178 protein-coding genes, 3 tRNA genes, 1 other RNA gene and 9 pseudogenes (1 of these 191 only partly in view) are annotated in these 230,686 nt (G+C 58.6%); 84 read left to right on the top strand and 107 right to left on the bottom strand.

Annotated features, from left to right (window positions below):
• The first annotated feature begins 200 nt into the window (after nt 1–200).
• Both pmrG and ACZ5M5_RS03915 read left to right on the top strand, forming a co-directional pair.
• Nucleotides 201–872 (top strand): lipopolysaccharide core heptose(II)-phosphate phosphatase PmrG, encoded by a 672-nt coding sequence (gene pmrG, locus ACZ5M5_RS03910; protein WP_371919211.1) that lies wholly within the window; start codon nt 201–203, stop codon nt 870–872.
• Nucleotides 873–896: 24 nt separating this feature from the next.
• Nucleotides 897–1,757, top strand: a complete 861-nt coding sequence (locus tag ACZ5M5_RS03915) for a phosphatase PAP2 family protein (RefSeq protein WP_103308588.1) — start codon at nt 897–899, stop codon at nt 1,755–1,757.
• A gap of 97 nt (nt 1,758–1,854) precedes the next feature.
• Here the strand turns inward: ACZ5M5_RS03915 and katG are convergent, their stop codons facing one another.
• Nucleotides 1,855–4,119, bottom strand: a complete 2,265-nt coding sequence (gene katG, locus ACZ5M5_RS03920; RefSeq protein ID WP_464738620.1) for a catalase/peroxidase HPI — start codon at nt 4,117–4,119, stop codon at nt 1,855–1,857.
• A 359-nt stretch (nt 4,120–4,478) separates the two neighbouring features.
• On the opposite strand from katG, the gene ACZ5M5_RS03925 reads away from it, so the two are divergent.
• On the top strand, nt 4,479–5,069 hold the full coding sequence (locus ACZ5M5_RS03925) for a hypothetical protein (RefSeq protein ID WP_060739265.1): 591 nt from the start codon (nt 4,479–4,481) through the stop codon (nt 5,067–5,069).
• Nucleotides 5,070–5,090: 21 nt separating this feature from the next.
• On the opposite strand, the gene ACZ5M5_RS03930 is transcribed toward ACZ5M5_RS03925, so the two are convergent.
• The 6 genes from ACZ5M5_RS03930 to ACZ5M5_RS03955 are packed head-to-tail and all read right to left on the bottom strand — an operon-like array spanning nt 5,091 to nt 11,277.
• Nucleotides 5,091–6,605 (bottom strand): ABC transporter substrate-binding protein, encoded by a 1,515-nt coding sequence (locus ACZ5M5_RS03930; protein ID WP_060739264.1) that lies wholly within the window; start codon nt 6,603–6,605, stop codon nt 5,091–5,093.
• 28 nt (nt 6,606–6,633) lie between these two features.
• Nucleotides 6,634–7,605, bottom strand: a complete 972-nt coding sequence (locus ACZ5M5_RS03935; protein WP_464738621.1) for an ABC transporter ATP-binding protein — start codon at nt 7,603–7,605, stop codon at nt 6,634–6,636.
• On the bottom strand, nt 7,602–8,588 hold the full coding sequence (locus ACZ5M5_RS03940) for an ABC transporter ATP-binding protein (RefSeq protein ID WP_464738622.1): 987 nt from the start codon (nt 8,586–8,588) through the stop codon (nt 7,602–7,604). Before ACZ5M5_RS03940 ends, ACZ5M5_RS03935 begins: the two co-directional genes overlap by 4 nt.
• The gene (locus tag ACZ5M5_RS03945) at nt 8,585–9,442 is read right to left on the bottom strand and encodes an ABC transporter permease (protein ID WP_464738623.1); all 858 of its coding nucleotides are present in this window, start codon (nt 9,440–9,442) and stop codon (nt 8,585–8,587) included. Before ACZ5M5_RS03945 ends, ACZ5M5_RS03940 begins: the two co-directional genes overlap by 4 nt.
• Nucleotides 9,439–10,386, bottom strand: coding sequence for an ABC transporter permease (locus tag ACZ5M5_RS03950; protein WP_060739260.1), 948 nt, complete (start codon nt 10,384–10,386; stop codon nt 9,439–9,441). Before ACZ5M5_RS03950 ends, ACZ5M5_RS03945 begins: the two co-directional genes overlap by 4 nt.
• A 3-nt stretch (nt 10,387–10,389) precedes the next feature.
• Nucleotides 10,390–11,277: a proline iminopeptidase-family hydrolase gene (locus ACZ5M5_RS03955; RefSeq protein ID WP_192262930.1), complete on the bottom strand. Its 888-nt coding sequence runs from the start codon at nt 11,275–11,277 to the stop codon at nt 10,390–10,392.
• 165 nt (nt 11,278–11,442) lie between these two features.
• Here ACZ5M5_RS03955 and ACZ5M5_RS03960 point away from each other — a divergent pair, with 165 nt between their 5' ends.
• The 8 genes from ACZ5M5_RS03960 to ACZ5M5_RS03995 all read left to right on the top strand — a co-directional run bounded on the left by ACZ5M5_RS03960 (nt 11,443) and on the right by ACZ5M5_RS03995 (nt 26,760).
• Nucleotides 11,443–12,204 (top strand): LuxR family transcriptional regulator, encoded by a 762-nt coding sequence (locus ACZ5M5_RS03960; protein ID WP_060739258.1) that lies wholly within the window; start codon nt 11,443–11,445, stop codon nt 12,202–12,204.
• A 90-nt stretch (nt 12,205–12,294) separates the two neighbouring features.
• On the top strand, nt 12,295–13,194 hold the full coding sequence (locus ACZ5M5_RS03965) for a proline iminopeptidase-family hydrolase (protein ID WP_464738624.1): 900 nt from the start codon (nt 12,295–12,297) through the stop codon (nt 13,192–13,194).
• Nucleotides 13,195–13,429: 235 nt separating this feature from the next.
• A complete protein-coding gene (locus ACZ5M5_RS03970; protein ID WP_060739256.1) occupies nt 13,430–15,136 on the top strand; it encodes a ShlB/FhaC/HecB family hemolysin secretion/activation protein in 1,707 nt (568 codons plus the stop codon).
• Nucleotides 15,137–15,159: 23 nt separating this feature from the next.
• Entirely contained in the window at nt 15,160–24,444 is a 9,285-nt protein-coding gene (locus tag ACZ5M5_RS03975) for a hemagglutinin repeat-containing protein (protein ID WP_464738625.1), read from the top strand.
• Nucleotides 24,429–24,971 (top strand): hypothetical protein, encoded by a 543-nt coding sequence (locus ACZ5M5_RS03980; protein ID WP_256587162.1) that lies wholly within the window; start codon nt 24,429–24,431, stop codon nt 24,969–24,971. Before ACZ5M5_RS03975 ends, ACZ5M5_RS03980 begins: the two co-directional genes overlap by 16 nt.
• 192 nt (nt 24,972–25,163) lie before the next feature.
• Entirely contained in the window at nt 25,164–25,541 is a 378-nt protein-coding gene (locus ACZ5M5_RS03985; protein WP_256587161.1) for a hypothetical protein, read from the top strand.
• Between the two features lie 361 nt (nt 25,542–25,902).
• Complete coding sequence (locus tag ACZ5M5_RS03990) at nt 25,903–26,124, top strand: hypothetical protein (protein ID WP_218276793.1); 222 nt, start codon at nt 25,903–25,905, stop codon at nt 26,122–26,124.
• Between the two features lie 333 nt (nt 26,125–26,457).
• Nucleotides 26,458–26,760: a hypothetical protein gene (locus ACZ5M5_RS03995; protein ID WP_464738626.1), complete on the top strand. Its 303-nt coding sequence runs from the start codon at nt 26,458–26,460 to the stop codon at nt 26,758–26,760.
• Nucleotides 26,761–27,324: 564 nt separating this feature from the next.
• Here the strand turns inward: ACZ5M5_RS03995 and ACZ5M5_RS04000 are convergent.
• Nucleotides 27,325–27,597, bottom strand: coding sequence for a hypothetical protein (locus tag ACZ5M5_RS04000; protein WP_092146193.1), 273 nt, complete (start codon nt 27,595–27,597; stop codon nt 27,325–27,327).
• 488 nt (nt 27,598–28,085) lie between these two features.
• Here ACZ5M5_RS04000 and ACZ5M5_RS04005 point away from each other — a divergent pair, with 488 nt between their 5' ends.
• Nucleotides 28,086–29,567 carry a hypothetical protein gene (locus ACZ5M5_RS04005; protein ID WP_103308902.1) on the top strand — a complete coding sequence of 494 codons (1,482 nt, stop codon included), beginning with the start codon at nt 28,086–28,088 and terminating at the stop codon, nt 29,565–29,567.
• Between the two features lie 121 nt (nt 29,568–29,688).
• Here the strand turns inward: ACZ5M5_RS04005 and ACZ5M5_RS04010 are convergent, their stop codons facing one another.
• The 9 genes from ACZ5M5_RS04010 to ACZ5M5_RS04050 form a co-directional block, all read right to left on the bottom strand.
• Nucleotides 29,689–32,061 (bottom strand): TonB-dependent siderophore receptor, encoded by a 2,373-nt coding sequence (locus ACZ5M5_RS04010; protein ID WP_464738627.1) that lies wholly within the window; start codon nt 32,059–32,061, stop codon nt 29,689–29,691.
• A gap of 122 nt (nt 32,062–32,183) precedes the next feature.
• Nucleotides 32,184–33,167: a DUF4880 domain-containing protein gene (locus ACZ5M5_RS04015; protein WP_464738628.1), complete on the bottom strand. Its 984-nt coding sequence runs from the start codon at nt 33,165–33,167 to the stop codon at nt 32,184–32,186.
• A complete protein-coding gene (locus tag ACZ5M5_RS04020; protein ID WP_060743083.1) occupies nt 33,154–33,669 on the bottom strand; it encodes a sigma-70 family RNA polymerase sigma factor in 516 nt (171 codons plus the stop codon). Before ACZ5M5_RS04020 ends, ACZ5M5_RS04015 begins: the two co-directional genes overlap by 14 nt.
• Before the next feature lie 266 nt (nt 33,670–33,935).
• The gene (gene mgrA / locus ACZ5M5_RS04025) at nt 33,936–34,940 is read right to left on the bottom strand and encodes an L-glyceraldehyde 3-phosphate reductase (RefSeq protein ID WP_464738629.1); all 1,005 of its coding nucleotides are present in this window, start codon (nt 34,938–34,940) and stop codon (nt 33,936–33,938) included.
• Nucleotides 34,937–36,010 carry an ABC transporter substrate-binding protein gene (locus tag ACZ5M5_RS04030; RefSeq protein WP_464738630.1) on the bottom strand — a complete coding sequence of 358 codons (1,074 nt, stop codon included), beginning with the start codon at nt 36,008–36,010 and terminating at the stop codon, nt 34,937–34,939. The genes mgrA and ACZ5M5_RS04030 overlap by 4 nt, the downstream gene beginning before the upstream one ends.
• Nucleotides 36,007–36,831, bottom strand: a complete 825-nt coding sequence (locus tag ACZ5M5_RS04035; RefSeq protein ID WP_464738631.1) for a TauD/TfdA family dioxygenase — start codon at nt 36,829–36,831, stop codon at nt 36,007–36,009. Before ACZ5M5_RS04035 ends, ACZ5M5_RS04030 begins: the two co-directional genes overlap by 4 nt.
• A gap of 24 nt (nt 36,832–36,855) precedes the next feature.
• On the bottom strand, nt 36,856–39,054 hold the full coding sequence (locus tag ACZ5M5_RS04040) for a TonB-dependent receptor (RefSeq protein WP_207283575.1): 2,199 nt from the start codon (nt 39,052–39,054) through the stop codon (nt 36,856–36,858).
• 227 nt (nt 39,055–39,281) lie between these two features.
• Complete coding sequence (locus tag ACZ5M5_RS04045) at nt 39,282–39,686, bottom strand: fibronectin type III-like domain-contianing protein (protein WP_464738632.1); 405 nt, start codon at nt 39,684–39,686, stop codon at nt 39,282–39,284.
• Between the two features lie 72 nt (nt 39,687–39,758).
• Nucleotides 39,759–41,870, bottom strand: coding sequence for a glycoside hydrolase family 3 C-terminal domain-containing protein (locus ACZ5M5_RS04050; RefSeq protein ID WP_464738633.1), 2,112 nt, complete (start codon nt 41,868–41,870; stop codon nt 39,759–39,761).
• 184 nt (nt 41,871–42,054) lie between these two features.
• Between ACZ5M5_RS04050 and ACZ5M5_RS04055 the strand changes: the two genes are divergently transcribed.
• The 12 genes from ACZ5M5_RS04055 (at nt 42,055) to dpdD (ending at nt 63,112) form a co-directional block, all read left to right on the top strand.
• A complete protein-coding gene (locus tag ACZ5M5_RS04055; protein WP_464738634.1) occupies nt 42,055–43,011 on the top strand; it encodes a LysR family transcriptional regulator in 957 nt (318 codons plus the stop codon).
• A 46-nt stretch (nt 43,012–43,057) separates the two neighbouring features.
• Entirely contained in the window at nt 43,058–43,999 is a 942-nt protein-coding gene (locus tag ACZ5M5_RS04060; protein WP_464738635.1) for an MFS transporter, read from the top strand.
• The gene (locus tag ACZ5M5_RS04065; protein WP_464738636.1) at nt 43,996–44,226 is read left to right on the top strand and encodes a hypothetical protein; all 231 of its coding nucleotides are present in this window, start codon (nt 43,996–43,998) and stop codon (nt 44,224–44,226) included. The genes ACZ5M5_RS04060 and ACZ5M5_RS04065 overlap by 4 nt, the downstream gene beginning before the upstream one ends.
• A gap of 988 nt (nt 44,227–45,214) precedes the next feature.
• Entirely contained in the window at nt 45,215–48,307 is a 3,093-nt protein-coding gene (dpdE, locus tag ACZ5M5_RS04070) for a protein DpdE (RefSeq protein ID WP_464738637.1), read from the top strand.
• 8 nt (nt 48,308–48,315) lie between these two features.
• Nucleotides 48,316–50,886, top strand: coding sequence for a protein DpdF (gene dpdF, locus ACZ5M5_RS04075; protein WP_464738638.1), 2,571 nt, complete (start codon nt 48,316–48,318; stop codon nt 50,884–50,886).
• Nucleotides 50,883–51,779, top strand: coding sequence for a protein DpdG (dpdG, locus tag ACZ5M5_RS04080; RefSeq protein ID WP_464738639.1), 897 nt, complete (start codon nt 50,883–50,885; stop codon nt 51,777–51,779). The genes dpdF and dpdG overlap by 4 nt, the downstream gene beginning before the upstream one ends.
• Complete coding sequence (gene dpdH / locus ACZ5M5_RS04085; RefSeq protein WP_464738640.1) at nt 51,776–54,871, top strand: protein DpdH; 3,096 nt, start codon at nt 51,776–51,778, stop codon at nt 54,869–54,871. The genes dpdG and dpdH overlap by 4 nt, the downstream gene beginning before the upstream one ends.
• On the top strand, nt 54,871–55,608 hold the full coding sequence (locus tag ACZ5M5_RS04090) for a hypothetical protein (protein WP_464738641.1): 738 nt from the start codon (nt 54,871–54,873) through the stop codon (nt 55,606–55,608). Before dpdH ends, ACZ5M5_RS04090 begins: the two co-directional genes overlap by 1 nt.
• 14 nt (nt 55,609–55,622) lie before the next feature.
• On the top strand, nt 55,623–58,580 hold the full coding sequence (gene dpdJ, locus ACZ5M5_RS04095; RefSeq protein WP_464738642.1) for a protein DpdJ: 2,958 nt from the start codon (nt 55,623–55,625) through the stop codon (nt 58,578–58,580).
• 59 nt (nt 58,581–58,639) lie between these two features.
• Complete coding sequence (locus tag ACZ5M5_RS04100) at nt 58,640–60,358, top strand: hypothetical protein (protein WP_464738643.1); 1,719 nt, start codon at nt 58,640–58,642, stop codon at nt 60,356–60,358.
• Nucleotides 60,355–60,885 carry a phospholipase D-like domain-containing protein DpdK gene (dpdK, locus tag ACZ5M5_RS04105; protein ID WP_092488527.1) on the top strand — a complete coding sequence of 177 codons (531 nt, stop codon included), beginning with the start codon at nt 60,355–60,357 and terminating at the stop codon, nt 60,883–60,885. Before ACZ5M5_RS04100 ends, dpdK begins: the two co-directional genes overlap by 4 nt.
• Nucleotides 60,869–63,112 carry a protein DpdD gene (gene dpdD, locus ACZ5M5_RS04110; protein ID WP_464738644.1) on the top strand — a complete coding sequence of 748 codons (2,244 nt, stop codon included), beginning with the start codon at nt 60,869–60,871 and terminating at the stop codon, nt 63,110–63,112. Before dpdK ends, dpdD begins: the two co-directional genes overlap by 17 nt.
• A 4-nt stretch (nt 63,113–63,116) precedes the next feature.
• On the opposite strand, the gene ACZ5M5_RS04115 is transcribed toward dpdD, so the two are convergent.
• From ACZ5M5_RS04115 to ACZ5M5_RS04145, 7 genes are read right to left on the bottom strand one after another with little or no spacing between them, the layout of a single operon-like run.
• Nucleotides 63,117–63,554, bottom strand: a complete 438-nt coding sequence (locus tag ACZ5M5_RS04115; RefSeq protein WP_464738645.1) for a 6-pyruvoyl trahydropterin synthase family protein — start codon at nt 63,552–63,554, stop codon at nt 63,117–63,119.
• Entirely contained in the window at nt 63,554–64,186 is a 633-nt protein-coding gene (gene queE, locus ACZ5M5_RS04120; protein ID WP_464738646.1) for a 7-carboxy-7-deazaguanine synthase, read from the bottom strand. Before queE ends, ACZ5M5_RS04115 begins: the two co-directional genes overlap by 1 nt.
• Nucleotides 64,183–64,887 (bottom strand): 7-cyano-7-deazaguanine synthase QueC, encoded by a 705-nt coding sequence (queC, locus tag ACZ5M5_RS04125; RefSeq protein WP_339560895.1) that lies wholly within the window; start codon nt 64,885–64,887, stop codon nt 64,183–64,185. Before queC ends, queE begins: the two co-directional genes overlap by 4 nt.
• 27 nt (nt 64,888–64,914) lie before the next feature.
• The gene (gene dbpB / locus ACZ5M5_RS04130; protein ID WP_464738647.1) at nt 64,915–65,970 is read right to left on the bottom strand and encodes a DGQHR domain-containing protein DpdB; all 1,056 of its coding nucleotides are present in this window, start codon (nt 65,968–65,970) and stop codon (nt 64,915–64,917) included.
• Nucleotides 65,967–67,265: a tRNA-guanine transglycosylase DpdA gene (dpdA, locus tag ACZ5M5_RS04135; RefSeq protein WP_464738648.1), complete on the bottom strand. Its 1,299-nt coding sequence runs from the start codon at nt 67,263–67,265 to the stop codon at nt 65,967–65,969. Before dpdA ends, dbpB (ACZ5M5_RS04130) begins: the two co-directional genes overlap by 4 nt.
• Nucleotides 67,262–68,383, bottom strand: coding sequence for a DGQHR domain-containing protein DpdB (dbpB, locus tag ACZ5M5_RS04140; RefSeq protein ID WP_464738649.1), 1,122 nt, complete (start codon nt 68,381–68,383; stop codon nt 67,262–67,264). Before dbpB (ACZ5M5_RS04140) ends, dpdA begins: the two co-directional genes overlap by 4 nt.
• Nucleotides 68,380–69,315, bottom strand: coding sequence for a hypothetical protein (locus tag ACZ5M5_RS04145; protein ID WP_464738650.1), 936 nt, complete (start codon nt 69,313–69,315; stop codon nt 68,380–68,382). The genes dbpB (ACZ5M5_RS04140) and ACZ5M5_RS04145 overlap by 4 nt, the downstream gene beginning before the upstream one ends.
• Before the next feature lie 163 nt (nt 69,316–69,478).
• Between ACZ5M5_RS04145 and dbpB (ACZ5M5_RS04150) the strand changes: the two genes are divergently transcribed.
• The 3 genes and pseudogenes from dbpB (ACZ5M5_RS04150) to ACZ5M5_RS04160 form a co-directional block, all read left to right on the top strand.
• Nucleotides 69,479–70,549, top strand: a complete 1,071-nt coding sequence (gene dbpB, locus ACZ5M5_RS04150) for a DGQHR domain-containing protein DpdB (RefSeq protein ID WP_464738651.1) — start codon at nt 69,479–69,481, stop codon at nt 70,547–70,549.
• A gap of 31 nt (nt 70,550–70,580) precedes the next feature.
• Nucleotides 70,581–71,018, top strand: a complete 438-nt coding sequence (locus tag ACZ5M5_RS04155) for a hypothetical protein (RefSeq protein ID WP_128593183.1) — start codon at nt 70,581–70,583, stop codon at nt 71,016–71,018.
• 51 nt (nt 71,019–71,069) lie between these two features.
• Nucleotides 71,070–71,172 (top strand): annotated as a pseudogene (locus tag ACZ5M5_RS04160) (6-carboxytetrahydropterin synthase QueD); the annotation flags it as partial.
• A 17-nt stretch (nt 71,173–71,189) separates the two neighbouring features.
• Here ACZ5M5_RS04160 and dsr1 read toward each other — a convergent pair.
• Nucleotides 71,190–75,017, bottom strand: a complete 3,828-nt coding sequence (gene dsr1 / locus ACZ5M5_RS04165; RefSeq protein ID WP_464738652.1) for an anti-phage defense-associated sirtuin Dsr1 — start codon at nt 75,015–75,017, stop codon at nt 71,190–71,192.
• A gap of 325 nt (nt 75,018–75,342) precedes the next feature.
• Complete coding sequence (mobH, locus tag ACZ5M5_RS04170) at nt 75,343–77,067, bottom strand: MobH family relaxase (RefSeq protein WP_464738653.1); 1,725 nt, start codon at nt 77,065–77,067, stop codon at nt 75,343–75,345.
• Between the two features lie 221 nt (nt 77,068–77,288).
• On the opposite strand from mobH, the gene ACZ5M5_RS04175 reads away from it, so the two are divergent.
• Nucleotides 77,289–77,483, top strand: coding sequence for a DUF7740 domain-containing protein (locus ACZ5M5_RS04175; protein ID WP_464738654.1), 195 nt, complete (start codon nt 77,289–77,291; stop codon nt 77,481–77,483).
• Between the two features lie 131 nt (nt 77,484–77,614).
• On the opposite strand, the gene ACZ5M5_RS04180 is transcribed toward ACZ5M5_RS04175, so the two are convergent.
• Nucleotides 77,615–78,574 carry an ArdC family protein gene (locus ACZ5M5_RS04180; protein WP_464738655.1) on the bottom strand — a complete coding sequence of 320 codons (960 nt, stop codon included), beginning with the start codon at nt 78,572–78,574 and terminating at the stop codon, nt 77,615–77,617.
• A 132-nt stretch (nt 78,575–78,706) separates the two neighbouring features.
• Nucleotides 78,707–79,036, bottom strand: a complete 330-nt coding sequence (locus ACZ5M5_RS04185; RefSeq protein ID WP_464738656.1) for a hypothetical protein — start codon at nt 79,034–79,036, stop codon at nt 78,707–78,709.
• 455 nt (nt 79,037–79,491) lie between these two features.
• Between ACZ5M5_RS04185 and ACZ5M5_RS04190 the strand changes: the two genes are divergently transcribed.
• Nucleotides 79,492–79,890 carry a DUF3742 family protein gene (locus ACZ5M5_RS04190; protein WP_464738657.1) on the top strand — a complete coding sequence of 133 codons (399 nt, stop codon included), beginning with the start codon at nt 79,492–79,494 and terminating at the stop codon, nt 79,888–79,890.
• Here the strand turns inward: ACZ5M5_RS04190 and ACZ5M5_RS04195 are convergent.
• From ACZ5M5_RS04195 to ACZ5M5_RS04215, 5 genes are all read right to left on the bottom strand, one after another.
• Nucleotides 79,879–81,420: a conjugal transfer protein TraG N-terminal domain-containing protein gene (locus ACZ5M5_RS04195; protein ID WP_464738658.1), complete on the bottom strand. Its 1,542-nt coding sequence runs from the start codon at nt 81,418–81,420 to the stop codon at nt 79,879–79,881. The genes ACZ5M5_RS04190 and ACZ5M5_RS04195 overlap by 12 nt on opposite strands.
• A 10-nt stretch (nt 81,421–81,430) precedes the next feature.
• The gene (locus ACZ5M5_RS04200; RefSeq protein ID WP_464738659.1) at nt 81,431–81,739 is read right to left on the bottom strand and encodes a hypothetical protein; all 309 of its coding nucleotides are present in this window, start codon (nt 81,737–81,739) and stop codon (nt 81,431–81,433) included.
• A gap of 3 nt (nt 81,740–81,742) precedes the next feature.
• On the bottom strand, nt 81,743–83,125 hold the full coding sequence (locus ACZ5M5_RS04205) for an integrating conjugative element protein (RefSeq protein WP_464738660.1): 1,383 nt from the start codon (nt 83,123–83,125) through the stop codon (nt 81,743–81,745).
• Nucleotides 83,122–84,078 carry a TIGR03756 family integrating conjugative element protein gene (locus ACZ5M5_RS04210; RefSeq protein ID WP_464738661.1) on the bottom strand — a complete coding sequence of 319 codons (957 nt, stop codon included), beginning with the start codon at nt 84,076–84,078 and terminating at the stop codon, nt 83,122–83,124. Before ACZ5M5_RS04210 ends, ACZ5M5_RS04205 begins: the two co-directional genes overlap by 4 nt.
• 105 nt (nt 84,079–84,183) lie before the next feature.
• A complete protein-coding gene (locus tag ACZ5M5_RS04215; protein WP_464738662.1) occupies nt 84,184–84,438 on the bottom strand; it encodes a helix-turn-helix domain-containing protein in 255 nt (84 codons plus the stop codon).
• 169 nt (nt 84,439–84,607) lie between these two features.
• Between ACZ5M5_RS04215 and ACZ5M5_RS04220 the strand changes: the two genes are divergently transcribed.
• Nucleotides 84,608–84,865, top strand: coding sequence for a LasR-specific antiactivator QslA (locus tag ACZ5M5_RS04220; protein WP_439125758.1), 258 nt, complete (start codon nt 84,608–84,610; stop codon nt 84,863–84,865).
• On the opposite strand, the gene ACZ5M5_RS04225 is transcribed toward ACZ5M5_RS04220, so the two are convergent.
• The 37 genes and pseudogenes from ACZ5M5_RS04225 to ACZ5M5_RS04405 form a co-directional block, all read right to left on the bottom strand.
• Nucleotides 84,857–87,658, bottom strand: coding sequence for a conjugative transfer ATPase (locus ACZ5M5_RS04225; protein ID WP_464738663.1), 2,802 nt, complete (start codon nt 87,656–87,658; stop codon nt 84,857–84,859). The genes ACZ5M5_RS04220 and ACZ5M5_RS04225 overlap by 9 nt on opposite strands.
• Nucleotides 87,658–88,074: a TIGR03751 family conjugal transfer lipoprotein gene (locus tag ACZ5M5_RS04230; protein WP_464738664.1), complete on the bottom strand. Its 417-nt coding sequence runs from the start codon at nt 88,072–88,074 to the stop codon at nt 87,658–87,660. The genes ACZ5M5_RS04225 and ACZ5M5_RS04230 overlap by 1 nt, the downstream gene beginning before the upstream one ends.
• Nucleotides 88,037–89,551 (bottom strand): TIGR03752 family integrating conjugative element protein, encoded by a 1,515-nt coding sequence (locus ACZ5M5_RS04235; RefSeq protein WP_464738665.1) that lies wholly within the window; start codon nt 89,549–89,551, stop codon nt 88,037–88,039. Before ACZ5M5_RS04235 ends, ACZ5M5_RS04230 begins: the two co-directional genes overlap by 38 nt.
• Entirely contained in the window at nt 89,541–90,353 is an 813-nt protein-coding gene (locus ACZ5M5_RS04240; protein WP_464738666.1) for a TIGR03749 family integrating conjugative element protein, read from the bottom strand. The genes ACZ5M5_RS04235 and ACZ5M5_RS04240 overlap by 11 nt, the downstream gene beginning before the upstream one ends.
• Nucleotides 90,350–90,991, bottom strand: coding sequence for a PFL_4703 family integrating conjugative element protein (locus tag ACZ5M5_RS04245; RefSeq protein ID WP_464738667.1), 642 nt, complete (start codon nt 90,989–90,991; stop codon nt 90,350–90,352). The genes ACZ5M5_RS04240 and ACZ5M5_RS04245 overlap by 4 nt, the downstream gene beginning before the upstream one ends.
• Nucleotides 90,988–91,401, bottom strand: coding sequence for a TIGR03750 family conjugal transfer protein (locus tag ACZ5M5_RS04250; RefSeq protein WP_464738668.1), 414 nt, complete (start codon nt 91,399–91,401; stop codon nt 90,988–90,990). Before ACZ5M5_RS04250 ends, ACZ5M5_RS04245 begins: the two co-directional genes overlap by 4 nt.
• 7 nt (nt 91,402–91,408) lie before the next feature.
• Nucleotides 91,409–91,780: a TIGR03745 family integrating conjugative element membrane protein gene (locus ACZ5M5_RS04255; RefSeq protein ID WP_065950720.1), complete on the bottom strand. Its 372-nt coding sequence runs from the start codon at nt 91,778–91,780 to the stop codon at nt 91,409–91,411.
• Nucleotides 91,781–91,797: 17 nt separating this feature from the next.
• Complete coding sequence (locus tag ACZ5M5_RS04260) at nt 91,798–92,037, bottom strand: TIGR03758 family integrating conjugative element protein (protein WP_464738669.1); 240 nt, start codon at nt 92,035–92,037, stop codon at nt 91,798–91,800.
• Entirely contained in the window at nt 92,034–92,369 is a 336-nt protein-coding gene (locus ACZ5M5_RS04265; RefSeq protein ID WP_464738670.1) for an integrative conjugative element protein, RAQPRD family, read from the bottom strand. Before ACZ5M5_RS04265 ends, ACZ5M5_RS04260 begins: the two co-directional genes overlap by 4 nt.
• 372 nt (nt 92,370–92,741) lie before the next feature.
• Nucleotides 92,742–93,977, bottom strand: coding sequence for a hypothetical protein (locus tag ACZ5M5_RS04270; RefSeq protein ID WP_464738671.1), 1,236 nt, complete (start codon nt 93,975–93,977; stop codon nt 92,742–92,744).
• A 534-nt stretch (nt 93,978–94,511) separates the two neighbouring features.
• The gene (locus tag ACZ5M5_RS04275) at nt 94,512–95,243 is read right to left on the bottom strand and encodes a TIGR03747 family integrating conjugative element membrane protein (protein WP_464738672.1); all 732 of its coding nucleotides are present in this window, start codon (nt 95,241–95,243) and stop codon (nt 94,512–94,514) included.
• Between the two features lie 86 nt (nt 95,244–95,329).
• Entirely contained in the window at nt 95,330–97,435 is a 2,106-nt protein-coding gene (gene traD / locus ACZ5M5_RS04280) for a type IV conjugative transfer system coupling protein TraD (protein WP_464738673.1), read from the bottom strand.
• A gap of 9 nt (nt 97,436–97,444) precedes the next feature.
• Entirely contained in the window at nt 97,445–97,960 is a 516-nt protein-coding gene (locus ACZ5M5_RS04285) for an integrating conjugative element protein (RefSeq protein ID WP_464738674.1), read from the bottom strand.
• A complete protein-coding gene (locus ACZ5M5_RS04290; RefSeq protein ID WP_464738675.1) occupies nt 97,957–98,505 on the bottom strand; it encodes a lysozyme family protein in 549 nt (182 codons plus the stop codon). The genes ACZ5M5_RS04285 and ACZ5M5_RS04290 overlap by 4 nt, the downstream gene beginning before the upstream one ends.
• Nucleotides 98,487–99,206: a TIGR03759 family integrating conjugative element protein gene (locus ACZ5M5_RS04295; protein WP_464738676.1), complete on the bottom strand. Its 720-nt coding sequence runs from the start codon at nt 99,204–99,206 to the stop codon at nt 98,487–98,489. Before ACZ5M5_RS04295 ends, ACZ5M5_RS04290 begins: the two co-directional genes overlap by 19 nt.
• Nucleotides 99,207–99,215: 9 nt before the next feature.
• Nucleotides 99,216–99,886: pseudogene (locus ACZ5M5_RS04300) on the bottom strand (chemotaxis protein).
• Entirely contained in the window at nt 99,883–100,425 is a 543-nt protein-coding gene (pilL2, locus tag ACZ5M5_RS04305) for a PFGI-1 class ICE element type IV pilus protein PilL2 (protein WP_464738677.1), read from the bottom strand. Before pilL2 ends, ACZ5M5_RS04300 begins: the two are co-directional and overlap by 4 nt.
• 103 nt (nt 100,426–100,528) lie before the next feature.
• Entirely contained in the window at nt 100,529–101,275 is a 747-nt protein-coding gene (locus ACZ5M5_RS04310) for a DUF5983 family protein (protein ID WP_464738678.1), read from the bottom strand.
• 52 nt (nt 101,276–101,327) lie between these two features.
• A complete protein-coding gene (gene radC / locus ACZ5M5_RS04315; protein WP_464738679.1) occupies nt 101,328–101,822 on the bottom strand; it encodes a RadC family protein in 495 nt (164 codons plus the stop codon).
• Between the two features lie 100 nt (nt 101,823–101,922).
• Nucleotides 101,923–102,180 carry a hypothetical protein gene (locus tag ACZ5M5_RS04320; RefSeq protein WP_464738680.1) on the bottom strand — a complete coding sequence of 86 codons (258 nt, stop codon included), beginning with the start codon at nt 102,178–102,180 and terminating at the stop codon, nt 101,923–101,925.
• Between the two features lie 71 nt (nt 102,181–102,251).
• Nucleotides 102,252–102,833 carry an STY4534 family ICE replication protein gene (locus ACZ5M5_RS04325; protein ID WP_464738681.1) on the bottom strand — a complete coding sequence of 194 codons (582 nt, stop codon included), beginning with the start codon at nt 102,831–102,833 and terminating at the stop codon, nt 102,252–102,254.
• A gap of 907 nt (nt 102,834–103,740) precedes the next feature.
• Complete coding sequence (locus tag ACZ5M5_RS04330; RefSeq protein ID WP_464738682.1) at nt 103,741–105,708, bottom strand: DNA topoisomerase III; 1,968 nt, start codon at nt 105,706–105,708, stop codon at nt 103,741–103,743.
• Nucleotides 105,709–105,932: 224 nt separating this feature from the next.
• Nucleotides 105,933–106,403 (bottom strand): single-stranded DNA-binding protein, encoded by a 471-nt coding sequence (locus ACZ5M5_RS04335; RefSeq protein ID WP_464738683.1) that lies wholly within the window; start codon nt 106,401–106,403, stop codon nt 105,933–105,935.
• Nucleotides 106,400–106,918, bottom strand: coding sequence for a DUF3158 family protein (locus ACZ5M5_RS04340; protein WP_464738684.1), 519 nt, complete (start codon nt 106,916–106,918; stop codon nt 106,400–106,402). The genes ACZ5M5_RS04335 and ACZ5M5_RS04340 overlap by 4 nt, the downstream gene beginning before the upstream one ends.
• Nucleotides 106,915–107,670, bottom strand: a complete 756-nt coding sequence (locus ACZ5M5_RS04345; protein ID WP_464738685.1) for a PFL_4669 family integrating conjugative element protein — start codon at nt 107,668–107,670, stop codon at nt 106,915–106,917. Before ACZ5M5_RS04345 ends, ACZ5M5_RS04340 begins: the two co-directional genes overlap by 4 nt.
• Before the next feature lie 261 nt (nt 107,671–107,931).
• Nucleotides 107,932–109,131, bottom strand: coding sequence for an STY4528 family pathogenicity island replication protein (locus ACZ5M5_RS04350; RefSeq protein WP_464738686.1), 1,200 nt, complete (start codon nt 109,129–109,131; stop codon nt 107,932–107,934).
• The gene (locus tag ACZ5M5_RS04355; RefSeq protein ID WP_464738687.1) at nt 109,128–109,676 is read right to left on the bottom strand and encodes a DUF2857 domain-containing protein; all 549 of its coding nucleotides are present in this window, start codon (nt 109,674–109,676) and stop codon (nt 109,128–109,130) included. Before ACZ5M5_RS04355 ends, ACZ5M5_RS04350 begins: the two co-directional genes overlap by 4 nt.
• A complete protein-coding gene (locus tag ACZ5M5_RS04360; protein WP_464738688.1) occupies nt 109,673–111,259 on the bottom strand; it encodes a ParB family protein in 1,587 nt (528 codons plus the stop codon). Before ACZ5M5_RS04360 ends, ACZ5M5_RS04355 begins: the two co-directional genes overlap by 4 nt.
• 14 nt (nt 111,260–111,273) lie before the next feature.
• Nucleotides 111,274–111,483: a hypothetical protein gene (locus ACZ5M5_RS04365; RefSeq protein ID WP_464738689.1), complete on the bottom strand. Its 210-nt coding sequence runs from the start codon at nt 111,481–111,483 to the stop codon at nt 111,274–111,276.
• A gap of 83 nt (nt 111,484–111,566) precedes the next feature.
• Complete coding sequence (locus ACZ5M5_RS04370) at nt 111,567–112,409, bottom strand: ParA family protein (protein WP_457412021.1); 843 nt, start codon at nt 112,407–112,409, stop codon at nt 111,567–111,569.
• A gap of 4 nt (nt 112,410–112,413) precedes the next feature.
• Complete coding sequence (locus ACZ5M5_RS04375) at nt 112,414–112,644, bottom strand: AlpA family transcriptional regulator (protein ID WP_457412020.1); 231 nt, start codon at nt 112,642–112,644, stop codon at nt 112,414–112,416.
• Nucleotides 112,645–112,745: 101 nt separating this feature from the next.
• Nucleotides 112,746–113,498: a hypothetical protein gene (locus ACZ5M5_RS04380; protein ID WP_464738690.1), complete on the bottom strand. Its 753-nt coding sequence runs from the start codon at nt 113,496–113,498 to the stop codon at nt 112,746–112,748.
• 705 nt (nt 113,499–114,203) lie between these two features.
• Nucleotides 114,204–115,964, bottom strand: coding sequence for a cis-3-hydroxy-L-proline dehydratase (gene lhpI, locus ACZ5M5_RS04385; RefSeq protein ID WP_464738691.1), 1,761 nt, complete (start codon nt 115,962–115,964; stop codon nt 114,204–114,206).
• Nucleotides 115,965–116,023: 59 nt separating this feature from the next.
• Nucleotides 116,024–116,860 (bottom strand): transporter substrate-binding domain-containing protein, encoded by an 837-nt coding sequence (locus ACZ5M5_RS04390; protein WP_464738692.1) that lies wholly within the window; start codon nt 116,858–116,860, stop codon nt 116,024–116,026.
• Between the two features lie 445 nt (nt 116,861–117,305).
• Nucleotides 117,306–117,428 (bottom strand): annotated as a pseudogene (locus tag ACZ5M5_RS04395) (hypothetical protein); the annotation flags it as partial.
• A gap of 161 nt (nt 117,429–117,589) precedes the next feature.
• On the bottom strand, nt 117,590–121,531 hold the full coding sequence (gene putA / locus ACZ5M5_RS04400) for a trifunctional transcriptional regulator/proline dehydrogenase/L-glutamate gamma-semialdehyde dehydrogenase (RefSeq protein ID WP_464738693.1): 3,942 nt from the start codon (nt 121,529–121,531) through the stop codon (nt 117,590–117,592).
• 60 nt (nt 121,532–121,591) lie between these two features.
• Nucleotides 121,592–121,792 (bottom strand): tautomerase family protein, encoded by a 201-nt coding sequence (locus tag ACZ5M5_RS04405; protein WP_464738694.1) that lies wholly within the window; start codon nt 121,790–121,792, stop codon nt 121,592–121,594.
• 615 nt (nt 121,793–122,407) lie between these two features.
• On the opposite strand from ACZ5M5_RS04405, the gene ACZ5M5_RS04410 reads away from it, so the two are divergent.
• Nucleotides 122,408–123,130, top strand: coding sequence for a FadR/GntR family transcriptional regulator (locus ACZ5M5_RS04410; RefSeq protein WP_464738695.1), 723 nt, complete (start codon nt 122,408–122,410; stop codon nt 123,128–123,130).
• Nucleotides 123,131–123,465: 335 nt separating this feature from the next.
• On the opposite strand, the gene lhpI (ACZ5M5_RS04415) is transcribed toward ACZ5M5_RS04410, so the two are convergent.
• The 4 genes from lhpI (ACZ5M5_RS04415) to ACZ5M5_RS04430 are packed head-to-tail and all read right to left on the bottom strand — an operon-like array spanning nt 123,466 to nt 126,627.
• Complete coding sequence (gene lhpI, locus ACZ5M5_RS04415; protein ID WP_464738696.1) at nt 123,466–124,413, bottom strand: bifunctional Delta(1)-pyrroline-2-carboxylate/Delta(1)-piperideine-2-carboxylate reductase; 948 nt, start codon at nt 124,411–124,413, stop codon at nt 123,466–123,468.
• A 20-nt stretch (nt 124,414–124,433) separates the two neighbouring features.
• Nucleotides 124,434–125,162: an amino acid ABC transporter ATP-binding protein gene (locus tag ACZ5M5_RS04420; RefSeq protein WP_439958657.1), complete on the bottom strand. Its 729-nt coding sequence runs from the start codon at nt 125,160–125,162 to the stop codon at nt 124,434–124,436.
• A gap of 50 nt (nt 125,163–125,212) precedes the next feature.
• A complete protein-coding gene (locus ACZ5M5_RS04425; protein ID WP_464738697.1) occupies nt 125,213–125,950 on the bottom strand; it encodes an amino acid ABC transporter permease in 738 nt (245 codons plus the stop codon).
• Between the two features lie 2 nt (nt 125,951–125,952).
• Nucleotides 125,953–126,627: an amino acid ABC transporter permease gene (locus ACZ5M5_RS04430; RefSeq protein ID WP_464738698.1), complete on the bottom strand. Its 675-nt coding sequence runs from the start codon at nt 126,625–126,627 to the stop codon at nt 125,953–125,955.
• Between the two features lie 472 nt (nt 126,628–127,099).
• Here ACZ5M5_RS04430 and ACZ5M5_RS04435 point away from each other — a divergent pair, with 472 nt between their 5' ends.
• Nucleotides 127,100–127,828 carry a FadR/GntR family transcriptional regulator gene (locus tag ACZ5M5_RS04435; protein WP_464738699.1) on the top strand — a complete coding sequence of 243 codons (729 nt, stop codon included), beginning with the start codon at nt 127,100–127,102 and terminating at the stop codon, nt 127,826–127,828.
• 445 nt (nt 127,829–128,273) lie between these two features.
• On the opposite strand, the gene ACZ5M5_RS04440 is transcribed toward ACZ5M5_RS04435, so the two are convergent.
• From ACZ5M5_RS04440 to ACZ5M5_RS04475, 8 genes are all read right to left on the bottom strand, one after another.
• The gene (locus tag ACZ5M5_RS04440; protein ID WP_464738700.1) at nt 128,274–129,530 is read right to left on the bottom strand and encodes an integrase domain-containing protein; all 1,257 of its coding nucleotides are present in this window, start codon (nt 129,528–129,530) and stop codon (nt 128,274–128,276) included.
• A gap of 185 nt (nt 129,531–129,715) precedes the next feature.
• Nucleotides 129,716–130,112: a transfer-messenger RNA gene (gene ssrA, locus ACZ5M5_RS04445) on the bottom strand.
• Nucleotides 130,113–130,208: 96 nt separating this feature from the next.
• Nucleotides 130,209–130,496, bottom strand: a complete 288-nt coding sequence (locus ACZ5M5_RS04450) for a hypothetical protein (RefSeq protein WP_060739237.1) — start codon at nt 130,494–130,496, stop codon at nt 130,209–130,211.
• A gap of 96 nt (nt 130,497–130,592) precedes the next feature.
• Nucleotides 130,593–133,460, bottom strand: a complete 2,868-nt coding sequence (locus ACZ5M5_RS04455) for an FAD-binding and (Fe-S)-binding domain-containing protein (protein ID WP_464738701.1) — start codon at nt 133,458–133,460, stop codon at nt 130,593–130,595.
• Nucleotides 133,457–134,128 (bottom strand): LutC/YkgG family protein, encoded by a 672-nt coding sequence (locus ACZ5M5_RS04460; protein WP_464738702.1) that lies wholly within the window; start codon nt 134,126–134,128, stop codon nt 133,457–133,459. The genes ACZ5M5_RS04455 and ACZ5M5_RS04460 overlap by 4 nt, the downstream gene beginning before the upstream one ends.
• Nucleotides 134,125–135,594, bottom strand: coding sequence for a LutB/LldF family L-lactate oxidation iron-sulfur protein (locus ACZ5M5_RS04465; protein WP_103308921.1), 1,470 nt, complete (start codon nt 135,592–135,594; stop codon nt 134,125–134,127). Before ACZ5M5_RS04465 ends, ACZ5M5_RS04460 begins: the two co-directional genes overlap by 4 nt.
• Nucleotides 135,591–136,415 (bottom strand): (Fe-S)-binding protein, encoded by an 825-nt coding sequence (locus ACZ5M5_RS04470; protein WP_103308922.1) that lies wholly within the window; start codon nt 136,413–136,415, stop codon nt 135,591–135,593. The genes ACZ5M5_RS04465 and ACZ5M5_RS04470 overlap by 4 nt, the downstream gene beginning before the upstream one ends.
• Before the next feature lie 150 nt (nt 136,416–136,565).
• Nucleotides 136,566–138,260, bottom strand: coding sequence for a lactate permease LctP family transporter (locus tag ACZ5M5_RS04475; RefSeq protein WP_060743082.1), 1,695 nt, complete (start codon nt 138,258–138,260; stop codon nt 136,566–136,568).
• 263 nt (nt 138,261–138,523) lie between these two features.
• On the opposite strand from ACZ5M5_RS04475, the gene ACZ5M5_RS04480 reads away from it, so the two are divergent.
• Nucleotides 138,524–139,291: an FCD domain-containing protein gene (locus ACZ5M5_RS04480; protein WP_060739232.1), complete on the top strand. Its 768-nt coding sequence runs from the start codon at nt 138,524–138,526 to the stop codon at nt 139,289–139,291.
• 328 nt (nt 139,292–139,619) lie between these two features.
• Here the strand turns inward: ACZ5M5_RS04480 and smpB are convergent, their stop codons facing one another.
• A complete protein-coding gene (smpB, locus tag ACZ5M5_RS04485; RefSeq protein ID WP_042730880.1) occupies nt 139,620–140,102 on the bottom strand; it encodes an SsrA-binding protein SmpB in 483 nt (160 codons plus the stop codon).
• Between the two features lie 118 nt (nt 140,103–140,220).
• Here smpB and ACZ5M5_RS04490 point away from each other — a divergent pair, with 118 nt between their 5' ends.
• The 3 genes from ACZ5M5_RS04490 to ACZ5M5_RS04500 are packed head-to-tail and all read left to right on the top strand — an operon-like array spanning nt 140,221 to nt 142,374.
• Nucleotides 140,221–141,624, top strand: a complete 1,404-nt coding sequence (locus ACZ5M5_RS04490) for a sodium-dependent transporter (protein WP_060743081.1) — start codon at nt 140,221–140,223, stop codon at nt 141,622–141,624.
• A 7-nt stretch (nt 141,625–141,631) separates the two neighbouring features.
• Nucleotides 141,632–142,075 (top strand): type II toxin-antitoxin system RatA family toxin, encoded by a 444-nt coding sequence (locus ACZ5M5_RS04495; RefSeq protein WP_060739231.1) that lies wholly within the window; start codon nt 141,632–141,634, stop codon nt 142,073–142,075.
• A complete protein-coding gene (locus tag ACZ5M5_RS04500; RefSeq protein ID WP_464738703.1) occupies nt 142,072–142,374 on the top strand; it encodes an RnfH family protein in 303 nt (100 codons plus the stop codon). Before ACZ5M5_RS04495 ends, ACZ5M5_RS04500 begins: the two co-directional genes overlap by 4 nt.
• A 59-nt stretch (nt 142,375–142,433) precedes the next feature.
• Here the strand turns inward: ACZ5M5_RS04500 and ACZ5M5_RS04505 are convergent.
• Nucleotides 142,434–142,960, bottom strand: a pseudogene (locus tag ACZ5M5_RS04505) (outer membrane protein assembly factor BamE).
• A 97-nt stretch (nt 142,961–143,057) separates the two neighbouring features.
• Here ACZ5M5_RS04505 and fur point away from each other — a divergent pair.
• Nucleotides 143,058–143,462, top strand: coding sequence for a ferric iron uptake transcriptional regulator (fur, locus tag ACZ5M5_RS04510; RefSeq protein WP_003197684.1), 405 nt, complete (start codon nt 143,058–143,060; stop codon nt 143,460–143,462).
• Nucleotides 143,463–143,537: 75 nt separating this feature from the next.
• Here fur and recN read toward each other — a convergent pair whose 3' ends face one another.
• Nucleotides 143,538–145,211, bottom strand: coding sequence for a DNA repair protein RecN (gene recN / locus ACZ5M5_RS04515; protein ID WP_464738704.1), 1,674 nt, complete (start codon nt 145,209–145,211; stop codon nt 143,538–143,540).
• Between the two features lie 243 nt (nt 145,212–145,454).
• Between recN and grpE the strand changes: the two genes are divergently transcribed.
• The 8 genes from grpE to ACZ5M5_RS04555 all read left to right on the top strand — a co-directional run bounded on the left by grpE (nt 145,455) and on the right by ACZ5M5_RS04555 (nt 155,933).
• Nucleotides 145,455–146,021, top strand: a complete 567-nt coding sequence (gene grpE, locus ACZ5M5_RS04520) for a nucleotide exchange factor GrpE (protein WP_060739227.1) — start codon at nt 145,455–145,457, stop codon at nt 146,019–146,021.
• A 65-nt stretch (nt 146,022–146,086) separates the two neighbouring features.
• Nucleotides 146,087–148,039, top strand: coding sequence for a molecular chaperone DnaK (dnaK, locus tag ACZ5M5_RS04525; RefSeq protein ID WP_256211756.1), 1,953 nt, complete (start codon nt 146,087–146,089; stop codon nt 148,037–148,039).
• Between the two features lie 322 nt (nt 148,040–148,361).
• Nucleotides 148,362–149,486: a molecular chaperone DnaJ gene (gene dnaJ, locus ACZ5M5_RS04530; protein WP_060739226.1), complete on the top strand. Its 1,125-nt coding sequence runs from the start codon at nt 148,362–148,364 to the stop codon at nt 149,484–149,486.
• 9 nt (nt 149,487–149,495) lie between these two features.
• Entirely contained in the window at nt 149,496–150,302 is an 807-nt protein-coding gene (gene dapB / locus ACZ5M5_RS04535) for a 4-hydroxy-tetrahydrodipicolinate reductase (protein ID WP_192263045.1), read from the top strand.
• Nucleotides 150,303–150,557: 255 nt separating this feature from the next.
• Complete coding sequence (gene carA / locus ACZ5M5_RS04540; RefSeq protein WP_003197697.1) at nt 150,558–151,694, top strand: glutamine-hydrolyzing carbamoyl-phosphate synthase small subunit; 1,137 nt, start codon at nt 150,558–150,560, stop codon at nt 151,692–151,694.
• 105 nt (nt 151,695–151,799) lie between these two features.
• On the top strand, nt 151,800–155,021 hold the full coding sequence (gene carB / locus ACZ5M5_RS04545; RefSeq protein WP_060739224.1) for a carbamoyl-phosphate synthase large subunit: 3,222 nt from the start codon (nt 151,800–151,802) through the stop codon (nt 155,019–155,021).
• A gap of 2 nt (nt 155,022–155,023) precedes the next feature.
• Nucleotides 155,024–155,500 (top strand): transcription elongation factor GreA, encoded by a 477-nt coding sequence (gene greA / locus ACZ5M5_RS04550; RefSeq protein ID WP_030139783.1) that lies wholly within the window; start codon nt 155,024–155,026, stop codon nt 155,498–155,500.
• Nucleotides 155,501–155,528: 28 nt separating this feature from the next.
• The gene (locus ACZ5M5_RS04555; protein ID WP_464738705.1) at nt 155,529–155,933 is read left to right on the top strand and encodes an MFS transporter; all 405 of its coding nucleotides are present in this window, start codon (nt 155,529–155,531) and stop codon (nt 155,931–155,933) included.
• A gap of 10 nt (nt 155,934–155,943) precedes the next feature.
• Here the strand turns inward: ACZ5M5_RS04555 and ACZ5M5_RS04560 are convergent, their stop codons facing one another.
• Nucleotides 155,944–156,252, bottom strand: a complete 309-nt coding sequence (locus tag ACZ5M5_RS04560; RefSeq protein ID WP_003177852.1) for a YhbY family RNA-binding protein — start codon at nt 156,250–156,252, stop codon at nt 155,944–155,946.
• 106 nt (nt 156,253–156,358) lie between these two features.
• Here ACZ5M5_RS04560 and rlmE point away from each other — a divergent pair, with 106 nt between their 5' ends.
• From rlmE to ACZ5M5_RS04640, 16 genes and pseudogenes are all read left to right on the top strand, one after another.
• Entirely contained in the window at nt 156,359–157,009 is a 651-nt protein-coding gene (gene rlmE / locus ACZ5M5_RS04565) for a 23S rRNA (uridine(2552)-2'-O)-methyltransferase RlmE (RefSeq protein WP_060739222.1), read from the top strand.
• Nucleotides 157,010–157,200: 191 nt separating this feature from the next.
• A complete protein-coding gene (ftsH, locus tag ACZ5M5_RS04570; protein WP_053118351.1) occupies nt 157,201–159,114 on the top strand; it encodes an ATP-dependent zinc metalloprotease FtsH in 1,914 nt (637 codons plus the stop codon).
• Nucleotides 159,115–159,122: 8 nt separating this feature from the next.
• Nucleotides 159,123–159,973: pseudogene (folP, locus tag ACZ5M5_RS04575) on the top strand (dihydropteroate synthase).
• Nucleotides 159,974–159,989: 16 nt separating this feature from the next.
• On the top strand, nt 159,990–161,327 hold the full coding sequence (glmM, locus tag ACZ5M5_RS04580; RefSeq protein ID WP_060739220.1) for a phosphoglucosamine mutase: 1,338 nt from the start codon (nt 159,990–159,992) through the stop codon (nt 161,325–161,327).
• A 66-nt stretch (nt 161,328–161,393) separates the two neighbouring features.
• On the top strand, nt 161,394–162,149 hold the full coding sequence (gene tpiA / locus ACZ5M5_RS04585) for a triose-phosphate isomerase (protein WP_060739219.1): 756 nt from the start codon (nt 161,394–161,396) through the stop codon (nt 162,147–162,149).
• Between the two features lie 4 nt (nt 162,150–162,153).
• Complete coding sequence (secG, locus tag ACZ5M5_RS04590) at nt 162,154–162,537, top strand: preprotein translocase subunit SecG (protein ID WP_003197714.1); 384 nt, start codon at nt 162,154–162,156, stop codon at nt 162,535–162,537.
• Nucleotides 162,538–162,558: 21 nt separating this feature from the next.
• Nucleotides 162,559–162,644, top strand: a tRNA-Leu gene (locus ACZ5M5_RS04595).
• Between the two features lie 97 nt (nt 162,645–162,741).
• Nucleotides 162,742–162,818 (top strand) — tRNA-Met (locus tag ACZ5M5_RS04600).
• A 140-nt stretch (nt 162,819–162,958) separates the two neighbouring features.
• Nucleotides 162,959–163,417 (top strand): ribosome maturation factor RimP, encoded by a 459-nt coding sequence (gene rimP / locus ACZ5M5_RS04605; RefSeq protein ID WP_053118762.1) that lies wholly within the window; start codon nt 162,959–162,961, stop codon nt 163,415–163,417.
• 59 nt (nt 163,418–163,476) lie between these two features.
• A complete protein-coding gene (nusA, locus tag ACZ5M5_RS04610; RefSeq protein ID WP_003177868.1) occupies nt 163,477–164,958 on the top strand; it encodes a transcription termination factor NusA in 1,482 nt (493 codons plus the stop codon).
• Nucleotides 164,959–164,985: 27 nt separating this feature from the next.
• The gene (infB, locus tag ACZ5M5_RS04615; protein WP_060739218.1) at nt 164,986–167,505 is read left to right on the top strand and encodes a translation initiation factor IF-2; all 2,520 of its coding nucleotides are present in this window, start codon (nt 164,986–164,988) and stop codon (nt 167,503–167,505) included.
• 159 nt (nt 167,506–167,664) lie between these two features.
• Nucleotides 167,665–168,066 carry a 30S ribosome-binding factor RbfA gene (rbfA, locus tag ACZ5M5_RS04620; RefSeq protein WP_060739217.1) on the top strand — a complete coding sequence of 134 codons (402 nt, stop codon included), beginning with the start codon at nt 167,665–167,667 and terminating at the stop codon, nt 168,064–168,066.
• A 3-nt stretch (nt 168,067–168,069) separates the two neighbouring features.
• Complete coding sequence (gene truB, locus ACZ5M5_RS04625) at nt 168,070–168,987, top strand: tRNA pseudouridine(55) synthase TruB (protein WP_060739216.1); 918 nt, start codon at nt 168,070–168,072, stop codon at nt 168,985–168,987.
• Between the two features lie 143 nt (nt 168,988–169,130).
• Nucleotides 169,131–169,400: a 30S ribosomal protein S15 gene (rpsO, locus tag ACZ5M5_RS04630; RefSeq protein WP_011332409.1), complete on the top strand. Its 270-nt coding sequence runs from the start codon at nt 169,131–169,133 to the stop codon at nt 169,398–169,400.
• 194 nt (nt 169,401–169,594) lie between these two features.
• On the top strand, nt 169,595–171,700 hold the full coding sequence (gene pnp / locus ACZ5M5_RS04635) for a polyribonucleotide nucleotidyltransferase (protein ID WP_060739215.1): 2,106 nt from the start codon (nt 169,595–169,597) through the stop codon (nt 171,698–171,700).
• Nucleotides 171,701–171,825: 125 nt separating this feature from the next.
• Nucleotides 171,826–171,898: transfer RNA gene (locus ACZ5M5_RS04640), tRNA-Thr, on the top strand.
• A gap of 14 nt (nt 171,899–171,912) precedes the next feature.
• On the opposite strand, the gene ACZ5M5_RS04645 is transcribed toward ACZ5M5_RS04640, so the two are convergent.
• A complete protein-coding gene (locus tag ACZ5M5_RS04645; protein WP_464738706.1) occupies nt 171,913–172,461 on the bottom strand; it encodes a hypothetical protein in 549 nt (182 codons plus the stop codon).
• Between the two features lie 305 nt (nt 172,462–172,766).
• On the opposite strand from ACZ5M5_RS04645, the gene ACZ5M5_RS04650 reads away from it, so the two are divergent.
• Nucleotides 172,767–173,072: a DUF6388 family protein gene (locus ACZ5M5_RS04650; protein ID WP_060739213.1), complete on the top strand. Its 306-nt coding sequence runs from the start codon at nt 172,767–172,769 to the stop codon at nt 173,070–173,072.
• Nucleotides 173,073–173,110: 38 nt separating this feature from the next.
• Here the strand turns inward: ACZ5M5_RS04650 and nadC are convergent, their stop codons facing one another.
• Nucleotides 173,111–173,959, bottom strand: a complete 849-nt coding sequence (nadC, locus tag ACZ5M5_RS04655; protein WP_060739212.1) for a carboxylating nicotinate-nucleotide diphosphorylase — start codon at nt 173,957–173,959, stop codon at nt 173,111–173,113.
• Between the two features lie 223 nt (nt 173,960–174,182).
• On the opposite strand from nadC, the gene ACZ5M5_RS04660 reads away from it, so the two are divergent.
• The 4 genes from ACZ5M5_RS04660 (at nt 174,183) to ACZ5M5_RS04675 (ending at nt 180,202) form a co-directional block, all read left to right on the top strand.
• Nucleotides 174,183–176,396 (top strand): DUF1631 domain-containing protein, encoded by a 2,214-nt coding sequence (locus tag ACZ5M5_RS04660; protein ID WP_103308366.1) that lies wholly within the window; start codon nt 174,183–174,185, stop codon nt 176,394–176,396.
• Between the two features lie 64 nt (nt 176,397–176,460).
• Nucleotides 176,461–177,021, top strand: coding sequence for a 1,6-anhydro-N-acetylmuramyl-L-alanine amidase AmpD (gene ampD, locus ACZ5M5_RS04665; RefSeq protein ID WP_464738707.1), 561 nt, complete (start codon nt 176,461–176,463; stop codon nt 177,019–177,021).
• Nucleotides 177,018–177,854 (top strand): regulatory signaling modulator protein AmpE, encoded by an 837-nt coding sequence (ampE, locus tag ACZ5M5_RS04670; protein ID WP_464738708.1) that lies wholly within the window; start codon nt 177,018–177,020, stop codon nt 177,852–177,854. Before ampD ends, ampE begins: the two co-directional genes overlap by 4 nt.
• A 1,643-nt stretch (nt 177,855–179,497) precedes the next feature.
• A complete protein-coding gene (locus ACZ5M5_RS04675) occupies nt 179,498–180,202 on the top strand; it encodes a methyl-accepting chemotaxis protein (protein ID WP_464739325.1) in 705 nt (234 codons plus the stop codon).
• 101 nt (nt 180,203–180,303) lie between these two features.
• Here ACZ5M5_RS04675 and ACZ5M5_RS04680 read toward each other — a convergent pair whose 3' ends face one another.
• The gene (locus ACZ5M5_RS04680; RefSeq protein WP_060739207.1) at nt 180,304–181,080 is read right to left on the bottom strand and encodes a TatD family hydrolase; all 777 of its coding nucleotides are present in this window, start codon (nt 181,078–181,080) and stop codon (nt 180,304–180,306) included.
• A gap of 20 nt (nt 181,081–181,100) precedes the next feature.
• Nucleotides 181,101–182,096: a catabolite repressor/activator gene (gene cra / locus ACZ5M5_RS04685; RefSeq protein ID WP_060739206.1), complete on the bottom strand. Its 996-nt coding sequence runs from the start codon at nt 182,094–182,096 to the stop codon at nt 181,101–181,103.
• A 288-nt stretch (nt 182,097–182,384) separates the two neighbouring features.
• On the opposite strand from cra, the gene ptsP reads away from it, so the two are divergent.
• From ptsP to ACZ5M5_RS04705, 4 genes and pseudogenes are all read left to right on the top strand, one after another.
• Complete coding sequence (gene ptsP / locus ACZ5M5_RS04690) at nt 182,385–185,249, top strand: phosphoenolpyruvate--protein phosphotransferase (protein WP_464738709.1); 2,865 nt, start codon at nt 182,385–182,387, stop codon at nt 185,247–185,249.
• A complete protein-coding gene (pfkB, locus tag ACZ5M5_RS04695; RefSeq protein WP_464738710.1) occupies nt 185,249–186,190 on the top strand; it encodes a 1-phosphofructokinase in 942 nt (313 codons plus the stop codon). Before ptsP ends, pfkB begins: the two co-directional genes overlap by 1 nt.
• Nucleotides 186,191–186,204: 14 nt before the next feature.
• Complete coding sequence (locus ACZ5M5_RS04700; RefSeq protein WP_464738711.1) at nt 186,205–187,947, top strand: PTS fructose-like transporter subunit IIB; 1,743 nt, start codon at nt 186,205–186,207, stop codon at nt 187,945–187,947.
• Nucleotides 187,948–188,148: 201 nt separating this feature from the next.
• Nucleotides 188,149–189,689 (top strand): annotated as a pseudogene (locus tag ACZ5M5_RS04705) (alkaline phosphatase D family protein).
• Nucleotides 189,690–189,823: 134 nt separating this feature from the next.
• On the opposite strand, the gene ACZ5M5_RS04710 reads toward ACZ5M5_RS04705, so the two are convergent.
• The 6 genes and pseudogenes from ACZ5M5_RS04710 to ACZ5M5_RS04735 all read right to left on the bottom strand — a co-directional run bounded on the left by ACZ5M5_RS04710 (nt 189,824) and on the right by ACZ5M5_RS04735 (nt 197,812).
• Complete coding sequence (locus ACZ5M5_RS04710; RefSeq protein WP_177431693.1) at nt 189,824–192,349, bottom strand: PepSY domain-containing protein; 2,526 nt, start codon at nt 192,347–192,349, stop codon at nt 189,824–189,826.
• Between the two features lie 331 nt (nt 192,350–192,680).
• A complete protein-coding gene (locus tag ACZ5M5_RS04715) occupies nt 192,681–193,844 on the bottom strand; it encodes a type III PLP-dependent enzyme (RefSeq protein WP_060739200.1) in 1,164 nt (387 codons plus the stop codon).
• Nucleotides 193,845–194,345: 501 nt separating this feature from the next.
• Nucleotides 194,346–195,502, bottom strand: a pseudogene (locus ACZ5M5_RS04720) (osmoprotectant ABC transporter ATP-binding protein OsmV).
• A complete protein-coding gene (locus ACZ5M5_RS04725) occupies nt 195,499–196,152 on the bottom strand; it encodes an ABC transporter permease (RefSeq protein WP_060739198.1) in 654 nt (217 codons plus the stop codon). The pseudogene ACZ5M5_RS04720 and the gene ACZ5M5_RS04725 overlap by 4 nt, the downstream one beginning before the upstream one ends.
• 15 nt (nt 196,153–196,167) lie before the next feature.
• Complete coding sequence (locus ACZ5M5_RS04730; RefSeq protein WP_060739197.1) at nt 196,168–197,070, bottom strand: glycine betaine ABC transporter substrate-binding protein; 903 nt, start codon at nt 197,068–197,070, stop codon at nt 196,168–196,170.
• Nucleotides 197,071–197,095: 25 nt separating this feature from the next.
• Nucleotides 197,096–197,812, bottom strand: a complete 717-nt coding sequence (locus ACZ5M5_RS04735) for an ABC transporter permease (protein WP_060739196.1) — start codon at nt 197,810–197,812, stop codon at nt 197,096–197,098.
• Nucleotides 197,813–198,143: 331 nt separating this feature from the next.
• Between ACZ5M5_RS04735 and ACZ5M5_RS04740 the strand changes: the two genes are divergently transcribed.
• Both ACZ5M5_RS04740 and ACZ5M5_RS04745 read left to right on the top strand, forming a co-directional pair.
• Nucleotides 198,144–199,727, top strand: coding sequence for a peptide chain release factor 3 (locus tag ACZ5M5_RS04740; RefSeq protein ID WP_060739195.1), 1,584 nt, complete (start codon nt 198,144–198,146; stop codon nt 199,725–199,727).
• A gap of 416 nt (nt 199,728–200,143) precedes the next feature.
• Nucleotides 200,144–200,416 carry a hypothetical protein gene (locus ACZ5M5_RS04745; protein ID WP_060739194.1) on the top strand — a complete coding sequence of 91 codons (273 nt, stop codon included), beginning with the start codon at nt 200,144–200,146 and terminating at the stop codon, nt 200,414–200,416.
• Nucleotides 200,417–200,616: 200 nt separating this feature from the next.
• On the opposite strand, the gene ACZ5M5_RS04750 is transcribed toward ACZ5M5_RS04745, so the two are convergent.
• The 9 genes and pseudogenes from ACZ5M5_RS04750 to ACZ5M5_RS04790 all read right to left on the bottom strand — a co-directional run bounded on the left by ACZ5M5_RS04750 (nt 200,617) and on the right by ACZ5M5_RS04790 (nt 213,321).
• Nucleotides 200,617–201,597: a peptide ABC transporter ATP-binding protein gene (locus ACZ5M5_RS04750; RefSeq protein WP_060739193.1), complete on the bottom strand. Its 981-nt coding sequence runs from the start codon at nt 201,595–201,597 to the stop codon at nt 200,617–200,619.
• A complete protein-coding gene (locus ACZ5M5_RS04755) occupies nt 201,597–202,565 on the bottom strand; it encodes an ABC transporter ATP-binding protein (protein ID WP_060739192.1) in 969 nt (322 codons plus the stop codon). Before ACZ5M5_RS04755 ends, ACZ5M5_RS04750 begins: the two co-directional genes overlap by 1 nt.
• 10 nt (nt 202,566–202,575) lie before the next feature.
• Complete coding sequence (locus ACZ5M5_RS04760) at nt 202,576–203,487, bottom strand: ABC transporter permease subunit (RefSeq protein ID WP_060739191.1); 912 nt, start codon at nt 203,485–203,487, stop codon at nt 202,576–202,578.
• Nucleotides 203,488–203,497: 10 nt separating this feature from the next.
• The gene (locus ACZ5M5_RS04765) at nt 203,498–204,508 is read right to left on the bottom strand and encodes an ABC transporter permease subunit (protein WP_030139822.1); all 1,011 of its coding nucleotides are present in this window, start codon (nt 204,506–204,508) and stop codon (nt 203,498–203,500) included.
• A 74-nt stretch (nt 204,509–204,582) separates the two neighbouring features.
• Complete coding sequence (locus ACZ5M5_RS04770) at nt 204,583–206,178, bottom strand: ABC transporter substrate-binding protein (RefSeq protein WP_060739190.1); 1,596 nt, start codon at nt 206,176–206,178, stop codon at nt 204,583–204,585.
• A 75-nt stretch (nt 206,179–206,253) separates the two neighbouring features.
• Entirely contained in the window at nt 206,254–207,669 is a 1,416-nt protein-coding gene (locus ACZ5M5_RS04775) for an OprD family porin (protein WP_060739189.1), read from the bottom strand.
• Between the two features lie 170 nt (nt 207,670–207,839).
• A complete protein-coding gene (locus tag ACZ5M5_RS04780; RefSeq protein WP_060739188.1) occupies nt 207,840–209,441 on the bottom strand; it encodes an ABC transporter substrate-binding protein in 1,602 nt (533 codons plus the stop codon).
• Nucleotides 209,442–209,839: 398 nt separating this feature from the next.
• Nucleotides 209,840–211,465, bottom strand: a complete 1,626-nt coding sequence (locus ACZ5M5_RS04785; RefSeq protein WP_060739187.1) for an ABC transporter substrate-binding protein — start codon at nt 211,463–211,465, stop codon at nt 209,840–209,842.
• A gap of 255 nt (nt 211,466–211,720) precedes the next feature.
• Nucleotides 211,721–213,321: pseudogene (locus ACZ5M5_RS04790) on the bottom strand (ABC transporter substrate-binding protein).
• 404 nt (nt 213,322–213,725) lie between these two features.
• Between ACZ5M5_RS04790 and ACZ5M5_RS04795 the strand changes: the two are divergent.
• The 3 genes from ACZ5M5_RS04795 (at nt 213,726) to ACZ5M5_RS04805 (ending at nt 217,093) form a co-directional block, all read left to right on the top strand.
• Nucleotides 213,726–214,901, top strand: coding sequence for an integrase core domain-containing protein (locus ACZ5M5_RS04795; protein WP_464738285.1), 1,176 nt, complete (start codon nt 213,726–213,728; stop codon nt 214,899–214,901).
• Between the two features lie 1,256 nt (nt 214,902–216,157).
• Nucleotides 216,158–216,550, top strand: a complete 393-nt coding sequence (locus tag ACZ5M5_RS04800; protein ID WP_464738712.1) for a DUF6124 family protein — start codon at nt 216,158–216,160, stop codon at nt 216,548–216,550.
• Between the two features lie 297 nt (nt 216,551–216,847).
• Entirely contained in the window at nt 216,848–217,093 is a 246-nt protein-coding gene (locus ACZ5M5_RS04805; RefSeq protein WP_464738713.1) for a hypothetical protein, read from the top strand.
• Nucleotides 217,094–217,143: 50 nt separating this feature from the next.
• Here the strand turns inward: ACZ5M5_RS04805 and ACZ5M5_RS04810 are convergent, their stop codons facing one another.
• Entirely contained in the window at nt 217,144–217,863 is a 720-nt protein-coding gene (locus tag ACZ5M5_RS04810) for an SIMPL domain-containing protein (protein WP_060739183.1), read from the bottom strand.
• Between the two features lie 370 nt (nt 217,864–218,233).
• Here ACZ5M5_RS04810 and ACZ5M5_RS04815 point away from each other — a divergent pair, with 370 nt between their 5' ends.
• From ACZ5M5_RS04815 to ACZ5M5_RS04830, 4 genes are all read left to right on the top strand, one after another.
• Complete coding sequence (locus ACZ5M5_RS04815; protein WP_464738714.1) at nt 218,234–219,493, top strand: ATP-binding protein; 1,260 nt, start codon at nt 218,234–218,236, stop codon at nt 219,491–219,493.
• Nucleotides 219,490–220,050, top strand: coding sequence for a response regulator transcription factor (locus ACZ5M5_RS04820; protein WP_003177957.1), 561 nt, complete (start codon nt 219,490–219,492; stop codon nt 220,048–220,050). The genes ACZ5M5_RS04815 and ACZ5M5_RS04820 overlap by 4 nt, the downstream gene beginning before the upstream one ends.
• A gap of 251 nt (nt 220,051–220,301) precedes the next feature.
• Nucleotides 220,302–222,029: an ABC transporter ATP-binding protein/permease gene (locus ACZ5M5_RS04825; RefSeq protein ID WP_464738715.1), complete on the top strand. Its 1,728-nt coding sequence runs from the start codon at nt 220,302–220,304 to the stop codon at nt 222,027–222,029.
• A gap of 277 nt (nt 222,030–222,306) precedes the next feature.
• The gene (locus tag ACZ5M5_RS04830; protein ID WP_060739179.1) at nt 222,307–223,053 is read left to right on the top strand and encodes a FadR/GntR family transcriptional regulator; all 747 of its coding nucleotides are present in this window, start codon (nt 222,307–222,309) and stop codon (nt 223,051–223,053) included.
• A 283-nt stretch (nt 223,054–223,336) separates the two neighbouring features.
• Here the strand turns inward: ACZ5M5_RS04830 and ACZ5M5_RS04835 are convergent, their stop codons facing one another.
• Nucleotides 223,337–223,720, bottom strand: coding sequence for a hypothetical protein (locus ACZ5M5_RS04835; protein WP_464738716.1), 384 nt, complete (start codon nt 223,718–223,720; stop codon nt 223,337–223,339).
• A gap of 294 nt (nt 223,721–224,014) precedes the next feature.
• Here ACZ5M5_RS04835 and kdgD point away from each other — a divergent pair, with 294 nt between their 5' ends.
• From kdgD to ACZ5M5_RS04860, 5 genes and pseudogenes are all read left to right on the top strand, one after another.
• Nucleotides 224,015–224,926, top strand: a complete 912-nt coding sequence (kdgD, locus tag ACZ5M5_RS04840) for a 5-dehydro-4-deoxyglucarate dehydratase (protein ID WP_014336610.1) — start codon at nt 224,015–224,017, stop codon at nt 224,924–224,926.
• 116 nt (nt 224,927–225,042) lie between these two features.
• Complete coding sequence (locus ACZ5M5_RS04845) at nt 225,043–226,488, top strand: aldehyde dehydrogenase family protein (RefSeq protein ID WP_060739176.1); 1,446 nt, start codon at nt 225,043–225,045, stop codon at nt 226,486–226,488.
• Nucleotides 226,489–226,618: 130 nt separating this feature from the next.
• Nucleotides 226,619–227,937, top strand: a pseudogene (locus ACZ5M5_RS04850) (MFS transporter).
• A gap of 13 nt (nt 227,938–227,950) precedes the next feature.
• Nucleotides 227,951–229,504, top strand: a complete 1,554-nt coding sequence (gene garD, locus ACZ5M5_RS04855) for a galactarate dehydratase (RefSeq protein WP_103311196.1) — start codon at nt 227,951–227,953, stop codon at nt 229,502–229,504.
• Between the two features lie 256 nt (nt 229,505–229,760).
• Nucleotides 229,761–230,686: the 5' portion of an AEC family transporter gene (locus ACZ5M5_RS04860; protein ID WP_060739173.1), read on the top strand. It continues 16 nt past the right edge of the window; only the first 926 of its 942 coding nucleotides appear in the window; its start codon is at nt 229,761–229,763; its stop codon lies beyond the right edge, outside the window.

A 230,686-nucleotide genomic window follows, 5' to 3' on the forward strand; every position in this document is an offset into this window, starting at 1 on the left:
AGGAACGTTGTGCTGCTTGATCATCGATTGGCTGGAAGATTGTTGTTGTTAAGAGCCAGCAAGAGCATGTAGCAGGGCTGTATCGGCGGGGGGGCTGGATCTGAAGCTTTTTTTCACATCGGTTTCACTGCCTGCCTACGTTGGCCTCTCTACTGTCGCGCCATCGAATGACTGGGTGGATGCCGTCGGGGCGGCTTGATGTGGAACTGAGACTGAGCCTTTTCGGCCTGACGCGCTCGATCGATACGCGCTGGTTTGCCCGTTACCAAAACACGCTGGTCGTGCTGGCTTCGGCGCTGCTGGTGATCCCGTTGACCTTCTGGTTGCTGAGCCCGGCAGCGGTGCCGGACCTGGCCCATGGCAATATCGCCGGTGCCCGTGGCTTGGCCGATGGCTGGGCCAAGGGCGAGATGATCGTGCTGGTGCGCCACGTCGAGCGCTGCGACCACTCCAAGGCCGCGTGCCTGAATGACCGCGAGGGCATCACGGACCGCGCCCGTGCCGTTGCGGTGGGCCTCGGTGCCCGGTTCGAGCAACTGGGCCTGGACAACGTCGACCTCTACAACAGCCCGCTGGTGCGTGCGACCCAGACGGTGGGGTACATGTTCAACAAGGTGAGCACCGGTGACGATTGGCTGATCAATTGCCGGCATGACCTGCTGCGTAATGCCCTGGCCCACAAGGTGGCGGGGCGCAACCTGATTCTGGTGACCCATAGCGAATGCATGCAGGCCATGGAAACCGCGCTCCAGCGCCCGACCTCGGCGTTCGGCTATGGCGCTTCGTTGTTCGTTTCCACCGCCCAGCCCCAAGCGCCACGCTTGCTTGGGTTTATCGAGGCCTCTGACTGGCACTCGGTGGCGTTTCAGTAACTTTTTCCACGATTAGGACCGCTCATGCTGACGTCTGCTCGCGCCCGTTTCTACGGACTCAACCTCGGAATTCCCTTGGTCTGTGCCGCCGTGGTGTTCTTGCTGTTCGACCTGACCCGCATCGACATCGCCATCAGCGATCTTTTCTACGATCCGCTGCACCAGGTCTTTCCGTTAGAGCACGTGCGGCTCTTTGAGCAAATCACCCACAAGTGGGCGAGGGTCATCCCGAACTGGACCGGCGAGGCGGCCATAGTGGGAGCGCTGTTGGCGTTTTTCTGGCCGATCTTCAAACCGGAAAAACACCCTAGGCTGCTTCGCCTGCTGGATAAGACCCGACTGAGCAAGCCACTGCGTTTTGCCCACAAGCACCGTCGCGACTTTCTCTACGTGGTCTTCGCCTTTTCCCTCAGCACGGGGGTGATCCATTACCTCAAGGGCCATACCAGCGTGTACTGCCCGGTGGAAACCACCCAGTACGCCGGCAAGATCGAGCACAAGGAATGGTTCCAGAATTTCGACCTGCTGAACGTCGCCGGTGACGGTCGTTGCTGGCCCGGCGGCCATGCGTCCGGCGGCTTCACCATGCTGGCGCTGTATTTCGTCGCCCGCCGCTACCGCTGGCGTCATTCGAAAGCCTTGATGTATGGGGCGCTGGCCTTGGGGTTTGTCTACGGCACGACCCGGGTCCTGCAGGGTTGGCACTACATGTCCCACACGTTCTGGGCGGGGATTTTCGTCTGGTTGAGTTGTTGGCTGATGGCGCTGCTGTTTTATGGACGGGCGGCCTTGGAGCAGCCTGCGTTGGGCAACGCACTTCGTCAGCCTGAACGCCAGGCAAAAAAAAGCCCGCTGGGAGCGCGGGCTAAAACCTTAGTTTCTTGAATGAGCGAGGGGACTTTACCCAATCACACGCAGGCGTGGTGTGAAGAAAAGTTCATGAGGCCGCGTCCTTGCACGACCTCATGGGCTTGGACGCTTCTCACCGCAGATCGAACCGATCCAGGTTCATCACTTTGACCCACGCCGCGATGAAGTCCTTGACGAACTGCTCCTGGGCATCCGGGCTGGCATAGACTTCGGCCAGGGCCCGCAGCTGCGCGTTGGAGCCGAAGACCAGGTCAACGCGCGTGCCGGTCCATTTGACCTGGCCGGACTTGCGGTCGCGAGCTTCGAAGGTTTCCTGGGTGTCGGAAAGGGCTTTCCATTCCACGCCCATGTCGAGCAGGTTGACGAAAAAGTCGTTGCTCAACGTCCCTGGCCGTTGAGTAAAGACACCGTGCGCCGTGTGGCCGACGTTGGTATCCAGTACCCGCAGGCCGCCAATCAGTGCCGTCATTTGCGGGGCACTGAGGGTCAGCAGTTGTGCCTTGTCGATCAGCAGCGCCTCGGCGGACACGCGGTACCGGCCCTTGAGGTAGTTGCGGAAACCATCGGCAATGGGCTCGAGAAAACCGAACGACTCGACGTCCGTCTGTTCCTGGCTCGCGTCCATGCGTCCTGGCGTGAAAGGTACCGTCACGCTGAGCCCGGCATTTTTCGCGGCCTGTTCAATACCGGCGCTGCCGGCCAGCACGATCAGGTCCGCCAGGGAGATTTTCTTGCCGTCGGCTTGGGCCGTATTGAACTCGCTCCGAACCTTTTCCAGGGTCGCCAGCACTTGGGCCAGTTGTTCTGGCTGGTTGGCTGGCCAATTCTTCTGCGGGGCCAGGCGCAGGCGGCCACCGTTGGCACCGCCGCGTTTGTCGGAACCACGGAAGGTGGAAGCCGCGGCCCACGCCGTGGACACCAGCTGTGAAACCGTGAGGCCCGCGGCCAGCAGCTTGCCTTTGAGGGCAGCGATGTCGCTGTCGTTGACCAGCGGATGGTCGACCGCCGGGATAGGGTCTTGCCACAGCAGCTCTTCGTTGGGCAGTTCCGGGCCGAGGTAGCGTGAGAGCGGGCCCATGTCACGGTGGATCAGCTTGAACCAGGCGCGGGCAAAGGCGTCGGACAACTGCTCCGGGTTCTCCAGGAAACGCCGGGAGATTTTTTCGTAGATCGGGTCGAAGCGCAGCGCCAGGTCGGTGGTCAGCATCGTTGGATTACGCCGTTTGGCCGGGTCATGGGCATCGGGGATGATGCCCGCGCCTGCGCCGTTTTTCGGTGTCCATTGATGCGCGCCTGCCGGGCTCTTGGTCAGTTCCCATTCGAAGCCGAACAGGTTCTCCAGGTAATTGTTGCTCCAGCGGGTGGGCGTGGTGGTCCAGGTGACTTCCAGGCCACTGGTGATGGTGTCGGGCCCCTTGCCGGTGCCGAAGGTGCTCTTCCAGCCCAGGCCTTGCAGCTCCAGGCCAGCGGCTTCGGGCTCGGCACCGACATTGTCCGCAGGCCCGGCGCCGTGGGTCTTGCCGAAGGCGTGGCCGCCGGCAATCAGTGCCACGGTTTCTTCGTCGTCCATCGCCATGCGGGCGAAGGTTTCGCGAATATCCAGCCCGGCGGCGACCGGGTCCGGCTGGCCCTCGGGGCCTTCCGGGTTGACGTAGATCAGCCCCATCTGCACGGCGGCCAGCGGGTTCTCCAGATTGCGTCCTTCGTCAGTGCGGCTTTCTTCGTTGCCAGGTTCGGCCACCAATTGGCCCTCGCCGGGATCCTGCATGGCGGCTTTGTCGGGCTTGCCATAGCGGACATCGCCCCCCAGCCATTTGTTTTCGGAACCCCAGTAGACGTCTTCATCCGGCTCCCAGACATCGGCGCGACCACCGGAAAAGCCGAAGGTCTTGAAGCCCATGGACTCCAGCGCGACGTTGCCGGTAAGGACGATCAGGTCGGCCCAGGAGATGTTGCGACCATACTTCTGCTTGATCGGCCACAGCAGCCGACGCGCCTTGTCGAGGCTGACGTTGTCGGGCCAGCTGTTGAGCGGTGCAAACCGCTGCTGGCCGGAACCGGCCCCACCGCGCCCATCACCGGTGCGGTAAGTGCCTGCACTGTGCCAGGCCATGCGGACAAAGAGCGGCCCATAGTGGCCGAAGTCCGCCGGCCACCAGTCTTGCGAGTCGGTCATCAGCGCATTCAGGTCTTGTTTCAAGGCCTGGAAGTCCAGGCGCTTGAACGCTTCGGCATAGTTGAAATCCTCGCCCATTGGGTCGGACAGCGAGGAGTGCTGGTGCAGGATCTTCAGATTCAGTTGGTTCGGCCACCAGTCGCGGTTCGTCGTGCCACCGCCAGCGGCGTGATTGAACGGGCATTTCGATTCGTTTGCCATGAGAAGCTACCTTTGGTCGTATTCATCCAGCTATCCAGCCCGGCGGGCTTCGAATAGCGACAGGCGAAATAAATGACACAGGGCGCAGGGCTCACAGTTCGCTCAACTGATCATGTTTGGCTACGCGGCAACATCTAATTGCCAGTACGGTGGCCCACGGCAAGCCCAGTACGTTTCTGAACGCTTCGTATCTCTTGTCAGGTTTCACGGGCCGGATTACACCAGCCTGAATTCAGGCTAGTCCTCCTTTGCCAGATAGCTAATAGGCGCAGTATTAACGGTCGATAGGGATAATCTTTTATCGGCGCCCGGCGGTGAGGCAGATGATATGAACGGCGCCTGCCGTGACGGACCCCATCATGAACAAATGCCCGCGCAGCACGGCCTTCCACGAAGCCGGTCATGCCCTGGCCTTTTGGTGGAATGGCCTACCGATAAAGCGCATCACCGTGCGTACCAAGGTCGAAGCCTGGGCGGGGCCGCTGTTCGACCTGCGCGGCAACCCGCAGTACGCAGAAGGCTTGGTCGAAGCCGACTACCTTGTTTCGCGCCCGGCCTTCGACGCGCCGGGGATCGCTGAATACCTGCCCTCGATGATCGATGCTATCGAGCGTGACCTGCTCCATTGCTTCGCCGGGCCTGTGGCCGAAGCGGTCTACCGGCACCGAAGGTCCGACCGGCTGTTCAGGGGCAGCGGCCGGGGTGACCTGGACCGGGGGCACGAGCTGATCAGCCTGCTGCCACCGCGCAAGCTGCTCGACGCCCAAGCCCAGGCCATCGCTCGTTGCAGTTGCCTGGTGCACCGTTACTGGCCGGCGGTCAGCGCCGTGGCGGGCTTTCTGCAAGAGCATGGCACGGTTGAAGGGAACGCCGTCACAGCGCTGCTGTGTGAGATGACCGGGGAGCGGCCGATGTTGCTCGGCCATCAAGTGGCAAGCCTCGATTCGTGATCAAGGCGTTGCCACTACTCGCTAGCGCTTCACTGTTTCCTCAAGAGAGAAGCGTCCCAGTGGGTTTTGTTGGAAGTGCTCGATGTTCTTGCGCGAAATATTGATGTACGGGCTGTAGTAGAGATCGATCCAGTTGACGTCCTGCTTGGCGATTGCCTGAAGGTCGGTATACATCTGCTTGCGCTTGGTCGGGTCCACTTCTACCCGCGCGGCCGCGACCAGATCCTTGACCTTGTCGTTCTTGTAGCGGGTCATGTAATTCATGTTGGTGTCATGTCCCAGCACGAAGGTGGTCTTCTGGTCCGGGTCGAGGATGTCGTTGGTCCAGTACATCACGGACAGATCGTAGTCGCCGTCGATCAGCATTTGCCAACTCTGGGTTGGGTCGACTTTCTGCAAGGTGGCTGTCACGCCGACTGCTGCGAGCTGTTGCTGGACCAGCACGGCGATCTGCTCGTCGGCTTCATTGCCCGCATTGACCACATAGTTGAGCTTCAGGCCTGAAGCGCCTGCATCGGCCAGCATTTTTTTGGCTTTTTCCGGGTCGTACGGGCGCTGCAGATTATCGGCATTGTGATAAAGCGCTCCTTTAGGAATGTAGGAATAAGCCACCTGGCCATGGCCGAAGGTCACGGTATCGACCAGGGATTTCTTGTTGATCGCAAGGTCCAGGGCCTGACGTACTTCAGGCTTGCCCAGCAGGCCGTGCTCATGGTTGATCAGCAGATGATCCTCACGGGTGGAGGGATCCATGTGTACGACCAGGTTGGGATCTTTCTTCAGGGTTTCGACGCGCGAGAAGGGCACGAAGATCGCCGAATCCAGTTCACCGGCCTGTACCTTCAACATCCGCGTATTGTCATCCGGGATGGAGATCCATTCCACGCCATCCAGGCTCACCTTGTCGGCCTGCCAGAAGTGGGGGTTCTTTTCCAGCACTACGCGATCACCGCGTAGCCACTCCTTGACGATAAAGGCGCCAGAGGCGACGGGGTCCTGGGCATAGGCTTCCTCACCCATTTTCTCCATGGCCTTTTGCGACAGGATGGAGACGTTGGGTAACGCCAGCTGCGCGAGGAAGGGCACTGAAGGGCTCGTGAGTGTCACCACCAGTGTCTGCGGGTCGGTTGCCTGGGCCTTGTCGATAATCTTGTAGGAGTCGCTCCACAACGACCCTTTGTTGTCGCGGATTCGCAACAGACTGAACGCTGCATCGCTGGCGGTAATCGCTGAGCCGTCGGAGAACTTGGCCGAGCGCAGTTTGAAGGTATAGGTCATGCCATCGTCGGAAACCTGCCAGCTTTCGGCCAGCCCCGGTACCAGCTGGGTGCCGGTATTGTCGACGCGCACCAATACGTCGTAGACATTGGAGAACACCCAGTTATCACGGTTCTGCGCGCTTTTGATCGGGTCGAACGTCGTACTTTCTTCACGGCAACCGATGGTCAGCACGCCTGCTGCCTGGGCGACACCGGCCGCCAGTGTGCAAACGGTCAACGTCGCGGCGGTCAGCAACTTCAAGTGTTTCGATCGCATGGTCAAACTCCCTATTGATGAATGTTTTTTAGAGCAATGGCTCTCCGAGCACACAGCTATAACGATGTCCATTGATGTCATGGCTGGGGGGCGGCGTTTTCGCGCAGATGGGTTGTGCATACCGGCAGCGCGGGTGAAAAACGCAGCCGGATGGAAGGTTCAGGGGGCTGGGTGGCTCGCCAGGCAGGGGGGCGCTCAGCAACGGTCGAGTCGGGTCGATGTGTGGAATGGACTGGATCAACGCGACGGTATAAGGATGCCGCGGGCTGCTGAACACGGCCTCCGTGGGCCCTTGCTCGACGATCTCGCCGAGGTACATCACGGCGACCCGATCACAGAGCCGCCGAACGATCGCCAGGTCGTGAGCGATGAACAGAATCGCCAGGTTCATGCGCTGTCGCAGCTCCAGCAGCAGGTTGATGATCTGTCCCTGGATGGAAACGTCCAGCGCGGCCACGCATTCATCGGCGATGATCAACCGTGGCTCGATGGCCAGCGCCCGAGCGATCCCCACACGTTGGCATTGACCGCCACTCAACGAACCCGGTTTGCGGTGGGCCAGCTCCGGTCGCAGGCCGACCAGGTTCAGCAGTTCATCGACCCGCTGGCGAATCAGCGAGGAAGGAATCGCACAGCGCACTCGCAGCACTTCAGCCAGGGTGTCGCCAATGCTCATCCGTGGATTGAGGGCGGTATAAGGATCCTGGAAAATCATCGCGGTTTCGTGGCGCAGTCGCTCGATGTCGATCCGCTTGCCTTGAGCCATATCCACGCCATCGAACAGGATTTGTCCGGCGCTGACCTCAGTGAGGCGCAAGATGGCCCGACCCAGGGTGCTCTTGCCGCTGCCCGACTCCCCCACCAACCCAAGCACCTCTCCGGCGGCCAGACTCAGCGACACGCCATTGACGGCTTTCACCCATTGCCTGTTGATTCCGAACGGACCACTGCCAGGGGCGGCAAAGCGCACCTGCAGATCTTTCACGTGCAACAGGGTCATGACGAAGCTTCCACAGGCAGCGGGTAATGGCAGGCAACTCGGTGTGCCTCTGTCGTGACTTGCATCTGTGGCAACAGCCGCGTGCACTGGCTGCCCTGTTGAAGGCAGCGAGGATTGAAGCGGCAACCGGTGGGCAGCGCATCCAGCAGAGGCGGCTGGCCGGCGATGGTTTTGAGCATGGCATGGCCGGCGCTGGTAGCCGGTTGGCAGTCGATCAGGGCCGCCGTATAGGGATGTCGTGGGTGAGCCAGCAGATCAAGCTTGTTGCCGTGTTCGCAGAGCCGACCGGCGTACATCACCGCGATGGAATCACAGGTCTGGGCGACGATCCCCAGGTCGTGGGTGATCATGATGATTGACAGCCCACGTTGGTCGCGCAAATCCAGGAGCAGGCGCAGGATCTGTGCCTGTACCGTGACATCCAGGGCAGTGGTCGGCTCATCGGCGATCAGCACCTGGGGGTTGCAACCCAATGCCACGGCGATCATGGCGCGTTGACGCATGCCACCGGAAAACTCATGGGGATAACTGTCGACCCGCGTTAGCGGATCGGGAATGCCCACCTGGCGTAACACATCAATGGCCTTCGCCCGTGCTTCACGCTTGGACGCCCCCTGATGCAGGCGTATGCCCTCGCCGATCTGTTCGCCAATACGCATCAACGGGTCAAGATGACTGCCGGGATTCTGAAAAATCATCCCTAGCCGCCGACCCCGTATGCCCCGCATGTCGGCTTCATCCAGTGTCAGCAGGTCCTTGCCGGCAAGGCGCACGGCCTTGCCTTGGACCCGCAGGTTTGCAGAGGGCAGCAAGCGCATCAAGGCCCGGCAGGCCATCGTCTTGCCTGAGCCGCTTTCACCCACCAGACCGAGGATTTCGCCTTCGGCCAAGTCAAATGACACGCGATCCACCAGCGTGACCTCGTCCTCACCGTGGCCGGCGATCACGCTGAGGTCCTCGACGTGCAGCACCGGTGTGCTCATGGGCGTTCTCCGAGGTGCTCGGCGACACCGTCGGCCAGCAGACTGAAGCCCATGGCCAAGGTGACGATCGCCAGTCCCGGGAAGGTGCAGATCCACCAGGCGTTGGTGATGAAACTCTGGCCCTCGGCGACCATCGTGCCCCACTCGGCGGTGGGTGGCTGAACCCCCAGGCCGAGATAGCTGACCGCCGCCCCATTGAGCAGTACCAGCACTGCGTCGGACATGGAAAACACGATCGAACCGAACATGGCATTGGGCAACAGGTGCCGAAACAGTATGCGTCCATGGCCGAAGCCCAGGCTTTTGGCCGCCAAGGCGAAATCGCTTTGCTTGAGCACCAGGATCTGCGAACGGATCAGCCGTGCATAGGACACCCAGCCCACCAGGGCCATTGCAATATAAAAGCTGCTCAGGCCGGGGCCGAGGATGGCCATGATTGCCAACATCAGCACCAGGAAGGGGAAGGCCAGGATAATATCGATCAGGCGCATGCAGATCGTGTCGAAGCGGCCACCGATATAGCCGGCCAAGGCGCCGACGCAAGTGCCGATCAAGAACGGGAAAACCACTCCGATCACGGAAATCTGCAAGTCGATGCGCGCACCCCAGATCACTCGGGAAAGAACGTCGCGACCGAAATTGTCCGTGCCGAACGGATGGGCCAGGCTCGGCCCCAGCAGGCGAATATCGGTGTTCTGGGCAATCGGATCGAAGGGCGCGACCCAGGGTGCCAAGAGGGCGAGCAACAGCCAGCCAAACAGGATCGCCAGGCCTAGCACGGTGGCCAGGCGACCGTTGCGCAAGCCGAAACGCAGCGCAAGACGCCAGGCGGGACTGAGGGTCTGGCCGCTCATCGCATGTTCACCCGCGGATCAATCATCACGGTCAGCACATCGGCGAGGAAATTGACCGTGACGGTGGCGAGGGCCAGCACCATGGCCACGCCTTGGACCACCATGTAGTCGCGGGTAAAGATGCCGCGTACCAGCAATTGACCGATGCCGGGAATGGCAAACAGACTTTCGATGACCACCGTGCCGCTGATCAACCAGCCGATGTTTACCGCCAGCAGGTTGACCGCCGGTACGAGGGAGTTGGGCAGCACATGCCGGCGAAATATCGCCCGCTCGGACAAGCCCCGGGCCCGTGCGGCGGTGGCATGATCGGCTTGTAGCTCCATGAGCATGCTGGCGCGCAGGTTGCGCACCAGAACGGCGGAGAGTGCCAAGGCAATGGTCAGGCACGGCAAAACCATGTGATGCAGTTTGTCCCACCCTGTACGTCCATAGCCTGAGACCGGGAACAGTCCCAACTGCACACTGAGCAGCAGGATCAACATGATGCCGAGCCAGAATGCCGGCATGCCGAGCCCTGCCGTGGTGAACAGGCGAATCAGATGATCCTGCCAACCGCTCTTGTTGCGTGCCGCTACCGTGGCCAGTGGCACGGCAATCAGCAGCGCCAGCAGTACGCTGCCGAGCACCAGGAACAGGGTTGGCTCAATGCGGGTACTGATCAGCTGCAAGGCATCGACTTTGTAGAGCAGCGATTGGCCGAGATCGCCTTTGAGCAGGTTCTTGAGAAAGTAGAAGTACTGCATCCACAAGGGCTGGTCGAGCCCGTACTGGGCACGAATCCTGATCAGCGCCTCCGGCGTGCTGCGCGAGCCCAGCAGCGCCCTGGCGGGGTCCCCGGGAATTGAGCGCACGAGCACAAAGGTGATCATGCTGATGCCAAACAGCACCGGCAATAGCTGTAGCGGGCGCGACAGTATGAAACGGTAGCGCGCCAGGTTCATGGGCTAGTTCCGATGGCGGTGCAGAAAGTCCAGCAGGACTGGGAAGTAGGCTTGGGGCTCTTCGTAGAACGGCATGTGGCTGCTGTTGGGGAACACATTCAGTTGTACATCCTTGAGCGCCATTTTCATGCGCATCGCACAGGCTGGCGTCAGTTCATCATGTTGACCGGTGGTGATCAGCACAGGCATTTCGAAGCCGGCCATCTGCTCGATGCGATTCCAGTCCTTGAGATTGCCGGTATAGAGAAATTCGTTGGGGCCCTGCATGGTCATGTAAGGCCCCATGTTCCAGTCGCCCAGGGAACGTGTCACCGGTGCTGGCCACTCGTCCAGACGGCAGACATGGCGATAGTTGAGCAGGGTGATGGCCGCCTGGTATTGCGGATGATCCAGGGTGCCCAAGGCTTCATGACGCTGCATCATCGCGACGGTCTCACTGCCCAGGGCAGCCCGCAGACGCTCCAGTTCCAGGGACAGATGAGGAATATCGCCGGCGGTATTTTCCAGGATCAGGGTTTTCAGCGATTGAGGGTGATGAATGGCGTACTCGATCGCCAGCCAGCCACCCCAGGAGTGCCCCAGCAGGTGCACTTTGCCCAGGTCGAGGGCTTGGCGGACGGTCTCTACCTCCGCCACATAGCGGGTGATGTCCCACAGGGATTCGTCAGTAGGCCTGGCCGAGGCGCCGGTACCCAACTGATCGAAAGCGATGACCCGCAAGCCCTTTTCCTTGAGCCAGCCATGGCTGTCACGCAGATAATCGCAAGGCAATCCCGGCCCGCCATTGAGGCACAACAGCACGTCGTCGCCGTCGCCAAAGCCATAGGCCACCAGACGATGACCATCGACTTCCACGTCGTACCGCTGGTCTGGCTCGATCTCACGCCACATCATTGCTCTCCTGCTCAGGTGCGCCCGTTGGCTAAACCTTACCGAGGAAGCTACGCGCCCATAAGCTAGCAATTCTTATAGGTTTGATCTCTGGCATTCCCTCGCTCAGGCGTGGCATTCTACTTGCACGATTTCAGGATTGAAATTAATAAGGGAGCTGAATGGATGCAGGCCAAGCTGTCTGACTTCAATACCCGTCTTTTGTCTGGCAGGAGCCTGGACGAACAGATGGATAACACCCTGGGGATGGTCCAGGCGTTAGGCTTTGATGCCTTGGTGTACGACTACAGTCCGGTGCCGCTGGATCATGATGGGGCACTGATTACCCCGGCTGTGCTGAAGTTGCGCAATACCCCCCGTGATTGGCACTCGCTCTGGTGTGAAGAAGGTTATTACCAGATCGACCCCGTCCAGCATCTGGCAATCAATGCCATATCTCCTTTTGTCTGGTCCTATCGACCGGAGGCCGACACAGTGCTGCAGCCGTTCATCGGCCAGAGTCATGCACCGGTCGTGAGCTACCTGCAGGATTCGCGCATGACCTGTGGCGTGACGGTGCCGATGCATTTGCCCAAAGGTGGCTTTGCGACATTGACCGGGCTGCGCACCGATACGAAGGGGAGCACCCTGCAGGATGTGCGGCAAACGCTGGGCGACTTCAGCCTGATTTCCCATGCCCTGCAAGAGGCGGCTTTTCCGCTGCTCGGCAAGGAAGCCCGCGCATGTCCGGTTCGCCTGACCAAACGCGAGCGTGAGTGCTTGAGATTAGCCGCTGAAGGGTTGACGGCGGCGGACATCGCCAGGCAACTGAATCGTTCCTTGGCCACCATCACCCTCCACCTGACTTCTGCAATGCACAAGCTCGGCGCCAGGAATCGGGTCCAGGCGGTGGTCAGGGCGGTGCACTATCGGTTGCTCGATAGCTGAAATCGGGTAAAAACCTATCTGTTTCTCTAGTTATTCCGCCGTCCAGTCCCCGGTATCGTGTTCCGCAGTATTTCTAGGGAGCGGCACGAAATGGATCTTCCCGTAACGCACGAAGGCTTTGCGCCTTTTGGTCCGTATCAGACCTGGTATCGCATCACTGGCGACTTCAGCAGTGGCCGTACGCCGCTGCTGATCCTGCATGGCGGCCCGGGCTGTACACACGATTATGTCGATGCCTTCAAGGATGTTGCCAACAGTGGCTATCCGGTGATTCATTACGACCAACTGGGCAATGGGCGTTCCACCCATCTTCCGGAAAAAGCTCCCTCGTTCTGGAACGTGGCGCTCTTTCTCGATGAGTTGGAGAACCTGCTGGATCATCTGGGCATTCGCGACAATTACGCACTGTTGGGGCAATCCTGGGGCGGCATGTTGGCCAGCGAACATGCGGTGCTCCAGCCCGCGGGCTTGCGCGCGTTGATTATCGCCAACTCCCCGGCGGACATGTCCACGTGGCTCCTGGAAGTCAATCGCTTGCGCCAGCTTCTACCCATTGAGGTGCAGCAAACACTGCTCAAGCACGAGCGGGCTGGAACCTTGACGTCTACCGAGTATTTTGAGGCCGCTCGGGTTTTCTACGACCGTCATGTCTGCCGTGTCACGCCCTGGCCCGATGAAGTCGCCCGTACCTTTGCCCAGATCGATGCCGATCCTACCGTTTACCACGCCATGAATGGCCCCACCGAATTCCATGTGATCGGCAGCATGAAGGACTGGTCCATCACCGATCGCTTGCCTCGGATCAGCGTGCCGACCCTGCTGATTTCAGGCCGATACGATGAAGCGACGCCGTTGGTGGTCAAACCCTATGTGGATCATGTTCCCGACATTCGCTGGGCGTTGTTCGAACACTCCAGCCATATGCCCCATATCGAGGAGCGGATGGCTTGCATGGGAACCGTGGTGAGTTTCCTGGATGAGTGTCTGTAGGCGTCTGCGCAATCCGAGCAGTCGTTTTGTGTAGTGTTTTTCGACGCGTCCTGTGAGACGCGTCTCTTTTTTGAATGGAAAATTCCCGCTCTCTTGAACCGAAAGCGATATGCAGGGTCTGGTGTGCGCGTGGTTTTGCGCATCAGCAACGTGGGTGTTTCATGGGGGTAAGCCGGCATTCGGCTCTTCGTCCGCTCACGAGCTTGCTGTCATTTTCTGCATCGAGGGATCGAACATGTTCTCACCCGCCCTGTGGGCGAGGTCGTGCCTGGCTTTGCTGTGCCTGTCTCCGCTAACACTTGCTTATGCTGCGCCAACCCCCGGTGACACGGACCTGATTCGTGAGCGCCAGGACCGTCTGCTCGAAGAGCAGCGTCGGCGTCTGGAAGAGCTCAAGGACCTGCCCGGCAAGGACGCGAAGCCGGCCCAGCCCACTGCACCTGCCGATACCCGTTGCTTCCCGATCAAGACCATCGAGCTCAAGGGCGCCGATGCGTTGTCCGAGGGCGAGCGCCAACGCCTGCTCAAACCTTTCCTCAACCAGTGCCTGGGCGTGCCGCAGCTTAACCAGTTGCTCAAGGTCATTACCGACCACTACCTGGAGAAGGGCCTGGTCACCAGTCGCGCCTATTTGCCGCAACAGGACCTGTCCAGCGGTCACCTGCAAGTGCTGGTCGTCGAGGGCCGCCTGGAAGGCCTGAAAGGTGCCGAGAACAGCCAGCTGTCGGACCGTGAGTTGGCGATGGCGTTTCCCGGCAAAACCGGCGATTTGCTCAACCTGCGGGAGATGGAGCAGATGGTCGATCAACTGAACCGTTTGCCGTCCAACCGTGCGCAAATGGAGCTGACCCCCGGGCAAAACATCGGTGGCAGCGAAGTGCGGGTCAACAACACCCCGCAGAAACCCTGGCGCGCCGGCCTGTCACGGCATAACGATGGGCAGAAAAGCACCGGCGAGCAGCAATGGGGCGCTTCCCTGGATTGGGACAGCCCCTTGGGCCTGGCTGACCAACTGGCCTTGCGCGGCGGCCACGATGCCGTCAGCGACCATCAGAAAACCTCACGCAATGGCATGCTCTATTACAACCTGCCGTTTGGCTGGTGGAACCTGAGCTACACCTACAGCGAGAGCGAGTACCGCGCGCTGGGCCAGGCCAACGGCTTCAATTTCAAGCAGAGTGGCGACAGCCAGAACCATCAGGTGCGCCTGGAGCGAGTGGTCCATCGCGATGCCGTGAGCAAGACTTCACTCAACACCGGCCTTTCGTACCTGCGCACCAACAATTTCATCGAAGACAGCAAGCTTGCCGAAAGCAGCAATCGCATCAGCGAGGCGCAGTTCGGCATCAACCATGGCCGGCGGATCGGCAATGCCTTCGTCAACCTCGACCTGGGCCTGCAACAAGGTATCGGCGCTCTCGATGCCCAGGGCGATCATGAGCCGGGGCCTGGGCTGCCGGACGCGCGTTATCGCAAGTACACCGCCACCCTCAGCTATTTGCAGCCTTTCATGTTGGGTGGCGAGTCCTTCAGCTTCAGCAGCCTGATGACCGGCCAGCGCAGCGAGGACGTGCTGTTCAGCCCCCAGCGCATGAGCCTGGGCGGCCTGTCGTCGGTTCGCGGCTACAAGGACCAGACGCTGTCCGGGGACAGCGGCGGCTACTGGCGCAACGACCTGCGCTGGAGCCGCCCGGTGACCATGGAGTGGCTGCGCCCGGTGTTTGCCGAATATGGCACCAGCCTCGGTTATGACCAGGGCGTGATTCGCGGTAATCGCTACAACGGTAGCGAGCACGGGCGCATGTCGAGCAACTCGCTGGAGCTGTTCGCCCGCGGTGAGCACCTGAACGCCAGCGTCACCTTCGCCCATTCCCTGGAACGTCCGGATGCCCTGACCGAGCGCGAAGCGCCGATCTACTTCCGCTTGGATGTATCTATTTAACGCTGCTGTAACGAGACCTGATCATGGACGACCGCCAACACGCCTTCCTGGCCCGCCAACCTTCTGCTGCCCTGAAAACCCGCGACGCCTTCTGGGGCATGCCCAAGCGTGGCCTGGCGTTCCTGCTGGCCAACGTCATGTTCTGGCAACCGATGTGGGCCCAGGCGGGCGGCATTGTGGTCAGCGCCCCGGGCACCAGCCTCGGCCAGGCCGGCAACGGCGTGCCGGTGGTCAACATCGCCAAGCCCAACGGCAGCGGGCTGTCGCATAACCAGTTCAAGGACTACAACGTCGGCAGCAACGGCGTGATCCTCAACAACGCCACCAACCCGGCCCAGGCCACGCAGCTGGGCGGGATCATCCTCGGCAACCCGAACCTCCAGGGCACGGCCGCCACCACCATCCTCAACGAAGTCAACGGCGGCAACCCCAGCCAACTGCGCGGCTACACCGAAGTGGCAGGGCAGTCGGCCCACGTCATCGTCGCCAACCCTTATGGCATCAGCTGTAACGGCTGCGGTTTCATCAATACCCCAAAGGCGACCCTGACCACGGGCAAGCCGATCATCGAAAACGGCCAGGTGGGGCGCTATCAGGTGGACCAGGGCAGCGTCGCCATCGAAGGCGCAGGCCTGAACGCGAACAACGTCGACCGCTTCGAAATCATCACCCGCAGCGCCAAGATCAACGCTGAGATTCAGGCGAAAAACCTGACCATCGTGGCCGGGCGCAATGACGTCAATGCAGGCACCCTGAATGCCACCGCCCGCGCCGACGACGGCAGTGCCAAACCTGAATTGGCCATCGATTCCTCGGCCTTGGGTGGTATGTACGCCGGGGCGATCAAGCTGGTGGGTACCGAGGCCGGAGTCGGGGTGAAGCTGGACGGCAAGATGGTCGCCAGTGGGGGGGATATTCAGCTGGATGCCAATGGGCATTTGAGTTTGGCGCAGACGGCCGCCGCCGGTGCTGTCGACATCGCGGCCAAAAGCCTGGAAACCCGTGGCCAGGTGTACGCTGGTAGCCGCTTGGACGTTAAGACCCAGGGCGACCTGACCAGCCAGAAAAACCTGGTGGCCCGCGACAGCATTCACCTGGACAGCGGCGGTACGCTCAGCAACAACGGCATCATCGAAGCCGGCGTCAACGCCGATAACAGCCGCAATACCACGGGCGATGTCTCCCTCACGGCCAAGCAACTGAACAACGGCGGCAAAACCGTTATTGCCAGTCGCGACCTGAACGTCACGACCAGCGCTGCGCTGAACAACCAGGGCGGTACGCTCAGTGGCCAGCGCAAGACCACCGTCACCGGTAACGTGGTGGATAACCGCAATAAAGGCCGCATTCTCGGCAACACCGAACTGCACCTGACCGCCGATCAGGTCCTCAACAGCCAGGGCGGCCTGATCAATAGCCAGGGCCTGCTGACGGCCAACCTGGGCCACCTGGAAAACAATGCCGGTGAATTATCGAGCCTGAACAGCGCGACGCTGATCCTCGGCAGCCTGGACAACCTGACCGGCCTGGTCATGACCGGTAAAAACCTCGACATCACCAGCACCGGCGCGATCAAGAACCAGGGCGGTGAATTGTCCAGCCAGGGCGTTGTGACCGTGCGCACCGCCAGCCTGGACAACAGCAACAAAGGTACTGTCGCCGCCAATGGCAAGTTGCTGGTCAGTGCCAGCGACTCGGTGAAAAACGCCGAAAAGGGCCTGATCGCCAGCCGTGAAGGCGCGCTCGAACTCGATGCCGCCAGCCTGAACAACGCCAAGGGCACGTTGCAAGGCAAGGGCCTGGTGACCGTGGATGTCGCAGGTGATATCGATAACCAGGGTGGCAGCATCATCGCCCAGGACGCCAAGCTGAGTGTCTTCGCGATCAACCTGGACAACCGCGGCGGCGTGCTGTCCAGCGTCAAGGCCGCGCTGGAGGCGCGGGCCACGGGTGTGCTGAAAAACGGCTATGACGTGAACCGTCGGGGCGGCACGATCCAGGCCCAAGGACTCAGTATCCAAGCCTTGGCTGGGCTGTTCAACGACGGCGGGCGCATCGCTGCACAAGCCGGCGATGTCGTGATCACCAACGCGGGTGCGGATATCAACAATCGCAACGGTGGGATATACGCCACGGGCAAGGTCCAGGTCATTGGTCGGGACATGGACAACAGCGGCGGCGGGCAGGTCAGCGCCAGTCGCATCGACTTTGACCTTTCGGGCGCGCTGAACAACAACGCGGGCATCATCGAAAGCCAGGACAGCCTGGATATTCTGGCCGCGAGCCTGAGCAACCAGAAGGGCCAACTGCGCACCCTGGGCAAGAACAGCACCACCGTGTTCGACATCGGTGGCCTGTTCGATAACAACGACGGCACCCTGGAAACCGCCAGCCAAAATGTGGGCCTGGACACCGGCAGCATTCAGAACGCGGGTGGCAAGCTGTTGCACACCGGCCTGGGAGTGTTCGGTATCAGCCAGGCCAACCTGGGCCAGGCGGGCGGGCAGTTGGTGACCTACGGCAACCTGACGGTGACGGCTGATCGCTGGACCAACAGCACGGCGATCCAGGCCGGGCACCTGGTCGTGGATGTCGACCAGTTGACCCAGACCGCCACCGGCCAGTTGCTCAGTAGCGATAGTATGGTGGGCCGTGGCAGCAATTGGCGCGTCGACGGCCTGATCGGCAGCGATGGGGCCATCGACCTGCAACTGACCGGCGCCTATGCCAGCAACGGTCGCTTGAGCAGTCTCGGTGCCCTGGGCCTCAAGGCCGCGCTGATCAATCTGGAGCAAAACGGCAGTATCGCCGGCGGCGGCCGCACAACCGTCGTGGTCGATGGCGTCCTCAACAGCTACGGTCGCCTGAGCTCGGCGGCGGACATGAACGTCACTGCCGCCACGATCAACAACTACGGCACCCTCGGCAGTGCCGGCGCGCTCGGCGTATCGACCGGCGACCTGCTCAACGAGCACGGATTGATTTTCAGCGGCGGCAATACCAGCCTGCGCGTCAATAGCCTGACCAACCGCTATGCCGATATCTACAGCCTGGGCGATCTGAGCATCGATCGCGACGGCCTCGGCACTCGTGCCAACCGAATCCTCAACAGCTCCGGCTCGCTGCAGAGCGATGGCAGCATGCGCCTGGCGGCCAGCACGATCGACAACGTCCGTGAGGTCTTGACCGCCCACGACGCGGGCATCTACACCGCCTCGATCAGGGAAGTGGCCTGCATCGAAGGGGTCAACGCCGGCGACTGCAGCGGTGGCAAGGAGAACCACGTCTGGCAGATCATTCAGCGCGACAAGTTCGAAGTCACCGCGGCCAGTGCCGCCTCCAGCATCACCACCGGCGGTAACCTGGATATCCAGGGCGACACCCTGACCAACCGGAGCAGCAGCATCGGCGTCGGCGGCGCATTGACCGCCAACCTCGTTAGCCTGGACAACATCGGCATCGAGACCGGCGAGACCGAAACCTCGCGCACCTTCATGTCCGAGCGCACGCGCAGCCCAGGTGGCTGGCGCGCCGCCGCCAATGACTTCACCAACAAATACTGGTTGCAGAGCCCAGGCTACAACGCCAATGACCTGGGTGGCCTCGAGGCAGCGATGAGCCGCTTCATCGGCATGACCGAACGTGAGCTCCCGCAGTTCCGCACCCAGGCAAGTACTACCGATAACCAGACCTACGCCGCGATTATCCAGGCCGGTGGCGCAGTCGATGTCCGCACCTCGGGTAACACCGACAACAGCGTCGTGCGTGGCGGCTACAACTATGTCGGTGCCGGCCCGCGCACCGACACCCAGGCCGACAACGCCTTCTCGACCCGCATCAGCGTCAATCGGCAGCTACCCCCGAACCTGACCCAGCAACAGGTCGATCCGCTGGCCTTGCCGGGTTTTGATTTGCCCACCGGGCAAAACGGCCTGTTCCGCATGAGCGGCGAAGGCTCGACCACGCCGACCCAAGGCTCAGGCCTGACCCAAGTACGCGGCCTGCCGGACCGCTCGTTCCAGGCCAACCCGCAAAAATACCTGATCGAGACCAATCCGGCGCTGACCGACATGCGCCGCTTCATGAGCTCGGACTACCTGCTGACGAACCTGGGCTACGACCCCGACATCGCCGCCAAGCGCCTGGGTGACGGCTTCTACGAACAACGCCTGATCCAACAAGCCGTGATCGCCCGCACCGGCCAGCGCTTCCTCGACGGCCAGACCTCCGACGACGGCATGTTCAAGTACCTGATGAACAACGCCATCGCCAGCAAGGACACGCTGAACCTGTCCTTGGGTGTCAGCCTAACCGCCGAACAAGTCGCGGCCCTGACCCATGACATCGTCTGGATGGAAACCCGCACGGTGAACAACGAGCAGGTGCTTGTGCCGGTGCTCTACCTGGCCCAGGCCAACAACCGCCTCGCGGCCAATGGTGCGTTGATTCAGGGCGCCGACATCAGCCTGATCACGGGTCAAAACCTGAACAATGCGGGCACCTTGCGGGCGTCCAGCAACCTGAGGGCTTCGGCTGGCGACAGCTTGGTCAACAGCGGGCTGATGGAGGCGGGTGGTCGGCTGGATGCGTTGGCGAGTAATAACCTGACTAACAGGGCGGGTGGGGTTATTGCTGGACGGGATGTCAGTGTTGTGGCGGTGGCCGGTGATTTGACCAACGAACGAACCATCACCACCCATGCCAGCAGCACCGGCTCCAAGACCGAGCGACGTGATTTTGCCGACAGCGCGGCGCGGATTGAGGCGAGTCATGATCTGAGCGCGGGCGCTGGGCGGGATATCGCCAATGTTGGTGGTGTGCTCAAGAGTGGCAACGACACGAACTTGCAGGCGATGCGTGATGTGAACCTCACCTCCGCCAAGCAGGTGGACAGCCATACGCAGGGCAGCAAACACCGGGACCAGACCATTACCCAGAATGGTTCCAGCGTGACGGCTGACCGCGAGCTGAAGGTCACGGCCGGGCAGGACCTGAGGGTCGTTGCCAGCAACGTCATCGCCCAGACCCGCCTGGCGCTGACAGCCGGGCGCGATATCGCCATCGAGTCCGCAGCCAACGAAAGCCATCGCGCGTCCCAAAGCAAAAAAGTCAAAAGCAGCAGCGATCTGGTTCGCCAGCAGTCATCGCTTGTCCAGTCGGGAGGCGACCTCAGCGCCAAGGCGGGACAAGACCTGAGCCTGGTGGCCAGCCAGATGAAAGGCGCCAAGAATGTTGCCCTCGATGCCACGCGCGATATCAATTTGTTGTCCGCGACGGACGAAGCCGCGGAGTTCTACTCGAAGAAAAGCAAAGGCTCCTTTGGCCGCAGTAAAAGCGAACAACGGGAAAGCTACCACAGCACCAACATCGCATCCGTGGTGGAGGCGGGGCAGGACCTGACGGTCAATACCAGCCAAGCCGCCGGTGGCGGTGTCACGCTGGATGGCGGTCGTAACGTCACCGTGATCGGCAGTCAGTTGAAGGCCGGCAATGACTTGGTCGTCGGTGCCACGGGTGATGTGGCAGTGCTATCGGGTGTCGAGGAGCATGGCTCCTACAGCAAGAAAACCAAATCGGGTTTCCTCGGCTTGTCCAAGAGCGGCAAGAGCGAATTGAAGACTACGGCCTCCCAGGTAGCCAGTGAGCTAGAGGCCGGCAACGACGTGGTGATCGCGGCAGGCAACGACTTGCGCGTGCGGGCCAGTGAGACCACTGCTGGCAATGATGTGGAACTGCGTGCGGGTCTGGTCAAGGACAGTGGCGACATTAACCTCGTCTCGGCCAACGATACGGCTTATAGCCGGAGTGAGGAGTACAAGAAGAAAAACGGGTTATCGGTGTCGGGTGGTTTCCTCTCGATCTCCTCGGCCAAGGAAGCGGGCCGGCAAGCGCAAAGCAGTACCAGCGTGGGCAGCCAGGTTTCCGCTGATCGCGATGCGACCCTGCAGGCAGAACGCGATATCAACCTGATCGGCAGCGGCATCGATGCCGGGCGCAACGTCAGCTTGAATGCCGGACGCGACGTAAATGTGCTGGCTGCGCAGAACAGCCGTTCCGAGCAGGACTGGGAAAAGAACAAACAAGCCGGGATCGGTGTGTCTTCGGATGCCAACGGCATCAGTTTCTTCGCCGGTGCGGACCGTACCAAAGAGAAAAACCGGCTGGAGCAGCAAACCGCTGCTGCCAGCCAGATCAGTGCAGGACAGGACGTTGCCGTCAACGCTGTGCGGGACATCAACCAGGTCGGTTCAGATCTGCGCGCCACCCGTGATATTGACCTCACGGCCGGCCACAACATTAGCATCGATGCGGCACGCGAAACCCAACGGATCGAGCAGGAGCGCGAAGCCAGTCGTAATGGCCTTGGCATTTCGTTCAATCATAACTATGGCAACACCAAGGATGCGGTCAGCGGCGCGGGTAAAGGGGAGAACGGCGTCAGCAAGGGTTCCAGCACCCTTAAAGGTATTGATGCCGTCGCCCAATTCGTCAACGGACCGACCGTTGACGTCAAGTTCGGCAACAGCACGCAAACCAGCAGCCAGCAGGTCATTGAGCAGACCAACCGCGCGTCGACATTCGATGCGGGCAACGACCTTAATCTCAATGCCGGCAACGACGTCACGGTCAAAGGTGGTCAGCTAAAGGCCGGGCGAGACATCAACGTCAAAGGGCGCGACGTAGCGCTGGATGTGGCAAAGGGCAGTGTCACCCAGGAAAGCAGCGAGCGCCAAAGCTGGAGTGGGATTCATGGTGGCACCAGTGGCGGCTTCAAATTGGGGGTGGGCGGCAGTTACGGGATAGCCACGGAGGATGGCGTCTATGGCAGTTCCACTGCCACCCAGGTTGCCGCTGGGCGGGATTTCAACGTGGATGCCAGCCATGACATCAACCTGATAGGAACGCAGGTCAAGGCTGGGCGAGATATCGCGCTCGATGCGGGTAATGAGCTGAATATTCGCTCGGCGCAGAACGACAGCAACAGTGAAAAAAACCGCCACAACGGTGGTGGCGAGGCCGGCCTGACGTTCGGCTCCCAAGGCGTAGGCGTCTACGTCAGCGTGAACATCGGTAAGGGTGATCTAGAGCGTGAAGGCGAGCGTCAGCAAGACGCTTACCTTTACGCAGGTAATCGCCTGGGCTTCACAAGCGGCAAGGACACCAACATCAGCGGTGGCACCCTGCGCGGCGATGAGGTCGTTGGCCGTGTTGGCGGTGACCTGAACGTTTCCTCGGCCCCTGATACAGGCACGGTCAAAGGCAAGGAGTTCGACCTCAGCGTTACCGCTACCTTTGGTCCTGGCGCCGGCGTCAGCGGCTCGGTGGGGTATGGGAAAACGACCGGTGAGACCCATTGGGTTGGACAACAAACCAGCATTACCGGCAAAAACAAAGTCGACATCCGCACCGAGGATCACACCCAACTGGATGGCGCCTTGATCGCCGCCGATAACGGCAACCTCAAACTGGACACCAAAACCCTGGGCTTCAGCGACATCGCCGGTAAGGACAAGGAGCACGGCTACTACCTGAATGTCGGTGGCAGCTATTCCCAAGGTGGCGGCGGCGCCCAGGACAGCAGCCAGGTTGGCAAAGGCGAAAAAGATAAAAACGGCTGGAGTGTCAGCGGCTGGGAGTACGAAAAGGATCGTCAACAGATCGTCCGGGCGACCGTTGGGGCCGGCGATGTGGTGGTGCGTAATGACGCTCAGACCGGGGCTGATTCGACGGTTGGACTCAACCGGGATGTGGGTAAGGCTTACGAGATCACCAAGGATGAAGAGTCTCGGACCGATCTGTATGTCACCAAGTCCTCGGTGGGCGCCGTGATGGATACCTCCGGGACGGTGGAGGCTTGGAAAAACAGCATCAAAAGCTATCCCGATAGCAGCTTGAAGGCGTATGAGGATGCACTCAAGTTGGTTAATGGGCCGGTCCAGGCCACCAAGCAGATCTGGACCAACATTCAGGCGCAGCGGGTTTCGATTGATGAGGTGCCTGCTGCGGCGAGAGCTGCGCTGGGGGATGAGGTTGCGCTGAATATTGCGAAGAATCTTGTTCGCAATGGCAAGGATGCTGGGGATATCAAGGATCTGGAGCCTGAGGATGTAGCTGCTATCCAAGTCTTCGCGAAGAGATTTGAAGAGTTTGCCAAGCTGCAAGAAAGTTGCGATGCCAAGGGGGGCTGTGTATCAAATGATTCGGAGAAAAAGCCTCGTACTCTTGCTTGGTATACGGATACCGATGGCACCTTAAAGTGGAGAAAGGTCGAAGACGTTCGTGTGGACACGCCGGGCAGAAAGCTGCTGCAAGAAACTGCGCGATTGCAGACATACTTGGACGGTCTTCCAGTAGAACAAGCTCAGCTCCTGGGCTTGGGGATTCAGGCCGTCATGGGACCTGCCAAAATGGCGGTTGGTCTCGCCGGGAACGTGGTGGTCGACAAGCTGTTTGGCGACAAAATAGCTGCGGCAAAAGATTCAATATCGAAATCGATTGCCAGTGAACTCAGTGACAAAGATAAGGCTGACCTGGAGATTAGCGATAATCTCTTCAAGGTTCGCCACGAGCAAGGCCGCGATAAACAATCTGGAGATGTGTACGTTCGTGGCGCAACGACGCTGCTGAATATCGCTTTGGGGACCGTCGGGAACGCGGTGGGATCTGGGGCGGGTAAGGTTATCGGTATTGTTGGTAAGGGGCCTTCGGAGGGTATAGCGAAGGGCGCTGATGGGCTGGAGATTGATCCGAAGCATCCTGATTGGGCCAAGGAGTTTGGGGATACGCCGTCGAAGGGGTGGGTGGAGGCGGGTGGGGCAAAAGGGCTAGACCTAGCTCTGCCCTATGACCAAAGGCTACTTTCAGGAATGCCTGGTCAAGTAACTGGTGGTAGCTCAACAAAGCTAGGGCAGAATCTGAACCAAGCAATGGGGAGAAATCGCACCGACTCGTGGGCTGGTTACCAGGCTCAACACCTGATTCCTTCGGAGTTAAAAAATCATCCCGTTCTGAAGAAGGTGGGTATTGATCTGGATGACTCCTCTAATGGCATATTTTTGCCGGCAAGCAAAGCTAAGCCAGAAGGCGCCATAAGCGGTATGCCGAGACATACAGGTAGCCATCCAAACTATACTGAGGCTGTACGCAAAAGCTTGAATGGGATGGACCGAAATCTACCCGTGGAACAGTTGCAAAAACAGGTTTTCGACTTGCAAGTCCGGTTGAGAAATGTTACCGAGTCGGGGATGCCGGTCCGTAATGTAGACGGTGCTAAGACGGATGTATGGTTGAAATGGATAAGAAAGTAGACTTAGGTGAGAACACCAATCTGGTAAATGAAGTTGTTGACTTTATAAATAGTGGGTTGCTTTTGAATCCTATTAATCAGGTTATTTCGGAAGAAAACGAAATTACTGATCTTGATGTGGCTAAAAGGTTTGCTTGGGATGATGTCTATGGGGAGGAGTCTTTAACTTGGGCTGATTTAAGGTCAGAGAAAATGAGTGAGGTTTGGAATGTGGTTTATGGGGGAGGTGAGAAATATGCTGAGATGGATATTAAGCTGTCCGAACTTTTGGATGAGTTAAGCGAATCAGTTAAAAAGCAACTCCCTCCAAAGCATAAAGAGCTATTGGATGATGTCGTCTCAGATCTAAAGTGCTGTCTGTATAGTCGAGCTTTTCAAGGTAAGACGAATGAATTTTTTGAGGAGATGTTTTCTATCTATTTAGGAGGTGGGTGGCCGTGTGGCTGGGTAGGTGACTGGTCTAGAGGTCGTCTACTTGTCTATCGTGACGGTGCAACGAGCGAAAAGGGGACAGATTTTATTTTGTGAGGCGCAGGGACCGAGAAGAAAGCGAAAAGGGGACCGAAAAGGGGACGGGCCGAAAAGCAGCGAAAAGGACAGCGAAAAGGGGACAGATTTATTTTATGAGGTCAGAGGGAGTGGGTTTGTTGGCTTACTCGGTGTTTTAAAATAAATCTGTCCCCTTTCTCTTATTGGTGGAGAAGCCATAGGAGGTGGGATGTGAGTCTGAGTGATCCTAGTTGCTTCAGTGATGAGCTGATGGCATTCGTTATCACCTGTCTCTTTTGTGGGGCTATAAGCAGGGATGAGCTTAATTTTTGGTGCGGTCAAGCTTTGGCGCTGAATAACGCTCCAGTATTTTTATATGAGTTAATGGATTTCCATGATGAAATTTTCAAGGTCTATAAGGTAATTGGCTATGTCCCCCATTGGGAGCATGCGGAAGATGACGAACATGCTTTGTATGGTATTGCTGTTCGTCGAGGGTTTGAGCCTTATGACATGCCTTTAACGTCAGATGAAGCGCTTGCGCGTCTCGATGCGTCGCCAAATGTTGAGCGGCTGTTTAGTCAGGTTTTTGACTTTATCAAGATGTAGCAGGTGCAAAAGGGCATCGAAAAGGGGACAGATTTATTTTATGAGATGCAGAGCGAGCAGGCTTGTTGGCTTGTTCGGTGTTCTAAAATAGATCTGTCCCCTTTTTCCTAGCTGGCCGAGCTCTTCAGAAACACGGTAGCCGTGAAGGCAGTGCGTTCCCAAGCGTTAAAGGAAGTCCCTCCGAAATTAAAGCTCAAGGTCAAAAAATAGCTGATGAAATTCTGAGCAATCCTGCGACAACTGTAGCCTATAAGGATACGGGGAGATTTGGAAAGGTAATGGATGTAATCGCTCCCGACGGTCGGGGGCTACGTTATGATGCTAATGGGAAATTTATTGGTCTATTGGAGCCACCAAAACCATGAGTCATTTATCTTCAATGATAGCTAGCCCGCCAGATCGTGAAAATTTGGTATTTGAAATATGGGCGGGAACTGACCAGCTGGCTGAAGTAACCTGTGAGCCTGGCAGATCAGTTGAGATCGAAATTTACCCCCCTGTTAAAGGCGGGAGTTGGAGTTTTGAGTTAGCAGAGTTCATGACCCTTTTGAATCAGGCGGCTAAGCATTTGAATCATGATTAAAAAGTACGTGAAAAAGGGGGCTGAAAAAGAGGGCAGATTTATTTGTCCTCTAGATTATTTAAATAAATCCCCTTTCTTTGCTGTGATGGGGCTGTGTTTTCAGTCGGTGGGTATGTAACGAAAAGCGAAAAGGGGACATAAGCGAAAAGGTAAGCGAAAAGGGGGCAGATTTATTTTATGAGATGCAGAGCGAGCAGGCTTGTTGGCTTGTTCGGTGTTCTAAAATAGATCTGTCCCCTTTTTCGTTTTTCGCTGAGTTGACCTATACTATCGATGGTAAAACTCGAACGGTCTCCTTTGAAAATGAAGCTGGTAAAATTCCAGAGGTGAGTAATGGTTACTAAAGATTTAGAAATTGTGAAGGAAATATTTTCTTTAATTGATTCTGGAATAGTTTTGGGTTATGACTCTTTCTGTTGTGAGGTTGAGGTGGGTGAAGGGTACATGGAGTCGGTGCTGACTGTTGAGAAGGATGGTGTTGAAGTAACCGATGCTGATACTGATTTTAATAGCTCCAAACTATATAGGTTGATAAAGGAATTGAAGGCAGAGGGCAAGGCTCGAGGTGAGGAATGGCTTTCTTTTTCAATATCCTATCGACGTGAGGGTGAGGTGAAAACGAAGTTTAATTACTGACGTTCAAATGCACAGTGCCGCGAAAAGGGGATTTATTTTATAAGGTGAAGAGAGTCGATTCATTGGCTTGCTCGGTGTTCTAAAATAAATCCCCCTTTTCCCCCTTTTCCCCTCTACCAAAACTCTACTGCTGTAGAGGTGCCGCGAGATGTACATATTGCAGGCCTACGTATGGCGGAAAAAGTAAGGAAAAGGGGACAGATTTATTTTATGAGATGCAGAGTGTCCCCTTTTTTTGATCGGGGTGCCGAGGTCTTGGGAACCGTGATCGATTCCGGTCGTGGCGAAGGCATGGTTGTGTTGGCGCTGTTTGAGGAGATTTTGGCGCAATTGTGGCGCAGTTCTTGACGAACTGCGCCACAGCTCATCGCAGCAGATGGACTACGTTATGGCCACAAATAAAACCAATGCTACCCCGCTTAAATGGGTGGCATTGGGTTACCGACCAACCTAGCAGATTGACTCCCCAGCGCTTCCAATCCTTCACCACATCATCGATGACAGCAGTGGCAGTGTCTCTAACGGATCGTGAAACGGGCGACCCCAAAGGTCGCCCGTTTTCATTTACTCAGCCGCCTGCGCCCGCAACCGCCTCCCAATCACATCCATCACATCACACCCATCACGCAGCGATATCGTCAGCATTTTGCAAAGGTCGGAGAGCACCAGCGTGTCGGAGCTGATTTCCGAGCGGAATGCGATGTTTTCCAGCAGTTGAGTCACGGTACGGATGCGGTAGTCGGCGGTTTCGAAGAGGACGTCGAGCGGGGCTTCGGTGTCGATGAGCAGGGTGGCGGGGATGCAATCGATGCCGGTGATGGGCATGTATCGTTTCATCGGTAGTACCTCATTCAATTGAAAGGAGCTACCTCGTTAATCGAGTCGCCAAACCCGAGTCGCCATTAGGACGACGACGGAATATAGGCCGCCTTGTCCGGGTGCTACAAGACGCCGCTTTCCGAGCTTGATGTAGGACGTTTAGCCTGTCTGTGGTGGTATTCGTTACGTGGGGTTGGGCTGTCGGCGGCGGCGAGGTGTTTGCTTCCGTTTGGGTGCGGAGCGTTCATAGAGGGGGGCTGCTGCGCAGCCCAGCGGGAGCAAGCTCCCTCGCCATAGGGGATTTGTACAGCCTTTAGGTGGGTGAGTTGTCCTGAGGGGCGCCGTCGTTGATCTTCTGCTAGAAATCTGTAATTCGGAACAAGGCCGGGGTACCTCGTTTTCCGTCTCAACATCCTCTTCAGCAAGGCTCTTTTTTGTGCTTCCCTTATGGCCACTTTTCTCTTTCGCAGCCTGCCCAGCGCTCGCCCACTTCGGACTCACAAACCGTGCACAACCCCACCCGCAACGCGCTGACCACCCAGCTCGCCACCCACCCCGATGACATCACCACACGTGCCGCGCTTTACCGCGATCTGCTCGACACCGCCGAGGTTTCATTGGACAGCGTACGCCTCGCCGCAGGCCTGTGCGATCCGGCCGCTAACGTCGTGATTGCTCAGTTGAACACCACGGCACATGCCAACCGCCCCGGACCATTGCTGGCGCAGCTTCGCAACCTGCCGGTCGATCATCTGGAGTTGGATAACGCCGAGCCGGCGTGGTGCGACGCTCTGGCGGGGCTGCCTTTACGCACGCTGGTGCTCAACAGCCCACGTTTCAGCTGCGATCAAAGTGTATGGAAACGTTTCCCAGACCTCGCTCTCGAGAACCTGGAAATCAGCGGATTCTCCCGAGACGATAACGCCACCAGCCTGCCTTCCCTCGAACGGCTGCGCCGGCTGAAGTTAAGCACCTACGGTGAAGACTTCGACGACAAAATCCTTCAACACCTCGGCAATAGTCCGCTGCAGGAGTTGTCGTTGAACCGTTGCGATGACGTCACCGATGATGGCCTTCTCGGGCTGTCAAACCTCAAGTTGCGGTCACTCACGCTGGAACGCGTCGGCGAGCTGACGTCCCGTGGGATGGCGCACTTAGGCAGTCACCCCCTTGAGCAATTGTCCCTCGGTTGGAGCAGCGCAATCCTGAAGGACCCTGCATGGCTCTCACACCTGAGCGCGTTGCGCTCCCTGAGCCTGGATCAATGTTACGCAACAGACGCCACGCTGCACGCCCTTGCGGGTCTGCCCATCGAACGGCTTTCGCTTCCCTCTTCGTATGTTTGCGAGGACGACCTTGAGATATTGGAAGGCATGCCACTCGCCGACCTGAATCTCAAATCTTCACGTCAAACAATTGAGCGGCTCGATGTGCTGCACGGGTTTCCACTCAAGCGCCTGGGGCTCTCCGATGTGCAAGGCATCAATGCAGATACGTTGAGTGATCTGCGCGGTTTGGAGTTGGAGTCTCTGGACCTGTCATTGAACGACATCACTTGGAAGGCGTTGAAGCAACTCGCTGGCCTGCCACTGAAGCGGCTGAGTCTCAGCTTCTGTTGCGGCGTGGATGGCAAGGTTCTGCGCAAGCTCGTCGAGTTGGGCTTGCCGTTGGAGCAACTTGAAATAAGCGGCCTGGATCTGCGCGATGCCGACCTGGCCTGCCTGCGCGATCTGTCGCTGCGGCGCCTGGGTTTGTATGACAGCCCTTGGCTCACCGACGCCGGAGTGGCCCACCTTGTTCGGCTGCCGTTGAGTGATCTGACGATCTCGGCAGATCCAGGTGAATCGCGGATTACCTCAGCCGCAGTGCCGGTGTTGGAGCAATTGCCACTGCACACATTGGCATTGCTGAACTGTTCCGGGATCAGTGCCGAGGGTTGGGATCGGCTGGCCAGGTTGCCGGCTCGCGTCAGCGGCCCGGGTATTTGATGCTCGCCGCAGTCTTGCTCTGTAGATTCAAACCCGTGGGAGCAAGTTGTGCTCCCACGGGTTTACGCCGTTCGATGACTGACTCGCATCAAGCCGAGCCCCATCGTGAGCGACTAGCTCTTCACCAGTTGTAACTTAACTTCGCGGTCACTTCGCGGCCCGGGTTGTAGTAGTTCGCGGTCCCCGAGCCCACCACGTGCTGCTCATCCAGCAGGTTACTGACGTTAACCGCCAGGTCAGTGCCTTTGAAGAGTTTGTAGTTGAAGGCCGCATCGAAGAGCGTCGTGCCATCGCTGGTGCCGGTGTTGGCCGCGTCGAAGTAATAGGAGCCCACATAACGTGCACCCAGGCCAACGCTGACATCGGTGTCGGGGATGTTGTAATAGCTCCACAGCGACGCGGAGTGTTTGGGGGCCGTGGCGAACTCATTACCTTTGAGTGAGCTGCCGTCGTACAAAGTACCGCGCAACACTTCGGACTCCATGTAGGAGTAGCCACCCACCAGGCTCAGGTTGGGGGTCAGCTCAGCCTTGGCTTCCAGGTCCAGGCCGCGTACCCGTGATTCGCCAACGGTTTGTTGCTCGATGACACCGCTGGGCAGTACGACGGCGATGCTGACATTTTCCTGGGTCAGGTCGTAGACGGCCGCCGAGAACAGCGCGTCCATACCGATGGGCGCATATTTCACCCCCACTTCGTATTGCGTGCCCGTCTTCGGAATTACACCTACCGTTGGTGGCGAGACCGACTCGACCATGCTGACGTAGGTGGAGACTTCGTCGTTGACGATATAGGTCAGTGCGCCGCGATAGGACGTTTCGGAGAAGTTATCCGACGCTTTTACGTTGTTGATGTCGGTACTGGACAGATCCAGCGAGTCGTTGCGCACACCGGCGGTGACGATAAAGCGCTCATAGAAGGACAGGTTCTGCTGCAGGAACACGGCCTTGGTTTTCGTGTCGAGCTTGTCGTTGCTATAGGGCGCTACGCCGCTGGGTACACCCGTGAACACGGGGTTGGCCAGGTCGATGGAGCCTGTCGTGGCATATACGGAGCGTTCCTCGGTTGAAGAGTCGCCGTACTCCACGCCTACCAACGTACTGCTGTCGATGTTTTCGAAGCGGGCATCGTATTGCAGCATCAAGTTGCCGTTCAGTTGCTCGGCGTCGCTGTCAGTGCCAAAGATGTAACGCGGGACCGTGGTGCCAGTGCGGGCAGGGGAGTCGCTGAGGAACACATAGCCGAAATCATCGGTCAGTTCGCTGTAGCGCAGGTTGCTGCGCAATACGAAGCCATTGTCGAAATCATGGCTGAAGGTGCCGCTGATGTTGGTGCGTTCGACATCGTGGAAATTGTAGCTGGGCTCGCCGTAGAACTTGTCACGGTCGTATTCCTTGTCCAGCGGGTAACCGCCGCTGTTGGGCGAACTTTGGGTTTTCAGATAGTCCACGATCACCGAGGCCGAGGTGAAGTCCGTGGGTGACCAGGTCAGGCCGCCCATCAAGAACTTGTTGTCGTCCCGTGAGTGGTCGTACTCGCGATCGCTGTCTTGCATCTTTGCCGTGAAGCGACCGGCTACGGTTTTTTCTTCGTTCAGCGAGTCCCCGACATCGATGCCGGTTTCGACATGGTCGAAAGAACCGTAGGTGACGTAGCCCTGGCCGAACTTGTCGAAGCGTGGCTTTTTGCTGACAAAGTTCACCGAGCCGCCCGGGTCGGCCGGGCCGAACAATGTGGAGTTGGCCCCGCGGATCACCTCAACGCGCTCATAGGCGAAAGGTTCTTCGCGCACGCCGCGCATCGAGCCCAGGGTCAGGCCGTCCCGATAGGTCGTGGCCTGGAAGCCGCGGATCTGGAAGTAATCGTTGCGGTCGTCAGTGCCGTAATAGTCGGTAATGACCCCCGGCGTGTATTGCAGCAGTTCTTCGGTCGTGCTCACGCTGCGTTGCTTCATTTCCTTGTCGGTCACCACGGAAACCGAGGCGGGCGTATTGAGGATGCTGGTGGCCACCTTACCGCCGACCCAGAGTTCCTGGGCCACCACCGAGTTGCTGTCCTCGGTGCCGTCGATCCTGGCCTTGGCGTTGACGAGAATAGGCGCAAGGCGATACTCCTCGAGGTCGGCATCCGCCTTGGGTTGCGGCGTCAGCAAGTAAGCGTTCGGGCCTTGCTGCTGTATGGCGATGTCGCTCCCCTGCAACAGCGACGACAGCGCTTCGGACGTATCGAGTGTGCCGCTCACGCCCCGGGTATTGCGGTTCGCTACGCTTGAAGCGTCGAAGGAAAGGCTGATACCCGCCTCGCGGGCAAAGCGGTCAAGCGCCGGTGCCAGGGGACCGGCGGGAATGTTCCACTGGTGCACCGGGTGGGTCTGCTCAACAGTCGAGGGCTGCGCCAGGGTGGGTAGCGCATAGCTGCTGACGATGACGCCGAAGACCGCACCGTGTATGGCACGATTCAGTAGATGACGCTGGGGAACCGGGGACGCACTCATTGACTCGCTCCGTGAAAGGGGATCGGCAGATCGGCCTGTAGGTCGGCCTTTTCTTACATGCCGAACGAGAATGAGAAATCACCTCATTTTTATTTGAGGTTGGTGTATGGCGAGGAAAACTGTTAGCTGGCGGCGCTCAACGTCACCCAATATTGGGTTCGATAATCGATCCGCAGGTGCAGTGACTGCGCAACCAATGCCAGCACCTGATCGGTGTCGGCGAGCTGAAAGGTGCCGGAAACCCGCAGGCCCGAGACCTCTTCGGCGCAGCGCAACAGGCCCGGGCGATAGCGCGACAAGGCCCCGATGAAATCACCGAGGCGCATATTGCGTGCGCTGATCACCCCGTCACTCCAGCTCCAGACATCCAGGCCGTTATCCTTGAACTCACGAATGCCATCCGAGGTGAACAGCCGCTGGTTGCCGGCCTGGACGGTGTCGTTGACCGCAAGGGTTTGACTGGACCCAGGAAACACCGTGACGGCGCCGCCCTGCACCGCGATGAGCGTCCCGTCGTCCCGCTCGTGCGCCAGGAACCGGGCATTCAGGGTGCGTATGAGGCCGTCGCGCGTTTGTACCCAGAACGGACGTGGTTGAGCCGAGCCTGCGTCCGGGCCGGTATTGACGATGATTTCGCCGCGCCGCAGAACGATCAGGCGTCGCTGTGGGTTGAAATAGCTGTCGACTGCACTGTCGCTGTTGAGCTGGATAAGGCTGCCGTCATCGAGTTGGAAGCGCTTTTGTTCGCCGGTCTTGCTGTGCTGTTGGGCAAGCATGGCCGGCAGCGGCGTGTAGTCGCGGCCCAGCCAGGCCGCGCCACCCAAGGTGGCCAATGCACCCAGTAGCTTGAGGCTTTGGCGCCGATGGATGCCTGAGCGGGCGCCCTTGAGGGTGTGCCGGGCCAAATCCGGTGGAACGCCCGCGAAGTCATCGCCAAGCGCTTCCACGCGCTGCCACGCTAACCGATGCTCCGCACGCTGCTGCAGCCAGTGCTCGAAACTGCGCTGGGTTTGCTCATCGGCAGGATTGAAGCGCAGACGCACCAGCCAGTGGATCGCCTGGTCGACCACCGCCGGATCCAGCGCTTGCGCTTCACTGTTCGGCATAACGCAAGCGATAGCAGTGTTGCAGGGCCTTGGCCAGGTCGCGTTCAACCGTAGAGCGGGAAACGCACAATTTTTCGGCTATTTGCAGGCAGGTCAGGCCGTCGAGCTGGGCGAGTAGAAAAGCCTCGCGAACCCTCGGTTTGAGCAGGTCGAGCAGGCGGTCTATGCGCTCGAGGCTATCAAGAATCAGCAAGCGTTCTTCTTCAGAGGGGGCCGCTTGTGGAGGGAGCAGCGCGAGGCTCTCGAAGTAGGCGCGTTCGAGCTCGCGACGGCGATACCGATCGATCATCAGCCCACGGGCGATGCTACTCAGATAAGCCCGGGGTTCGCGCAAGGGGCTCAATTGACGCGATTTGAGCAGACGGACAAACGTGTCCTGCGCCAGGTCCGCCGCGCTTTCGTGACAGCCGATGCGCCGGCTCAGCCAGCTGTGCAACCAGGAATGGTGGCTGCGATAGAGCAGGGTGAGGTCGGCATTGCCCAGTGTGTCGTTGCTGCGCATCAGCATCCCGGAAACATACATAATTGATAATGAATCGCATTATATTCAGGCGGCTGACGTCAGTGCAAATGTGTGGGAGCCGATGCGCGAGACGGGCCCTGGTATACGAGTCCTGATAGAGCTTGACCTCCTGCTTGGGTTTTGGAATCGGTTTGGTGGTGGTTTGACGGCCAGTTCACTCGGCACGCGTTTGAAACTGAACGGCACCAAACATCGGCTTGCTTAACTCTTTTCGAAGGCATTGCGCGCAGATCTGGTGGGCCGAATCAGGTATCGGCCAATTGTGCTAACTCCTCTGCTGTGAATTCCAGATTGGTTAGGGCTTGCAGGTTTTCGATCAATTGCTCAGGTGTGCTGACACCCACCAGCACCGAGGTGATCCGCGGGTCGCGCAGGGTCCAGGAAAGCGCCAGTTGCGAGAGGGTCTGCCCGCGGCGAGTCGCCACATTTTCAAAGGACTGAATACGCGTGTGCAGACTGTCGTTTAACGCTTGCTCCGGCAAATAGCGGCTGCCCTTGCCAATGCGCGAGTCCGCGGGGATCCCTTTGGCGTACTTGCCCGAGAGCAGCCCCTGAGCCAGCGGCGAAAAGCTGATCACCCCAGCCCCGCGATCCTGCGCCCCTTGCAGCACGCCGTTGGTTTCGATGCTGCGGTCCAGCAAGTTGTACAGCGGCTGCTGCAGCACCAGCGGCACTTGGCGCTCGTTCAACAGTACGGCGATCTCATCGGCTTGCTGTGCTGAGTAAGAAGAAATCCCCACGTACAGAGCCTTGCCCTGGCGGACCACGCTGGCCAGCGCGTCAGCGGTTTCTTCCAGCGGTGTATCGGGGTCGAAACGGTGGGAGTAGAAGACATCCACATAGTCCAGGCCCAGCCGGGCCAGGCTCTGATCGAGGCTGGCGAGCAGGTATTTGCGTGAGCTGCCGCCCTGACCGTAAGGGCCCGGCCACATGTCCCAGCCGGCCTTGGTTGAGATGATCAATTCATCACGATGGGCGCCGAAGTCCTGTCGCAACAACCGGCCCAGATTACTTTCGGCGCTGCCATAGGGCACGCCGTAGTTGTTGGCGAGGTCGAAGTGAGTGATGCCGTGATCGAACGCGGTACGCAGAATGTTGCGCTGGCGCGTCAGCGGTGTGTCGTCGCCGAAATTGTGCCAGAGCCCGAGCGACAGTGCCGGCAACAACAAGCCACTGCGCCCGGCGCGCCGGTAATCACGGCCCTGATAGCGTTGCGGGTCGGCGGTGTAAGGGGTCAGCGGTTGACTCATTGCGCAGTGTCCTTGGTGGTCGTCCAACGGTATTCGCTCGCCGGTTTCCAGGCATCACTGAGCTGGGTTTGCTGCAGGGCCTGCTTGAGAATGGAAGGCTCGACCCACTGGTCGACATCGAACGGTTTGCGGATCAGCCGGGCGTCCGTGGCCAGTTGCACGTCTTTGCGCAGCACGCTCAGGTAGTGCTCGTCCAGCAGGGGCGAATAGATAAAACCCAGATCGCCGCCCGCCAGTGCCTCGGTCAGTACCGCGGGAGGGTAAGCCGACTGTTCGACGCTGAGGTCGATCTGCGCCTGGCGATTTTTTTCCTGCGAGAGCCAGTCCAGTGCCTGGGCCACCACCTCGACCAGTCTTTGTGTAGCTTGTGGATGGGCGTCGATAAAAGCCTGAGTCACGATCAGTCCGCCTTGTCCCGCGCCCCGGCCATTGAGTTGCTGACTGCCCAACGGAATTTCGATCAAGCCCTTCTGCTTCAGCGCAAACAGCCGCGCCGGCGCCCAGCTGGCGTCGATCTGTCGCGCCGCCAGGGCGCCGTTGACCGCGTTAAAATCAAGGTTGATCAACTTAACGTCACGCTCCTGCAAACCTGCGCTGGCGAGGACGTCGATCAAGGCGAGATGGTCGGCGGTGCCGCGCAGAATTCCCACACGCTTGCCTTTCAGGTCTTCGATGCGCTGAATCCCGGAGCCGGGAACCACGCCGAGGTAACCGTTGGTGGCGCGGCCCGTGGCCATGAGCAAACGGGTCTGCAAGCCACTGGCACGGCCGATGATCGAGGCCAGGTCACCAAGAAACGCCACGTCCAGTTGATCGTTGGACATGGCTTCATTGATCATCGGGCCGGCGCCCTTGAAGAAGTGCCATTGCACTTTGATGCCATCGGCGGCAAAGGCGTCTTCAAGCATGTGTCGGGTGTACAGCACATCGGCCACCGGACCACCGCTGACTTTCGCCCCCGCGCTCAAATCCGGGCCGGCGATGCGAATGGTCAAACCCTCCGCGTGCGCCAGCGCCATCAGTGCTGTCAGTGGCAACACCAGCCAATATTTCAATCCGCGCAACTTCATACAGGTCTTGCCTCTTCCAATACCGCCGCGCGCCGCACCCGACGGCGTGCCGGAAAGTAGTCGGCCACTGCAAGGTGCTGCGTGCTGCGGTTGTCCCAAATCGCCACGGTATTTTTCTTCCAGCGCCAGCGCATCTGAAATTCCGGGATCTGCAGATGCTGCAGCAGTAACGCCAACAGGTGCTCGGACTCCAGGCGCGACACACCGGCGATGTGCGTGGTGAAGGCGCGGTTGACGTAAATCGACTTGTTGCCCGACACCGGATGTGTGCGAATCACCGGGTGCTGGGTCGGTCGCGGCATCACACGGCGCAGACGCTCCAGCCCCTCAATGTCCAACGCCGTATCCGGGCTTCTCGCGTTGCAGAAGTCGTGAATCGCGCTGAGCTTGTCGAACACATCCTGCAGCGGTGCCGATAACGCGCGGTAGGCGGCCTCGGTGTCGATCCACAGGGTATCGCCCCCGACCTCGGGGATTTCCTCGGCATAAAGAATGCCCAATTTCAGCGGTCGTTCGGCGAAGGTCACGTCGGCGTGCCAAGTGTCGTTGGCACCCTTGTTTTTGTCGTCGTAGGCGAAGACCACCAGTTCACGCACCGCCGGGTCGGCTTCGAACACGGGGTGGACGTGCAGTTCACCGAGGCGTTCGGCAAAGGCTTTTTGTTGCGCGGCGCTCCAGTGCTGGTCTTCGAAGAACAGCACTTTATGCGCCACCAGCGCCGCTTCGATCTGCGCCAGGGTCGCGTCGTTGACAGCGGCCAGGTCGATGCCACTGACACGGGCGCCGAGCAGCGGGTTCACACGTTCCACGTTCAAGCTCATGGTGTTGCTCCAGCCTTGGAAGGATCAGAAATCTTTGCGCAGTTGCACGCCGAAGTAGCGTTCATCGTCACGGGGAACCACGCGGGTCGTGCTGGCTCCCGACGACAGCACGGGTGAGTAGGACTTGTCGGCGAGGTTCTTGCCGATGAACGCTACGCGCCAACCGGCGTTGTAATCCGCGAGGGCGATGCTGGCGCCCCACAGGCCGAAAGCGCCCTGCACGCTGTTGGGGTTCTGGTCGAGGCTGTATTTCACCTCGCCCTGCCAGCTGTAATCGGTGCCCAGTTCCACGTCCCAGCCGTTGTCCAGCGGGATGGTGTAGTCCGCGCGTACATAACTTTTCCAGTCGGGGGTAAAGGGCAACGGTTTGCCGTTGATGTTGCAACTGGCGGCGGCGCCTGCCGGGCATTCGAAGGCGTCGATACGCGCCCGGGTGTAGGCCAGCGCACCGGAAATTTTCAGTTGCTGGGTCGCCTGCAGCGCATAGTCGAGTTCGACGCCTTCACTGGTCACGGAGCCGGCATTGATCAGGCGAGTCACCACCGAGGTGCCGACCACGTCGAAAAAGTTCGCCTGGTAGTTGTCGTATTTGGAATGGAACACCGCCAGGTTGGCGGTCAGGCGATTGTTCCAGGCGCTGCTCTTGAGGCCCAGTTCATAGGTGTCGGAGGTTTCCGGATCGAGGGGTTCGAGGTCCACCGCCTGCATGTTGAAGTAGACGTTGTAGGCCGGCCCCTTGTAGCCCCGCGAGTACGTCACGTAGGACGTGAGGTTGTCGTTGATGTCGTATTGCAAGCCAACGCGCCCGGACACGCCGGAGTCGTCATGTGAACCCTTGCTGGCGAAAGATGGGCGCACGGAGTTGACTTCAACGGCTGAGGTGGAGACACGTCGATGGGCGTATTCGATCTCGTCCAGCGTCCAGCGCAGACCGAAGATCCCGCGCAGGTCGTCACGAAAGTTCAGGGTCGTTTCGCCAAATACTGCATAGCTGTTGTTGGTGGCGCTGTAGTCGGCGCGCCCGCTGTTGGCTACGGATCTGTTGACCGAAAGTCGCCGGTAGGTTTCTTCAGACTTGCCATGGAAGAGGTAGGTCCCAAGCACATATTCGGCGAACTGCCCCTTGGGCGATGTCAGGCGCAACTCCTGGCTGAACTGATCGTAGTCCACCTCGCCTTTGTCGTGCACAGCGGAGACAGGCAAGGCCGCCAGAAAGTCGTTATCCTGATATTGGGTGTTGTCCCAGCCTCGCCATGCACTGATCGACGTCAAGGTGTAATCGGCCAACGACCAGTCCGCCTGCAGCGACAAGCCGCGATTGGTGTCTTCGACGTAGGTCTTGTAGTCGCTCTTGATCTTGCGGTTATCGTTGCCCGGCACCACCGGCGATATTGCCGCGGCCACTGCGGCGCTGGGTTTGACCAGCACCGATGGCGTATCGTTTTCGCCGTCGCTGTAATCGCCGATCAAGGTGAACTTGAGGTCATCCTGGGGCTGGAATTGCAATTTACCGCGCACGCCTTTGCGCTCGTAACCGTTGGTATCGTGACCATTGACGACGTTTTCGACATTGCCGTCGTACTCGCCAAACGAGGTGGTGAGCGAGCCCTTGAGCGTTTCGTTCAAGCGCCCGCCGAGGCCAAAGCGCATGCGGTTTTCGTTGCCGCCGCCGAAGTGCGAGTAATCGACATAGCCGTGTGGCTCGTCCTGGATGTCGCGGGTGACGATGTTGAGCACACCGGCTGACGCGTTCTTGCCGAACAGCGTGCCCTGAGGGCCGCGCAGCACTTCAATGCGATCCACGTCCAACAGGTCCAGGGTCGACTGGCCCGGGCGGGCGTAGACCACGCCGTCGATCACCGTCGCAACACTCGGCTCGACGCCGGGGGAAGTGGAGATGGTGCCGATGCCCCGCACGAACAGCGAGCTGTCCTTGTTGGATGCGCTGGTGCGGTAATTCAACGTCGGAATCTGCTGAACGATCGAGCCGACACTGTTGCGGTTGTCGCGCTCCAGTTGTTCGCCATCCACCACCGTGACCGCGACCGGGACCTTTTGCAGCGACTCTTCACGGCGAGTGGCGGTGACCGTGACGGACTTGAGCGTAGGTGCCGCCTGGCTGTCTTTTTCGGCAGTCGGCTCGGCGCTCTGGGCGTAGGCACTGGGCAGGCACAACAGCCCGAGCAGGGCGCCTCGGTGGAGGGTGCTGGTGATTGGCTTCATCGATCTGATCCCCTGGTGTTTTCTAATGGCAGCCGCTGAGGCACTCGCCGACGCTCGAGGCGTACGGTCGGTGTTGTGGCTTCCCGTGATCGGGTCAGGTCGTCAAGTGGCAAGGCAAGGTGGTGGGCGGGAGCACGGTTGCTCCCGTCGGACGCTGTTTTAGCAGCGGGGCACGCCGGCTGTACAAGCCGAAAATCGCATGCCCCTCATGCATGGCGCGTCTGACGCTACTCGAGGCGTGCGCTGACCGTGGCCGTGAGCAGGATTTCGCGGGAAGAATCACCCACCTGCACGGCGTAGCGACCGGGCAGAACCTGCCAGCGCTGCTGGTCGGGATCGAAGGTCGAGAACGCTCGCTGATCCAGCTCGAATGCCACCTCGCGGCGTTCACCGGGTTGCAGGTAGAGGCTGTCGAAAGCCTTGAGCAATGGCGTCGGCAGGTGCGCCGGCAACGGATGACGCAGGTACAGTTGCGGCACCACGGTCCCGGCGCGTGGGCCGGTGTTGGTCACGGTGAAGCGCACTTGCAGTGCTTTCAAGCCCTTGAAGGTGCCATCGGCAGCGGGCTTCGCGATCTCGAACTGGGGGGCGGAGAGGGTCAGGTCGGCATACGCGAAGCGGGTGTAGGACAACCCGAAGCCAAACGGGTAGGCCGCTGCCGGTGCGGTGTCGCGATTGTGGTGGCGATAACCGGTGGCCAGGCCTTACGGATATCGCGCCACGGCGTTGATTCCGGGAAAACTGCTGAGCGCCGACGTGGCCAGATCCGCATCGCGCACCGGGAATGACACCGGCAGTCGCCCGGACGGGTTGATCTCCCCGAGCAGTACCCGAGCAATGGCCGCGCCGGCGCGAGTGCCGCCGTACCAGGCTTCGAGCACCGCCGGCACTTGCGCTTGCCAAGGCAGGGTGACGGCACTGCCCGTGGTCAGCACCACCACTGTGCGCGGGTTGGCGGAGGCGACGGCTTTGATCAGGCGGTTCTGGTCATTCGGCAGGTCGAGGCTCGGTCGATCGTTGGCTTCGCTGGCCAGATCCCGCGCCAGCACAATCACCACATCCGCTTGCCGTGCAGCCTCGACCGCCGCCTGCATGCTTGAGTCCAGCACGCTATCGGGCGCCAACAGGCCGACTTTCAAGTGGCTGCCCGTGGCCAACGGCTGGTGTTCCAGGGCGATCCGATGCAGGCCGGCGCTGAGCGCAATAGAACGCTGGACCCGACCGTCCGAACGTGTTGAATCGAGCTTCAGCACCGTTTCGCCGTCAATCTGCAAACGGGCCTGCCCCGCCCCGACCAGGTCCACGCCATAGTCGCCATCGGCGCTGATCCGCAGCCATCCTTGCCACTGAACTGAGCGGACATTGGCGGGCGGCAGTTGATAACGGGACACGCTGGATAAAGCGAAATCCTCAAACCCCCGTGACGGGGTGAAACACAGGCAAGCGTCAATCCGTTTCAACGTCTGCTTGTCCGTCGTGCGGTAGATCGCCTGAATCCCCGGCGTGCCCTGCGTGTCGGCCTGAAGCATGGCCGTTGGCAGCGGCGGATAACCCGGCGCCACCGACACAGCAGACACCGCATCGGTGCCCGGCTCGAACACGATGCGCGTCGACGGCAGCCTGTCGCGCAGCGCTTGCAGCAGCGTGTCCTTGCCCTCCACCGCCGGATTGGCCGGGCCACCGGCTGTGCGGGTGTCGGCGGCGCTGGCTCCGATCACGGCCAAAGTGCCGATGTCCGATGCCAGTGGCAGCAGATCGTGACTGTTCTTCAGCAGCACAATGCTGCGCTCGGCGACCTGTTGCGCCTGGACGGCGTGGGCTCGCAAATCGGTGGCGGTGCGTCGCGGCGGGTGGTCGAAAATACCGTAGCGCATCATGGTTTCGAGGATGCGCAACACCGCCCGGTCCACCGCTGATTCAGGGAATTGTCCAGAGCGAACCGCCGCGATCAGGCGCTGGCCGAATTGGCTCTCGACGCGAAACTCCTGATCCACGCCGATCCTTAGCGAGTCCATGCTGTGGCTGGCGCCGGCGTCTGTGCGCACAATGCCGTTGAAGCCCCACTGCGTGCGCAACAGTTTCTCGATCAGGTCCCGGTCATCGCAGGCGTGTACGCCGTTGATCTTGTTGTACGCACACATCACCATCGCGACCTTGCCGTCCTGCACCACGTCCTGAAACGGTGCCAGGTACAACTCGTTGAGGGTGCGCCGATCAATTCTTGCGTCGACCGTCAGCCGGTCCTTTTCCACGGTATTGACCGCGAAGTGCTTGGCATCGGCCAGTACCTGATGGCGCTGCACGCCCTGGACATACGCGGTAGCCATCGCCGAGACCAGCACCGGGTCTTCGCCGAAGGATTCGTGGGCCCGTCCATGACGTGGATCGCGCAGCACATCGACGTTAGGGCCGTGGATCACGCCGTAACCGAGGTCGCGGGTTTCGCCACCGATCACCTCGCCATAAGCCAGCGCCAAAGGTCGGGAAAACGTTGCCGCCAGGGCGACCGAGGCCGGCATCTGGGTCACCGCTGTGCTGCCAATCATGATCCCGCTGGGCGTGTCGCCCTGGGTCATGGCTGGAATACCTAGACGCGGATTGCCTTCGACGTAGACCTGCCACTGCTGATTGCCCTCGACTTTGCTGCCATAGCCGTAGAGCAACGCCGACTTTTCTTCCAGGGTCATGGCGCCGAGCAGTTGCCGGGCTCGGGTGGTCGGGGAGTGGGATGGGTCGAGCCAAGGTGATTGCGCGGCAGCCACGGGTAACGCGCAGGCGCTCAGCAGAAACGCCAGTGCACGGAATGGGGAAGGCATGTCGATAAGGTCCTTAAGCGGCGGAATCGGCAAGGAGAGATATGGTTATAAAAAAATGATATTTAAAGTCAAAAAGTTATTAATGTACTTTCTACTCGCCTGCTGTAGTCAGGGATATAGCCCGCACCCCTACGCCTTGTGAAACGCATTCTATGCATCACCGTCATTCCCTATGAGACTGGCCATGGACCTGCATCAACTTCGACACTTCCTTGCGCTTGCCGAGCATGGCAATTTCACCCGGGCGGCAGAGGCCACGTTCATTACCCAGTCGGCATTCAGTCGCAGCATTCAGGCGCTGGAGCAAAACCTCGGCTGTCAGTTGGTGGAGCGCGGCACCGGCGGTCGTGGTTTTGCACTGACGGCCCAGGGCCGAGCGTTGCGCGTCCGTGCCCGCGAGATCATCGACGAGGTCAGCAGCTTGCGCGCCGACATCCTCGGCCTGGAGCAGGAGCCGGCGCCGCTACTGAGCCTGGGCTGCGGCCCGTTACCTGCCGCTCGCCTGGTCCCTGCCGCACTGGCTGAATTCGTTGATCTCAACCGCGATACCCGCATAGACCTACGCGTCGATACGCCGGACGTGCTCAAGGAGTGCCTGGACAACGGTGAGATCGAATTTTTGATCGCCGACCTGCGGCATATCGAAACCAGCAAAGGCTACGTCACTCAGGCCTTGCGCCCGAGGCGTTTCCAGTTGTTCTGCCGCCGGCATCACCCCTTGCAGACGGCGGATGACCTGTCTTTTCGCGCACTGGCCGACTACCCGCTGGCCTGTTCGTCACTGCCCGCCGAGCTACGGGTGCTGCTGTCTGAACGCGCCGGCAGAGATTTATTGCCGATCAATATGGAATGCAAACACACCGATATCCTCATCCAGATGGTGAGCAGTTCCGACTTGGTGGGCATTGCGGCGGAAGACGTGGTGGCCCACCTGGTGTCGCACGGCATCGTCGAACGCTTGAGCTTCGTCGATGCGCCGCAAGGGCTTCTGATCGGCGGTACGTGTTTCGGAGTGGTTTACCGGGCTGACCGGCGACTGTCCAGGCGGGCTATGGACGTTATCGAAACCATCGGCCGTATCGACGCCACCTACATTGCAACCGATCTAGCCACGGCACAAACATTTGATCTGGCCATCTAGCTGGCTGCTCGGCACAGAGAGTTCCGGCGAGACCGCGGGGGCACGAATGGAAAATACCAGTATTGAGTGCACCGACAAACAACGCTGGTTTGCGCTCACCAAGATAAACACGCTCTCGGCCCTGTCGCAGATCGTGCAGATTGGTACCGTCACTCCGTTGCTGTCGCTTTCGCTGGAGCAGCAAGGGGTTGAGCCGGCAAAGATCGGGGTGATTGTCAGTGCCTCGTGGTTGGCGATCCTGCTGCTCTACAAATGGGTTCCGCGTTTTCTGGCCCGCCTGGGGCTCGTCAAGACTAATATCCTCAGCGCAGCGCTGACGATTGCTGCGTTGATCGGTATGACCTTGACGACCCATCTGGTACTGATTTTTTCGCTGAACTTCGTGCTCGGTATTGGCTTGATCCTGCGCTGGATTGCCTGCGATACGTGGATCGTCGCGGTCGCCTCGAAAGACGAGCGCGGGCGTGCGATCGGCGTACATGAGACCTTGATGGGCCTGGGTATTGCTGTCGGCCCGCTGCTTTTGGTTGTATTTGGCGTGGGGAGCGCTGCGCCCTACTACGCCAGTGCGGCGATCGTGTTGGTGTCGGGCGCGCTGGCATTAACCCTCAAGGCGTACGATACGCAACCGCAAACCCCGGCGGAAAAACGCCATGGCAAGTTGTTCAGCATCATTCCGACGGCACTGTGTGGCGCGTTTATCGCAGGTTTTTCGGAGACCTCATCTGTGTCGTTTCTTGCAGCCTACAGCCTATCGGCCGGCTATCTGTTGACCGCCGCTACCTTGCTGATATCGGTGTTCGGCATTGGAGGCACCGTTCTGCAACTACCTATCGGCTGGATGGCCGACCGCAGTTCCTACAAAGTCGGTCAATTAGTCTGCGGCTCGATACTTTTGCTGGGCACACTGGCCATTCCGCTCAGCCAGCCGCTTCCTTGGTTGGCGACGATTATCGTGTTCCTCTGGGGGGCGCCATTGGCGGCATGAACACCCTGGCCGTGATCGAGGCGGGAGACCGGGTTGGCGAACATCAAGTGTCCACCGCAATGACGGCGATTGCGATGTTCTACACCTTGGGGAGCGTATTGGGGCCCATCGCTACAGGTGCGACAGTGTCATACATCAGTGAGCATGGACTGATGATCTCGGTGGGGACCGTGGGTGCGGTTTTCATTGCGATGTTGATTTTGCGTAGAGCCCCTGCACGGGAGTGAGTTGCGTTGGTACCCTTGTTTAGTGCCGTATCCCTGAAAGCTTACTGAATCTCAGGCACAAAAAAAGACGTCCGTGGACGTCTTTAGATGATGAAGTGGCGGGCCGGGGTAATCTGAACTGTGTACGTAATGATTTGATTTTAAGGTCTATTTTCTATTCCAAGGTGTCCTTGGAATACCGTTTGGAATACCACAGGTATTGGTTTGACGGCGTAGGAGGGACTTAGGTGCCGAGTAGCTTACCTCCCATTGCTTGTCCCAGGCTCCGAACACATCGGTACAAATTAGATGACCTGTGCTGAGCTAGCCGGTTGGCAACCCTCAATAAGCGCCACCCCACGAGTCAGATAGGCTGTCCCGATTTGCAGTACCGGTAAGCGCACAAATCGCCCTTGGTCCCTGGTCCAGATGAAACAGGTAGTGCCGAGGAGCAGATAGGTGGCGTTGATCGATGTGCGCTATACGAAAGTCAGCGGCGGTTGCAACTCGCCTTCGTGGGTTAGCCAGCAACACGACTCAATTGGGCTGTCCTGGTCGGAGTGATACAGGGCGCAGCAGCAAGAGCGCGCCACTTCGCAGGCTGGCTAGAGACCGCTTCCACCGACTTCCGCTCACTCAAATGGCATATTGGCATCTTTTATAGGGTAAGATCGGCCTCGAAAAATGGTATTGGCCCAATTAACCCTGGGATGCAAGGATGCAAAGATGAGCCTAACCCAAGTTGTTAACCAAGCGCGTCCGCCCGTCAGAGACGATTGCGTTATTTGGGGTGGAAGGGTACTCAAGAGCGGTGACAGTAAGGCATACCCTCTTTTGAGGTCTCTGTGATGGCTAGTCGAGGAGCCTCAGTTAAGCTAGGCATCTTTGTAAAGATTACTAATCCTCTATATTTGGGGTGGGGCATTGGAAAGCTCCTTGGGGTGTCCCAATGTACTGCGAAAGTCCAATACTTTGATGCACCGGGGGCATACTGCCTGACCCTATCGAAGTGCCATTCTCTCAAATCATCCAGGCGAGATTGCCAGCGCAAACTCGAGTCTATCGTCGGACAGCAGAGCTCCATTGGCAGGTCGGTCGTGTGCTTGAGGATGATGGTGCGATCATTTTTGTGCAGTTTCCCAATGGGGAGATGGAGAACCTCGCAGCCGAACAGTTGCAAGTCCGGTGGAGTTGGCCACTTAACGATCCTCTGCCTTTATTGGCAGTTGAGGCCACTGAGACGCCGTTCCTAGCCGATGCGAGGGCAGATTTTGTCCGTGCTGTGGCTAGTCAACATCATGCAGTGGCAGGTGTTTCGGCTGCTCTCTGTTCTTCGATCGACCTCGTAGATTACCAGTTTGATGTCGTACGCCGGGTCCTCTCGGACCCTATCCAGCGGTATCTATTGGCAGATGAGGTGGGACTGGGGAAAACGATCGAGGCGGCGATCATCGTGCGGCAGTACTTTATCGACGATCCTGCTGCAAGGGCGGTGCTGATTGTCCCGCCTGCCTTGGTGTACCAGTGGCGTCGTGAGTTGACAGTCCGGTTCGGTCTCGGGGCTGAACTGGATGACTTGTTGCATGTCATTGCGCATGACGACCTGAAGCGATTGTCTAAGGTTATTGCTAACGCCGGCATGTTGGTGGTTGATGAGGCTCACCATCTGTCCAAGCAAGCTACCGCTGAACAGCGCGAACTGTATGAGTTACTGCGATCCCACGCACTTTCCTTGCCGCGGCTGTTACTGCTGTCGGCGACCCCGGTCTTGGGCAATGCGGAGGAGTTTCTTCGGGTTCTACACCTACTGGACCCCGTAGTGTTTCCGCTTGATGACCTTGACGGCTTCAAGCGGCGCATTGCATCCCGCCAAGTCATTGCGGAAGTTGTTTCGACGCTATTGCCTGAAAACGTCTGGGGTCTTGGCCCCGACCTAGAGCGATTGCTAGAGAGCTATCCTGACGATCCTCTGCTAGTGGAGAAGGTCGGTACCCTGCAAAGCGTATTGGATACTTTTCCTGACGAGGAAAATGCTCGGTTCTTAGCTGCTTTGGAGGATCTCAAGACCCACTTGGTAGAAAGCTACCGACTGCACCGCAGGCTCCTGCGCAACCGTCGTACATCGGTACCATGGGCCACGCCTCGGCGAGCTGGGATGCAGTCAGTTGCCTTTAGTGGTGAGGCTACTGCGACGTGGCGCGATCGTTTGGAAGCCTTGCGCTTGGCGTTGGCAGTCCACGGATCATTTCCCTATGTCTCCCAGTCGCTGCTCCAGGCAGCCGTTCACCCCCATTCGGGACAATCGCTACTCCAGGCCTTGACGCGTGCTGGACTGGATGAGCCTGACTTGCTCGCTCAGGCGAGAGGTGTTGATCATGCGGCTGAGCGTCTACTTTCCGACTCTGCGCGGGTAATTGCGTTGTGCGGTCAGGTCCGCATGCTCCTAGAAAACCCGGCGGTCCAGGTTGTCGTCTTTTGCGATCGGCTACAGGATGCCGATCGGGTTGCTGATGCCTTGGTTCGCGAGATAGGTGACAGAGTCGCCCGTCACGAGCCGGTCGAAGTGGACGAAGATGGGGAGGTAACTGCGTTTGAGTGGGAGCAGTTTCTTAACTTGCCCGACCGGGTGCGTGTACTGGTATGTGATGCACGTGCTGAGGAAGGCGTTAATCTGCATGGCGGGCGCAAGGTGGCCGTCCATTATGATCTGCCATCATCTCCGAACCGCATTGAGCAACGATTGGGGAGATTGGATCGCTACGGAACCGGCGACCCTATCGTGTCCTATGTCTTGCTTGATGAGGCGAACTCCGACGAAGCTGCTTGGGCTCAAGTCCTGGATAGTGGTTGGGGGGTCTTCCGTCAATCGGTGGCAAGCCTACAGTACCTAATCGAGTCGACCTCTGAGTCGTTGGCATGCGGGTGGTCCGAGCAGGGCACTGCAGCCCTCCAAGCTCACGCGGATCAACTCGGCGGACCAGGCGGCTGGGTTCAGCGTGAAGTGCGGCAGTTGAATCACCAAGATAGCCTGGATGCCCTGGCTAACCGGGAAATTCCCGGAATGGACGCGCTGGAGGATGTAGATAGCGATTGGGCGGAATGGCGTGCCGCTTTCAACGCGCTAGCGGTAGATTCGCTGCAATTTGTCTCGCGTCACGAGAGTGAATTAGGCGGCCAAACTACGGATACTCCGTTTCGAATTGGTTATGCGTATCGCGACGGAGGGAGAGCAACCCTGTTACCTCTGGCGGGTTTCCTCAAGCATTTTTTGGCGACAGTCGACCAGAGTGCGATCGGTGGAAGCGCTCGTTTTCCGCTGAGTCACCTCTATGCGTTCAAGCGAAACACCGTCACCAATCGTCGAGGGCTGGCGCAAGGTCTACGCCTACTTCGCATCGGCGACCCTCTTGTGGCCTCACTGGAGCAATTCTGCAAAACTGACGACCGCGGTCGTGCATTTGCGGTTTGGCGGGCTAATCGGCAGTACGAAGTCAGCGATCCCAGTGGGGCCGATTTGTACTTTCGTTTTGACTTTATGGTACGTCCGGCACTCAACCTGGCGAACGAGAAAACATTGTCTCTGAAACAGCATGCACTGGCTCGTAAGGCCAGCACCTTGCTGCCTCCTCTAGTCATGCGAGTTTGGGTGCACGGTAATGGAACGATTGAAACTGAGCCCAGTGAGTTTTTGACTAGCGGGTATTCCCCGGCGTTGAAGGGCGCTCGACGTGATTTCAATCTAAATTCTCACCGCTGGCGCAGGTTACCTGCGGGCATCAAGTCGACCTGGTTACGCAACTGGAGCGGACTGTGCGGGAGTCAGAGAGACATCGCCACAACCGCAGTGCGGAGCGCACCGGCATATATCGAGCATATACAGAGCGCGTTAAACGCCTGCGCTCAGGAGCGTCGATTGCGCCGGGCGCAAGGTGAGGCGAGGGCTAGTCGCCTGCAAGGACTGGCCCGACAACAAGAACTAGACGAACTGCACCAGGCTGAAGAAATGTATGCGGCGCTAGAGGCAGCCATATCTAATCCTCGTCTCGACTTAGATGTGGTAGGCGCAGTCTTCTTGTCTTCTAATTCGCCCTTTAACGAATGACCTTCACTATGTTCTCTGAGTTCGACCTGCGCGAAACCCTGGTCCATTGGCCAGACAGTCATGTCTATCTAGAAGGTGAGACCGCCGCTGACAGCCTTTTGGGCCGTGCTCAGCAATGCCTGCGGGAACTTTTGGGTCAGCGTGGAACAGCCACCTTTATTGATCTGATCGCGCTGTTACGACATTGGCTGCTAGCCCAAGCCAAGGGTGGGGCTCGGGCTTGGCTGCAAGTTCCCCTTGCTGCACCTTGGCCAGCCAGTGAAGTTTGGCACGAGCAGGGCTTTGAAGTGGCGGTGATTGGAGAGGCTGCTCAGGTACGTCCGATCTACCCCCGGTTAGAGTGGCTGGGTGAGCAGCAAGATATATTTGACGACGCGTTCAATGGTGTCGAGGCGCGCCTTCACACCTGGGTAACGGCGGATCCACCGCTACGCACTCTGTTGGGTAAAACAGCGTACACCGGTCCAGGTCAACGTGAGGCAATTCGGGCGCAGATGCACCTGCCCGCAGACATGACGCTAATTGCCAATTTGCCGACTGGTAGTGGCAAGTCGTTGTTGGCCCAGATTCCCCCGCTGTTAGGCGGTCAAGGCACTTTGACCTTGGTGATCGTGCCCACTGTAGCGTTGGCAATCGATCAAGGCCGTCGAATGGCAGAACTCCTAAAAGCTCGCGATTCCCATTGGACGGAGCGCCATCTGTCTTTTCACAGTGGCCTGTCGGTAGAAGAGAGGGCATCCATCTTCCTCGCCCTGCGCAGTGGCGAGCAGCGGGTCCTTTTCACCTCCCCAGAAGCCGCCACCGGTTCGCTGCGCAGCATCTTGCTCGACTGTGCACGTGGAGGTCGTATCTCACACATTGTGATCGATGAAGCGCATTTGGTGGTAACTTGGGGTAGCGGATTTCGTCCGGCCTTCCAGTTGCTGCCTGCCTTCATAGCCAGCCTTCGTCATGCGCGCAATCCTGAATCGCCGCAGGCCATACGTATCGCACTAGCCTCAGCCACCCTTACTCCGCATACCGTCACGAGCTTGCAAGCTCTATTTGCTGGGACTAATGGTCATTGCGTGGTTTCTGGGATTTACCTGCGGCCCGAGCCGCGCTACGCGATGAAGGCGATGGTCTCTCCGACGGAACAGGTGAATCGCGTTCTGGAAGCGGTGATGAAGTCGCCACGGCCCTTCATCCTTTATGTGACTAGGCCTGATGAGGCTGAGGAATGGACTCGTTTATTGATTGAGAATGGACTGGGTCGGATAGCCGCCTTCACCGGCGACACGCCCCCTCAGCAGCGTCAAACTCTGATCTCGGCCTGGGACGCCAACACGCTCGATGGCATGGTAGCGACTTCAGCATTTGGCCTTGGAGTGGACAAGAGCGACGTACGGACGGTAATTCACGCCACGCTGCCTGAGTCGCTCGATCGTTTTTATCAGGAAGTTGGGCGAAGCGGACGAGACGGTAAAGCCTCTGCAAGTCTGTTGCTTTACACAGAACAGGATTTTGAACAGGCCAAGGAGATGTCTGGTCCGACGCTGATTGGTAATGAGTTGGGCTATGACCGATGGGAATCTTTGCTCGACGATCCGGCTCGCCCGGTTACGCGGGACGGTGAGATTTGGGTTGATCTCAATCGGCTGAGGGCCAAATTGAGCGTAAAGGGGAGGATGAACCGCATATGGAATCTGCGAACGCTCAACCTAATGGCCACCGCTGGTCTCATCGAAATCACCGCGTTGAGTTCTTTGCCACCCGGTAGCGGTATCTCTAGTGAGGATACGGAGTACAGCGATTCCCAAGTAGCCTATGCGGGCTTGCGAATCCGCCATCCGAATCACCGTGATCGTGCAGTCTTTGAAGAGCAAATGAATGCAGCCCGAAACGGGCTGCTTCTGGCTACGGATAAGGCATTTGATCTGATGGCGCGGACTGCCACGTCTCAAGTCGAGATATCGCATGCACTAGTCCAACTCTATGGTTTGGCACTACCCAACCAATGGGGGCCGGTGACGGCATATTGCGGAGGCTGTAAGCAGCACTGGGCTGGTAATCGCATGCCCGTGCGTCGATTGCGTCCGTTCGTAGCGAGAATCGCCCAGTTTTCACTCCGCATCGAGCAATGGCCAGCACTCCAAAGCTTCCCGCAGGACCAGCCTAGCTTGGTGTTTATTGCGATTCACGATTTGATACGCAATTGCGCTGATAGCCGCTCGTGCTTCGCGTTGATGCTGCAAAAGGTACGCCCCCACTCCTTGCTAGTGCCACAGTCGATTAGCAACGTCCTGGTCGAAGGGCTGATTGAGCAAATGGCAATAACGCGCAGCGACACCTTTGTCGATCGCTTCGACCCTCTCGATTCCATCGCCTTGCATGGGGCTACTGACGAAGTCCGATTCATTCTGTGGGCTGAGTCGAAGATCACGACTCAAGCTGCTACAGCATTGCGTACCTCTCCTAGTGCGATGACTGTCGTCTTTATCGACAGCCAGTTGCCGGACCCGTACCGGCCAGAACGATCCTGGGTTTCCATAATTGCCCATGCAGATGAGGACATGGTCTTGCGGAAGTTGATTGCATGAGCCTTTTGAACATTACCAATGACGGATTGCCCAACATCCTCGTCGCACTGCATGCGACAGTGTTGCGTTCAGCCAAACCTATTCCCGAAACCGAGTTGCTAGAGGCTGTAGCTCCAAGCGCGCTCGTTGACGACGAAGGGAAACAGGCACGTAACACCTTGAACCGCTGGGTGGAACTTGGATTGTTTGTTCGGGAGGAGGGGCTTGTTTTCGTCAAAGACCGCCTGCCCTCTCGGAACCTCTCCATGCTGGAAGTCTTACCATTTACGCGGCGGATGGCTTGCCGACAAGCTTTGGCGGAGGAGAACAATCCGGATATTTGGGCTAGCCAAGGTGCTCGGGCTGCCGATCTAACGCGGTCGCTAGCATGGATGCTTGCACAGGATATCTATCGTGCATCCTTCGACCAGTTTGAAATGCAGGAGTCACAGCAGATCCTCGATCCAGAGCGGCTGTTGATGCGCAACTCTGGACGGCGATCTGGCCTTCAATTCTGGGCGCCGTTTCTTGGGTTTAGCCGCCATCCCTTTGCTGCCATTGATCCTACGGTGGCAGTACGTGACGCCTTGGATGAGGTTCTCATACCTGGTTCAGGCATGCCCGCGGAAAAGTTCGTAGAGCGCCTAAGTGCAGTCTTGCCGGTGCTGGATGGAGGTCGCTGGCAGCGAGAGGTCCTAGAGTATGTTGACCTTGCTGCTTTGCCATTGCGCCAGCCTGGGCAGATCTCCACGGCATTGTCTCGGGCGCTGCTAAACCTTTGGAATAGCGGTGAACTACTTCCTCAGCAAAAGGCCGATCTCGGCAGTTCCATCACGCTCACTGGCGCTAACGGAGCGCGCAGTGACCTGACTTTCCAATGGATCAAGCGGCCGGCGCAAGGAGGCGGGGCATGAGTATGCTGCAACAATATTGGCCGATATCTGACCATGCTGCCGAGTGCCTACGCACGGAGGCTGAAACCGTCGATGAGGCCCTGCTCTTAGCCGTCCATGAGCCAACTGCGTTGTTGCGCCGGTCGGCTCAGAGCGGGCTTGAGGTATCGGCTGATGAGATCGCCCTGCTGGATGAACTGATGCGCCCCGTTACGGATGGTAGCGCTGTAGTTGTCGCCATTACGGGCGCCTCCGGTGTTGGCAAGTCCCATATGGTGCGCTGGTTGCGCGCCCAGTTGGAGCGACATCCCCGTCGCAAAGAATTGGTGGTCGTTTCGATTCCCAAAACCGCTAGCCTGCGCCGCGTTGTCGAGTTAATCCTCGAGCCTCTCGCCAACGAACAGTACGAAGCTCTAAAACGTGAACTACAGCGTGCTTCCGAGGCGTTGACACCGTCCACTGCGGCGGAACTTCTGGCGGCAGCCATGGGCGAGGGGTTGAAGGAATACCGTGAGCGTACCGTTGAACTGGTTCAGAACTCACCATCGGAAAACGGTGATCTCAAACCTTTTGTTGCTGTAGCTGAGCACGCTCGCAGTCTGATACTGTCGCCTGAGGCGCGTGACCTCTGGCTGAGAAAGGTGCTGCTTCGTATTGTCGGCGCAAGCTTTGGCGGCACTTCGGACCCAGTAGATCGGCAGTTTCGCGATGTGGACCTGGAGCCACCAGAAGACGCACCAGGGCAAGACCTGCCACATCGAGTGCAGTCGGCGCTAGCGTTTCTAGGCAATGCTAACGGCCGATATCGAATCACTGCCGCGGAAATTTTACAGGAAGTACTAGATAATGCTTTGCGCACCGTTTTTCGGGTCACTGAGGCTTTGCAACAAAAGTCCATCCAGGACGTGGTTGATGACATTCGCCGACAACTTCTCACAGATGGAAAGGAACTCGTACTCCTGATTGAGGACTTAGCGGCCTTGTCGGGAATCCAGCAGCCATTGCTAGATATCATGATTGCCGAGAGCGATGAACACGGACGTCGGGTACGTGCGCCGATACGTACTGCTGTTGCCGTGACTGATGGCTTTCTGGCTGGTCGGCAAACCGTCTTGACTCGCGCTAAGGAGCAGTGGGTAGTCCCTAGTGAGGGGCTATCCGAAGAGCTGATTGTCGGCAAACTTGTGGAATTAACTGGGCGCTACCTCAATGCCGCGCGCTGGGGGGTTACGTACCTTAAGCGGGAGTTCTCTAAGGCTTCACTAGCCGGTACTGATCTGTATGCATGGGTGCCTACGTTCGATGAGCCGCTGGATACTGATGCTGCGGAACGGTTGGATGCGTTCGGTCGTAGCGGCAGGGGCTATTCGCTGTTTCCGTTCAATGTGAATGCTATTCGCAGCCTTGCCGAGGTTGCAATGAAACTGGGTGGAGTTTGGAACTATAACCCAAGGGCCTTCATTAATGAGGTTTTGCGCAAGACCCTCGCTGAACGGCTCTCCTTCGTGGAAGGGCAATTCCCGCCGGCCGGATTCAAGTCTCCGAGACTGGTTGCTGAAGTGCGTACCGAACTGCAGCGCAAGGGATATTCACAAGTTCAGTCACAAAGGCTTGAAGTAGTACTGCATTATTGGGGCGGCAGACCTACCAGTTTGATGGCACGTGCGCCTATCTCTAAGGTTGTTTTCGAGACATTCTCATTGCCCTGGCCGTTTGGCACTGCCGGCGCTCCCGAGCGTCAGCCCACGGTGTCGACCACGCCAAGTAACTTAGCTGTGGGGACTCAGCAATCTGCTACCCCCGCTGCCTCCTCGCCACCGACTCCCAAAATTGAGTCGACTCTGCCTGTTCCTGATATCTCAGCGTACGCGGATGCGCTTGAAGCATGGACGCCTAACAATCGGTTGCCAAATACATACGCTAGAGAAACGCGCAATCTGATCGCCTCTGCGCTGGACATTCGCTTGGATCTCGGTAATTTCTGCTTGAAAGGCCAGAAAATCGAGGCGAGTTGGTTTTGGTTGCCACCCACGACTACGGTAGGCAATCCCAACAATGGCTTGATCATTCAGGTTGTCGGCCAGGATCAGCCGATTCCGGCTAGTGTCCAGACTGCACTCAAGGCGTTGGCCCGCTGGGAAAAGAACGCAAAGTCTTGGTGTTACGAGGGCGCAGAAGCCGATTATGCGGCGGCTAACGTCCTATTGGAGCAGCTGGAAAGCCAAGTGCTACGCTTGCTCAGCACTGAAGCAGAGTGCGACACCGGCATGCTAGCGCGTGCCCTGCACACCCAAAGCCTCCTTCTCGGGTTGAGCTCGCGTGGCCAACCGGATGCTCCTAACTTCAAAGAGTTATTCGCTGCCAGTCCGGATGAGTCGATTTACCGAGACTCGCGTGTAGACTCATCGGTGGCCAGATGTTTGGAAGTCCGAAGTAAGGCAACTGCCGCGCGATCCGAATTGCAGGATCGGTTAAAGCAACTAATCGGATGCTTCCAAGGCGATCGAGGCGGCACGGTTATGGCGATTGATAGCGACCGCCTGCGGCAGGCCTGGAGGGCTGAACTGCCACAACGGTGGGTCCTAGCGTTGAAAGGCCGCGATCGTCTGAGCGAAGACGCGTCCGATGTGCTTGAGCGTATTTCTACTGCTGGCTTGCCTGCGCTGGCGAGCACTCTGCAGAGCACAATGCAGTCGCTTTTGCCTTTGACAAGCGCTGCTTTTGAAGCTGACCACGCGCGGATAGCTTGGCGCGAAGAGATGCGTCAGTTGGTGAAAGAGGCCTTGGATCTCGCGGCATGGCCATCTGGCATCAAAGAGTCTGAAGTTCACGGCATTATTGGTCGATTATCACTGGACGGAATTGAATCGGTTATCCAACGGATACATAAGATGAGCATACCGTCGACCGACGAAGCGGCACCTTTACGTATAGCCGCATTGTGTGCCGTGCCACTGCCTCGTCTAAGCCAATTGGCGTGCGATGTGTCGGAATTGAACCGCTTCTTCAGCAGCCTTCATAGCTCGATCCAAAGCCAGACTCGTTCGGTTGAGTCTGAACATGCACTCGCCCAACGTCATGAATTGATTAAGCGCCTAGAGTGGGAGAGCTGATGTCGACTCTGATTCAAACCTGCGGCCAACTGCGTATAGGGCTGCAGAACGCCAAAATCGCCAACCAGACCCGCCAGGAGATTTCAGCGCTTCAGCAGCGCCTACGCGAGTGGGGGCGGCACGCGGACACTAGGCAAGCGCTGATGGAAAAGGTCCGCATTGTCGATCCCTACTTACTCGTGCGCGAAGATATCGCCCAAGCTGATTGCAACGTGAGGGGTTTGGCGCAGCAAGCGCAAAAGCTACTCCTTGCAGGTGGCAATGTGCAGGATTTGGCCACGGATAACCTGTGGGTCCGACTGACGGCAGCGGCAGCATCGGCCAATGAGGACGCCCGCAGCGCTGCCCGCGACCAATGGCGCCAATTTATTGAGAGTCTGGGGTATGTCGAAACGCCTTCAGTCTTAGACGGGCGGATGCTCAAGACACCCGCCAACGAGAGCCTTCTGGAGACTTATAGGCAGCATTACGCCAAGTACTCGGCGATTGTCCGCGCTGACTTGCCAGCCAGTGCATCGACTTCGGACGAGATGATCAGCGCAATGAGCATGCTGCAGGGCCTACGAGAGCAACTCAAAGGTACAGCACCAGAGGCCATTCGGTTATTTCTCAAGGCCATAGAGAGTGGAGGGGCTTCATTGGATTTGATTACTCCTGAGGTGATGGAATGGCTCCGGGAAAATGATGACCCCAACCGATTCATAGTGAAGTCGAAGGCCAATGTGTCATGGCGCTAGCTCCAGATTTGCTGTTGGCCGAACTCGCACTCGATGAGCTTGAGGCGCAGGAAGCGCGCTGTCTGATCTGGGGGTTGATTGACAATGCCCTCAGTCGCGATGAAGTCACGGAGGCGCTTCAACGGGCGCTCAACGCGCCGAAGGCAATTTCTGCCAAGAATGATCCGAATTGCAGCATTCAAACACCAAAGGATCTGCGAGACCTGTTGGTTGATCGCAATATGTTGTTTCAAGTGCCATTTGCGGGTGATCAGGAGGTGCGCTGGCGTACGCGGATGGCCGAAGGGGTGCGGTTGATCGCCCAACTTCGTCAACTATTTCCCAAGCATGGTACGGATAAGTGGGCCGAAGCCGCCACACTAGTAGCGGACTATCGCTTCATTAGACGCCCCCGTCGTTACCCCCTTAGAAATGTGGATGGCGCCAGCGTTTATGCAAGGTTGGATGACGTGGTGAAATCGCCGCTATTGCTGGAGGCCCTCAAGACCTGGCTAGATCATATGGATCAGGGTGGTGGTCTCTCGCAATTCCAGGTGAAATCGGTTGAACGTATTTTGACTGGCTTGGAGGAGGGGATCTGTCAGGGTACGTTGGTATCCGCTGGGACTGGTAGCGGAAAGACCCTCGCATTCTATCTACCCGCATTGTCATGGCTGGCCTCCCAACGAGTGCCGCCAGTGACTGTCGGTGGGGTAAGGGTGTTAGCTCTCTATCCTCGTAATGAATTGCTGAAGGACCAACTCGCCGAAGTCTATGATCAATGTCGCAAGTTCGATAGCTGGATCGGACGTCGTGGAGGGCGACCTCTGCGCGTAGGTGTTCTTTTTGGGGACACACCTACGAAGGTCGCCAAGGCCAAATGGCTCAAGCACTCCCAGGGCAAACGCGTACCGTTCTTTAATTGTCCTAACGACAGTCAGCACGGGGAAATGGTGCTGCGCCAAAGTGATGTGGAAAAGGGCCTGGAGCGCATCGTCTGCCCGCAGTGCAGCGCCGTCGTAGATGGGCGTACTCTGGCATTCACCCGCGACACAATACAATCTGACCCACCGGACATTCTTTTCACATCGGTGGAAATGCTTAATCGGCATTTACCTAGCAGCGACTTGCGCCATGTCTTTGGTGTGGGTCCTAAGGCCGAACGAGCCCCTGATCTCATCTTGCTGGACGAAGTTCACTTGTATGCCGGCAGTTATGGGGCTCAGGTGGCCTACCTGTTACGTCGTTGGTGGGCCGCCAGCGGGCGGCGCTCTAGTTTTGTCGGGTTGTCCGCTACCATCGCGGAAGGTCAAACCTTTTTCTCCCACTTAACAGGACTGAGTCCAACGGTTGTTGAGGAGATCAAACCGCTAGAGGAAGAGATTGAGGAGGAAGGGAGCGAGTACATGCTCGCTCTGCGCGGTGATCCAGTGTCTCAGACGGCTCTGTTGTCCACGACTATACAGACGCTGATGCTGAGTGCTCGTTTGCTCGATCCGCCAGGGATTTTTGATAAAAAAGCAATGCCGTTTTTCGGTTGGCGGGCATTTGCGTTTACTGATCAGTTGGACGCAACGAACAGACTCTTCAAGGACTTGCTCGATGCTGAGGGACGTTATCATCCTAGTGGCAACTCGAACCTGATTAAACATCCTCGTGGTGGGCTGGCGCTGCTGCGTGATGGATCCACTCCCATCATGGGCACCCCGCGTTACTTCGCGGGGCAAGACTGGAGTGTTCCACAGGCCATTGGCCACGATCTCACCCATCGCCTCGGAGTCGGGCGTACGACTGCATTAGATAGTGGGGTTAGTACTCATACAGAAGTTGTAGTTGCTACGTCTGCTCTAGAAGTAGGCTTCGATGACCCGGGAGTAGGCGTTGTAGTTCAGCACAAGGCGCCGAGAGACATCGCATCTTTCTTGCAACGCAAAGGGCGAGCGGGTCGAACGCGTCACATGCGACCATGGACTGTCGTTGTGCTCACGGATTACGGTCGCGACCGTCTGGCCTATCAAGCCTACGATCAGTTGTTCGATCCGGATCTTCCAGCGCGCCAACTGCCTTTAGCCAATCGCTACGTCCAACGAATGCAAGCGGTCTACGCGTTGCTCGACGAGTTAGGAGACTTAACTTGCCGTGACCAACCACCTCTATCGGTTTGGCGCGACTTGGCTTACCCAAATGTTGAGAGCACACCGCATGGGTGGGACCCGGATGCGTTTGTTTTAGTAAAGCGCCTAGCGGAAAGTGTGACATTCCCGCTCTCTGCGCATGAGTGGAAAGCGCTCAGGAATCAAGCGTTCAGCCTCGCTCCCCATGGGGAGTCAGCTGTAAAGTTTGCAGGAGTCAATTGGTTGGCCAAGCGGTTGCAACACCAACGTATTGTCAAGCTGCTGGGTGATCTTCAGGAGAGTCCAGCGAAAGTCGATCGTCTTGTTCGCAGCCTAGCTAACCGATTGGCGCTGACGATCGACGATATGAATTTGCTCATGTGGAGTCATCCACGTCCGCTAATGCTTGGCGCGATTCCTACAACTGTTCGTCGGCTAGCATCGAACTGGCGTGCAAATGGCGAACAAGGGAAAGACTACCAAGCGGGCCATCCATTACCGGACTTCATTCCCGCTAGCCTCTTTGCCGATCTAAGTCTGCCGGAAATGCGCATCGAGTGGCTTGCGCGCAATGGCAGCGTTGAAGAGCAGTATCTGCCTGTTCAACACGGTTTAGCTGAGTTTGCGCCCGGTAGGGTCTCGCGTCGTTATGATGATGCTCTTTGGTTGGGCGTTGATGGGCCGGCGCTGGCTCGATTCTTCGCTTGCGGTAGCACCGAAGTGTCTGAGGACGTAGAGGTATCTACATGGTACGACCTCGAGCCTCAAAGAAATTTTTTCGTCCAGGACGACTCCGCCCGAGTGACTTTCAAAGCGTTTCGTCCAGCGGCAGCCCGCCTGTCTTCAGTGGCTCGGGGGGCAATGGAGCCCCCGAGCTAAGTGATACATCCAACGCTCAGTTGCAGTGGAAATCCTTCCTACAGGCACCCTACCAGGGCGTGCCACTGACCAGTCCGACGCACATTGGGATCAGCCAGCTGATCAAGAGAGTGGTTGTTCACACCCACGCTGAACAATCCAATGCTTTTGTACGCCGCTATGCCGTAAGTTCGCGCGCAGAGTTGCGATTGCGATCTGGAAGTAAGAGCGAGCGCGTTACTGTCGACTGGCAGTTCATGCATTCAGGCCATCCCTGCGGTGTGGGCTTCGAAATTGGTGTCGATGCGTTGGTACTAGAGTTGGATTTGCCGCACGATCTCAGCGGCGCCATCGATTGGGGTGATCCGCGACGTTTGCGTGCAACTCGTGCAGCTCGCTACAACTGGGAGGCTCGTCAGAGCCCCGAATTCTGCATTGCAGTACCGAATCCATTCTTGCGCGGGTGGGTCGCACAGATTTTCCAAATTGCTGCCCTTCAAGTAGCAATGGCGGAGGAAGTTTCGCTGCGCGACTCGTTGGACTACGTTGCTGACGGCGCCAGGATGGACACGCTACTCAACGTCCTGCAGGCGGTGTTCCAGGTCCCGGATATCGAAAGTAGTGAGGAGGGGGCGGACAAGCTTCGTCAAAAGCTAGATGAGGCTCTGAAGACAGAAGCGGTGCGTAAAGCAGTGCGTTACGCATCTCGCGTACTAGTCGAACCTATTGATGAGGGGTGGAACGACTGGCTCGCCCTGTCGATCCGCGCCACGCTCGGTGCCGCTTGCCTGGAAGCAATACAGCAAGCGTGCCCCCAGATTGATCCCGACGGGTTGATTGTGGACATCGACGTGCGTAGTGATGATGGTGACCCCCAGCCAGGGTTCGAAATTTGGATCTCCGAGGTCAATCCTGGTGGCAATGGTCTGATTGAGAGCGTCGCGGAATTGTTAGCGACTCGCCCCGATAGCCTTTACCGTCATATCGAGGCGGCCTTAAGCCCGCGTGACTTTGAATGGACAAACACTCAATTGCGCCAGGTAATCCAATGGCTTGGTGGATCAAAGCCGAACTCCACTATTACTGAGGCGGTAATGCAAGTTCGACAAGCGATGAGTTCTGCCGATGCTGCCAAGCATTTAGCCGCTTTGCGGTTCAGGCTAGTAACTCAGGGACAATCGATATTCCACGGCTACAGCGTGGCTCTGAGCATGCGATTGTTGCGGCCAAACACCCCAGACGAGTTGGATTGTCTATTGGCTCTGATCCACGAGCGCTGGGATGCGTTGGAAGCGTTACATAATGTCGAGATAGACGTTAGGGTCGTCTGCGCATTGTTCAGTGCGGATGATTATCTCGATCGGGCATTTGCAAGCGCTGGGCAGGTCCTTCCTTTCGGCAATCGCATGGCATGGCGCTTCGGGGTGCTAATGGGGATATTGTGGCCTCAAGGGCATGCGCTGCGCGCTGTTGCAATGCCATGGTCCAATCGCTTCTCGCCGTTCGCTATAGACACCGAACGGCTCTTGGTGGAGCAGTGGCTGACACCTCGTTCTCAACCGATCGATCCGAGTGATCTGGACTGGCAGGAGCAATTGCGAAAATGCTTACTCGCCACTTCGCGTGCGGTTATTTCGGTACCGGCCGCCGATGCCCGAGCACTATTGCCCAAGGTGATCGCTGCCTTGGCGATAGAGCCAATTCAATTTGATTATCTAAACGTCTTCGCTCAACTCTGTGAGGTCAAGCGCCTCGGTGATCGCATCGAGTGGACATTTTCGATACCGGACGCTCTATGACAAACGTACGCCACATTTTCAAGTCGGCCACGACTTCCCCTCAAGCCGCTCGTGATGTTATAGCCATGGTTTTGGCCGAGGAGATCCTGCTTCCCAGCAGGACACTCTACTTAGCCGCTCCATGGGTTACCAACATTGTTATTTTCGACAATTCTACGGGCAGTTTTGAGGGGCTTAATCCGGAGTGGAGCCGTCGCGGCATTCGCTTGATTGAGGTATTGGTGACTATCGCATCTAACAATACACAGTTAGATATTCGCGTACGACCTGAACCTCACAATAAGCCTTTTGGTAAGCGCTTGCGCGCGGCGCTGAAAGATGCTGGTCTGCAAGATTCGTTGCAATGGTCCGAGATTCCTGATTTTCACACGAAGGGATTGCTCACCGACCGAGTCTGGATTGGTGGATCGATGAACCTCACTGAGCGCGGTATCGGCCTGAACGCTGAATCACTCGTTGTTGATTTCAACCCGCAGACAGTATCTAGCATCCGCTTGGAGTTTGCGAACCATGGCATTAGCCTCTAGCCAAATGGTAAACCCCGCAGTGGTAGTCTCTCAGGCCTTACTCAGTCAGTTCTTTTCAGGTCTTAACATTTATGTGAGCCCTCTAGCCTCGTTTAAAGCTCTTAATGGCCAGGCGGTACCTGAGGCATTGGTTCCGGCTGTCGCCCGCTTTGCGAAAGGCTTCAAGGATCGACCGCTCCTCTTGCCATTTTCCGAGGTTACCGATGAGCGAACCTGTTGGCTGGCCTGCTCGCACGATGAGCTAAGTTCGCGTGAACTGCACGATGAAATGCGCGCTTTCATTGGGCCGAGCTTTGGTGACTTTGAGATTGACGGTGTGGCGCTCTCTATCGCACAAGCGAGCGCGAAAGCTATGTTGGCGCAAGCCGGTCTGAATGCGATTGCCTTTTTTGCTATCACGCCGAAGTTTGAGCCGCGCGTAATCAAAAGTTGGCAACGCTACTGGCAACTCTTGGACCAACGCCCGCCCAGGCCCAGGCAGGAACTGCGTACGTTTCACCAGTTGCGAGCGTTGTTTGACCGCGCCTTAGTGGCTAGCAATGAAAGCGCAGCGATGGCAGCGATGGCGGCGCTACGAGACCAGCATGGGCTTAGCGCTGAAAACCGGACCTTTCTGGAAATCCGTTTACATTCAGCCTTTGGCCGATGGGATCGAATTCTAAATCATCCCCAATGGGATGACCTTATCAAGGTTCGCTTGCCGCCGGAGACTTACGGTGACATCTGGGACGCGCTCTACGAGACGTTCCTAGCCCAAGTCGAAGCACAGGGCGACGCCATTCAGTTGGTGAACGCTTTCGCAGAGCGGATTCGGACCATGGCTGCTCCTCTGCTCAGGAGCCGCGGGCGTAGCCGTCGCCCAGCGGCCCTTAAGGGCTTTTTGCTTCATGAGTTGTCTTTGGAGCAGCCTTCCGCCGAACTCTGCGTGACCCTGCTAAATGACCTTGGACCAAATGCTTTTGGGCCCGCTTCTGACGCCATCATGGCTATGGCGAAGACCCTGCAGAGAAAGTCTGGAATTGTGCAGGCACTCCATGAAATGGAGTTGGAGCGCTATGAGCAGGCTCTCGCTTTACTTCTGCCACTGGACGATTCAGTCGAAGTGTTCCAAGCCCAATTGCGTTGTGCCAAGGAGGTTGGCGATCCTGGCCACGCTCGTGAGGTGCTCGATCGGCTGTCCTTGAGTGCTCCCGACACTGCCGCCAAGGTCCGCACTGCTCGGGCTCGATTGCTCTCTGATGTAGAGAAGTTGGCCGCTGAGGAAGTGTGCGATTCGCTTCAAGAACAACTACAGGCTGCGCATACGCCGATGGCCGTTGACGACGTCATAGTCTATTGGCGGGAACTGGTTCAGTCGCCCGAGGCTAGTGCTCTGTTGGCCCAGTCCAGTTTCATCCAGTCGTTGTTGTCGAGCGTAGAGGACTCTGCTCTCGACTCGTCGCCCTTGTTCGAATCCCTATTCCCTATTTGGTTTGACTGGCTCATCGTCCAAACGCCACCTTCGAGCGTGCTTAGTCAACTCTATTTGGGGTTCATTGAAGCCTTGAACGTGCGAGACCGTCTTGGAGATAGTGAGCGAGAGATGATCAGGCTGGCACTCCGACATAGTCTAATCGCCGGATTGACGCCGTCTGAATACACAGGACTTATAGAAAGGCTTGCTACTGTATTGTCCAGTCCGCTGTCGCCACGCGAAGCCGCATGGGCATTGGACGTGACAGATTTGTTAGTTATGCATCCTTGTCGTGACGAGGAGGCGCGCCTGCGGTGGACTACTAGGATCGTTCAAGCTGTGACCCATTGCTGGACCCGACTGTCTCTTGCAGAGCGCGGCCTGCTAAAACTGCTTGTACAAGAGTTTGGTCTTGAGTTCCCCAAACGACTCGACGACGAAGTGGATGAAGCAGAAAAAGCTCGAACAGACGTCAGGGTTCGTATCTTCCTTTACAGCTTGGACATTCAAGCCATTCGACGTGCAGCGTTAATACTTGAAGAGGCTCTCCCATTGGCCAAAATTGAGATCAACTCTGATGAGGTATGTAGCACGCGCCTGAAGAATGGAACTCGTAATGCAGACTGGGTAGTGTTTGTTTCAGGGGTCGCTACCCATCAGGCTTTCTTTTGCATCAAGGCTGCATTGCGGCCCGATGCAGCGTTACTTCAAGTTGAAGGGAGCGGTACAACGCGCATCGTAGATTGCGTGATCAATAAGAGTCAGATTTCGTGAGAAGTCACCTTGTCCAACGCAACACACAACGGTCACCACTGAGGCGACGCTCGACCATTACGGCGCAAAGGCTAGGCACTGAACCTTCGAGTTGCTTACGGATAAACGCACATAGGTTTTCGATTGTGGCCGGCCCCAGATCCTGCACCTCGTCAAGTAATCGGTGATCGAGCATCTCGCGAACGCGGGCAATCTCGCTCCGTAGGTAGCCCAGATCAATTAGCATGCCGGAGTTGGCATCTGGTTGGCCTGCGACGGTGACCTCCGCTTCATAGGTATGTCCATGGATGCGCCGGCTACTCTCGGTCTCTATGCCACGATTCAACGTATGGGCAGCTTCGAAGTAGAACCGCTGCGACAATTCCCAGAATGTGCCATTCGAGTTGACAATAGGCTCAGCGGCGGACGAAGGGTAGGGGCGAGCAACTGCAGGCGTGGACATCATCGGATCTCCAATATCTTGTGTGTTTGCACGGACAGTCGCCACGTGGTGTTGGCTTGACAATAAGCAATCGCAGACCGAGTGTTTTGGCGTTGCAATGGACCATCCATTGGTTGCAATAGGTAGTACTTAAAGTCGTTGGTTGCAATGGTGTCGGGCAGCAGTCCCGGCTGTGGGTAAACGAGTTTCAATTCGTCACCGCTTCGCTGTACCCACTCTGTACCAGCCTTGGGGCTGACACAGATCCAGTCGATCCCTGCAGGCGCCGCGATGGTGCCATTAGTTTCAACGGCTACCTCGAAACCTTGGTTATGAAGTGCGTCGATCAGCGCGTCATCGACCTGCAACAAGGGCTCGCCTCCTGTGAGCACGACATAACGGTGCGCTTGGCCAACCGGCCACTGCGAGGCAATTCGCTCGACCAAGTTCTCCGCGGTCAGGTACTTGCCACCCAAGGTTCCGTTCGTACCCACAAAATCGGTGTCGCAGAACTGGCAAACAGCTTGGGAGCGGTCGGCTTCCCGGCCGCTCCAGAGATTGCACCCTGCAAAGCGACAGAACACTGCTGGTCGGCCCGCTCGAAGCCCTTCTCCTTGCAGGGTGTAGAAGATTTCTTTGATGCTGTAGGTCATGCGTCGTTATCTCGCAGGTATGCTTCGAAGCCGGTTCGGCGCAACTCGCAAGCGGGGCAGTCGTTGCACCCATATCCCCAGTCATGTCGATGCTGACGATCGCCCAGGTAACAAGTGTGGGTTTCTTCCTGAACGAGCTCGACAAAGCCTGCCCCGCCGAGTTCTTTGGCCAACTCCCAGGTTTGTTTTTTATCCAGCCACATTAAGGGTGTCTCGATAACCAACGGCATATCCATGCCAAGGCCGAGGGAGACCTGCAGCGACTTCAGCGTGTTGTCTCGACAATCTGGATAGCCTGAGTAGTCCGTTTCACACATTCCACCCACAAGCACACTAAGCCCTCTTCGATAGGAGATGGCGGCAGCAAAGGTGAAGAACAGCAGATTACGTCCGGGAACGAAGGTGTTGGGAAGTCCGTTCTTTTCAAACTCTATGGTTTTCTCACCTGTCATCGCTGTATCGCTGATCTGGCCGAGTAATTTGAGGTCAAGCACGTGATCCTCACCGAGTCGCTTAGCCCAGTTCGGAAATCTGTTCCGTATCTCCTGCAAGATATTTATCCGGCACTCAAGTTCTATTTCGTGCCTCTGGCCATAATCAAAGCCAATGGTCTCGACGTGCTCGTAACGTTCCAGCGCCCAAGCAAGGCAGGTGGTAGAATCTTGTCCGCCTGAAAAAAGAACTAAGGCTTTGCTGTGCATACTGCTCTCCTCTGGACTGGGTCTGATTTAGCGCCGTTTCAGCTCTTGCTTGAGTTTGTCGGTCAGATATTTGGTGAGCAATCCGATATCAGTGGGCGTGTTTTGGATGCCGTTCCAAGGGCGTTGGTCGGTTGCAGAAATGTGCCATTCGCCACTTGTCCACGCCGTATGAGGTTTCAAAAGTTTTAAACCTTTGATAAATCCTTCCTTGCTGGTTGTGCCTTGATCGGAATAAAGCAACTCCATAACGAAACTCAAAGAAACCAGGCCTGCCCCGTGCTTCAAGCGAGAATTCCTAGGCGCTAGTCCCTCCCATTCCGATTTGAAAACTACACGCACTGCATGGAAGAAGTTATTGATAAGTTCGATGCTGCGCCCCTCAAAGTCATCAAACTTCATGAAGCTACGAATCGCGCCATCATTCGCAGAGTTCATCACGAACTTCTGCATCGCCATGTCGCTTAGTACTCCTCTAGGGTTCGTATGTTGTTTGATCTCGCCAAATAGAGAGGAGTTAGGCAAAAAATTCAACAAATCAATAATACGAGCAGCGAACTTACGACTGGTGAACCGTTCTGGCAGTCCGTCAACAGTCGGTAAAAGTTCATAGATCAGCGATTTTGGCAGCGGCCTCGTATTGTTGATGAGCACAAACTGCTGCCGCAGTTCGTTGTAGTCTTTACAAATCAATGCAGATACAAATACTTGGAATCCAGGTTTTTCCATCGTCGCAAGGGCGCTGAGTCGCTGTTGTCCATCGACCACGAAGCCTGGTTTGGATTCGGTAGCATCAATAACGATTTCTACAATACCCTCGCCGAGGTCTTTAATCGTGACCCCATCCAGAAAGGCCAAGATGATTGCATTAGGGAGCAATGCATCGTCGCGCTGAAGATAGTCACGAATATCTCTGATGTGCGACGCGACTTGATGGCGCTGAAAACCTTTAAGGTGGCCTTCTTCATCGCGGCCGACTCTCTCAATTTCAGAAAATTCTAAAATTTCATTTGGGGTGGCCGCAAACGAAAATACATCATGCTCGGAGGCCTGTTGGGCGCGCACACCCTTAAATCGATAGATCATTGTTTCGAAAGTTCCAGAGTTTTCTGAAGGTGGCGGTGGTACACGCCTAAATTATGAAATCCGCGTCTTTTGTTTCGATTGCTGGCTCGAAAGATAATAGTTTCGATACCGACTGACTGACAAATCGAACATTGGCATTTTTGCCACGGTTTATCTCTCAGTGTGGGTGAGATTAGTCGGACATGCTTGGCGATTTCTTTTTCCATTTCTATTGGTGATAATATTGTGCCGGATAGAGTCAGTCGTAGATAGTCTACTAGTACGGCTAAGGTAGAATCAAAGTCGAGAAGATTTTTATCGTAGTCGCGGATCGCTAGCAGCGCCGATTTTTCTTTGATTTGTAACTCTTCTGCGCTCAGAGTGCCTTTTTTAATTCCTTGCATCAGGCGTGGATTTTCAATTGCCTGAGGAATACGGATGGCAGTGTAATAATCTAGTTTGGTTGTATTGTTGCCCATGTAGTAATTACACTTTGCATCTTTAAATGCGCGTATAAGGGGGGAGGTTGAGTCAAAGCTGGTAATGCCATATCCAGTGAATTCATGGATATTCTCAGCTTTAGCAAAACCCAGCAGATGAATATTTGTCTCGGGCTTAAGGACCGCTCGAAGCTCTTTTAGAACCTCATGGATTTGATCGACTTTCAAAGGTACTAGACCTCCGATCGCCAAGTAGCGATAACCCATGTCTTCGAGTTGTTTTGCAGCGTTCGCCATACTTTGAGGAGACCAACCCTGTACCGCTCCAAGAGGTTCGAAAGGCCATTCCGCCTCCTTCACTAAACGTAGAAACTCTTGTGCATTTTTGAGCGTAATTTCGTACCGAAACAACACATCCTCCGACTGGCTCAGCGCTGGCGGATTGCTGGAGTCGCAGTTGAATATGATGTGGTCTGGCGAGCAGCCATGGGTGAATCCCGCATCCGAGTAGAACTCTACTACTTCGCTTGGGCTATACGCAGGGGTAGGGTGTTCTACATAGGCAAAAGCCCCGCAGTCCCCTAGGACCATCGTATCTTTGAACTGAATGCCATCGAGTCGTAGAAATTTGCGCGCGCCTTCTCTGAGGAAGCGCTGCTGCTCGGAAGTCGAGTACCGAACCTTTGAATTAGCGACACCATTTGCAGGTCGCACTGCGCTCATCGAGACCAATAGCCCATCATAAGGGACGGGGGTCATCATTTCGTGCGCATACTGGTCATCCCAGTATCTCTTTCGGCCTGGCGCATTTCGATCGTTGATGAAATCGTAGTCCGGGTCTACGTAGTCTTGGGTGTCGGCGTATAAAAATTTCATTGGTGAGCGCTGGTCATGTAGAGGCGGATCAAGGTTTCTTGCAGTGCCTTGATATCTTGAGGGGTGCTTTGGATTTCATTCCACTGGACATTAATCATCGGCCACTGACCTGTTGTCCATGCGCAGTAAGGAGCTACTTTGGCCAGTTCTTGTAGCACTGCTTCGTAGGTTTCGCGCTGACCACCGATTTTGGCGTAGATCCGATCCATAAGCACTCCCATGGCGATGATCCCCGCTGAGTGCATGAGTCGACTGCTCTTGGATTCAAGTGCCCACGCCTCTGGAAACGTATCACGCACTGCTCGCCAGAAGGTCGTCAGTAGGTTGTACATGGACTCAACGTTCGCCGCACCGTCGGTGCTGGAGGTGTATGGAGCCAACGCCCCCAACGGATTACTGATGCTATGACGGATCATTGTTATTACAGCTGTGTCAGTGATCACTGCTTTGCTATTTTGCTCGGACGACCGCTTTATGAGTTTGTGGAAAGGGGAGTTGGGATCGCGGCTAAGAAGCCCGCACAACTCAGCTGGTGCCTTGCGAGCACTCAGTTCGCGGGGCAAAAGGATGCTGCCTGTCTCCGGCAGTAGTTCGTTGATCAGTCGAGTGGGCAAGGGTTTGGCCTTGTTGACCAAAATGAACTGCTCGCGCTGAGTGGTCAGGCTGTCGGACACAAAGCCGATCACTGGTACAGGAAGATCCGAGTTAGCCGCTTTCGCCAACGCCAATGAGCGCTGTTGCCCGTCTACGATCCAGGCAGATCTCATTCCTTCCTCCCTAATAGGGATCGTCAGCGTACCTGCTTGCGAAAGCCCCGCGTCGCCTGTCGGCTTGCTTCCGCGTGCTGCAACAAAACGCAGGTCAGGAGACAGCGCTAAGATAATTGCATTGGGAAAAAGTACATTTCCCTGATTGAGGTACTCGGTGATCCCTTTGACATGACTCTTAATCTCGGGGCGCTGAAAGCCCTTGAGGGGGCTGCTGTCTTCACGCGACAGGCGGCTGATGTCAGCAATTCGGACCAGGTCAGATCCCCTGATGAATAATGCATACACATCAAGGTCGTCGCCTTGCGTGGTGCGTAGTGCACGCACCACAATCGCATCTTCGCTCGTCATGCTTTGCTCTCTATGCTGTCTTGACCTTTGATGTCCTGCCAGATCCTCCGAAAGCGCGATTGCTCGCATGACACCAGGGCGTCGTCCCTTAAGTAGCGTAACAATCGTGTGGAACTGCCTTGGTAGTCAGCCCACACACACTCAAGCATGTAGGCAATTTCACTGTCCGATGCGCGCCGCCGGATGGTCGTTTTTGCTGGGGATAAAAGATCCATCGCTGCGCTGACGCTTTTTCGAGCGATCTCAGCAGGAGCACTCGACAGTTCAAGAATCTCAATGAAATGACGCAGGGCTCTCTGAGGGAAATCGTTGCGAGTGCCTGGTAGTGTTGAGGTTTCAAGGCGTTCGTCATAAGGCATCGTTATGCGTCGTAAATGGCTGGGAAGCATCTCGATGCCTGGGCGCGAAGTGAATATTCTGAGCTTGTCGATCTGCGTGTCCCTGATTTTTCCAAGGTCTTCGCCTATCAACTGGACATAGTTTGAAGAGAGGGCAATGAGCACCAAGTCGATGTCGGGTTGGCTGACGAGGTCCGCTAGGGCACTTCCCTTTGATTGGGTGACATTCACGGCTTCCCACCAATCTGATGCGCACACACCCAATTTTTCGAGACGTGGGATGATAGAATTCGGATCCTGAGCCACCGTCAGGTTGTACGGTGGACATCTCTGATCGCCGTCAATCAACCCTAAGCCGGTCGACGCAAACATTAGCTTCGCGTCCAACTTCGTCGCTACGCGCCTCGCGTCAGAAACGCTTCTGCCCACGTAAAGTGAAGATGCCATCAGAGTGGTGGGACGTTCGTCTATTTGCCCCTTCCACGCCTTTGCCATGGCTGCAATCGATGAATAACACTCGTCCTTCAGCACCACCGGCGGCAGGCCGTCGAGACGTTTTCGATTGGTGCAGTTGGTGATGATGACGGTTTTCATGGGAAAACTGTAGGCCTATTTTGACGGGTGTTGCATTTATCTGAGGCTGACAATTTACCATTTAATAACTGTATGGGCCAATGCGCTTAAGCTAGTTTTTATGCGGAAGGGTTGGTATAAGAGCCTCAATACTGCTGCTATCCCTCTTTCTGGGGGGCGCTCGATGGAGGAAGACTCATTGCTTAAGTTCAGCGCAATCAAGGCGTTACAGAGCCCAACCCACCAAGTGGTATCGTTTGCGGCTACTGTTGAGCAGATTTTGGCGATCGCTAGCATCGACCGAGTCAAGCGTGATGATCGTGGCGCCCTTCATGGCTTTCAGCGGCCACAGGTGTCCAAGCACATACGAGAGATCCGCGACTACCTCTCCCGTCCCGATGCGGTAATGCCCAATGCTGTGGTGTTAGCGTTTACCAATGGAGTCCGGGTGGTGGAAGGGAATGGAGCCTATGCAGAAATTGAGGTGGATATTTCATCCGGCCCTCCTGGGTTCGTTGTGGATGGTCAGCAGCGCCTATCTGCGTTAGCTGGGCTCGAGGGGAGTTCGTTCCAGCTACTGGTGTCTGCTCTTGTGTGTGAAAATCAGGAAGAGCTTCGCCGACAATTCATTCTTGTCAACAACACCAGTCCATTACCGAAGTCGCTGGTATATGAACTGCTCCCGTCTGTCAGCGGCCTTCCATTCAGAATGACTTCCCGCGCCCGCGCAGCCCGCATCGTGGAAATGCTGAATTATGACGATCGATCTTCTTTGCAAGGTCAGATTAAGCAGCATACCAATCCCTTAGGAGTCATCGGCGATACGTCGCTCCAAAAACTGGTAATGAATTCCCTATCAGACGGTTACTGTCGGGAGGTGATTGAGCTGCCGGGAGGTGAGGATCGATGTTTCTTGGCCATCAGTGAGTTTTTCCAGGCGGTCCAGGAGGTGTTTGGAAATGCTTGGCATGGTCATACACCTAAAAGTTCTCGTCTAGTACATAGCGCGGGGATTATTTCCATGGGGTTCGTCATGGAACAGTTGTGTGCTACAGGAGCGCCGCTGGCCCCAGTATTCAAGTTAGGCCTGAGAAAGCTACAAGGATATACAGCTTGGACGCTCGGTTCGGGAGAGTGGTCCTTTAAAACAGGCAGCCGGCCATGGAATGGCGTTCAGAATTTACATGGTGATATTCATCTTTTAACTGATCATTTGACCAGGGTAGTTCGAAGTTCGGAACTCGTACTTAGCTAACTGGGCTAATTACTTATATTTAGGAGGCAATATGCCTACTTTGGTTTCATCGGATCTGTCTCCAGCCCTGGCCAGCGACGCCAGTGTAAAAGAGTTCTCAGAAGTCATTCTTCATCTATCCATGGCTTTTCAGGAGGCATTGAGGAGGCTTGCAGGGCAGGACGAAGCTTTCCCTTCTGAAGGGTATGGCATGCTGACTGAAGCCTACGGTTTGCGGACGCGTGCGAATATTCTCTATCTGACGCCATCTACCCATGTGGTGCAGGCATTAAATTTTTCCCAAACTGCTATGTTGGGGAAATTCGAAGAAATATTAAATTGCCTGAGTGATGTCGCTGATTTGCACACTGTTAACTCTATTTTGGTTTCCGTAATCACCATTGCATCAGCGCTGGGTGAGGGGCGAGCCAAAGTTGTAGAGTTTTTGTTTGAAACTTTATGCATCGATCTCGAGTCTTGGAAGGTTTAGTCTAGCTGTTTTGTTTTTCTGTCGCGTGAGATACGGGGGGAATCAGTGTAGATTTTTAAAGAGTTCTTTATTGAGTCCGCTCATCGACTCCCCCAACGTTTCAGAAGGGCACAAATGTGGGCGTCTGAATGGTCATTCCTTTCGTATTGCAATCTAGATCGATGGCCCTGTTTACCCTCCCATACGCTGTAAAAGCTCGTCGAGCCTCCTGAATTGAGCGGTGTCCCTGAGCGCCGGTTCTGACTGCACTATTGAACTCAAGCATTGTTGGAGTTCTTCAGGGAGGACGTGATGCTCCCCGGTAACAGCCTCAAGAAGTGCTAGCGAGCCCTTTGGATAAAGACTGCAATGACCTGAGTCCGCCAAGCTTTGGATCACGGAATAAGAGAATTCCAATGGCATCAACCAATCGAAAATAGCCTTCAAGGCTTCAGGGAATTTTTTCCCGGCGGCCAATGCCAACTGAGCGAGAGAATCTGCGATTCTCTCAGTTTTCAGCTCCAAACTTTTTGGCCATATCCTCTCCCAGAACGGCTGTATACGGTTCGACCAGTTTTCCTCCCGTTGACCCGCAGCACCTTCCAGGGCATGTGAGAGCGCCTGTGCCGACTCCTCCAGCCCATCGACGGGCAGCGCCGCAGTGGCCGTGCGAAGTTCTTGGACGGAGAAGCCTTCAACTGGGCCTATTGCTACATAAGTGAAGAAAGCGGCGAATTGTTGCTTGTGCTCACCCAACTCCTCGTAGTGATGTGCAGTTTGCAAGAACTCAGATTTAAAGGCGGCTAGCAGCGGTTGGTAGAGCCGCGGCGACCACAGAAATCCTTCCCAGATGCCCTTTGCTTCAAACGCATCTCGCTCCCAATTCAACAGAGGGAGCAGACAGTGCTCTGTCCAATCCTTGTCGACTCGGTAGAGCGAAATCAGGTGCGATCCCAGGATTACTCGGCCATGACGGTAGCGTTTGATATTCGTGTCCGTCAGCTCCGTGAAGAAGTCTGATAGTGCTGGTGGGAGCCCTTCATTGTCGCGAGGGGACTGCCGATACCAATGATTGATGAGAACTTGAGTGACCATTCCGACGGGATGGTTGATGGCTTCATTAACGGGGCGAGCATTGGAGGAATCGTCCTCTGGTTCAGCATCTGATACAGATGGCAGATCCATTAGACGTCGGCACAATGCGTAGAGCTGACCCTCACCCCTGATCGTGGTCTTCTCGGAGAGGACTTCCAACCAACTGGAAACGCTATGAGCGATTTCGCACAATTTCTCATCAGGGAGGGCCAATACTACGGGGGCTGCGTGCGTCCAAAAACGAGCATGCAAACGTCTACCCCACCATGCTCGGAGTGCTTCCCGCCAGCGCTCAATCGGCCATTCCCCCTGTGAGGACAGTTCGGAGAGAGCGTGAAGAGTGGTCAGAGGGCGCGTTCGACATGTGTCGCTCCATGTGTCCCGGCTGATCCCATACGAATCCTTCGCCGGTAATTTGAGCCATTCAATCAACTCAGCCTTATTGTCAGGCGCGACGCTGACTTCAATGCTGCTTTCAAAGTCGGGGTCACCACTACCAGTCATCCAGGAGGAGAACTCATCTCGCTCATTTTCCGAGACTCGCCACAGTGGGTTGGCCACTGACAGATGTTGCAGGCGTTTGGCGGCGGAGGCATTCAGTTTGAACCCAGAGGTTTGGAGCTTTGCCAGGTTCAGCCAGATTGAGTGCGCAGTGGCGCCCTGGATGCGTTCAGGCTCCAAATCGGTACGGTAAATATCGCGTGGAGGGCCTTTGAGGATCGCACGCTGAAGCTGCGCCCCGGCTGTCCTGGATAGCTGGCCACCCTGAAGGACTAACAGACGCAGTACCTCCCGCCGGGTTTCAATCGACCAGAGCCACCAGCCTTCGTCAGATGTAAGCCAAGACACCCATAGGTTCTTGTCGACGCACTTTTCCTGGCTGGCTGCGAAGAATGCTAATCGCTTGAACGCTGGGTAGGGCATATCGAACCAGCGCGCAGCGATTTGGCTAGCGTGACTAGGCTTTTCAAGCCGCAGTGCAAGCCACATATCACGTACCAGTTCGATGAGCGTGACCCACTCCCGGAAGCCTCGGTTCTGAGGGTGCGGTAGGATTGAGGGCAAGTGTCTGTAAGACTTGTCTGAGCGATTGGTCGCATCACCCAGTAGGCTTGCAAGATCCAATGCCTCTAAGAGGAGGCGTTCGAAGTCCTCGATTAGCCCGGGTAGAAATCCGCGCAGGTTGCAATTCATTAGGTCTTGCAGCGTCGAGCGGACATGGTTGGAGGCTAGGACGACCTCCCAATTCAAGCTTTCTTTGAGGCGCTTTTCCCCATCATTGTCGCTGGCACTACCTCCCCAATGCATCGGCCCCCGAAGCAGTAATTTAGGTGCCAGCAATGAACGAAGCTCGAGTCGATGGAGTACTGACATGCCATCTGTTCTGACGCGGCTCAGCCAGCTGTGAAGTCCAGTATGTTGAGAGAGCGACTTGACTCGACCGCTGAGCAAAATACGCCATAACACCTCCATCTCAATGGTGGGAACCGCATTGGGAGCGTGCGTTAAAATTTCTTTTAGCTCCAGGCTTCTCCCGTCCCGGCGTAGAGACGTCAGATGATTGAGTTGAATCTCGATCAATGACTCGAGATAGCTATGCGGTACACCTCCTTGAGACACGACCCACATCAGTAACTGCGGGTCATTTAAATGTCTGATCAACCATCGCGATAGATGGCCCATGACGTTATCCATTTGCACGGTGTTCGCGACGCCGGAAGCAAGCCGCATTTTAGGAGCAAGCCCATAAGGCGTGGGGCGATCGATCAGGCTGAATTTCAATTTCTCATCCACTTCCAGCGAAGCGGGGATGCCAAATCGATTGAGGTCACAGTGTCTGAAGCGGGCTTCTGAGAACGCATGTGTCAGCCATTCCAGAGGAGGTACGGGGTTGATTTCCGCGAAGTGACGGGCCGGAGCGCCGGTCTTGTCCGCCAGCGCCCAAAGCATTCGTCCTACAAAGTCATCTTCCGTGGTGCTGGAGGAGGGGCGTGCAAGGGCGCTCTCTGAGACCATCCGCATCTTTCCGGTCATTCCGTCCCGGTAGGTCTCACTCCATGATTGGAGCGTGTTATGCAGGCGCCAATGAGGTTTTTTGTGTGGTGTCACCTTGTAGAGGATGGGTGTGACGCCTTTGGCTTTCCACTCGGTTGTCTTGAGCTCCTCCTGGCCTGGCACGCAATCTCCAAAGGCCCAAGCCTGAAGCGTGGTTTCACCTAGCATCCGGTCAGCAGCGAGTGCGTCCATCATGTAGCGGAGTACTGGGTCGTTGATGCTGTACCCGACGAAACAGACGATATAGTTGCGAAAGAGCTCACTTACAAAGCGGGCAGCCCAGCGTTCGGTTAGGTACGCAAGTCCGAAATCGCCGCTGGTGACAACCAAGCGATTCAACGCATCTTCATCAGGCTTGTGCGGCAGCGCACCGTGCAGGGCTACCAACCCATTCCACCGGGTTTTTTTGGGGATAGGCAGCATAGGCGCGGTGAAGGTCTGCAACTTTTGCTTGGAGCGCTTAGCCGCTGAGTCGAATAGCCGGTCGAAGTTTGTGGTTACGAGTCGAAGTGCATCTTCCCTCGTACGTGCAAGCCTAAGCAATGCTTCGTGTGTTGACGTGGCGGCTTTGAGCTTGAGGTTAGGTTTCAGCGCCGCAGCCAGCGCAGACCTCACTTTCCCTCGTTGGCCGGGCATCCTGCGTTCGAGAAGGTCGAGTGTCGCATCGAATTTCTCGCTCTTGAAGGCTTCCTCCTCGATCGCATTTTTCGTCGTTCCCAACTGATTATAGATTTCTTCAACCAGGCCCTTGAAACCTGGCAGACCCGCAGGGTACGAAATGCCTGCCCCGCAGAAGAAAACTACTTTCCCCTCTTCATGTGCCTGCAAAAGCTCTTCGGGGACGTCAGGCCCGTCTGCTACAAACTGCATGCTGCTCCTCCTAGAGCGTGAAGGCTGAGCACGCTCAGCAGAATCTCAATAGCGGTTTATGGTCACAGCACCTAGTTTCCGGCATAAAGCACAGCTCAGGCTTCACAGGCCATACCGAGATCCGGTTCTGAGCTGTCCCGACTCTGATAGGTGGCACCGAAAGGGCATTGTGACAGCGTATCATCAACCAGGGCGGTGTCTGCCATAGGGCTGGATTTACGCAAGGTGAGTTGGCCGGACGTTCATGGACGCCCCCGGTAAAGATTGCACCCGTACATCCGGACTTTCACTGCGAAACGCGCTCGCTGGTCTATTTGGCGCGATGTTATTGGAAGTTTTCGATTTTAAGAAAATGATTATCGGATGGTGTTGATTCGAACAGCAGTTTTGATTCTTCAAGTAAATAGCCTTTGAGTGTCGCTCTCTTCCGTGGACCTTCGATTTGGCACGTCCAGATGTTTAAGCCATTTTCACGCTTCCTGTGGACATTCAGTTTCTCGAACTGCCTCTGCACCCAACGCCATTCTTCAACCTCTTGATTGGCACCCTGTGAAATACCAGGAAACTCCTGCGCGTAGCGTTGGAAGAGACCAGGCGTGACCAGAAATACGCTGCCACTCACCGTGTGGATTTTGGCCTTGCTGTCATTGATGACTAGCTGGTGGCTCAGGATGCCTTCCTTGACCCAATTCAAGAATACGTAGCCAGGGTTGTCCGAAGGGAGGGTTGAAGTTTCAAGAGCGTTTTCTGACGGTGCATCATTGGCCTCAGGCTTTTCCAACTCGAACATGTCCAGCAACGTTCCGAGGTAATCGGCATCCTCCATCGCCAGGGGATCAGGTTGCGATGTGTTTTGAGTTGATTTTGTACTGACTGCGTTCGGCGGTGGTGATACCGGAGCGTCAGTCAGGGGGGCATCGACTGCCACGCTCACCGTTCCGCTGAAAGCCTCAGGCCGGTTTTTGATCCCCCAGATCAACGCCGGTTGAAGGCGCAAAAAGGTAAAGGTCTGCTGCCAGTCTCCCTGCGCGACAATAGCGGTCCAGATGGCTTTACCTTCTGGAGTCGATTCGACCAGCCCATGCGACTGCAGTTCGTCGAACACGGCAATGTTGGACGAGGGAATGCCCTCTATCGACTGCGACAGCAGATAGGCCCGTAGCTTATCCGTGACCGTCTTGCTGACGAGCCAAAGCGCATCCTGAGTCAACCAACCTGCGGCACCCGGCTGGTTGAGTTTCAGCTCGTGTTGAGCCAGATGACGCAGTCCGTTGATCAAGTGATGTTGCAGCGAATGAATCGGCGCTTGTAGCGCCTTGCTCGGGTTGCCACCAATATTCTGTGCGGTGGAAACACGGTCGGCCTGCATCACCAACTCGCCGAGCACGCCAGCACGTTCGTACTGACCTGCCAGCACGTACAGCAGGCTCGCCCACAGCAGCGGAAAACCACTGAGCCAGTCCAGGATAGGTCGGTCAAGAATCTGGGTATAGAGCAAGCCTGCCGCAGCGCCGTGCAGGTGGTAGTCGCGACCTTTGACATAGCGAAAGCGGTAGGGCTGATCCAGTGGGCCCTGCCAGGGATGCCAAGGACGGCCATCCTGACGTTCGACCTGCAGGTCCACGGCGATCTTGCCGATGTCATGCAGCAGCGCGCCATAAGCAATACCCGCCGACCAGGCATCGGTCTGGGCGGCTTGGTCTTCGGGCGCGGCGCCAGTGGGAAGCAGATAGGATTGGCGCAGTTTCAAACTACAGGCGACCAGTTCCAGTCCGTGGTCGAGCATACCGCCGAGATACGCATGATGATGTGTCTCGCTGGCTGGGAGCTGCTGGACCTGTTCGGCATAGCTATAGATCGGATTTAAATAGAGCTGGATGAACTGCGTGTGGGAGAGGGCGGTGTACTGCCAGATGCGATCAAGTAGCTGGCGGCGATGCTCCGCGGCTAACAAGCTGTGAGCCGACTCGATGGGCAGGTAACCTTCGGCGACGTTGACGGTCGGTGGCGCAGGGGGCTTCTGCCTTTTGCGGCGAAACAGGCTGAGCATCGTGACCTCCGGGAAGTGGCTGGGTCAGTGGCCTTTTAGCCTTTTCGGATAGAGCTCTTACCCTTGAGCACCCATTCCCTTCCAACCCTTATCCGTCCTTTTGGCTCGTATCCCTTTGCATGGCAATCGCAATATAGATACGGCTAGGCATCGTTTTGTTGGGGCTAGTACGGCAGAGAAAAGAGTCGCTACACTGCTGTGCATATTTTTTGGGTCTTGCCATGAACCTCACTGACGCCACGCTCGTGATGCTGCTCGCCGCGCGTATCCATGGAACCGACGAAGTCGTCCGTGCCTCGGCGAAGAGCGTGGTTAAGAAGTTGCCGCGCAGTAAGCGTGATCTGATTTACAAGGTCATTGATAGCCGAAGTCCGCTCGAGCTGGTGGATTACCTGGCGCAGAATCTAGATGAGTAATGAAAGGCTGCGGGTGTGTGCCAATCCCCTGACTCTTTGCATCAGAGTCCCGCCGCATGGGTTTTCTGGGCGCATCAAAGGGCCCAACTCGCGTTGGGCCCTTTGATGCGATTGCAGCGGTGAGGTAATGATCAAACTCCATCGTTCATGTATCGTGAGTCTTCCATTACCATCTGCTTCCGTTGCTGCTCCAGGTTGAGTACAAACTCCGAGGCGCTTCGGGCCTGGCCACTGGCACGAAAGATTGCTCGTTTGTCAGCCTTGAGCAGGCTGAGCCAGGAACCGATATAGCCCTCGTGCCTCAGCTCTCCCTGAATGCCGGCGTAAGCACATAAAAACGCAGCGCCCATCTCGGCGATCAACTCCTCAAACGCGTAGCCTGGCGAGCCGAACGGACAGGATGACGTCACCCCCTCGCGCTGCAACCGAGCGTGATGCCCGGTCCAGTGCGTCAGCTCGTGCAGTGCGGTGGCGTAGTACCCGCCTTCATCGTGAAATTGTGCTTTTGTCGGCAGTTGGATGAGATCCCTGATCGGGTGGTAAAAGGCTTCGTCGGCAGGCCGATGAACGATGCGTGCACCTGAACTTAACAGCAGATTTTCCGCAACGCTATTGGCCTGGAAGGGATCAGTCGGCTCCGTTTCGAGCTGGGCTTTATTGAACATATCGAGCCCCTCCGTTTGCTCGATGTTGAACAGAAAATGCGTCCTGAGAATGCCGAAGTGAGCGACCTTGGGCTGACCGTTTTCATCGAGTACGGGTTGGCCTGACTCTGTCTGTTCCTCGCGCTCCATCGGCTTGTAGAGCACAGCCAGAGTGCTGTGCTCACCCTTATGGATGTGCCCGCCGGCTTTTTTAGCTTGGACGAAGGTCAGCCAACGATCTTGAGTGAACCCCTGCAACCTAGCCTCGGCCCAGAGCAGCGGTAAATTGATACCCGAATACGGACGTCGCGTGATGGCGTTGATGGGGTAGGGTTGATGACCGATGTCAATTGAGCGACTTGAAGACCAGGGTTTGATCCAGGGAACAACGCCTTGGTCTAACGCGGTAACGATCTTGTCTGTCACGTCTTGGTAGATATCGCGCATGGCAATTTCCTCGAGAGAAAAACGGAGGAACGCCTTGCCCGTCGGGGGAGGGTTCCCCGGTTGGGTGATGGGTTGGATTGATGCAGGTCTTGCATGCCGTCCGAATGTGGAGGTGGGCGCCGCCCATTGCGCTTAGCGGCGGTGTTCTCCTGCAAGCGCTATCAGCAAAGCGGCAGGCTGACCCGGTTCTTGGAGTAGACTCAGACTCAATTGCAGCAACCGGTCGTGGTCTAAGTGATAGGTTGATTGAATGTCGCCTACCTCGAACAGCACGTAAGGCTTGTGCGGAAAGGCCAGGTGAGCTTCGAAGGCTGCGCGCAATACGTGGCTCAACCGATCGACCTGCAGCTTCTCAGCGTGATCGGATTGCTCGAGCAGTACTGCGCGTTGCCACGCGCCAGGGGTGAACACGATGGGCAACCGGAGGGTGTTCAGTGTTTCCGGTGTAAGTGAGTCGGGCATGGTATGTCTCCGTTGAAAACGCGAAGAAACCTGTCCTGTGCGGGGAAAGATTTCCCCGCAGTGGGTTGAAGAATATCAAGAGGGCTTATCTCACGAGCAGCGCTCGAAAGGCGCTCAGGAGAGCAGTAGGCGTTCATCACCGTAGCAACGGTCACCGTGCGAGCCACCGAACGCTAATCGCACTTGGGGAGAACCATCACCGAAGTGACGTAGCCTTGAAGGTTCTGGCTACCAGGGAAAGTGCTGTCGATAACAGCGATCCGTACCTTGTATTTAGCGGAGCGATTTATACGGGTCAACCTCCTAAGATAAGCGGTGTCACGTTGTTCGTCTTCTGTCTTCCAGTGAAGGTTTTTTGGCTGGGGAAGCTGATAAACGGTCAAGCACGGACAGTTTTCAGTAGTAGGCTGTTACTCCTGTCTCAATCATGAAAGCGCTCAGAAGAGGGCGAGAACATGCAGACGCAGAACACCGTTCAGGTTTCCCGCGCCCACCGCTGGGCGTTCGCATGTGGCATGTCGGTAAAGCGTGGTTATCGCAAGTTGAAAGCATTTGAGTCCCGCGTGGCTGAGGGTGCGGTGACGGCAGGTATGCCCATAGGTAAATTAGTTGTTCGCGGGAGCTTTCTGATTGCCAAACTGGCATTGATCGGAGGATTGCTCTTTGTCAGTGTTTGGTTTGTTACTTTTTTTGTGATGATGCTGGCTGTCATCACTTTGCTATGGTTCAGGGCTTCTGTTGGTTCCGATCATCAAGAGGAAAATCCAGGGCCAGACTATCTAGGTGCTGACCTCTACATCGGTGACTTCGACGACAACGGGCATTATGTAGGCGACAGCAAGTCATCTAATTGAGCGCTTAGCAGCACCCAATATTTGATCCGTACCTTTGCTCGCTGAGTCACTTGCTGCTTTGCTACCGTTCGCCAACATGCCTTGAATCCCGTTTCCGACTGAATATCCTGCCCAGCTCATGGCCCCTAGAAATAGCATCGGCAGCACGATGAACATCGCCCCCATCACATACTCAATTACCTGTGCCGTGACCGTCCCATCCATAAACCCGGATGTGGGCAGCGATAACAGCACCTGATTGGATGCCGAAACTTGGTTGTACAAGGTGTCGAGCATGCTGGAGTCGACCCAGCGCGCCAGTTCCCACCAGAAGCTCAGCATGTGCAGTGTGAACAGCGCGAACGTCACGGTCATAACGGTCTTCAGTTGGTAGGTACTGACCAGCAGAATCAGCGGCAAGCTGATGATGACGCCCATGATCAGAAAAGCCTGCACCATCGGCAGGGCGGCGCGTAGCGCATTCATCGCCGGGAAGTTGCTGAAGGAACCGAGGGCCAACCCGGTATTGGTGGCGAGGTTATTGAGCCCCTGATTGATCGATCCGCCGCGGGCGCTGGAGCCATAGTCCTGGTACACCTGTCCGGGCGACATGGACATTGATTGCTGGCGCGGACTGGCGAGCTCGCGCAGGGTGGCATCCTCGATCTCGTTGCTCGAGTGGCCAGTCAGCCAACCTTTCAACTGAGTCAACAGCGAGGGATCGACTTGCTCGATCAAGCGCTTGCGCAGCCCCACATCGCTATCGCTCCACCACTGCTTGCAGGTGGGGTAGCCCGCACCATTCTCCAGCCGCGGCAAGGAAACATCGCGGCTTTCGTCATACGGCCAGCTGACTCGCGGTGTGCGTGAACGATCGGTGTCGTAGTAGCCCGGTGTGTTGAGAAAATAGCTTGAGCCGATCCAGGAGGTGTCGTGACTTTGTGCTTTGTCCAACTGCGGACGGTTGGTGAACAGCCGAGAGCGGGAATAACCATAACAGTCGCGAGTGAAGTCGGCGACTTCTTGAAGCAGTACCTGGCTATCGATGCGCGAGCTGTCGATCTCCATGCGCATCTGCCGGATATCCGGTGCACAGGGGATGGAAGCGGTGGCCGCGGCGGTCACGCCTTTGCTCAAGGCATGCACCAGAAACCACCAGATCGGCACGTTGGCAGATCGTTCGCCGATGGTATTGAAGGTGGTCCCCCAGGCGGTTTCTGCTGGCTTAGCCACACTGACACCGCAGCGCTGGCTCGCCGCATCATCGAAGGCCATTGAGGTGAGGCTCAACGGAAAGACCGGCGCGCAGCCGAACAACAAAACGATGTAGGCCAGCCATAAACGGTTCTCGATCCGTGGCACCGAGAGCAGCCCCTTGTTGCCTTCATCGGCGCCTTGCTGACGGGCCGACAGCCACTCTTGCAAAATGATTGCGCCAAAGGGCGCGGCGAACAGTCCGGTGTCGGACAGGACGCTCCAGAGGCCGTTGTTGATGATCCAGGCCAGCAGGGAGAGGTAAAACTCCAGATAGCTGTTGGTGCTCATGAGCATGGTGGTGACCTCACAGTCGGGTGAACTCGACGACGGTCAAGAGCACGAGTCCTAGTATCCCGATGCGCTGGACGCACAGTCGATCCTGTGGCCGATGTCGGTAGCGCCGCAGCAGATCCCACCAAAGCGCAAAGAGGGCGCTGTAGAGCAGGGCACGCCACCACCGCAAATAGGGCCGTACCGATTCCAATGCCTGCTGCCAGACCTCGAAACTACCCAGCGCAGTGCGGCCGATCCATGCGACCAGTGCGGCGGTCAGGATCATCATCGCGGCAATCCCCAGGCTCGAAAGCAACGTGAATAGCGGTGAGCGTTTCATGGCTCACTTGCGCCTGGCGTCAGCATCATTGAGTCGGCCCGGCTCAGGGTCGCCTTGCTCGACGGTACGTGAAGCATCGGCACCACCGGCATGCCGATCGAGCACTAGGCTGGCGGTATTGGTAGTCAGCATCTGTCGTATCTGCAGCTCGGTTTGCAGCAGGCGAATTTCTCGCTCCAAGGTGTCGATGTTTTTCGTCAAGGCCGTCTGGGCTGGTTCGGCGGAGGCGATGTTCGGTTCGTGACTGCCCGCCAATAGCGTGCGCAGTAGCAGCAGTGCCTTGTCGAGTACGCTGGACAGGGCCGTCTCGCTGGCTAGGCGTCGCGCCAGCAGATCCTGGTCGGGATCGTCGCGCAAGGCTTCGATCACGCCACGGGTCACCGGCAGCATAGGGCTCGAGGCTTTAGCCAGATTGACAGGGATAGGCGATAGTGAGCCGGACAGCAGCCTTTGCAGGGCCTTGAGACGTTCGCTGTAGGCCTCCTGGATCAGCGGCGTCAATCCGCTCCCAGCGGTAGCACGAAGGGTTACGCAGGTGTCGCAGGTCGCGACTTCGCTCTCGCCCAACACGCGCACGGCCCATTCGGATTCCTCTTGGGGCGAGGTCCATGTCTGGCAAATAGCCCCGCCTAAGCAGTCTCTGCTACTGATCGAGGTACTGTCATCCACCGACCGGTTATGCAGCAGGTTATAGCCGGCGCGCACCACGTCGGAAGTCACACGAATGGGCGTCTGCCCGTTACCTCCGGCCTTTGAACCGCCGACCCAGGACACCCCATTGTTGCCGTTACGGGCCTCGGTGTTTTTCACCGCGGCCACTGCATCACCGCCGGTTTGCTCCAGATTGCCTTGCATTTCTTGGTTCTTGGCCAGCGCGCCCCAACCGGCTTGACCGACGTTGTCCGCCATCTTTTCGGCCATGGCCTGGCAGGTCAGCTTGGAGCGGTCGAAGTCGATACGCCCCTGCATCACCCCGTTACTGAGCAACTCATAGAGACCGGGGTTGGCGCGCTGGATGATCAACGCCGGCAGCGACATTACGGCTTGGGTCGCGTTCTGCACGATGCTGCCCATGATCTGCTGGAAACCTTCGGTGACGCCGTTCAGTTGGTTTTGCAGGGTGTTGGTGAGGCTCATGTTTCCGCACATCATGTTCGCTCGCCAGGAGCCGCCGACGCCGAGACCGCTGGGTCGGTAGAGCGAGCTCGGTGAGCCCGCTGCCGAGCCGCCACCGATGGTGTACATCACTCGGTCGTCGAGCACTTCGCCTTGAGTACCCAGGCGGTAATCGCCTTCTGCGGCGTGGGCACGCGTGGCCATGGAGAGCAGTCCATAGAGCAACAGACTTACCAAGCTCAACCATGGTCGCGCGAGAAGCCGACTCATGAAGCACCGCCTTCGAAGTCGATGCTGAACAGAAAGGTCTGCCCCTCGCGCTTGCAGCAGCTATAGGGACGCCACAACGACCAGGCATAGCCGCCATCCGCGCTCTGTACCGGATCGCTGGGGAAGATGGCGCAACTGGGCTGAATCTGGGGAAAGAGCAATTGCCATTTGTGGGTCGAAGCATCGTTTTCAACGATCGAACCAGGCGGCCAGTATCCGTCGCGTGGTGTGGGTGTGAGCGGTACATACACATGCGGCTGCCAATTGCGGGTAATCACATCGCCGGCCCGTTGCGCCATGACTGCGGCAGCCTTGAAGTCGTCGGGTTGTACCAAAAAACCCTGACGAGGATAGACGTTGCCCCACATGTTTCCCGAGGCCTGACGTCCGATTTCACGGATCCCCGGCACGAGCGACTCGGGGTAAAGACTTTCCGGGATGCCATAGCGCCAGGCCAGAGAGTCCAGGGTGCTCAGGTAGTAGGGCATGAACGCAGTTGCACCGCTGGCGCAGGCATAGCCGGATTGCGAGGCCAGTTGCGTCGCGGCCCAGCCACCGGGGTGGCCGATGCCATCGACGTTCTTGAAGAGGGGCAGGTTGTCGCGGTGGGTGTTCGGCGTGATCAGGTTGCCGCCACCTTCCGCACCGCTGATGGGTGAGGAGAGGGTGGCCATCTCGGTCCATGGGTTATTGCCCGTGGTGGCGTAGCTTGAGACCACCAGTTCAGGAATGAAATGACGAACCTTGGTCGAGGTTTTGACTGTGCAGCCGAAGGGCGTGCAGAGGAGCCAGAAACAAATGCCGACGACCCTGTAGTCGAGACAGTTTGGCGACAACACGGAGGAGGTGATGCTGCCGGTGTCCAGTGCCATGCTTGGGCCGCACGCCAGCAGGATGCTTAGCGCCAAGGGCCGTAGCTTTGTGAGCGGAATTGACGAGCAGGCAACAGGCATGATCCAGGCCCTCGGTATATGGCCTGGGCAGGTTCGGTTACGGACTGAAGACTGTCAGTGGAAATTATGAAGGCGGGTCTATCGGATTTGTGAGACGTTAGACTATTATTTGACGTGAAGGGTGCTGCGCAGGGTGTCGGGGTCTACAAGTAACTGATCTGCGGTAATTTCGAAAATATTGGCGAGTTTGCACAGGACCAATAGCGATGGGTTGCCTACCCCTCGTTCGATTTGACTGACGTAGGTGCGATCCACCTCGGCCATGAGCGCGAGCTGCTCTTGGGTCAGGTTCTTCACGCGCCGTATCAAGCGGATGTTCTCCGCCAGTTGCAGGCGAAGCTGTTCGTAGTCTTGAGTCATGCGCGCAAATTGCGCCTTGAGGGACTCTCAATCCACGGGATATAGTCTACATTGGAATTGATCTAGGCCATTTAATGCTCATGCCTGTTATCGAGCGTTCATTTGGTGCCGTTAAGATTTTCAAGGCTGGATTCCGCGTCTAACAATAAATCAGAAATTTAGGGTGGGTATGGACGAAAACTACATTTCAATTCCCGCGGCAGATGGTTGCTCAAGTCTTCTGACGCCTTGGGGTAGCGAGTTTGCCCCGATGATCGAACGTGGCGTGCAATGTGCCCAGGCTTGGCTTGATACGCCCGACGAGATTCCCCTGTGGTGGGAGCTGGCGCAAACCCGCAAGACCTTCCCTGTCGGTGACTGCCAAGATGCTTTTGAAGCCGGATTCCTGTTGAGAATTCAGCAGCGGCTTCGAGGAACATCACAGTAAGCTCTCGCTCGCTTTAGAGCGCGAGACCTGAAAATTTCCCTGTGATGGTTCTATTCCTCGCGCTCTATCGATCCGTTCAGCTACCCGATACGCCGCTTCCAATTCCGAATAACCGTTCTCCTGCATCAGTGTCCAGCGCTCGGCTTTTTCCTCGGGCTCCGTCATGGCCAGGGCGAGGTAAAGGCTGGGTGGCACGGCTCTAAACAGTGTCTCGAGCTTTTTCGACAGCACCACTCCTTCGGTGTATTTCCCCGGCTCTTTGCTGGCGGAGAGCAACAGCGCTTTCTGCGCGGGTGAAAGCTTCTTGAACCGTGCGATTTCTTCTATTTCCGCCGGCGGCATGTTCAAACAAATCCACCATTCGATCATGTTGAGCATGGTCTGCGCAGCCGTGGGAAAATCAGCAAGGTTCTGCGTCGCCAGCCAGAACCAGGCACCGAGCTTGCGCCACATCTTCGTCCCCTTGACCACGAACGGCGCCAGCAACGGGTTCTTGGTGATGATATGACCCTCGTCGGTGACCATGATGATCGGTCGGCCCAGGTACTGGTCGCGCTCGGCGAGGTTGTTCACGGTGTTCATCAAGCTGATGTAGCTGATGGACATCTGTGCCTCGTAGCCTTCGCGCGCGTAAGTGGCAAGGTCGACAATGGTCACATCGCTCTCGGGCCAAGGCGTGCCTTTGCGATCGAACAGTTCACCCTCGAAACCCTGGCAAAATAGGTCGATGGCCCCGCCCATTTCCTGGGCACGCTCGCGACGTTTCTCCGGCAAGTGCGGGGCGGCGGCGACGCCCAGCAAGGCGTCGCGTACGTCGCGGGTCAGTACCTGGCGACCCGCCGCGACGCAGGTATGCGCCGCATCGAGAATGCACTCGCGAATCAGGCTGCGATCGGCTCGACTCAGGCGCGCCTCTTCCTTGGCCTCGCCGCCGGTGATCATCAGGCGAGCGGTGATTTCCAATTCGCCGAGAACATCGCGCTGGTCTTCGCGACTGGATACCGCTTCATCGTCCAGCTCATCGATCGATAGACTCGCCACCTCATCCGGTTGCTCGATTAGGCGCCAGGCATCGGCGAACGGGGCGAGACTGACCGAGGTGCCAGGTTTCAATTGGACCTTATTGACCGACAGGCCCTGTGTCGCGAAGTAGTCGCCCTGCAAACCAAACGAATTGCCGGCCTCGACGATAAATAAGCGTGGGCGGTACACCGCCATGATCTGCATCAGCAGGGTGACCAGGGTGGCCGACTTGCCGGCACCGGTGGGGCCGAACAACAGCAGATGGCCGTTCATGGCCCGGTCCAGGCGTGACAATGGGTCGAAGCTCAATGGCGAGCCGCCGCGGTTGAACAGGGTGATGCCCGGGTGGCCGGTGCCGGTGATGCGGCCCCAGACTGGAACCAGGTTCGCCAGGTGCTGGGCGAACATCAGGCGGGTGTACCAATTGCGTGTGTCGCGGGCCGGGTTGTAAGCCATCGGCAACCAACGCAAGTAGCTGTTGCAGGCGGCGACCTCATCGCCTTCACGTACCGGTTGCAGCCCCGCGCCCAACAGCGCGTTAGCCAGGCTGACCGAGCGCTGGTGCAATTGCTGTTCATCGTGACCGCGTACGTAGAACGCCAGGGTTCCTCGGTACAGCTTGTGCTGGCGGCCGATGATCGCGCGAGCCTCTTCGACATCCTGTCGGGTCTGGGTCGAGGCCAGGTTTTCACCGATGGCTTTGCGGGCCAGGCGGTTCAACTGATCCTCGAGCACATCCTGCGGCTTGATCACCAGGGTCAGACTCATCACCGTGCCTTCAGGTAACTGGTCGAACAGGGCGTTGACTGCATCGCCCTTACGGGTTTCTCCGGTGAGTTGACCAATCGACGGTGCCCGGCGCAGCTTGTCCACCACCATGACCTGATGGGGTTGGCCGTCGAAGTACCAGAGTCCGCGTTGGACATCCGAACGCGGCTCATTGAAGAACAGCCGCTCGGCGAAGTCATGATCGAAGGGCATTTCCAGCGACTCACCGTCGCCCAACTCCGGATAGGCCACGCGGCGGTAGAAATCCTCGGGCGCTTCATCGGTGAGCTTCGGCGCTGGATTGAACCAGGGCAACAACCAGGCATACAAACCGCGGCCATCGACTCGCGTCGATTGCACCCCGCACGCCTGCAACGAAGCCGCGATACGTTCGCAAGTCTGTTGCAGGGATTGCACCGGGGTGAGTCCTGTCTCCTCAGCGCCAGACTCAAGCCAGCGATAGATCACCAGGCGCACCCGTCGGTTATTGCCACGCCAAGGCAGGCGTGTCACCACTTTATCCTCAAACAGACCGCCAGGCTTGGCGATGGCCTTCAGATGATGGCGGCTGAGCTCCAAATATGCCTCGGTAAAGACCGTGCATCGCGCGCTGTCCCGAATATAGCCAGTGAGCCGGTTCAGGTAGGGGGTGAAGTCGTTGTCGTCCTGACAGAAAAACTGCGCCACCCAAGGTGCTTGATCCAGCTCGTCAAAGCTATCCTGCAGGGCATCCTCAAGGGCATCGCGGGCCGCCATCAACCAATCGGGTTCGCGCCCTTCAGTGCCGATAGGCAGCAACTCGAATACCGCACCCACCGAGCGATTGTCATCGAGCAGAAAACACTGCTCGGTGTCGAGGTATTCGACCCACGGCAGGTGATCGGTGAAGCTGGGGTTGTGCGCATAGAGTGCGGCGTCATCGGCCACCGTGGCGCGAGGGCGCGATGGATTGCGCCAAGCTTTCCACGCTGGAATACGGTTCCCCGAATCGCCGGTACGCACTACAAGTCTTCCTGACGTTCACCAGGTAATGCGTACTGCACACGTTGGTAGAACGGAAAGACGGTCGAGTAACCCGGGATCGGTGCCTGCTCGGTACCACTCAGATGCGGATACACGTACAGCACCAGATCGGGATTGGGCAGGCGAGGGAACAAATTGTGAATCTCGTTCGTCGCTGTGCGCGTGTACGGTTCTTGGAGAGAGGCGGAGAAATCCGCCTGGGCCAGCGGACGGCGTAACTGCTGCCGAGCGTCCAGCAGTTGCTGCTGAGTGCCTTGCGAACCGGCGCCGTTCCAGATGTCCAGCATGGTTTGCTCGCCGTGAGGCAGCAGCGTCTCCTTGTCGGTGGAACAGCCCGCCAGGACTAAGCAAAGTAAGCTAATCCAGATCAGGCAGGGAGGCATGGTCTTTTTCATTGCGAACGCTCCGGCCCTTGGGCTCGTAGTCGATGGTGATCTCATGGTCGAGGTGCAGCGCGACTTGTGCTGCCGGTGGCACGTACACGGCAGCAAAGGCTTCGCCATACAGCTTGTTGACCCACTCGCGGATGTCGCTGACCCCACCACTGAGAATTGAATTCAGCGCGCTGTTGCCACTGCTACTGGTGACCCCGAGGGTACTGCCGCCTGAATTGATCACGCTGCTGTTGTTCCGCTCATCCCCGAGCAGGGCGGCGACACCGGCGCCGGCGGCAGTGATCAGGCTCTGGCTGCCGAGGTATTGCTGAGCGTTCGAGCGGCGCTCGCCGGCGATGCACGGAATGCCATACGGATCGGACAGGTAACCGAGGCCGCCACGGATCTTGTCAGTGTTCGAGCTCTGGGTGGAGGCAGTGCGGCTGGCTACCGCTTTTGGCTGAGGCACCGTGCGGATGGTGCCATCGGTAAACACAAAGGTGATTGACTCGACCTGCCCGCGGACGCAAGACAGGGTCCAGTCACCGGACGCGGTGCCGCTCATCACGGCACCTGCGACGTCCGGCAGGTCGATGCCGTTGGCCGTCAGGTTCTCCGGACCGACCAGCACCTTGAAGGGGTAGGGATCATTCACGGTGCCGTCCACCGGGACGCGGCCGATCAGCGCGGTCATGGCGACCGAGCCCATCAATGTCGCGTTTTCGGGAATGGTGTAGACCGGCTTCGCGCCTTCGGTACGATCAACGGATTGCGTCAGGTCACGCTCACCCTTGGCGACTGCACGTAGCTGTTTCTGGCTGCGGTCGATGGCATTGTCCTTCATGCCCTCCAGTGAGTTGAAGGCGGTAGGCAGACTCAGTGCGGACGAGGTCTTGGTTTTGCCTCGGGCGTCGGTGGACGGCGCATCCGAGGGCTCAATCCACTGCAGCGCATTATCGGCAGAATACCGCCCTTCGAACTGAGCAGCGTCACCCGGCTCAAGCCCCAATCCGATTGGCATATCCTTGCCTTTGCCGGTCAGCCCCGACAACTGTTCCTGCAATTGCGTCAGCAGGCCGCGAGCCTGACGACTGTCTTGTTCCGCTTTAAGTCGGGCCTCGTTGGCTTGTCGGCGGCCTTCATCGACCTGCTGAGTCACACTGCCCAGCGCCGTCTGAATACGCGAATCAACACTGTTCTCCCGCTCGCGCAGACGGTTGTTCTCCGTCTGCAGCGAATCGTTGTGTTTCTTCAGACCGAGCATGTCGCTGCGCATGGCCTTCACCTGGCCAACCAGTGTGGCGACGGTGTCGCGTGGGGTATCGCCAGCAATGCCGAGTGACTTGGCTTGCTCGGCGGATAACTGAAGGTTGCCCTGGTCAACCGGGTTCTCTGGAGAGGGAGTGCTGCCACTCGCGACCCAGGTTTTCAGAATGACCACCACGACGGCCAGTAGCGCCGCCGGTACCAGCCATTTGAGCAAGGCGTTAGCCTTCATCGTCAGCACCTCGCGCAACGGGCGGGAGTAGCACGGCGTGTTCGAGGCCGGCACCGAGGGTGACGAGGTAGGCGATCGTGGTGTCTTCAGCACTGCCGACAGGCCCGAGGAAAGCATGCTGGAAGGCTGCGGCGAACAGCTTGGCCTGAAGCCGACGCGGATCGAGCTGCACCCTCGCTGAACCACGATTGCGCAACTTCACCGCCGTCACCCAGTAATCACCGAGTCGCCAGGCGGCGATGGGGGTGCTGGACACGTTTTCGGTCGGCAGCAGGGTCGGCAGTTCGGTGCGCAGCTTGAGCGGGACGCGGCGTACACCGGGCAGGGATTCTACAGTGCGCAGCGGCGCGTACAGGCTTTGCGCGGCGTAGCGCGTCAACGCGACCGGGATTGGTGTACGTTCTGGAACAGGGACTCTGCTAGATTCAGCCTTAGTAGCTTGCACCTGAGCATTCTTGAGAATGCGCACGGGCTCCAGCGGTTGATCGCCAGGCGTGGCCGCGATATCCAGCAGGATAATCTCGCCCGTCGCGACCGATTGGAGTTGCAGTCGAGTCGGGGCAATGGCTTCCGACGCGCGGAAGTACAGCGTGCCGCCGGTTGACTGCACGCGCAGCTTGTCCGTCAGGGTTGAGGGCACGCCGACTCGAACAGCCTCATCGACAAAGATCACCCGCTCCTGATTGATCACCAGTGGGACCGCGAGAGGGAGGCGTTCCCAGTGCATCAGTTCGACGGCCTGCGCTGCAACTCCCCATAACATCAGTGCGACGGTGAGTCCCAGGGTAGACATCCGCTTCATGGCTCACCTCCAGGCAGGGAGATTTTTTGCGGCGTGCCCTGATAACAATCCAGTGCCAGCCCCCACTTATTGCGTTCGGGATCCAGGTCGAAACGAACGACGCGTAATGGATAACGCACCACCACCCGTTTCACCGGTTCCGCGGCGTAATACTCATCGGCATTGAGGTCGAGCTTGACTAGCCAGCTATCGCGATCGAGTTGCTTGACCCTGAGTTCCGGATCTTCGCTGTAACCTCGGCCCAGAATTTCGTAGACCCCACGCACTCGCTGGCGCAGCTCGCCGGCGGCCTTGCGGTACTCGTAGTCGCCATCGAGGAAGGCCTTACAGGCGGGCGTCAGGTAGGACTGCAAGCCATAGATGGCGCGCCGATAATCCTGCTCGCCATCCGAGGGCCAACGGTTGAGTTGGCCAAAAATGTACAGGGCAAAGGCATAGACATTCTCTGAGGGGATATCCCACCACTTGCGCGTACTGCCCGAGCGCAGATCCGGGGGGACATGCACGGTCAGATCGGTCGGTGCTGAGCGCCAGCCATACCAGAGTCCGGCACAGACCAGGGCGAGGATCACTATCGCCAGGCGCAGGCTGAAGATATGGGCCTGTTGGGCATCGACCTTGTTCCGAAAACGGCTCATGGTTGCCACCGGGGCAGGGCCGGGCGCAGTCGACGTGAGCGGCGAACCGTCCAGGCGCCGGAGTGCAGGATCAAACTGCCGCGACCCAGGCGCCAACGGCTGGCCAGTACCCATTCCAGCTTGCGGTACAACCAGGTCTCGGGGCGAGCCCGTTTGGCCCGACGCAGTAGCGTGCCACCGGCGAATAGCACCAGCGCCATGCCTGCGATCATGCTGGTTGGCGCCACGGCAATGGAGGCGGTGGCGATCGCCAGAGGCACGCCCAGCAGCAGACCAATGACGGCGCCGGTGCCGAGCGCAACCCACATCTCATCATTGGTCAAACCGCGTAGTACGGCAGGATCACGGTTGAGCTGCTCCGGCAGAAAGACCAAGGTGCCGTCAGCAAGGCGTTCGATAGCGTCGTTCATGCCGACCTCACAAAATCGCGGCAGCCTTGGTCAGGAACCAGATAATGATCACCACCAACAGAGCCCCGATGCCGACTACTGCACCCAAGTCCTTCCAGGTCTTGCGCTGGTTTTGCACGTCGGCATAGACGGTCAGCGAGTGCCAAGCCACACCGAGGAATGCGAGCAGGGCGATCAGCAAACCGAGCAGGATGCCGCCATCGTAGGCGTAGTTTTTAATCGTCTCGATTAACCCGGAACCTTCACCACGTGAAGGGGCTTCCATGGTCGGTAGCTCGGCAAAAGCTAAGCTTGGACCGAGCACCAGCAGCAGACCGATCAAGCGCTGGCTCGCGCGATCACGCAGGTTGTTTTTTAGGGGGACAAAGCACTTGAGCATGACGGCGATCTCCGGTTTTAGGACAGGGTGAAGAACATCAAAACCAGCAAGGTGAGAAGTACGCGTGCGGCACTTCCGCCAAACGCGCCGAAGCGCACACTGCCGGTCGCCCAACCCCGATAAGCCGTCCACATCACCCAGGCACACCAAAGCAAAGCCAGGACGAGAACCAGGGAAACCCACAGCGTCGAAGTGCTCTGCGCCGAAAAGCCGGAGGCATTTTGGAAGGCAGCGGTCTGGGAGTCGGTCATGCTCATGGCGAGGGCTCCGCAGGTGGAGTGTCGAGGCGGTAAACACCCACCAACTCACCAGGATCGCGAGGTTGAGCACGGGTGGGGGAGAGATAGCCCTGTACACCTTGGCGGATGCGCTGGATGTCCTCAGTCAGGCGGGGATAGTCGAAGCGGTAGCGCTCATTCGGTTGAGCGTTGCTGGATTTCTCGGCTTGAGCGGATAGGCGTTCGATAGTGTCGAGTTGCTGCTGGACTAGGCTGAGTTGACTTTGCTCGTGGGTATCGGAGGCAAACGCGCTGCCCTGAGCAATAGGCAGTATGAGTAGTAAGACATTACGACAGATGATGGTGGGCATGATGCTGATCCATATGAGGGCTGGATTGAGCATCGAGTCAAAGGGGAAGTATTTCAGTAATAAATTAGAAGCTTGGGATGTCGCTTTTTGTGGATTACATCCGGTTGATATGGCCTTGCTGTCGTAGCACGCCTAGAGTAGGAGACGTGAAACAGGCGATAGTCAGTATTACAGCTGCCTATAGGCTCACTGCGAGTCTTAAATGCCGCGAAAAACTGGATCAAAAACTCCAAGAGTTGATCAATAATTTGTCATGATGTATCGCCTTGCTTAGGCGCTTTAGCGAATCCAAACGGGGTGTTGTACATAGTCAAGGGAGCCTATTGCAGACACCTACGGTCACGATAGCCTCACGGCTGTTTAATGGAGTGATCATAAAGGTATTTGGCGCTCAACCAACCCCAAAACGATTTTAGACTTGGTCACTTGCCTATCGATGTCACGAATTTTCACGACATTATCGCCCATTCGCTTTCCTGTTCCGATCTGACCAACTGCAGATTCATAATAGGCCTGGATTGACTTTTCGGAGTAGCCTGTAGACTTCAAGCCAGCATCTTTTGCCACCTCGCCCATTCTCTCCTTGACGATACGAGCTGTGTCGGTGACGGTATTGTCCCTGGCAAGATCCCAAGCCCACAGGCCTACGATCTTGTTTTTGACTCTATTCCACTGTCCAACAACACATGGCTTGTACGCGAAATCAGACATGAATCGCGATCCAGTAAACGCTTGAGAAGAAAAACGATAATATCCTCCTTGTTCAACAAACTCGTTCATTAACGCAATTCTTAGCTTACGCAGGGACTCATCAATGTTGTCAGGCGTCTGATTTGTAGGTATGGCTAATACTAGATGATTTTTTAACTCTGATCCTTCGATAACGATTTTATGCTGCCCACCCCCAAGAATCTGGATGTTCGATGAGAAGTGAGTGACCTCATTCGCGGCAGTGCTCACCAGAGGGGCGAGATGCTCATCGCAGTAGGATTTTTTGCTATGTAACCAGAGAGCCTCCTTTCTGAACTTTTGGGCATCAAAATAAACGTCGTCCAACCCATGATAGGCTTCAAGAAAACGCTTAAAAATAACATCTCCTGGAGCGTAGTTTGTCACCCCAAAAAGGCTGTAGTATTTAAGGTAGTTATATTTTTTTTCAAATTCAGTTATGAATGGCTCCCATTTTAGCAAAGCGCTCAACAATCGATCGATAATTTCACTACTCAGAAAGTGCTTGGCAATATCGAACGAAGAGTTGTCCGCCAACTCATCAAGCAATGCTTGGCTTTTTATACCGTGTTCGCCCTGGCATAAGACTTTTCGATTTTTTTTAAGCTCGACAAAACGAAGGCATCCCATTAATGCTGAAACTCTACTAGCCTGAAAAGGTTTTGTGGATATCGTGAAACCTGCGTCCTTTAGAATGTCATCCAGCTCTTTTCGACATGACATAAGCTTTGTAAATTCGGTGGGGCTCTCTAGCCTTAATCGTCGAATGCAATATTGCTGCACTATGATCTCGTCGATTTTTTTCATGTCATTCATATGAATGACACTTTGAGTTTTAGCCTGATTGCCGCGAGGCTTAACAATATTTCTTTCTATCATTTTCTAATGCTCATTTAGGATCTGCAGCCTCCCAACCGGGCCTTTCGAGCCGGTTACCGGGCGGGATAGTCGATAGGTTATCTAAACCCACAAACAGGTACGTGGAGACGATACCTCAACGAGTTCGATCATGCGCCCCATACCTTGCCACGCATGAGGTATGGGGCGATCTGGACGTTAACGACTGGTAATTTTGGCTATGCCGACAACGTCGTCGGCCTCATACATCTGAAGGTGATTGTAATGGTAATGAATACTCTGCTCGATACGGTACGCGCTCCAATGGGAACCGCTCGCCTCCTTGAAGGACACAGTACGCTCCAACGTGCGCGAGATGCCAACCTAACGTGCGAACAAATTCGTACCGTTTTCCCCGACGTCGCCGATTGCGCCGACGAGGCGATTCTCGGCTTTGTAGAAATCGGTCACCGGCTGATCACTGGCGATGCACGCTTCAAAGGCTTGGCTTTCACTGCTCCGAGCTCACCAGCCTCCGCAGATCCGAGCCCAGCTTTCTAGGTCGTACTCTCATCATCAAACATATTTTTTGAACGTTGCCGCCGTGATTGCTGTTGTCAGGCCCAGCAACGCGGCGCACGGCAAAAAAATGGCCATGGGATTTAGTGTAAAAGGCAGAGACAGATAAATTATCCAAGGCACGATCAGCATTGGTATGACTGCTCGCTTGGCGCGGTGATAGACAAAACTGCTTTCTCGCCCGGCTCCAAACTTACGCAGGTCGCGGCGCATCAAACCATCGACAAAACCGGTGAGCGTGGCCAACAAAAATAGTGGTGTGGCCAGGACCAGAATGGTCAGGCGCACCACGAAGGTAAAGGTCACATACACTGCAGCCAGCACGAAATCCTCGACGCTCACGTATAACTGATTGGTCCAACTCCAGAAGTCGTTGCCCTGGCTCGACACCCGCGCTTGCCGGGCAAAATCCGCAAAGCCCGTCTTGACCAGCAGCCACTGATTGAGGAAATCCAGTACTTGAACGATCGTTTGCCCGGGTTGTTGGAGGATGAGTGACGCTTTGAAGTGCTCGCTGAGCCATCCCAATTCACAGGTCAGCATAGCCTGACTGTGCCGCCAGCCCTGATCGCCCCAGAACAGTAGCAGGCCTGCGAACTCGATGAGGATCGAGAACAGCAACGAGGCGATCAGCAAACCGATGATGCGTAAAACCAAGCCAATCGCCGAGACGATCAACCCTGGGCGCTGGATCGGTTGTGGCGGCGTGTTCTGGGCGGAAGTCGTCATCGTTCACTCCAATGAGTTGCAGAGCTGATGTCGTCACGATGTCTTCTGGATAGTTTCTGCTGAATCAAAACCTGGAGCGGAGCCGGCTACCCCACCTGATCCAGATCGAAGTTGGTTGTTGGGCCGCCACCGCTCGCACTCCACCACTGCCCGGCCTGCTCGTTATAGGTGGCCCGCATTCGCTGGGTAAGCTCCTGCAGGTCCTTGGGCATGACATCGTCGTTGGAGGGCTTAGGCAAAGGCATGCGCACTTTCCAGAGCTGCCCACCGGCCTGGAAGGAGAACATTTGTCCCTTGGGCAAGCTGACGATATGCGCGGGCTCGATCAACGGCACGCTGGTGCTGCTGACACAGTCCTGTGAGGACGAGGTGAAGTCCGTGTTGGCCTCAGGATCGGAGGTGTCAGTGGCCCCCGACACCAGGGTTCTGGTTAGCACGTTGACCTTGGGCAACTGCTGGGTGAGCAGCTCTGCGGTGGCGGTCTCGCGTACACGGAGCATCTGCAGGGTGTTGAAATTGCCGATCACCTGGCCGGCCTTGGCACGATTACCAATGCGCGCTTCGATATCGCTGAGGGTCTGGGTGTAGGCAGTTACCTGGATACCGGCACCGCCGCCTTTATTGATCAACGGGATGAATTCATCTCCCATCAACTCGTTGAACTCATCGGCGTGCAGATTGATCGGTAGCTTGTCACTGCTGTTGCCCGATGGGGGCAGGCCATGGTCGATGCCGTGTTTATAGATGTGTCCGGCGACCGAGACCAAGTCGGCGAACATGGAGTTGCCCACAGCGGCGGCCACCTCGGCGTCGGTCAACGCATCCAGACCGACGTAGACGATGCCGCGCTTGCGGATGATTTGCATCCAGTCGAAGATTGGCCGCGGGTCATCTAGGTCGGTGTAGTTGGGGGCCAGCAGTTGGGCGGTCTTGCCGGTGGTGAGTTTCTCCAGCAGCGGCAGTAGCGAGGCAACTATTTTGTCGAAGTAAGTACGGTCATATCGGACCGCCGAACGCAGCCCGTCCATTACCGGATCAAATACCCGTTTCGCCGCCAGGTATTGTTCGATGGCCACCACGCGCTTTTCGCGTCCCACCATATGTCGGGGAATGTTCTTCTCGGTGAGCTTGCCTTCAAGCTGGACGATCACTTCCCACGCCTTCGGGTCGGACTTGGCGAAAAACTGCTGGGCGTATTCGATGAACAGTGCGTCGATGTTGACCACATGCCGTTGGATCTGCAGGTAGTCCGGCCGCCGGCCCAGTTCGATCAAAGCCCGGGCAATGATATTGACGAAGCGCCAGGCGAACTCACGGAAGGCCGCAGAGTTACCCTCACCGCTGAGCTGCCCAGCAATGCGTGACGCCACTTCCGAAATGCGTCCAAAACGTCCCACCGCGTTGTAGCGCGCGGAGATCTCCGGCCAGCCCAGATGGAAAACATAGAATTCCTTCTCCCGACCAGCGCGTTTGGCTTCGACGTACATCCGTTTGAGCAAGTCGGCATCACCCTTCGGATCGAAGACGATGACCACCTCATGTTCGATGCGATGAATGTCCTGGGTGATGTACACCTCGGCGAGTCGCGTCTTGCCGACACGGGTAGTGCCCAGCACCAGGGTGTGCCCGACCCGCTCGCCCAGCGGTAGACTGACCTCCGTTTCGTCGGGCTCGACCCCATGCAACAGTGGCGAGCCACCGACCGGGGGCAAAGGGCGCAACGGATTGAAGGCACTGTCCCAGGCCGTGAGACGGGCCAGTGTCGAAAGCGGAAACGGTGCATGCTCCAGGCGCCGTTCGAGCCCACGGGCCAGGCGGTAGCTGAGTGGTTGATCGACATAGTGAGCGACCGCCGGATCCTGGGCCTCGACCAAGCGCTGGGTGTGCAGGCGGGCCCAGCGAAAACCGCGCCCCATGAACAGACGCTTACGACTGACCGGAATCTGGCGGCTGGTCAGTTCGTAGCGGGGCAGTCGGCGGATATTGCGCCGATAACGCAGCACCTCCCAGGCTTGTTGCAGGCGGATCAGGCCGAACAGGGCATAAGCCAGCGCGGCAATCAACCCGATGTCGGGTGACAGGGCCACAGCCCAGGGCGAGTATACGCAGAGCATCGCGGCCGCGATGCAGATCGCTACGGTGTACAGCTCCACCGCGGGCCGGAGCTTGGACTCCATCGCATGCTCGGCCATGACCTGGGCTCACTGTTCCAGTGAGGTGGCGGTGATCAAGATGGGATAGTGCTCGATCTGCAGGCGGGTGGCGATGTCGTTGCCGTTGACCGGCAGGATGGTGATGCCCGGAGCGGCTGCTCGAATCCGGGCCAAGGCTTCAGTAGAGGCCACTTCGACGGCGAGGCCGGCCGCACCCATTTCCTGCAGTTCAGCCGCGCGTTGACGCAGCCAAGTCAGCGACTGGGGATCGTCACCGACCAGGAAGAATGGATGCAAGCCAGGCATGTTCAAGGCGCGGGGCGTGACCGGGCCGGGGCTCAGCCGAGAACTGCTGACCGGCAATATCCAGTTCTCATTGGCAAACGTGGACAGGTCCGCATGCACAGCCCGGTCAGTCTGAACTCTGTTATTTATGGGCAGGACCGTGGTTTGTAAATAGGATTGGGTGCCGTCGCCAGCCGGATCCCTGACTACGGATGGTTTCGCCTGGGCGGCAGGTGCCAAGAACAGGATGAAATAACAGGTAAGGAATATTCGCGTCATGGCGGTGTGCCCTGTTTGAAGGAAACCATCAACCGTTCGAGTTGCCGGGAAAAGCCGGCGCGGTAACGCGCGGCCGGCGTCCCTCCTGCCGGGCGGTGATAGCGTCCGGCAGCTGACACCCAATCACCGGTGGCGGCGTGATGCTCCTGCAGCAGCGCGGCGGTCACGGCGAGATTTCGATAGGGGTCGAGGGCATCGCAGGGGCTGGAAAAACGTTGTCCGTGATAACCCAGATTGGTTTGCCCAAGACCGACATCGACCCGTTTGGCGTCATGTCGGGCGAGGGCCTGAAGCAAGGCTTGACAGGCTGCCGGGCGAGTGGCGAAGCGGTAGGGTGTTCCAGCGATGTTCAGGGTCCAAGGCCAGGGCAGCAGTCGACCCCGGACTCGGATACCACTCTCCTGCAGGGCAATCGCGAACAGCACCGTAGAAGGGATGTCGGCGTTATGCGCCGCCAGTTGGTAGGCAGGAGGCGGAAGTTCGTCAGCCTGGACTGCGAATATCGTCAGCATGAGCGCAAGAACACTCAGTCGAGGCGTTGCCATTGCCCATGCACCTGTTGGAGTGTGGCAGGCAATGGTCCCGGAGCCCCCAGGCTGAACCAGCGACCACGGTCATGGTTTAGGGTGATCTGCCGGCGTTGCACCTTGGCCGGATCAATGTCCGCTTGCCGAGCCCAGCTACGGACGCGTTCATCCTCGCCTTGGCTGCCCACCAAGTAGATATCGAACGTCGTGTCACTGATTTGCAAGCGTTGTGCTTCAGTGATGCATGCCGAACAGTGGTCCTCCACAAACAGGGCTGGGCGCGACGCGACCGATGAGCTGGTAGGGGACGAAGATGCCATGCCTTGGATCGGCAGCAGCCCGGGAAATAGTTTGGTCCAGGCCGCGGTGTAAGCGTTTTGGTAGGCCAATTCACGCTCGGCGCGTTTGGCTTCCAGCGCAACTTGTAATTCGGCATAGCGCTGGCGCGCTTGGTCGGTTTGAGCCTCGACTCCGAGTGCGGTCAACGGATCAAGGTTCGGGCTCCAGAAACCGCGCGGGCCGGCTTGGATCTGTTCGAAGCGTGTCCACTCCTGCTCCGTCAGCCCCCAGCTTGCCGCCTGTTCAGAGTGCGAGCGCCCTAGCGGAGCGGACTGTGTGTCCTGGATCCGTGACTGTGTCGTGACGGGGTTGCCAATCGCAACGCCCGTGATCAGTAGTGAAACGAGACAGACGACGGTGGGCAGTAGCGCTCTGTTCATGATCGCTTCTCAAGGGAGGTGCACGGTCTGGTCTGGATGAGCGTCCAACGCGAAGATGGCTGAGTTCGGCTCCAGTATTTTCAGGCGCCAAGCCCCTTGCTGCTCACCACTATGTAGCAGCCGGACATCCGTGAGCGAGCGACTGTCATGCGGTGCGACCGCCAAAAAACGCTCGCCGCCGCGGGACTCGATACTCAACACTGAGAACGGTGGCGAAAGCGGGGCGGGCTTGGGGCGAGCGGCTTTTTTCGGTTTGGTTGCGGAAGGCGTCGGCGGTGGGGGGATGGCTGGGCCCTGAGGTCCGGGAGTTGCCGCTCGACCTGTGCAAGGCGTGCGCGTAGCGCTGCCATATCTGCCGCGGTGGCGCGGGCTGCCAGACCATCGCGCAGTTCCTGTATCTCTTGCGCCCATTGATCCAGCATGGGATCGAGGGTATTGGCTTGCTGCTCACCGGAATCGACCATCTGCTTCAGGTCTTTCAGCGCGTACTGCAGTTTTTCCTGGGCGTCCTTGAGGGCGCTTGAATCACGTTGCAGGGTGTCCAGGGTTTGTCGGTATTGCGTGCCCGTGCTCTGCAGTTCTGTCATGCGCTGGTACTGGTTATACACACCACCGCTCAGCCCGGCGACCGCCAGGCAAAGGAGCCCGATGGTGAGGGTTTGAAACGTTAAGGCTTTCATGGCCGTGCCTCCGACTGATGGGGCGAGACGGGTGTGATCAGCGTGACGCCGACAGCCGTTTTCTGCTGTTCGAAGCAGACCGAACGGCTGACTTCATCGGTCGTGAGTTGCCAGGCCGGGCCAGCCAGCACTTGTAGCGCGCTGCGCAACGGTATCGGGCCGAGCCGGTAATGGGCTGCGGGCAGAGACCGGGTAAACAGCACCTTCACTGGCTCGGCGGCAGGGCAGAGCGAATAGCCCGAGCGCTGCAGCACGTAGTGCATCGCTTCCTGTACCGAAGGATTCAGGTTGGACGGGATGCTCACGTCAATGATTTGAGCGAGAAGATCGCGTTGTTCCGTGGTGGGCTCGGTGCTGACCAGCGTATAGCGGCCATAGCGCAGATCTCCCGGATGGCTTCTTTCGGCTGTGCCCGTCGAGAGCTGCGCCTGATTGGAGCCACTGTCGTTCTCTGGATGGGTCGGCATTGGGTTGGGGATTTGCGCGGTGCAGGCGCTCAACAAACCCAGCAGGCAGACAGGCGTGAAAAAACGCTCCATGGAAGAAACCTCATGTCAGATTCAGTACAGAACCTGACATGAGGTAAAGGAGCGATTCAGTGAGAAATTTGATTCAAGGTGGGTCGTGTTAACGCGCACGTTGCTATTCATCGAAAATGGCGAGCCCATCCAAAACGGTAGCGTCGGGGTCGAAGATCAACAAGCGCACATCCGCCAACGCCGCCAGATACAGTACGTTGACCAGGGCTTCCGATGTGCCGGCGTCGAGCTGCTCTTGCCTTAGCGATGAGTAAGGACGCCCCTCGATCTTCACCAGGTTATCGTCGGTCCAGGGCGTGCCGATCAGTTTACACCCGACGCCATTGCAGTCTGTCAGGGCAAAGGGTTCGAACAGCAGACCGGTTGGTCTAGATTCGAAATTGCCACCCCGGCTTTCCAATTGGCGTAATGCTTTTTCAGTGAGGTGTGCGGTACTGATCTCCCAGGCTCGACTGTAGTGTCCCGTTTCGAAGCTCATGCGATGAACCATGGCTTGGGCTTCTTCCAGAGAGTACAGGTCACCGACGTGATGGCGTTCGTTGAGCACTTCGCCAATCACGGCGTAGATCACTTGGCGCACCAGCCCGGTGGACGGGGAGCGTTCATCCAACTCATCCGCAATGGACTGGCCTTCGCTGATCAGAGCGAAATCGTCATTGAACAGGCAGGGGAACAGTTGCAGTTCATCGTCGGGCAGATGAGCCTGTGAGTCGTGCACGGGGCGAAAGCAGGGAGGGCAGTCGTTTTCGTAGGTGATCAGTAGCAGCCGTTCGATATGCAGGTTGTCGTACCCGCGAGCAAATGGATTTGAGGCCGTCAGCAGGGCTGGGGCTTGGTGTGAGGGGTTCATGAGGGTTCTCCAGAATGAAAACGAACAAGGCGCCCGAAGGCGCCTGTGAGGGTTAAAGCCAGCCATGTTCGGCCAGGGAGAGAGGACGACCTTCACCGACGATGAAGTGGTCCAGTACGCGCACTTCGATCAAGGCCAAGGCCTCCTTCAGCCGTGCGGTCAAGACGCGATCGGCCTGGCTGGGTTCCGTACACCCTGAGGGGTGGTTGTGAACAAAAATGGCGGCCGCAGCGTTATGCGCCAATGAGCGTTTAACGACCTGTCTGGGGTAGACGCTGGCGCCATCAATGCTGCCGTGAAAGAGGACTTCGAATGCCAGCACCCGGTGCCTGGCATCGAGAAAGATCACACCGAAGACTTCATGCTCTTGTGGCGCAAGGTGCAGTTTTAGGTATGAGGCCACAGTGTCAGGCGACGTCAGGTCAGGACCGCGGGCGAACAGCCGACGATCCAGAATATGCAGTGCTTCGTCGATCACCTGGTTTTCTTGGACGATACGATCAGCCTCGAAAGCCGAGGTCTCAATCAGTGTGAGTTGGGTGCTCATGGTGGTACCTCCGAAGGGAACAATCAGGGGTACACGCCCGAGGGGAGTGGTGTCCCCGAGGTGGATAAAGAGTCGCGTTTATTAGCCGATGACGCGCTGTTTACAGCCGAGTGAATCGGTGGCGTTGTCCGTGCAGGTGTGAGTCACAACCGTCGCAGGGCAATGGGGAGAAGGCTTTTATTCCCCGACCGGTTTCGGGATCGAAGTCGGCACTCATGGGCATTAAGCGAACCAGTCCAAGATGAATGCCGGCGATGCGTTTCTCGATTTCATCCGTCGTGTAGTAGAGCGATAACGTGCTGTAGTCCTCGTAAGCCGCAGCAAACAGGCAGTCGTCGCAAAGCCAGAAGGATTCCATGTTGACTCTCCTGTGCGGATTGAAGGAAAGGCGCTCGATTGAGCGCCTTGATGTAAAACATCGTGGATTGTTCAGGCGGACTGAACAGTACGCGTGGTGACACGGCGGGCCGTGCGGAGAGTGGGTGGAGATTCAGGTTCAATCCTGGACTCTGTTGGGTTGCCGGTATCTTCAGCTTCGGCATCAGCCGACGTTGGGGAGGACTCACTGTTTGGCGCTTGCTCAGCAGGTGCTGTTGCTTCCTGCCTGGCGGGCGCTTTGTACTCGAACGTGCCGTTGACCTTGATCCAGTCGATGAACAACAAACGACCTTTCAAACTGGCGCCCGGTTGACCTTGCTTAGCGCCTTTCTCGTAGAGAAACGGATCGATCCACAGGTCGCCGATACGAAACGACAGCAAGACCTTTTTCTCGGCTTTGACGGCGTCCATATAGAGACGAATCAAACGATCAGCTTCGCCTCCAGCGACCTTGCAGTCGAAGCGGGTGTACTCCACCGCATCGGTGACACCGTGCAGGGCGGCGATATCGCAGGCCATGAATGGCTGGCCGCGGCGGACTTGTACTTCACGAACACGGTTGAGGTAGCCGATTCCGACGGTGTGCAGGTTGAAGTAAGTGGTCGCTTCTTGGGAGTGGTTGGCGTGGGCCATGGTGGTTCTCCTGTTTCAAGGGAAAACGGCGACGCACAATCCCTGACGGGGAAGTGAGCCCCCGTCAGGGTGGGTAAGGTAAAGGCGAGCAATGAACAACTCGCCACCGGCAAGCCGATGACGATCAGAACGATGCGCCTTGAGGGAATAGCGGTGCAGCAGAGGAGCGTCTGCGGTGGTGATCCGCAGGCATGGGGTAGTGGGCATTCATCACCGCTGAAGCGGTAACCGCGCGAGCTTCCGAACGCTGATCGCACTTGGGTAAACCACCACGAACGCGGCGTAGCCTTGAAGGTTCAAGCTACCTGGGCTGGGCTGTCAACGACAGCGAACCAAGGCCTTTGTATAAGCCTGTCACAGGGGAGCGTCAAGACGCTGCAACCCGATTTTTTAAGGCCGGAATACGGTGGAAGTCACTGGAATTAAGAAAATGAAAAAAATGAAGAGGGGGCCTAGCGGGGTGCCAGGCGAGGAAGAGAAGAACCACCTTTGGCGGTCTTACGCAGTCGACAAGCGCCTCGCAACACTTGGTTGAACTGCGCCATGATTCGCCAACCGACCCTTGTCGTGGCCTGGGTCGGAACCTGCTGGCACGCATCCGCGCACAAAGGGTGCCCCATTTTTCCCCGGTGGGCTCCGGGACTGAATACGATCGCCGAAGCGGATGACCGCTGTTGCCGGGCAGAGGCAACAGTGGTCATCCGCCACTGTGATCAGGTCGAGCACAAGTGAGGAATGAAATTCCGCAGAAGAGAAGGCTCCGAACTCAAGGAGTTCGACCGAGCTACCCGGAGCAAATCGGTCTTGGGTCGCCGTTGGCGATGATCCTGAGGCACTACAGCAGAGAGGGTGGGACGAGGTCAAGGCAGAGAACGCATCGTTCCCATGGTGATCGTCCCATGGCAGATCATGAGCGACGCGTAGCTTTACTGATCGACACCGCGCCCTTGCAATCCGGATAGCGAGAGCATGACCAGAACGGCCCTGATTTTCCCTTTCGGCTGAGCATTGACGCGTTGCACTTGGGGCAGCCCGGACTCGTTTCGACCGCTATTGCCAAAGTGAGCGAGCGGCAGTGTGCGATCAACTGCGCAATCCAACTCGCCTGCTTGGCAACGAACACATCCAGGGTCAGGCGTCCGGCTTCGATTTCGTCCAGCGCCTGTTCCCAGATTGCGGTCATACCCGGATCTGCGACTGCGGCGGGTACCGCCTCAATCAAGGTATGGGCAGCGGCGGAGGCCATTAAGGCGCGTTTTTTCTTCAGCAAATAACCGCGATCAATCAACCCTTTGATGATGCCGGCTCGCGTGGCTTCGGTGCCGATACCGGTAGTGTCCCGAAGCTTCTGTTTCAGGCGTGGGTCGTTGACCAGCTTGGCCACATTTTTCATGGCCTTGATCAGATCGCCCTCAGTGAGTAGTTTAGGAGCGGCAGTGCGCAAGGACTTGAGTTCGACGTCGTCCACTACGCACTGAGTACCCTGTTGCAAGACTGGTAAGACTTGTGACTTGTGACTGGCGTCATCTTCTTCGGTGTTTTCGTAGAGCAAGCCTTTCCAGCCCTGGACCAGGATCTGTTTGCCAACGGCGGTCAATTGTTCTTCGCCACACTCCAATACGACCTGGGTTCGATCAAACTCATGATGCGGAAGAAATTGCGCGAGGTAGTGGCTACGGATCAGTTCGTAGACTTGGCGTTCTTGTTCGGACATCCGCGCCAGGTTCGCCGGTTCGGTGGTGGGGATGATGCCGTGGTGCGCGGTGACCTTGGCATCGTTCCACACGCGGGAGTGCAGTGATCGATCAAGTCTTCCGAATGCGGGCTGCAGCGCGGGATCCGTTTTGAGCAGGGCTTCGAATACCGCGGGTACCTCGTTGAACATACTCTCTGGCAAATAGCGGCAATCGCTGCGCGGGTAGGTGGTGGCTTTGTGAGTTTCGTACAGAGTTTGGGCGATGTTCAGAACTTCCTGGACGCCGAGACCCAACTTGCGCGAGCAGACTTCTTGCAGTGTGCTCAGGTCGAAGGGCAGGGGTGGCGCTTCCCGGGAATGCTCAGTCTGCAGCGAGAGGACTGTGGCGGCCTTACTGCAAGAGATCGCTTGGACCGTTTGACTGGCAAGCGCCTGCTGCAGGCAACGACCGGCCTCATCTCGTCCCGACCTGGGTGGTAACCACGACGCAATGAATGGTTGCCCCATGGAGGACAGGTGCACATCCACTTCCCAGTAGGGCACCGAGATGAAGCTGGCAATCGCACGATCTCGATCGACCACCAGACGTAAAGTGGGTGTCTGGACGCGTCCAACCGACAATATGCCGTCGTACCCCGCCCGACGACCGAGGAGAGTAAACAAACGACTGAGGTTCATGCCGATCAACCAGTCGGCGCGGCTGCGGGCGAGGGCTGAGTGATAGAGCGGCAAGGTCTCCTGTCCAGACTTCAGCGAGGACAGTGCTTTGCGAATCGAGGCCTCATTAAGTGCTGACAACCAGAGGCGCTGAACGGGGCCTTGATACTTGCAGAGCTCGAGTAACTCGCGGGCAATCATTTCACCTTCTCGATCGGCGTCGGTCGCGATGACGACAGCAGAGGCTTCACTGAGCAGGCGCTTGATGACTTTGAACTGCGCCGCAGTTTTGGGTTTGACCTCGACCTGCCACTGCGCGGGAATGATCGGCAGATGATCCAACGACCAGTGCTTGTACTGAGTGCCATAGGCTTCGGGTGGGGCCGTCTCCAGCAGATGGCCGATACACCAGGTGACGGTTGAATCGGTGCCGATTAGGCAACCCTCACCGCGCCGGGTGGCTCCGAGAACCTTGGCAATGTCTCTACCTTGGGAAGGTTTCTCGCAGAGGAAGATGCGCATAAAACTGCTCCGGATTGAGTTCGGAGCAGCGTTGTTGGAAACAGCAGTTGCGAGATATGAGAAACCTGACTTGCATGTCCCTCATGTTAGTCGGTGAAGGCAGTCTTGAGATCCGAGGCTGCTACCCCGTTTTAGCGTGGGCAACAGGGTGGGTCTTCACGAGCAGCGAGTAGTAATACTCCAGCGACTTCGCGCAAAGGCGCATTTTTTATGCCTAATGCTCGTCATTCCGGAGAGGGCGGCCCTCTGCGCTTTTTGGGCCTCGACGCAGATGAGCTGGCCTGTTCTTTATTTTGCCCGGCAGGTGTCGCAGATGACGCCGGTTCACTGGATCGTTCCCGCATGACCACACTGTGTACCCGATGAGGCAGGATGCCGACTCGACGGGCCTCGATCTTGAAGGTGACCCGCGCATTGTCTTCGCTGTCCTCCCACTCATCGCGCACGGTACGGCCTTCGACCAACACACGCATGCCTTTCTGGTACAGCGTGCTCCAGTGTTCAGCCTCGCGGTGCCAGAGCTCAACCGGCGCCCAATAGCCGCCTCGATCTTCATAGCTGCCGTCGCGCGGCACGGGGTTGTCGAAGTACACATTCAGCCGTAGCAAACGCCGTGGCTCGTCATTGCCTGATGGAAACTCCTGGAACTCTGGCGCACTGCCGATATTGCCTTCGCCGACAAAAAAAGTACTCATCCTGATACCTCCACTGCGGTTGTGAACTGGCGCAGCAGCCGTTCGGCGCTGTCCATTTTGATCGCACAGGTCGTGGCCTGGCGGTAGAGCGAATGCACCACGCTCATCTGCAGGTTCAGTGCAATGCGCTCGCATTCGAAACGGTGTAATCGCTCGCGCACGACCTGGGGCAGGGCGTTGTCGCAGATCTGGCGTTCCCAGACCGCAACCCCCATGCGGGCAAAATCACGGGTGCGCCAACGCAAAAAGGTGCTGCCCGCGCTGGTGTTCTGCAGCACCAATCGGATATCTAGCAGTGAAGAAGGAGGCTGTCCGGCCTGCTGCACCACAGCCTCCATCAGCCGACATAACTGCGCCTCAATTTCCCTCGCCACCTGCGCCAGGTGCTCCAACTCCCCCTTACCCTTAAAAGGTTTTAAAAGGCCTTTTAGGGAGGCTGCGTGTTCGAGCTGTCGATAGGCATCCGGTGTCAACGCGTCGAAGGGCATTGGGTGAGCCGAGGTCAGGGGATTCATGCTTCGTCCTCCGGCTCATCCACTGTCGCATACGGTTCTCCCGCGTCCTCTGCCAACGCGTCGACGTCATCCACTGGCACAGCACCACGGCGAATGATCGGCGGCGCGAACTGGGAGCGGCGATGCCCCTCCAGGATGTCAATCGGGGGCAAACCCATCTTCTCGATGGCCGCAATGGCCCGGGCGTTGTTCGCCGCCATGTCATCACGCGTGACGCCGGCATGCCGGTAGCGCTGTGCCTGACCAAACAGGCTTCGCAGTAGATGGGCGCCGTCGTCGATCCAAGCTTCCATATCGATGCGGCCGATCAGGGCGGTGTGATGGGCCAATAGGGTCCGGCGCACCAGGGTGTCGTAGTCGGTCAGCAGGTAGACCGCGAGAAAGCCCAACTGGCTGCCGATGTACAGCGGCAGGGTAACTGGGTGGATGTTGAGGTTATCGCCCATGTCGATCTGTGTCGGCAGATCCTGCCTGATCCGATCCAGCTGTTGGGTCAGTTCCAACATCCCAGCCTTGGCCTGTATGAGTTTTTCTTCGAGTTGCACGATGGCCCAGTCGGCATAGGGGTCGTCCTGGGCCGCGGTTTGTTTGATCAGGTTGGTGACACTGATGTAGCCCGCCATGCCCATGATCGAGTGGGCACCTTCACGTGCGGTCCGACCTTGCCAGATGCGGGCGGCGTGGTGAGTGTGCAGGGTCAGGGTGATACTGCTGCGCAATGAACCCAGGTTGAGTTGATAGTGATCGGCCACGGTGTTGTCCTCGCTGATGCTTGGACGGGAACGTTGCGACAGAGGAGGAGTAAGGGCAGCCAAAAAGCCGAATGCGGTCTGTTCAGTTTGGTTTTCGAGCGTTAGCAGACCTCAGTGGATTTGATGCCAGTGGCATCAAATCCACTGAGGTCTACATTCGTTGGAGGAGGGGCGTGTTGATTTTTCCCAAAGCTTTTCGTCAACGGGGCCGACATGCTCATGGATTGGAACTCCATGGATTTGATGCCACTGGCATCAAATCTACTGACGTCCAGAACCTTTGCCGCGCAGCTGGCGTAGCTCATTCAGGCACGCTTGGGCGAGGGCGGATGCGGGTTCGCCCGGTCGTCGAGATGGGCGCGAGGGGGGTGGTGTAGGCGGTGGGGTCGGTGCTGCAACGGGAGAGGATTCTGTCTGGCCTGCCCAAGGACGAAAGTCGCCTTTCAGTGCGCGCTGGATCAGGCCCATCAGATACGCCGCTGGCTTGCGGATTCCACCGGCCGCACAGCGTGCCCCCGCTTCGTTGAGCACCGCCTGCCGATCCGCTGGTTTGAGCTTGTTCAGCGCCACGGCGACGGCCTGATGCTCGCTTGGGCTCAGGTGCAGCGCAGCTGGCCAGTGCAGGTTATCCACCGCTGGGGTCGCGCGCGGTACTGTACAAATACTTTCTTTTAATACAGTACAGGCGGCGTTCGGATTCCGAACGGTGCCGGAAACACTGGCGTTCAGGCCCGGTTCGGAATCCGAACGAGGGCCTGCACGATTCCGAACGAGGGCATCTTCCCCCCGTTCGGAATCGTGTAACACGGCATCGGTTGACTGATCCAATTCTTGCTGCGTCCAGTGTTCGCCCCAGCTGTCGAGCCGTGTCGGTAGTCGACCCTGATCGATATCCGTGTCCTGGCGGATTTCTTCCATAATGTGCTGCGCGACAATACGCACAGCCTTGGTTGCGTGGCCGAGGGCATGTCCGACCAGCGCCAGGTAATCCTGATCCAGTTCCATGGCTTCGGCGGGGGTTAACGGCTCATCGTGCAGAACGTACAGCGAACCTTGAAGACGTCCGCTGAGCTGATCGCGTCCGCGACTTACCAAACTGAGCCAGCGTGTCAACCTGAGCATCGTCAACACCCGAGCAATGGTTTCACGGGAGGCTGATGCACCGTAGGGCACGCTCGACAGGTAAGGCTGCAAATCCTCATAGCGCGGCGTGACCACGCCCTGGCCTTGCAGCATGAGTCGAAACACCTGCCAGGCATTCCGTTCCAATGGCGTCAGTCGATTATCCAACAGCAGCCGACGTGGCACGACTTCGTGAGATTGGCCACTGAACAAAAAGCCAGCCTGTAGGGCCTGGTTGGAGGGTTGTTCAGTGGTGGGGCGTGCGGGCCAGCGTTCACTCAGCTGCTGGGTGCATTGCTGCAGGACACGTTGCCAGCGACTGGAAGGTGCAGGGTTCATGTTCCGTTGCTGTACTGGTCGATCTGCTGCCACACGATGGTCAAGCTGATCTGTTGCTCTTCGGCCAGCATCATCATGGCGTCGAGCTGATCCTCGGAACCGTCCTGAGCGCGTAGCTGGCACCATCGCTGCCAGAGCGCATGCTCCTGGGCTTCGCTCAAATGCTGAGGACGGCCCTTACGGGTTTCTATCTTGAGCAGACGCCGACGCAAGGCGGTTTCCGAATGCGCCAGGCCGAAGCACTGATACATGATGGTGCTGCTGGCGCCGAGCTTGAGCGCTCGGTTGATCAATCGCTCGTTCTGCTCGTCGCGTTCAGATTGTTCGATCAACCGATGCAGCACCGGTGAGTCAATCTTGACCTCAACCCAGGGTACAGTGGCATGGGCCAGGCGTGACAGCGTAGTGGGTGGTAAGGACTGCAACAGGTAGATGTCGTCCTCACCCAGTCCGAGTGCTTTGCAGCGCTGCAGGTTGCCCTGGCGCAACTCGTGTAGCACCTGGGTCAGCATGGCTTGGTTGAGCACATTGAAAGACAGATTCATAGCAGCTCCTTCGGTGAGTTGCCTTCCTGGTTAAGCGTTAAGTCGATCAGGCGGCGGGCCAGGCGGATCAGGCGATACAGTTTGATGAGCAGACTGTCGGGCAATCGCTCCAGTCCCACATCCATGGCGGGACGATCTGTCAGCGGAAGTTGATAGACCCCCAACAGCAGCTGCCCGAACAGGGCTGAAGGCAGTTGCTTGCGATCCTCCCAGTTCACTTCGTCTTGAGCACGCAGCAGGGCCAGGAGCAATAAGTGAACGCCGGCCGCGCGAGGCGCTGCAAGATCAACTCGCTCGATGTTCAGGGCGAAGCCCAAGCCAAGCTTCTGATCGATGATGCTCTCGGGATGTCCAGCATAGGCCGCCATTTCCCGCGCCAGTGTGGCAATGGCGGATCGCAGTTGTTCGGGGCTATCCAGTGCTGGTGCGACGGTCCAGATGTCGTCGATCGCATAGGTTTCGACCGAAGATGCCGCGTCGGTGGCGGTCTCGCGATCGATCTGTTCACGAATCTGTTGAACGCGTGATGGAAGACTGACCGCTGATACGACCTTCGTTTCTGGCGGTGTGAGCGGCTCTTCTAGCGTTGGTTCGGTATGGGGCCTAGTCTCAGTTGATTTGGGATGGAGCTCGGAGGAGGGAGGTCCTGCCGCGGCGACATCAACGCTCGGCAGATGGCTATTCTCTGAGGGTGTAGTCACGACGATGCCCGGCGTTGAGATGACTCGCTGGGTATCGCTCAGCTCCAGGGCCAAAATACGGTAGGACTGTCCGAGCAAGCGGCTCATGCGTTCGAGCAGTTCATCCTGGAGCTGCTCAAGATCGAATGACTCGGGTTCGGCATCAAAGTAACCCAGTGTATCGAACCAAAAATCGGCGAACGCAATGGGGGCGTTTGGATAGCGGTTCCAGGTTCGTTCAGCCTGGCTACGTAGACCGATCAGGCGCTCTATTTGAGGTTTGCCCAAACCGGCATACAGGGTTTGTGGAATGGCGGGCAATAAGTGTTCGAGGGTGTCCAGCATTCGGCTGATGTGCGACTGCGAAATCGGATAGCCTCCAGCGGCAAGATGTCCTGCCAACTCACGTTGCGAGAGCAGCGCTCCCTCTGCTTCGAGCATGGTTTTGAGCTTGGCTACCGCCAGAGCCCGTTCGATGAAGGTGAGCTGGCCGTGCAGATCGCTTTCGGCCAGATGGCCGAGTAGGGCGGTGATTTCATTGCTCCAAGGTCGGAACAGGCAATGAATGCGAAAGAAACGCTCGTCGCGGGTTTCCTGCCACAGCTCGCCGAGAATTGCCAAGCGTGTATTACCGCCGTTGCGGATGATGAAATAGGTTTCGCCCGGGCGGCGGGTAATCGGTGGGGGTTGATCCAGTCCGCGCTCACGGATCGACGCCTTGATGTCGTCGTACAGCGGATTACGGATGAAGCGCGGGTTGTGTTCGTAGGGCCGCAACTGCTCCAGCGTGACCAGCATGGGCGTGTCGATGAGTGGGTCGGACAGCCGCTCCAGCTCCGGGCCCCGAGGGAAGTGGTCCTGGTGCAGCTTGTCGGTGATCTGCTCCTGACTGAGCTTCTTCATCTGAACAACCTCAGTTAACGCCGGTTGCGCAAATGGTCACCGATCTCGAACTTGACGATCTCGGCAGTACCCGAACCTTCGAAATGCCGAGAGAGTTCTGCGAGGAACCAGCCCATAGCCGAGCGCCCACCCTGCAGGCGAAAGACCACGGTGCAGTACTCCTCACAAGGCGGGTGGTGTGGTTGAGTGGACGGTGGAACGATGATGGGAAGTTGATCCAACATCAGAAAACTCCTAGCCAAAAGGTTGGCCTCAAGGTCGATCAAACACAATGACGGGGTGAGAAGTGCCAGTTGGGTGACTTGTCTCATTGAACCTCCGCGCATCGGCTTACCGAAGAGATCGCTTTGTGCCAGTCCGGGAATAGCTCAATGGCCAGCGCTTGCATGGTTTCCATCGCGGATGGCGAGCGTCGTTCGCGTGACTGGCGCGTCTCGATTCGGTGGACCGGTAGGCCAAGGGAGGCGGCATTGAGATACGCCACTCGGTCTGGAACTACGGTGTCTAGAACTGAGATATTGGTAGTCCCAGCAAAGGTTTCGCGCAGGCCTCGGATGATCATCCGTGTGTCCACTCGAATGCTATTCACCTGGTTCAGTAGCAATCGCAAAGGGGGCGGTGGAATGCCCATGTGGCGGAAAGGTTCGAGTTCGCTGAGTAGCTTCAAGGTGCCACGCTGCAGTTCGCGGGCGGCGAGCATTTCCGGGGTGATGGGAGAGAGGGCAAGGTCGGAGGCCAGGATGGCCATCTCCAGCAGCACGCTACGCGCACCTTGGGTGTCGATCAAAAGCAGGTCGTAACGGGCGCGGAAGTTGTCGAGCAGATTGCGTAGGCGAAATCGCCCGTCAGGGGCGTGCAGCAGCAAGGTACTCAGTCGACCTTGATCGTCGTTGGAGACGATCAGATCGAGCCCTGCAATCACTGTCCTGGAAATAATCTGGGCAGGCATAGCTAGGTTGAGTGCGATGAACTCGTACGCACCGGCATCAGCCTTCTGGCTCAAGGCGTAATAGCTGGAGAGGGTGGGTTGGCTATCCAGATCCAGTAGCAGGACGCGTAGGCCTGCGTCAGCCAGTAGGCCGCCGAGATTGGCGGCTACTGTGGTTTTGCCCACCCCGCCTTTGGTGGAAACCACCGATACCACACGCATGGCATCAGGCCTGTTGGCCTAAGCGTTCAACGACCCACTGCTCGATTTCCAGCGAGTCCCAGCCGACTGCCCGCAATCCAATGCGTTTAGCCTGAGGGAATTTACCTTCCTTCATCAGGTTGTAGATGTGCGCGCGTTTGAAGCCGGTTTTTCGTTCCACCTCGTCACGTCGCATGATGTGGCGTTCAATGTTGTCTGCGCGCGTGGGCAGGTAGTGGGCCAATTGATCAGTCATGTGGAGCACTCCATAGCACTTGCTGGGGAGTTGCCATTCAAGAACAAGATGAGTAACTGAGCACCGAAAAATGCGATAGTGGCTCCCGCAGATTTCGGTATCTATTCAAAATCATCGATGCATCGCTTGGCCGCTGCAAATTTTTCCTCAAGAGTACGCTGGCTGAAACCTGGCTTATTACGATTGTGTGCAATCAGCGCACTGATGATCGAAGCTTGACTTGTCAATGTGGAATAAGATCTGCCTCCTGGGGATTTCCCAAGCATAAGCTTCAAAAGCGCTCCGATCAGACGCAGATAGTTTTTTTGGCTTCGTTCGGAGGGCTTGCCTCGCACGCAAAGTTCTGAAGTAAGAGCAATATTCTTTTCGCGAAGGGAGTCTCGTTCTTCCTGAAGTTCAAGAAGTAAGGACTGAGTGCGAGCTTGCTTGATCTTGTATATTTCGATCTCTGTCAATAAAAGATTGTACGTGTCAGAAGTTTCAGGTAGTACAGATTTTCTTTCCAAGTCATTAAATAAAAAGGCTGGTTTTTCACCCGAAAAAAATTGAGTGAACCAGTTTTTTAGGTCAGTATGTCGGATAGTCAGTAAGGCAGGTTCGACGTGTTCGCTAGGTGACACAGTGACTCCCAGACAACCGTACGGCAGTTCCTGATGACGGATGGCATCCCATAGAATTTCGAGCTTTTGTTGAATGCAGGGATAAGAATGAGTATATCCTCGCTGCAGTAGTAAGTGATCGGCTTCGCTGACTATCTGCGCCTCTAGATGTAATAACTCGCACCAGCGGATGGCAACTTCGATTGGGCGATAGAAAGTTTTTGAGTGTGGCAATTTGAGGGATTTATTATCCATTTGAATATCCTTCTTCACTCAAAAATACGAACGTCACCAGCCATATGAATTTGGTTACGCTGACCGGGCGGCGTTAAGCAAATGGCGCCGCATGACCTACGGTTAGGCTACCGACCAAGGAAGCAGCGGGAACAGGTCGTACGGTTCCATCAACGGATGGACGGTATGGTTTCGCACTATGTCCCACCCTAATGGCGCATTCATTCTTAACACTACCGAAGATGAGGATTCACTCCCAAGGTAGATTAAGGGGCGCCAGACAAGCTTTGGGACCTAGGCTTTGCGCTATCTTCAAGGTTGGCATGGGGCTATTACCGCGCCTGTCTGTGGCGATCTACTGATGGTTGCCATCACACCGTTCCTCTCTCGTTGGCACATGCGTACATAATTTCGTTGCCGCCCCGAGTGAAACCACTGTGGCGCGCGCTTGCCTCAACCGCGACGAGGTTTTGCAATGGTGGCATGGGAGTGATATGCATAATTCACTAGGCCGGAGATATTGCGGTCTGAATGGCACTCATCCGTGTATCTCCCATTGCACGAGATGCTCCAGTGGCGTGGCGCTACCTTATTAGCTAGCGCCAATCAGCCTTCTGTGACGGTCACTCGACGCTTAGATCTCTGGGGATCGCCCAAGGCCATCTATAACTTAAGCTAGAGCATTTGGCCTGCGATGTCCCGGCCCACACCTGATGCTCTAGTCGATTATGTAGCTAGAGATTTTAGCCAAGCAGGATAAGCTCCTTGAGTATGTCCTTTGGAAGCGGCCTCAACACAACCAGCTAGGCTCGCGAAGTGGACGGGGCGACCGACGAGACCTGGAGCGTAATGCGCAAATTTCGCCGAGTTGGTCATGACGTTTTTGGCAGCCGGCGGGATCACTGGCTCGCCTAGCATGCACCAGCAAGTGTCATTCACGATTTGGCCGCCAAACCGCTCGATCTCCGCGATATAGCCGTTTTGTATCGCCTGCTCGTAAATAGCACGTCCACATGTGATGACCATTGCTGTATCAGGAGCTTTGACTAAACCCTTGCAGAGCTCCGCCAGAGTCTTGAATTCCGTCAGCGAAAAATGTGGATTACCCAGCGTTACGATATCGACGCGCGATTCACTGGCACTGTTCAGACTGTTCCAATTTTGAAGCAAGTCGACTGGGGCAATGGTCATCTCTTCTAAGCCGAAGTCCAAAAACTCGGATTTATCAACATCCAGTGCTTCTGGCGTAACACCCGCGATGTGAAATAGCGGGGCCCCTGATGTGGTTCCGAATGCTGCCGAGAAAGCCTTCAGGTTGTCTAGGGTTGGAGCAGCGCTCTCTAGCCCAAACACAAGCGGAATACGCTTCCCGGCCAACAATCCGACGTGATACCCGAGCAGAGGATAAAACGCATCGTCTAGCTCATTAGGCAATGCCACGTGGATTTTCAACTGAGGCTTCCGGTGTTCGTTTAGGTGGCATCCGGAAAGGGGCGCTCGCCCAGTGATGGCGATGCAGATATCTAGGTAATCGGGGTACTTCAATGTTCGGGCCGCAAGAACACTGTTCGCATACACGACCGCGTTAGACTCTGCCCAGACGATTTGCTCACCTGCCTTAGGCGCCGACTCCAGCAGGTAGGGCGCGCACGTGTAACTCATCCGTGCTCCCATTGCCATATAGGCACTTCCCACAGCGCTGGCAGGCTCGCCGAATGCTGGATCTACACCGAGAGTCTTCCACCGGCGCTGATCAACTGAAATTGAGTTGAGCGTCGTAGGAACAACAACCTTGGCACCCCACTCGACAAACTGCTCAGCGAATTTAAGGCTCGCTGGCCCGGTGTAAATGCATCCATCAATATGTGCCTGGGTGACGTTGATAAGCTCACTGGCACCTTGTAAATCGGCCATCTTCAAAACGACTTGCATAGCAACCTGGGCAGCTTTGCCTTGATCGCCTGCTAGCATTTTTCGATCTTCATCCGAAAGAACGATTGGGTACGCAGAAAAGTCGAGCGTGCCGTTGGGCTTGCTCGGTGCAAAATCATCTTGGGGAAGGCTACTCAGTGGCCTTACGGACTCGTCGCTGACACGTGCATAGGAGCTACCACGAAGGGATTCAAACGCCTCCTTACCGATGCTGATGACAGGTATTGAGCGCTCGTAGATCATCTCCGCCAGCAACACTCCGAGTGTAAGGATCTCATCCACTTCCGCTAGGATAAGCGCTGCAGGCGCATGGCCAGAACTGATGAGCTCCATCATCACACTGCTTCCAGTGCAAGAGCCCCGGCCAGAAGGAATCGCCAAGACACGACCTGCTAAGTTCTTCCCGGCTAGCGGATGATGCTGGTCGATTACGTCACCTGTGAGTGAATTCACTCCTCCCCAGAAGCTGAGTCCTACGTCAGCGAAAAGCAGTTCGCCCTGTGCAGAGCCGCCAACCAAGCTGCGGCCTGGGAGAATTTTATCCTCGTTCGTCATCAGTAACCTCGGCACTCAACGTTATCTTCGGCGCCCAATAGGACGCCGAAGGCCGCCATTTAGCTGTTTTTAGAGTTGACCGGCTGCACAGTGAAGGAGCGCTTCATCTTGTAGAGCGTACCCTCGCCCAGCCACTTATCAAAAATTGCCTGCATTTCACCAGAGCTCTCCATATCTCGAAGCGCTTTGTTGACCGAATCAAGCAAGGCTGGCTCGCCCTTCTTCACACCGATACTCCAGAACTCGTTACCGATAGGCGGGCTCAACACAGCGTATTTGCTAGCGTCAGCGCCAAGTCGGCTGATGAGCTTCTGAGTCGCTTCCTCGGAGGTACTGAATGCTTCTACCTTACCTTGGACGAGAACAGTGAAGGCGGTAGAAATATCGTCATAACCGACAGGCTTGGCTGTAGGCAGCTTTTCACGGATGAATGGTTCGCTGATCGTGCCTTTTACAAAACTCACACGCTTGTCAGCAATATCTGCAGCTTTTGTATAACCGCGCGAGGACTTGACCGCAAGGACATTGTTGCTGGTGTAATAGGAGTCGGAATAGTCAATTTGGGCGGCACGCTGCGGAGTGTATGCCAAGCCTGCAGCCAAGATATCCATGTGACCTTGTTGCAGTTCTGGAATTCGAGCGGAATCAGCAACTGGCTTAATTTCGACTTGGACACCTAGCCGCTTACCGATGCCATTGCAGACATCAACGTCATAGCCTGAAATTTTTCTGGTTGCCATGTCGGTGTAGCCGAATGGCTCGAAGATATCCAACACGCCACAGACCAAATGATCTTTGGTCTTGATGTCTGCCAGTTGATCAGCATGAACGAGTGAAGCGGCCAGGAAAGCGCACGATGCTACTGCAGTTACAACACTTTTATTTATAAGTTTCATGTTTGTACCCGGTTGTGTGTGTTGGTTGTTTTGAAAACCTACCTCGGCGAGTCGAGTAAATTCGTAAAGCAAATTGAACTGCCTCGCTCAAAGCTTGAGACGACTTTCACAATCCTTTGCATGGCGCCAAGAAGGCGCCAGCCGTTGCCATCCAAGCAGCGGCCACACCGGTCGTGGACATGATAAGCGCTACGAGTATTGTCAGTAGCTTGCCAATGGTCGTCAGCTCACTTGGTCTAAGTGGTCTGAAAACCAATCCACATTAAGCTCATCGTATGCACAGAGACAGTTTATTTCAACCAATTTTACGATTTTTCAGCAAAATTGACCGAGAGCATGACCAGTGTCGCTCAGTGGAGTGCGGAAATCGGACAGATTCCTGACCACTCATCAAAAAGACCTAACCCTTTTCAGGCGCCAAGGATCCACACCACGGTCACGTTGACGCTGAAGCGATGGCGTGACCAGACCCTATAAAAAGACCTGACCCGATAACCCCACCGATGGAGAGCATCGGGACATGTCTATTTTTCAATCCGTTCGAAAGCGCTGAGTTGTGATTTTCCATATCGCCAAGAGCACGCTCTTTCTTAGACAAACTTGAAGCGTTCGTATTGTTATATACCTCTAAAAATGGCATCGGCATTCACGCAAATTTGCACGCATGAACACCGAGCCATGAGGAAAAATATTTAGAGATCTCGCATTAGTGGCCCAACTTTAGGCCAGTCATCCAATGGTCATGAGATTAGCGTTACCACCCGCAGCAGCCGTGTTAACACTCAAAGCGTGCTCTACCAAAAGCCGCTCCAGCGGAATATCGGTTTCACCACTGCTTAAGCCATTAACGCCAATAATGGCCCCCTTACGGCGAGATGCTTGACGACTAACTTCCGCTAACTGATCTGAGTCGCCGTGATGCAAAATCGCGTCGAATTGGGCATCAGCATGCAGCCAATCATTAACAATTTTAATTCGATTCCGTACAGGCTTGGGTAGGTTTGAAATGAGCCCTTCAGACCAGATCGGAAGTACGACCAGACTACCCACACTTAATACAGCTCCGATCTGAATCAGTAGATCATCCTTGCTCTCGGCCAAGCAAAGTACGCGCTCTCGCGGTAGCAAGGTGTAGGTATTCCGCTCACCAGTGGGGCCAACAAGAAGGTGAGTACGGAAGCTTGGGGAGTGCTTCACAAAACTAGATAGAGCTGTAATTAAGCTTGATCCCTGGTTTGATGCCCAATTGACATATGCCTCCAGCGCTTGCTCAACATCAGCCGGGCGTGCCACTGCTTCAGATTCGAGAGTAGCCAACTGATTAGCAATGGCATCATCAGGACGACTTGAGAGCAAACGATAGAGATACAGCGGGCCACCAGCCTTAGGCCCGGTTCCCGACAGCCCTTCCCCGCCAAAAGGTTGTACCCCCACGACGGCGCCGACGATGTTTCGGTTCACGTACAGGTTGCCAACGTTGGCCGAGCCAACCACTTGGCTGATCGTCTCATCAATCCGGGTATGAACACCGAGAGTTAAACCATACCCTGATGCATTGATCTGCTGCAGAAGCTCTGATAGATCAGCTCGCTTGTATCGCACCAGATGAAGTACCGGGCCAAATATTTCTTGTTTCAGCTCGTCGAAGCTTTTCAGCTCGATGAGCGTGGGCACTACGAAAGTACCATTGGCTACATCCTCATGCTGAAAGCGTGCTGCCTGGAAGACAGTTCGCCCAAGTTGACGCATTTCGTGGATATGCCGGTCAATGATGCCCTTGGCATCTTCATCAATAACGGGCCCTATGTCAGTCTCGATGTATTCAGGCGAACCCAAGCGATATTCAGCCATCGCTCCTTTGAGCATCTGAACAATACGGTCAGCCGCGTCCTCTTGCACACAGAGAACACGTAGGGCAGAGCATCGCTGACCTGCGCTATCGAAGGCGGAGCTGATGACGTCAACGACCACCTGCTCAACCAGCGCAGAGGAATCAACGATCATTGCGTTCATGCCTCCCGTTTCTGCGATCAGCGGAACGCTTCGACCTTGGGAATCCAGCCGGCCCGCGATATTACGCTGCAGGATTCCGGCGACTTCGGTAGAGCCAGTAAACATCACTCCACGAACACGTTCGTCGCCGACCAATGCTGCACCGACAATTTCACCGCGCCCAGGCAAAAGCTGCAAAACACCCGGTGGTACACCGGCGCTCAAAAGGATGCGTACCCCTTCCGCAGCAATAAGCGGCGTCTGCTCAGCGGGCTTGGCCAATACTGTATTGCCCGCTGCCAATGCAGCAGCAATCTGACCGGCAAAGATCGCGAGAGGGAAGTTCCAAGGGCTGATGCACACTACTGCGCCCAATGGCCGATGCGTGTCGCTGCCGAATGCGCGAGCCTGTTCCGCGTAGTAACGCAAGAAATCGACCGCTTCACGCACTTCAGCAATGGCGTTCGAAAAAGTCTTACCTGACTCACGCACCAACAGCCCCATCAGTGACTGCATCTCGCGCTCCATGAGGTCGGCGGCCCGTTCAAGGATTGCTGCCCGCTCGCCCGCAGAGGTCGACTGCCAGATCTGAGCGCTCGCTTGGGCAGCATTCAGAGCACGATGGACATCCTGGATTCCAGCTTCGCTCACCTGTCCAACTACATCTCTGTGGTCTGCGGGATTTAGAACCGGAACCGGAGAAGCACATTGAGGCTCTTCGCCACCAATGATAGGCATAGCTTTGTAGGCCTGGTGGGAGCTCGAAAGAAGGGCCGAGGACAAAGAGGCCAAACGTTGCTCATTGGAAAGATCCAAGCCATATGAGTTAAGCCGAGCATCCCCATAAAGGTCACGTGGCAGCGGGATGCGAGGATGAGGCTTGCCCACTTCGCCTTCTTTAGCAGCGAGTTTTTCAACCTGACTAACCGGGTCTTCGACCAAATCTTTCAAGGCAATGGTTTGGTCAGCGATACGGTTGACGAAAGAGGTGTTTGCCCCATTCTCAAGCAAACGCCGCACGAGGTATGCCAGTAAAGTTTCGTGACTACCTACAGGAGCGTAAATACGGCAAGGTCGGTTGAATTTGCCATCTGAAAGCTTGCCAACGACCTGATCATAGAGGGGCTCGCCCATACCATGCAGGCACTGAAATTCGTACTGACCGGTGTAGTAGTTTTGGCCTGCAATCTGATAAATCGCAGACAGCGAGTGTGCATTGTGCGTGGCGAATTGTGGGTAGATATATTGAGGCGCAGCCAGGAGCTTACGAGCACAGGCGATGTAGGAAAGATCGGTGTAAGGCTTGCGAGTGTAGACCGGGTAGCCTTCAAGGCCGTTGATCTGTGCGATCTTGATTTCGCTGTCCCAATAGGCTCCTTTTACCAGTCGAATCATCAACCGGTGGCGGCTGCGTTTAGCGAGATCGATTACGAAATCGATCACATAAGGGCAGCGCTTTTGATAGGCCTGGATAACAAACCCGATACCGTTCCAGCCATCTAGAGAAGGATCGAAGCAGAGACGCTCCAAAAGCTCGAGAGATATTTCGAGACGATCAGCTTCCTCAGCATCGATGTTGATACCGATGTCGTACTGCTTCGCAAGCTGAGCCAACCCCAACAATGTTGGATACAGCTCACCCATTACACGAACGTATTGGGCACGATTGTAGCGAGGGTGGAGCGCCGATAGCTTGATCGAAATGCCCGGCCCTTCATAAATTCCACGTCCTTGAGAAGCCTTACCGATTGCATGAATGGCTTGCTCATAGGAGGCCAGGTATCGACGAGCATCTTCATCGGTCAGTGCCGCTTCGCCAAGCATGTCGTAGGAATAACGGAACCCCTGATTCTCCATTTTTACAGAGTTGGCCAGCGCTTGGCCGATGGTCTCTCCAGTCACGAACTGCTCGCCCATTAAACGCATCGCCATGTCGACGGCTTTGCGGATCAACGGCTCACCGCTTTTACCAATGACGCGGTTGAGATTAGAGGTCATACCCGACTCGTTGTGGGTACTAACCAGCTTGCCAGTAATCAGCAGCCCCCAAGAGGCGGCATTGACGAACATTGAAGGGCTTTGGCCCAGATGCTGGCTCCAATTGCCGTTACTGATCTTGTCTCGTATCAGTGCATCACGTGTGGCCTTGTCCGGAATGCGTAGTAACGCCTCGGCCAAGCACATCAAAGCCACCCCCTCCTGAGAAGAAAGGGAAAACTCTTGCAGCAGACCTTGAACCAAGCCTTGACGCCCACTACCGCTCTTTTGATTGCGAAGCTTCTCAGCAATACCTAAAGCCATTTTTGTCGCCGCTGCGGCCTGAGCTTCGCTCAAACGAGCCTGCTCCAACATCATCGGAACCGCTTCATTTTCAGGGCGACGATACGCTGAGGTTATGGCTGCACTCATGACGGTTTGAGGCAGGATGCTTTCTGCGAACTCCAGAAAGACATGCTCTGCAACTTCTGGAATCGCCTCCAGGATCTGTTGCTCGCTCAGAGCTTGATCTGCGAGATTAACCAGATGCCCAATACCTGCACCCTGCTCAGAGCGCTCGATGAAACCTAGGACAAGCTGCTTAATGACCCAGTGAGGCGTCCGCTCGATCATCTGAGCAGCATTTTTCAGGCGGTCACGGTGATCGGAGCTCAGTTTGACTCCAACGGTTGTTGTGCTCATATCTGATTACCTGCGCTCTAGCGAACGCTGAAGTGGAAGTTACGACAATGAAAATGATCGTTAGCAAAGCTTCTCGGCAGCAGGCTCATAGAGCTGCCCAGCGCGCGCCCAGTCTTGGCCGCCTACCTCGATGAACAGCACATCAACCAGTTCCTGAGGACAGCCGAGAACATCCGCAGCAAGGCGAGTGACTTCTCGGGCGAATTGGGCTTTTTGCTGCTGCGTACGGCCAGGAAGCATTTCTACGCGGACGATTGGCATTGAAGCCTCCAATACTCAGAGCATGGAACGAGCTGCGGCAGTTGGTACCTGAAAGAGAAGCGTTGGAGGCTAATTAGGGGCGATACAAACTGTGTATGGAGGACGCCTATGGATCCAGCTTCACTGGAACCTATGCGTTCGACGTGCTGGACTGAAGCCCTCCAGGGATGGTGCGGAGAACGTCGATGGCCGATCTTGTTTTGAGTCATTTGGATACCCACCAAGCACCAGGAAAAGCACCTGGTAATCTGCAGAACCAAAAATTTACTCGGTCGCTTCTGAGGCAACCGCACGTAAAAAAGCGCAACTGGTCATGAAATCGCCCAGATAGTGGTTATGCTAAGCCCACTTTTAGCGGGTTGCAATAGGTATAACCTGATATTCACTGCCATTTGGACAGAAAAAAATACCATTCATCGAGAGAATGATTCAGATTGGTTACCAAGAGGCCGCTCATGCGCATGTACGGGAAATCTGGGCAGCAGCTGACAAAATTGAAGAGTGGTAATATTTCGGCCAAACGCCTGTTTTAACTTCGAGCTCCAGAAGCGCCGGACTTACAGACCGGGCGGTATCGAACACCTTTAAAGGCCGCCGAGGCTACGAGATACGTCCATGCAAGCAGATTTTCGTCCGAAGCAGATCTATGAACAGGTTGCCGACCAAATTAGAGCCGGCATCGAAGGTGGCCTCTATGCTCGCGGCTCTCGCCTTCCCTCCGAGCGAGACCTGGCCCAAATACTCAGAGTTAGTAGACCTGCAGTGCGCGAAGCTATAGGTTCATTACAGAACGAAGGCATGGTTCTCACTAAGCACGGTTCAGGAACCTATGTTGCCGAGACAATTGTCCCAGCATCGCGAGATACAGTATTGAGCACCGAGGATGCCATTGCGGAGGCTGACTTCAGCCCCGTCAGCACCCTAGAAGTTCGCATGCTCATTGAACCTGTAATTGCTCGGCTCGCCGCACGACGAGCCCAACGAGATGAGCTTGCCGAGCGTTATCTCGATCAGATGTCAAATGTTAAGGACATCACTGACCCCGCCCAGCAAGCCATGTGGAGCGAGTGTGACCGGCTATTTCATCGCCAACTGGCAAAAATGACTGGCGACATCCTGATCTCAAAAATTGCAGAAGAGGTCAACAAGACCATGGCCCAGCCATTGTGGAATCGTCTGCGGGACGATGGAATCTACGATCCAGAGCGAATTCAACTGTACGCGGCGGAACATCGATTGATCTACGAGGCAATCGTGACAGGTGACGAAGAGGCAGCAGCTTTCTACGTCGAAGGTCACCTCAAGCGCGTTCATCGGGATATCACAAACGCAGATTAGGTCAGGCAAGAGGCCCTACTGCCTGAGCTCCTAAGCGAGCCAGAAATCCGGTTTTTTTGCAGATCGCGATCAGCAATCAAACCCGTTAATGCAGCCCTACCGGAAAGATCAGAATGACCGGGATATCACCAACGATGATTTCCCGGGCATAAGAACAGTGTTCAAACATCAGCACTTGGCGAATATCAACAGCCTTTCCCAATTACCATATACGACACTCAACAATGGTTTTGCCAGGAATACGTGGCAACCCTGAAATCACCTTGCAGTATGGTTGGCCACCAGTGCGAACACCTACAGTGTTTTTGGAAAAAGTGATTTCAGGAGTTCGATAATCACTTTTCTGTAAGGGCCGCCAGCGCCACTCGCGATGCAGCCAAATCCCAGGCGGCTGTACCAACGCTCTTGAACACAACAGGCCTCGAAACGTCGATACCGTTTTTCAGAGCGTCAGCTAGCGAACCAACCTGAGTCCAATCGACACCTGCACGCAGAAGATCACCCGCCTCATGTTGAGCCCCAACAGGCTCATCGGCATAAATAGTGCTGCTGTCCAAAGTCACTTTTCCGATTTCAGCCATTTCCGGCTTGAAGGCACCAACACCGATCACGAGGCGGCCAGCCTTGGCCAACTCGTCATAAACAGGTTCGGTACTGGTGGTGACAGTGATCACTACATCGACATCTGGCACGCTGCTACCCAGAGGCTCGAGATGGGCATGGAGCTCACGGTTGCGGTCACAGAACTCTGTTGCCATCTCCAGATCCAAGCCTCGAACGAAAATCTTCGCTTCAGGATAAAGAGCATTAATGGCCTGGACGTGATAGCGCGATTGAGCGCCGGTACCGAACAGCAGGATTTGCTTTGGAGCCTCTTTTTGGAAGGTGCGAATCGCAAGGAGGGTTACCGCAGCAGTACGGCGCCCTGTTACTTCCGGGCCATCCAACAGACAGGTTATCTTGCCTGTGACGGCATCGCAGACAGTCACTGTACCGTTGATGGTTGGTAGTTTTCGCTGGACGTTACCTGGCTGGACGTTAACCAGCTTATGAATACCAATGTCATTAGCAGTTGCGGGCATGCTGAGCAGAACGCCGCCATTTCCCAGCGGAACCACCATACGCTCAGGACTTAGAATCGCCCCCTGATCCAACTCCTTAGCTGCAGTCGCGATTGCATCAACAAGCTTGCTGAAATCCAGCAACGCCGCAGTCTGGGCCTGATCACAAACGATGATCGGAGCATTGGTTTCAGCCACGTTGGTGGTTGATGGATTACTCATTTGTTGACTCCTTGGTAAAATCAGTGGCGACGGATGTCGGAGAGAAATTGCTGGGCACGTGGATGCTTTGGCGAAGCGAAGAACTCTTCAGGTGGAGCTACTTCGAGTAGGCATCCCTGATCCATGAACCAGACGATGTCCGAAACTTCGCGAGCAAAATTCATCTCGTGAGTCACGCACACCATGGTCATACCTTCGGCAGCAAGAGCCTTCATCACAGACAGCACCTCTCCCACCATCTCGGGATCTAACGCGCTAGTCGGCTCATCAAACAGCATCACAGGTGGATTCATTGCCAACGCGCGAGCAATCGCAACTCGTTGTTGTTGACCGCCGGAGAGCTGGTTTGGATACGCTTGCGCTTTGTGGCCAAGACCAACCTTTTCGAGGAGGCTCATGGCCAAATCGCGAGTCTCGGCCTGCTTAGATTTGCTGACCCACAAAGGGCCGCACGTTACGTTTTCAAGCACCGACAGATGAGGGAACAGGTTGAACTGCTGAAACACAAAGCCAATATGGCTGCGCATCTTATTCACATCGACGTGCTTACCCTGAACATCCTGCCCGTTCACATGAATCGTTCCCGAGCCTATTTCCTCAAGGCGGTTCATCGTGCGAATCAACGTCGACTTCCCAGAGCCAGAGGGCCCACACAGGACAACCACTTCGCCCTTTTTTACCTCTGCACTTACGTCAGTTAGGACGTGATGCTCTCCATACCATTTGTTTACATCACGCAATGAGATTATGGAGTCGGACTTAGGCGCCACAGCGCTATTACTTTTAATAGTCATGGTGATCAATGTCCCGTAACTGGTGCATTTTGTGCGTTTGGGGGAATCTGGGCGACGGTGCGCGTATAGCGACGCTCTAAGCGAGCTTCGAGCAAGCGTGCCGCCTGAGTCAGGGCAAAGCAGATGACGAAGTAGGCTAGCGATAGCACCAGGAACACACTGAACGGTTCAGTGATAACAGAACTGTTCACTTGGTTGGCCGCGTAGGTCAGCTCGTTCACGCCAATTACGTAGCCAAGGGATGTGTCCTTGATGGTTGTCACGAATTGGCCAACCATGCTTGGGAGCATATTGATGAGTGCTTGGGGGAGGACGATCTTACGAGTCCGTGTCCAGTAACCCATACCCAATGCAGCCGCTGCCTCAGTCTGCCCTTTTGGGAGAGACTCGATCCCAGCCCTGACGATCTCAGCCAGATACACGGATTGAAAAATCACCAACGTGACAGCCATGGTGGTAAATCCCGCCACGGGACGACCCACGATAAGCGGCACAATGAAGTAGGCACCGAAGATCAGCATTACCAGTGGGATGCTGCGCAACAGATAGCGGATCGCCGTTGCTGGATAACGAATGCATTTGAATGGACTCAACTGAGCCAGAGCCAGTAGCACACTCAGAGGGAAGGCGAGACCAATACCGATGATGGACAACAGTACGGTTGCCGCGATACCGCCCAGAGGGCCATTAGGGTAAGAGCCAATGAGAAACAGCAACCAATACTCATGAATAATGTCGATCATGATTAGCGCCCCTTAATCCGTACTCGCTGCCCAATCCAGCCGCCGATGAACAGCAAGGTGAGCGCGACCACGACATACATCGCTGTACTGATGCCGTAAGTTTCAAAAATTCTGAATGTGCCGCTAGCCACCTCTTTCGTGGCGTAAGTCAGCTCCATTACACCGATAACCATCGCCAGGCTTGTGGTCTTCACAAGCATTACTGTGTTGCTCAGTAGCGGCGGAATCGCGACCCGCAAAGCTTGAGGCAGGATGACTCGACGCATTGTGCCGGCGTAGCTCAATCCGATAGCACGCGCAGCTTCTTGCTGCCCCTTCGGAATACTTCGTAAGCCACTTCGAATGTCTTCCGCGAAGTAGGCACCGTAATAGAGGCCAATAGCGATTGCTGCAAAGACAAATTCACCGTGATACTCATTCACGATCTCCTGAAGACTCTCAGGAAGAATGCTGCTTACACCGAAATACCACAGAAAAATATGTACCAGAGGCGGAACATTTCGCTGGTATTCAACGAAAGCAAGCACACACCATTCGATGACTTTGATCTTGGTCATCCGCACGAGCGTCAGAAATAATCCAACAGCAAACGATAAGATCCAGCTGCATACCGACAAAACCAGAGTGATCGCCAGGCCTTCGAGGAGCACGCCCCCGTATTCGCTTAGGAATGACATGGTCGCCCCCCAGTGCGACGGCCTTTGGGCTGATCGCAATCCGGATACACCTCTATCCTTACATAAGGGCATGGGTAGCCTGCCCAGCCCATTCCATGAGCTTCAGTATCAATTTCGGAGGCTAAACGCCGTATCGCATTGAGCACATTGATGTACAGCTTCTTCTTTTTATTCATCTCTACTCTCCTGCCTGCCCCTGCGGGGCTTAACTGGTCAATTGACTGAACCACTGATGGCTCACCTGTGATATCCACAAGCCACAACCGTGCCAAAACGTCAGGACTGGTCGTGAATCAACCCAGTTACTGGTCAATAATATGCCCGCTTTTTGGGTCGCGCAACGACCACTTAGCCTTAAACGCCAAAAAACGGCCCTAAAAATGACCAGTCGTCGCCTTGGCGCACCAAAACTGGTCACTATTTATGGCTCAAGGGGATATACTCAATAAAAACCAATTAATGGTAAGTGGTCATGACAAGAGACCAAAGCGTGATGCAGCTTGAGTTCCGTCCCAAACAGATTTATGAACAGGTAGCCGACCAAATACGCCAAGGAATCAGTACCGGTGCTTTCACAACAGGTTCTAGACTGCCCTCTGAGCGGGATCTCGCACATCGCTTCAAGGTAAGTAGACCGGCAGTCCGTGAGGCTATAGGCGCGCTTCAGAACGAAGGAATTGTGATCACACGACACGGGTCTGGAACTTACGTCGTCGACCGTGACCACGAACGCCCCGGCCCACACTTCTTGCTGACCGAAGCGGACTACAGCCCCATCAGCACCCTTGAGGTCAGGATGTTGCTTGAGCCAGCAATCGCTAGACTCGCCGCTCGGAAAGCAAAAAGGAATGAGCTGGCAGAGCGGTACCTTTCTCAGATGGCTGACGTAAAAGACATCAGCGACGTCAAGCAGCAAGCTCTCTGGAGTGAATGCGACAGGAAATTCCACCACCAACTCGCGCTCATGACTGGAGATGTGTTGATCGCTAAAATTGCCGACGAAATTGATCGGACAATGGCCCAGCCACTCTGGAACCGGTTGAGGGATGACGGTATCTACGACTCTGAGCGGATACAGTTGTATGTCGCTGAACACCGCTTGATCTATGAAGCAATCGTCTCAGGAGATGAAGAGGCGGCTGCGTTCTATGTGGAAGGCCACCTCAAGCGCGTGCATAGAGATATCAGCTCGCTTGAGTGATGATGACTGGCGGTAATGGGCCAAGATAGAACGAGTGTCAAAATGCGAGGATTGACGGTTAGACGGTGCTGCCTTAGATACGGTCGAATTGGGTATATCGATACGTTTCCCCGGATCGATCGCGATAGAAAATCTCAGTTTGTACACTTCTGGCATTTTTGCCTTGGCTGGTCGTTCTAGAAGCTTGCACCTTAAGCCGATGAGCTTGCAGCGCATGGGAATACCGTGCGGGCCTGCACGTACTGCCCAACATATCAAAGGGGGCGAAAAAATACGTGTTGTTAAACTGTCTCGTGGCGACCAGCTAACGATATCCTGCGATACCGGAACGTCCTCAATGTTTTGCTTGGTGCTGCAGCTTCCAGTTGCTCAGCCTGCGACGGCAGTCGTCATGCTGCATACCACGGATAACGGGTTGGCGCGACTGTCGCTAGCCTATCCACGCTTAGCGTATTGGGGAGACCTTGCGTTCCTTTGTTTGGTTGATCGCAGATGCTAACAGGCTGCCAGTCGCCGCCTTCTGGATGTACTCGCTCCACCACGCCATCATCGGACGACGGCGTTCGATGTAGTCCGCCCGGTTGTAGGCGCTCCGGACTTCGTCCTTATCGACATGTGCCAAAGCGACTTCGACTAACTCGGGATCCCACCCATGTTCGTTCAGAATAGTGCTGGCCATGGACCGCATGCCGTGGCTAACCAGGCGGTCCTGAAATCCCATGCGTTTCAATGCCATGTTAGCTGTCTGGCTATTAGCGTGGGTGCGCGGATTTCTGTCTGAGGGAAATACGAATTCCCTGTTCCCGCTAAGGTGCTTGAGTGTCTCTAGCAACGAGAGCGCCTGGTCGGTCAGCGGGATTGTGTGAGGTCGACGCTTTTTCATCCGTTCTGGGGGAATGGTCCAAATGCGCTTGTCAAAGTCGATGTCTGCCCATCGGGTGGTAGCCGCCTCGGCAGGACGAGTCATCGTGTGCAGTTGCCATTCAATCAGGCAGCGAGTCGTGCGCTTGATGCTGGCGTTCGCGATTTCCATCATGAGTTCGGGTAGCTCCTCGGGTGGTAGCGCGGCCATGTTCTCTTTCTTGGGCTTCTTGAACACTGCCCGAATTCCATTGAGGGGGTTCGCGAATATCAGTCCGGAGTTGACCCCGTAGGTCATGATCTCGTTAAGGCGTTGACTCAATCGCTTCACTGTTTCGAGACTGCCTTTGGCCTCAATTGGACGGAGGATCTTGATAACCATTGGAGCAGTGATTTGCGAGAGCGGCGTCGTTTTCATGCTGGGAAAAACATGAAGAGTTAGCGAGCGCCAGATGTCTTCGGCGTAGGCCTTGGTTACGGAGTCTTTCTTCAATTCGAACCAGGCCGTGGCCACCTTCTCGAAGGTGTGTTCAGTTTCAGCGAGCTTGGCTTGCCGTGCCTCATCGCGTTGGGTTTTGGGATTAATGCCCAGAGCGAGCAACTCACGTGCCTCTAAGGCTTTTTTTCGGGCGTTGGCTAACGAGAGGTCTGGGTATGGGCCGAGCGCCATATTGATACGGCTTCTGGTTAACGGCTCGCGGTAATTAAAATTCCACATCATCGAGCCGCTGGCGCGTACTCGAAGTTGCAAGCCATCGCCGTCGCTGAGGACAAAGTCTTTACCAGTTGCCTTAACTGCCTTGAGCTGGCGATCAGAGAGGCGGGTTGCGTTAGTAGGCATGGGGCTACCTCCAGCACCGTTTTGGTATCCTGAAAATAGCACCTAGTAGCCCGGGATACCACCTGGGATACCAAAGCGCCTGGAACTCAGAAAACTTCCAAAGCCCACAATATCCCTGAAATCCCCGCATTTATTGGATTTCAGGCACAAAAAAAGACGTCCGTGGACGTCTTTAGATGTAAAAGTGGTGGAGCCGGGGGGATTTGAACCCCCGTCCGCCAGTACTCTGCTGTCGGTACTACATGCGTAGCCGTGTCTATTAAGTTAACCCTCAGCGACCCGACGGGCAGGGTGCTTTGGGCGAGTTGTGTAAGTTTTAGCCGCTTCGTCCACAACGTACTGCACGGCGATTCCGTTCTATATGACAATCACTTTGGGTTTACGGACATCCCCTAATGATTGCTGGACCCGAAGGTACCAGAAGCTCAGGATCTAAGGCTGCTTACGCAGCGATAGCGAATTCCTGGCCGTAGTTTTCGTCATTGGCAACTATAGAAGTTGCAACAGTGGATTTACGAGTTCTGTTACCAACTCGGCATGCACCTAAAGTTTCGCAACCGGCGTCGAATCCTAAACGGCCCCGAACCTGTCGCTCCATGAAGCTGTTGGAGCGGCAGGCATGTGCAGTGTACGCCAATCCGCGTCTGAGGCCAACCCGAAGGTTGGCCAACTGCGGTGTCACTGGCCGCCTTTGGTGTTGTTCTGTAGCTTCTGGATGGCCTGATTGGTCAACGAGATGCAATTTTCGGTGCCTTCTTTGGTGCCTTTGGCATGCTCAGCCTTGGCTTGTCCAACGGTGGCGTCGATGTCGGTCTTCAGACCTTCGCTCATTTGCTCGGTGCTGACTTTGGCGTCGCTGATCTTTTGCAGATTGATTTTGCAAAGGTCATCCTGGCTCCCTGCAAACACCGGAGAGGCCAACATCGCAGCGGAAATGAACAAGCCAGCAAGTGCGGTGCGCTTCATGTGTATCTCCTTAAACGTATGGTCTCGGTGCCGCTGGACAGTCGCGGCCGGGCCGAGTCGGTAGATGGCCCAGCGGAACCGGGCCTATTCAAGTGACTACAACGAATCGCAGGAATTCGATTTTTTAACTGATGCCGGAGACCCTCCTTCCATGGTGGCGGTTTTGGAGCGTGTCACCCGGTCCACCAGATACACCAATCCGTGGTAGTCGATTTCGCCATGACGCGTCAGACCGATTTCACACGTACGGCTGGTGGAAATGCCCTCGGTGCAGTATTGAACCGCGTCCTTGAGGGTTCGCAGCGAGTGGGCGTTCAGCTCGGGTGTGGTGAAGCCCTTGTCGCCGGCGAAACCGCAGCAATGGATGCCTTCGGGAATGACCACGTTTTTACTGCATTTGCGCGCCAGCTCGATCAGCGCCTGGCTTTCGCCGAGGTGCTGTGTGCTGCAGGTGACGTGCACGGCGATGGGCGCCTCCTGGGGGGTGAAGTCGAGACGCTCCATCAAATGGGTACGGATGAAGCGTACCGGGTCGTACAGGTCCAGGCGCACGTCACCAAGGTCCTGGACCAACCGTAGCGTGCAGGGGCTGGTGTCGCAGTAGATGGGGTCGAGCCCGCCGCGACTGGCATGCAGCAAGGCACTGATCAGTTCCTGGCGCTTGTGCTCGGCCTGTTCTGTGTAGCCTTTGGAAGCAAAGGGTTGGCCGCAGCAGAGGCTGTCCACATTGTCTGGAAAAACCACCTGGTAGCCGGCCTTTTCCAGCAGGCTGCGGGTCTTGTCGTACAGCGACATCTGCTCCTTGTCCGCCGCCGTCGGGCCCATGACCCGCGACACGCAAGCCGCCAGGTACACCACGCGCGGGCGTTCGTCCGGCACGGTGGGGCTGAAACGGATGGCCTTTTCCGGTTGCGGCATGGCGCTGGTCCATTGTGGCACCTGGCCCTTGGACAGGCGCGTCAATGAGGCCGACAGTTTCGCCAGGCGGGGTGCGCCCAACAGCATGCGCGCACCGTTGGCGACGTGCAGGGCAAAGCGTGCGCCTTGCAGCGTGGTGGCGAAATTTCCTTCAATCCAGTTGGCGGTTTTCGTCTTCGTCGCGTCGCGGCTGCGCAGTTTTTTCACCAGCTCGCCGGTATTGATGCCTACCGGGCAACGTTGCGCACACAGGCCCGTGGCGGCGCAGGTGTCGATGCCCTGGTATTGGTAGGCACGTTCCAGTTCGGTGGTGTCCGTGCCGGCGCGTTTTTTCGCCTGGATGTCCCGCCAGATGACGATGCGCTGGCGCGGGCTCAAGGTCAGGTCTTTGGACGGGCACACCGGCTCGCAGAAGCCGCATTCGATGCACTTGTCCACGATCTCATCGGCGGCCGGCAGGGGCTTGAGGTGCTTGAGGTGGATCTGCGGATCTTCGCTGAGCACCACGTCCGGGTTGAGGATGCCATTGGGGTCGAGCAGTCTTTTGAGCTGCCACATCAACTGGTAGGCATCACTGCCCCATTCCAGCTCGACGAACGGGGCCATGTTGCGCCCGGTGCCGTGTTCGGCTTTCAGCGAGCCGCCGAATTCCACTGCCACCAAGTGCGCCACGTCATCCATGAACGCCTGGTAGCGTGCGACTTCTTCGGCGCTGTTGAAGCCCTGGGTGAAGACGAAGTGCAGATTGCCCTCCAGCGCGTGTCCGAAAAGGATCGCTTCGTCGTAGTGATGTTTGTCGAACAACTCGATCAGGCGGTTCACGCCGAGGGCCAGTTGCTCCACCGGAAAGGTCACGTCTTCGATGATCACCGTGGTCCCGGTCTTGCGTACCGCCCCCACGGCTGGAAAGGTGTCTTTGCGGATCGCCCAGAGCCGGGCGTTTTCCCGTGGGTCTTCGGTAAAGTCGACCTGTTTTTCCACCGGGAAGCCGGTCAGGGAGGTCATGATTCGGGCCAGCTGTTCTTGTAGTAACGACGAAGAAGCCGCGCGGGATTCGATCAGCAAGGCGCAGGCATTAATCGACAGATGCCGTACGAAATCCGGCATGCCTGGTTTGTCCTGCACCGAGCGCAGGCTGCGGCGGTCCAGCAGTTCCACGGCCGATACCGGCTGGCTTTTCAGCACGGTGACGGCGTTGCAGCAGGTTTCCACATCCGGGAATACGATCAGCGCCGAAGCCTTGTTCGGATGGTCGATGACGGTGTTGTAGGTCACCGCACTGATGAAGCCGAGGGTGCCTTCGGAGCCCACCAACAGGTGGCTCAAGATATCCACAGGCTCGTCGAAATCCACCAGGGCATTGAGTGACAGGCCGGTGGTATTTTTCAGACGGTATTTGTGGCGAATTCGAGCGGCCAATTCGGTGTTGGCGCGGGTTTCGCGACCGAGGGTGGCTAGGCGTTCCAACAGTTCGCCATGGCTTGTACGAAAAGCCGCCACGCTGTTGTCGTCTTCGGTGTCCAGGCGTGTGCCATCGGCCAGTACCAGGCGGATGCCGGCCAGGGTGTGATAGGTGTTCTGCGCGGTGCCGCAGCACATGCCGCTGGCGTTATTGGCGACGATGCCGCCGATCTTGCAGGCGTTGATCGACGCCGGATCAGGGCCGATCTTGCGCCCGAACGGAGCCAGCCAGGCGTTGGCCTGGGCGCCGATCACGCCGGGCTGCAAACGAATCTGCGTGCCTTGTTCGCGAATCTCGCGACCGTTCCAGTTATCCCCCAGCACAATCAGTACCGAGTCGCTGATGGCTTGGCCGGACAGGCTGGTGCCGGCGGCGCGGAACGTGACAGGGACCTGGTCCCGTTGGGCCAGTTTCAGCAGGGCAATCACTTCATCTTCGGACTCGACGCGTACCACCAGTTTCGGAATCAGCCGATAGAAACTGGCGTCGGTGCCGAAGGCCAAGGTCGACAAGGGATCGTCGAAACGTCGCTTCTGTGGGATCAGCTGTTGGACGTCGCGCAGGAAAGGGGCCGGAAGGGTCATTGGTCCTCCAGAATCAAGACCACCAGATCCTTCGGACCATGGGCGCCATAGGCCAGGACTTGTTCGATGTCGGCGGTTTTCGACGGGCCGGACACCAGCAGGGCATTGGTGGGCATGCCTTGGGCCCATTCGAATTCCTGTTGCACTTCATAAAAGTTGTCGCGGATCTCGCTGGCCTTGAGCAGGGCGAAATGCACCGGTGGTACCAGGCTCATCAGCCGTGGCTCTTCCCGCGTTGGCCAGAGAATCAGGCTGCCGGTGGCGGCGATGGCGCCGAGGGTTCCCGTGAGGCTGGCCGGGGTGTCGTTGAACAACTCGGCTTTCCATTCCTCTATCGGTCGGTCGTAAGCCTTGAGAGTTGGCAGGTCCGGATTGTTCGCCCAGAACTGTGCGATTTTTTTTCCGTGTGCGGTGGTCGGGGCGATGAGCAGGCTCGGCAATTGACGGTCGCGCAGCAATTGCGCGAGCAGGGCCGGCCAGCCTTCCTCGGAAGTCAGGTGGATTTCGGTGTGGACCGCTTCCATCAGCTTGCGCAGCTGAGGAATGCGTTCCTCCGGCGCGTAGCGATAGGTTTGCGTCACCAGTTCGACATCGAAATTGTCGGCAACCGGCGTGGTGCCCGTCAGGCTTTTACGCAGCTTGGCGAGGATATTTTCCTTGGCGCTCATTGGCGGTCTCCCTGCTGGTTCAGGTGTTCGCGGGCCAGGTCATGCAATGAGCGGGCGGCGGGTTGGGGGGCGCTGTGGTTCTGGGTCCATGGGCCGACGTTTTTGGGTATCAGGGCGCGCAAGCGCGTGGCGAGGAACCCGAACAGTCGGTACAGCCGCGGCGAGCTGTTGAGCCAGGCCCAAGCATTCCAAATGAAGCGCTCCTTGGGCGAGTATTTGCTGCCCTGGCCGCGCATCACCTGGTTCGGGCTGTCCGGCGCCTTGACGTTTTCTTCCCGCAGCCGCCGCAGCAGCGCGGGGATCGGGATTTTCACCGGACACACTTCACCGCAGGCGCCGCACAGCGAAGAGGCGCTCGGGTGGTCCGGCACCTTGGCCAGGCCGACCATGTGCGGCGTGATGATTTTTCCGATAGGCCCCGGGTACACCTCGCCGTAGGCATGGCCGCCGATTCGGGTATAGACCGGGCAATGATTCATACAGGCGCCGCAGCGAATGCAGTTCAGCGTCTGGCGCAGTTCGCTGTCGGCAAACGCCTGGCTGCGTCCGTTATCGAGCAGGACCAGGTGGACTTCCTGGGGGCCGTCCAGCTCATCGGCCTTGCGTGGCCCGGAGATCATGTTGACGTAGGTCGTGATGGGCTGGCCGAGGGCCGAGCGGGTCAGCAGCGAGAGCAGTGGCACGACATCGCGCAGGTTCTCCACCACTTTTTCAATACCGGTCACGGCGATGTGCACCGGCGGCACGGTGGTGGACATCCGCCCATTGCCTTCGTTTTCCACCAGCAGCAGCGTGCCGGTTTCGGCGACGGCGAAGTTGACGCCGGAGACGCCGATGTCGGCTTCGAAGAATTTCTGCCGCAATACCTTGCGACCGATCTGAATGAGTTGGTCGACGTCCTTGGTGTACTCCACGCCGAGTTTGTCGTGGAACAAGGACGCGACCTGACCGGCATTCTTGTGGATCGCCGGCATAATGATGTGTGAAGGCTTCTCGTGGTCGAGCTGGACGATGTATTCCCCCATGTCGGATTCGAGACATTCAATGTCTCGAGCCTCGAGGAAATGGTTCATCTCCATCTCTTCGCTGACCATCGATTTGCCCTTGATCACTTGCCGCGCCTCGTGAGCGCGGATGATCGAGAGGACGATGCCATTGGCTTCGTCCACCGTCTCCGCCCAGTGCACGTTCACACCGTTGCGGGTCAGGTTGGTTTCCAGTTGCTCGAGCAGGTCGGGCAGCTTGGATAGCGCACGGGCGCGGACGGCATTGCCCAGCACCCGCAGGTGTTCTCTTTCGTGGGCATCGCTGAAGGACGCTGCCCGCTTGGTCATCAGTGAATCCATCGCGCTGCGAAAGTTGTTTCGCAGTTGCGTGTCGTCCAGGGCCTTGTGGGCCCGGGCGCGAAAATCTTCCTGCGCCTCAACCGGTACTTCAACGGTGGGGATCAGCGTCGGCGTGCTCATGCGGCACCTCCGGTACGCTGCCAGAGGAAGCTTGCCAGGTGCTTGCCGCGCAACGCCTCCTGCTGTTTTTCCAATGCGCCGTTGATGTTCATCAAGCAACCGCAGTCGGCGCTGAGGACCTGATGTGCGCCGGATTCCTTCAGCGCCCGGGTCTTGTCGGCCACCATCGCGCCGGAAATATCCGGCATGCGGACACTGAACGTCCCGCCAAACCCACAGCACTCGCTTTCGTGGCTGTGTTCGACTCGCTCCACATTACGCAACTGCGCCAACAACGCGCGGCCGTGCAAGTGGGTATTCATCTCACGCCGTGCCGAGCAAGACGTATGCAGCGCGACCTTCACCGGCTCGCCGCTGTCGTTCAACTGCACCTTGCAGACCAACAGCAGGAACTCGGCCAGTTCATAGGTCCGGGCCGCCAGGGCCTGCACCTGTTTGAGGGTCTCCGGCTCGTCCTTGAACAGGTCGGCGTAATGCTCGCGCAGCATGCCGGCGCAGGAACCCGAGGGCACCACCACCGGAAAGTCTTCGGCAAACAGGGCCAGTTGCGACCGTGCCACCGTCCGCGCCTGCTCGGTGTACCCCGAGGTGTAGGCCGGTTGTCCGCAGCAACTTTGCCCTTGCGGGTAGTCCACCCGGATCCCTTCGCGTTCCAGCAGATGAATCGCATCCATCCCGGCTTCGGGATAGAACAGGTCCACCACGCACGTGCCGAACAGGTAGACCCGACGCGGCTTCTCGCTGGGGTATTGCCGAGGTTCGGGCAAGGGCGGGGCGACACGGGTCGCGTTCGGTACGGCGTTGTAAAAAAGCTCGCTCATCAGGCGTGTCTCCGGGTGGTCCCGGTTATCCGTCCGCTGAGGCTGCTGAATATAGCCAGGAAATCTTTCAGCAGCCTTGCAGACCCGGTTGTGAATAGCAGACGCCGAATCACGGTTCGGCGTCGGTTTTTCCAGTATCGCGTGTAGGACTTAATGAACCAGCATGCCGGTAAACCAGTAGGCCTGGGCCAACGTGATCAGGCCGACAATCGTTGCAAAGAATAGGCTGTGTTTGAGGGTGAAACGGAACAGATCCGATTCCTTGCCCACCAGCCCGGTCGCCGCGCAGGCCACCGCGATCGATTGTGGCGAAATCATCTTGCCGGTCACGCCGCCGCTGGTGTTCGCCGCTACCAGCAAGGTGTCGTTGACGCCGATCTGGTGCGCGGTGGTGGCTTGCAACGAGCTGAACAGCGCGTTGGACGAGGTATCGGAACCGGTCAGGAACACGCCCAGCCAACCCAGGAACGGCGAGAAGAACGGGAACGCTGCGCCCGTGCCGGCCAACACCAGGGCCATGGTCGACGACATGCCCGAGTAGTTGGTGACGAAGGCGAAGGCCAGCACCATGCCGATGGACAGGATCGGCCAGCGCAGCTCGAAAAGCGTCTCTTTAAAAGTGGTAAGACCAGTTTTGATATTGATCTTCAGCACCAGCATCGAGATCAGTGCGGAGAAGAAAATCGCCGTGCCGGTGGCGGAAATCGGATCAAGCTTGAACACAGCCGGGATGGCGGTGGGGTTGATCACGATGGGGGCGACCTTGATCACCATCTGGTCCAGGTGCGGGATGGCGAAGTTGAACACCCAGCCGTACATCGAGCCGCCCGCGGCGAACATGGCCTTGAACGGCTTGAGGGTCCAGATCGTCACCAGCACGGTCAGGATCAGGAACGGCGACCAGGCCTTGATGATTTCCCCCAGGCTGTAGGGCGAAGCCACGGTGCTGCGCGGCTGGCCGAAACCGCCGACGCTGGCGGTGACCGTTGCGCTGGAAGTCGCGCCGGCAATCTGGGCGCCGGCGGTGCGCTTGGGCTGCCAGACTTTCAGGAACAGGGTCAGGGAAATCAGGCTGGCCAGGGCCGAGGTGATGTCCGGCAGTTCCGGGCCGATGAAGTTGGAGGTGAAGTACTGGGTGATGGCGAAACTCAAGCCGGCCACCAGCGCTGCTGGCCAGGTTTCCCGCACGCCGCGCAGGCCGTCCATCATGAACACCAGCCAGAACGGTACGAACAGCGACAACAGGGGCAGTTGGCGACCGGTCATGGCGCCGATCTTGAAGGCATCGATTCCGGTGACCTGGCCGGCCACGATGATCGGAATGCCCAGGGCGCCGAACGCCACCGGGGCCGTGTTGGCGATCAGGCACAGGCCCGCGGCGTACAGGGGGTTGAAGCCCAGGCCGACCAGCAGCGCGGCGGTGATCGCCACCGGTGCGCCGAAGCCGGCGGCACCTTCCAGGAATGCGCCGAAGCAGAAACCGATCAACAGCACTTGCAGGCGTTGGTCATCGGTAATCGACAGCACCGAGCTGCGAATCACCTCGAACTGGCCGCTCTTGACGGTCAGTTTGTAGAGAAACACCGCGGCGACGATGATCCAGGCGATGGGCCACAGGCCGTAGGCAAAGCCATAGCCGGCGGCGGCGAAGGCCATGTCGGCGGGCATGTTGAACGCGAAAATCGCCACGGCAATCGCCAGGGCCAAGGTGATGCTGCCGGCCACATGGCCCTTGAGGCGAAACACCGCCAGGGCCAGGAAGAAAAATACGATGGGAATAACGGCCGCGAGTGCGGACAAGCCGAGGCTGCCGAGCGGGCTGTAGAGCTGTTGCCAGGTTTGCATCATGGGTGGGCCCCTAATTGTTGTTGGTCAGGCACTGGTCAGCGGATTTGGTTAATTGGTAATACCAATTTACAAGCGCTGTTGGCTAGGGTAAAAGCCTTGGTTGTCGTGTGTCAATTTGCCGCCCTGAAACTTTCGTCGAATAAGCGGTGCAGAGGGCATCTGATCCGTTCGAACAAATGGCTTTTGGTGGGTGTAGGTACGGCCCGGATGGGCCAGAATAGAGAGCCCGGCGAGCCGTCGGGATCGTGGAGAATTGAGTTATGGGGTTTGATCAGATTCGTCAGCGCCGTTTGTCTGACGATATTGTCGAGCGGCTTGAAGGCATGATCCTTGAGGGCACGCTGAAGTCCGGCGAGCGCCTGCCGGCCGAACGGACCCTGGCCGAACAGTTCGGCGTGTCACGTCCTTCATTGCGCGAGGCGATCCAGAAACTGGCCGCCAAGGGCTTGCTCGTCAGTCGCCAGGGCGGCGGTAACTATGTCGTCGAGTCACTGGGCTCGACATTCAGCGATCCGCTGCTGCAACTGCTGGAAAGCAATCCCGAAGCGCAACGTGACTTGCTGGAGTTCCGCCACACCCTGGAGGCGTCCTGTGCGTATTACGCGGCACAACGGGCCACGGATGTGGATCGCGAGCGGCTGACGGCAGCCTTCGGCGAGCTGCAGGATTGTTACTCGCGCCACGACGAGGTCAGCCGGGCGGAGGAGGGCGCGGCAGATGCCCGGTTCCATCTGGCGATCGCCGAGGCCAGTCATAACGCAGTCTTGCTGCACACCATTCGGGGCTTGTTCGACCTGCTCAAGCGCAACGTCGTCACCAACATCGGCGGCATGTACAAGCAGCGCAGTGAAACCCGCGACATGCTGATCAGCCAGCATCGGGAGTTGTACCAGGCCATTATGGAAGGGCATGCCGAACAGGCGCGGGAAGTGTCCAGCCGACATATCTTGTATGTGCAGGAAGTCTTGGAGGAGGTGCGCCAGGAAGTGCAGCGGGTGGCGCGGGCGGAGCGGCGCAAGGGGATGTGAGCGTGCTTGCGAAGCCTGTGGGAGCGAGCTTGCTCGCGAATGCGGTCAGTCTGACCCATCAATGTTGAATGAGTCGACGCCATCGCGAGCAAGCTCGCTCCCACAATTGGATCTTTGGTGAACGCAGGGTTTGCGTATCGCCGCGATCCTGTGGGAGCGAGCTTGCTCGCGAATGCGGTCAGTCTGACCCATCAATGTTGAATGAGTCGACGCCATCGCGAGCAAGCTCGCTCCCACAATTGGATCTTAGGTGAGCGCAGGGTTTGCGTATCGCCGTGATCCTGTGGGAGCGAGCTTGCTCGCGATAGCGGTCCCAAGGACGAAAGAATCAGTCTTCCTTGCCCTTGTTGCGCACCGCACGCTGCAGCTCGCGGCCGGCGTCGCGTTCGCGTTCGGTATCGCGCTTGTCGTACTCCTTCTTGCCCTTGCCCAGGGCAATTTCGCACTTGATCAGGTGCTTGCTCCAGTACAACGACGTGCAGACGCAGGTGTAGCCCTTCTGCTGCACGGAGGCGAAGAGCTTTTCCAGCTCGCGCTTGTTGAGCAGCAGCTTGCGCGAGCGCACCGGGTCGGCAATCACGTGGGTGCTGGCGGTGGTCAGCGGCGTGATATGGCTGCCCAGCAGCCAGGCCTCGCCGTCCTTGAGCAGTACATAACTGTCGACCAACTGCGCCTTGCCAGCACGCAAGCTCTTTACTTCCCAGCCGGCCAGGACCATGCCAGCCTCGAAACGCTGTTCGATGAAGTAATCGTGTCGCGCCTTTTTATTTTGCGCGATGGTCCCTGTGGGGTGTTTCTTCTGTTTAGCCATAGGGGCGGCATTATAGGCAGTTGCGGGCGTGTCGGCTACGGTGAACCTGCGTGCTTGAGCACGTTGAGTGAATCCCGGACAATGCGGCCTCTTTTTTGAACGCTTGGGCGTGATCACGATGTCGACAGACAAGGTTTCTGTCCACGGCAGTTGGGCTAGCCGCTGGGTCTTCATACTCGCGGCGACCGGTTCTGCCGTGGGGCTGGGTAGTATCTGGAAGTTTCCGTACATGGTCGGCGTCTACGGTGGCGGCGCCTTCGTGTTGATGTTCCTGGCGTGCATCGCGCTCATCGGCGCACCGGTGATGCTGGCCGAGACGCTGATCGGGCGTCGGGCCCGACAAAGCCCGGCCAATGCCCTGAAGGTACTGGCGGTAGAGGCTGGACATTCGACCAAGTGGTCGTGGGGCGCCTTCGCCGGGATGATCACGGCGCTGTTGATCCTGTCTTTCTATAGCGTGGTCGGTGGCTGGTCCCTGGACTACATCATCGACATGGGGCGCGGGGATTTCCAAGGGGCCACGCCGGATCAGGTGGGCGCCTACTTCGGCAATGTGATCGCCGATCCCTGGAGGCTGACCCTTTGGCACACGATCTTCATGGTCCTCTCGGCGGTGGTGATTGCCCGGGGCGTGGTGGCCGGGCTCGAGCGCAGCCTGCGGATCATGATGCCATTGCTGTTCGTGATGATCCTGGTGCTGCTGGGCTACAGCATGACCACCGGGCATTTCATGGAAGGCGTGCATTTCATGTTCGACTTCCAGCCGGAGAAAGTCCTGGACGGCCTGCTGCCGGCCATGGGGCATGCGTTTTTCTCCCTGAGCGTCGGGGTCGGTTCGATCATGATCTACGGCGCCTACATGCCCAAGAACGCCTCCCTGACCCGAACCGTCTTTGGCGTCGCGCTGCTGGACACTTTCGTGTCGCTGCTGGCGGGTGTGGCATTGTTTCCGATTGTGTTCGCCGCTGGCCTGAACCCCAGTGAGGGGCCGGGGTTGATGTTTGTCAGCCTGCCCTTCGCCTTCGGCAGCATGGCTTTCGGCCAAGTGATGGGTGTGGTGTTTTTTGTGCTGGTGGCCATCGCGGCCTGGAGTTCGGCCATTTCCCTGTTGGAACCCATGGTGGCTTACTTGGTGGAGCGGACCCGCATCAGCCGCGCCTGGGTGACGTTCTGGCTGGCTTTCACTTGCTGGTTTGTCGGCCTGGGTACGGTGTTTTCCTTCAATATATGGAAGCAAGCGAAGTTTTTCGTGAACGAAGGCGGGCTGTTCCATCTCTATCAGTGGGGGGCGACTGGAGGGCTGGATTTCTTCGGCGTGATTGATTTCTTCACATCTCGGATCATGCTGCCATTGGGTGGTTTGTGTTTCGTGGTGTTTGCAGGATGGGTCATGGGGCGCGATGCGGTGCGTGATGAACTGTCGCTGCGCAGCCCGGTATTGTTTGCCTTGAGCCTGTTCTTGATGCGCTATGTGGCGCCCATCGGCATTCTCGTAGTGTTTGCCGCCCAGCTGTGGAAGTGACGCTTACATGACGACACATATTCAACGCTCGGCCTTGCTGCCCTACCCGGCGCAGGCGCTGTATGACCTGGTCAACGACGTGGCGAGCTATCCGGAGTTCTTGCCGTGGTGCTCATCCGCCGAGGTGCTGGAAAGCTCCGAAACCCAGATGCGCGCCAGCCTCAACATTGCCAAGAGTGGCTTGAGCCAGCGCTTCGTCACGCGTAATACGCTGGTGCCGGGGCAGTCCATCGAAATGAACCTGGAAGAGGGGCCCTTCAATCAGCTCCACGGCGTCTGGGTGTTCAAGCCGTTGGGTGAGAAGGCCTGCAAGATCAGCCTGGACCTGTCGTTCGACTACGCCGGTCCGCTGGTGCGAGCGACGTTGGGGCCGCTGTTCAATCAGGCCGCCAATACGCTGGTTGACGCGTTCTGCCAGCGGGCCAAGCAGAATGCAGAGCTCAAGCGTTGATTGAGATAGAAGTGGTGTATGCCGCGGTGGACCGCCAGGTCTTGCGCACGTGCATGGTGCAGGAAGGCACCAGTGTTCGCGCGGCACTGCTGGGCTCGGGGATTGCCGATGCATTCCCGGAGCTGGACCTGGCGACGTGCCCGGTGGGGATTTTTGGCAGGGTGGTTGCCGATCCGGCTAATCAAGTGGTGCAAGCGGCGGATCGATTGGAGATTTATCGACCTTTGTTGGCTGATCCGAAGGAAATTCGTCGCCTGCGCGCGGCCAAGGCTGCCCAGGCGCGACAATCGGAGCAATGACCTGGCTTGAATGGCAGGTAATAAAAAACCCGGCATGCCGGGTTTTTTCATGTCGCAATTTATTGCGGCGAGGTGTCCAGCGGCTCTGGTGTCGGGACCGGTACGGTCTCGACTTTGTCCACGTCCTTCTGGATCTGGTCCAGCAACGAACCTGGCTTGACCGGTTTTTCCGGTTTCGGCTGTTCGGCGTTCTGGGTCGGATCGGTCACGGTGGTGCCGCTGTCCTTGCCCATGATGGCCTCGTCGCGGCTCACGCCAGGCATGAAATCGCCCGACAAGCTGACAAGTTGGTCGTCAGGACTGAAGATAACGCTGATGCGTTCCTGTTGGCGCTCACCGCCGCCAGGCTGCAAGCTGTACAGATAATCCCAGCGATCGGCATGGAACGTGTCGGTCAGCAGAGGGTTACCCATGATAAACCGTACTTGCCGGCGGGTCATTCCCGGGCGTAACTGGTCTATCATGTCCTGCGTGACGACATTGCCCTGCTGGATGTCGATTTTGTAAACCCCGGGAATGAACAACCGGCGAGTGCGAGCAGTCCCACAAAGGTGAAACTGGTTAGCAAGAGCTTGGTGTTTTGCATCGGTGGGCGACTTCCACTATCTTGGCTGGGACAACGTAAACGCCGATCATACCCGCATTAAGAGAAGCTGCGAAGCAGCATCGCGAGAAAGCTGACCATGGTTGAAAATAGCGAACTACGCAAAGCCGGCCTCAAAGTGACCCTGCCACGGGTCAAGATTCTACAAATGCTCGATTCCGCAGAGCAGCGCCACATGAGTGCCGAGGATGTCTACAAGGCGCTTATGGAGGCTGGCGAGGACGTCGGTCTGGCCACGGTTTACCGTGTTCTGACCCAGTTCGAGGCAGCTGGCCTTGTGGTGCGACACAACTTCGACGGAGGCCATGCGGTCTTCGAACTGGACGATGGCAAGCATCACGACCATATGGTCAACGTCGAGACCAGTGAAGTCATCGAATTCTTCGACGAAGAAATCGAGCGGCTGCAGAAAGCAATCGTCGACAAGTATGGTTTCGAGATGGTTGATCACAATCTTGTGCTGTACGTACGCAAGAAAAAGTAAGCATGTCGCGCGGACTTGAGGTTCGCGAAACGAACGAAGGCGACCCCAGGGTCGCCTTCGTGCTTTCTGTCGCCCTCAGATTTTCGCGGTAACGACCATTTTTTTCGCGTGGGCCAGGGATTCCTTGGTGAGGTCGATACCCCCGAGCATTCGCGCCACCTCTTCCACTCGCTCGTTTTTGTTGAGTTTGGACACGGCGGTGCGAGTCGCGTCCTCGCCACGCACTTTGTGCACGAATAAATGCTGGTGTCCCTGGGCGGCGACCTGGGGCAGGTGAGTGACGGTCAGCACCTGGCCGCGTTCCCCCAGTCGGCGCAGCAACTGGCCGACAATTTCCGCGGTTGGACCACCGATGCCCACGTCCACTTCGTCGAATACCAGTGTTGGCACCCGAGAGGTCTGCGCGGTGATGACCTGGATAGCCAGGCTGATTCGCGACAACTCACCGCCGGAGGCGACTTTGGCCAGGCCCTTGAGCGGTTGCCCGGGGTTGGCGCTGACCAGCAGTTCCACCTGTTCCAGTCCATTGGGTTGGAGCTCGTCACCGGCGTTGGGGCGCAACTCGATGGTGAAGCGTCCGCCCGGCATGCCCAGGCGCTGGATCTCCTGCTCCACGGCACTGGCCAGCCCTGTCGCGGCCTGGCGCCGCAGTTCACTGAGCTCCTTGGCCTTTTCCTGGTAATGACGGGCATAAGAAGCCAGTTCGTCCCCCAGGCGCTCGATGGATTCATCGTTGGCGTTCAGGGTTTCCAGTTCTTCCAGCAGGCGCTGCTGGAGTTCGGCAACGTCGGTTGGCTGGATGCGGTGCTTGCGTGCCAGCGTATAGATGGTGTCCAAGCGCTCTTCCAGGTACTGCAGGCGCGCCGGGTCGGCATCGAAATGATCGAGGAAACGGTTCAGTTCCCCAACGGCTTCCTCGACCTGGATCTGCGCGCTCGTCAGCAGGTTGGTCGCTTCGTTCAGGGAACCCACCGAATTGTTCACGCTGGAGAGTCGGTTCAGGCTCGCTGTCAGGGCATTGAGCACATTGCCCGAATCACTCTCGCTGCATTGTTCGACCACCTGTCGGCAGATGCCCAGCAGGGTTTCGGCGTTGGTCAGGTTCTTGTGTTCCTGCTCCAGTTCTTCCAGTTCATTTTCGCCCAGGGACAGGTTCTCCAGTTCTTCGAGCTGGTAGCTCAATAGCTGGTGACGGGCACGCTGTTCGTCGCCGGAGTTGGAAAGGCGATCGAGCTCCTGCCGGGTCTGGCGCCAGCGTTGGGCGGCCAGTTGGACTTGTCGGGCCAGGTCGGTGGCGCCGGCGTATTCATCCAGCAGGCGACGATGGGTATCGGTCTTGAGCAGGGATTGGTGTTCATGCTGGCTGTGGATGTCGATCAGCAGTTCGCCGAGGGCCTTGAGATCGCCCAGGGGGCAGGGTGTGCCGTTGATGTAGCCTCGGGAGCGGCCTTCGGCGGTGATGACCCGGCGCAGGATGCACAGGCCGTCGGTGTCCAGGTCGCGTTCGGCCAGCCAGGCGCTGGCCTCGGGGATGTCGACCAGGTCGAACGTCGCCAGGATGTCGGCCTTGTCCGCTCCGGGGCGCACCACGCCGCTGTCGGCGCGGTCACCCAGGGTCAGGCCCAGGGCGTCGAGCATGATCGACTTGCCCGCGCCGGTTTCACCGGTGATCACACTCATGCCTCGATCGAGTTCGAGGTCGAGATGTTCGACGATGGCGTAGTTGTGTACGGACAGGTGCACCAGCATAAGGCCGCTCCCAGGCTTTAGGTCTGGTTATTTATACAGTGTTTTGTTTCGGCCTGACAATGCCCGCGCTTAGCTCGATTTGCTTGGGAAAGTGATTTTCTTAGCGCCGCGAGGAATGATTATGCAGCTGCTTTTTGTAAGGTTAATTCGTCAGTTGGCCCTTGAAGCTGGAAAACCCGGCCCCATATACCGGGGCAGAAGCGCGAGTCGAGCTCGCGGACGAAGTTGAAAGGAGAAATCTCTATGGCTGACGAACAGACGCAGGACACGCAAAATCTAGACGCCAATCAGGCTTCCCAGGATTCCGGTGAAGACCTGGCGGCACGTGTACAAGTGCTCGAGGAGCAACTGGCCGGTGCGCAGGATCAGGCGTTGCGTGTAGCCGCCGACCTGCAGAATGTCCGCCGTCGCGCCGAGCAAGATGTAGAAAAGGCCCATAAATTCGCCCTGGAGCGTTTTGCCGGCGACCTGCTGCCGATCATCGACAGCCTGGAGCGCGGCCTGGAGCTGTCCAACCCGGACGACGAAAACATCCGTCCGATGCGTGAAGGCATCGAGCTGACCCTGAAAATGTTCCAGGACACCCTCAAGCGTTATCAGCTCGAAGCCCTTGATCCTCATGGCGAGCCCTTCAACGCCGAACATCACCAGGCCATGGCGATGCAGGAAAGTGCCGACGTCGAGCCAAACAGTGTCTTGAAGGTTTTCCAGAAGGGCTATCTGCTTAACGGCCGTCTGCTGCGCCCGGCCATGGTCGTGGTCAGCAAGGCGCCGGCACCGGTTTCGCCTTCTATTGATGAGCAGGCTTGAAATCGGGCGCAGCGGCCCCATCTATAAGTCAAGCGTTTAAGTGCTACCGCAGTTAGCCACCACTGCTGCGGCAACCAAATCCAAGTTCCGGGAGAGTTAACATGGGCAAGATTATCGGTATCGACCTGGGGACCACCAACTCGTGCGTCTCCGTGCTGGAAAACGGCAAGGCCAAGGTTATTGAAAACGCTGAAGGCGCGCGTACCACGCCGTCGATCATCGCGTACGCCAATGATGGCGAAATTCTGGTTGGCCAGTCGGCCAAGCGTCAGGCAGTGACCAATCCGCATAACACCCTGTACGCGGTGAAGCGTCTGATCGGTCGCAAGTTCGACGAAGAAGTCGTTCAGAAAGACATCAAGATGGTGCCTTACAAAATCGCCAAGGCTGACAACGGCGACGCCTGGGTTGAAGTGAACGGCCAGAAAATGGCACCGCCACAGATCTCGGCTGAAATCCTCAAGAAAATGAAGAAAACCGCCGAAGACTACCTCGGCGAAGCGGTGACCGAGGCGGTCATCACGGTTCCAGCCTATTTCAACGACAGCCAGCGCCAGGCGACCAAAGACGCCGGCCGCATCGCGGGCCTGGACGTAAAACGTATCATCAACGAACCGACCGCGGCCGCTCTGGCCTACGGTATGGACAAGGCCAAGGGCGATCACACCGTGATCGTCTACGACCTGGGTGGCGGTACCTTCGACGTCTCCGTGATCGAGATCGCTGAAGTCGACGGCGAGCACCAGTTCGAAGTACTGGCCACCAACGGTGACACGTTCCTCGGTGGTGAAGACTTCGACATCCGCCTGATCGACTACCTCGTCGACGAGTTCAAGAAAGAAAGCGGCATGAACCTCAAGGGTGACCCGCTGGCCATGCAGCGCCTGAAAGAAGCCGCTGAAAAAGCCAAGATCGAACTGTCCTCGAGCCAGTCGACCGACGTGAACCTGCCGTACATCACTGCAGACGCCACCGGTCCTAAGCACCTGAACGTAAAAATCTCCCGCGCCAAGCTCGAAGCGCTGGTGGAAGACCTGGTTCAGCGCACCATCGAACCTTGCCGTATCGCCATGAAAGACGCCGGTATCGACGTTGGTTCGATCAACGACGTGATCCTGGTGGGCGGCCAGACCCGTATGCCGCTGGTTCAGAAGCTGGTGACCGACTTCTTCGGCAAAGAAGCTCGCAAGGACGTGAACCCGGACGAAGCCGTTGCCATGGGCGCTGCCATCCAGGGCGCTGTTCTGGCCGGTGACGTGAAGGACGTTCTGCTGCTCGACGTCAGCCCGCTGACCCTGGGTATCGAAACCATGGGCGGCGTGATGACCGCGCTGATCGAGAAAAACACCACGATTCCTACCAAGAAATCCCAGGTGTTCTCGACGGCTGACGACAACCAGGGCGCCGTGACCATCCACGTGCTGCAGGGTGAGCGCAAGCAGGCTGCCCAGAACAAATCCCTGGGCAAGTTCGACTTGGCCGAGATTCCACCAGCACCACGTGGCGTGCCACAAATCGAAGTGACCTTCGACATCGACGCCAACGGCATCCTGCACGTCGGCGCGAAAGACAAGGCCACTGGCAAGACTCAGTCGATCGTGATCAAGGCCAACTCCGGCCTGTCCGAGGAAGAAATTCAGCAGATGGTTCGCGATGCTGAAGTCAACGCCGAGGAAGACCGCAAGTTCGAAGAGCTGGCCAGCGCCCGTAACCAAGGTGATGCCCTGGTGCACTCGACCCGCAAGATGATCGCTGATGCTGGCGAGAAAGTGACCGCGGAAGAGAAAACCGCCATCGAAGCGGCCGTGGTTGCCCTGGAAGCCGCTGTGAAAGGCGACGACAAGGCGGCCATCGAGGCGAAGATCGAAGAGCTGTCCAAGGTCTCCGCGCCAGTGGCTCAGAAGATGTACGCCGAACAGGCTCAGCCCGCTGAAGGCGCGGCTGCCCAGGGCGAATCGGCCGAAAAAGCCGACGACGTCGTGGACGCCGAGTTCGAAGAAGTGAAAGACCACAAGTAACTGCTTGTTGGTCGGCCGGTTGACTGCATTTGTGCGGTGGCTGGTAGGATGTCGCCGCGCGGGGGCTTGCTCCCGCGTTGGCGTGTCTGGAGCTAGGGAATTTTTACAGCATGCGACAGTGTTCGGATGTTGGCGGTGCGTTCGGGAATGCTCCTGCTTTCCGGCGATGGGCACTGCGTTTTGGCCGGGGCCCTGGCTGAAATATTTAAAGACCAGGATCGTTGAATTGACGTGAGTTGGGTCCGGGCCTGTATTGGGGCTCAACGAGTTTGGCAAGGTTCAGGAGAGGTTTGCCGGACGTCCTATAAGAGTGCAAAGACTAATGGCGAAGCGTGATTTTTACGAAGTATTGGGTGTCGAGCGGGGGGCCAGCGAGGCAGAGCTGAAAAAGGCTTATCGTCGCCTGGCGATGAAGCACCACCCGGACCGTAATCCCGGCGATAAAGCGTCGGAAGAGATGTTCAAGGAAGCTAACGAGGCTTACGAGGTTCTGTCCGATTCCAGCAAGCGCGCGGCCTACGACCAGTACGGGCATGCCGGTGTCGACCCAAGCATGGGCGGCGGCGGTGCCGGTTTCGGCGGCCAGAACTTCTCCGATATTTTCGGCGACGTGTTCAGCGATTTCTTCGGCGGCGGTCGCGGCGGTGCCCGTGGTGGCGCCCAACGTGGCAGCGACTTGCGCTACACGTTGGAGCTGAACCTGGAAGAAGCGGTGCGCGGTACCACCGTCAATATCCGTGTGCCGACATTGGTCAACTGCAAGCCGTGTGATGGCTCGGGTGCAAAGAAGGGCTCCTCGCCCGTGACCTGCCCGACTTGCGGCGGCATCGGCCAGGTTCGCATGCAGCAGGGCTTCTTCTCGGTCCAGCAGACCTGTCCGCGTTGCCATGGCCAAGGCAAGATCATTTCCGACCCGTGCGACTCCTGCCATGGCGAAGGGCGTGTCGAAGAGTACAAGACGCTGTCGGTCAAAGTGCCGGCCGGTGTCGACACGGGTGACCGCATTCGCCTGTCCGGCGAAGGCGAGGCGGGTGCCCAGGGTGGTCCGACTGGCGACCTGTATGTGGTCATCAACGTGCGCGAGCATGCGATTTTCCAGCGCGACGGCAAGCACCTGTTCTGCGAAGTGCCGATCAGCTTCGTCGACGCGGCCTTGGGTGGCGAGCTCGAGATCCCGACCCTCGACGGTCGCGTCAAGCTGAAAATTCCCGAGGGCACGCAGACCGGCAAACAGTTCCGGATTCGTGGCAAAGGCGTCGCGCCAGTGCGTGGCGGTGGTGCGGGTGACCTGATGTGCCGTGTGGCGGTGGAGACACCGGTCAACCTGAGTCGGCGTCAGCGTGAACTGTTGGAAGAGTTCCGCGGCACGCTGGCGGATGACAACAGTCACTCGCCGAAAACCACTGGTTGGTTCGAAGGCGTGAAGCGCTTCTTCGGCGACCTGTAAGGAGTTGGCATGCGACGTATAGCTGTGATGGGCGCTGCGGGGCGCATGGGCAAGGCGCTGGTCGAGGCGGTGCAGCAGCGCTCGCCGCTCTCCGGCCTGACAGCGGCCATCGTGCGGCCCGACAGTACGCTGGTGGGCGCCGATGCTGGCGAGCTGGCTTCGCTGGGGCGTATCGGTGTGCCGATGTCCGGCGGCCTGGAGAAGGTGCTTGACGAGTTCGATGTGCTGATCGACTTCACCCTGCCGGACGTGATGTTGAAAAACCTCGCGATCTGCCGCAAGCATGGCAAGGCCATGGTGATTGGCACCACGGGGCTGGATGCTGCGCAAAAGCAACTGCTGGCCGAGGCGGGCAACGACATCGCAATCGTGTTCGCGGCGAACTTCAGCGTGGGCGTGAACCTGTCGCTGAAGCTGCTGGACATGGCGGCCCGGGTCTTGGGTGACGATGCCGATATCGAAATCATCGAGGCGCATCATCGGCACAAGATCGACGCGCCTTCGGGAACGGCCTTGCGCATGGGTGAAGTGATTGCCGATGCGCTGGGGCGTGATCTGAAGAAGGTCGCCGTATATGGGCGCGAAGGGCATACCGGTGCCCGTGAGCGCGACACCATCGGTTTTGCCACTGTGCGCGGTGGTGATGTGGTAGGTGATCACACGGTGTTGTTCGCCACTGAAGGCGAGCGCCTGGAGATCACCCACAAGGCATCCAGCCGGATGACCTTCGCCAAGGGCGCCGTGCGTGCCGCGTTGTGGCTGGACGGCCGCGAGCCTGGCTTGTACGACATGCAGGACGTTCTCGACCTGCGTTGATGCCATTGAAGGCGGGGTTCAGGTTATACTGCGCCCCGTTTTACACCGCTTCGCGACGACCTGTCGCATTCCCCTGCCTTTAAGGCTCATTAGCGGTGGACCAAAAAAGCCTTTTTCTGTAAGCTACAGCTTTAGTGTGTCCACTAAAAGCGCGCAGAATAATTCAGTGAACAAGCGGGGTGACGTGTCCATACGTCACTCCGCTTTTTTACAACCTGCGATCGCCCTTTCAGGCTTTATTTACGGGAGGTCTTCTTGACTAAGCCAGCCATACTCGCCCTTGCTGATGGCAGCATTTTTCGCGGCGAAGCCATTGGAGCCGACGGTCAGACCGTTGGTGAGGTGGTGTTTAACACCGCAATGACCGGCTATCAGGAAATTCTTACCGATCCTTCCTACGCCCAGCAAATCGTTACCCTGACTTACCCGCACATCGGCAACACCGGCACCACGCCGGAAGACGCCGAGTCCGATCGTGTCTGGTCCGCCGGCCTGGTCATCCGTGACTTGCCGCTGGTAGCGAGCAACTGGCGTAACACGATGTCCTTGTCCGATTACCTGAAAGCCAACAACGTCGTGGCGATCGCCGGTATCGACACGCGCCGCCTGACCCGCATCCTTCGGGAAAAAGGCGCGCAGAACGGCTGCATCATGGCCGGCGACAACATTTCCGAAGAAGCCGCCATTGCCGCGGCCCAGGGCTTCCCTGGCCTCAAGGGCATGGACCTGGCGAAAGTCGTCAGCACCAAGAAACAGTACGAATGGCGCTCCACGGTCTGGGACCTGAAGACCGACAGTCACGCGACGATCGAGGCTTCCGAGCTGCCCTACCACGTGGTGGCGTACGACTACGGCGTCAAGCTGAACATCCTGCGCATGCTGGTCGAGCGTGGCTGCCGCGTCACCGTGGTACCGGCCCAGACCCCGGCCGCCGATGTCCTGGCCCTCAAGCCTGATGGCGTGTTCCTGTCCAACGGCCCGGGTGACCCGGAGCCTTGCGACTACGCGATCCAGGCGATCAAGGACGTGCTGGAAACCGAGATCCCGGTGTTCGGTATCTGCCTCGGTCACCAGTTGCTGGCCCTCGCTTCTGGCGCCAAGACCTTGAAAATGGGCCACGGCCACCACGGTGCCAACCACCCGGTGCAGGACCTGGATACCGGCGTGGTGATGATCACCAGCCAGAACCACGGTTTTGCGGTGGATGAGGCGACCCTGCCGGCCAACGTGCGTGCGATTCACAAGTCGCTGTTCGACGGCACGCTGCAAGGTATCGAGCGTACCGACAAGAGCGCGTTCAGCTTCCAGGGCCACCCTGAAGCGAGCCCGGGCCCGAACGATGTGGCGCCGCTGTTCGATCGCTTCATCAACGAGATGGCCAAGCGACGCTGACCGCGTGAAGCCCGAGGGCGGCCCCGAATGCGGCGGCCCCTTCGGGCGCTTCAAAGATTGTTCGACGGCCTAGCCGACTGACCTGCGGATTTGAGTGACAAACCCATGCCAAAACGTACAGACATAAAAAGCATCCTGATTCTCGGCGCTGGCCCGATCGTGATCGGCCAGGCCTGCGAGTTCGACTACTCCGGCGCCCAGGCCTGTAAGGCCCTGCGCGAAGAGGGCTACCGCGTCATCCTGGTGAACTCCAACCCGGCCACCATCATGACCGACCCGGCCATGGCCGACGCCACCTACATCGAGCCGATCAAGTGGCAGACCGTTGCCAAGATCATCGAGAAGGAGCGCCCGGACGCGCTGCTGCCGACCATGGGCGGCCAGACCGCGCTCAACTGCGCCCTGGACCTGGAGCGCGAAGGCGTCCTGGAGAAGTTCGGTGTGGAAATGATCGGCGCCAACGCCGATACCATCGACAAGGCCGAAGACCGTTCGCGCTTCGACAAGGCGATGAAATCCATCGGCCTGGACTGCCCGCGCTCGGGCATCGCCCACAGCATGGAAGAGGCCAACGCCGTCCTGGAACGCCTCGGCTTCCCATGCATCATCCGTCCGTCCTTCACCATGGGCGGCACCGGTGGTGGCATCGCCTATAACCGTGAGGAATTTGAAGAAATCTGTGCCCGTGGTCTCGACTTGTCGCCGACCAAGGAACTGCTGATCGACGAATCCCTGATCGGCTGGAAAGAATACGAAATGGAAGTTGTCCGCGACAAAAAGGACAACTGCATCATCGTCTGCTCCATCGAGAACTTCGACCCGATGGGCGTGCACACCGGCGACTCGATCACCGTCGCACCGGCCCAGACCCTGACCGACAAGGAATACCAGATCCTGCGTAACGCCTCCCTGGCGGTACTGCGCGAGATCGGCGTGGAAACCGGCGGCTCCAACGTCCAGTTCGGCATCTGCCCGAACACCGGTCGCATGGTGGTCATCGAGATGAACCCGCGGGTCTCCCGTTCGTCGGCCCTGGCGTCCAAGGCCACCGGTTTCCCGATTGCCAAGGTCGCGGCCAAGCTGGCCGTGGGCTACACCCTGGACGAGCTGTCGAACGACATCACCGGCGGCAAGACCCCGGCGTCCTTCGAACCGTCCATCGACTACGTCGTGACCAAGCTGCCACGCTTCGCCTTCGAGAAGTTCGCCAAGGCCGATGCCCGCCTGACCACCCAGATGAAGTCGGTCGGTGAAGTCATGGCCATCGGCCGCACCTTCCAGGAGTCCCTGCAGAAAGCCCTGCGCGGCCTGGAAGTGGGCGTCTGTGGCCTCGATCCGAAGCTGGATCTGAACGACCCGGAAAGCATGAGCGTGCTCAAGCGCGAGCTGACCGTGCCGGGTGCCGAGCGCATCTGGTACGTGGCCGATGCCTTCCGCGCCGGCCTGACCGTCGAGCAGATTTTCGGCATGAACATGATCGACCCTTGGTTCCTGGTACAGATCGAAGATCTGATCAAGGAAGAAGAGAAGGTCAAGACCCTGGGCATGTCCAGCATCGATCGCGACACGATGTTCCGCCTCAAGCGCAAAGGTTTCTCCGACATGCGCCTGGCCAAGCTGCTGGGTGTGACCGAGAAGAGCCTGCGCGCCCATCGCCACAAGCTGGAAGTGTTCCCGGTCTACAAGCGCGTCGACACCTGCGCGGCCGAGTTCGCCACCGATACCGCCTACCTGTACTCCACGTACGAAGAAGAGTGCGAAGCCGCGCCATCGACCCGGGACAAGATCATGATCCTGGGCGGCGGTCCTAACCGGATCGGCCAGGGCATCGAGTTCGACTACTGCTGCGTGCACGCGGCACTGGCCCTGCGCGACGACGGTTACGAGACCATCATGGTCAACTGCAACCCGGAAACCGTGTCCACCGACTACGACACCTCCGATCGCCTGTACTTCGAGCCAGTGACCCTGGAAGACGTGCTGGAAATCGTCCGCGTCGAGAAGCCAAAAGGCGTGATCGTCCAGTACGGCGGCCAGACCCCGTTGAAACTGGCCCGTGCCCTGGAAGCCGCTGGCGTGCCGATCATCGGTACCAGCCCGGATGCGATCGACCGCGCTGAAGACCGTGAGCGCTTCCAGCAGATGGTCGAGCGCCTGAACCTGCGTCAGCCGCCAAACGCTACCGTGCGCAGCGAAGACGAAGCGATTCGTGCCGCCGCCAAGATCGGTTACCCGCTGGTGGTGCGTCCGTCCTATGTTCTGGGCGGCCGTGCGATGGAAATCGTCTATCAGGAAGACGAACTCAAGCGCTACCTGCGCGAAGCGGTCCAGGTGTCCAACGACAGCCCGGTGCTGCTGGACCACTTCCTCAACTGCGCCATCGAAATGGACGTGGATGCGGTCAGCGACGGCAAGGATGTGGTGATCGGCGCGATCATGCAGCACATCGAGCAGGCCGGTGTTCACTCCGGTGACTCCGCCTGTTCGCTGCCGCCTTACTCGTTGCCGGCGCACATCCAGGACGAGATGCGCGAGCAGGTCAAGAAAATGGCCCTGGAGCTGGGCGTCATCGGCCTGATGAACGTGCAATTGGCCCTGCAGGGCGAAGACATCTACGTCATCGAAGTCAACCCGCGCGCTTCCCGGACCGTGCCGTTCGTCTCCAAGTGCATCGGCGTTTCCCTGGCGATGATCGCGGCGCGAGTCATGGCCGGCAAGACCCTGAAAGAGCTGAACTTCACCAAAGAAATCATTCCGAACTTCTACAGCGTGAAAGAGGCGGTGTTCCCGTTCGCCAAGTTCCCTGGCGTGGACCCGATCCTCGGCCCGGAAATGAAGTCCACCGGTGAAGTGATGGGCGTGGGCGATACCTTCGGTGAGGCATTCGCCAAGGCCCAGATGGGCGCCAGCGAAGTGTTGCCGACTGGCGGCACGGCGTTCATCAGCGTGCGTGATGACGACAAGCCACTGGTTGCAGGCGTGGCCCGTGATCTGATCAACTTGGGCTTCGAAGTGGTCGCCACTGCCGGTACGGCCAGGCTGATCGAAGCCGCTGGCCTGAAAGTGCGCCGCGTGAACAAGGTGACCGAGGGGCGTCCGCACGTGGTCGACATGATCAAGAATGACGAAGTCACGCTGATCATCAACACCACCGAAGGTCGTCAATCGATCGCCGATTCCTACTCCATTCGTCGCAATGCGCTGCAGCACAAGATCTACTGCACCACGACCATTGCGGCAGGCGAAGCGATCTGCGAAGCGCTCAAGTTCGGTCCCGAGAAGACCGTGCGTCGCTTGCAGGATCTACATGCAGGATTGAAGGCATGAGCATAACCAAGTACCCGATGACTGTTCAGGGCGCGAAGGCCCTGGAAGAAGAACACGCTTTCCTGACCAAGGTCGAGCGCCCGCGCTTGAGCCAGGCTATCGGTGAAGCGCGTGAGCTGGGCGATCTCAAGGAAAACGCCGAATACCACGCTGCCCGAGAGGAGCAGGGGATGGTCGAGGCGCGTGTCCGTGACATCGAAGGCCGCATGCAGAATGCGGTGATCATCGATGTCACGACGATTCCACATACCGGCAAAGTGATTTTCGGCACCACGGTGGAAATCGCCAACGTCGAGACTGATGAAAGCGTGACTTACCAGATCGTTGGCGAGGACGAGGCAGACATCAAGCTCGGCAAGATTTCCGTCGGTTCACCCATTGCTCGTGCCTTGATTGCCAAGGAAGAGGGCGATGTGGTGGCGGTGAAGACACCGGGTGGTGTCATCGAGTATGAGATTGTCGAAGTCCGTCACATCTGAACGAAGGCGCCCGCTGCGAGCGGGTGCCATGATCTGGCAGCTCACCCAGATGTTGTGGGTGGGCGGCGTCTGGTTGCTGCACATCGGTTTGCTGCCGGTGCTGGGGCGAGTGGGCCTGGCACCGCTGCTCATCGATGAAATCGCAGGCATGCTGACGGTGCTGCTGGTGGGTTTTTCCGCGGCGTGCGTGATGTTTCAGGCTTTGGTGCTGGTTCAGGCCGAAGGCCTTGCCAGTCTATGGCGCGACATTCGTGGGCAATTGCTGCTCATGTCGTTGTATGCGTGCGGGATGTTCTTTGCCGTGCATTTCGGCTGGCCGGATGCGAGCCAGTGGCAGGTATTCAGTTACCTGGTGCTGGGTTTTTCCGGTCTGGTACTGGTCTTGCAGCCGGTTCCGGGGTGGAGCGGCAGGGTGTGCGAAGCACACCCTTGACCCTTTGGCATCACTTGAAGCGGTGAACGTTCGACAGTTGCTTGTTGACGCTGAAGTTCTTGCGATAAATCAGCGCCATCTTGCCGATGACCTGCACCAGGTCTGCCTTGCCGGTCTTGCACAGCTCGGCAACGGCAGCCAGGCGGGCTTCGCGATCGAGGATGTTGAGCTTGATCTTGATCAGCTCGTGATCGCCCAGGGCGCGTTCCAGTTCGGCGAGTACACCTTCAGTCAAACCGTTGTCAGCCACAGTCAAAACCGGTTTCAGATGGTGGCCAATGGATTTGTATTGTTTCTTCTGCTCTTGAGTGAGCGGCATAATCTGACCCCTGCGTCTGATCTTGTAAAAAGCGGCGGCCAGTTTACCCGAGCAAGTCCGGGACCGCCCACTTAATCACGACCCGTTTTATTTTTAGAGGTGGCCCGTGGCCCGTTCCAAGACTAGCCAGAACTGGCTCAGAGAGCATTTCAACGATCCGTACGTCAAAATGGCGCAAAAAGACGGCTATCGCTCTCGTGCCAGCTATAAATTGCTGGAGATCCAGGAAAAGGATCGCCTGATCCGTCCAGGCATGACCGTGATTGACCTCGGTGCGGCGCCGGGCGGCTGGTCCCAGGTTACCAGTCGTCTGATTGGTGGTCAGGGCCGCTTGATCGCTTCCGACATCCTGGAAATGGACAGCATCCCTGATGTGACCTTTATCCAGGGCGATTTCACGGAAGACGCCGTACTGGCGAAAATCCTGGAAGCCGTCGGAAATACACAAGTTGACCTTGTGATTTCCGATATGGCCCCCAATATGAGTGGATTAGCGGCTGTCGACATGCCTCGTGCCATGTTCCTCAGCGAGCTGGCCCTGGATCTTGCGGGGCGGGTTCTGCGTCCAGGCGGTGATTTTCTGATCAAGGTCTTCCAGGGTGAAGGCTTCGACGAATACCACAAGGGCATCCGCAAGCTGTTCGACAAGGTGCAGATGCGCAAGCCATTGTCGTCCCGTGACCGTTCTCGCGAGCAGTATCTGCTGGCGCGGGGGTTTCGCGGTGTTGAAGGCGCGGCCAGTGATGAGCGTCTTTGAGCAGGGCGATAGTTTTTTTTGTCTCGCATTGAAAAAGCCGCGTAACCAAAATTATGCGGTCAAAGTTTCACAAAGGGTTACAGACGGCGCCTGCCAGAGTCGTAGGTAATGTAGTAAGTTAGGCCGGTGAATATCATGCGAAGCGCGCGCCAGTAGCGGAGCTTGCTTCAGAGGGTAGTTAATTGAACGATATGGCAAAGAATCTGATCCTGTGGTTGATCATCGCCGCTGTCCTGGTGACCGTGATGAACAACTTCTCCAGTCCTAACGAGCCGCAGACCCTCAACTATTCCGACTTCATCCAGCAGGTCAAGGATGGCAAGGTCGAGCGCGTAGCCGTTGATGGCTATGTGATTACCGGCAAGCGCACCGACGGCGACAGCTTCAAGACCATTCGTCCGGCAATCCAGGACAATGGCCTGATTGGCGACCTGGTGGACAACCACGTCGTGGTCGAAGGCAAGCAGCCTGAGCAGCAAAGCATCTGGACCCAGCTCCTGGTGGCCAGCTTCCCGATCCTGGTGATCATCGCCGTGTTCATGTTCTTCATGCGCCAGATGCAGGGCGGCGGCGGTGGCAAGGGCGGGCCGATGAGCTTTGGCAAGAGCAAGGCCCGGCTACTTTCCGAGGACCAGGTGAAAACCACCCTGGCCGACGTCGCAGGTTGCGACGAAGCCAAGGAAGAAGTGGGCGAACTGGTCGAGTTCCTGCGCGATCCGGGCAAGTTCCAGCGCCTGGGCGGTCGTATTCCACGCGGCGTGCTGATGGTCGGCCCGCCAGGTACCGGTAAAACCTTGCTGGCCAAGGCGATTGCCGGTGAAGCCAAGGTGCCGTTCTTCACGATTTCCGGTTCCGACTTCGTCGAAATGTTCGTCGGCGTGGGAGCCAGTCGTGTCCGCGACATGTTCGAACAGGCCAAGAAACACGCGCCGTGCATCATCTTCATCGACGAAATCGACGCCGTTGGTCGCCATCGTGGCGCCGGCATGGGTGGCGGTCACGACGAGCGCGAACAGACCCTCAACCAGTTGCTGGTCGAGATGGACGGTTTCGAAATGAACGACGGCATTATCGTGATCGCCGCCACCAACCGTCCTGACGTGCTCGACCCTGCGCTGTTGCGTCCAGGTCGTTTCGACCGCCAGGTCGTGGTGGGGCTGCCGGACATTCGTGGTCGCGAGCAGATCCTCAAGGTCCATATGCGCAAGGTGCCGATGGGTGACGACGTCGCTCCGGCCGTCATCGCGCGTGGCACGCCGGGCTTTTCCGGTGCCGACCTGGCGAACCTGGTCAACGAAGCGTCGTTGTTCGCCGCTCGTACCGGCAAGCGCGTCGTGGAAATGAAGGAATTCGAGCTGGCCAAGGACAAGATCATGATGGGCGCGGAGCGCAAATCCATGGTCATGTCGGAGAAAGAAAAGCAGAACACCGCGTATCACGAGGCGGGTCACGCGATCGTTGGTCGTGTCGTGCCCGAGCATGATCCGGTCTACAAGGTCTCGATCATCCCGCGCGGTCGTGCCCTGGGCGTGACCATGTTCCTGCCGGAAGAGGATCGCTACAGCCTGTCCAAGCGTGCATTGATCAGTCAGATCTGCTCGTTGTACGGCGGTCGTATCGCTGAAGAGATGACGCTGGGCTTCGACGGTGTGACCACTGGGGCATCCAACGACATCATGCGTGCCAGTCAGATCGCTCGGAACATGGTCACCAAGTGGGGCCTGTCCGAGAAGCTGGGGCCGCTGATGTATGCCGAAGAAGAAGGGGAAGTGTTCCTCGGTCGTGGTGGCGGTGGCCAGCATGCAAGCTTCTCCGGCGAGACGGCCAAGCTGATCGATTCCGAGGTGCGCAGCATCATCGACCAGTGCTACGGCACTGCCCGGCAGATCCTCACGGACAACCGTGACAAGCTCGATGCCATGGCCGATGCCCTGATGAAGTACGAAACCATCGATGCCGAGCAGATCGACGACATCATGGCAGGTCGCGAACCTCGCGAGCCTCGTGACTGGTCGGGCGGTGGTACCGGTACTTCCGGTACACCTCCGGCGGTACAGGGTGAGCGTCCGGAAACACCGATTGGCGGTCCGGCCGCTGATGTCTAAGGCTTGAAATGACTTCTGTTCAGTCCTCGACCCGGTTGCCTTGCGGCAACCGGGTTCTTGATTTGGCCCATGCACATGTCATGGGCATTCTCAATGTCACGCCTGATTCCTTTTCCGATGGTGGTCGATTCAGCCAGCTCGATGCCGCGCTGCGGCATGCCGAGGCCATGGTGGCCGCTGGCGCAACGCTGATCGATGTGGGGGGGAATCGACCCGGCCAGGTGCGCGGTCGGTCTCGCCCACCGAAGAGCTGGAGCGGGTGGCGCCGATTGTCGAGCGCATCCATCGCGAACTCGATGTCATTATCTCGGTCGATACGTCCACGCCTGCGGTCATGCGCGAGACTGCGCGACTAGGGGCGGGCCTGATCAATGATGTTCGGTCCTTGCAGCGCGATGGTGCCCTGGATGCCGCGGCGGCCACCGGATTGCCGGTATGCCTGATGCATATGCTCGGCGAGCCGGGGACCATGCAGAACGACCCGCACTATGATGATGTGACCAGGGAGGTGGGTGAGTTCCTGGTGGCGCGTCTGGATCAATGTGCTGCCGTGGGTATTCCTGCCGGCCGGATCATCCTTGATCCCGGGTTCGGCTTTGCCAAGACATTGGCGCACAACCTGAGCCTGTTCAAACATATGGAAGCCTTGCACGCCCTGGGGCGGCCCCTGTTGGTTGGGGTTTCGCGAAAGAGCATGATAGGCAATGCCCTGGGGCGGCCGGTGGGAGAGCGCCTGTATGGTGGTCTTGCCCTTGCGGCCTTGGCCCTTGCCAAAGGTGCACGCATATTGCGCGTGCACGATGTAGCCGAAACGATGGATGTCGTGCGGATGATCGCAGCTGTGGATTCAGCCGAATAAGAATGACGGAGCACTTATGAGCAAGAAATACTTTGGCACCGACGGTATTCGTGGTCGGGTCGGCGAATACCCTATTACCCCCGATTTCATGCTCAAGCTCGGCTGGGCGGCAGGCATGGCGTTCCGCAAGATGGGCGCCTGCAAGGTGCTGGTCGGCAAGGACACGCGAATTTCCGGCTACATGTTCGAATCGGCGCTCGAGGCCGGCCTGACGTCGGCGGGTGCCGATGTGATGCTGCTGGGCCCGATGCCGACGCCGGCCATTGCCTACCTGACCCGTACGTTCCAGGCCCAGGCAGGCATCGTGATCAGTGCCTCGCACAACCCCCATGATGACAACGGCATCAAGTTCTTCTCCGGCCAGGGTACCAAGTTGCCGGATGATATCGAGCTGATGATCGAGGAGCTGCTGGACACGCCGATGACCGTGGTCGAGTCGAGCAAGATCGGCAAGGTGTCGCGGATCAACGATGCATCGGGTCGCTACATCGAATTCTGCAAAGGCAGCGTGCCGACCGGTACGAGCTTTTCCGGCCTGAAAATTGTTGTCGATTGTGCTCACGGCGCCACCTATAAAGTCGCGCCGAGCGTCTTTCGCGAGCTGGGTGCCGACGTGGTGGTGCTTTCCGCCCAGCCCAATGGCCTGAACATCAACCACAACTGTGGTTCCACCCATACCGAGGCGTTGCAGGCTGCAGTGCTGGCCGAGCAGGCCGATCTCGGTATCGCCTTCGATGGCGACGGTGATCGGGTGCTGATGGTCGATCACACCGGTACGGTCGTCGATGGTGACGAATTGCTGTTCATCATCGCTCGTGACCTGCATGGGCGCGGCAAGCTGCAGGGCGGCGTGGTCGGCACGTTGATGAGCAACCTCGGGCTTGAACTGGCCCTGGCGGACCTGGATATCCCGTTCGTGCGTGCCAACGTGGGCGACCGCTACGTGATCTCGGAGTTGCTGGAGCGCAACTGGGTGATCGGGGGCGAGAACTCCGGCCACATCGTGTGCTTCGACCATACCACCACCGGTGATGCGATCATTGCGGCCCTGCAGGTACTGATGGCACTCAAGGCGCGCAACGAAGGGCTTGCACAGTCGCGCCAGGCATTGCGTAAATGCCCGCAAGTGTTGATCAACGTGCGTTTTGGTGGCGGTGTGAACCCTCTCGAACATGCGAAGGTCAAGCAGGCCAGCGAGCGTGTGACAGAGGCGATGGCGGGGCGTGGTCGCGTGTTGTTGCGCAAGTCCGGTACAGAGCCTTTGGTGCGTGTCATGGTCGAAGGCGAGGACGAAGCGCAAGTTCGCGGTTATGCCGAAGAGCTGGCAAAACTGGTTACTGAAGTTTCTGCCTGAATTCGGCTTGCCAGTCATGAATCGGTTGGGTAACATCTGCGCCCACTTTGACCGACGAGGTACAGCATGCGTCGCCCTATGGTAGCTGGTAACTGGAAGATGCACGGTACCCGCGCCAGCGTCGCTGAGCTGATCAATGGCCTTCGTCATCTGGCCTTGCCAAGCGGTGTTGATGTCGCGGTATTCCCGCCTTGCTTGTATATCAATCAAGTGATTGATGGCTTGAAAGGCAAGTCGATTTCGGTCGGCGCGCAGAACTCTGCGGTGGAATCCATGCAAGGTGCGTTGACCGGTGAGATTGCACCGAGTCAGTTGGTGGATGCAGGTTGCTCCCTGGTCCTGGTTGGACATTCCGAGCGTCGCCAGATCATGGGCGAGCAGGACAAGACCTTGATCCGCAAGTTTGCTGCGGCCCAGGCTTGTGGTCTGATTCCGGTGTTGTGCGTAGGGGAAACCCTCGCGCAGCGTGAAGCCGGCAAGACCCTTGAAGTTGTCGGGCGTCAGCTCGGCAGCATCATCGAAGACCTGGGTGTTGGTGCTTTTGCAAAGGCAGTCATTGCCTACGAGCCGGTCTGGGCCATTGGTACCGGGCTGACGGCTTCGCCGCAACAGGCGCAGGATGTGCACGCAGCCATCCGCGCGCAGTTGGCGGAAGAGAATTCTGAAGTGGCACGAGGTGTGCGGCTTCTATACGGCGGCAGCGTGAAGGCGGCCAATGCGGCCGAACTGTTCGGCATGCCGGATATCGATGGGGGGCTCATTGGTGGAGCGTCCCTGAATGCAGATGAGTTCGGTGCGATCTGTCGCGCCGCGGGAAACTGAAAAAATGCTGGAAACAGTCGTAGTCGTTTTTCATCTGCTGGGTGCACTGGGCGTAGTTGCTCTCGTATTGCTGCAGCAGGGTAAAGGTGCGGATGCTGGTGCGTCTTTCGGTGCAGGTGCTTCAAATACTGTGTTCGGAAGCCAAGGTTCCTCTACCTTTCTTAGTAAGTTTACTGCTATACTTGCCGCCGGTTTCTTCATGACCAGCTTAGGGTTAGGTTACTTTGCTAAAGAGAAAGCTCACGAGCTGACTCAAGTAGGTTTGCCAAACCCAGCGGTACTGGAAGCGCCTAAGCAACAACCGGCTTCTGATGATGTCCCGGTGCTTCAAGAGCAAAAGTCGGCCAACCCGGCGACTGACGTGCCTCCAGCTCAAGAGCAGAAGTAAGAAGGTTTCAAACGCTGTATTGCCGAGGTGGTGGAATTGGTAGACACGCAACCTTGAGGTGGTTGTGCCCATAGGGTGTAGGGGTTCGAGTCCCCTTCTCGGTACCAATTATCAGGAGAGCCCGCGATTGCGGGCTTTCTTGTAGGTGGAAGGGTTACATTGACCCTGTAAGGGATCGGTCGTATACTTCCGCCCCAGCTTTGTCGCGGGATGGAGCAGTCTGGTAGCTCGTCGGGCTCATAACCCGAAGGTCGTCGGTTCAAATCCGGCTCCCGCAACCAGTTTCAGGGGCCCCTTCCAAGGGGCTTTTTGTTAGCTGGACACTTTATAACGCCGCTATTCGACGGCGTTTCAGGGATGGGCGATTCGCCCATTTTTTTTTATTTGCACAGCATGCACAAACATGCACGAGGGGGTTCAGGTGTCGAGCAAGCTAGAACAGTTGCAGGCCTTGTTGGCCCCGGTGGTCGTGGCCCTTGGCTATGAATGCTGGGGTATTGAGTTTTCGGCTCAAGGTCGCCACTCACTGTTGCGCGTTTATATCGATAAGGAAGGCGGCGTGTTGGTGGATGATTGCGCCATCGTCAGCCGTCAGATCAGCGGTGTACTGGATGTCGAAGATCCAATCACCTCCGAATACACCCTTGAAGTTTCCTCGCCTGGCATGGAGCGCCCCCTGTTCACACTTGAACAGTTCGCTTTGTTTGCCGGTGAACAAGTGAAGATCAAGCTGCGCTCGCCTTTCGAGGGTCGACGCAACTTCCAAGGCCTTCTGCGCGGTGTAGAAGAGCAGGACGTCGTGGTGCAGGTAGATGACCATGAGTTCCTGTTGCCGATCGATATGATCGACAAGGCCAACATTATTCCCAGTTTTGACTGATACGTGCCAGATACTGCGGATCCCGCGGATCCAATGGCTTGCGAAAGGCGAGGCGTACGATGAGCAAAGAAGTACTGCTGGTTGTTGAGTCGGTATCCAATGAAAAGGGCGTACCGGCTAACGTTATTTTTGAAGCGCTGGAGCTGGCTCTGGCCACTGCTACCAAGAAGCGGTTCGAAGACGAAGTTGATTTGCGTGTGGAGATCAATCGCCACACGGGTGCCTACGAGACTTTCCGTCGCTGGACGGTCGTCGAGGAAGCCGACCTGGACGATCCGGCTATCGAAACCTGGCCAAGCAAGGTTGCAGAAACGCACCCGGGCGCCAAGGTTGGTGATGTCGTCGAAGAAAAAATCGAATCCATTGAGTTCGGTCGCATCGCTGCACAGACTGCCAAGCAGGTCATCGTGCAGAAAGTTCGCGAAGCCGAGCGTGCGCAAGTGGTCGACGCTTATCGCGAGCGCCTGGGGGAAATCATCTCCGGCACCGTGAAAAAAGTGACCCGCGACAACGTGATCGTCGACCTGGGCAACAACGCCGAAGCGTTGCTGGCTCGCGAAGACATCATCTCTCGCGAAACTTTCCGGGTTGGCGTGCGTTTGCGTGCGCTGCTCAAGGAAATCCGCACCGAGAACCGGGGCCCGCAGCTGATCCTGTCGCGTACAGCGCCGGAAATGCTGATCGAGTTGTTCCGCATCGAAGTGCCGGAAATTGCTGAAGGCCTGATCGAAGTCATGGCCGCCTCCCGTGATCCGGGTTCGCGTGCCAAGATCGCGGTCCGCTCCAAGGACAAGCGCATCGACCCGCAAGGTGCCTGCATCGGCATGCGTGGTTCGCGTGTCCAGGCCGTATCCGGCGAGTTGGGCGGCGAGCGCGTGGACATCGTCCTGTGGGACGACAACCCGGCTCAGTTCGTGATCAATGCCATGTCGCCTGCTGAAGTGGCGGCAATTATCGTCGACGAAGATGCCCACGCCATGGACATCGCCGTTGGCGCAGACAATCTGGCTCAGGCCATCGGTCGCGGTGGTCAGAACGTGCGTCTGGCCAGCCAATTGACTGGCTGGACCCTGAACGTGATGACCGAATCGGACATCCAGGCTAAACAGCAAGCTGAAACCGGCGACATCCTGCGCAACTTCATCGAAGAGCTTGAAGTCGATGAAGAGCTGGCGCAGGTGCTGGTGGATGAAGGCTTTACCAGCCTGGAAGAGATTGCCTACGTACCGGTGGAGGAAATGCTCAACATCGACGGCTTTGACGAGGAAATCGTCAACGAGCTTCGCGCTCGAGCCAAGGATCGTTTGTTGACCAAAGCCATCGCTACTGAGGAAAAGCTGGCAGACGCCCATCCGGCCGAAGACCTGCTCTCGCTTGAGGGCATGGACAAGGATTTGGCGATGGAACTGGCGGTGCGCGGCGTAATTACCCGCGAAGACCTGGCCGAGCAGTCTATTGACGATCTGCTCGACATCGACGGCATTGACGATGATCGTGCCGGCAAGTTGATCATGGCCGCCCGAGCCCACTGGTTCGAGTAATTAGGCGCGGCCTGAGGAGAGAAGTGCATGACGCAAGTCACGGTGAAACAACTGGCCGATGAGGTCAAAACACCGGTAGAGCGCCTGTTGCAGCAGATGCGTGAGGCAGGTCTGCCGCACACCGCCGCCGAGGAACATGTGACCGACAGTGAGAAGCAGTCCCTGCTGACTCACTTGAAGAGCAGTCACAAGGCTAAAGTGGAAGAACCGCGCAAGATCACTCTGCAGCGTAAAACCACCAGCACCCTGCGTGTTGCCGGTAGCAAAAGCATCAGCGTTGAAGTACGCAAGAAGAAAGTCTTCGTACAACGCAGCCCGGAAGAAATCGAAGCCGAGCGCAAACGCGAACAGGAAGAACGTCGCGCAGTAGAAAATGCTGCTCGTCAGAAGGCTGAAGAAGAAGCCAAGCGTCGCGCCGAAGAAGAAGCGCGCCGCCAGCCTGCTGCTGCGCAAACCGCTCCGGTAGAAGCCGTCGAGGCTGTTGCCCCGGTCGCCGAACCTGTGCGCGAAGCCGCACCAGTCGTGGCACCGGCGCCGGCTCCAGCCGATACTCGCAAGCGCGATGAACAGCGTCGTCCGGACAAACCACGTGCCGACGACAACCGTCGTGGCAGTGGCGATGGCGAGCGCAAGAACGCGCCTCACCGTGCGTCGGTCAAGGAAAAGGCACCAGCACCTCGTGTTGCGCCACGTACCACCGACGAGGAAAGCGATGGCTTCCGTCGCGGCGGTCGCGGCAAGGCCAAGCTGAAGAAACGCAACGCCCACGGTTTCCAGAGCCCTACCGGCCCAGTCGTGCGTGAAGTGAAGATCGGCGAGACCATCACTGTGGGCGATCTGGCCCAGCAGATGTCGGTCAAGGCTGCTGAAATCATCAAGTTCATGTTCAAGCTGGGTACGCCAGCCACCATCAACCAGGTACTGGACCAGGAAACTGCCCAACTGGTTGCTGAAGAGCTGGGCCACAAAGTGACCCTGGTCAGCGACACCGCCCTGGAAGATTCCCTGGCCGAGTCGCTGAAGTTTGAAGGTGAGGCGGTTTCCCGTGCACCGGTCGTGACCGTAATGGGCCACGTTGACCACGGTAAAACCTCCCTGCTCGACTATATCCGTCGTGCGAAGGTAGCAGCAGGTGAGGCTGGCGGTATTACCCAGCACATCGGCGCCTACCACGTTGAAACCGACCGCGGCATGGTGACGTTCCTCGACACCCCGGGTCACGCCGCGTTTACCGCGATGCGTGCCCGTGGTGCCAAGGCGACCGACATCGTGATCCTGGTGGTTGCGGCGGACGACGGCGTCATGCCGCAAACCATCGAAGCCGTTCAGCATGCCCAGGCAGCTGGTGTGCCGCTGGTGGTTGCAGTGAACAAGATCGACAAGCCGGGCGCCGATCTCGATCGCATCCGCAGCGAACTGTCGGTCCACGGCGTGACCTCCGAAGAGTGGGGTGGCGACACTCCATTCGTTCCGGTCTCGGCGAAGATGGGTACCGGCGTTGACGAACTGCTCGAAGCCGTTCTGTTGCAAGCCGAGGTTCTGGAACTCACCGCTACACCTTCGGCTCCTGGCCGTGGTGTGGTTGTTGAATCCCGTCTCGACAAGGGCCGTGGCCCGGTGGCGACTGTCCTGGTCCAGGACGGTACCTTGCGTCAAGGCGACATGGTGCTGGTCGGCTCGAACTATGGCCGCGTGCGCGCCATGCTCGACGAGAACGGCAAGTCCATCAAGGAAGCCGGTCCGGCTATCCCGGTCGAGATCCTCGGCCTGGACGGCACCCCGGATGCTGGCGACGAGATGAGCGTTGTGGCTGACGAGAAGAAAGCCCGTGAAGTGGCTCTGTTCCGTCAAGGCAAGTTCCGCGAAGTCAAACTGGCTCGTGCTCACGCCGGCAAGCTGGAAAACATCTTCGAGAACATGGGCCAGGAAGAGAAGAAGACGCTCAACATCGTCCTCAAATCCGACGTCCGTGGTTCGCTCGAAGCGTTGAACGGCGCCTTGAATGGCCTGGGTAACGACGAAGTGCAAGTGCGTGTGGTCGGCGGCGGTGTCGGTGGTATCACCGAGTCCGACGCCAACCTGGCACTGGCTTCCAACGCTGTACTGTTCGGCTTCAACGTGCGTGCCGATGCTGGCGCTCGCAAGATCGTCGAGCAGGAAGGCCTGGATATGCGTTACTACAACGTGATCTACGACATCATCGAAGACGTCAAGAAAGCGTTGACCGGTATGTTGGGCAGCGACGTGCGGGAGAACATCCTGGGCGTGGCCGAAGTTCGCGACGTGTTCCGTTCGCCGAAGTTTGGCGCCATCGCCGGTTGCATGGTGATCGAGGGTGTCGTTCACCGTAACCGTCCGATCCGTGTACTGCGTGAAGACATCGTGATCTTCGAAGGCGAGCTGGAATCCCTGCGCCGCTTCAAGGATGACGCTTCCGAAGTACGTGCCGGCATGGAGTGCGGTATTGGCGTCAAGAGCTACAACGACGTCAAGGTCGGCGACAAGATCGAAGTCTTCGAGAAGGTCCAGGTTGCTCGCAGCCTCTAACTCGCGCACTTCAAGAGCCGCACCGGGCAGCCGCATGAACATGCACTGCCTGGCTGGCGGACTCTAAACGCAACGCCCGGTCTGGCTTTTGCCAGGCCGGGCGTTTGCCGCTTTCAGACCTCGCGGGTTTCACCGTGGGGCAGTAACAGGTAACAAGACATGGCAAAAGAATACAGCCGTACCCAACGAATCGGCGATCAGATGCAGCGCGAGCTGGCCCAGCTGATCCGTCGCGAAGTCAAAGACCCGCGCGTCGGCCTGGTCACCATCACCGCAGTGGAAGTCAGCCGTGACGTCGGTCACGCCAAGATCTTCATCACCGTGATGGGGCAGGACAGCGCCGAAGAAATCGCCCAGAGCATCAAGGTGCTCAACTCGGCCGCCGGCTTCCTGCGTATGCAGCTGGCCCGGGAGATGAAGCTGCGCAGCGTCCCACAGTTGCACTTCCACTACGACGAAAGCGTCGCACGGGGTGCGCATCTGTCGGCACTGATCGAGCGCGCCGTGGCGCAAGACAGCCAGCACCCGGTTGCGGCTGACCCCGAAGACACCAAGGAGTAATCGGTGGCTCAGGTCAAACGTATCCGTCGTAACGTCAGCGGTATCATCCTGCTCGACAAGCCGCTGGGGTTCACCTCCAACGCGGCGTTGCAGAAGGTTCGCTGGCTGCTCAATGCTGAAAAGGCCGGGCACACCGGTAGCCTCGATCCGCTGGCCACCGGCGTGCTGCCGCTGTGCTTTGGCGAGGCGACCAAGTTCTCCCAGTACCTGCTCGATTCCGACAAGGGTTATGAAACCCTGGCGCAACTGGGCAAGACCACCACCACGGCGGATGCCGAAGGTGAGGTTTTGCTGGAGCGCCCGGTGACCGTTGGTCAGGCGGATATCGAAGCGGTCTTGCCGGGTTTTCGCGGGCAAATCAGCCAGATACCGCCGATGTACTCCGCTTTGAAGCGTGATGGGCAGCCGTTGTATAAACTGGCCCGTGCAGGCGAAGTAGTGGAGCGCGAACCGCGTTCTGTTACTATTGCGCGCTTGGAATTGCTGGCCTTTGACGGTAATACTGCGCGGCTGGCCGTGGATTGCAGCAAGGGCACCTATATCCGGACCCTGGTGGAGGATATCGGCGAGCAGCTCGGCTGTGGCGCGTACGTGGCAGAATTGCGACGGACCCAGGCCGGACCTTTCACGTTGGCCCAGACGGTCACGCTGGAAGAGCTCGAAGCGGTGCATGCCGAAGGCGGCAACGAAGCGGTCGACCGTTTCCTGATGCCATCGGACAGCGGGTTGCTGGATTGGCCGCTCTTGCAGTTCTCGGAACACAGTGCGTTCTACTGGCTCAACGGCCAGCCGGTACGCGCCCCGGATGCGCCGAAGTTCGGCATGGTCCGGGTACAGGATCACAACGGTCGTTTCATCGGTATCGGTGAAGTGAGCGAAGACGGGCGCATTGCGCCGCGTCGACTGATTCGGTCGGAATGACCGGAACCAGCCTGCGTAACAGCAGGTTGGCGAGTGTGGCTGTTAACAGGCACGGTCACTACTCATTTATAGATACAGGGATTTGTCCCTGGCCTGTTGAAGCTGTTTCCTCGGAACAGTTTCCTGACTAAAAGGATTGCCTCATGGCTCTCGACGTTCAAGAAAAAGCTCAAATCGTAGCTGACTACCAGCAAGCTGTTGGTGACACTGGTTCGCCAGAAGTGCAAGTTGCACTGCTGACCGCCAACATCAACAAACTGCAAGGTCACTTCAAGGCCAACGGTAAGGATCACCACTCCCGTCGTGGTCTGATCCGCATGGTAAACCAGCGTCGTAAGCTGCTGGACTACCTGAAAGGCAAGGACGTGAGCCGTTACAGCGCTCTGATCGCTCGCCTGGGTCTGCGTCGCTAATAAGCGATTGCGCTAGAGGTTGGTGGTCTGTCGTGCGTCAGTGGGTTTCCCGCTGGCGCATGGCAGGCTCCCAGCCTCAAGTTTTATCTGGATACACGTTTTACCCTGGACAGGCGTCGGGCCGATTCCCGTCATTGCCCAAGAATTTCGCAAGAAGACAAGTTCCCCAAGAGCCACAAAGAAGGTAGGACACCGTGAACCCGGTAATCAAAAAATTCCAGTTCGGTCAGTCGACCGTTACCCTCGAGACTGGCCGTATCGCCCGTCAGGCCTCCGGCGCAGTGCTGGTCACCGTTGACGACGACGTCAGCGTATTGGTGACCGTTGTCGGTGCCAAGCAAGCCGATCCAGGCAAGGGCTTTTTCCCTCTGTCTGTCCACTACCAGGAAAAGACTTACGCTGCCGGTAAGATCCCTGGCGGTTTCTTCAAGCGCGAAGGCCGTCCTTCCGAGAAAGAAACCCTGACTTCCCGACTGATCGACCGTCCGATCCGTCCGCTGTTTCCAGAAGGCTTCATGAACGAAGTGCAGGTTGTCTGCACCGTCGTGTCCACCAGCAAGAAAACCGATCCGGACATCGCTGCGATGATCGGTACCTCGGCTGCCCTGGCCATCTCCGGCATTCCTTTCGATGGCCCGATCGGCGCTGCCCGCGTCGCGTTCCACGAAAGCACCGGCTACCTGCTGAACCCGACCTACGAGCAGTTGAAGGCTTCGAGCCTGGACATGGTCGTGGCCGGTACTTCCGAAGCGGTGCTGATGGTTGAATCCGAAGCCAAAGAGCTGACCGAAGACCAGATGCTGGGCGCCGTGCTGTTCGCCCACGACGAGTTCCAGGTGGTGATCAACGCCGTCAAGGAACTGGCTGCCGAAGCCGCCAAGCCAACCTGGACCTGGGCTCCGCAAGCCGAAGCCACCGAGCTGCTGGGCGCGATCCGTGCCGAGTTCGGCGAAGCGATCTCCCAGGCCTACACCATCACCGTCAAGGCCGACCGTTATGCACGCCTGGGCGAGCTGAAAGACCAGGTCGTTGCCAAGCTGTCCGGTGAAGAAGGCCAGCCGTCTTCCGCTGAAGTGAAAGCGGCTTTCGGTGAAATCGAATACCGCACCGTTCGCGAAAACATCGTTAACGGCAAGCCGCGTATCGACGGTCGCGACACCCGCACCGTACGTCCGCTGAACATCGAAGTCGGCGTCCTGCCAAAGACCCACGGTTCGGCACTGTTCACCCGTGGCGAAACCCAGGCCCTGGTCGTTGCCACGCTGGGCACCGCCCGTGACGCGCAACTGCTGGACACCCTGGAAGGCGAAAAGAAAGACCCGTTCATGCTGCACTACAACTTCCCGCCGTTCTCGGTGGGCGAGTGTGGTCGCATGGGTGGCGCCGGTCGCCGCGAAATCGGTCACGGCCGTCTGGCCCGTCGTTCGGTCCAGGCCATGCTGCCAGCCGCTGACGTGTTCCCGTACACCATTCGTGTGGTATCGGAAATCACCGAGTCCAACGGCTCGAGCTCCATGGCTTCGGTCTGCGGCGCTTCCCTGGCCCTGATGGACGCTGGTGTGCCGATGAAGGCACCGGTTGCCGGTATCGCCATGGGTCTGGTGAAAGAAGGCGAGAAATTCGCCGTCCTGACCGACATCCTGGGTGACGAAGACCACCTGGGCGACATGGACTTCAAAGTGGCCGGTACCGCCAAGGGCGTCACCGCACTGCAGATGGACATCAAGATCAAGGGCATCACCGAAGAGATCATGGAAATCGCCCTGGGCCAAGCCCTGGAAGCGCGCCTGAACATCCTCGGCCAGATGAACCAGATCATCGGTCAGTCCCGTACCGAGCTGTCGGAAAATGCTCCGACCATGATCGCGATGAAAATCGACACCGACAAAATCCGTGATGTCATCGGTAAAGGCGGCGCGACGATCCGTGCGATCTGTGAAGAAACCAAGGCTTCGATCGACATCGAAGACGACGGTTCGATCAAGATCTTCGGCGAAACCAAGGAAGCGGCAGAAGCAGCACGCCAGCGCGTCCTGGGGATCACCGCGGAAGCCGAGATCGGCAAGATCTACGTCGGCAAGGTTGAACGCATCGTCGACTTCGGCGCGTTCGTCAACATCCTGCCGGGCAAGGACGGCCTGGTTCACATCTCCATGCTGAGCGATGCTCGCGTCGAGAAAGTGACCGACATCCTGAAAGAAGGCCAGGAAGTGGAAGTGCTGGTACTGGACGTGGACAACCGCGGCCGTATCAAGCTGTCCATCAAGGACGTCGCAGCAGCCAAGGCATCGGGCGTTTAATCGCCCCATCGCCTGACCGCTGAACAAGCAAACGCCCCGACTGGTTCGGGGCGTTTTGCTGTGTGACGAAAATCCCTGCCAGGCAGGTTGCCTGGCCACGGGAGACGGTGCTAGTTTTAGCCACCGCCCGTGTAGCTCAGTCGGTAGAGCAGCGCACTCGTAACGCGAAGGTCGCAGGTTCGATTCCTGTCTCGGGCAAGATTTCCCCCTCGTTATTTCACCTTCCTGCTCAGTTCCTCGACCGTGCGTTTGAGCTGGTCCATCTCTCGATCCTGATCGCTGAGTTCCCGTTTCAGGGACGAAATCTCGCTGTTGCTCGAACTCGAACTGGAGCCGCTATTGCGCTTGAGTTCTTCCACTTGCTTGCCAAGGTCGTTCAGGTCGCGTTCCTGTTCCTTGACGGTGCGCTTGAGCTCGTCAATCTCCTTGCTGCTGGAGGTGGAGCTGGAGCCGCTGTTGCGCTTGAGTTCTTCGATCTGACGGGCTTGCTCGCTGAGGGTGCGCTTTTGGTTTTCCAGTTCGTCAGCATTACTTTTCACGGTTTTCGGCAGGCTTTCCAGGACGCTGGCGCTGACATCGGTCTTGACGAGCTTGTACTTATCGAACTGGTCATAGTGAAGGGCGGGAATGGCATCGTTGTCAGACGGCCCATCGGAGGAGACTTCAACCGCCGCTTGAGTCACGTCAGTCAAGGTCAGGCTACCAAGCAGCAAAGTCGCGGTGGCAAGTTGGATCGACGAGCGTTTCGAAAAGCTGCGCATCACTGGGGTTCCTTGTGAAGTGCCGGCATGGCACATGGCTATGACTGGTTATTTTGACAGATGTTCCCAAGCTCCCCTGGTTTCTCGGGCGCATGGTTTTTTTGTGGGATAGATGTAAAGAACCGTGTAAATCGTCGGCAAAACATCCTATATTCGTTGCCTGCATGTGCATCGCCCAGCAGTTTTCAGATGATCCCCGAATGGTTCTGAAGGCCAGATAAACCGGGCTTCACACGGTTTTTTGCGTCAGAGAGATCCTTGATGATCCAGATCCATCTTCCATTCCCCCGATCAACGAGAACGCCATGACTGTTAAAGAATTGACCCAGGAAGCCAGGCACGAAGAAGCGCTGAAGAAGTACGTGCTGGATGCGCCCCAGTTGCTGGAAGAGATCAAGGACTTGTCTGCCGACGATCAAAAGGACCAGATCCAATGGGCGTTCGAGGACGAGGCTGAAGCCCAGGGGCTGCAACCCTGGGAGTTGACGCTCAAGTACACCAGCACGCCTGAGGAGTTCGAGGTGCAGCGCCTTGCGTTGCACAAGGAAGCGGCCGAGGTGCTGGGTGTGGAATGGGATGAGTACTGCGAGATGAACAATCTGGTGGTCTGAAAAAAACGCCAGCCTTTCAAGGCTGGCGTTTTTCGTTGTCAGAGGCTCAAGCGCATCGACAGATCCACTGCCTTCACATCCTTGGTCATCGCGCCGATCGAGATGTAGTCCACCCCGGTCTCGGCAATCGGGCGCAACGTGCTTTCGTTGATCCCGCCGCTGGCCTCCAGCTTCGCCTTGCCGCCATTGAGGCGCACAGCCTCACGCATGTCGTCCAGGCTCAGTTCGTCGAGCATGATGATGTCGGCGTTGGCCGCCAGCGCTTCGTTCAACTCCGCCAGGCTTTCCACTTCGATTTCCACCGGTTTGCCCGGTGCGATCTTGTGGGCGGCCGCGATGGCCTGGGCGATCCCGCCGCAGGCGGCGATGTGGTTTTCCTTGATCAGGAAAGCGTCGTACAGGCCGATGCGGTGGTTATGGCAGCCACCGCAGGTGACCGCGTACTTCTGGGCCAGGCGCAGGCCGGGCAGGGTCTTGCGGGTGTCCAGCAGCTTGACCTGGGTCCCGGCGACAAAGTCGGCCAGGTAACGGGCCCGCGTGGCGACGCCCGAGAGCATTTGCAGGAAGTTCAGGGCGCTGCGTTCGCCGGTCAGCAGCGAGCGGGCCGGGCCCTCCAGGTGGAACAGCGCCTGATCGGGGCTGACCCGGTCGCCGTCGTGCACTTGCCAATGCACCGCGACACGCGGATCCAGTTGCCGGAACACGGCATCGACCCAGGCCGTGCCGCTGATGATCGCCGCGTCGCGGGTGATGATGGTGGCCTTGGCCAGGCGTTCGGCGGGGATCAGTTGCGCGGTGATGTCGCCGCTGCCGATGTCTTCAAGCAACGCACGGCGCACGTTGGCTTCGATTTCGGCGGTCAGATCGGCGAGGCGTAGATTCGGCATAACGGGCTCCACAAACAAAGTGGCCCGATTATAGGGTGTCGAAACCTGCATTTGGTCGCGTCCTCGCAACATTTCCTCATTTTCCCGGTCACTTATTGCGCCGTATTTCGAGCTGGATCACAGAGTCTGCTGGTACGACAGGGTTGTTTTACCTGATAATCCGCCTTTCGATTGACGTCATGGCTTTGACGTTGCGAACCGAAAACCGTTTCAGGAGGCCAGGATGCACAACGACGGGAATGTAGTGCCTTTACACAAGGTGCCTACCGATCAGGCGAATCGCTCGCCGCTCGCCCGCCTGCCTGTGATTCTGCTTCAGGTTCGCGACAAGGCCGCCCAACAGTTGCGCCTGGGCTTGCAGGGGCTGTTCGATAACGCCGACGACACCTTGTTTGAAATGGCCGACCGGGCGCGCGACGACGTCGAGCAGAACCTGTACTTCGAGGCCATGCGGGACCTGCGCCTGAAGCGCAAAAGCATCGAGCGGGAATTCATCGAGCAGTTTTTCGAGACCTTCGTCAGCCTGGCCCAGTACGACCTGACCCACGCCAGCTTGGCGCCCGCCCTGGCGCCGGACGGCCAGACCCAGCGCTCCCACGATGAGCTGGAACGTCATCTGGCGGTCGAGGCCATGGTCACTCGGGTGCTCAGGCGCGATGGCGTGTCGCTGGAGCAACTGACGGCCCGGCTCGGTGTGCTGTTGGACCGACCGCTGGCCAACCAGTACAACCCCCTGAGCCCGGCACTGCTGTGCGAGAAGTTCCTGCAGGCCGGGCGTAACCTGGGCGTGGGCATCAAGGTCAAGCTGATCCTGCTCAAGCTCTTCGAGCGTTATGTGCTCAGCGAGTGCGACCAGCTCTATACCGAGGCCAATCAGTTGCTGGCCGCCACGGGCATCTTGCCGGAGCTCAAGGTGACCCCGGCGCGCCGGGCGTCGGATCGTTCCGAGGATAACCCCAGGCCCAGCGCCGAAATCGCTGCCAAGCCCAGCGATGCCGAGGTCGACGACAGCGTGCAGGAAGTGTTCACCGCCTTGCAGAAGCTGTTGATGCAAGTGCGTGGCAGTGTGGCGCCGACCCTGGAAGCCAGCGCGTCGCCCCAGCCGATCTCGACCCGTGACCTGCTGCGGTTGCTCTCGCATTTGCAGCAGTACGTCCCAGCGCCTGCCGTGCAGGATGAATTCGACCTGCGTAGCCAGCTCGAACAACTGTTGACCCGGGTCAGCGTCAGGAGTGGCAAGTCCCGGGTGGTCGAAGGCGCCGATGAGGACGTGATCAATCTGATCTCGATGATGTTCGAATTCATCCTCGACGACCATAACCTCCCGGACTCCTTCAAGGCCCTGATCGGTCGCCTGCAGATCCCGATGCTCAAGGTCGCGGTGCAGGACAAGAGCTTCTTCAGCCGCGGCAATCATCCGGCCCGGCGGCTGCTGAACGAAATCGCCGCCGCTGCCATGGGCTGGGGCGATTGCGACGACCATCAGCGCGACAGCCTGTATTTGCGCATCGAACAAGTCGTGCAGCGCTTGTTGAATGATTTCGTCGATGACCCGGCGATTTTCTCCGAGCTGCTGGCCGATTTCCTGGCCTTCACCAGTGACGAGCGGCGCCGCAGCGAGTTGCTTGAGCAGCGTATCCGTGACGCCGAAGAGGGCCGGGCCAAGGCCGAACTGGCGCGACAGCGCGTCGAAGGGGCGCTGAACCAGGTGATGCTGGGCAAAGTCTTGCCGCAATCGGTGGTGGAGTTCGTGCAACACGCCTGGAGCCAGGTGTTGCTGCTGACCTGCTTCAAGCACGGCAAGTATTCCGCCGAGTGGCAGGCCGACGTCCTGACCCTGGAGCAATTGATCTGGAGCGTCCAGCCTCACGACGAGCCCGACGCCGGCCTGCGTTTGCTGGCAATGGTGCCCGAGCTGCTCAAGGCCCTGCGTGACGGCCTGAGCCGTTCGGCGTTCGACCCGTTCGCCACCAGCGAGTTTTTCAGTGAGCTGGAAGTCCTGCATGTGCAGGCGCTCGAACGCACGGGCCAGGCAACGGAACAGGCCCCGCCGTTCGATTCGCCGGCGATGGTCGAGGTGCTGGAAAAAATCGTCCTGCGCCCTCCGCAAAAAACGGCGGTGGAGAGCGTGGCGGTGCATTTGCCGGCGGATGATGTCGGCCTGCTGCAAGTCGATCAGTTGCACCTGGGGAGCTGGGTCGAGTTCCAGGAGGACGATGACAATACCCTGCGTTGCAAGCTGGCGGCGATCATCGAGGCCACCGGCAAATACGTTTTCGTCAATCGCACCGGCCTCAAGGTGCTGGAGCACAGCCGCACCAGCCTGGCCCTGGAGTTTCGTCGCGGCGCGGCGCGGCTGTTGGACGACACCCTGTTGTTCGACCGGGCGCTGGAGTCGGTGCTGGGCAATCTGCGCCAGCTCAATCGCGGCAAGTGATCGCGCAGTCCGGTCCGATCACGGCATACTGACGGCATTCACCGTCGTCACCGAAGGAACCTGTATGCAGTTGGACTCCGCGAGCGGTTGGTGCGAGGGGGTGCGTCATTGCCCATCGCCCAACTTCAATGGGCGCCCCGAGGGCGAAATCTCCCTGCTGGTGATCCACAACATCAGTCTGCCCCCGGCACAATTCGCCACCGGCAAGGTGCAGGAATTCTTCCAGAATCGTCTGGATGTCACGGAACATCCCTACTTTGCCGGTATCGCCGACCTGCGGGTTTCTGCGCATTTTCTGATCGAGCGTGACGGCGCCGTGACCCAATTTGTCTCTTGTCTGGACCGTGCGTGGCATGCGGGCGTCTCGTGCTTCGAGGGGCGCGAGACCTGTAACGATTTTTCCCTGGGCATCGAGCTTGAGGGCACGGATGATCTGCCGTTCACCGACGCGCAATATGTCGCATTGGTGGACCTGACCCGGCAGTTGCAAGCGGCGTTCAGGGCGATCACTGTGCAGCGTATCTGCGGGCATAGCGACATCGCACCGGGGCGCAAGACCGATCCGGGACCGGCATTCGACTGGGCGCGCTATCGCGCGGCCCTGACAGAAGGGGAAGGACAATGAGTTTTCTGGTGTTGCTGCTGGCCGTCTGGATCGAGAAATTCTCGGCCTTGCGCCAGCGGGTCCAGCGCGACGGTGGTTGGCTGCTCGAGCTGAACAAGCTCGAGGCGAGCCCACGGTGGGTCAACCGACCTTGGCTGGTGCTGACGGTAATGGTCCTGCTGCCGGTGGCCCTGCTGGCGCTGCTTTTGTGGGTGCTGGAGCCCGTGGCCTATGGTCTGCTGGCGCTGCCGGTGCATTTGCTGGTGGTGATTTACAGCCTGGGGCGCGGCGATCTGCTGGCTGCCCTCGGGCCGTTTCGTGACGCCTGGCGTCGGGAGGACCTGCAAGCGGCGGCCCATGTGGCCAAGCGCGACCTGGACATTGAGGCCGATGACGGTGAGCAATTGCTGGAGCGGATCCAGGGGCATTTGTTGTGGCAGGCCTACCAGAGCTTTTTCGCGGTGATTTTCTGGTACTTCCTGTTGGGCCCGGTCGCGGCCTTGAGCTATCGACTGCTGGCGCTGGCCGCCGAGCACAGCCAGAACCCCGGCGTGGCCGAGCGGGCCGCGCAAATGCGCCATGCCTTCGACTGGGTGCCGGTGCGGTTGCTGGCGGCAAGCTTCGCCCTGGTGGGCAATTTTGTCGCGGTCAGCCGGGTCATGCTGCATGAGTTGTTGAACTGGAACATCAGCGCCGCCGATCTCATCGACAAGGTCGGCCTGGTGGCTGGAGAAATCCCCAGGCCCGTCGCCGGGCCGGATGGCATCAATAGCTTGGATCGCCTGTGGGAATTGCTGCTGCGTGCGGCGGTGCTCTGGTATGCCGGGTTTGCGTTGTGGACGGTGTTGGCCTGAGAACAACCAACACATTTCCTTGTGGCGAGGGATTCTGTGGGAGCAAGGCTTGCCCGCGATGCGGGCGCCGTGATTTCGGAAAGACCGCATCGCTTATCGCGGGCAAGCCTTGCTCCCACAAAGCCTTGCCCACAAAGCCCTGCTCCTACAGATAAATCCCCTCACCACAGCTGAACCGTGTCAGGCCTTCTCGTTAACCTTAAGTTACAAATCTCCCCGCCGATTTAGGCTATACAGGGACAGCGCCCGAATAGTGGCTTTCTGCTGTCTCCGTGCGCGAGCTCATAACAATAAGAACACTACCGGGAGGCTTCCTTGTGAAGAGTTTGCTCTGGCCCGCCGTCGCGCTGATGAACCGCCTGAGCTTCGGCATGAAGTTCAGTCTGATCAGCGTGCTGTTCCTGCTACCCATGCTGGTGACCAACTTCTTTCTGGTGCGTGATTCCTATCGGGAATTCCAGGGCACCCAAGTGGAGCTGCAAAGCCTCGACCTGCTGGGCAGCAGCCTGGCCCTGCGCCGGGACCTGGAAACCCTCAACAACCTGGTGCAGATCAACGCCAGCCTGGGCCAGTCCGGCAAGGCTGGTGATGTCGAAGCGAAGATCGGCAGCCTGGAACAACAGGTCCTCACGCGCCTGCAAGGCATGACCGCCATGGCCGTCGAGCCTGAGCAGGTCAGTGCCTTCGAGGCCAAGCGCGATGAGATGATCGCTGCTTTCAAGGCCCAGCAGGCGGAAAGCTCCCTGCAGAGCAAAAGTGCGCTGATCGGCAAGTTGCTCAACAGCGCCCAGATGTTCAGCCAGATCATCGCCAGCCAGGCGGGGCTGAGCCGCGACAACCAGAGCGACATCCGCCAACTCAGCGAATTGATCATCGGTACCACCCCCAAGGTCACCCAGATCCTCGGCGATGGCCGGGCGCTGGGCGCGTCCTCGCTGGGGCTGGGGTTTCTCAATTCGGCATCGAGCACCCGCTTCGACGAGTTGCTGGCGCAGATCGAAAAGCTCCAGGGCGAGTACGACTTGAAACTGCAGGACGCCCTCGGCTCCAGCAAGGCCGCCGGGCAAACCCTTGGCGCCCAGGCCGACGGTAGCAAGAGCAGCCTCAAGAAAGCGTCGGAGCTGATCGAGGAGCAAGTGGTGATGGCCGACACCCTCGATGCACCGTGGCCGGCGTTCTTCGAGCAGGTCAGCGGCCTGATGGAGCAGACGTATCGGCTGAACGAAGCGACCCAGGGTTTTCTCGGTGTGCAGTTGCAGCAGCGGCTTGAGCAGAATCGTAGCCATATGGTGCTGCAAGCCGTGGCGCTGGTGGCGGTGTTCCTGTTGATTTTTTACCTGTACGCCGGCTTCTACGCGTCGACCCGCACCACCCTCCAGCACTTGGGCCAGATGATGGACAAAGTGGCGGCGGGGGACATGACGGTCAATTTCGTGGCGCGCAGCAAGGATGAACTGGGCGAATTGGGTGAAGTGTTCAACGGTACGGTGGCGAAGATCCATGACCTGATCGAACAGGTCGGCCGCACCGTCGCGGAAGTCGAACGCCAGGCCGGGCAGGTGGAAACGGTATCGGCCCAGAGCAACCAGGCCGTCGCCGGCCAGCGCAGCCAGATCGAACTGGTGGCCACGGCGATGAACCAGATGTCGGCCACGGCCCAGGAAGTGGCCCGCAGTGCCGCCGCTGCCGTGAGCAGTGCCCACAGCGTGAACGACGAGACCCTCAGCGGGCGCGGGCTGGTGGAGTCGCAGCAGGGCAGCATCGCCCGCTTGGCCAGTGAGATCGATCAGTCGGTGCAGGTGATCAACCAACTGGCGACCGACAGCCAGGCCATCAGCCGCGTGCTGGATGTGATCAAGAGCATCGCCGAGCAGACCAATCTGCTGGCCCTCAATGCCGCCATCGAAGCCGCCCGTGCCGGTGAACAGGGTCGGGGGTTTGCGGTGGTGGCCGATGAAGTGCGGACCCTGGCCAAGCGGACCCAGCAATCGACCGAAGAAATCGAAGCGATGATCACCCGCCTGCACGGCGGTGTTGGTGCCGCCGTCAAGGCGATGGGCACCAGTCATGAGATGGCTAGCGGCACGGTCGGTCAATCGGAACAGGTCCAACAGGCCCTGGACAATATCCTCGGTGCGGTCGGCATGATCGTCGACCAGAACCAGCAGATCGCCGCCGCCGTGGAGCAGCAGACGGCCGTGGCCCATGACATCGACCAGAACATCGTCGAGATCAACCGCGCCGGCGAACGCACGGCCGAAGGCGCGCACCAGACCGAAAACGCCAGCCGTGAGCTGTCTGCCCAGGTGGTGCAGCTCAAGCAACTGATCAATGCGTTTCGGGTGTAGACCATTGTGGGAGCGAGCTTGCTCGCGATAGCGGAGTGTCAGGCAAGCTGTTTTTCGACTGATACACCGCTATCGCGAGCAAGCTCGCTCCCACAGGGTTTTTACCAGTTGAACAAATCGCGGGCGTTGGCGGTGCTGGCCTCGGCCAGTCGCTCGGGCGTCACCGCCATGATCCCGGCCAGTGCCTCGCAAATCGCCGGCAAGTGCGCCGGGCTGTTGCGCTGCCCCGGGAACATCGCCGGGGCCATGTCCGGTGAGTCGGTTTCCAGCACCACCGCATCCAGCGGCAGTTTCGCCAGCACCCGGTGCATGCGCAGGGCCTGAGGCCAGGTCGCCGCACCGCCGAGGCCGAGTTTGAAGCCGAGCTTGAGGTATTCGCGGGCCTCTTCAAAACTGCCGGCGAAGGCATGGATGATCCCCGCCCGGGTGGGGCTGATGCGCTTGAGGGTCGCGATCACGGCGGCATGGCTGCGGCGCACGTGGATCAGTGCCGGCAGTTCGAACTCCACGGCCAGTTCCAACTGCGTTTCGAACAGCGCTTGCTGGCGGTCACGGTCCAGGGTCTCGATGTAATAGTCCAGGCCGATCTCGCCCACTGCACACAATTGCCGGTGCCCGGCCAGGCGGCTCAGCCAGTCGCGCAACAACGCCACGTCGTCGGGTCGATGCTGGTCGAGGTACACCGGGTGCAGGCCCAGGGCGGCATGCAGGTCCGGGTCGCTTTGCACCAGGTCCCAGACCCGCTGCCAGTTGTCCCGGTACACGCCCAGCACCACCATTTGCCGCACGCCCAAGGCGCGGCTTTCGGCCAGCAGCGCCGGGCGGTCCGCGTCAAAGTCCGGGAAGTCCAGGTGGGTGTGGGTGTCGATCAACTCCATGCATCAATCCTGAGAAAACGTCAGCCCTGGTGGATCCGCTGCTTGAACGTCCGCGCGATGGCCTGCACGCCAGGCTGGTAGTCATCGTTTTCGATGGCCGCCAGGGCCAGTTCCAGGGCCTTGTCGGCGATCAACTGATGTTGTTGGGACATGGCATTGACCGGCAGCGGCAGGAAATCCAGCAACTGCGTGTCACCAAACGTGCCCAGGCGTAATGGCCGCGACTTGAGCGGGAAATCATGCAGGGCGTCGAACACCCCTTGCAGCAGCACATAGGACGTCGTGATCAATGCATCAGGCAGATGCCCCAGGCGCGCGAGCATTTCATCCATCAACTGCCGGCCGCATTCACGGCTGAACGACTCGCCATGCTCGATCAACACCTGGCCCTCGAACCCGGCCAAGGCTTCGCGAAAACCTGCGGCCCGTTCCTGGCTGATGCTCAATTCGGGACGGGCGCCGATCAAGGCGATTTGCCGAGGGTGGGTCTCCAGCAGGCTGCGCGTCAGGTGCAGGCTGGCCTGGCGGTCGTCGCTGATTACCGAGCAGAAATGCGCCGGTTCCATCACCCGGTCGATGGCGATGATCGGTATGCCCTTGGCCTGCAACTGCTGGTAGCTGTCGTCGCCGGCCGGCAGGCAGCTGGCGACGATCAGCGCATCGCAGCGCCGGGCGCGGAACAGTTGCAACAGTTGCCGCTCACTGTCGGGTGCATCGTCGGAGCTGGCGATCAGCAACTGATAGCCCCGTGCCCGTGCGCCTTGTTCCAGCAACTTGGCGATGCGTGCGTAACTGGGGTTTTCCAGGTCTGGCAGGATGAAGCCCAGGGTGCGGGTGTGCCGGCTGCGCAGCCCGGCGGCCTGGGGGTTGGGCGTGAAGCCGTGTTCCTCGACCACCGCCCGCACCCGTTCGACGGTGGCGCTGCTGATGCGTTGCTGTTCGGCCTTGCCATTGATGACATAGCTGGCGGTGGTTACAGACACACCGGCCAATTGAGCAATATCACTGAGTTTCAACCAGGTTTTCCTTGTTTTTTCGAGTTAGCCCCGAGGATAAGGGCCATCCTACCCGATTCAAGCTGACGGTTACCGCCCAAGCGCTTACGACAAGTTGCACTTCAACGATGAGAGATTATCGAGTAACGTGCCAATCGTTCTAGATTAAACGTTTCAGCAAGCGTATTTTCAAGGCTAGCAGGATTTTTGGCGGTGCTGCCGCGATACCGCCAAAAGCCGTCCTGTAACGCTAAGCTGATTCATTCAAAACAATACCTGGCGCCAACCGGACGCCAAAAAGGAGAAAGCATGCTCGAGCTCACTCTAGAGCAGATATCCATGGCGCAGACGGCTGTGGATAAAGACGCTGCACTGCAACTGCTCGCCGACAAACTGGTGGCCGATGGTCTGGTAGCCGAGGGTTACCTCGCTGGCTTGCAGGCCCGTGAAGCCCAGGGTTCGACCTTTCTTGGCCAAGGTATTGCCATCCCCCACGGCACCCCGCAGACCCGCGACCTGGTCTACTCCACCGGCGTGCGCCTGCTGCAATTCCCCGAAGGCGTGGACTGGGGCGACGGCCAGATTGTCTACCTGGCCATCGGCATCGCCGCCAAGTCCGACGAACACCTGCGCCTGCTGCAACTGCTGACCCGCGCCCTCGGCGAGACGGACCTGGGCCAGGCCTTGCGCCGCGCCGGTTCTGCCGAAGCGCTGCTGAAGCTGCTGCAAGGTGCGCCGCAGGAACTGGCCCTGGATGCCCAGATGATCGGCCTCGGTGTGTCGGCTGACGATTTTGAAGAACTGGTATGGCGCGGCGCCCGCCTGTTGCGCCAGGCCGACTGCGTGAGCAACGGCTTTGCCGGCGTGTTGCAGCAAGTCGATGCGCTGCCCCTGGGCGATGGCTTGTGGTGGCTGCACAGCGAGCAGACCGTCAAGCGCCCTGGCCTGGCGTTCGTCACCCCGGACAAACCCATCCGTTACCTGGGCCAACCGCTGAGCGGACTGTTCTGCCTCGCCAGCCTCGGCGAGGCCCACCAGGCCTTGCTGGAAAGGCTCTGCGCCTTGCTGATCGAAGGCCGCGGCCACGAACTGGGCCGCGCCACCAGCAGCCGCAAGGTGTTGGAAGTGCTCGGCGGCGAATTGCCCGCCGACTGGCCCAGCGCGCGCATCGGCCTGGCCAACGCCCATGGCCTGCATGCACGCCCGGCGAAGATCCTCGCCCAGTTGGCAAAAAGTTTCGACGGCGAAATCCGCGTGCGCATTGTCGACGGCCAGGACAGCGCCGTGTCGGCCAAGAGCTTGAGCAAACTGCTGAGCCTGGGCGCCCGTCGCGGCCAGGTCTTGGAGTTCATCGCCGAACCGAGCATTGCCAACGACGCGTTGCCGGCACTGCTGGCCGCCATCGAAGAAGGCCTGGGCGAAGAGGTCGAACCGCTGCCGCCACCGAGTGCACCACGGGAAACCGTGATGGCCGAGGTCGCGACCGTCATGCTGGCGCCCGAATCCGGCAGCCTGATCCAGGCCGTCGCCGCCGCCCCGGGCATCGCCATCGGCCCGGCTCACATCCAGGTATTGCAGGCCATCGACTATCCGCTGCGCGGTGAATCGGCGGCCATCGAGCGCGAGCGCCTGCAGAACGCCTTGAGCCAGGTGCGCAGTGATATCCAAGGCCTGATCGAACGCGCCAAGGCTAAGGCCATCCGCGAAATCTTCATCACCCACCAGGAAATGCTCGACGACCCGGAACTGACCGACGAAGTCGACACCCGCTTGAAGTTGGGCGAGAGTGCGCAAGCGGCGTGGATGGGGGTGATCGAAGCCGCCGCCAAAGAGCAGGAAGCCTTGCAGGATGCCTTGCTGGCCGAACGGGCCGCCGATCTGCGAGACGTCGGCCGTCGGGTGCTGGCGCAACTGTGTGGCGTCGAAACCCCTAACGAGCCCGATCAACCCTACATCCTGGTGATGGACGAAGTCGGCCCGTCCGACGTGGCCCGCCTGGACCCGACCCGTGTGGCGGGGATTCTCACCGCCCGTGGCGGCGCCACTGCCCACAGCGCCATCGTCGCCCGCGCCCTGGGCATTCCGGCGCTGGTGGGCGCTGGTGCGGCGGTATTGTTGCTGGCGCCGGGTACGTCCTTGCTGCTGGATGGCCAGCGCGGTCGCCTGCACGTCGACCCTGACGCCGCTACGTTGCAGCGCGCCAAGGAAGAGCGCGATACCCGCGAACAGCGTCTCAAGGTCGCGGCCGAGCAGCGCCACGAACCGGCGCTGACCCGTGACGGGCATGCCGTGGAAGTGTTCGCCAATATTGGTGAAAGCGCCGGCGTCGCCAGCGCGGTGGAGCAGGGCGCCGAAGGCATTGGCCTGTTGCGCACCGAACTGATTTTCATGGCCCACAGCCAGGCGCCGGACGAAGCGACCCAGGAAGCCGAATACCGCAAGGTGCTCGATGGCCTGGCCGGGCGGCCGCTGGTGGTGCGTACCCTCGATGTGGGCGGCGACAAGCCGCTGCCGTACTGGCCGATCGCGAAAGAAGAAAACCCGTTCCTCGGCGTGCGGGGCATTCGCCTGACTTTGCAGCGCCCGCAAGTCATGGAAGCGCAATTGCGGGCCTTGCTGCGCTCGGCGGACAGCCGTCCACTGCGGATCATGTTCCCGATGGTGGGCAGCGTCGATGAGTGGCGCCAGGCCCGGGCCATGACCGAGCGTCTGCGCCTGGAAATCCCGGTGGCGGACCTGCAACTGGGGATCATGATCGAAGTGCCGTCCGCCGCGTTGCTCGCGCCCGTGCTGGCCAAGGAAGTCGACTTCTTCAGCGTCGGCACCAATGACCTGACGCAATACACCCTGGCCATCGACCGGGGGCATCCGACCCTTTCGGCCCAGGCCGATGGCTTGCACCCGGCGGTGCTGCAACTGATCGACATCACCGTGCGCGCCGCCCATGCCCATGGCAAATGGGTCGGTGTGTGTGGCGAATTGGCGGCCGATCCGCTGGCGGTGCCGGTGCTGGTGGGCCTGGGCGTGGACGAGCTGAGTGTCTCGGCCCGTAGCATTGCCGAGGTCAAGGCGCGGGTTCGCGAACTGAGCCTGGCGCAAGTACAAACCCTGGCCCAAGCGGCCTTGGCCGTGGGCAGCGCCGATGACGTGCGCGCATTAGTGGAGGCGCTGTAATGGCGAAGATTCTAACCCTGACCCTCAACCCGGCGCTCGACCTCACGGTAGAGTTGGCGCGCCTGGAGCCGGGCCAGGTCAACCGCAGCGACGCCATGCATGCCCACGCCGCTGGCAAGGGCGTGAACGTGGCCCAGGTGTTGGCCGATCTGGGTCATACGCTGACGGTCAGTGGCTTTCTGGGTGAAGACAATGCCCAGGTGTTCGAGACGCTGTTCGCCCACCGGGGTTTTGTCGACGCCTTTATCCGTGTCCCCGGCGAGACCCGCAGCAATATCAAGCTGGCCGAGCAGGACGGGCGCATCACTGACCTCAACGGGCCGGGCCCGGTGGTCGATGCCGGCGCACAGCAGGCCTTGCTGGCGCGGCTGGAACAGATCGCCCCCGGCCACGACGTGGTCGTGGTGGCGGGCAGCTTGCCCCGGGGCGTCAGCCCGCAGTGGTTGCAGGCATTGATCGCACGCTTGAAGACACTCGGCCTGCACGTGGCCCTCGACACCAGTGGCGAAGCCTTGCGCGTTGCCCTGGCGGCGGGGCCGTGGCTGATCAAGCCGAACACCGAGGAACTGGCCGATGCGCTAGGGTGCGAGGTGGTGAGCGAAGCTGCCCAGGCGCAAGCGGCGCAGCGCCTGCATGCCCAGGGTATCGAGCATGTGGTGATTTCCCACGGTGCCGATGGCGTGAACTGGTTCTGCGTCGGTGCGGCGTTGCATGCCTCGCCGCCCAAGGTCAGCGTCGTCAGTACCGTGGGGGCCGGGGATTCGCTGCTGGCGGGCATGCTCCACGGCCTGCTCAGCGCCGACACCCCGGAACAGACACTGCGCACTGCCACGGCCATCGCCGCCATGGCGGTCACGCAGATCGGTTTTGGCATCCACGACACCGCGGTGCTGGCGTCGCTTGAACAGGGCGTGCGCGTGCGCCCCCTGACAGAACAATAAGAGGGTTCGCAAGAATGAAACTAGCCATTGTGACGGCCTGCCCGAACGGCATGGTTACCAGTGTGTTGTGCGCCCGCCTGCTGGACGCCGCGGCGCAGCGCCAGGGTTGGAGTACCAGCGTCGAGGTCCATGACGCGGCCCATCCGGAGCGCCAGTTGTCGGCGGCGACCCTTGAAGCGGCGGAGTGGGTGTTGCTGGTCGCCAGCGGCCCGGTGGACCTGTCGCGGTTCGTCGGCAAGCGGGTGTTCCGCAGCACGCCGGCCCTGGCCCTCCAGGACGTTGATGCGGTGCTGCGTCGTGGCGCCGTAGAGGCTGAGGTTCTGGGCGAGGCAGACGCGTCCGCGCAAGCGCCGGCGGCGTCGGCCGAGCGTGCCCCGCGGTTGGTCGCCATCACCGCATGCCCAACAGGCGTTGCCCATACCTTCATGGCCGCCGAGGCCTTGCAGCAGGCGGCGACGAAGCTTGGCTATGACCTGCAAGTGGAAACCCAGGGTTCGGTGGGGGCGCGCAACCCGTTGAGCGCCGAGGCCATCGCCGAAGCGGACGTGGTGCTGCTGGCGACCGACATTGAAGTCGCCACCGAGCGGTTTGCCGGCAAGAAGATCTACCGTTGCGGCACGGGCATCGCCTTGAAACAGGCCGAAGCGACGCTGAACAAAGCGCTGGTCGAAGCTCGCCAGGAAAGTGCGTCGAGCGGCGCCAGCGCCCCGGCCAAGTCGGAGAAGACCGGCGCCTACAAGCATCTGCTGACGGGCGTGTCGTTCATGCTGCCGATGGTGGTGGCCGGTGGTTTGATGATCGCCTTGTCGTTCGTGTTCGGCATCGAGGCCTTCAAGGAGCCTGGAACCCTGGCGGCCGCGCTGATGCAGATCGGCGGCGAGACCGCGTTCAAATTGATGGTGCCGCTGCTGGCCGGCTACATCGCCTATTCCATCGCCGACCGGCCAGGCCTGGCGCCCGGCATGATCGGCGGGATGCTCGCGAGTACCCTGGGTGCCGGCTTCATTGGCGGGATCATCGCCGGTTTCCTGGCCGGTTACGCGGCCAAGGCGATCAGCCGCTACGCGCGTTTGCCCCAGAGCCTGGAAGCGCTCAAGCCGATCCTGATCATCCCGCTGCTGGCGAGCCTGTTCACCGGCCTGGTGATGATCTACATCGTCGGCAAACCGGTGGCGGGCATGCTCGAGGCCTTGACCCACTTCCTCGACAGCATGGGCACCACCAATGCGATTCTGCTGGGCGTGCTGCTGGGGGCGATGATGTGCGTCGACCTCGGCGGGCCGATCAACAAGGCCGCCTATGCGTTTTCGGTGGGGCTGCTGGCTTCGCAGAGTTATGCACCGATGGCCGCGGCCATGGCTGCCGGTATGGTGCCGCCCATTGGCCTGGGCATCGCCACGTTTATCGCCCGACGCAAATTTGCCCAGACCGAGCGCGAGGCCGGTAAAGCGGCACTGGTGCTGGGACTGTGCTTCATCTCCGAAGGCGCGATCCCGTTCGCGGCCAAGGATCCGCTGCGGGTGATCCCGGCGAGCATCGCCGGCGGTGCGCTGACCGGTGCGCTGTCGATGTACTTCGGCTGCAAGCTCATGGCCCCCCACGGCGGCCTGTTCGTGATGCTGATCCCCAACGCCATCAACCATGCGTTGTTGTACTTGCTGGCGATCGTGGCGGGGAGCCTGCTGACGGCGGTGGCGTACGCGCTGCTCAAGCGGCCTGAGGTGGTGGAGATGGCGTTGGAGCCGGCCAAGGCCTGATCGCTTCTTTGAAGCAATGAAATCCCTCTGTGGGAGCGAGCTTGCTCGCGATAGCGGTGTATCAGTCGACAACTGGGTTGCCTGACACTCCGCCATCGCGAGCAAGCTCGCTCCCACAGTGGTTTTGGGCGTGCATGAAATTCCTGTCACACCCACTTCACACAGCCATGCTTAAGTTTTCCCATTTCAAGGGAGAACACCATGAGCGAATTCGACCTGGGCCGTCGTCGGGTGATGCAAGCCGTGGGGGCGGGGATATTGTTGCCGGGGCTGGCGCCGGCGGTGATGGCTTCGGTCAAGGATCGTCCGGTACTCACCGACGGTGTGCAGTCTGGCGACTTGCAGGGCGACCGGGCGATGATCTGGAGCCGCAGCGACCGTCCGGCGCGAATGGTGGTGGAGTGGGACACCCGCAGCAAGTTCACCAACCCCCGTCGCTTCGTCTCGCCCATGGCCGACGCCCGCAGTGATTTCACCGCCCGGGTCGAACTCACCGGGCTGCCCCGTGACCAGGCGATTTTCTACCGTGTGCATTTCGAAGACGCCCAAAGCGGGGTAGCCAGCGAACCCTGGCTCGGCCACCTGCGCAGCGTGCCGCAGTTCAAGCGCAACATCCGTTTTGTCTGGAGTGGCGACACCGTTGGCCAGGGTTTCGGGATCAACCCGGACATCGGCGGCATGCGCATCTACGAAGCCATGCGCCTGCGCCTGCCGGATTTCTTTATCCACAGCGGCGACACCATCTATGCCGACGGCCCGGTGCCGGCGCAAATCACTGCCGAGGGTGGGCGCATCTGGCGCAATCTCACCACCGACGCCAAGAGCAAGGTCGCCGAAACCCTGGATGAGTATCGCGGCAACTATCGCTACAACCTGATGGACGAAAACGTACGCCGCTTCAATGCCGAAGTGCCACAGATCTGGCAGTGGGACGACCATGAGGTGGTCAACAACTGGTCGCCGGGCAAGCAACTGGACGAGCGTTACCAGACCAAGGATATCCACAGCCTGGTGGGGCGCGCGCGACAGGCCTGGCTGGAATACGCACCGATGCGCCGGCAAAAGGCCGACGGCGGCGGGCGGATCTACCGCAAGCTCGGTTACGGGCCGCTGCTGGATGTGTTCGTGCTGGACATGCGCAGTTACCGCGAAGCCAACGACGCCAACCTCGGCGCGGCCAAACCGTTCCTGGGGCGTGAGCAATTGAATTGGCTCAAGCGCGAGTTGAAGCAATCCCGCGCCCAGTGGAAAGTCATCGCCGCCGACATGCCCATTGGCCTGGGTGTGCCGGATGGCGAGGTCAGCCCCGGCGTGCCGCGTTGGGAAGCGGTCGCCAACGGTGACCCGGGCGCGGCCCAGGGGCGTGAACTGGAGATCGCCGAACTGCTGGGTTACCTGCGCAAGCATCAGGTGCGCAACTACGTCTGGCTCACCGCCGACGTCCACTATTGCGCCGCCCATCACTACCACCCCGAACACGCCGCGTTCCAGGATTTCGAACCGTTCTGGGAGTTCGTCGCCGGGCCATTGAACGCCGGCAGCTTCGGGCCCAACGCCCTGGACAAGACCTTCGGCCCGGAGGTGGTGTTCCAGAAAGCCCCCCGGCCCAGAACACCTCGCCGTTCGCCGGGTATCAATTCTTTGGCGAGGTGAACATCGATGGGCCGAGCGGGGAGATGAGCGTGGTGTTGCGGGATCTGGAAGGGGTGGCGGTGTTCGAGAAGAAGTTGCAGCCCGTGTGAATCTAAAGTCCGCCACAAAACCAATGTGGGAGCGAGCTTGCTCGCGATAGCAGTGTGTCAGTCAATGAAGTGTTGACTGAAGATCCGCTATCGCGAGCAAGCCCGCTCCCACAGGGTTGATGTTGCGGTCAGGATCAGTAGACATCCCGCCGATACCGCCCCTGCTCGATCAGTCGCTCCACTTCCTCGCGCCCCAGGACGTTGTTGAGCACGTGATCGACCCCGGATGCCATGCCCTGCAAGCTGCCGCAGACATAGATCGCCGCGCCGTCGGCCACCCATTGCTTGAGCAGCGCGGCCGACTCCAGCAGACGGTCCTGGACGTAGATTTTCTGCTTCTGATCCCGGGAGAAGGCCAGGTCCAGGCGCTCCAGGTCGCCGGAGGTCACCCATTCCTGCAAGTCATCGCGGCAGTGGAAATCGTGTTCGCGGTTGCGCTCGCCAAACAGCAGCCAGTTGCGCTGCATGCCCTCGGTGACGCGTGCCTTGAGCAGGCTGCGCAGGCCCGCCAGGCCGGTGCCGTTGCCCAGCAGGATCATCGGCACGCCCTGGGGCGGCAGATGGAAGCTGCTGTTGCGGCGCAGCCGCAGGCTGATGGCGCTGCCCAGTGGTGCGTGTTCGGTCAGCCAGCCGGAGCCGACGCCGAGGCTGCCGTCGATGTGACGTTCCTGGCGCACGATCAGCTCCAGCACGCCGTCGGCCGGGATCGAGGCGATGGAGTATTCGCGCATCGCCAGCGGTGCCAGTGCCTCCACCAGCGCCTGGGCATGCAGGCCGACCAGGTGGGCGCGGTTTTCCGGCAACTGGCGGGTCGCCAGGGCCTGATTGAGGCTCTGGGACAGGCCGTCGACTTGCACGCGCGCCTGGCCGGACAGGCCGAGACCATCGAGGAAATGCTCGATGGCCCAGAGGTCATTGCGCGGCAGGATTTCCACCAGGTCACCGGCCAGCCAACTGCTCGGCCCGGGGGCGGTGAGGCCCAGCAGGTACACGCCCGAGCCGCTGCTGTCGGGGTTGAGCAGGGTGCGTTGGCTGAGGGTCCAGTTTTCAAAACTGGGGGGCTGCCAGGTGTCGGCAGGCGCCTGCCCGGTCAGTTCGGCCAGTTGTTGTTGCCAGTGACGCAGGGCGTAAGGGTCGCCGCTGTCGACTTCCACCGGCGCGAACAGGGTCTTGCCGCCGTGTTCCGCCAGCCAGGCGTGCAGGCGCCGGGCGAAACCGCAGAAGTGTTCATATTGCCGGTCGCCCAGGCCGAGCACCGAATACTGCAAGCGCTCCAGGCTCAAGGCCTGGCCCAGCACCTTGCGTTCGAAGCCGCGGGCACTGTCCGGTCCTTCGCCGTCGCCAAAGGTGCTGACCACAAACAGCGCGTGGGTGGCGATGTTCAGGTCCTGCTCGCTAACACCGGCCAATGGCTGGACCTTCACGGGCAAACCGGCGGCCTGGAGTTGGCCGGCAGTCTGCCAGGCCAGTCGCTCGGCGAAACCGCTTTGGCTGGCGAAACCGATCAGCCAGGCCGGCGCATCGGTCGGGTTGGCGCTCAGGGCCTGACGGGCGTTTCTGGCCTGGCGTTTCTTGCGGCGGCGGTCCAGGTACAGCAACCAGCCGGTGATGAAGAACAGCGGCATGGTCAGCGCGGCGACGGTCACCAGGATCCGCCCGACCAGGCCGAAGTAGCTGCCGATATGCAGGGCATAGACACTGGTCAGCAACTGCGCCTTGAGGCTCTTGTCGCTGTAGCGGCTATGCCGGCTGATGACGCCGGTGGCCGGGTCGAGGATGAGCTGGTTCAGCGCCCGGTCGTGAGGTGAGTTTTTCAGCAGGTAGAACACGGTCGCCGGCTGCCCGGCCACGGGCGGCATGCGCACGTTGTAGGCGGACAGGCCGGGGCCTGCGGCGCTGTAGATGCTGCTCCACATGGCCCGGTAATCGGCCACGGGCAGTGGGCCGCTGGGTGCCGGGCCACGATTGCGCACCCGTTCCTCTTCCGGCGCGTCGGAAAGCAGGCGGGTCACGCCTTTGTTGTACCAGTCGTAGGACCAGGTCAGGCCGGTCAGTGCCGCCAGCAGATAGAACACCAGGCACCAGGTACCCGCCACCGAGTGCAGGTCCCAATTGAAGCTGCGACCTTTTTTCCCCCAGTCGAGGGTCAGCCAGGCGCGCCAGCTTTTCCATTGGCGCGGCCAACGCAGGTACAGCCCGGACAGACAGAAGAACACCAGGATCAGCGTGCAGGCCCCGGTGATTTGCCGGCCCACGTCATCCAGGGTCAAGACGCGGTGCAGCCTGAGCATCAGGCCAAAGAAATCCTGGCCGGTCACCTCACCCATGAACTGTGCGGTGTAGGGGTCGAAATAGCGCATGGCATCACGTTTTTCCCCGGGCGGCGCCGCGAAGATCACCCGCGCGGCGTTGCCGCTGTCGGTCTCGACCCAGAGCAGGGCGACGGTCTTGCCGGAGGCGGCTTCGATCTGCTCCACCAACTCGGCGGGCGGCAACACACCGGCCGGTTGCTTCTCGACCGTCAGCACCTGCGGGTTCAAGGCCCGCAGGATTTCATCCTGAAACGACACCACTGCCCCGGTAACGCCCATCAACGCCAGGACCAGCCCGGCACTGATGCCGAAAAACCAGTGCAACTGGAACAGGGTTTTCTTCAACACGTCGCCCGCCTTGTTCATCTATTACTGTTCATCACGGTGCGCATTATGCCGTGTGTTATCGAGAAGCATTCATAAACACACCTAAAAGGTGCCGATCAGTGATGAGGTGAGCGACAAAATCCTGTGGGAGCGAGCTTGCTCGCGATAGCGGCCTGTCAGCCACATCACTGTTGGCTGATTCACTGTTATCGCGAGCAAGCTCGCTCCCACAGGGAAAACGCGGTTTCATCGAGAGCAAAAACAAAAAAACGGCGCTTTCCATTTCTGGAAAAACGCCGTTTTCTATTACGCGACAGGGCTGGAACGATGGACGCTCAAGCGCCCGGACGCATTACACGTAAAACGATTTCAGCGGCGGAAAGCCGTTGAACTCCACCGCGCTATAGCTGGTGGTATAGGCCCCGGTCGACAACCAGTACAGGCGATCGCCAATGGCCAGGTTCAACGGCAGACCGTACTTGTAGTTTTCATACATGATGTCGGCGCTGTCGCAGGTCGGCCCGGCGATGACCACTTCTTCCATCTCGCCTTTCTTCTCGGTCCAGATCGGGAACTTGATGGCTTCGTCCATGGTTTCGATCAGGCCAGAGAACTTGCCCACATCCGTGTACACCCAACGCTCGACAGCGGTACGGGACTTACGCGCCACCAACACCACTTCGCTGACCAGGATACCGGCGTTGGCGATCAACGAACGGCCCGGCTCCAGGATGATTTCCGGCAGGTCGTCGCCGAAGTCTTCCTTGAGGAAGCGGATGATTTCCTCGGCGTAGGTGTCCAGGCTGTTGGTGCGGGTGATGTAGTTGGCCGGGAAGCCGCCACCCATGTTGATCAGCTTCAAGACGATGCCGTCTTCTTCCTTCAGACGCTCGAAGATCACCTTGACCTTGGCGATGGCCGCGTCCCAGACGCTGATGTCGCGCTGTTGCGAGCCGACGTGGAACGAAATGCCGTACGGCACCAGGCCCAGGTCGCGGGCCAGGATCAGCAGGTCCATGGCCATGTCGGTCTGGCAGCCGAACTTGCGCGACAACGGCCAGTCAGCGGTGGTCGAGCCTTCGGTGAGGATCCGCACATAAACCTTCGAACCCGGCGCGGCCTTGGCGATGTTGCGCAGGTCGGCTTCGGAGTCGGTGGCGTACAGGCGCACGCCCTTCTCGTAGAAGTAGCGAATGTCGCGGGATTTCTTGATGGTGTTGCCGTAGCTGATCTGGTCCGGGCCCACGCCACGGCTCATGACTTTATCCAGCTCGTAGATCGAGGCGATGTCGAAGTTCGAGCCTTTGTCCTTGAGCAGGTCGATGATTTCCACCGCCGGGTTGGCCTTGACGGCGTAGTAGACCTTGGCGAATTCGAAACCGGCGCGCAGGTCGTCATAGGCCTGGGAGATCATCGCGGTGTCGATCACCACGAACGGGGTTTCCTGCTTGTCGGCGAACGCTTTCATTTTCTGGAAAGTTTCGCGCGCGAAATAATCTTCGACCTGGATCGACATACTTGGGACTCCTACTGGCAAACATCAGGATCAATGGGTGTGAGGGCAAGCAGCCCTCGTGAACGTCCTCCGTATCCCCACTTTGGTTCGCCTACTTCCCAAGGCATGTCGCCGAAAGCAAAAAGGCCATGGGATACATGATTCCCTTGGCCTTGCTGTCTCGTCGTCAGTACTTGAGCCGGATGGATCGTTTCCAGCATGGACGTTCGGCGCGAACTTTAGGGCGTGAGGGGCCTGAGATCAACTAAAAATGTCGCGTTTTTGCACACATCCGTCGTGCGGCCCGCGACAGCTCATGATGTAACCGACCTGCGTGACAGATTGATGTTCCCGCTGGATGGATAATCGGGGCGTTTCGGGCAGAGACACCATTTTGGTGACCGCCCCGGAAACTGTGGGAGCCGAGCTTGCTCGCGATAGCGGCGGCACAGCCAGCACTACCGCCAACTGACCCACCGCTATCGCGAGCAAGCTCGGCTCCCACAGGGTTCGTTGGGGCGATCAGGCCTGCGCAATCTCCGCCGGCGAAACGATGCTGGTCTTGCCCCACGGGATTTCCCGGAACTCAGGTACTCGGCAATCGATTCCTGGGTCACTTCCCCGAGGAACACCCGCTCGGCGTCCATCACCGGCAGCCACGAGCGGTTGAACTCGTACATGCGCGACAGCAGGATCCGCAGGTGCTCGTCATAGGCCGCGGTGGCGTTGAATTCCCGCAGGTATTGTCCGCACGTGCCGGTCTGGCGGTACAGGTCGCGCCGTCGCACATAGCCCAGGGCCTTGTTCTCGGCACAGGTCACCACCACGTAGCGACGGTCATGTTCGTCCATCAGCTCCAGCGCCTCATTCACCGGCGTTTCCGGGCTGACCGACGGCGCGTTGTCGGCGGCGTCTTCGGCCTTGACCAGCAACAGGCGCTTGAGCGTGCTGTCCTGGCCGACGAAGCTGCTGACGAACTCGTCGGCCGGATGCGCCAGCAACGTGTCCGGGTGATCGCACTGGACCAGCTTGCCGGCGCGGAAGATCGCAATCTTGTCCCCCAGCTTGATGGCTTCGTCGATGTCGTGGCTGACCATGATCACGGTCTTGTTCAGCGCCCGTTGCATCTCGAAGAACTCGTTCTGGATCATCTCGCGGTTGATCGGGTCCACCGCGCCGAACGGTTCGTCCATCAGCAACAGTGGCGCATCGGCCGCCAGGGCCCGGATCACGCCGATCCGTTGCTGCTGGCCGCCCGACAGCTCGCGAGGGTAGCGATGCAGGTACTGCTTGGGCTCGAGCTTGATCATGCTCATCAGTTCGCGGGCACGGTCGTGGCATTTCTGCTTGTCCCAGCCCAGCAGGCGCGGGACCACGGTGATGTTTTCCTCGATGGTCATGTTCGGGAACAGGCCGATCTGCTGGATCACGTAGCCGATGTTGCGGCGCAAGGTCACTTCGTCCAGGTCGGTGGTGTCTTCGCCGTTGATCAATACCTTGCCCGAGGTGGGCGGGATCAGGCGATTGATCATCTTCAGCGTGGTGCTTTTGCCACAGCCCGACGGCCCGAGGAACACGCAGATCTCGCCTTCGTTGACGATCAGGTTCACCGAGTCGACGGCCTTGACGTCCTTGCCGTTGCTCTTGAAGGTTTTGCTGAGGTTTTGAAGTTCGATCATTTCAATAGTCCTTTTGGGGTCAGCGAGCGTTGCAGCCATTGCAGAAGCAGGTCGGCGAAGATGGCCAGGAGACTGACCAGCACGGCGCCGACGATCAGCATCGACATGTCGCTGCGGCTGATGGAAGCGAGGATGAGCACGCCCAGGCCACCGGCGCCGATGGTGGCGGCGATGGTCATGACGCCGATGTTCATGACCACGGCGGTGCGCACGCCGGCCAGGATCACCGGCACGGCGATGGGCAGTTCGACCATGCGCAGGCGCTGGGCGAAGGTCATGCCGATACCGCGGGCGGCTTCACGGATGCCCGGTTCGACGCCGGTCAAGGCCAGGTAGGTGTTGCGCATGATCGGCAACAACGAATAGAGAAACACCGCGGTGATCGCCGGCATCGGCCCCAGGCCCTGGCCGAACTTGGAATAGAACGGCAACAACAGGCCGAACAGGGCAATCGACGGAATCGTCAGCAGCACCGTGGCGCTGGCCTGCAAGGGGCCGGCGAGCGCCGGGAAGCGGGTCATGAAGATGCCCAGGGGCACGCCGACGACAATCGCCAGGGTCACGGCGATGCCCACCAGGGTGATGTGCTGCCAGGTCAGGTGCAGCACCAGCGGCCAGTCCAGATGGGAAAAGGCGTCAAGAAAATCCATGGCTTTTCCTCCAGGTCATTGGGTTGAGAGCAGCGAATGTTGGCGCAGGAAATCGGCGGCAACGGCGGAGGGGCTTTCATGGTTGACGTCCACGCGGGCGTTGAGCTGGCGCATGGTTTCATCGTCGAACAACTCGGCCAGGGGCTTGAGTTGCGCGGCCAGTTGCGGGTGCGCGTCGAGGAACGCCTGGCGCACCACCGGCGCGGCGGTGTAGTCGGGGAAGTAATGCTTGTCGTCTTCCAGCAACTTCAGCTTGAACGCGTTCAGCCGGCCGTCGGTGGTGTACACCAGACCGGCGAACACCTGGCTGTTGCGCAGGGCGGTGTAGACCAGGCCCGCGTCCATCTGCCGGATATTCTTGCGGGTCAGGTTCATGCCGTACTGCTCCACCATGCCCGCCAGGCCGTCGGAACGGTTGGCGAACTCGGTGTCCAGGGCCACCAGATGATTGTCATCGGCTTCGGCCCGCAACACCGTGTTCAATTGGCTGATGGAATTGATTTGCGGATATTGCTGCGCGACTTTTTCCGGCAGCGCCAAGGCGTAGGTGTTGCTGAATTTCGACGGTGCCAGCCAGGCCAGGCCTTTTTTGGCGTCGAGTTCTTTCACCCGGGCGTAGGACTGGGCGCTGTCGAGTTTTTCCGTGACGTGGTTGTAGGCCACCAGCGACACGCCGGTGTATTCCCACAGCAGGTCCAATTGTCCGGTTTCATGGGCGCTGCGGGCCAGGTTGCTGCCCAGGCCGCCGGTGATCTGCGCGTCGTAGCCTTTGCTGCGCAGGTATTGCGCGGTGATTTCCGCCAGCAGTGTCTGCTCGGTGAATACCCGGGCGCCGAGGCGGATCAGCGGTTTTTCAGCGGCTTGGGCGAACCCTGCGAACAGCAGGACACAGCCCAGTATCAAGCTCAACTTCTTCATAAACGATTTCCTTTTTCCAGCCGGCTTATGACGGTCGCAGACCGCGTTCCAGCCAGAGGCGGCTGGCCAGTGTCACCAGGCCGTCGAGCAGCAGCGCCAGCAGGGCGGTGCAGGCTGCGCCGAGCAACAGCTGCGGCTGGTTGTTCAAGGCGATGCCGGGGAAGATCAGGCTGCCGAGGCTGTTGGCGCCGATCAGGAACGCCAGGGGCGCGGTGCCGACGTTGATCGCCAGGGCCACGCGCACGCCACCGACGATGATCGGCACGGCGTTGGGCAACTCGACTTTCCACAGCACCTGGCGTGGGGTCATGCCGATGCCGACGGCGGCTTCCTTGAGGGAACCCTGGACATTCTTCAGGCCTTCATAGGTGTTGCGCACGATGGGCAGCAGCGAGGCGAGGAACAGGGCGAAGATGGCAGGTCCGCTGCCGATGCCCAGGATGCCCAGGGCGATGGCCAGCACGGCCAGGGGCGGTACCGTATTGCCGATGTTGAACACTTGCATGAAGCGTTCGGCGCGCCCGACCAGGCCGGGGCGGCTGAGGGCGATGCCAGCGGGGATGCCGACAATGAGGGCCGCCAGCATGGAGGCCAATACAAGCATCAGGTGCGCTTGCAGGTAAAACAGCAGATCGTCGCGGTAGCGTTGGATCGTATCGATGCCGATCCAGTGGATCAACAGGGCCAGGAGCGCGACGACGACCGCACCCCCGATAAGCCCTTTGCCATAGCGGATAGCCACAGGCGGACTCCTTTGTCTTTCAGTCGGCGCACGCTTTCCCGGGCGGCAAACCATCACTGGTTGCCGGGAAAACGTTCGCGAGAAGCAGCTCTTTTCGAGGTCGGTAAACGGCCGTCGAAGTGAGCCATGAGCGCAGCCTCGTCAGGCTAACTTGCTGATTTTTCAGCCCCTGACGGTTGCTCGTATCAGGGGGGTGGACGCCTCCACGCGGCAAAAGGTTCCCATGCGAGGAATGATCTGGCCACCCTGGATGTGCTCAACGGTTCGGTTCCTGGCACAAGTTGAGCTATAATCGCCGCCCTTTTTTGAATCACCTGCCAGGCGATTTCCCATGACCAAACAGGCCGCCGAAGTCGCGAAACGCCGCACTTTCGCCATTATTTCCCACCCCGATGCCGGTAAGACCACCATCACCGAAAAGCTCTTGCTGATGGGCAAGGCGATTGCGGTCGCCGGCACGGTGAAGTCTCGCAAGTCCGATCGCCATGCCACCTCCGACTGGATGGAAATGGAAAAGCAGCGGGGCATCTCCATTACCACGTCGGTCATGCAGTTCCCGTATCGCGATCACATGATCAACCTGCTCGATACTCCGGGCCACGAAGACTTCTCCGAAGACACTTACCGCACCCTGACGGCAGTGGACTCGGCCTTGATGGTCCTCGACGGCGGTAAAGGCGTCGAACCACGGACCATCGCGCTGATGGACGTCTGCCGCCTGCGGGACACGCCGATCGTCAGTTTCATCAACAAACTCGACCGCGACATCCGCGACCCGATCGAACTGCTCGACGAGATCGAAGCGGTCCTGAAGATCAAGGCGGCGCCGATCACCTGGCCGATCGGTTGCTACCGCGACTTCAAGGGCGTGTACCACCTGGCCGACGACTACATCATCGTCTACACCGCCGGGCACGGGCACGAGCGCACCGAGGTGAAGATCATCGAGAAGCTCGACTCCGACGAGGCCCGCGCGCATTTGGGCGATGAATACGAGCGTTTCGTCGAGCAACTGGAGCTGGTGCAGGGCGCCTGCCACGAGTTCAACCAGCAGGAATTCCTCGACGGCCAACTGACCCCGGTGTTCTTCGGTACGGCCCTGGGCAACTTCGGCGTGGACCATGTGCTCGACGCCGTGGTGGACTGGGCCCCGCGCCCGCTGCCGCGCGTTGCCAACGAGCGCACCGTGGAGCCGGTGGAAGAGAAGTTCTCGGGCTTCGTGTTCAAGATCCAGGCGAACATGGACCCCAAGCACCGCGACCGTATCGCCTTCATGCGCATCTGCTCCGGCAAATACGACAAGGGCATGAAGATGCGCCACGTGCGCACTGGCAAGGACGTGCGCATCGGCGACGCCTTGACCTTCTTCTCCTCGGAACGCGAGCAACTGGAAGAAGCCTTCGCCGGTGACATCATCGGCCTGCACAACCACGGCACCATCCAGATCGGCGACACCTTCACCGAAGGCGAAGCCCTGGGTTTCACCGGCATCCCGCACTTCGCCCCGGAACTGTTCCGCCGCGTACGCCTGAAGGACCCGCTCAAGTCCAAGCAACTGCGCCAGGGCCTGCAGCAATTGGCCGAAGAGGGCGCCACCCAGGTGTTCTTCCCGGAGCGCAGCAACGACATCATCCTCGGCGCCGTCGGTGTGCTGCAGTTCGATGTGGTCGCCAGCCGCTTGAAAGAGGAATACAAGGTTGAATGCTCCTACGAGCCAATCACCGTGTACTCCGCCCGTTGGGTCGAATGCGGCGACAAGAAAAAGCTCGAGGAATTCTCCAACAAGGCTGTGGAAAACCTCGCCTTGGATGGCGGCGGTCACCTGACCTACCTGGCCCCGACCCGGGTCAACCTGGCGCTGATGGAAGAGCGCTGGCCGGATGTGAAATTCCGCGCGACCCGTGAGCATCACTAAGCATCAAGAGTGACCCATTGTGGGAGCGAGCTTGCTCGCGATAGCAGTGGGTCAGCTTGCCTGGATGTGGGATGTGCTGCCGTCATCGCGAGCAAGCTCGCTCCCACATTGGTTTTGTGCCAATCCTCAATCTCTCGATCACTCATGACCCCCTGTGGGTGCGAGCTTGCTCGCGATAGCGGTGGGTCAGCTTGCCTGGATGTTGGATGTGTTGCCGTCATCGCGAGCAAGCTCGCTCCCACACTGGGTTTTGGCGGTTAGTTGGATTGGAGATAACCCTTATTCGAAACCAATCTGTCGAGCAGCGGCATTTCTGGCTGTTATGCAGCGTCCTATCTGGTGAACCGGCCTGTTCAGAACTAGATTTCTTGAGCGCCGTCAGGCCCCGGCTTCATCCGGAAAAGAAGGAGTTGGCTATGAACAAGCTGCTACGCATGATGTTTTTGCTGAAGGTGTTGGTGATGCTGTCCCTGGGCTCTACCGCCGTATGGGCCGAATGCGATGAGCATGAGCAGCACGCGTCGAATGGGCAAATGGCGCAAGGCGAGATGATGCTTGCCGCGACCACCACACAGGAGTCGGGTGATCAGGATGATGACTCGCCCATCGACCAGGATCCTGACGACGGCGGGGATAGTGGTGATGGTGGTGAGGGCGACGATGCCGACGAAGGCGATAGCCAGACGTAGAATCGAGGCCAATAAAAAACCCTCCTGCCCGACTGTTGCTTCGTCGGGCGGAGGGTTTTTCATGTACTCAGCCTGATGCATCACCCGTGGCGAGGGAGCTTGCTCCCGCTGGACTGCGCAGCAGGCCCAAAAGGAAGGTCCGCTTCGCGGCCCAGCGGGAGCAAGCTCCCTCGCCACACGTGCTCTATCTGCCTTTTGCCTTATGCCGCGCCTTCGAGGAACCGCTCGGCGTAGTGACAGGCCACCAGCCGGTTATCGAGCGGGCGAAGCGCCGGTTCTTCGGTCTTGCAACGTTCGGTGGCGTACGGGCAGCGCTTGTGGAAGGCGCAGCCGGACGGTGGGTTGAGCGGGTTGGGCAGCTCGCCGACGATCTTGATCTTCGGCTTGTTCGGGTCCGGGTGGATGGTCGGCGTGGCCGACAGCAGCGCCTGGGTGTACGGGTGCAGCGGGCGGCTGTAGATGGACTCGTTGGGGCCCATCTCCACCGGGCGACCGAGGTACATCACCATCACGTCGTCGGCCACGTGTTGCACCACCGCCAGGTTGTGGGAAATGAACACGTAGGCGGTGTTGAACTCCTGCTGCAAGTCCATGAACAGGTTGAGCACTTGGGCCTGGATCGATACGTCCAGCGCCGACGTCGGTTCGTCCGCCACCAGCACCTTGGGTTGCAGCATCATGGCACGGGCCAGGGCGATGCGCTGGCGCTGGCCGCCGGAGAACATGTGCGGGTAGCGCTGGTAATGCTCGGGGCGCAAGCCCACCTGCTTCATCATCGCCTGGACTTTTTCCCGCCGTTCGGTGGCCGACAGGTTGGTGTTGATCAGCAACGGTTCGGCCAGCTGATCACCGATTTTCTGTCGCGGGTTGAGGGACGCATAGGGGCTCTGGAACACCATCTGCACGTCTTTGCGCAATTGCTTGCGTTCGGCCTTGTTGGCGCCGGTCACTTCCTGCCCGGCGATTTTCAAGGAGCCGGAGGACGGTTCTTCGATCAGCGTCAGGGCCCGGGCCAGGGTGGATTTGCCGCAACCGGATTCACCCACCACGGCCAGGGTCTTGCCGGCTTCCAGTTCGAACGACACACCGTTGAGGGCGCGCACGGTCGCATGGCCCTTGAACATGCCACGGGACACTTCGTAATGACGGGTCAGGTCACGGGCGGTAAGTACGACGGCCATCACGCCACCTCCTGGTTCAACGGGTAGAAGCAGCGGGCGAGGCTGTTGGATTTCGCATCGAGGGCCGGGCGTTGTTGCCGGCAGTTGTCCTGCACGTACGGGCAGCGCGGCGACAGCAGGCAGCCTTGCGGACGGTCGTAGCGGCCGGGCACGATGCCCGGCAGGGTCGCCAGGCGCTCGGCGCCCATGCTGTGCTCCGGAATCGCCGCCAGCAGCGCTTCGCTGTACGGGTGGGCCGGAATGTCGAACAGTTGCGGCACCTGGCCCACTTCCACGGCCTGGCCGGCGTACATCACGCACACGCGCTGGGCGGTTTCAGCCACCACGGCCAGGTCATGGGTGATCAGCACCAGGCCCATGTCCTGTTCTTTTTGCAGGGCCAGCAGCAGGTCCATGATCTGGGCCTGGATGGTCACGTCGAGGGCGGTGGTCGGTTCGTCGGCGATCAGCAACTTCGGCTCGCCGGCAATGGCCATGGCAATCGCCACGCGCTGGCTCATGCCACCGGACAACTGATGGGGGTAGGCGTCCATGCGGCTGGCAGCGCCCGGGATCTCGACTTTTTCCAGCAGTTCGATGGCGCGCTTGCGGGCGGCCTTGCCGGACATCTTCAGGTGCAGGCGCAACACTTCTTCGATCTGGAAACCCACGGTGTAGCTGGGGTTGAGCGCGGTCATCGGGTCCTGGAAGACCATCGCCAGGTCTTTGCCGACGATCTGCCGGCGCTGGCGGTTGCTCAGCTTGAGCATGTTCTTGCCGTCGAAGTTCAGCGCATCGGCGGTGACGATGCCGGGGTGCTCGATCAGGCCCATCAGCGCCATCATGGTCACGGATTTACCCGAGCCCGATTCGCCGACGATCGCCAGGACTTCGCCTTTTTCCACGCTCAGGTCCAGGCCATCGACCACTGGCACGGCGGTGGCGTCGCCGAAGCGAACGTTGAGATTCTTGATTTCTAGCAGTGACATGGGAATCTCCTCAGGCGGCATTCTTGAGTTTCGGGTCCAGCGCATCGCGCAGACCGTCGCCCATCAGGTTGATTGCCAGCACGCTGAGCAAAATGGTCAAGCCAGGCAGGCTCACGACCCACCAGGCGCGTTCGATGTAGTCCCGGGCCGAGGCCAGCATGGTGCCCCACTCCGGGGTTGGCGGTTGCACGCCGAGGCCGAGGAAGCCCAGGGCGGCGGCGTCGAGGATCGCCGAGGAAAAGCTCAGCGTCGCCTGGACGATCAGCGGTGCCATGCAGTTGGGCAGCACGGTGATGAACATCAGGCGCGGCAGGCCGGCACCGGCCAGGCGGGCGGCGGTCACGTAGTCACGGTTCAGTTCGCCCATCACGGCGGCGCGGGTCAGGCGCACGTAGGACGGCAGCGAGACGATGGCGATGGCGATCACGGTGTTGATCAGGCCTGGGCCGAGGATGGCGACAATCGCCACGGCCAGCAGCAGCGAAGGCAGGGCCAGCATGATGTCCATCAGGCGCATGATGGTCGGGCCGAGGATGCGCGGGAAGAACCCGGCGAACAGCCCCAGCAGGATGCCCGGGATCAGCGACATCACCACCGACGACAAACCGATCAGCAGCGACAGGCGCGAACCCTGGATCAGGCGTGACAGCAAATCGCGGCCCAGTTCGTCGGTGCCCAGCAGGAACTGGATCTGCCCGCCTTCAAGCCACGCCGGCGGCGTCAGCAGGAAGTCGCGGTACTGCTCGCTCGGGTCGTGAGGCGCGACCCATGGCGCGAAGAGCGCGCAGAACACCACCAGGATCATGAACAGCAGCCCGGCCACGGCGCCCTTGTTGCGGGAAAACGCGTGCCAGAATTCTTTGTACGGGGACGGGTACAGCAGGCTTTGATCGACTGCTACCGCGGTAGTTGGAGTACTCATGGTTTTGATCTCAGCGCTGGTGACGGATGCGTGGGTTGGCAAAGCCGTAGAGGATGTCCACGACGAAGTTGACCAGAATCACCAGGCAGGCGATTAACAGGATGCCGTTCTGCACCACGGGGTAGTCCCGGGCGCCGATGGCTTCGATCAGCCACTTGCCGATGCCCGGCCAGGAGAAGATCGTTTCGGTCAGGACCGCACCGGCCAGCAGCGTGCCGACTTGCAGGCCGACCACGGTCAGCACCGGGATCAGTGCGTTGCGCAGGCCATGCACGAACACCACGCGCGACGGCGACAGGCCCTTGGCCTTGGCGGTGCGGATGTAGTCTTCACGCAGCACTTCGAGCATCGAAGAGCGGGTCATGCGGGCGATCACCGCCAGCGGAATGGTGCCCAGCACGATGGCCGGCAGGATCAGGTGGTGCAGGGCATCGAGGAACGCGCCTGGCTCGTCGGCCAACAGCGTGTCGATCAGCATGAAGCCGGTTTTCGGCTCGATGTCGTAGAGCAGGTCGATCCGCCCCGACACCGGCGTCCAGCCCAGGGACACCGAGAAGAACATGATCAGGATCAGGCCCCACCAGAAGATCGGCATCGAATACCCCGCCAGGGAGATGCCCATCACCCCATGGTCGAACAGGGATCCTCGCTTGAGTGCCGCGATCACCCCGGCCAGCAGGCCCAGGATACCGGCGAACAACAGGGCGGCCATGGACAGTTCCAGGGTCGCGGGAAACAGGGAGCTGAACTCGGTCCATACGCTTTCACGGGTACGCAGCGATTCGCCGAGGTCGCCGTGGGCCAGTTTGCCGATGTAGTCCAGGTACTGGGCATACAGCGGTTTATTGAGGCCAAGGCGTTCCATTGCCTGTGCATGCATTTCGGGATCGACCCGACGTTCGCCCATCATCACTTCCACGGGGTCGCCGGGGATCATGCGAATCAACGCGAAGGTCAGCAAGGTGATGCCGAAGAACGTGGGGATCAATAATCCCAGTCGGCGGGCAATAAAACTAAACATCTTCAGGTGTACCTCATCAGCCGGTTAGGCGTGCCCGGCAATCCCTGGGTTAGGGTTGCCGGGCGTCTTCTTATCTACTTCACCTGGGTGGTGGCGAAGTTGTTGGTGGTGAGCGGGCTAATCACATAACCCTCTACGTTGTTGCGCATGGCCGTGAACATGCGGGTGTGGGCCATGCTGATCCAAGGCAGGTCCTGGTTGAAAAGCACCTGGGCCTGCTCATAGAGCTTGATACGCTCCTCGGGGTTCACTGTGGCGCGAGCCTGGTCGATCAGTGCCTGGAATTTCTCGTTGCACCAGCGCGCGTAGTTTTCGCCGTTCTTGGCCGCCTCGCAACTGAGCATAGGCGTCAGGAAGTTATCCGGGTCGCCGTTATCACCCGCCCATCCGGCGGAGACCATGTCGTGCTCGCCGTTTTTCGCGCGCTTGAGCATTTCGCCCCATTCCATCACGCGGATGTCGACCTTGATCCCGACCTTCGCCAGGTCCGCCTGCATCATCTGCGCGCCGAGCATCGGGTTGGGGTTGGTCGGGCCGCCGCCGTTGCGGGTGAACAGGGTGAACACGGTGCCTTCCGGCACGCCGGCTTCCTTGAGCAGCTCGCGGGCCTTGTCGAGGTTGCGGGGCGGGTTCTTCAGGTCGTGGTTGAAGCCCAGCAGGGTTGGCGGGTACGGGTTGACCGCCACGGTGGCGTTACCCTTGCCGAACAGCGCGTTGACGTAGGCTTCCTTGTCGAAGGCCAGGTCGATGGCTTTGCGCACCCGCACGTCGCTCATGTATTTGTGGCTGGTGTTCAGGGCCGTGTAGGAAACCGTCATCGCGTCCAGTTCAGCGACCTTCAGGTTCGGGTCTTTCTTGATGCTGGGGATGTCATCGGGTTTGGGGTACAGCGCGATCTGGCACTCGTTGGTCTTGAGCTTCTGCATGCGCACGTTGTTGTCGGTGGCGATGGCCAATACCAGCGCATCGGCCGGTGGCTTGCCACGGAAGTAGTCCGGGTTGGCCTTGAAGCGAACCTGGGCGTCCTTGTTGTAGCGCTGGAAGACGAACGGCCCGGTGCCCACTGGTTTGCTGTTGAGATCGCCGGCCTTATTGGCCTTGAGCAACTGGTCGGCGTATTCGGCCGGGTAGATCGAGGAGAAGGCCATGGCGATGTCGGCCAGAAAGGGCGCTTCGCGGCGGGTCAGGCTGAACTTGACCGTGTGCTCGTCGACTTTCTCGACGCTTTTGAGCAGTTCCTTGAAGCCCATGCTTTCAAAGTAGGGGAAGCCCACGCTCGACAGTTTGTGCCATGGGTGGTTCGGGTCCAGCTGGCGCTGGAAGCTCCAGACCACGTCGTCGGCGTTCATGTCGCGGGTCGGCTTGAAGTATTCGGTGGTGTGGAACTTGACGCCCTTGCGCAAGTGGAAGGTGTACGTCAGGCCATCGTCACTGATGTCCCAGGATTCGGCCAAGGCCGGAATCACCTCGGTGGTGCCGGGCTTGAAATCGGCCAGGCGATTGAAAATGGTTTCCGCCACGGCGTCGGCAGTGACTGCAGTCGTGTACTGGACCATGTCGAAGCCTTCCGGGCTGGCTTCTGTGCAAACCACCAGGGGTTTGGCGGTGGCGCCAACGGCGACGCTCAGCAATGCGGCGGCGATGGCGGCGCGTAGGGGAATCATGTTCATCGTCAATCCTCTGCAATCGGGTCAATGGCAAAAGACCAGGCGGACGACCTCGTGAGTCGACCGCCCGGTGGCAGTTTAGAGAATGTTGAACGGGATGGTGGTGACCAGGCGGAACTCGTTGAGGCTGCCGTCGGCCTGGTTTTCGCTGGCGCGGTGTGCGGTGTAGGTGGCACGGATCGCGGTGGCTTTCAGCGGGCCGCTCTGTACGGCATAGGACGCACCGACGCCGTATTCGTAGTGGTGCTCGCCGTCCATCGCCCGTACATCGCTGTAACCGGTGCTGTTGTAGTGCGTACCGTCGATACCCCAGCCGCGCGCCTGGTAGATGTTGAACTTCAGGCCTGGCACGCCGTATTCAGCCATGTTCAGGCCGTAGGCGATCTGGAAGGATTTCTCGTTCGGGCCGTTGAAGTCCGACAGCAGGGAGTTGGCCAGGTAGATGCCGTTGGTTTCGTGCAGGTAGTCGAAGTACTCGTTACCGTTCACTTCCTGGTACGAGAACGTCAGGCTGTGGGCCTGATGCGTCAGGCCGAACGACAGGGAGTAGGTGTCGTTGTCGATTTCGCCCAGCTTGCTTTTGCCCGAGTCCACGGTCTTGTAGTAGTTCAGGCCGGTGGTCAGGCTCAGCACCGAGCTGTCGCCCAGCTCATGGGTGGCGCCGAAGTAGTACTGGTTCCACATGTCCTCGGCCTGGGTCGCCCAGAGGCTGGTCTTCAGGCTGGCCAGTGGCTGGTAAGTGATACCGGCAGTGTTGACGTGATCGGTCTCGACGCTGCTGTCACCGTACTCGGAGCGGAACTTGCGCAGGCTCTCTTCGGTACGCGGCGAGTTGCGGTCGAAGGTGGCGATGTCGAAGCCCAGGTTTTCGAATTCTTCGCTGTGCAGGCTCACACCCTGGAAGCTGGAGGGCAGGGCACGGTTGCCGATGACGTCGACCATCGGGCTGCTGAAGTTCTGGCGGCCGGCGGTCAGGGTGGTGTTGGAAACGCGGGCCTTGACGTTCGCCAGGCCCAGCTTGCTCCACTGGCCCACGGCGTCGCCGCCTTCGCGGGTCAGGGTACGGTTGTTGCCGGCGCCAGGACGGGTGGTCGGCGCGCCGCCGTTGTTGGATGCCAGGTCCTTGCGGTCCTGGTCCAGGGCGATGGCGTTGTAGGCGGCCAGTTCAGTGCTGAAGCCCACGGTGCCTTCGGTGAAGCCCGAGTTGTACTTGATGATGGTGCCTTGCAGCCAGTTGATCCGGCGGTCGGTCTCGCGTGCTTCACCGTTCTTGCGATAGGTGAGTTTCGTGCCGCGCTTGAATTGCTCGTTGGCGTACCAGTTGCGCGTGGTGCCCGTGATGGACTGGCCGTCGATGAAACCCTTGGCTTCGCTTTGCTCACTGGTGGTCTTGAGGGTCACCGGGGTGACCGCCTGGCTCTGGGATTCTGCAAACGCTGTTGCGCTGATGCTGCTGATGGCCAAGGCCAGTATCGCTGTGTTGCTCAGTTTCATCGGTAACGCTCCTTTTCTTTCTTTTTCATGCCGTTCTTTTTTGGTGATACGGCTATCGGTTTTACAACTCATTCACAGCTTGCAAACGTTTGCCTGGTGCCTGATTGGCGAATTACGGCAAGACGTCGGCGTGGGGCTTCCATAGGAAGCCCGCGCTGTGTGGCTAACGGTTATGGGTTCAGACTGACGCCCGAAAAGACATTGCGACCGAAGGGGCTGACTTTGAACCCTTCGACTTTGGCACTCAGCGGCTGGTTGACCGTCGAGTGGGCAACAGGGGTGATCGGCACTTGCTGCTTGAGCAACTGCTGGGCCTGTTTGTAGAGCACGGTGCGCTGGTCGCGGTCGGTGACGACCTTGGCCTGCTTGATCAGCTTGTCGTAGTCCTGGTCGCACCACATGGAGTAGTTGTTGCCACCAATGGCGTCGCAGCTGTACAGCGTGCCGAGCCAGTTGTCCGGGTCCCCGTTGTCACCGGTCCAACCGATCAGGCTGACGTCGTGCTCGCCGTTCTTGGTGCGCTTGATGTACTCGCCCCATTCGTAGCTGACGATCTTCACTTTCAAGCCGATCTTCGCCCAGTCGGCCTGGAGCATCTCGGCCATCAGCTTGGCGTTGGGGTTGTACGGACGTTGCACGGGCATGGCCCAGAGGGTGATTTCGGTGCCTTCCTTGACCCCGGCGGCCTTGAGCAACTCCTTGGCTTTTTCCGGGTTGTAGGCGACGTCCTTGATGGTGTCGTCGTAGGACCACTGCGTCGGTGGCATGGCGTTGACCGCCAGTTGTCCCGCGCCCTGGTACACCGCATTGAGAATGCCTTGCTTGTTCACCGCCATGTCCAGCGCACGGCGCACTTCGACCTGGTCGAACGGCTTGTGGCGGGTGTTGTAGGCGATGTAGCCGAGGTTGAAGCCCGGTTTTTCGATCAGTTGCAGCTTGGGGTCGTTCTTCAAGGCCGGCACGTCGGCGGGACGCGGATGCAGGGTGACCTGGCACTCGTTGGCCTTGAGCTTCTGCACCCGTACCGAGGCATCGGTGTTGATGGAGAAGATCAGGTTGTTCAGCTTGACCCGCTCCGGCGCCCAGTACTGCTGGTTGGCGACGTAGCGGATGTTGGAGTCTTTCTGGTAGCTCTTGAACTCGAACGGCCCGGTGCCGATCGGCTTCTGGTTGATGTCGCTCGGCTTGCCGCTCTTGAGCAACTGGTCGGCGTATTCGGCCGACAGGATCGCGGCGAAGCTCATGGCGATGTTCTGGATGAACGCGGCGTCCACGCTGTTGAGGGTCATGACCACGGTCAATGGCCCGGTCGCTTCCACCTTGGCGATGTTCTTGTTCAGGCTCATGCCGTTGAAGTAGGGGAACTCGGTGGGGTAGGCCTTGCGGAACGGATGCTGCGGATCAAGCATGCGGTTGAAGGTGAACAGTACGTCGTCGGCGTTGAAATCCCGGGTCGGCGTGAAGTAGTCGGTGGTGTGAAATTTCACCCCTTCGCGCAGGTGGAAGGTGTACTTCAAGCCGTCTTCGGAAATGTCCCAGCGGGTTGCCAGGCCTGGGACGACGTTGGTCGCGCCTTTTTCGAACTCGGCCAGGCGGTTGTACAGCGGTTCGGCGGCATCGTTGTCGGTGGCCGTGGTGTATTGCGCGGTGTCGAAACCGGCGGGGCTGCCTTCGGAACAGAACACCAGGCTACCGCCGGCGGCCTGGGCCGCGGATGTCGCGGCCAGCAGGCCGGTGCCCAGCAATGCGGATAAAACCAAGGTATGGCGCATGACGCTCCCTCTCTCGTTCGGGGTGTTTTAACAGTGAACCGGCGTCCTTCCGGGGACAGGTCGGGGCACTGAGTTCATTCCATTGCGTAGCGATGCCGCAGGGCTGGCAAGTCGTCCAAGTGCCGACGGTATGAGCCGTGGGCCGGGCGGTAAATGCGTAATGCCTGAAAGACTTGTGGGAAAAGGCAATACATCCCAAACCAACTGCTGTGGTACGCAGTGCTTTTGGATGTAGGCGTTTTCCTAGGTCTTGGCGTAAAGCAACGGTATGCCGTGGGAGCGAACCCTGCTCGCGATGGCGTTGCTTACCGCTCCGCCATCACGCTCAAAAGAGGGGCCGCGACGCCCGAAGCGTCGGACCGGCCCAGCGGGAGCAAGCTCCCTCGCCACAGGTCACCTTAGTTGCTGACGCTGACGCCGTAGAAGGAGTTCAAGCCAAAGGGGCTGATCTTGAAGTCCTGCACGTTGGCGCGCATGGGTTGGAACACCGTCGAGTGAGCGATGGGTGTCATCGGAACAGCATCTTTGAGGATGTGCTGCGCCTGTTTGTACAGCTCGGTGCGCTTGGATTGATCCGAAGTGCGCTTGGCTTGCTTGACGATGTCGTCAAACTTCTTGTCGCACCATTTCGAGAAGTTGTTGCCTTGCAGCGAGTCGCAGCCAAACAACACGTTGAGCCAGTTGTCCGGGTCACCGTTGTCGCCGCTCCAGCCGATCAGCATGGCGCCGTTTTCACCACCTTTGGAACGCTTGATGTACTCGCCCCACTCGTAAGTGACGATCTTGGCCTTGATCCCGATCTTGGCCCAGTCCGATTGCAGCATTTCGGCCATCAGCTTGGCGTTCGGGTTGTAGGGACGCTGGACCGGCATGGCCCACAAGGTGATCTCGGTGCCTTCCTTGATCCCGGCTTCCTTGAGCAGTTCCTTGGCTTTCTCCGGGTTGTACGCCGCGTCCTTGATGGTGGTGTCGTAGGACCATTGGGTCGGCGGCATGGCATTGACGGCCAGCTGGCCGGCGCCCTGGTACACCGAGTCGATGATCTGCTGCTTGTTGACGGCCATGTCCAGTGCCTGGCGCACTTTCAGCTGGGCCATCGGGTTGGGCTGGTCGCTGCCCTTGATCTTGTCCATGACGTTGTAGGCGATGTAGCCCAGGTTGAAGCCCGGTTGGTCCGGCATCTTCAGGTTCTTGTCTTCCTTGATCGCCTTGAGGTCGGCCGGACGTGGGAAGAGCGTGACCTGGCATTCATTCTTTTTCAGCTTCTGGATACGCACCGACGGGTCGGTGGTGATGGCGAAGATCAGGTTGTCGATCTTCACGTCTTCCGGAAGCCAGTATTCCTTGTTGCCGGTGAAGCGGATGTTCGAGTCTTTCTGGTAGCTCTTGAACACGAACGGGCCGGTGCCGATCGGCTTCTGGTTGATGTCGGAAGGCTTGCCTTCCTTGAGCAACTGGGCGGCGTACTCGGCGGACTGGATGGAGGCGAAGTGCATGGCCATGTTCTGGATGAACGCGGCGTCTACGGCGTTGAGGGTGAACTTGACGGTCTTGTCGTCGAGCTTCTCGACCTTGGCAATGTTGGTGTCCATGCCCATGTCGGTGAAGTACGGGAATTCGGTCGGGTAAGCCTTACGGAACGGGTCATCCTTGCTGATCATGCGATTGAAGGTGAACAGCACGTCGTCGGCGTTGAACTCGCGGGTCGGCTTGAAGTACGGAGTGGTGTGGAACTTGACGCCTTCACGCAGGTGGAAGGTGTAGGTCAGGCCGTCTTCGGAAATATCCCACTTGGTCGCCAGGCCAGGAATCACGGCGGTACCGCCGCGTTCAAACTGGGTCAGCCGGTTGAATACGGTCTCTGCAGAGGCGTCGAAGTCGGTTCCGGTGGTGTACTGACCCGGGTCAAAACCGGCCGGGCTCCCTTCGGAGCAGAACACCAGGTTAGTCGCGGCTTGGGCGAAAGGTGCGCTGGCTAATAAGCTTGCACCGACTAAAAACGGAATGACCGCTTGTTTAAGCATGTTGGCCTCATGATTTGTTGTCATTTTTGGATTTGAGGGCGACCTCGTGAGTCGTCCTGCGGATACTTATGCAGGCCCCATACCCAATGCAAGATCCAGAGCGGTTGCAAGTCTGAAACAGTGGCACGAACGTACCTTAATGTCGCATTCGTGTAACTTCTGACGCAGTTGACCGTTTGCGGGTGTTTTTTTGACGCCAAAAGCGCCCCTTGCCGGTGCGTTGCGCGGCCGTGACGCACCGGTTTGGCTCGGGTGTTACTTCGTCAAACCCACGCCGTAGAAGGGTGTCAGTCCGAATGGACTGAGTTTGAAATCCACCACTTTCCTGTTTATTGGCTGGAAGACCGTGGAGTTGGCGATGGGCGTGATCGGCACCTGTTGCTTGAGGATTTTCTGCGCTTGTTGGTACAAATCGATCCGTTTCTGGCGGTCGGTGGATACCTTGGCCTGCTGGATCAAGCGGTCGTAGGCCGGGTCGCACCACTTGGCGTAGTTGCTGCCCTTGACCGCCGCGCAGCTGTACAGCACCCCCAGCCAGTTGTCGGGGTCGCCGTTATCGCCGGTCCAGCCGTAGATCATTGCGTCATGTTCGCCATTTTTTGCACGCTTGATGTACTCGCCCCATTCATAACTGACGATGTTGGCCTTGATGCCGATCTTGGCCCAATCCTGCTGGATCATCTGTGCCGACATTCGCGCATTGGGGTTGGACGCGCGTTGCACCGTCATCGCCCATAAATTGAGGGTGGTACCCGGCGCAACCCCGGCTTCCTTGAGTAGCGCCTTGGCCTTGGTCACGTCGTGGGGCGCGTCCTGGATGCTCGGGTCGAACGACCACTGGGCCGGTGGCAAGGCGTTCTGCGCCAGTTGGCCGGCGCTCTGGTACACGGCCTTGATGATCGCCGGCTTGTCGATGGCCATGTCCAGCGCCTGGCGGACCTTGAGCTGGTCCAGGGGCGGGTGTGTCACGTTGTAGGCCAGGAAACCCAGGTTGAAGCCGGGCTGCTTGAGCACCTGCAGGTTCGGATCCTGTTCGATCACCTCGATGTCGGCCGGGCGTGGGTAGCCACTGACCTGGCATTCACCGCGCTTGAGCTTTTGCAGGCGCACGGCGGCGTCCGGGGTGATGGAGAAAATCAGGTTGTCGAGTTTCACGTCCTCGGGTTTCCAGTACGCCGTGTTGGCGGCGTAGCGGATCTGCGAGTCCTTCTGGTAGCGCTTGAACACGAACGGCCCGGTGCCGACGGGTTTCTGGTTGAGGTCGCCGGCCTTGCCTTCCTTCAACAACTGCGCTGCGTATTCGGCGGACTGCACGGAGGCGAAACTCATCGCCAGGTTCTGCACGAAGGCGGCGTCGACGTTGTTCAGGTTGAAGCGCACGGTGTGTTCGTCGACTTTTTCGACGCTTTTGATCGTGGTGTTCAGGCCCATGTCGGTGAAGTACGGCGATTCGGTGGGGTAGGCCTGGCGGAACGGGTGCTGTGGGTCGAGCAGGCGCTGGAAGGTGAACAGCACGTCGTCGGCGTTGAAGTCGCGGGTGGGGTGAAGTAGTCGGTGGTGTGGAATTTCACGCCGTTGCGCAGGTGGAAGGTGTAGGCCAGGCCGTCGGCGGATACGTCCCAGTTTGTGGCTAGTCCGGGTTCGACCTCGGTGCCGCCGCGCTTGAACTGGGTGAGGCGGTTGAAGACGGTTTCGGCCGAGGCGTCGAAGTCGGTGCCGCTGGTGTATTGGCTGGGGTCGAACCCGGCGGGGCTGGCTTCGGAGCAGTAGACCAGGGTGGTGGCGGCTTGGGCCATTGGGGCGCTGCTGATCAGGGCCAGGGTGAGCAGGAGGGGCTTGAAGGTGGTTCTGTCCATGAAATCCCTTGGGGGGTGGTGAGGTTTTCAGGAGAGTAGCGTTGCGGGTGGGGGTGTTGGAAATATCGAAAAGTGAGGGGGACCGTTGGGTTTGGGTATAGCGCTTTGGACGAGGCGGCCTTCATAGCCGACCTGTCTCCCAGGCATACTTCGATCAAACTGTGGGAGCGAGCTTGCTCGCGATGGCGGCCTGACAGCCGGCCAGGATTTTGTTGACCGCGTACATATCCATTGCTGCGGTAACGGCTACTTAGGGTTCCGCTCTTACAGCGGCTCACTTTTGAGAAGCGCAAAAGTAAGCAAAACGCTTTTTGGGTATGACTCACCCACATGGGTTACAAATCAGTTCACGCACATAGGTAACAGTTTTTAACTGGCAGGGTCGATTTCGCGAGGATCTGACCATGCCCTGGAGAGAGCTGAAACCTATGGACCTCAAAGTGATGTTCATCGCTGAGTATCTGTCTGAAAAGTACAGCTTTAGCCGGCTGTGCCAGGACTATCAGATCAGCCGAAAGACTGGCTACAAATGGGTCGAGCGCTATGAGCTGGAGGGACCCAGTGGGCTCGACGAACGTAGCCGCCGACGGCACAACCAAACCTATGTGGTGCCATTGGTTGTGAGGCAGGCAATCATTGAGTTTCGCTCTACTGGCGAAACGGTTCCGGGTCCTAAAAAGATTCAGAACGACCTGATGAAACGTTTTCCGGGACAGGATCCGCCGTCGAAGACGACTATCTACAACATCCTTAAGGCAGCGGACTTGATTACGTCTCGACCGTTGCGCCAGCGTGTCGCTGTCTATCCCAAGCCTTTGCGTAAGGCAGAAACGCCTAATCAGCTCTTCAGCGCAGATTACAAGGGCCAATTTCTCACCGGGGCGGGCGTTTGGTGCTATCCACTGACGATCATGGATCATGCCAGTCGCTTCTTGCTTGCCTGCGAGAGCATGGCCAATACCAATCTCAAGGAGACCCAGCAAACCTTCGAGCGCGTTTTTCGCGAATACGGGATGCCTGAGCGCATCCGCACCGATAACGGCGTGCCGTTTGCCAGTACGGGTCGTGCAGGGCTATCGCAGTTGTCGATCTGGTGGTTGCGACTTGGGATTATTCCTGAGCGAATTGAGCCCGGTCGGCCAGATCAAAATGGGCGTCATGAGCGCATGCACCGGACATTAAAAAGTACTTTTCCCAAACCGCCAGCCATTGCCTGGGAGGCTCAGCAAAAACACTTTGATCGATTTATGCAGCACTACAATCACGAGCGGGGACACGAGGCTCTCGGCCAGAAAACCCCGGCCTCCTGCTATACACCCTCAACCCGAGCTTACCCGGAAAAGCTACCGGAAATGGGGTATGCGAGCCATGTTGAGTGTTACCTGGCTGATAGTTGCGGAATCATTAACCGAGCGGGTCTGCGGATATACGTGGGGAATCTGCTCAGGCATCAAAACATTGGAATGGAGATGATCAAAGACGGAGTATGGAATGTGATCTTCGGTCCGGTGATCCTAGGTCACGTCAACGCCAGGGACGCAAAGAACGGCTATGTTTCAATCAAAGTGTCACCTATGTGAATGCACTTTTTTGTAACCCATGTGGTTGTCCCGTACATTTGCCCCACCACTTGGTGCCTCGCTAGGGCTCGGCATGCCCTCACTCCGGCATTGTTCCGTGGGCCCGCCGCGAAGGGCCATCCATGGCCCAGCGCGGCTATCCCGGCATCCATGCCGGGATGCCCACTCCACAATGCCTGCGTTCGGCCAGCGTGGTTAACGGGGCGCCGAGATCAACGTCCACCGCGAGGCGGCCTTATAGCTGACCTGGCTCTCTCGGTCATACACCCGTCAGATCTGTGAGAGCAAAGCTTGCTCGCGAGGCGGCCTGATAGCCGACCTGGTTCTCACGGTCCTACTCCGGTCAGATCTGTGAGAGCAAAGCTTGCTCGCGAGGCGGCCTGATAGCCGACCTGGTTCTCACGGTCCTACTCCGGTCAGATCTGTGGGAGCAAAGCTTGCTCGCGAGGCGGCCTGATAGCCGACCTGGCTCTCTCGGTCCTACTCCGGTCAGATCTGTGGGAGCAAAGCTTGCTCGCGAGGCGGCCTGATAGCCGACCTGGTTCTCACGGTCCTACTCCGGTCAGATCTGTGGGAGCAAAGCTTGCTCGCGAGGCGGCCTGATAGCCGACCTAGCTCTCCCAGTCGTACTCCGATTCAATTGTGGGAGCGGGCTTGCCCGCGAAGGCGGCCTGACAGCCGGCCTGGTTCCCTTGGGTGTACCCGATTCACTGGTTGAAGCAATACGCTTCCGTCTCGTCGAGCACCTAACCCCGTGGCGAGGGAGCTTGCTCCCGCTGGGCTGCGCAGCAGACCCAACCCAAGCGCCGCGTTGTGTCTGTTGGATGGAGTCGCTGCTTTTAGGGCCGCTTCGCGCCCCAGCGGGAGCAAGCTCCCTCGCCACGGGTTTACGGTGGGTCGGAAGGCTGCATAAATCATTCAGGTGCGTCGGAAGGATCCGCTTTCCAGAACGAAACATCCGACAAGTTTTTAAGGTTGTCCCTCGGAAGTGGGCTCTCTAACCTTTTTCCTGTCGCTGCCATTCAGCGACCGGGCGTGAGAAACCCGAATAATAGGCATCCAGCCTCTGTACCTGCATAATTGCCGCCAGCTTATCCGCTGCCTGTAGTAGATGCGTTATGGCGGCTGTGTGCGGGCAGGCCTCGGTCTGGCCGAGTACCTATTCTCGGATTTCTCACCCCTGCACATAGCTGCCACCACTTTGCCGAGTGAGAAACGGCAAGTGATGGTCCTCATCACTAAATAGGTACAAATCAATGGATAAGTCACTCCCCGACCCACCCTTCAACAAAACCAATCCCCTTTCCGGCTTCGACGCCATCGAAGACCTCCTAAAAGACCGCGCCGCCGCCGAGCGCGCCCTCGATCATTACCTGAATCCAAAAAAACCAGAGCCAAGCACCGATCAGCGCATCGATAGCCTGTTTTCGGTCACCGCCAAAGCCGACACCGATACGCTGCTCACCAGCACCTCGGAAACCCTGGCCTCGATAAAAGCCATGGCCGAAGACCTGGCTTTCGAAGTGGAGGGCACGCGTCGGAGCGTGGCGTTGGGGATTCATCAGTTGGTGGAGCTGTGCCAGTTGCTGGTGGACAAGGCGTTGGATCAGGTCGAGGCACCGGCCAGTTCGGCTTGCCCGCCCGCTTGAGGTCGGGCACCGTCCTGTGGCGAGGGAGCTTGCTCCCGCTGGGCTGCGCAGCAGACCCAAACCTGACACCTCGGTGCGTCAGACAGATTGAGTCGCTGCTGTTGGGGCCGCTTCGCGGCCCAGCGGGGATAAATCCCCTTGCCACAAAGCATGCTCGATTCTCCGTAGGCTCTACTGTGCGGACGTACACCTGATACTTCTGACAGTAGATTTTTGGAGGCATGGTTATAAGGTAGCAACAGGCGCGCTGCTAAGCGGCGATGCCGTATTGAGCTAATCCATGGAGGAGGTGTAGCGATGGCCGCCGAAGAAGTCCGTATATCTCTTAAAGACTTCGATAAAGACGAAAGCCCGGAGGTTCGGCTCGAGTTTTTTCGTGACAACAAGAGTTACTTGCTCACCTTTGTCGCTTCTTCTCTGAAGGATGGGCGCTACGACAAGGTGGGTATAAAAACCGATTTAAACGAAGATGGCGCACGCGACGAGCGAGATATTGAGTTGCTCACCCAACTCGCACAGGCGGCTGTGCCTTTGCTGAAGTAAAGGCGGTTCGATCGTTCCCCCGCCGGAGCGGGGGAACGATCAGGCATCCGTTACTCCTTCAACACCTCAACCACCCCATCCGCCGTCATGATCACTTTACTGGTACCGGCTTCCACGTCAGGCGTCACGGATTCAGCATCCATGGAACCACTTTTCATCATCATCGTTGGCGCGCGCATGAAGGGTTGTGGATAACCGTTGGTATTGAAGTTCAGGTTGACGATCTTGTAACCCTTGCCGCCCAGGGCTTCGGTGGCCAGTTGAGCGCGGGCCTTGAAGGCGTTGACGGCGTCTTTGAGCAGGGCGTCTTCGCTGCTCTGGCGGGTGGCGGTGGCGATGGCGAAGTCCATGCCGCCCATCTTCATGTCGCCCAGCAGCTCGCCGGTGAGTTTGGACAGGGCGGCGAAGTCGGCGCTTTCCAGGCGCAGTTCGGCGCGCTCGCGCCAGCCGGTGATTTTCTGGCCTTTGTTGTCGTAGATCGGGTAGCTGTTGCGGCTGCCCTGGCGCAGGGTGATGTCCTTGACCTCTTTGGCCTGGCCGATGGCTTTGTTCACCGTGGTGCTGACAGTGGCGGCGAGTTTGGCCGGATCGGTGTTCTGTTCTTCGGTATAGAGAGTGACGATCATCAGGTCGCGGGCCACTTCCTGGCTGACTTCGGCGCGCAGGGAAATCTGGTTGTAGTGAAGCTCGTCGGCGGCCAGGGCCGGCAGGCTGGCGACGGTGCCGAGGCTGAAGGCGAGCAGGGCGACGTGGCGACTGAACGTGTGCATGAAAGCTCCTTGGGATGAGGCGCAGGGGTAAGGTCCGGGCCTGCGTGAAGGATAAGACTCTAGCTTTTATGGGTGGGTTCGCACAGTTACAACTTCTATACAGATACCTGAAGCCAATGAAGAGCCCCGTGGCGAGGGAGCTTGCTCCCGCTGGGGCGCGAAGCGGCCCTAAAAGCAGCGGCTCCATTCATCTGACACAACGCGGCGCCGGGGTTGGGCCTGCTGCGCAGGCCAGCGGGAGCAAGCTCCCTCGCCACAAGGGGTATATGCAGCATTGAGAGCTGTGGCGCTTTGCCGCATATCTGCCGCTGCAACCCCTGCCTTGGTTATACTCCGTGCGATCCGCCTGGAGCGCTCATCAGGAGAGCTCATGCTCGCCCCTTTGCAAATGACTTCCGCTTCCCGCCAGAACCTCTGGCGCCTGACGTTTATCCGTATTCTGGTCCTGGCGGCCCAGGCCGGCTCCGTGGGGCTCGCCTATTGGTTCGACCTGCTGCCGCTGCCCTGGCTGCAGCTGGCGATCACCCTGGTCTGTTCCAGCGTGCTCTGCGCGCTGACGGCGATTCGCCTGCGTGCCTCGTGGCCGGTGACCGAGCTGGAATATGCCGTGCAGCTGGCCGGCGACTTGTTTATCCACAGCGCGTTGCTGTATTTCTCCGGTGGCTCCACCAACCCCTTCGTCTCTTATTACCTGGTGCCGCTGACCATCGCCGCGGTGACGTTGCCGTGGCGGTTTTCGCTGATCCTTTCCGGCATCGCCCTGGCGCTGTACACCTTGCTGCTGGCGCGCTTCTACCCGCTGGAAACCTTTCCCATCGCCCGGGAGAACCTGCAGATCTACGGCATGTGGCTGAGTTTCGCCCTGGCGGCGGCGGTCATCACGTTTTTTGCCGCGCGCATGGCCGAGGAGCTGCGCCGCCAGGAAGAGCTGCGGGCCATCCGTCGTGAGGAGGGCCTGCGGGACGAGCAATTGCTGGCCGTGGCAACCCAGGCTGCCGGTGCCGCCCATGAATTGGGTACACCGCTGGCGACCATGAGCGTGCTGCTCAAGGAAATGCGCCAGGACCATCACGACCCGGCACTGCAGGACGATCTCAGCGTGCTCCAGGACCAGGTCAAGCTCTGCAAGGAAACCCTGCAATACCTGGTGCGTGCCGCCGAGGCCAATCGCCGGCTGGACATCGACATGCAGGCGGTCACCTTCTGGCTCGACGATGCGCTGAACCGCTGGCACCTGATGCGCCCGGAAGCCAGTTATCGCTTCCAGTGCCTGGGCAAGGGCTTGGTGCCGCGCATGGCACCGCCGCCAGACCTGACCCAAGCACTGTTGAACCTGCTGAACAATGCCGCCGATGCCTGTCCCGACAACCTGGAAGTGGCGTTGGACTGGAACGCTTATGAACTGACCATCTGCATTCGCGACCACGGTGCCGGTGTGCCGCTGGCGATTGCCGAGCAGATCGGCAAGCCGTTCTACACCACCAAGGGCAAAGGTTTCGGCCTGGGCCTGTTCTTGAGCAAAGCCAGCGTGACACGCGCCGGCGGCTCGGTGAAACTCTACCCCCATGAGGAAGGCGGCACGCTCACCGAGCTGCGCCTGCCCCATGCCGACCGAGGAGACGAAACATGAGTGACGAGATCCAAGTCGACGGCGAAGAACTGCCGCATCTGTTGCTGGTGGATGACGATGCCACCTTCACCCGCGTCATGGCCCGGGCCATGTCCCGTCGCGGCTTTCGCGTCAGCACCGCCGGTTCCGCCGAGGAAGGCCTGACCATCGCCCAGGCCGACCTGCCGGACTACGCCGCCCTGGACCTGAAAATGGACGGCGATTCCGGCCTGGTGCTGTTGCCCAAGTTGCTGGAGCTGGACCCGGAAATGCGCGTGGTGATCCTCACCGGTTATTCGAGCATCGCCACCGCGGTCGAGGCCATCAAGCGTGGTGCCTGCAATTATCTGTGCAAGCCGGCGGATGCCGATGATGTACTGGCGGCGCTGTTGTCCGAGCACGCCGACCTCGACACCCTGGTGCCGGAAAACCCCATGTCGGTGGATCGCCTGCAATGGGAACACATCCAGCGGGTGCTGACCGAGCACGAGGGCAATATCTCCGCCACGGCCCGCGCCCTGGGCATGCACCGGCGGACCTTGCAGCGCAAATTGCAAAAGCGTCCCGTGCGTCGCTGAACCTGCGCTGAACAGGTGTTGTCCACCCTCGCGACACATCGGGCCGTTGCTTTATGATCGGCCCCAGCGTCATGTATCACAAATACTGTTCCTTTTTGACGGCGTCTGTTGCCGTCATGCTGCGTTGCCGCTCCTCGCCATAGCGGGCTATGACTCGTCGCGGCGCCTTGCCTGACGACAACAGCCACTCGTCAAAAAGAAACGTATTTGCGAAACATGACACTAGTTCTTTTCTTTATCGAGCCTTAACCATGAATCAGAACGCTGAATATTCCGCGGTCAATGACGCGGTGCGCGGGCAGTTTTTCCGCCGTGTCTGGCAAATGACCACGCCGTACTGGCGCAGTGAGGAGAAGGGCAAGGCCTGGACGCTGTTGATCGCGGTCATCGCGCTGTCGTTGTTCAGCGTGGCGATCTCGGTGTGGATCAACAGCTGGTACAAGGATTTCTACAACGCCCTGCAAGAGAAGGACAGCGCGGCGTTCTGGCAGTTGATCCTGTATTTCTGCGGCATCGCGGCGGTGGCGATCCTCGGCGCCGTCTATCGCTTGTACCTCACGCAGATGCTCACCATTCGTTGGCGGGCCTGGCTCACCGAGCAGCATTTCGCCCGCTGGCTGGGCAACAAGAATTACTACCGGCTGGAGCAGGGCGGCTATACCGACAACCCGGACCAGCGGATTTCCGAAGACCTCAACAGTTTCACCACCAATACCCTGGGCCTGGGGCTGGGATTGCTGCGCACCGTGGTCAGCCTGGTGTCGTTCTCGATCATCTTGTGGGGCGTGTCCGGCAGCATCGAAGTGTTCGGCTACACCATCCCCGGCTACATGTTCTGGTGCGCCCTGGTATATGCGGCGGTGGGCAGTTGGTTGACGCACCTGATCGGCCGACGCCTGATCGGGCTGAACAACAACCAGCAACGCTTCGAAGCCGACCTGCGTTTCTCCATGGTCCGGGTGCGTGAAAACGCCGAAAGCATTGCGCTGTACAACGGCGAACCGAACGAGAACCGCCGCCTGAGTGGGCGCTTCGGCCTGGTCTGGCATAACTTCTGGGACATCATGCGGGTGTCCAAGCGCCTGACGTTCTTCACCTCCGGCTACGGCCAGATCGCGATCATCTTCCCGTTCATCGTTGCTGCGCCGCGCTACTTCGCCGGCAAGATCCAGCTGGGCGAGCTCATGCAGATCAACTCGGCCTTCGGCAATGTGCAGGAGAACTTCAGCTGGTTCATCAGCGCTTACGCCGACCTTGCCGCGTGGCGCGCCACCTGCGATCGTCTATTGAGCTTCCGCCAGGCCATGAGCGACAACGAAGACCGCGTGCCGGCCATCGATGTGCAGAACCAGGGGAGTGCGTTGGCGGTTCATAACCTCGGCTTGGATCTGGCCGACGGTCGTCATCTGCTCGACAACGCCGATATGAACGTGGCGCCGGGTGAGCGGGTCATGCTCAGCGGTCGTTCCGGCAGTGGCAAGTCGACCCTGTTTCGCGCGATGGGACATTTGTGGCCCGCGGGGCACGGGACGATCCGGCTTCCGGCGGCGCGTTACCTGTTCCTGCCGCAAAAGCCCTATCTGCCCATTGGCAGCCTGCGGGAAGTGTTGAGTTATCCACAGGCTGGCGACGTCTACCCCAACGAACGTTATGCACAGGTGCTGGAAACCTGCCGCCTGCCGCACCTGATCCCGCGGCTGGATGAAAGCAACCACTGGCAGCGCATGCTCTCGCCTGGCGAGCAACAACGCCTGGCCTTTGCCCGTGCATTGCTTTATGCACCGCAATGGTTGTACATGGACGAAGCCACGTCGGCGATGGACGAAGAAGACGAGGCGACGCTGTACCAGGCGCTGATCGACCAGTTGCCGGGCCTGAGCATCGTCAGCGTCGGCCACCGAAGCAGTTTGAAACGTTTCCATCCGCGACATGTGCGTATCGAAAATGGCCAACTGGTGGAGCGCACCGTGACAGCATAAACACCCAAGACCTGTGGGAGCGAGCTTGCTCGCGATAGCGGTGTATCAGTTGATGTTGATGTGGCTGACCCTCCGCTATCGCGAGCAAGCTCGCTCCCACAAGGGTTTGTGGTGAATCGGATGTTCATGTCTATAACCGATCCAATGTGGGAGCGAGCTTGCTCGCGATGAGCGCGACTCGGTGTCAGCCCTCGACTCGCCACTGCACCCACGGTGATCGTACAACCACGTTGCGCTATGATGTTGTCATTCAGCCGCTTGCCGAGACACAGACACAATGGAAAACCCGATCGACATACCCCGCCTTCCCCGCAAGCGCCGCAGCCTGGCGCAGGAGCTGGTGACGGTGCTGACCGAGCAGATTCGCGATGGCCTGCTCAAGCGTGGCGATAAATTGCCCACCGAGTCGGCGATCATGGAAGCCCATGGCGTCAGCCGCACCGTGGTGCGCGAGGCGATTTCCCGGTTGCAGGCCGCCGGCCAGGTGGAAACCCGCCATGGCATCGGCACCTTCGTGCTGGACACGCCCAGCCCGAGCGGTTTTCGTATCGACCCGGCCACGGTCGTCACCTTGCGGGACGTGCTGGCGATCCTGGAGTTGCGCATCAGCCTGGAAGTGGAATCCGCCGGGCTCGCGGCGCAGCGCCGCAGCGACGAGCAACTGGCGACGATGCGCGCCGCCCTCGATGCCTTGAAGGAAAGCGCTGCCCACGCCAGCGACGCGGTGGCCTCGGACTTCGCCTTCCACCTGGAAATCGCCCTGTCCACCGGCAACCGCTACTTCACCGACATCATGACCCACCTGGGCACCAGCATCATCCCGCGTACCCGGCTGAACTCGGCGCGCCTGGCCCACGACGACCACCAGCACTACATGGATCGCCTGAGCCGCGAGCACGAGGAAATCTACGAAGCCATCGCCCGCCAGGACTCCGACGCGGCCCGTGCGGCCATGCGCCTGCATCTGACCAATAGCCGCGAGCGGCTGCGCCAGGCTCATGAAGAGGCCCAGGCCCAGGGTTGATCTGACCAGTCGAGCCACCGCTATCGCGAGCAGGCTCGCTCCCACAGTGATTTCTTGTGATCACTGGATTAAAGTCCGCCACAAAATCCCCCTGTGGGAGCGAGCTTGCTCGCGATGGCGGAGGGGCAGCTTATAGATAGGCTGGATGAGTGGCCTATTCGCGAGCAAGCTCGCTCCCACAATTGATCTCCTGTGGTCTCTGGATTCAGGTCCGCCACAATCCCCCTGTGGGAGCGAGCCTGCTCGCGATGGCGTCGGGTCAGCCGCCGCCGTGCCTGGGCGCCTAGGGCTCGATCTTCAACTTCACCGACGGGTCGGAATACAAGTCATACCCCGACTCATTGGCAAACCGGTAGCGCAGTTCAACCTGCCGGCCCAGATATTTTTGCAGTTCCGCCTTGGGCACGGTGACTTTCAGCCCCGTCAGTTTCACCATGCCGTCGTTGGCATCGTCCCAGGTGCCGGCCGCCACCTGCTGGCCGGACCAGTCGGGATGATCCTTGTTGGCGCCGAGAATCGGGTAGACCGACCAATCGGCGGAGATTTCATTCGAGTCAGGAATCTGGACTTCCAGATTGGCCCCCAGCTTCGACAGGTTGATCGTGACCTTCTCGGCGGGTTTGTAGCCTGAGAACTGGGTGAGGATGGGCAGTGCAAAATTAGCCATGGTGTCTCTCCCTGTGAGGCGACCGTGCACGTCGCATACGGTGACTCACTGTTAGATAGCTAGCCAGAAAACACCGGCCGGGCGGTCGCACGGCCACTGCTGCGTTATGCCTGCAACACACCGTCACGCCTACTGGCAGAGTCGACAGTGCTGACGAACGGTCCGTCGGCCTTTTTTACCCTTCGATGACGAAATGCAGTTGACGCAGATTATTTAAGTTGTACGATGACCTACAACTTCTGGCCGAAGCTTAACCATCTCACACAATCATTTGCGTCCCAGGGTGTTCGAATAATGAATCCACAAGAACTGAAGTCCATCCTCTCGTCTGGCCTGCTGTCGTTCCCGGTCACCGATTTCACTGCCCAAGGCGATTTCAATCGCGACAGTTACATCAAGCGCCTCGAGTGGCTGGCCCCGTATGGCGCCTCTGCATTGTTCGCAGCGGGCGGCACCGGTGAATTCTTCTCCCTGGCCGCCAGCGAGTATTCGCAGGTCATCAAGACCGCCGTCGATACCTGCGCCACCAGCGTGCCAATCCTTGCCGGTGTTGGCGGTGCCACCCGCCAGGCCATCGAATACGCTCAAGAAGCCGAGCGTCTGGGCGCCAAGGGCCTGTTGCTGCTGCCGCACTACCTGACCGAAGCCAGCCAGGACGGCGTTGCCGCCCACGTTGAAGCCGTGTGCAAATCGGTAAAAATCGGCGTGGTGGTGTACAACCGCAACGTCTGCCGCCTGAACGCCACTCAGCTGGAACAACTGGCCGAGCGCTGCCCGAACCTGATCGGCTACAAGGATGGCCTGGGCGATATCGAACTGATGGTGTCGATCCGTCGTCGCCTCGGCGATCGTTTCAGCTACCTGGGCGGCCTGCCGACCGCTGAAGTCTACGCCGCGGCCTACAAGGCCCTGGGCGTGCCGGTCTACTCCTCGGCGGTGTTCAACTTCATCCCGAAAACCGCGATGGACTTCTACCACGCCATTGCCCGCGACGATCACGAGACCGTCGGCAAAATCATCGACGACTTCTTCCTGCCTTACCTGGACATCCGTAACCGCAAGGCCGGTTACGCCGTGAGCATCGTCAAGGCCGGCGCGAAAATCGTTGGCTACGACGCAGGTCCTGTGCGCACGCCGCTGACCGATCTGCTGCCAGAAGAATACGAAGCCCTGGCCGCGCTGATCGACAAGCAAGGCAAGCAATAACAGACCCGACAAGGCCGCTGAGTAATCAGCGGCTTTTTGCGTAAGGCTTGATCGTTCCCACGCGCTGCGGGGGAACGCCTCAAGACCAGACAGGCTTTTTGTTAGGAGGAGCATCCGTGGCAGATTCAAAGCGTTTCGATAACTACATCAACGGTCAGTGGGTGGCCGGTGCCGACTATTGCACCAACATCAACCCGTCTGACTTGTCCGATGTCATCGGTGAATACGCCAAGGCTGACGCAGCGCAAGTCAATGCCGCCATCGAAGCCGCCCGCGCCGCCTTCCCGGCCTGGTCGACCTCGGGCATCCAGGCCCGTCACGATGCCCTGGACAAAGTCGGCAGCGAGATCCTCGCCCGCCGCGAAGAACTCGGCCAACTGCTGGCCCGGGAAGAGGGCAAGACCCTGCCTGAAGCCATCGGCGAAGTGACCCGCGCCGGCAACATCTTCAAATTCTTCGCCGGTGAATGCCTGCGCCTGTCGGGCGATTACGTGCCGTCAGTGCGCCCAGGCGTCAACGTCGAAGTCACCCGTGAAGCCCTCGGTGTGGTCGGCCTGATCACCCCGTGGAACTTCCCGATCGCCATCCCCGCATGGAAGATCGCCCCGGCCCTGGCCTACGGCAACTGCGTGGTGATCAAGCCCGCCGAGCTGGTGCCGGGCTGTGCCTGGGCCCTGGCCGAGATCATTTCCCGCGCCGGTTTCCCGGCCGGTGCGTTCAACCTGGTGATGGGCAGCGGCCGCGTGGTCGGTGAAGTCCTGGTCAACAGCCCGAAAGTCGACGGCATCAGCTTCACCGGTTCCGTGGGCGTGGGCCGGCAGATCGCGGTCAACTGCGTGTCGCGCCAGGCCAAGGTGCAGCTGGAGATGGGCGGCAAAAACCCGCAGATCATCCTCGACGACGCCGACCTCAAGCAAGCCGTCGAACTGGCGGTTCAGAGCGCGTTCTATTCCACCGGTCAACGTTGCACGGCCTCCAGTCGCCTGATCGTCACCGCCGGCATCCACGACAAGTTCGTTGCGGCCATGGCCGAGCGCATGCAGTCGATCAAGGTCGGTCATGCGTTGAAGGCCGGCACCGACATCGGCCCGGTGGTTTCCGAAGCCCAGCTCAGCCAGGACTTGAAGTACATCGACATCGGCCAGAGCGAAGGCGCGCGGCTGGTGAGTGGTGGTGGTTTGGTGACGTGCGACACCGAAGGTTACTTCCTGGCGCCGACCCTGTTCGCCGACAGCGAAGCGTCGATGCGCATCAGCCGCGAAGAGATCTTCGGCCCGGTGGCCAACGTCGTGCGCGTGGCCGACTACGAGGCGGCGCTGGCGATGGCCAACGACACCGAGTTCGGTCTGTCCGCCGGTATCGCCACCACCTCGCTGAAGTATGCCAACCACTTCAAGCGCCATTCCCAGGCGGGCATGGTGATGGTCAACCTGCCCACCGCCGGCGTGGATTACCACGTGCCGTTCGGCGGGCGCAAAGGTTCGTCCTATGGTTCGCGTGAGCAAGGTCGCTACGCGCAAGAGTTCTACACCGTGGTTAAAACTTCTTACATCGGATCGTAAGTGCGACACCGCCAGGGCGGGTGATCCCGCCCTGGCGTCACAATCTGCTGACCCGCATAAAAATAAATAGTGGGAGTACATCTACATGCAAGCGACCAAGCCGACACACGTCCGCTATTTGATCCTGCTCATGCTGTTTTTGGTGACGACGATCAACTATGCCGACCGTGCCACCATCGCCATCGCAGGCTCCAGCCTGCAAAAAGACCTCGGCATCGATGCCGTCACCCTCGGTTACATCTTCTCCGCTTTCGGCTGGGCCTATGTGGCCGGGCAGATCCCTGGCGGCTGGCTGCTCGACCGTTTCGGGTCGAAAAAAATCTATGCCTTGAGCATTTTCACCTGGTCGCTGTTCACCGTGCTGCAAGGCTATGTGGGTGAATTCGGCATGTCCACGGCCGTGGTTGCGCTGTTCATGCTGCGCTTCCTGGTTGGGCTGGCCGAAGCGCCGTCCTTCCCGGCAATGCACGGATCGTCGCCGCCTGGTTCCCCACCGCAGAACGCGGCACCGCCTCGGCGATCTTCAACTCGGCGCAGTATTTCGCCACCGTGTTGTTCGCACCGCTGATGGGCTGGATCGTCTACCGTTTCGGCTGGCAGCACGTGTTCATCGTGATGGGCGTGATCGGTATCGTGTTCTCGCTGATCTGGCTGAAAGTGATCTACAGCCCGCGTCAGCACCCGATGATCAACGAGGCCGAGTTCAATCACATCGCCGCCAACGGCGCGATGGTCGACATGGACCAGGACAAGGGCAAGGAAAAGAAAGCCGACGGTCCGAAGTGGGATTACATCCGTCAACTGCTGACCAATCGCATGATGCTCGGCGTTTACCTGGGCCAGTACTGCATCAACGGCATCACGTACTTCTTCCTGACCTGGTTCCCGGTGTACCTGGTGCAGGAGCGCGGCATGACCATCCTCAAGGCCGGTTTCATCGCGTCCTTGCCGGCCATCTGCGGTTTCATCGGTGGCGTGCTGGGCGGGGTGATTTCCGACTACCTGCTGCGCAAGGGCCACTCGCTGACCTTCGCCCGCAAAGCGCCGATCATCGCCGGCCTGCTGGTGTCCAGTAGCATCGTGGCGTGCAACTACGTGGACATCGAATGGATGGTGGTGGGCTTCATGGCCCTGGCGTTCTTCGGTAAAGGCGTGGGCGCATTGGGCTGGGCCGTGGTTTCCGACACGTCGCCAAAACAGATCGCCGGTTTGAGCGGTGGCCTGTTCAACACCTTTGGTAACCTGGCGTCGATCACTACGCCGATTGTCATCGGCTACATCATCAGCTCCACCGGTTCGTTCAAGTGGGCATTGGTGTTCGTCGGTTGCAACGCGCTGATGGCGGTGTTCAGCTACCTGGTCATCGTGGGGCCGATCAAGCGTGTCGTGCTCAAGGAACCAACGGCCAAGGATGCCGGCATCTCCAGCCTGTCCGAAGCGAAATCCTGAAGGAGCGGCAGCAATGCAATTGATTGAACATGCCGACTCGCCCCGTTACATCCGCTTGCATGAGCGGGACAACGTGGTGATCGTCGTCAACGACCAGGGCGTACCGGCCGGGACCGAGTTCCCGGACGGCCTGGTCACCGTGGACTTTGTGCCCCAGAGCCACAAGGTCACGCTGCAGGATATTCCCGAGGGCGGCGAGGTGATTCGCTATGGCCAGGTCATCGGCTACGCGCTGCAACCGATCCCCCGTGGCAGTTGGGTCAAGGAAGACCAGTTGCGTATGCCCACCGCGCCGCCGCTGGACAGCTTGCCGCTGTCCACTGATGTGCCGGTGGCCGATGCGCCGCTGGAGGGCTACACCTTCGAGGGTTATCGCAACGCCGACGGCACCGTCGGCACGCGCAACATTCTGGGCATCACCACCACGGTGCAGTGCGTGACCGGGGTGCTGGACCATGCGGTCAAGCGCATCAAGGATGAGCTGCTGCCCAAGTACCCGAACGTCGATGACGTGGTGGCGCTGACCCACAGCTACGGCTGTGGGGTGGCGATCACCGCCACCGATGCGTACATCCCGATTCGTACCGTGCGTAACCTGGCACGCAACCCGAACCTGGGTGGCGAAGCGCTGGTGATCAGCCTGGGCTGCGAGAAATTGCAGGCCGGGCAGGTGATGCATGAGGGCGACAGTTCGGTGGACCTCAGCGAGCCGTGGTTGTATCGCTTGCAGGATTCCAGTCACGGGTTCACCGAAATGATCGAGCAGATCATGGAATTGGCCGAGACACGCCTGAAGAAACTCGACCTGCGTCGTCGCGAAACCGTGCCGGCCTCGGAGCTGATCCTGGGCATGCAGTGCGGTGGCAGCGATGCGTTTTCCGGCATCACCGCCAACCCGGCGCTGGGTTATGCCTCGGACCTGTTGCTCCGGGCCGGGGCGACGGTGATGTTTTCCGAAGTCACCGAAGTGCGCGATGCGATCTACCTGCTGACCTCCCGGGCGCAAACCCAGGAAGTCGCCCAGGAGCTGGTGCGGGAAATGGACTGGTACGACCGCTACCTGGCCAAGGGCGAGGCCGATCGCAGTGCCAACACCACGCCGGGCAACAAGAAGGGCGGGTTGTCGAACATTGTCGAAAAATCCCTGGGCTCGATCGTCAAGTCTGGCAGCAGCGCGATCAACGGCGTGCTCGGCCCGGGCGAGCGCTTCAAGCAAAAGGGCCTGATCTTCTGTGCCACGCCGGCCAGTGATTTTGTCTGCGGCACCTTGCAACTGGCGGCGGGGATGAACCTGCATGTGTTCACCACCGGCCGGGGCACGCCGTACGGCTTGGCCATGGCCCCAGTGGTGAAGGTCTCGACCCGCACCGAACTGGCCCAGCGCTGGCCGGACCTGATCGACATCGACGCCGGCCGGATCGCCACCGGACGGGCGACCATCGAAGAGTTGGGTTGGGAGCTGTTCCACTACTACCTGGACGTGGCCAGCGGCAAGAAGCAGACCTGGGCCGAGCGGCACAAGCTGTACAACGACATCACCTTGTTCAACCCGGCGCCGATAACCTGATGATGTCGTGAGCGCTGGAGACCCAGTGTGGGAGCGAGCTTGCTCGCGATGGCGGTGGTTCTAGCATTGATGTTGGATGTGCCGCCGTCTTCGCGAGCAAGCTCGCTCCCACAGGGGCTGCGGTGAATGTGGATTCTGTGTTTACCAAAGAACCAATGTGGGAGCGAGCCTGCTCGCGATAGCACTTCACCAGACGCCAGTGCCGTGAGTGGCTTATCATTAGCCACCTAACGACACCCCTCTCAAGGTCCCCGGCATGCTGGCAATTTTCCTCGAAACCCTGAACGTCACCGCGCCGGTGTTTGCCATGCTGTTTCTGGGGGTGTTGCTCAAGCGCATCGACTGGATCAACGACAACTTCATCCACATCGCCTCGTCCCTGGTGTTCAACGTCACCATGCCGGCGCTGTTGTTCCTCGGCATCCTGCACGCGGACCTGCACGCGGCGTTGCAGCCGGCTCTGTTGATCTATTTTTCCATCGCCACCCTGGTGAGCTTTGCGATGGCCTGGGGCTGGGCGATCTGGCGTTGCCCGCGGGAAGATCGCGGCATCTATACCCAAGGTGCGTTTCGCGGCAACAACGGGGTCATCGGCCTGGCGCTGGCGGCGAGCATGTATGGCGACTACGGGATTTCCCTGGGGGCGATTCTCGCGGCGCTGGTGATCCTGTTCTACAACACCTTGTCGACCATCGTGCTGGCGGTCTACAGCCCGGTGATCAAGTCCGATCCGTGGAGCATCTGCAAAAGCGTGATCAGCAATCCGCTGATCATCAGCGTGATCGTCGCCGCGCCGTTCGCCTACTGGCAGATCGGCGTGCCCAACTGGTTCGAGACCTCGGCCAAATACCTGTCGCAAATGACCTTGCCCCTGGCGCTGATCTGCATCGGCGGTACGCTGTCGCTGGCGGCCCTGCGCAAGAGTGGCAAGATGGCCCTGAGTTCGAGCCTGGTGAAAATGGTCGGCCTGCCGCTGGTGGCCACCCTCGGTGCCTGGCTCTGGGGCTTTCGCGGGGCGGAACTGGGGATCCTGTTCCTGTACTTCGGCAGCCCCACCGCCGCCGCCAGCTTCGTCATGGCCCGGGCGGCCGATGGCAACCATGAACTGGCGGCGGCGATCATCGTGATCACCACCTTGATGGCGGCGATTACCACCAACCTGGGGATCTTTGTGTTGCAGTG

This window comes from Pseudomonas sp. Van50 (assembly GCF_055390755.1).

Coding starts and splice junctions, on each gene's coding strand:
- ACZ5M5_RS03915 (WP_103308588.1), top strand. CDS start 897: ATGCTGACGTCTGCTCGCGCCCGTTTCTACGGACTCAACCTCGGAATT.
- katG (WP_464738620.1), bottom strand. CDS start 4,119: ATGGCAAACGAATCGAAATGCCCGTTCAATCACGCCGCTGGCGGTGGC.
- ACZ5M5_RS03925 (WP_060739265.1), top strand. CDS start 4,479: ATGAACAAATGCCCGCGCAGCACGGCCTTCCACGAAGCCGGTCATGCC.
- ACZ5M5_RS03930 (WP_060739264.1), bottom strand. CDS start 6,605: ATGCGATCGAAACACTTGAAGTTGCTGACCGCCGCGACGTTGACCGTT.
- ACZ5M5_RS03935 (WP_464738621.1), bottom strand. CDS start 7,605: ATGACCCTGTTGCACGTGAAAGATCTGCAGGTGCGCTTTGCCGCCCCT.
- ACZ5M5_RS03940 (WP_464738622.1), bottom strand. CDS start 8,588: ATGAGCACACCGGTGCTGCACGTCGAGGACCTCAGCGTGATCGCCGGC.
- ACZ5M5_RS03945 (WP_464738623.1), bottom strand. CDS start 9,442: ATGAGCGGCCAGACCCTCAGTCCCGCCTGGCGTCTTGCGCTGCGTTTC.
- ACZ5M5_RS03950 (WP_060739260.1), bottom strand. CDS start 10,386: ATGAACCTGGCGCGCTACCGTTTCATACTGTCGCGCCCGCTACAGCTA.
- ACZ5M5_RS03955 (WP_192262930.1), bottom strand. CDS start 11,277: ATGTGGCGTGAGATCGAGCCAGACCAGCGGTACGACGTGGAAGTCGAT.
- ACZ5M5_RS03960 (WP_060739258.1), top strand. CDS start 11,443: ATGCAGGCCAAGCTGTCTGACTTCAATACCCGTCTTTTGTCTGGCAGG.
- ACZ5M5_RS03965 (WP_464738624.1), top strand. CDS start 12,295: ATGGATCTTCCCGTAACGCACGAAGGCTTTGCGCCTTTTGGTCCGTAT.
- ACZ5M5_RS03970 (WP_060739256.1), top strand. CDS start 13,430: ATGTTCTCACCCGCCCTGTGGGCGAGGTCGTGCCTGGCTTTGCTGTGC.
- ACZ5M5_RS03975 (WP_464738625.1), top strand. CDS start 15,160: ATGGACGACCGCCAACACGCCTTCCTGGCCCGCCAACCTTCTGCTGCC.
- ACZ5M5_RS03980 (WP_256587162.1), top strand. CDS start 24,429: ATGGATAAGAAAGTAGACTTAGGTGAGAACACCAATCTGGTAAATGAA.
- ACZ5M5_RS03990 (WP_218276793.1), top strand. CDS start 25,903: ATGAGTCATTTATCTTCAATGATAGCTAGCCCGCCAGATCGTGAAAAT.
- ACZ5M5_RS03995 (WP_464738626.1), top strand. CDS start 26,458: ATGGTTACTAAAGATTTAGAAATTGTGAAGGAAATATTTTCTTTAATT.
- ACZ5M5_RS04000 (WP_092146193.1), bottom strand. CDS start 27,597: ATGAAACGATACATGCCCATCACCGGCATCGATTGCATCCCCGCCACC.
- ACZ5M5_RS04010 (WP_464738627.1), bottom strand. CDS start 32,061: ATGAGTGCGTCCCCGGTTCCCCAGCGTCATCTACTGAATCGTGCCATA.
- ACZ5M5_RS04015 (WP_464738628.1), bottom strand. CDS start 33,167: ATGCCGAACAGTGAAGCGCAAGCGCTGGATCCGGCGGTGGTCGACCAG.
- ACZ5M5_RS04020 (WP_060743083.1), bottom strand. CDS start 33,669: ATGCGCAGCAACGACACACTGGGCAATGCCGACCTCACCCTGCTCTAT.
- mgrA (WP_464738629.1), bottom strand. CDS start 34,940: ATGAGTCAACCGCTGACCCCTTACACCGCCGACCCGCAACGCTATCAG.
- ACZ5M5_RS04030 (WP_464738630.1), bottom strand. CDS start 36,010: ATGAAGTTGCGCGGATTGAAATATTGGCTGGTGTTGCCACTGACAGCA.
- ACZ5M5_RS04035 (WP_464738631.1), bottom strand. CDS start 36,831: ATGAGCTTGAACGTGGAACGTGTGAACCCGCTGCTCGGCGCCCGTGTC.
- ACZ5M5_RS04040 (WP_207283575.1), bottom strand. CDS start 39,054: ATGAAGCCAATCACCAGCACCCTCCACCGAGGCGCCCTGCTCGGGCTG.
- ACZ5M5_RS04050 (WP_464738633.1), bottom strand. CDS start 41,870: ATGCCTTCCCCATTCCGTGCACTGGCGTTTCTGCTGAGCGCCTGCGCG.
- ACZ5M5_RS04055 (WP_464738634.1), top strand. CDS start 42,055: ATGGACCTGCATCAACTTCGACACTTCCTTGCGCTTGCCGAGCATGGC.
- ACZ5M5_RS04060 (WP_464738635.1), top strand. CDS start 43,058: ATGGAAAATACCAGTATTGAGTGCACCGACAAACAACGCTGGTTTGCG.
- ACZ5M5_RS04065 (WP_464738636.1), top strand. CDS start 43,996: ATGAACACCCTGGCCGTGATCGAGGCGGGAGACCGGGTTGGCGAACAT.
- dpdF (WP_464738638.1), top strand. CDS start 48,316: ATGTTCTCTGAGTTCGACCTGCGCGAAACCCTGGTCCATTGGCCAGAC.
- dpdG (WP_464738639.1), top strand. CDS start 50,883: ATGAGCCTTTTGAACATTACCAATGACGGATTGCCCAACATCCTCGTC.
- dpdH (WP_464738640.1), top strand. CDS start 51,776: ATGAGTATGCTGCAACAATATTGGCCGATATCTGACCATGCTGCCGAG.
- ACZ5M5_RS04090 (WP_464738641.1), top strand. CDS start 54,871: ATGTCGACTCTGATTCAAACCTGCGGCCAACTGCGTATAGGGCTGCAG.
- dpdK (WP_092488527.1), top strand. CDS start 60,355: ATGACAAACGTACGCCACATTTTCAAGTCGGCCACGACTTCCCCTCAA.
- dpdD (WP_464738644.1), top strand. CDS start 60,869: ATGGCATTAGCCTCTAGCCAAATGGTAAACCCCGCAGTGGTAGTCTCT.
- ACZ5M5_RS04115 (WP_464738645.1), bottom strand. CDS start 63,554: ATGTCCACGCCTGCAGTTGCTCGCCCCTACCCTTCGTCCGCCGCTGAG.
- queE (WP_464738646.1), bottom strand. CDS start 64,186: ATGACCTACAGCATCAAAGAAATCTTCTACACCCTGCAAGGAGAAGGG.
- queC (WP_339560895.1), bottom strand. CDS start 64,887: ATGCACAGCAAAGCCTTAGTTCTTTTTTCAGGCGGACAAGATTCTACC.
- dbpB (WP_464738647.1), bottom strand. CDS start 65,970: ATGATCTATCGATTTAAGGGTGTGCGCGCCCAACAGGCCTCCGAGCAT.
- dpdA (WP_464738648.1), bottom strand. CDS start 67,265: ATGAAATTTTTATACGCCGACACCCAAGACTACGTAGACCCGGACTAC.
- dbpB (WP_464738649.1), bottom strand. CDS start 68,383: ATGACGAGCGAAGATGCGATTGTGGTGCGTGCACTACGCACCACGCAA.
- ACZ5M5_RS04145 (WP_464738650.1), bottom strand. CDS start 69,315: ATGAAAACCGTCATCATCACCAACTGCACCAATCGAAAACGTCTCGAC.
- dbpB (WP_464738651.1), top strand. CDS start 69,479: ATGGAGGAAGACTCATTGCTTAAGTTCAGCGCAATCAAGGCGTTACAG.
- ACZ5M5_RS04155 (WP_128593183.1), top strand. CDS start 70,581: ATGCCTACTTTGGTTTCATCGGATCTGTCTCCAGCCCTGGCCAGCGAC.
- dsr1 (WP_464738652.1), bottom strand. CDS start 75,017: ATGCAGTTTGTAGCAGACGGGCCTGACGTCCCCGAAGAGCTTTTGCAG.
- mobH (WP_464738653.1), bottom strand. CDS start 77,067: ATGCTCAGCCTGTTTCGCCGCAAAAGGCAGAAGCCCCCTGCGCCACCG.
- ACZ5M5_RS04175 (WP_464738654.1), top strand. CDS start 77,289: ATGAACCTCACTGACGCCACGCTCGTGATGCTGCTCGCCGCGCGTATC.
- ACZ5M5_RS04180 (WP_464738655.1), bottom strand. CDS start 78,574: ATGCGCGATATCTACCAAGACGTGACAGACAAGATCGTTACCGCGTTA.
- ACZ5M5_RS04185 (WP_464738656.1), bottom strand. CDS start 79,036: ATGCCCGACTCACTTACACCGGAAACACTGAACACCCTCCGGTTGCCC.
- ACZ5M5_RS04190 (WP_464738657.1), top strand. CDS start 79,492: ATGCAGACGCAGAACACCGTTCAGGTTTCCCGCGCCCACCGCTGGGCG.
- ACZ5M5_RS04195 (WP_464738658.1), bottom strand. CDS start 81,420: ATGCTCATGAGCACCAACAGCTATCTGGAGTTTTACCTCTCCCTGCTG.
- ACZ5M5_RS04200 (WP_464738659.1), bottom strand. CDS start 81,739: ATGAAACGCTCACCGCTATTCACGTTGCTTTCGAGCCTGGGGATTGCC.
- ACZ5M5_RS04205 (WP_464738660.1), bottom strand. CDS start 83,125: ATGAGTCGGCTTCTCGCGCGACCATGGTTGAGCTTGGTAAGTCTGTTG.
- ACZ5M5_RS04210 (WP_464738661.1), bottom strand. CDS start 84,078: ATGCCTGTTGCCTGCTCGTCAATTCCGCTCACAAAGCTACGGCCCTTG.
- ACZ5M5_RS04215 (WP_464738662.1), bottom strand. CDS start 84,438: ATGACTCAAGACTACGAACAGCTTCGCCTGCAACTGGCGGAGAACATC.
- ACZ5M5_RS04220 (WP_439125758.1), top strand. CDS start 84,608: ATGGACGAAAACTACATTTCAATTCCCGCGGCAGATGGTTGCTCAAGT.
- ACZ5M5_RS04230 (WP_464738664.1), bottom strand. CDS start 88,074: ATGAAAAAGACCATGCCTCCCTGCCTGATCTGGATTAGCTTACTTTGC.
- ACZ5M5_RS04235 (WP_464738665.1), bottom strand. CDS start 89,551: ATGAAGGCTAACGCCTTGCTCAAATGGCTGGTACCGGCGGCGCTACTG.
- ACZ5M5_RS04240 (WP_464738666.1), bottom strand. CDS start 90,353: ATGAAGCGGATGTCTACCCTGGGACTCACCGTCGCACTGATGTTATGG.
- ACZ5M5_RS04245 (WP_464738667.1), bottom strand. CDS start 90,991: ATGAGCCGTTTTCGGAACAAGGTCGATGCCCAACAGGCCCATATCTTC.
- ACZ5M5_RS04250 (WP_464738668.1), bottom strand. CDS start 91,401: ATGAACGACGCTATCGAACGCCTTGCTGACGGCACCTTGGTCTTTCTG.
- ACZ5M5_RS04255 (WP_065950720.1), bottom strand. CDS start 91,780: ATGCTCAAGTGCTTTGTCCCCCTAAAAAACAACCTGCGTGATCGCGCG.
- ACZ5M5_RS04260 (WP_464738669.1), bottom strand. CDS start 92,037: ATGAGCATGACCGACTCCCAGACCGCTGCCTTCCAAAATGCCTCCGGC.
- ACZ5M5_RS04265 (WP_464738670.1), bottom strand. CDS start 92,369: ATGCCCACCATCATCTGTCGTAATGTCTTACTACTCATACTGCCTATT.
- ACZ5M5_RS04270 (WP_464738671.1), bottom strand. CDS start 93,977: ATGATAGAAAGAAATATTGTTAAGCCTCGCGGCAATCAGGCTAAAACT.
- ACZ5M5_RS04275 (WP_464738672.1), bottom strand. CDS start 95,243: ATGACGACTTCCGCCCAGAACACGCCGCCACAACCGATCCAGCGCCCA.
- traD (WP_464738673.1), bottom strand. CDS start 97,435: ATGGCCGAGCATGCGATGGAGTCCAAGCTCCGGCCCGCGGTGGAGCTG.
- ACZ5M5_RS04285 (WP_464738674.1), bottom strand. CDS start 97,960: ATGACGCGAATATTCCTTACCTGTTATTTCATCCTGTTCTTGGCACCT.
- ACZ5M5_RS04290 (WP_464738675.1), bottom strand. CDS start 98,505: ATGGCAACGCCTCGACTGAGTGTTCTTGCGCTCATGCTGACGATATTC.
- ACZ5M5_RS04295 (WP_464738676.1), bottom strand. CDS start 99,206: ATGAACAGAGCGCTACTGCCCACCGTCGTCTGTCTCGTTTCACTACTG.
- pilL2 (WP_464738677.1), bottom strand. CDS start 100,425: ATGGAGCGTTTTTTCACGCCTGTCTGCCTGCTGGGTTTGTTGAGCGCC.
- ACZ5M5_RS04310 (WP_464738678.1), bottom strand. CDS start 101,275: ATGAACCCCTCACACCAAGCCCCAGCCCTGCTGACGGCCTCAAATCCA.
- radC (WP_464738679.1), bottom strand. CDS start 101,822: ATGAGCACCCAACTCACACTGATTGAGACCTCGGCTTTCGAGGCTGAT.
- ACZ5M5_RS04320 (WP_464738680.1), bottom strand. CDS start 102,180: ATGGAATCCTTCTGGCTTTGCGACGACTGCCTGTTTGCTGCGGCTTAC.
- ACZ5M5_RS04325 (WP_464738681.1), bottom strand. CDS start 102,833: ATGGCCCACGCCAACCACTCCCAAGAAGCGACCACTTACTTCAACCTG.
- ACZ5M5_RS04330 (WP_464738682.1), bottom strand. CDS start 105,708: ATGCGCATCTTCCTCTGCGAGAAACCTTCCCAAGGTAGAGACATTGCC.
- ACZ5M5_RS04335 (WP_464738683.1), bottom strand. CDS start 106,403: ATGAGTACTTTTTTTGTCGGCGAAGGCAATATCGGCAGTGCGCCAGAG.
- ACZ5M5_RS04340 (WP_464738684.1), bottom strand. CDS start 106,918: ATGAATCCCCTGACCTCGGCTCACCCAATGCCCTTCGACGCGTTGACA.
- ACZ5M5_RS04350 (WP_464738686.1), bottom strand. CDS start 109,131: ATGAACCCTGCACCTTCCAGTCGCTGGCAACGTGTCCTGCAGCAATGC.
- ACZ5M5_RS04355 (WP_464738687.1), bottom strand. CDS start 109,676: ATGAATCTGTCTTTCAATGTGCTCAACCAAGCCATGCTGACCCAGGTG.
- ACZ5M5_RS04360 (WP_464738688.1), bottom strand. CDS start 111,259: ATGAAGAAGCTCAGTCAGGAGCAGATCACCGACAAGCTGCACCAGGAC.
- ACZ5M5_RS04365 (WP_464738689.1), bottom strand. CDS start 111,483: ATGTTGGATCAACTTCCCATCATCGTTCCACCGTCCACTCAACCACAC.
- ACZ5M5_RS04370 (WP_457412021.1), bottom strand. CDS start 112,409: ATGCGTGTGGTATCGGTGGTTTCCACCAAAGGCGGGGTGGGCAAAACC.
- ACZ5M5_RS04375 (WP_457412020.1), bottom strand. CDS start 112,644: ATGACTGATCAATTGGCCCACTACCTGCCCACGCGCGCAGACAACATT.
- ACZ5M5_RS04380 (WP_464738690.1), bottom strand. CDS start 113,498: ATGGATAATAAATCCCTCAAATTGCCACACTCAAAAACTTTCTATCGC.
- lhpI (WP_464738691.1), bottom strand. CDS start 115,964: ATGACGAACGAGGATAAAATTCTCCCAGGCCGCAGCTTGGTTGGCGGC.
- ACZ5M5_RS04390 (WP_464738692.1), bottom strand. CDS start 116,860: ATGAAACTTATAAATAAAAGTGTTGTAACTGCAGTAGCATCGTGCGCT.
- putA (WP_464738693.1), bottom strand. CDS start 121,531: ATGAGCACAACAACCGTTGGAGTCAAACTGAGCTCCGATCACCGTGAC.
- ACZ5M5_RS04405 (WP_464738694.1), bottom strand. CDS start 121,792: ATGCCAATCGTCCGCGTAGAAATGCTTCCTGGCCGTACGCAGCAGCAA.
- ACZ5M5_RS04410 (WP_464738695.1), top strand. CDS start 122,408: ATGCAAGCAGATTTTCGTCCGAAGCAGATCTATGAACAGGTTGCCGAC.
- lhpI (WP_464738696.1), bottom strand. CDS start 124,413: ATGAGTAATCCATCAACCACCAACGTGGCTGAAACCAATGCTCCGATC.
- ACZ5M5_RS04425 (WP_464738697.1), bottom strand. CDS start 125,950: ATGATCGACATTATTCATGAGTATTGGTTGCTGTTTCTCATTGGCTCT.
- ACZ5M5_RS04430 (WP_464738698.1), bottom strand. CDS start 126,627: ATGTCATTCCTAAGCGAATACGGGGGCGTGCTCCTCGAAGGCCTGGCG.
- ACZ5M5_RS04435 (WP_464738699.1), top strand. CDS start 127,100: ATGACAAGAGACCAAAGCGTGATGCAGCTTGAGTTCCGTCCCAAACAG.
- ACZ5M5_RS04440 (WP_464738700.1), bottom strand. CDS start 129,530: ATGCCTACTAACGCAACCCGCCTCTCTGATCGCCAGCTCAAGGCAGTT.
- ACZ5M5_RS04450 (WP_060739237.1), bottom strand. CDS start 130,496: ATGAAGCGCACCGCACTTGCTGGCTTGTTCATTTCCGCTGCGATGTTG.
- ACZ5M5_RS04455 (WP_464738701.1), bottom strand. CDS start 133,460: ATGACCCTTCCGGCCCCTTTCCTGCGCGACGTCCAACAGCTGATCCCA.
- ACZ5M5_RS04460 (WP_464738702.1), bottom strand. CDS start 134,128: ATGAGCGCCAAGGAAAATATCCTCGCCAAGCTGCGTAAAAGCCTGACG.
- ACZ5M5_RS04465 (WP_103308921.1), bottom strand. CDS start 135,594: ATGAGCACGCCGACGCTGATCCCCACCGTTGAAGTACCGGTTGAGGCG.
- ACZ5M5_RS04470 (WP_103308922.1), bottom strand. CDS start 136,415: ATGAGCGAGCTTTTTTACAACGCCGTACCGAACGCGACCCGTGTCGCC.
- ACZ5M5_RS04475 (WP_060743082.1), bottom strand. CDS start 138,260: ATGCAAACCTGGCAACAGCTCTACAGCCCGCTCGGCAGCCTCGGCTTG.
- ACZ5M5_RS04480 (WP_060739232.1), top strand. CDS start 138,524: ATGGGGTTTGATCAGATTCGTCAGCGCCGTTTGTCTGACGATATTGTC.
- smpB (WP_042730880.1), bottom strand. CDS start 140,102: ATGGCTAAACAGAAGAAACACCCCACAGGGACCATCGCGCAAAATAAA.
- ACZ5M5_RS04490 (WP_060743081.1), top strand. CDS start 140,221: ATGTCGACAGACAAGGTTTCTGTCCACGGCAGTTGGGCTAGCCGCTGG.
- ACZ5M5_RS04495 (WP_060739231.1), top strand. CDS start 141,632: ATGACGACACATATTCAACGCTCGGCCTTGCTGCCCTACCCGGCGCAG.
- fur (WP_003197684.1), top strand. CDS start 143,058: ATGGTTGAAAATAGCGAACTACGCAAAGCCGGCCTCAAAGTGACCCTG.
- recN (WP_464738704.1), bottom strand. CDS start 145,211: ATGCTGGTGCACCTGTCCGTACACAACTACGCCATCGTCGAACATCTC.
- grpE (WP_060739227.1), top strand. CDS start 145,455: ATGGCTGACGAACAGACGCAGGACACGCAAAATCTAGACGCCAATCAG.
- dnaJ (WP_060739226.1), top strand. CDS start 148,362: ATGGCGAAGCGTGATTTTTACGAAGTATTGGGTGTCGAGCGGGGGGCC.
- dapB (WP_192263045.1), top strand. CDS start 149,496: ATGCGACGTATAGCTGTGATGGGCGCTGCGGGGCGCATGGGCAAGGCG.
- carB (WP_060739224.1), top strand. CDS start 151,800: ATGCCAAAACGTACAGACATAAAAAGCATCCTGATTCTCGGCGCTGGC.
- ACZ5M5_RS04555 (WP_464738705.1), top strand. CDS start 155,529: ATGATCTGGCAGCTCACCCAGATGTTGTGGGTGGGCGGCGTCTGGTTG.
- ACZ5M5_RS04560 (WP_003177852.1), bottom strand. CDS start 156,252: ATGCCGCTCACTCAAGAGCAGAAGAAACAATACAAATCCATTGGCCAC.
- ftsH (WP_053118351.1), top strand. CDS start 157,201: ATGGCAAAGAATCTGATCCTGTGGTTGATCATCGCCGCTGTCCTGGTG.
- glmM (WP_060739220.1), top strand. CDS start 159,990: ATGAGCAAGAAATACTTTGGCACCGACGGTATTCGTGGTCGGGTCGGC.
- tpiA (WP_060739219.1), top strand. CDS start 161,394: ATGCGTCGCCCTATGGTAGCTGGTAACTGGAAGATGCACGGTACCCGC.
- secG (WP_003197714.1), top strand. CDS start 162,154: ATGCTGGAAACAGTCGTAGTCGTTTTTCATCTGCTGGGTGCACTGGGC.
- nusA (WP_003177868.1), top strand. CDS start 163,477: ATGAGCAAAGAAGTACTGCTGGTTGTTGAGTCGGTATCCAATGAAAAG.
- infB (WP_060739218.1), top strand. CDS start 164,986: ATGACGCAAGTCACGGTGAAACAACTGGCCGATGAGGTCAAAACACCG.
- rbfA (WP_060739217.1), top strand. CDS start 167,665: ATGGCAAAAGAATACAGCCGTACCCAACGAATCGGCGATCAGATGCAG.
- rpsO (WP_011332409.1), top strand. CDS start 169,131: ATGGCTCTCGACGTTCAAGAAAAAGCTCAAATCGTAGCTGACTACCAG.
- ACZ5M5_RS04645 (WP_464738706.1), bottom strand. CDS start 172,461: ATGCGCAGCTTTTCGAAACGCTCGTCGATCCAACTTGCCACCGCGACT.
- ACZ5M5_RS04650 (WP_060739213.1), top strand. CDS start 172,767: ATGACTGTTAAAGAATTGACCCAGGAAGCCAGGCACGAAGAAGCGCTG.
- nadC (WP_060739212.1), bottom strand. CDS start 173,959: ATGCCGAATCTACGCCTCGCCGATCTGACCGCCGAAATCGAAGCCAAC.
- ACZ5M5_RS04660 (WP_103308366.1), top strand. CDS start 174,183: ATGCACAACGACGGGAATGTAGTGCCTTTACACAAGGTGCCTACCGAT.
- ampD (WP_464738707.1), top strand. CDS start 176,461: ATGCAGTTGGACTCCGCGAGCGGTTGGTGCGAGGGGGTGCGTCATTGC.
- ampE (WP_464738708.1), top strand. CDS start 177,018: ATGAGTTTTCTGGTGTTGCTGCTGGCCGTCTGGATCGAGAAATTCTCG.
- ACZ5M5_RS04675 (WP_464739325.1), top strand. CDS start 179,498: ATGTCGGCCACGGCCCAGGAAGTGGCCCGCAGTGCCGCCGCTGCCGTG.
- ACZ5M5_RS04680 (WP_060739207.1), bottom strand. CDS start 181,080: ATGGAGTTGATCGACACCCACACCCACCTGGACTTCCCGGACTTTGAC.
- ptsP (WP_464738709.1), top strand. CDS start 182,385: ATGCTCGAGCTCACTCTAGAGCAGATATCCATGGCGCAGACGGCTGTG.
- pfkB (WP_464738710.1), top strand. CDS start 185,249: ATGGCGAAGATTCTAACCCTGACCCTCAACCCGGCGCTCGACCTCACG.
- ACZ5M5_RS04700 (WP_464738711.1), top strand. CDS start 186,205: ATGAAACTAGCCATTGTGACGGCCTGCCCGAACGGCATGGTTACCAGT.
- ACZ5M5_RS04715 (WP_060739200.1), bottom strand. CDS start 193,844: ATGTCGATCCAGGTCGAAGATTATTTCGCGCGCGAAACTTTCCAGAAA.
- ACZ5M5_RS04725 (WP_060739198.1), bottom strand. CDS start 196,152: ATGGATTTTCTTGACGCCTTTTCCCATCTGGACTGGCCGCTGGTGCTG.
- ACZ5M5_RS04730 (WP_060739197.1), bottom strand. CDS start 197,070: ATGAAGAAGTTGAGCTTGATACTGGGCTGTGTCCTGCTGTTCGCAGGG.
- ACZ5M5_RS04740 (WP_060739195.1), top strand. CDS start 198,144: ATGACCAAACAGGCCGCCGAAGTCGCGAAACGCCGCACTTTCGCCATT.
- ACZ5M5_RS04745 (WP_060739194.1), top strand. CDS start 200,144: ATGAACAAGCTGCTACGCATGATGTTTTTGCTGAAGGTGTTGGTGATG.
- ACZ5M5_RS04750 (WP_060739193.1), bottom strand. CDS start 201,597: ATGGCCGTCGTACTTACCGCCCGTGACCTGACCCGTCATTACGAAGTG.
- ACZ5M5_RS04755 (WP_060739192.1), bottom strand. CDS start 202,565: ATGTCACTGCTAGAAATCAAGAATCTCAACGTTCGCTTCGGCGACGCC.
- ACZ5M5_RS04760 (WP_060739191.1), bottom strand. CDS start 203,487: ATGAGTACTCCAACTACCGCGGTAGCAGTCGATCAAAGCCTGCTGTAC.
- ACZ5M5_RS04765 (WP_030139822.1), bottom strand. CDS start 204,508: ATGTTTAGTTTTATTGCCCGCCGACTGGGATTATTGATCCCCACGTTC.
- ACZ5M5_RS04770 (WP_060739190.1), bottom strand. CDS start 206,178: ATGAACATGATTCCCCTACGCGCCGCCATCGCCGCCGCATTGCTGAGC.
- ACZ5M5_RS04775 (WP_060739189.1), bottom strand. CDS start 207,669: ATGAAACTGAGCAACACAGCGATACTGGCCTTGGCCATCAGCAGCATC.
- ACZ5M5_RS04780 (WP_060739188.1), bottom strand. CDS start 209,441: ATGCGCCATACCTTGGTTTTATCCGCATTGCTGGGCACCGGCCTGCTG.
- ACZ5M5_RS04785 (WP_060739187.1), bottom strand. CDS start 211,465: ATGCTTAAACAAGCGGTCATTCCGTTTTTAGTCGGTGCAAGCTTATTA.
- ACZ5M5_RS04795 (WP_464738285.1), top strand. CDS start 213,726: ATGCCCTGGAGAGAGCTGAAACCTATGGACCTCAAAGTGATGTTCATC.
- ACZ5M5_RS04800 (WP_464738712.1), top strand. CDS start 216,158: ATGGATAAGTCACTCCCCGACCCACCCTTCAACAAAACCAATCCCCTT.
- ACZ5M5_RS04805 (WP_464738713.1), top strand. CDS start 216,848: ATGGCCGCCGAAGAAGTCCGTATATCTCTTAAAGACTTCGATAAAGAC.
- ACZ5M5_RS04810 (WP_060739183.1), bottom strand. CDS start 217,863: ATGCACACGTTCAGTCGCCACGTCGCCCTGCTCGCCTTCAGCCTCGGC.
- ACZ5M5_RS04815 (WP_464738714.1), top strand. CDS start 218,234: ATGCTCGCCCCTTTGCAAATGACTTCCGCTTCCCGCCAGAACCTCTGG.
- ACZ5M5_RS04820 (WP_003177957.1), top strand. CDS start 219,490: ATGAGTGACGAGATCCAAGTCGACGGCGAAGAACTGCCGCATCTGTTG.
- ACZ5M5_RS04825 (WP_464738715.1), top strand. CDS start 220,302: ATGAATCAGAACGCTGAATATTCCGCGGTCAATGACGCGGTGCGCGGG.
- ACZ5M5_RS04830 (WP_060739179.1), top strand. CDS start 222,307: ATGGAAAACCCGATCGACATACCCCGCCTTCCCCGCAAGCGCCGCAGC.
- ACZ5M5_RS04835 (WP_464738716.1), bottom strand. CDS start 223,720: ATGGCTAATTTTGCACTGCCCATCCTCACCCAGTTCTCAGGCTACAAA.
- kdgD (WP_014336610.1), top strand. CDS start 224,015: ATGAATCCACAAGAACTGAAGTCCATCCTCTCGTCTGGCCTGCTGTCG.
- garD (WP_103311196.1), top strand. CDS start 227,951: ATGCAATTGATTGAACATGCCGACTCGCCCCGTTACATCCGCTTGCAT.